The sequence below is a fragment of the Salinicola sp. MH3R3-1 genome (assembly GCF_001937155.1).
In the GTDB taxonomy this organism is placed as follows: domain Bacteria; phylum Pseudomonadota; class Gammaproteobacteria; order Pseudomonadales; family Halomonadaceae; genus Salinicola; species Salinicola halophyticus.
Genome location: NZ_MSDP01000018.1, coordinates 57,507 through 288,192 on the forward strand (window position 1 = coordinate 57,507; position 230,686 = coordinate 288,192).

General features: G+C 61.7%; 199 protein-coding genes, 1 tRNA gene, 1 pseudogene and 1 riboswitch (2 of these 202 only partly in view). Of the genes and pseudogenes, 85 read left to right on the top strand and 116 right to left on the bottom strand.

Annotated elements, in window-relative coordinates; genetic code table 11:
• The 4 genes from tcdA to BTW08_RS11575 all read left to right on the top strand — a co-directional run.
• On the top strand, positions 1–461 hold the 3' portion of the coding sequence (gene tcdA, locus BTW08_RS11560; protein WP_075562676.1) for a tRNA cyclic N6-threonylcarbamoyladenosine(37) synthase TcdA. Its footprint begins 415 nt before the window's first position; only the last 461 of its 876 coding nucleotides appear in the window; its start codon lies off the left edge, out of view; it ends in the stop codon at positions 459–461.
• The gene (locus tag BTW08_RS11565) at positions 461–691 is read left to right on the top strand and encodes a DUF1653 domain-containing protein (RefSeq protein ID WP_075562677.1); all 231 of its coding nucleotides are present in this window, start codon (positions 461–463) and stop codon (positions 689–691) included. Before tcdA ends, BTW08_RS11565 begins: the two co-directional genes overlap by 1 nt.
• Positions 692–869: 178 nt before the next feature.
• Positions 870–1,370 carry a 5-(carboxyamino)imidazole ribonucleotide mutase gene (gene purE, locus BTW08_RS11570; RefSeq protein ID WP_075562678.1) on the top strand — a complete coding sequence of 167 codons (501 nt, stop codon included), beginning with the start codon at positions 870–872 and terminating at the stop codon, positions 1,368–1,370.
• A 2-nt stretch (positions 1,371–1,372) separates the two neighbouring features.
• On the top strand, positions 1,373–2,464 hold the full coding sequence (locus BTW08_RS11575; RefSeq protein ID WP_075562679.1) for a 5-(carboxyamino)imidazole ribonucleotide synthase: 1,092 nt from the start codon (positions 1,373–1,375) through the stop codon (positions 2,462–2,464).
• Between the two features lie 151 nt (positions 2,465–2,615).
• Here BTW08_RS11575 and bfr read toward each other — a convergent pair whose 3' ends face one another.
• The 4 genes from bfr to lptF form a co-directional block, all read right to left on the bottom strand.
• Positions 2,616–3,098 (bottom strand): bacterioferritin, encoded by a 483-nt coding sequence (gene bfr, locus BTW08_RS11580; protein ID WP_075562680.1) that lies wholly within the window; start codon positions 3,096–3,098, stop codon positions 2,616–2,618.
• 311 nt (positions 3,099–3,409) lie between these two features.
• Positions 3,410–3,613 carry a (2Fe-2S)-binding protein gene (locus tag BTW08_RS11585; RefSeq protein WP_075562681.1) on the bottom strand — a complete coding sequence of 68 codons (204 nt, stop codon included), beginning with the start codon at positions 3,611–3,613 and terminating at the stop codon, positions 3,410–3,412.
• Positions 3,614–3,965: 352 nt separating this feature from the next.
• Complete coding sequence (gene lptG, locus BTW08_RS11590; RefSeq protein ID WP_075562682.1) at positions 3,966–5,030, bottom strand: LPS export ABC transporter permease LptG; 1,065 nt, start codon at positions 5,028–5,030, stop codon at positions 3,966–3,968.
• Positions 5,030–6,109: an LPS export ABC transporter permease LptF gene (gene lptF, locus BTW08_RS11595; protein WP_075562683.1), complete on the bottom strand. Its 1,080-nt coding sequence runs from the start codon at positions 6,107–6,109 to the stop codon at positions 5,030–5,032. Before lptF ends, lptG begins: the two co-directional genes overlap by 1 nt.
• Before the next feature lie 335 nt (positions 6,110–6,444).
• Between lptF and BTW08_RS11600 the strand changes: the two genes are divergently transcribed.
• The 9 genes from BTW08_RS11600 to BTW08_RS11640 all read left to right on the top strand — a co-directional run bounded on the left by BTW08_RS11600 (position 6,445) and on the right by BTW08_RS11640 (position 16,719).
• Complete coding sequence (locus tag BTW08_RS11600) at positions 6,445–7,962, top strand: leucyl aminopeptidase (protein ID WP_075562684.1); 1,518 nt, start codon at positions 6,445–6,447, stop codon at positions 7,960–7,962.
• A gap of 166 nt (positions 7,963–8,128) precedes the next feature.
• Positions 8,129–9,229 (top strand): branched-chain amino acid aminotransferase, encoded by a 1,101-nt coding sequence (locus BTW08_RS11605; protein ID WP_075562685.1) that lies wholly within the window; start codon positions 8,129–8,131, stop codon positions 9,227–9,229.
• A 101-nt stretch (positions 9,230–9,330) separates the two neighbouring features.
• Positions 9,331–9,729, top strand: a complete 399-nt coding sequence (locus BTW08_RS11610) for a VOC family protein (RefSeq protein WP_075562686.1) — start codon at positions 9,331–9,333, stop codon at positions 9,727–9,729.
• 53 nt (positions 9,730–9,782) lie between these two features.
• Positions 9,783–10,523: an SDR family oxidoreductase gene (locus BTW08_RS11615; RefSeq protein WP_075562687.1), complete on the top strand. Its 741-nt coding sequence runs from the start codon at positions 9,783–9,785 to the stop codon at positions 10,521–10,523.
• A 364-nt stretch (positions 10,524–10,887) separates the two neighbouring features.
• Positions 10,888–11,313 carry a DNA polymerase III subunit chi gene (locus BTW08_RS11620; protein WP_075562688.1) on the top strand — a complete coding sequence of 142 codons (426 nt, stop codon included), beginning with the start codon at positions 10,888–10,890 and terminating at the stop codon, positions 11,311–11,313.
• Positions 11,314–11,464: 151 nt separating this feature from the next.
• The gene (locus BTW08_RS11625; RefSeq protein WP_075562689.1) at positions 11,465–14,311 is read left to right on the top strand and encodes a valine--tRNA ligase; all 2,847 of its coding nucleotides are present in this window, start codon (positions 11,465–11,467) and stop codon (positions 14,309–14,311) included.
• 230 nt (positions 14,312–14,541) lie between these two features.
• Positions 14,542–15,249, top strand: a complete 708-nt coding sequence (locus BTW08_RS11630) for a phosphatase PAP2 family protein (RefSeq protein WP_246837716.1) — start codon at positions 14,542–14,544, stop codon at positions 15,247–15,249.
• Positions 15,250–15,381: 132 nt separating this feature from the next.
• Positions 15,382–15,933, top strand: a complete 552-nt coding sequence (locus tag BTW08_RS11635) for a hypothetical protein (RefSeq protein ID WP_075562690.1) — start codon at positions 15,382–15,384, stop codon at positions 15,931–15,933.
• A gap of 423 nt (positions 15,934–16,356) precedes the next feature.
• Positions 16,357–16,719 (top strand): hypothetical protein, encoded by a 363-nt coding sequence (locus tag BTW08_RS11640; protein ID WP_075562691.1) that lies wholly within the window; start codon positions 16,357–16,359, stop codon positions 16,717–16,719.
• Positions 16,720–16,968: 249 nt separating this feature from the next.
• Here BTW08_RS11640 and BTW08_RS11645 read toward each other — a convergent pair whose 3' ends face one another.
• Both BTW08_RS11645 and BTW08_RS11650 read right to left on the bottom strand, forming a co-directional pair.
• Entirely contained in the window at positions 16,969–17,517 is a 549-nt protein-coding gene (locus BTW08_RS11645; protein ID WP_075562692.1) for a cytochrome b, read from the bottom strand.
• Complete coding sequence (locus BTW08_RS11650) at positions 17,514–18,587, bottom strand: catalase family peroxidase (protein WP_075562693.1); 1,074 nt, start codon at positions 18,585–18,587, stop codon at positions 17,514–17,516. The genes BTW08_RS11645 and BTW08_RS11650 overlap by 4 nt, the downstream gene beginning before the upstream one ends.
• A gap of 174 nt (positions 18,588–18,761) precedes the next feature.
• Here BTW08_RS11650 and BTW08_RS11655 point away from each other — a divergent pair, with 174 nt between their 5' ends.
• Positions 18,762–19,283, top strand: coding sequence for an RNA polymerase sigma factor (locus BTW08_RS11655; protein ID WP_075562694.1), 522 nt, complete (start codon positions 18,762–18,764; stop codon positions 19,281–19,283).
• Positions 19,280–20,131: an anti-sigma factor gene (locus BTW08_RS11660; RefSeq protein ID WP_075562695.1), complete on the top strand. Its 852-nt coding sequence runs from the start codon at positions 19,280–19,282 to the stop codon at positions 20,129–20,131. Before BTW08_RS11655 ends, BTW08_RS11660 begins: the two co-directional genes overlap by 4 nt.
• Positions 20,132–20,195: 64 nt before the next feature.
• Here the strand turns inward: BTW08_RS11660 and BTW08_RS11665 are convergent, their stop codons facing one another.
• On the bottom strand, positions 20,196–21,254 hold the full coding sequence (locus BTW08_RS11665; protein WP_075562696.1) for an ATP-binding protein: 1,059 nt from the start codon (positions 21,252–21,254) through the stop codon (positions 20,196–20,198).
• Positions 21,251–21,985: a response regulator gene (locus BTW08_RS11670; protein ID WP_075562697.1), complete on the bottom strand. Its 735-nt coding sequence runs from the start codon at positions 21,983–21,985 to the stop codon at positions 21,251–21,253. The genes BTW08_RS11665 and BTW08_RS11670 overlap by 4 nt, the downstream gene beginning before the upstream one ends.
• 157 nt (positions 21,986–22,142) lie before the next feature.
• On the opposite strand from BTW08_RS11670, the gene BTW08_RS11675 reads away from it, so the two are divergent.
• Genes BTW08_RS11675 through BTW08_RS11685 form a run of 3 tightly spaced genes read left to right on the top strand, consistent with a single transcriptional unit; the run spans position 22,143 to position 28,032 of the window.
• The gene (locus tag BTW08_RS11675) at positions 22,143–23,339 is read left to right on the top strand and encodes an efflux RND transporter periplasmic adaptor subunit (protein ID WP_075562698.1); all 1,197 of its coding nucleotides are present in this window, start codon (positions 22,143–22,145) and stop codon (positions 23,337–23,339) included.
• Positions 23,340–23,355: 16 nt separating this feature from the next.
• Positions 23,356–26,487: a multidrug efflux RND transporter permease subunit gene (locus tag BTW08_RS11680; RefSeq protein ID WP_075562699.1), complete on the top strand. Its 3,132-nt coding sequence runs from the start codon at positions 23,356–23,358 to the stop codon at positions 26,485–26,487.
• Between the two features lie 33 nt (positions 26,488–26,520).
• Positions 26,521–28,032, top strand: a complete 1,512-nt coding sequence (locus BTW08_RS11685) for an MFS transporter (protein WP_075562700.1) — start codon at positions 26,521–26,523, stop codon at positions 28,030–28,032.
• Between the two features lie 108 nt (positions 28,033–28,140).
• On the opposite strand, the gene BTW08_RS11690 is transcribed toward BTW08_RS11685, so the two are convergent.
• Positions 28,141–28,989: an oxidoreductase gene (locus tag BTW08_RS11690; protein ID WP_075562701.1), complete on the bottom strand. Its 849-nt coding sequence runs from the start codon at positions 28,987–28,989 to the stop codon at positions 28,141–28,143.
• Positions 28,990–29,010: 21 nt separating this feature from the next.
• On the opposite strand from BTW08_RS11690, the gene BTW08_RS11695 reads away from it, so the two are divergent.
• The gene (locus BTW08_RS11695) at positions 29,011–30,057 is read left to right on the top strand and encodes an AraC family transcriptional regulator (RefSeq protein ID WP_246837718.1); all 1,047 of its coding nucleotides are present in this window, start codon (positions 29,011–29,013) and stop codon (positions 30,055–30,057) included.
• Between the two features lie 205 nt (positions 30,058–30,262).
• Positions 30,263–30,679 carry a TetR/AcrR family transcriptional regulator gene (locus BTW08_RS11700; RefSeq protein ID WP_210403242.1) on the top strand — a complete coding sequence of 139 codons (417 nt, stop codon included), beginning with the start codon at positions 30,263–30,265 and terminating at the stop codon, positions 30,677–30,679.
• Between the two features lie 991 nt (positions 30,680–31,670).
• On the opposite strand, the gene BTW08_RS11705 is transcribed toward BTW08_RS11700, so the two are convergent.
• The gene (locus BTW08_RS11705) at positions 31,671–32,981 is read right to left on the bottom strand and encodes a DNA cytosine methyltransferase (protein ID WP_075562703.1); all 1,311 of its coding nucleotides are present in this window, start codon (positions 32,979–32,981) and stop codon (positions 31,671–31,673) included.
• A gap of 241 nt (positions 32,982–33,222) precedes the next feature.
• Here BTW08_RS11705 and BTW08_RS19370 point away from each other — a divergent pair.
• Both BTW08_RS19370 and BTW08_RS11710 read left to right on the top strand, forming a co-directional pair.
• Positions 33,223–33,381: pseudogene (locus BTW08_RS19370) on the top strand (IS5/IS1182 family transposase); the annotation flags it as partial.
• A gap of 171 nt (positions 33,382–33,552) precedes the next feature.
• The gene (locus BTW08_RS11710; protein ID WP_075562704.1) at positions 33,553–33,759 is read left to right on the top strand and encodes a DUF1153 domain-containing protein; all 207 of its coding nucleotides are present in this window, start codon (positions 33,553–33,555) and stop codon (positions 33,757–33,759) included.
• 998 nt (positions 33,760–34,757) lie between these two features.
• Here BTW08_RS11710 and BTW08_RS11720 read toward each other — a convergent pair.
• The 8 genes from BTW08_RS11720 to BTW08_RS11750 form a co-directional block, all read right to left on the bottom strand.
• Entirely contained in the window at positions 34,758–36,380 is a 1,623-nt protein-coding gene (locus BTW08_RS11720; protein WP_075562705.1) for an NERD domain-containing protein, read from the bottom strand.
• Positions 36,381–36,394: 14 nt separating this feature from the next.
• The gene (locus BTW08_RS11725; RefSeq protein ID WP_083627836.1) at positions 36,395–42,637 is read right to left on the bottom strand and encodes a DEAD/DEAH box helicase; all 6,243 of its coding nucleotides are present in this window, start codon (positions 42,635–42,637) and stop codon (positions 36,395–36,397) included.
• A 35-nt stretch (positions 42,638–42,672) separates the two neighbouring features.
• The gene (locus BTW08_RS18975; RefSeq protein WP_139313641.1) at positions 42,673–46,152 is read right to left on the bottom strand and encodes a hypothetical protein; all 3,480 of its coding nucleotides are present in this window, start codon (positions 46,150–46,152) and stop codon (positions 42,673–42,675) included.
• A gap of 182 nt (positions 46,153–46,334) precedes the next feature.
• Positions 46,335–46,664: a hypothetical protein gene (locus tag BTW08_RS11735; RefSeq protein ID WP_139313642.1), complete on the bottom strand. Its 330-nt coding sequence runs from the start codon at positions 46,662–46,664 to the stop codon at positions 46,335–46,337.
• 641 nt (positions 46,665–47,305) lie between these two features.
• Positions 47,306–47,662, bottom strand: a complete 357-nt coding sequence (locus BTW08_RS11740; protein ID WP_075562709.1) for a nucleotide pyrophosphohydrolase — start codon at positions 47,660–47,662, stop codon at positions 47,306–47,308.
• 125 nt (positions 47,663–47,787) lie between these two features.
• Entirely contained in the window at positions 47,788–50,028 is a 2,241-nt protein-coding gene (locus tag BTW08_RS11745; RefSeq protein WP_246837719.1) for a DNA/RNA helicase domain-containing protein, read from the bottom strand.
• A gap of 18 nt (positions 50,029–50,046) precedes the next feature.
• Positions 50,047–50,178, bottom strand: a complete 132-nt coding sequence (locus tag BTW08_RS19450) for a hypothetical protein (RefSeq protein WP_281492010.1) — start codon at positions 50,176–50,178, stop codon at positions 50,047–50,049.
• A gap of 443 nt (positions 50,179–50,621) precedes the next feature.
• A tRNA-Ile gene (locus tag BTW08_RS11750) sits at positions 50,622–50,698 on the bottom strand.
• Between the two features lie 84 nt (positions 50,699–50,782).
• Here BTW08_RS11750 and BTW08_RS11755 point away from each other — a divergent pair.
• The 8 genes from BTW08_RS11755 (at position 50,783) to BTW08_RS11790 (ending at position 61,973) form a co-directional block, all read left to right on the top strand.
• A complete protein-coding gene (locus BTW08_RS11755) occupies positions 50,783–51,391 on the top strand; it encodes a hypothetical protein (protein WP_246837720.1) in 609 nt (202 codons plus the stop codon).
• 3 nt (positions 51,392–51,394) lie between these two features.
• The gene (locus tag BTW08_RS11760) at positions 51,395–52,138 is read left to right on the top strand and encodes a 4'-phosphopantetheinyl transferase superfamily protein (RefSeq protein WP_075562710.1); all 744 of its coding nucleotides are present in this window, start codon (positions 51,395–51,397) and stop codon (positions 52,136–52,138) included.
• A 79-nt stretch (positions 52,139–52,217) separates the two neighbouring features.
• Positions 52,218–53,114 carry a lipid A hydroxylase LpxO gene (gene lpxO, locus BTW08_RS11765; RefSeq protein ID WP_075562711.1) on the top strand — a complete coding sequence of 299 codons (897 nt, stop codon included), beginning with the start codon at positions 52,218–52,220 and terminating at the stop codon, positions 53,112–53,114.
• Between the two features lie 297 nt (positions 53,115–53,411).
• Positions 53,412–55,571, top strand: a complete 2,160-nt coding sequence (locus tag BTW08_RS11770) for a TonB-dependent siderophore receptor (RefSeq protein WP_075562712.1) — start codon at positions 53,412–53,414, stop codon at positions 55,569–55,571.
• Between the two features lie 239 nt (positions 55,572–55,810).
• Complete coding sequence (locus tag BTW08_RS11775) at positions 55,811–57,379, top strand: aspartate aminotransferase family protein (RefSeq protein ID WP_083627837.1); 1,569 nt, start codon at positions 55,811–55,813, stop codon at positions 57,377–57,379.
• Positions 57,373–58,695, top strand: coding sequence for a lysine N(6)-hydroxylase/L-ornithine N(5)-oxygenase family protein (locus tag BTW08_RS11780; protein ID WP_075562713.1), 1,323 nt, complete (start codon positions 57,373–57,375; stop codon positions 58,693–58,695). Before BTW08_RS11775 ends, BTW08_RS11780 begins: the two co-directional genes overlap by 7 nt.
• Positions 58,696–58,760: 65 nt before the next feature.
• Positions 58,761–61,310 (top strand): GNAT family N-acetyltransferase, encoded by a 2,550-nt coding sequence (locus BTW08_RS11785; RefSeq protein WP_075562714.1) that lies wholly within the window; start codon positions 58,761–58,763, stop codon positions 61,308–61,310.
• Positions 61,311–61,454: 144 nt separating this feature from the next.
• Complete coding sequence (locus BTW08_RS11790) at positions 61,455–61,973, top strand: RNA polymerase sigma factor (RefSeq protein WP_075562872.1); 519 nt, start codon at positions 61,455–61,457, stop codon at positions 61,971–61,973.
• Here the strand turns inward: BTW08_RS11790 and BTW08_RS11795 are convergent.
• Together BTW08_RS11795 and BTW08_RS11800 are read right to left on the bottom strand one after the other, a co-directional pair.
• Complete coding sequence (locus BTW08_RS11795; protein WP_075562715.1) at positions 61,970–62,431, bottom strand: GNAT family N-acetyltransferase; 462 nt, start codon at positions 62,429–62,431, stop codon at positions 61,970–61,972. The genes BTW08_RS11790 and BTW08_RS11795 overlap by 4 nt on opposite strands.
• A complete protein-coding gene (locus BTW08_RS11800) occupies positions 62,428–63,687 on the bottom strand; it encodes a hypothetical protein (protein WP_075562716.1) in 1,260 nt (419 codons plus the stop codon). Before BTW08_RS11800 ends, BTW08_RS11795 begins: the two co-directional genes overlap by 4 nt.
• 169 nt (positions 63,688–63,856) lie before the next feature.
• Between BTW08_RS11800 and BTW08_RS11805 the strand changes: the two genes are divergently transcribed.
• The 5 genes from BTW08_RS11805 (at position 63,857) to BTW08_RS11825 (ending at position 71,163) form a co-directional block, all read left to right on the top strand.
• On the top strand, positions 63,857–64,624 hold the full coding sequence (locus BTW08_RS11805) for an ATP-binding cassette domain-containing protein (RefSeq protein ID WP_075562717.1): 768 nt from the start codon (positions 63,857–63,859) through the stop codon (positions 64,622–64,624).
• 309 nt (positions 64,625–64,933) lie between these two features.
• On the top strand, positions 64,934–66,700 hold the full coding sequence (locus BTW08_RS11810; protein ID WP_075562718.1) for an MFS transporter: 1,767 nt from the start codon (positions 64,934–64,936) through the stop codon (positions 66,698–66,700).
• Positions 66,697–68,805, top strand: coding sequence for a RecQ family ATP-dependent DNA helicase (locus BTW08_RS11815; RefSeq protein ID WP_075562719.1), 2,109 nt, complete (start codon positions 66,697–66,699; stop codon positions 68,803–68,805). The genes BTW08_RS11810 and BTW08_RS11815 overlap by 4 nt, the downstream gene beginning before the upstream one ends.
• A gap of 123 nt (positions 68,806–68,928) precedes the next feature.
• Positions 68,929–70,188 (top strand): putative DNA modification/repair radical SAM protein, encoded by a 1,260-nt coding sequence (locus BTW08_RS11820; RefSeq protein WP_075562720.1) that lies wholly within the window; start codon positions 68,929–68,931, stop codon positions 70,186–70,188.
• Between the two features lie 45 nt (positions 70,189–70,233).
• Positions 70,234–71,163 carry a TIGR03915 family putative DNA repair protein gene (locus BTW08_RS11825; RefSeq protein ID WP_210403244.1) on the top strand — a complete coding sequence of 310 codons (930 nt, stop codon included), beginning with the start codon at positions 70,234–70,236 and terminating at the stop codon, positions 71,161–71,163.
• 19 nt (positions 71,164–71,182) lie between these two features.
• Here BTW08_RS11825 and BTW08_RS11830 read toward each other — a convergent pair whose 3' ends face one another.
• Positions 71,183–72,844: a multidrug ABC transporter permease/ATP-binding protein gene (locus BTW08_RS11830; RefSeq protein WP_075562722.1), complete on the bottom strand. Its 1,662-nt coding sequence runs from the start codon at positions 72,842–72,844 to the stop codon at positions 71,183–71,185.
• 249 nt (positions 72,845–73,093) lie between these two features.
• On the bottom strand, positions 73,094–74,005 hold the full coding sequence (locus BTW08_RS11835) for a LysR family transcriptional regulator (RefSeq protein ID WP_075562723.1): 912 nt from the start codon (positions 74,003–74,005) through the stop codon (positions 73,094–73,096).
• 182 nt (positions 74,006–74,187) lie between these two features.
• On the opposite strand from BTW08_RS11835, the gene BTW08_RS11840 reads away from it, so the two are divergent.
• From BTW08_RS11840 to BTW08_RS11850, 3 genes are all read left to right on the top strand, one after another.
• Entirely contained in the window at positions 74,188–75,207 is a 1,020-nt protein-coding gene (locus BTW08_RS11840; RefSeq protein WP_075562724.1) for a zinc-dependent alcohol dehydrogenase family protein, read from the top strand.
• 137 nt (positions 75,208–75,344) lie between these two features.
• Positions 75,345–76,220: an AEC family transporter gene (locus BTW08_RS11845; RefSeq protein WP_075562725.1), complete on the top strand. Its 876-nt coding sequence runs from the start codon at positions 75,345–75,347 to the stop codon at positions 76,218–76,220.
• A gap of 119 nt (positions 76,221–76,339) precedes the next feature.
• The gene (locus BTW08_RS11850; protein WP_075562726.1) at positions 76,340–76,882 is read left to right on the top strand and encodes a hypothetical protein; all 543 of its coding nucleotides are present in this window, start codon (positions 76,340–76,342) and stop codon (positions 76,880–76,882) included.
• A gap of 124 nt (positions 76,883–77,006) precedes the next feature.
• On the opposite strand, the gene BTW08_RS11855 is transcribed toward BTW08_RS11850, so the two are convergent.
• The 3 genes from BTW08_RS11855 to BTW08_RS11865 form a co-directional block, all read right to left on the bottom strand.
• The gene (locus tag BTW08_RS11855) at positions 77,007–77,396 is read right to left on the bottom strand and encodes a DUF4168 domain-containing protein (protein ID WP_075562727.1); all 390 of its coding nucleotides are present in this window, start codon (positions 77,394–77,396) and stop codon (positions 77,007–77,009) included.
• A gap of 195 nt (positions 77,397–77,591) precedes the next feature.
• Positions 77,592–78,887 (bottom strand): aminotransferase class I/II-fold pyridoxal phosphate-dependent enzyme, encoded by a 1,296-nt coding sequence (locus BTW08_RS11860; protein WP_083627838.1) that lies wholly within the window; start codon positions 78,885–78,887, stop codon positions 77,592–77,594.
• A 58-nt stretch (positions 78,888–78,945) separates the two neighbouring features.
• Positions 78,946–79,863, bottom strand: a complete 918-nt coding sequence (locus BTW08_RS11865) for a MurR/RpiR family transcriptional regulator (protein ID WP_075562728.1) — start codon at positions 79,861–79,863, stop codon at positions 78,946–78,948.
• Between the two features lie 190 nt (positions 79,864–80,053).
• Here BTW08_RS11865 and BTW08_RS11870 point away from each other — a divergent pair, with 190 nt between their 5' ends.
• The gene (locus BTW08_RS11870) at positions 80,054–80,527 is read left to right on the top strand and encodes a DUF4174 domain-containing protein (protein WP_246837721.1); all 474 of its coding nucleotides are present in this window, start codon (positions 80,054–80,056) and stop codon (positions 80,525–80,527) included.
• Between the two features lie 84 nt (positions 80,528–80,611).
• On the opposite strand, the gene BTW08_RS11875 is transcribed toward BTW08_RS11870, so the two are convergent.
• The 3 genes from BTW08_RS11875 to BTW08_RS11885 are packed head-to-tail and all read right to left on the bottom strand — an operon-like array spanning position 80,612 to position 83,054.
• The gene (locus BTW08_RS11875) at positions 80,612–81,592 is read right to left on the bottom strand and encodes a biotin-dependent carboxyltransferase family protein (RefSeq protein WP_083627839.1); all 981 of its coding nucleotides are present in this window, start codon (positions 81,590–81,592) and stop codon (positions 80,612–80,614) included.
• The gene (gene pxpB / locus BTW08_RS11880; protein WP_075562729.1) at positions 81,592–82,305 is read right to left on the bottom strand and encodes a 5-oxoprolinase subunit PxpB; all 714 of its coding nucleotides are present in this window, start codon (positions 82,303–82,305) and stop codon (positions 81,592–81,594) included. Before pxpB ends, BTW08_RS11875 begins: the two co-directional genes overlap by 1 nt.
• A complete protein-coding gene (locus BTW08_RS11885; protein ID WP_075562876.1) occupies positions 82,302–83,054 on the bottom strand; it encodes a 5-oxoprolinase subunit PxpA in 753 nt (250 codons plus the stop codon). Before BTW08_RS11885 ends, pxpB begins: the two co-directional genes overlap by 4 nt.
• Before the next feature lie 248 nt (positions 83,055–83,302).
• On the opposite strand from BTW08_RS11885, the gene BTW08_RS11890 reads away from it, so the two are divergent.
• From BTW08_RS11890 to BTW08_RS11905, 4 genes are all read left to right on the top strand, one after another.
• Complete coding sequence (locus BTW08_RS11890; protein ID WP_075562730.1) at positions 83,303–84,259, top strand: LysR family transcriptional regulator; 957 nt, start codon at positions 83,303–83,305, stop codon at positions 84,257–84,259.
• 87 nt (positions 84,260–84,346) lie between these two features.
• Complete coding sequence (locus BTW08_RS11895; protein WP_075562731.1) at positions 84,347–85,345, top strand: TRAP transporter substrate-binding protein; 999 nt, start codon at positions 84,347–84,349, stop codon at positions 85,343–85,345.
• Between the two features lie 74 nt (positions 85,346–85,419).
• A complete protein-coding gene (locus BTW08_RS11900) occupies positions 85,420–85,983 on the top strand; it encodes a TRAP transporter small permease (RefSeq protein ID WP_075562732.1) in 564 nt (187 codons plus the stop codon).
• A gap of 190 nt (positions 85,984–86,173) precedes the next feature.
• Entirely contained in the window at positions 86,174–87,475 is a 1,302-nt protein-coding gene (locus BTW08_RS11905; protein ID WP_075562733.1) for a TRAP transporter large permease subunit, read from the top strand.
• 135 nt (positions 87,476–87,610) lie between these two features.
• Here the strand turns inward: BTW08_RS11905 and BTW08_RS11910 are convergent, their stop codons facing one another.
• From BTW08_RS11910 to BTW08_RS11925, 4 genes are all read right to left on the bottom strand, one after another.
• Entirely contained in the window at positions 87,611–88,537 is a 927-nt protein-coding gene (locus BTW08_RS11910; RefSeq protein WP_075562734.1) for a Gfo/Idh/MocA family oxidoreductase, read from the bottom strand.
• A 44-nt stretch (positions 88,538–88,581) separates the two neighbouring features.
• Entirely contained in the window at positions 88,582–90,141 is a 1,560-nt protein-coding gene (locus BTW08_RS11915; RefSeq protein ID WP_075562735.1) for a sodium/solute symporter, read from the bottom strand.
• A gap of 276 nt (positions 90,142–90,417) precedes the next feature.
• Positions 90,418–93,459 (bottom strand): FAD-binding and (Fe-S)-binding domain-containing protein, encoded by a 3,042-nt coding sequence (locus BTW08_RS11920; protein ID WP_075562736.1) that lies wholly within the window; start codon positions 93,457–93,459, stop codon positions 90,418–90,420.
• A 12-nt stretch (positions 93,460–93,471) separates the two neighbouring features.
• Positions 93,472–94,743, bottom strand: a complete 1,272-nt coding sequence (locus BTW08_RS11925) for an aminotransferase class V-fold PLP-dependent enzyme (protein ID WP_075562737.1) — start codon at positions 94,741–94,743, stop codon at positions 93,472–93,474.
• A gap of 274 nt (positions 94,744–95,017) precedes the next feature.
• On the opposite strand from BTW08_RS11925, the gene BTW08_RS11930 reads away from it, so the two are divergent.
• Positions 95,018–95,719: a GntR family transcriptional regulator gene (locus tag BTW08_RS11930; RefSeq protein ID WP_075562738.1), complete on the top strand. Its 702-nt coding sequence runs from the start codon at positions 95,018–95,020 to the stop codon at positions 95,717–95,719.
• 14 nt (positions 95,720–95,733) lie between these two features.
• Here BTW08_RS11930 and mtgA read toward each other — a convergent pair whose 3' ends face one another.
• On the bottom strand, positions 95,734–96,441 hold the full coding sequence (mtgA, locus tag BTW08_RS11935) for a monofunctional biosynthetic peptidoglycan transglycosylase (RefSeq protein WP_075562739.1): 708 nt from the start codon (positions 96,439–96,441) through the stop codon (positions 95,734–95,736).
• 263 nt (positions 96,442–96,704) lie between these two features.
• Here mtgA and BTW08_RS11940 point away from each other — a divergent pair, with 263 nt between their 5' ends.
• Positions 96,705–97,529, top strand: a complete 825-nt coding sequence (locus tag BTW08_RS11940) for an alpha/beta hydrolase fold domain-containing protein (RefSeq protein ID WP_075562740.1) — start codon at positions 96,705–96,707, stop codon at positions 97,527–97,529.
• 49 nt (positions 97,530–97,578) lie between these two features.
• Here the strand turns inward: BTW08_RS11940 and BTW08_RS11945 are convergent, their stop codons facing one another.
• From BTW08_RS11945 to BTW08_RS11955, 3 genes are all read right to left on the bottom strand, one after another.
• Positions 97,579–98,520: an ABC transporter substrate-binding protein gene (locus tag BTW08_RS11945; RefSeq protein WP_075562741.1), complete on the bottom strand. Its 942-nt coding sequence runs from the start codon at positions 98,518–98,520 to the stop codon at positions 97,579–97,581.
• Between the two features lie 326 nt (positions 98,521–98,846).
• Positions 98,847–99,704 carry an S-formylglutathione hydrolase gene (gene fghA / locus BTW08_RS11950; protein WP_075562742.1) on the bottom strand — a complete coding sequence of 286 codons (858 nt, stop codon included), beginning with the start codon at positions 99,702–99,704 and terminating at the stop codon, positions 98,847–98,849.
• 181 nt (positions 99,705–99,885) lie between these two features.
• A complete protein-coding gene (locus tag BTW08_RS11955) occupies positions 99,886–100,995 on the bottom strand; it encodes an S-(hydroxymethyl)glutathione dehydrogenase/class III alcohol dehydrogenase (RefSeq protein ID WP_075562743.1) in 1,110 nt (369 codons plus the stop codon).
• A 181-nt stretch (positions 100,996–101,176) separates the two neighbouring features.
• Between BTW08_RS11955 and BTW08_RS11960 the strand changes: the two genes are divergently transcribed.
• A complete protein-coding gene (locus tag BTW08_RS11960; RefSeq protein ID WP_075562744.1) occupies positions 101,177–102,085 on the top strand; it encodes a LysR family transcriptional regulator in 909 nt (302 codons plus the stop codon).
• A gap of 19 nt (positions 102,086–102,104) precedes the next feature.
• Here the strand turns inward: BTW08_RS11960 and BTW08_RS11965 are convergent, their stop codons facing one another.
• Positions 102,105–102,839 (bottom strand): Crp/Fnr family transcriptional regulator, encoded by a 735-nt coding sequence (locus tag BTW08_RS11965; RefSeq protein ID WP_075562745.1) that lies wholly within the window; start codon positions 102,837–102,839, stop codon positions 102,105–102,107.
• Positions 102,840–102,948: 109 nt separating this feature from the next.
• Positions 102,949–104,337: an L-serine ammonia-lyase gene (locus tag BTW08_RS11970; RefSeq protein WP_075562746.1), complete on the bottom strand. Its 1,389-nt coding sequence runs from the start codon at positions 104,335–104,337 to the stop codon at positions 102,949–102,951.
• A 141-nt stretch (positions 104,338–104,478) separates the two neighbouring features.
• On the opposite strand from BTW08_RS11970, the gene BTW08_RS11975 reads away from it, so the two are divergent.
• Positions 104,479–105,423, top strand: a complete 945-nt coding sequence (locus BTW08_RS11975; RefSeq protein WP_075562747.1) for a LysR substrate-binding domain-containing protein — start codon at positions 104,479–104,481, stop codon at positions 105,421–105,423.
• A 1-nt stretch (position 105,424) separates the two neighbouring features.
• Here BTW08_RS11975 and BTW08_RS11980 read toward each other — a convergent pair whose 3' ends face one another.
• From BTW08_RS11980 to BTW08_RS12005, 6 genes are all read right to left on the bottom strand, one after another.
• Positions 105,425–106,612 (bottom strand): CoA transferase, encoded by a 1,188-nt coding sequence (locus BTW08_RS11980; RefSeq protein WP_075562748.1) that lies wholly within the window; start codon positions 106,610–106,612, stop codon positions 105,425–105,427.
• Positions 106,613–106,688: 76 nt separating this feature from the next.
• Positions 106,689–107,477 carry an enoyl-CoA hydratase/isomerase family protein gene (locus BTW08_RS11985; protein ID WP_075562749.1) on the bottom strand — a complete coding sequence of 263 codons (789 nt, stop codon included), beginning with the start codon at positions 107,475–107,477 and terminating at the stop codon, positions 106,689–106,691.
• Between the two features lie 84 nt (positions 107,478–107,561).
• Positions 107,562–108,848 (bottom strand): TRAP transporter large permease, encoded by a 1,287-nt coding sequence (locus tag BTW08_RS11990; RefSeq protein WP_075562750.1) that lies wholly within the window; start codon positions 108,846–108,848, stop codon positions 107,562–107,564.
• A complete protein-coding gene (locus BTW08_RS11995) occupies positions 108,845–109,432 on the bottom strand; it encodes a TRAP transporter small permease (protein WP_075562751.1) in 588 nt (195 codons plus the stop codon). The genes BTW08_RS11990 and BTW08_RS11995 overlap by 4 nt, the downstream gene beginning before the upstream one ends.
• A gap of 62 nt (positions 109,433–109,494) precedes the next feature.
• Entirely contained in the window at positions 109,495–110,475 is a 981-nt protein-coding gene (locus BTW08_RS12000) for a TRAP transporter substrate-binding protein (RefSeq protein WP_075562752.1), read from the bottom strand.
• A gap of 546 nt (positions 110,476–111,021) precedes the next feature.
• Positions 111,022–111,696, bottom strand: a complete 675-nt coding sequence (locus BTW08_RS12005) for a GntR family transcriptional regulator (RefSeq protein ID WP_075562753.1) — start codon at positions 111,694–111,696, stop codon at positions 111,022–111,024.
• Between the two features lie 103 nt (positions 111,697–111,799).
• On the opposite strand from BTW08_RS12005, the gene BTW08_RS12010 reads away from it, so the two are divergent.
• A complete protein-coding gene (locus BTW08_RS12010; RefSeq protein WP_075562754.1) occupies positions 111,800–112,264 on the top strand; it encodes a heme-binding protein in 465 nt (154 codons plus the stop codon).
• 91 nt (positions 112,265–112,355) lie between these two features.
• Positions 112,356–113,009 (top strand): hypothetical protein, encoded by a 654-nt coding sequence (locus BTW08_RS12015; protein ID WP_075562755.1) that lies wholly within the window; start codon positions 112,356–112,358, stop codon positions 113,007–113,009.
• A gap of 194 nt (positions 113,010–113,203) precedes the next feature.
• Here the strand turns inward: BTW08_RS12015 and BTW08_RS12020 are convergent, their stop codons facing one another.
• The 3 genes from BTW08_RS12020 to BTW08_RS12030 form a co-directional block, all read right to left on the bottom strand.
• Positions 113,204–113,869 carry a response regulator transcription factor gene (locus BTW08_RS12020; protein ID WP_075562756.1) on the bottom strand — a complete coding sequence of 222 codons (666 nt, stop codon included), beginning with the start codon at positions 113,867–113,869 and terminating at the stop codon, positions 113,204–113,206.
• A gap of 409 nt (positions 113,870–114,278) precedes the next feature.
• Positions 114,279–116,231, bottom strand: coding sequence for an acetate--CoA ligase (gene acs / locus BTW08_RS12025; protein ID WP_075562757.1), 1,953 nt, complete (start codon positions 116,229–116,231; stop codon positions 114,279–114,281).
• A 245-nt stretch (positions 116,232–116,476) separates the two neighbouring features.
• The gene (locus tag BTW08_RS12030) at positions 116,477–117,079 is read right to left on the bottom strand and encodes a SprT-like domain-containing protein (protein ID WP_246837722.1); all 603 of its coding nucleotides are present in this window, start codon (positions 117,077–117,079) and stop codon (positions 116,477–116,479) included.
• Positions 117,080–117,137: 58 nt separating this feature from the next.
• Between BTW08_RS12030 and BTW08_RS12035 the strand changes: the two genes are divergently transcribed.
• The gene (locus BTW08_RS12035) at positions 117,138–117,863 is read left to right on the top strand and encodes a YecA family protein (protein ID WP_075562758.1); all 726 of its coding nucleotides are present in this window, start codon (positions 117,138–117,140) and stop codon (positions 117,861–117,863) included.
• A gap of 144 nt (positions 117,864–118,007) precedes the next feature.
• On the opposite strand, the gene BTW08_RS12040 is transcribed toward BTW08_RS12035, so the two are convergent.
• Entirely contained in the window at positions 118,008–119,135 is a 1,128-nt protein-coding gene (locus BTW08_RS12040; RefSeq protein ID WP_075562759.1) for a phosphatidylserine/phosphatidylglycerophosphate/cardiolipin synthase family protein, read from the bottom strand.
• A 199-nt stretch (positions 119,136–119,334) separates the two neighbouring features.
• On the opposite strand from BTW08_RS12040, the gene plsB reads away from it, so the two are divergent.
• A complete protein-coding gene (gene plsB, locus BTW08_RS12045; RefSeq protein WP_075562760.1) occupies positions 119,335–121,755 on the top strand; it encodes a glycerol-3-phosphate 1-O-acyltransferase PlsB in 2,421 nt (806 codons plus the stop codon).
• A gap of 38 nt (positions 121,756–121,793) precedes the next feature.
• Here the strand turns inward: plsB and BTW08_RS12050 are convergent, their stop codons facing one another.
• The 10 genes from BTW08_RS12050 to BTW08_RS12095 all read right to left on the bottom strand — a co-directional run bounded on the left by BTW08_RS12050 (position 121,794) and on the right by BTW08_RS12095 (position 132,200).
• Entirely contained in the window at positions 121,794–122,594 is an 801-nt protein-coding gene (locus tag BTW08_RS12050) for an ABC transporter permease (protein ID WP_075562761.1), read from the bottom strand.
• 26 nt (positions 122,595–122,620) lie between these two features.
• On the bottom strand, positions 122,621–123,508 hold the full coding sequence (locus tag BTW08_RS12055) for an ABC transporter permease (RefSeq protein ID WP_075562762.1): 888 nt from the start codon (positions 123,506–123,508) through the stop codon (positions 122,621–122,623).
• Positions 123,489–124,625: an ABC transporter ATP-binding protein gene (locus tag BTW08_RS12060; RefSeq protein WP_075562763.1), complete on the bottom strand. Its 1,137-nt coding sequence runs from the start codon at positions 124,623–124,625 to the stop codon at positions 123,489–123,491. Before BTW08_RS12060 ends, BTW08_RS12055 begins: the two co-directional genes overlap by 20 nt.
• Before the next feature lie 97 nt (positions 124,626–124,722).
• Complete coding sequence (locus BTW08_RS12065) at positions 124,723–125,835, bottom strand: extracellular solute-binding protein (RefSeq protein ID WP_075562764.1); 1,113 nt, start codon at positions 125,833–125,835, stop codon at positions 124,723–124,725.
• A 418-nt stretch (positions 125,836–126,253) separates the two neighbouring features.
• Positions 126,254–127,405 (bottom strand): porin, encoded by a 1,152-nt coding sequence (locus BTW08_RS12070; protein ID WP_075562765.1) that lies wholly within the window; start codon positions 127,403–127,405, stop codon positions 126,254–126,256.
• 444 nt (positions 127,406–127,849) lie between these two features.
• On the bottom strand, positions 127,850–128,827 hold the full coding sequence (locus tag BTW08_RS12075) for a ProQ/FINO family protein (protein ID WP_075562766.1): 978 nt from the start codon (positions 128,825–128,827) through the stop codon (positions 127,850–127,852).
• A 104-nt stretch (positions 128,828–128,931) separates the two neighbouring features.
• Positions 128,932–129,489 carry a dihydrofolate reductase gene (locus BTW08_RS12080; protein ID WP_075562767.1) on the bottom strand — a complete coding sequence of 186 codons (558 nt, stop codon included), beginning with the start codon at positions 129,487–129,489 and terminating at the stop codon, positions 128,932–128,934.
• Positions 129,486–130,280: a thymidylate synthase gene (locus BTW08_RS12085; protein WP_075562768.1), complete on the bottom strand. Its 795-nt coding sequence runs from the start codon at positions 130,278–130,280 to the stop codon at positions 129,486–129,488. Before BTW08_RS12085 ends, BTW08_RS12080 begins: the two co-directional genes overlap by 4 nt.
• Positions 130,281–130,398: 118 nt before the next feature.
• On the bottom strand, positions 130,399–131,205 hold the full coding sequence (gene lgt, locus BTW08_RS12090; protein WP_075562769.1) for a prolipoprotein diacylglyceryl transferase: 807 nt from the start codon (positions 131,203–131,205) through the stop codon (positions 130,399–130,401).
• A gap of 203 nt (positions 131,206–131,408) precedes the next feature.
• The gene (locus BTW08_RS12095; protein WP_075562770.1) at positions 131,409–132,200 is read right to left on the bottom strand and encodes a sulfite exporter TauE/SafE family protein; all 792 of its coding nucleotides are present in this window, start codon (positions 132,198–132,200) and stop codon (positions 131,409–131,411) included.
• 270 nt (positions 132,201–132,470) lie between these two features.
• On the opposite strand from BTW08_RS12095, the gene BTW08_RS12100 reads away from it, so the two are divergent.
• Positions 132,471–133,265, top strand: coding sequence for an NRDE family protein (locus BTW08_RS12100; RefSeq protein WP_075562771.1), 795 nt, complete (start codon positions 132,471–132,473; stop codon positions 133,263–133,265).
• On the opposite strand, the gene ptsP is transcribed toward BTW08_RS12100, so the two are convergent.
• The gene (gene ptsP / locus BTW08_RS12105; protein ID WP_075562772.1) at positions 133,256–135,517 is read right to left on the bottom strand and encodes a phosphoenolpyruvate--protein phosphotransferase; all 2,262 of its coding nucleotides are present in this window, start codon (positions 135,515–135,517) and stop codon (positions 133,256–133,258) included. The genes BTW08_RS12100 and ptsP overlap by 10 nt on opposite strands.
• A gap of 271 nt (positions 135,518–135,788) precedes the next feature.
• Positions 135,789–136,289, bottom strand: coding sequence for an RNA pyrophosphohydrolase (locus tag BTW08_RS12110; protein ID WP_075562878.1), 501 nt, complete (start codon positions 136,287–136,289; stop codon positions 135,789–135,791).
• A 217-nt stretch (positions 136,290–136,506) separates the two neighbouring features.
• Between BTW08_RS12110 and BTW08_RS12115 the strand changes: the two genes are divergently transcribed.
• Complete coding sequence (locus BTW08_RS12115) at positions 136,507–137,163, top strand: HAD family hydrolase (RefSeq protein ID WP_075562773.1); 657 nt, start codon at positions 136,507–136,509, stop codon at positions 137,161–137,163.
• Between the two features lie 161 nt (positions 137,164–137,324).
• On the opposite strand, the gene rsd is transcribed toward BTW08_RS12115, so the two are convergent.
• The 8 genes from rsd to BTW08_RS12155 form a co-directional block, all read right to left on the bottom strand.
• Entirely contained in the window at positions 137,325–137,840 is a 516-nt protein-coding gene (rsd, locus tag BTW08_RS12120; protein WP_075562774.1) for a sigma D regulator, read from the bottom strand.
• 66 nt (positions 137,841–137,906) lie between these two features.
• The gene (locus BTW08_RS12125; protein ID WP_075562775.1) at positions 137,907–138,461 is read right to left on the bottom strand and encodes a disulfide bond formation protein B; all 555 of its coding nucleotides are present in this window, start codon (positions 138,459–138,461) and stop codon (positions 137,907–137,909) included.
• A 138-nt stretch (positions 138,462–138,599) separates the two neighbouring features.
• A complete protein-coding gene (gshA, locus tag BTW08_RS12130) occupies positions 138,600–140,177 on the bottom strand; it encodes a glutamate--cysteine ligase (RefSeq protein WP_083627849.1) in 1,578 nt (525 codons plus the stop codon).
• 209 nt (positions 140,178–140,386) lie between these two features.
• Positions 140,387–142,783, bottom strand: a complete 2,397-nt coding sequence (locus tag BTW08_RS12135; protein ID WP_075562776.1) for a Tex family protein — start codon at positions 142,781–142,783, stop codon at positions 140,387–140,389.
• A gap of 223 nt (positions 142,784–143,006) precedes the next feature.
• A complete protein-coding gene (locus BTW08_RS12140) occupies positions 143,007–144,590 on the bottom strand; it encodes a phosphoenolpyruvate carboxykinase (RefSeq protein ID WP_075562777.1) in 1,584 nt (527 codons plus the stop codon).
• Between the two features lie 228 nt (positions 144,591–144,818).
• Entirely contained in the window at positions 144,819–145,691 is an 873-nt protein-coding gene (gene hslO, locus BTW08_RS12145) for an Hsp33 family molecular chaperone HslO (protein ID WP_075562778.1), read from the bottom strand.
• A gap of 120 nt (positions 145,692–145,811) precedes the next feature.
• Positions 145,812–146,204 (bottom strand): S4 domain-containing protein, encoded by a 393-nt coding sequence (locus tag BTW08_RS12150; protein WP_075562779.1) that lies wholly within the window; start codon positions 146,202–146,204, stop codon positions 145,812–145,814.
• Positions 146,205–146,277: 73 nt separating this feature from the next.
• A complete protein-coding gene (locus tag BTW08_RS12155) occupies positions 146,278–146,937 on the bottom strand; it encodes an HAD-IA family hydrolase (protein WP_075562780.1) in 660 nt (219 codons plus the stop codon).
• 143 nt (positions 146,938–147,080) lie between these two features.
• Here BTW08_RS12155 and nudE point away from each other — a divergent pair, with 143 nt between their 5' ends.
• Complete coding sequence (gene nudE / locus BTW08_RS12160; RefSeq protein ID WP_075562781.1) at positions 147,081–147,674, top strand: ADP compounds hydrolase NudE; 594 nt, start codon at positions 147,081–147,083, stop codon at positions 147,672–147,674.
• 198 nt (positions 147,675–147,872) lie between these two features.
• Here nudE and BTW08_RS12165 read toward each other — a convergent pair whose 3' ends face one another.
• Complete coding sequence (locus BTW08_RS12165; RefSeq protein WP_075562782.1) at positions 147,873–148,238, bottom strand: hypothetical protein; 366 nt, start codon at positions 148,236–148,238, stop codon at positions 147,873–147,875.
• A 174-nt stretch (positions 148,239–148,412) separates the two neighbouring features.
• The gene (locus tag BTW08_RS12170; protein WP_075562783.1) at positions 148,413–149,333 is read right to left on the bottom strand and encodes a LysR family transcriptional regulator; all 921 of its coding nucleotides are present in this window, start codon (positions 149,331–149,333) and stop codon (positions 148,413–148,415) included.
• Between the two features lie 247 nt (positions 149,334–149,580).
• Here BTW08_RS12170 and BTW08_RS12175 point away from each other — a divergent pair, with 247 nt between their 5' ends.
• A complete protein-coding gene (locus BTW08_RS12175; protein WP_075562784.1) occupies positions 149,581–151,158 on the top strand; it encodes an altronate dehydratase family protein in 1,578 nt (525 codons plus the stop codon).
• Positions 151,159–151,257: 99 nt separating this feature from the next.
• Here the strand turns inward: BTW08_RS12175 and BTW08_RS12180 are convergent, their stop codons facing one another.
• Both BTW08_RS12180 and BTW08_RS12185 read right to left on the bottom strand, forming a co-directional pair.
• On the bottom strand, positions 151,258–152,307 hold the full coding sequence (locus BTW08_RS12180; protein WP_075562785.1) for an oxidoreductase: 1,050 nt from the start codon (positions 152,305–152,307) through the stop codon (positions 151,258–151,260).
• A 217-nt stretch (positions 152,308–152,524) separates the two neighbouring features.
• The gene (locus BTW08_RS12185; RefSeq protein WP_075562786.1) at positions 152,525–153,784 is read right to left on the bottom strand and encodes an acyltransferase; all 1,260 of its coding nucleotides are present in this window, start codon (positions 153,782–153,784) and stop codon (positions 152,525–152,527) included.
• Between the two features lie 442 nt (positions 153,785–154,226).
• On the opposite strand from BTW08_RS12185, the gene BTW08_RS12190 reads away from it, so the two are divergent.
• The 3 genes from BTW08_RS12190 to BTW08_RS12200 all read left to right on the top strand — a co-directional run bounded on the left by BTW08_RS12190 (position 154,227) and on the right by BTW08_RS12200 (position 156,817).
• Entirely contained in the window at positions 154,227–154,994 is a 768-nt protein-coding gene (locus BTW08_RS12190; protein WP_075562787.1) for an SDR family NAD(P)-dependent oxidoreductase, read from the top strand.
• A gap of 160 nt (positions 154,995–155,154) precedes the next feature.
• Entirely contained in the window at positions 155,155–156,072 is a 918-nt protein-coding gene (locus BTW08_RS12195) for a DMT family transporter (RefSeq protein WP_075562788.1), read from the top strand.
• 88 nt (positions 156,073–156,160) lie between these two features.
• Positions 156,161–156,817: an epoxyqueuosine reductase QueH gene (locus tag BTW08_RS12200; protein ID WP_075562880.1), complete on the top strand. Its 657-nt coding sequence runs from the start codon at positions 156,161–156,163 to the stop codon at positions 156,815–156,817.
• 15 nt (positions 156,818–156,832) lie between these two features.
• Here the strand turns inward: BTW08_RS12200 and BTW08_RS12205 are convergent, their stop codons facing one another.
• The 10 genes from BTW08_RS12205 to nrdR form a co-directional block, all read right to left on the bottom strand.
• Positions 156,833–157,450 carry a LysE family translocator gene (locus BTW08_RS12205; RefSeq protein WP_075562881.1) on the bottom strand — a complete coding sequence of 206 codons (618 nt, stop codon included), beginning with the start codon at positions 157,448–157,450 and terminating at the stop codon, positions 156,833–156,835.
• Between the two features lie 112 nt (positions 157,451–157,562).
• Positions 157,563–159,992 (bottom strand): endopeptidase La, encoded by a 2,430-nt coding sequence (gene lon / locus BTW08_RS12210; RefSeq protein WP_075562882.1) that lies wholly within the window; start codon positions 159,990–159,992, stop codon positions 157,563–157,565.
• Between the two features lie 164 nt (positions 159,993–160,156).
• Positions 160,157–161,488: a DUF945 family protein gene (locus BTW08_RS12215; RefSeq protein ID WP_075562789.1), complete on the bottom strand. Its 1,332-nt coding sequence runs from the start codon at positions 161,486–161,488 to the stop codon at positions 160,157–160,159.
• Positions 161,489–161,765: 277 nt separating this feature from the next.
• Positions 161,766–162,239: a phosphatidylglycerophosphatase A gene (locus tag BTW08_RS12220; RefSeq protein WP_075562790.1), complete on the bottom strand. Its 474-nt coding sequence runs from the start codon at positions 162,237–162,239 to the stop codon at positions 161,766–161,768.
• Positions 162,236–163,207, bottom strand: coding sequence for a thiamine-phosphate kinase (gene thiL / locus BTW08_RS12225; RefSeq protein ID WP_075562791.1), 972 nt, complete (start codon positions 163,205–163,207; stop codon positions 162,236–162,238). Before thiL ends, BTW08_RS12220 begins: the two co-directional genes overlap by 4 nt.
• Position 163,208: 1 nt before the next feature.
• Positions 163,209–163,709 carry a transcription antitermination factor NusB gene (nusB, locus tag BTW08_RS12230; protein ID WP_075562792.1) on the bottom strand — a complete coding sequence of 167 codons (501 nt, stop codon included), beginning with the start codon at positions 163,707–163,709 and terminating at the stop codon, positions 163,209–163,211.
• On the bottom strand, positions 163,706–164,188 hold the full coding sequence (ribE, locus tag BTW08_RS12235; protein ID WP_075562793.1) for a 6,7-dimethyl-8-ribityllumazine synthase: 483 nt from the start codon (positions 164,186–164,188) through the stop codon (positions 163,706–163,708). The genes nusB and ribE overlap by 4 nt, the downstream gene beginning before the upstream one ends.
• 180 nt (positions 164,189–164,368) lie before the next feature.
• Positions 164,369–165,502, bottom strand: a complete 1,134-nt coding sequence (ribBA, locus tag BTW08_RS12240; RefSeq protein ID WP_075562794.1) for a bifunctional 3,4-dihydroxy-2-butanone-4-phosphate synthase/GTP cyclohydrolase II — start codon at positions 165,500–165,502, stop codon at positions 164,369–164,371.
• A gap of 291 nt (positions 165,503–165,793) precedes the next feature.
• Positions 165,794–166,942, bottom strand: coding sequence for a bifunctional diaminohydroxyphosphoribosylaminopyrimidine deaminase/5-amino-6-(5-phosphoribosylamino)uracil reductase RibD (ribD, locus tag BTW08_RS12245; RefSeq protein WP_075562795.1), 1,149 nt, complete (start codon positions 166,940–166,942; stop codon positions 165,794–165,796).
• 81 nt (positions 166,943–167,023) lie between these two features.
• Complete coding sequence (gene nrdR / locus BTW08_RS12250) at positions 167,024–167,512, bottom strand: transcriptional regulator NrdR (RefSeq protein WP_075562796.1); 489 nt, start codon at positions 167,510–167,512, stop codon at positions 167,024–167,026.
• 283 nt (positions 167,513–167,795) lie between these two features.
• Between nrdR and BTW08_RS12255 the strand changes: the two genes are divergently transcribed.
• Both BTW08_RS12255 and crcB read left to right on the top strand, forming a co-directional pair.
• The gene (locus tag BTW08_RS12255) at positions 167,796–169,598 is read left to right on the top strand and encodes a sugar phosphorylase (RefSeq protein ID WP_075562797.1); all 1,803 of its coding nucleotides are present in this window, start codon (positions 167,796–167,798) and stop codon (positions 169,596–169,598) included.
• A gap of 74 nt (positions 169,599–169,672) precedes the next feature.
• Positions 169,673–169,757, top strand: a riboswitch (Fluoride riboswitch).
• Between the two features lie 96 nt (positions 169,758–169,853).
• A complete protein-coding gene (crcB, locus tag BTW08_RS12260; RefSeq protein WP_075562798.1) occupies positions 169,854–170,231 on the top strand; it encodes a fluoride efflux transporter CrcB in 378 nt (125 codons plus the stop codon).
• A 167-nt stretch (positions 170,232–170,398) separates the two neighbouring features.
• Here crcB and BTW08_RS12265 read toward each other — a convergent pair whose 3' ends face one another.
• Positions 170,399–170,935 carry a DsrE family protein gene (locus BTW08_RS12265; RefSeq protein ID WP_075562799.1) on the bottom strand — a complete coding sequence of 179 codons (537 nt, stop codon included), beginning with the start codon at positions 170,933–170,935 and terminating at the stop codon, positions 170,399–170,401.
• Between the two features lie 166 nt (positions 170,936–171,101).
• Between BTW08_RS12265 and dsbD the strand changes: the two genes are divergently transcribed.
• From dsbD to dsbG, 3 genes are all read left to right on the top strand, one after another.
• On the top strand, positions 171,102–173,018 hold the full coding sequence (gene dsbD / locus BTW08_RS12270; RefSeq protein WP_075562800.1) for a protein-disulfide reductase DsbD: 1,917 nt from the start codon (positions 171,102–171,104) through the stop codon (positions 173,016–173,018).
• A 2-nt stretch (positions 173,019–173,020) separates the two neighbouring features.
• A complete protein-coding gene (locus BTW08_RS12275) occupies positions 173,021–173,845 on the top strand; it encodes a prolipoprotein diacylglyceryl transferase family protein (RefSeq protein ID WP_075562801.1) in 825 nt (274 codons plus the stop codon).
• 75 nt (positions 173,846–173,920) lie between these two features.
• On the top strand, positions 173,921–174,703 hold the full coding sequence (gene dsbG / locus BTW08_RS12280) for a thiol:disulfide interchange protein DsbG (RefSeq protein ID WP_246837723.1): 783 nt from the start codon (positions 173,921–173,923) through the stop codon (positions 174,701–174,703).
• A gap of 67 nt (positions 174,704–174,770) precedes the next feature.
• Here dsbG and BTW08_RS12285 read toward each other — a convergent pair whose 3' ends face one another.
• The 17 genes from BTW08_RS12285 to BTW08_RS12365 all read right to left on the bottom strand — a co-directional run bounded on the left by BTW08_RS12285 (position 174,771) and on the right by BTW08_RS12365 (position 194,006).
• On the bottom strand, positions 174,771–176,075 hold the full coding sequence (locus tag BTW08_RS12285; protein ID WP_075562803.1) for a HAMP domain-containing histidine kinase: 1,305 nt from the start codon (positions 176,073–176,075) through the stop codon (positions 174,771–174,773).
• The gene (locus BTW08_RS12290) at positions 176,072–176,767 is read right to left on the bottom strand and encodes a response regulator (RefSeq protein ID WP_075562804.1); all 696 of its coding nucleotides are present in this window, start codon (positions 176,765–176,767) and stop codon (positions 176,072–176,074) included. Before BTW08_RS12290 ends, BTW08_RS12285 begins: the two co-directional genes overlap by 4 nt.
• 76 nt (positions 176,768–176,843) lie before the next feature.
• On the bottom strand, positions 176,844–177,257 hold the full coding sequence (locus tag BTW08_RS12295) for a DUF6691 family protein (protein ID WP_075562805.1): 414 nt from the start codon (positions 177,255–177,257) through the stop codon (positions 176,844–176,846).
• Positions 177,254–177,712, bottom strand: coding sequence for a hypothetical protein (locus tag BTW08_RS12300; protein ID WP_075562883.1), 459 nt, complete (start codon positions 177,710–177,712; stop codon positions 177,254–177,256). The genes BTW08_RS12295 and BTW08_RS12300 overlap by 4 nt, the downstream gene beginning before the upstream one ends.
• 85 nt (positions 177,713–177,797) lie before the next feature.
• Positions 177,798–178,238 carry a TIGR01244 family sulfur transferase gene (locus tag BTW08_RS12305; protein WP_075562806.1) on the bottom strand — a complete coding sequence of 147 codons (441 nt, stop codon included), beginning with the start codon at positions 178,236–178,238 and terminating at the stop codon, positions 177,798–177,800.
• Between the two features lie 41 nt (positions 178,239–178,279).
• Positions 178,280–180,073 (bottom strand): sulfate permease, encoded by a 1,794-nt coding sequence (sulP, locus tag BTW08_RS12310; RefSeq protein WP_075562807.1) that lies wholly within the window; start codon positions 180,071–180,073, stop codon positions 178,280–178,282.
• Positions 180,074–180,089: 16 nt separating this feature from the next.
• Positions 180,090–181,376, bottom strand: a complete 1,287-nt coding sequence (locus BTW08_RS12315; RefSeq protein ID WP_246837724.1) for an FAD/NAD(P)-binding oxidoreductase — start codon at positions 181,374–181,376, stop codon at positions 180,090–180,092.
• Positions 181,377–181,434: 58 nt separating this feature from the next.
• Complete coding sequence (locus tag BTW08_RS12320; protein ID WP_075562808.1) at positions 181,435–182,349, bottom strand: MBL fold metallo-hydrolase; 915 nt, start codon at positions 182,347–182,349, stop codon at positions 181,435–181,437.
• 180 nt (positions 182,350–182,529) lie between these two features.
• Entirely contained in the window at positions 182,530–183,750 is a 1,221-nt protein-coding gene (locus BTW08_RS12325; protein ID WP_075562809.1) for a glycosyl transferase, read from the bottom strand.
• A 192-nt stretch (positions 183,751–183,942) separates the two neighbouring features.
• Positions 183,943–184,809 (bottom strand): HAD-IIB family hydrolase, encoded by an 867-nt coding sequence (locus BTW08_RS12330; protein WP_075562810.1) that lies wholly within the window; start codon positions 184,807–184,809, stop codon positions 183,943–183,945.
• Positions 184,810–185,174: 365 nt separating this feature from the next.
• A complete protein-coding gene (locus tag BTW08_RS12335) occupies positions 185,175–186,167 on the bottom strand; it encodes a 2-dehydro-3-deoxygalactonokinase (protein WP_075562811.1) in 993 nt (330 codons plus the stop codon).
• The gene (locus BTW08_RS12340; RefSeq protein ID WP_075562812.1) at positions 186,164–186,850 is read right to left on the bottom strand and encodes a 2-dehydro-3-deoxy-6-phosphogalactonate aldolase; all 687 of its coding nucleotides are present in this window, start codon (positions 186,848–186,850) and stop codon (positions 186,164–186,166) included. The genes BTW08_RS12335 and BTW08_RS12340 overlap by 4 nt, the downstream gene beginning before the upstream one ends.
• A 58-nt stretch (positions 186,851–186,908) precedes the next feature.
• Positions 186,909–188,057 carry a galactonate dehydratase gene (gene dgoD, locus BTW08_RS12345; protein ID WP_075562813.1) on the bottom strand — a complete coding sequence of 383 codons (1,149 nt, stop codon included), beginning with the start codon at positions 188,055–188,057 and terminating at the stop codon, positions 186,909–186,911.
• Positions 188,058–188,060: 3 nt separating this feature from the next.
• A complete protein-coding gene (locus BTW08_RS12350) occupies positions 188,061–188,858 on the bottom strand; it encodes a FadR/GntR family transcriptional regulator (RefSeq protein WP_246837726.1) in 798 nt (265 codons plus the stop codon).
• Between the two features lie 227 nt (positions 188,859–189,085).
• A complete protein-coding gene (gene glyA, locus BTW08_RS12355) occupies positions 189,086–190,348 on the bottom strand; it encodes a serine hydroxymethyltransferase (protein WP_075562814.1) in 1,263 nt (420 codons plus the stop codon).
• A 419-nt stretch (positions 190,349–190,767) separates the two neighbouring features.
• The gene (locus tag BTW08_RS12360) at positions 190,768–193,287 is read right to left on the bottom strand and encodes an FtsX-like permease family protein (RefSeq protein WP_075562815.1); all 2,520 of its coding nucleotides are present in this window, start codon (positions 193,285–193,287) and stop codon (positions 190,768–190,770) included.
• On the bottom strand, positions 193,284–194,006 hold the full coding sequence (locus BTW08_RS12365; protein ID WP_075562816.1) for an ABC transporter ATP-binding protein: 723 nt from the start codon (positions 194,004–194,006) through the stop codon (positions 193,284–193,286). Before BTW08_RS12365 ends, BTW08_RS12360 begins: the two co-directional genes overlap by 4 nt.
• Here BTW08_RS12365 and BTW08_RS12370 point away from each other — a divergent pair.
• Together BTW08_RS12370 and BTW08_RS12375 are read left to right on the top strand one after the other, a co-directional pair.
• Entirely contained in the window at positions 194,005–194,745 is a 741-nt protein-coding gene (locus tag BTW08_RS12370) for an arylesterase (protein ID WP_083627841.1), read from the top strand. The two genes, BTW08_RS12365 and BTW08_RS12370, sit on opposite strands and share 2 nt — an antisense overlap.
• A 133-nt stretch (positions 194,746–194,878) precedes the next feature.
• On the top strand, positions 194,879–195,850 hold the full coding sequence (locus BTW08_RS12375) for a zinc transporter ZntB (RefSeq protein ID WP_075562817.1): 972 nt from the start codon (positions 194,879–194,881) through the stop codon (positions 195,848–195,850).
• 13 nt (positions 195,851–195,863) lie between these two features.
• Here BTW08_RS12375 and BTW08_RS12380 read toward each other — a convergent pair whose 3' ends face one another.
• Complete coding sequence (locus BTW08_RS12380) at positions 195,864–196,142, bottom strand: SelT/SelW/SelH family protein (protein ID WP_075562818.1); 279 nt, start codon at positions 196,140–196,142, stop codon at positions 195,864–195,866.
• Between the two features lie 244 nt (positions 196,143–196,386).
• On the opposite strand from BTW08_RS12380, the gene BTW08_RS12385 reads away from it, so the two are divergent.
• Positions 196,387–197,715: an MFS transporter gene (locus tag BTW08_RS12385; protein WP_075562819.1), complete on the top strand. Its 1,329-nt coding sequence runs from the start codon at positions 196,387–196,389 to the stop codon at positions 197,713–197,715.
• A gap of 84 nt (positions 197,716–197,799) precedes the next feature.
• Entirely contained in the window at positions 197,800–198,246 is a 447-nt protein-coding gene (locus BTW08_RS12390) for a PAS domain-containing protein (RefSeq protein WP_075562820.1), read from the top strand.
• 370 nt (positions 198,247–198,616) lie between these two features.
• On the opposite strand, the gene BTW08_RS12395 is transcribed toward BTW08_RS12390, so the two are convergent.
• Both BTW08_RS12395 and BTW08_RS12400 read right to left on the bottom strand, forming a co-directional pair.
• Entirely contained in the window at positions 198,617–199,489 is an 873-nt protein-coding gene (locus BTW08_RS12395; protein ID WP_075562821.1) for an ion transporter, read from the bottom strand.
• Between the two features lie 198 nt (positions 199,490–199,687).
• Positions 199,688–200,401 carry a DUF3581 family protein gene (locus BTW08_RS12400; RefSeq protein WP_075562886.1) on the bottom strand — a complete coding sequence of 238 codons (714 nt, stop codon included), beginning with the start codon at positions 200,399–200,401 and terminating at the stop codon, positions 199,688–199,690.
• Between the two features lie 153 nt (positions 200,402–200,554).
• Here BTW08_RS12400 and BTW08_RS12405 point away from each other — a divergent pair, with 153 nt between their 5' ends.
• Both BTW08_RS12405 and BTW08_RS12410 read left to right on the top strand, forming a co-directional pair.
• Entirely contained in the window at positions 200,555–201,073 is a 519-nt protein-coding gene (locus tag BTW08_RS12405; protein WP_075562822.1) for a YchJ family protein, read from the top strand.
• Between the two features lie 165 nt (positions 201,074–201,238).
• Positions 201,239–202,627 carry a mechanosensitive ion channel domain-containing protein gene (locus BTW08_RS12410; protein WP_075562823.1) on the top strand — a complete coding sequence of 463 codons (1,389 nt, stop codon included), beginning with the start codon at positions 201,239–201,241 and terminating at the stop codon, positions 202,625–202,627.
• A 27-nt stretch (positions 202,628–202,654) separates the two neighbouring features.
• Here BTW08_RS12410 and BTW08_RS12415 read toward each other — a convergent pair whose 3' ends face one another.
• Entirely contained in the window at positions 202,655–204,169 is a 1,515-nt protein-coding gene (locus BTW08_RS12415; protein ID WP_075562824.1) for a PLP-dependent aminotransferase family protein, read from the bottom strand.
• A gap of 154 nt (positions 204,170–204,323) precedes the next feature.
• Between BTW08_RS12415 and BTW08_RS12420 the strand changes: the two genes are divergently transcribed.
• The 6 genes from BTW08_RS12420 (at position 204,324) to BTW08_RS12445 (ending at position 208,866) form a co-directional block, all read left to right on the top strand.
• A complete protein-coding gene (locus tag BTW08_RS12420; RefSeq protein ID WP_075562825.1) occupies positions 204,324–204,770 on the top strand; it encodes a GNAT family N-acetyltransferase in 447 nt (148 codons plus the stop codon).
• An 18-nt stretch (positions 204,771–204,788) separates the two neighbouring features.
• Positions 204,789–205,238 (top strand): rhodanese-like domain-containing protein, encoded by a 450-nt coding sequence (locus BTW08_RS12425; protein ID WP_075562826.1) that lies wholly within the window; start codon positions 204,789–204,791, stop codon positions 205,236–205,238.
• Positions 205,239–205,258: 20 nt separating this feature from the next.
• Positions 205,259–205,996: a GNAT family protein gene (locus tag BTW08_RS12430; protein ID WP_246837727.1), complete on the top strand. Its 738-nt coding sequence runs from the start codon at positions 205,259–205,261 to the stop codon at positions 205,994–205,996.
• 3 nt (positions 205,997–205,999) lie between these two features.
• Complete coding sequence (locus tag BTW08_RS12435) at positions 206,000–206,647, top strand: FMN-binding negative transcriptional regulator (RefSeq protein ID WP_075562828.1); 648 nt, start codon at positions 206,000–206,002, stop codon at positions 206,645–206,647.
• A 94-nt stretch (positions 206,648–206,741) separates the two neighbouring features.
• Positions 206,742–207,668 carry an ornithine cyclodeaminase gene (locus BTW08_RS12440; protein WP_075562829.1) on the top strand — a complete coding sequence of 309 codons (927 nt, stop codon included), beginning with the start codon at positions 206,742–206,744 and terminating at the stop codon, positions 207,666–207,668.
• 250 nt (positions 207,669–207,918) lie between these two features.
• The gene (locus tag BTW08_RS12445; protein ID WP_075562830.1) at positions 207,919–208,866 is read left to right on the top strand and encodes a rhodanese-related sulfurtransferase; all 948 of its coding nucleotides are present in this window, start codon (positions 207,919–207,921) and stop codon (positions 208,864–208,866) included.
• Between the two features lie 12 nt (positions 208,867–208,878).
• On the opposite strand, the gene BTW08_RS12450 is transcribed toward BTW08_RS12445, so the two are convergent.
• Positions 208,879–209,496 (bottom strand): YrbL family protein, encoded by a 618-nt coding sequence (locus tag BTW08_RS12450; protein ID WP_075562831.1) that lies wholly within the window; start codon positions 209,494–209,496, stop codon positions 208,879–208,881.
• A gap of 68 nt (positions 209,497–209,564) precedes the next feature.
• Positions 209,565–212,528: a bifunctional [glutamate--ammonia ligase]-adenylyl-L-tyrosine phosphorylase/[glutamate--ammonia-ligase] adenylyltransferase gene (glnE, locus tag BTW08_RS12455; protein WP_075562832.1), complete on the bottom strand. Its 2,964-nt coding sequence runs from the start codon at positions 212,526–212,528 to the stop codon at positions 209,565–209,567.
• Positions 212,529–212,845: 317 nt separating this feature from the next.
• On the opposite strand from glnE, the gene BTW08_RS12460 reads away from it, so the two are divergent.
• From BTW08_RS12460 to BTW08_RS12470, 3 genes are all read left to right on the top strand, one after another.
• Positions 212,846–213,826 (top strand): tripartite tricarboxylate transporter substrate binding protein, encoded by a 981-nt coding sequence (locus tag BTW08_RS12460; RefSeq protein WP_075562833.1) that lies wholly within the window; start codon positions 212,846–212,848, stop codon positions 213,824–213,826.
• 75 nt (positions 213,827–213,901) lie between these two features.
• Positions 213,902–214,462, top strand: a complete 561-nt coding sequence (locus BTW08_RS12465; RefSeq protein ID WP_168170658.1) for a tripartite tricarboxylate transporter TctB family protein — start codon at positions 213,902–213,904, stop codon at positions 214,460–214,462.
• Between the two features lie 2 nt (positions 214,463–214,464).
• Entirely contained in the window at positions 214,465–215,991 is a 1,527-nt protein-coding gene (locus BTW08_RS12470; protein ID WP_075562835.1) for a tripartite tricarboxylate transporter permease, read from the top strand.
• 120 nt (positions 215,992–216,111) lie between these two features.
• Here the strand turns inward: BTW08_RS12470 and BTW08_RS12475 are convergent, their stop codons facing one another.
• Positions 216,112–217,422: a carbohydrate porin gene (locus tag BTW08_RS12475; RefSeq protein WP_075562836.1), complete on the bottom strand. Its 1,311-nt coding sequence runs from the start codon at positions 217,420–217,422 to the stop codon at positions 216,112–216,114.
• Positions 217,423–217,735: 313 nt separating this feature from the next.
• Here BTW08_RS12475 and BTW08_RS12480 point away from each other — a divergent pair, with 313 nt between their 5' ends.
• Entirely contained in the window at positions 217,736–218,914 is a 1,179-nt protein-coding gene (locus tag BTW08_RS12480) for an MFS transporter (protein ID WP_246837728.1), read from the top strand.
• Here the strand turns inward: BTW08_RS12480 and BTW08_RS12485 are convergent.
• Both BTW08_RS12485 and BTW08_RS12490 read right to left on the bottom strand, forming a co-directional pair.
• Positions 218,841–220,355: a sodium:solute symporter family protein gene (locus BTW08_RS12485; protein WP_075562837.1), complete on the bottom strand. Its 1,515-nt coding sequence runs from the start codon at positions 220,353–220,355 to the stop codon at positions 218,841–218,843. The genes BTW08_RS12480 and BTW08_RS12485 overlap by 74 nt on opposite strands.
• Positions 220,352–220,591, bottom strand: a complete 240-nt coding sequence (locus tag BTW08_RS12490; RefSeq protein WP_075562838.1) for a hypothetical protein — start codon at positions 220,589–220,591, stop codon at positions 220,352–220,354. Before BTW08_RS12490 ends, BTW08_RS12485 begins: the two co-directional genes overlap by 4 nt.
• A 117-nt stretch (positions 220,592–220,708) precedes the next feature.
• On the opposite strand from BTW08_RS12490, the gene nadC reads away from it, so the two are divergent.
• From nadC to BTW08_RS12510, 4 genes are all read left to right on the top strand, one after another.
• Positions 220,709–221,611: a carboxylating nicotinate-nucleotide diphosphorylase gene (gene nadC, locus BTW08_RS12495; RefSeq protein WP_246837729.1), complete on the top strand. Its 903-nt coding sequence runs from the start codon at positions 220,709–220,711 to the stop codon at positions 221,609–221,611.
• A 4-nt stretch (positions 221,612–221,615) separates the two neighbouring features.
• Positions 221,616–222,770, top strand: coding sequence for an SIR2 family protein (locus tag BTW08_RS12500; protein ID WP_075562839.1), 1,155 nt, complete (start codon positions 221,616–221,618; stop codon positions 222,768–222,770).
• Positions 222,771–222,919: 149 nt separating this feature from the next.
• Entirely contained in the window at positions 222,920–223,891 is a 972-nt protein-coding gene (locus BTW08_RS12505) for an XdhC family protein (RefSeq protein ID WP_075562840.1), read from the top strand.
• Positions 223,881–224,513, top strand: coding sequence for a nucleotidyltransferase family protein (locus BTW08_RS12510; protein ID WP_075562841.1), 633 nt, complete (start codon positions 223,881–223,883; stop codon positions 224,511–224,513). Before BTW08_RS12505 ends, BTW08_RS12510 begins: the two co-directional genes overlap by 11 nt.
• Before the next feature lie 39 nt (positions 224,514–224,552).
• Here BTW08_RS12510 and BTW08_RS12515 read toward each other — a convergent pair whose 3' ends face one another.
• Positions 224,553–224,930, bottom strand: coding sequence for a diacylglycerol kinase (locus tag BTW08_RS12515; RefSeq protein ID WP_075562889.1), 378 nt, complete (start codon positions 224,928–224,930; stop codon positions 224,553–224,555).
• Positions 224,931–225,189: 259 nt separating this feature from the next.
• Between BTW08_RS12515 and pip the strand changes: the two genes are divergently transcribed.
• Entirely contained in the window at positions 225,190–226,146 is a 957-nt protein-coding gene (gene pip, locus BTW08_RS12520) for a prolyl aminopeptidase (protein WP_075562842.1), read from the top strand.
• Between the two features lie 82 nt (positions 226,147–226,228).
• Here the strand turns inward: pip and BTW08_RS12525 are convergent, their stop codons facing one another.
• The 6 genes from BTW08_RS12525 to BTW08_RS12550 form a co-directional block, all read right to left on the bottom strand.
• The gene (locus tag BTW08_RS12525; protein WP_075562890.1) at positions 226,229–226,633 is read right to left on the bottom strand and encodes a GFA family protein; all 405 of its coding nucleotides are present in this window, start codon (positions 226,631–226,633) and stop codon (positions 226,229–226,231) included.
• An 8-nt stretch (positions 226,634–226,641) separates the two neighbouring features.
• Positions 226,642–227,835, bottom strand: coding sequence for a M20 family metallopeptidase (locus tag BTW08_RS12530; RefSeq protein ID WP_075562843.1), 1,194 nt, complete (start codon positions 227,833–227,835; stop codon positions 226,642–226,644).
• A 58-nt stretch (positions 227,836–227,893) separates the two neighbouring features.
• Positions 227,894–228,124 (bottom strand): SEC-C metal-binding domain-containing protein, encoded by a 231-nt coding sequence (locus BTW08_RS19455; protein ID WP_075562844.1) that lies wholly within the window; start codon positions 228,122–228,124, stop codon positions 227,894–227,896.
• 89 nt (positions 228,125–228,213) lie between these two features.
• Complete coding sequence (locus BTW08_RS12540; RefSeq protein WP_075562845.1) at positions 228,214–228,504, bottom strand: cupin domain-containing protein; 291 nt, start codon at positions 228,502–228,504, stop codon at positions 228,214–228,216.
• Between the two features lie 74 nt (positions 228,505–228,578).
• Positions 228,579–229,745, bottom strand: a complete 1,167-nt coding sequence (locus BTW08_RS12545) for a glycerophosphodiester phosphodiesterase (RefSeq protein ID WP_210403246.1) — start codon at positions 229,743–229,745, stop codon at positions 228,579–228,581.
• Between the two features lie 78 nt (positions 229,746–229,823).
• Positions 229,824–230,198, bottom strand: a complete 375-nt coding sequence (locus BTW08_RS12550) for a VOC family protein (RefSeq protein WP_075562847.1) — start codon at positions 230,196–230,198, stop codon at positions 229,824–229,826.
• Between the two features lie 380 nt (positions 230,199–230,578).
• Here BTW08_RS12550 and BTW08_RS12555 point away from each other — a divergent pair, with 380 nt between their 5' ends.
• Positions 230,579–230,686, top strand: partial view of a DEAD/DEAH box helicase gene (locus tag BTW08_RS12555; protein ID WP_075562848.1) — the 5' portion only. The gene runs 1,359 nt beyond the window's last position; only the first 108 of its 1,467 coding nucleotides appear in the window; it begins with the start codon at positions 230,579–230,581; its stop codon lies off the right edge, out of view.

Consider the following 230,686-nt stretch of genomic DNA (forward strand, 5'->3'; position numbering starts at 1 on the left):
AGGCCGCGCTGATCCACTACTGCAACCGGCGCAAGCTGCCGATCACGGTGACCGGCGGCGCCGGTGGTCAGAGCGATCCGACCCGCGTGCGCGTGGCCGATCTCACTCGCACCGAACACGACCCGCTGCTGGCCAAAGTGCGCTCGAAACTGCGCCGCGATTTCGGCTTCTCGCGCAATCCCAAGCGCCGCTTCGGCGTCGAGTGCGTCTATTCGGACGAGCAGCTAGTCTACCCCGGTGAAGACGGCGAAGTCTGCCTGCAGAAACCGGCCCCGGGTCAGGCCACAAGGCTCGACTGCGCCGCCGGCTTCGGTGCGGTCAGCGTGGTCACTGGCACTTTCGGCTTCGTCGCCGCCGGGCGCGTACTGACCCGGCTGGCCGAGAAAGCCAAACGCGCCGCCGAGGACATGGAAACATCGGCAGACAAAGAAGCGTCAGCCCCCACCCAGGAGATTTCTTGATGAGTGACCACCAAAAGCCGGTGCCGGGCATCTATCGTCACTACAAGGGCCAGCTCTACGAGGTGCTGGACGTGGCTCAGCACAGCGAGACCGAAGAGTGGCTGGTGATCTATCGCGCGCTCTACGGCGACTACGGCCTGTGGGTGCGCCCGCTCACCATGTTCTGCGAGCAGGTCAGCGTCAGCGACGAGCCGGTGGCGAGATTCGCGCTGGAGAAGGCGTTTCGCTGAACGCGGCTCAAGCGATGACGGTTTGCTGCAGGGCAGATTTTACGGCTGATCGATTCCCCGTATTCCCGTACAATGCGCTGCTTTCCAAACGACGGCCCGGCAATCCACGCGGTAGTAGCCACAACCTACACGGTGGTATCTCCAACAGGGCCGGCGAATCATTTCCCCGGGAGGAAGCATGAGCGTACGCGTCGGCGTGATCATGGGCTCGAAGTCGGACTGGTCGACTCTCTGCCATACCGTCGAGACCCTGGAAAAGCTGGGTATCGAGCATGAAACCAAGGTGGTCTCCGCTCACCGCACGCCGGATCTGCTGTTCGAGTACGCCGAGACCGCTGCCGACCGTGGGCTGGAAGTGATCATCGCCGGTGCCGGCGGTGCCGCCCATCTGCCGGGCATGTGCGCCGCCAAGACGCGGCTGCCGGTGCTCGGCGTGCCGGTGAAATCGAGCACGCTTTCCGGCGTCGATTCGCTGCTTTCCATCGTCCAGATGCCGGCCGGCATCCCCACCGCGACGCTGGCGATTGGCCGCGCCGGGGCGATCAACGCCGCCCTGCTGGCCGCCGCCATGCTGGCCAATCACGATGAGCGCATTCGTGAAGCGCTGGAAGCCTACCGCGCCGAACAGACGCGCAAGGTGCTCGACAACCCCGATCCTCGACCCGAAGACCAGGAGTGACCATGCGAATCGGCATCGTCGGTGGCGGCCAGCTCGGCCGCATGCTCGCCCAGGCCGGCGCACCGCTGGACCTGCGCTTTACCTTTCTCGATCCCGGCAGCGAGCCGTGTGCCGCCGCCCACGGCCAGCATCTGCAAGCCGACTGGCAGGATCCGGAGGCGCTAAATACGCTGACCGCGACCTGCGACGCGATCACTTTCGAATTCGAGAACGTGCCGGCCGAGGCGGTCGAACGACTGGCCGAACAGCGCCCGGCTTATCCGCCGGCGCAGGCGCTCGCCACGGCCCGGGACCGCTGGCTCGAGAAGTCGCTGTTCCGCTCGCTGGATATCGACGTGCCACCGATCGCCCGGATCGACAGCCAGGCGGATATCGACACCGCGGTGAGCGAGATCGGACTGCCGGTGGTGATCAAGACGCGCACCATGGGCTACGACGGCAAGGGCCAGAAAGTGCTGCGCGCGCCCGAGGAGGTCGCCGGGACGTTCGACGAACTGGGCGGCGTGCCGCTGATTCTCGAAGGCTTCATCGACTTCGACCACGAGATCTCGGTGATTGCCGTGCGGAGCCGCGACGGCGAGATCCGCCACTGGCCGGTGGTGCGCAACGAGCATCGTCAGGGCATTCTGCACTGCTCGGTGCCGCAGGTGTCTCATCCGCTGCAGGCGCAGGCGGAAGACTACGCCAGCCGGGTCATGAACGAGCTCGACTACGTCGGGGTGATGGCGTTCGAATTCTTCGTCACTGCCGCCGGCCTGCTCGCCAACGAGATCGCCCCGCGGGTGCACAACTCCGGCCACTGGAGCATCGAGGGCGCGGTGACCAGCCAGTTCGAGAATCACGTGCGAGCGATTGCCGGCCTGCCGCTGGGCGAGACCGACCGCTTGGCACCGTGCGCGATGCTCAACGTGATTGGCGCCTTCCCGGAACGCGATGCCGTGCTGGCGCTGCCCGGAACGCGCTGGCACGACTACGGCAAGGCGCCCCGCCCCGGCCGCAAGATTGGCCATATCACCGTGCTGGCCGCCGATGACGAAACGCTGAAGACCCGCATCGATGCGGTCGAACTGCTGCTCAAGAACGATCTGGGCTAAGTCAGAGATTTCGAGACGGTCGAGACGTCTAGTCTTCAAGACATAGCCACAGACAAGCGAAAGCCCCGATGTCAGTGAACCGACATCGGGGCTTTTCATTGACGGCAAGAGCGGTTGCGCAGTCGCCGACCGCTAGAGGGAATCTAGCGGATTACTCTTTTTCTGTCGTAAACATGTGCTTCTGCAGATAGTTCTGGATACCGACCTTGTCGATCAGGCCCAGCTCCGCTTCGAGCTTATCGATGTGCTCTTCTTCGTCGTCGAGGATCTTGATGAACAGATCGCGGCTGACGTAATCACGGACGGATTCACAGTAGGGAATCGCCTCCTGCAGATCGGCGCGAGCCTTGTGCTCGATCTTGAGATCGCTCTGCAGCATCTCCTGGCAGTTCTCGCCAATATTGAGCTTGCCCAGATCCTGCAGGTTGGGAATGCCTTCCAGGAACAGGATGCGCTCGATCAGCCTATCGGCGTGCTGCATCTCTTCGATCGACTCTTCGTACTCCCACTTCGCCAGCACGCTGAAGCCCCAGTCCTTGTACATCTTGCTGTGCAGAAAGTACTGGTTGATCGCGACCAGCTCGTTGCCGAGCACGGTGTTGAGATAGGAAATGACCTTGGCGTCGCCTTTCATTGTCGTGTTCTCCTCATTGCATCGAATAACCAGTATCTGGCGATGGGGAGGCACGCTTGGCCACGCACTCCCGCGTGAATCACGCTACCACAATTGGCAGTGTCGATCCGGTAGCGGCAGTATCCCTCAAGAGGAGAATAAATTACAACTATTACAGTAGGTTACGACAAGATCGCATCTGCAAGCGATTGACAGATGGGAACACGGTTGATAACGAATCGCGCTAGCGAGAAGGCGTCGGTCGGCAGGTAAAGAGGATGAATTGCTGCAGAATCAAAGGGAAACGTCTCCGCCAGAAAGGAGAGTCGAACTCAAACGGCGTAGGCGAGATCGAGATCCATCGCCATTTCCTGACTGATCGCCTCGCGCATGACGCTCTTGCCGGTGCAGGCGCACTTGCCGCACTGGCCGGCACAGCCGGTTGTCTCGCGAACTTCGCGCCAGCTGCGGGCGCCGTTGGAGACGGCATTTTCGATATCGCGGTCGGTGACCCCTACACAGAGACAGACGTACACGGGAGAGCCTCACTGGTAACTAGATAGCAAATGTAAATGATTCGCATAGGCAATTTCAACCCGGAATCAGAATCATCTCGCCTAAAGTATTCGCCAGTGGCTTAACGGAACCTGAACACACGTCGGGGACCTTTGACGCTCGGACACCAAAACGCCGCGCCCTTTCGGGTCGCGGCGTCCTGTGATTCGCTCTACTTACGATGTCTGTGGGAATCTGTTTTACGATCTGGCGAGCTAAAGCCAAACGAGGCGACAACGCTTGAGGAAGCGGAGTTTACATGGGGTTAAATGAGCATTCCGAAAGTGTTTTCAACAATGTTTGGCCGACGCGCAGCAGATCGTAGACAGGTTTTTAGCCGGTGCGGCGCAACAACCAGATGCCCAACAGATAACAGGCAGCGGTCGGCACCACCACCGCCAGCGAGGGCGAGAAGCCGAACAGCACGGATGCCGGTGCCAGCAGATCCTGCAGATACTTGAAGGTCAGCCCGACGATCACGCCGTAGAAGATACGGGTCCCGGCCGCCACCGTGCGCAGCGGGCCGAACACGAACGAGGCGGCCAGCAGCACCAGCCCGGCGAGCGTGACCGGCAGCAGGCTCTTCTGCCAGAAATAGAGCAGCGGCTGGGTCGCTTCCTGCCCCTGCGACTGCAGGTAGTCGGCATAGCGCCACAGGCTGGTCATCGGCTGGCTATCCAGCGGCCGCAGCAGTCGGTTGAGCTGCGCCGGGGTCAGTGCGGTGTCCCAGCTCTCGGTCGCCAGCGTTTCGGCACGTGTGCCGCCATCCTCGAAATGGGTGACCTCCACATCTTCCAGCGTCCAGCTGTCGCCGTCCCACACCGCGCGCGCCGCCTGGGTGGCGTCGATCAACGTCTGACCGTCGAAGTGATACCAGGTGACGTTGATCAGCGTGTCGTCGGCGCGAATCGTGCCAAAGCGATAGAAGTCGTCGCCCTCGCGCTGCCAGCCGCCGCGATGCGATAGCACCGCTTCCGAGCCTTCGGACTGCTCCAGCCGCCATGCCTCGGCCTGCTGCTCGGTGGCCGGGCCGACGAACTCCCCGATCGCCATGGTGACCAGAATCACCAGCACCAGCGGTTTGAGCACGCCCAGCAGAATCCGCCCCAGCGAGCGCCCGGCGGCGCGCATCACCGTCAGCTCGTTGCTGGACGCCATCGACCCCAGCCCCACCAGCGCGCCGATCAGAACCGCCACCGGCGCGTATTCGTAGAACCTCCAGGGCAGCCGCATGATCAGGTAGATCAGCACGTCCAGCGCGGTGTAATCGCCGGAGACATCGCCCAGATCGTTGATGTAGGAGATCACCAGATCCAGCCCCAGCACCATGACCTGGACGACGAGCATTGCCCCCAGCACGCTGCGGGCGATGTAACGGTCGAGACGATCGATCAGCATCAGCGGCCTCCCCGCTTCTGGTCGCGGCGCAGCAGCAACAGACCGAGCACCAGATAGACCGCGTGAATGGGCCACATGCCGATGGTCGCCGGCAGGCTACCCCGCCCGATCGCATCCTGCGCCGCCAGCAGCAGGCTGAGATAACTGACATGCAGAAAGATCGCCGGCAACAGCTTGGCGAAGCGGCCCTGGCGCGGGTTGACTCGCGACAGCGGCAGCGCCAGCAGCGTCAGAATGGGGATCATCAACGGCATCGAGAGGCGCCACTGCAGTTGCGCCATGGCCTCGTCGTCACCGTCGGCGATCAGCGCGGGCGTGGTCATCAGCTCGCTGTCCTGGTCGGTTTCGGTCGTCTCGTCGGTGGCCAGGCGCACGCCGTAGCTGCCGAATTCCAGTTTCTCGGCCACCGGGCTGCCGGGATCGATGCTGTAACGCTCGCCGTTTCCGAGTACCAGATAGCGGCTGCCGGTCTCGGGATCGGTGGTTTGATAGCCGCTCTCGGCGCGGGTCACGACCTGCTTCGGCGAGCCATCACCGCCGCCCTGGTGCTCGCTGATGAACACGCCCTCCATGCGGGAGCCGTCAGCGCTGAGCGACCGCGTGTAGGCGGTGCGGTCGTTGCCAAAATCCTGAAAACGTCCGGGCGAGAGCAGCGAAAAATCCAGCCGGCTCTTCTGCTCGTCGATCAGGCGTTCATTGTGAGCCGCCCCGGTCGGCGTCAGCCACAGGCTGCAAAGCCCGACCAGCACGGCGATGAAAGCGGCCGGCAGCAACGTGACCTTTAAGAGCCGGTTGGGGCTGATACCGCAGGCGACCAGCACCGTAATCTCGCTGTTGAGATAGAGCTGACCGTAGGCCAGCAGGATCGCCAGAAAGAACGACAGCGGCAGCACCAGCTCGAGAAAGCTGGGCATGTGGAACAGCATCAGCGTGCCCAGCGCACTGAGCGGCAGTTCGCCCTGGGCCGCATCGGTGAAGTAGCGGATGAAACGGCTGCCCATGATCACCAGCAGCAGCACGCCGGCCACCGCCGACATCGTCAGCAGTATCTCGCGGGTCAAATAGCGGAATACGATCAATCTCAACTCCTGGCAACATCCACAGCTGATTGGCTTCCTGCCGCGGTCTGCTTCGACGGCCGCCCCCGGGCGACCGAAACCGCTTCGTCGTTGCGTCCAAGGATTCCCGCTGTCGAAGCGGCTTGTGCAACGCGCTTCAGCTTTGCGTAAACTGGCCGAATCGATGGCCTTTCGTTGGCGGCAGCGAGCTCGGGCCTTCGAGCGCAAACTCGATATCGACTCAGGCGCCCATCGTCATTGCCGCGCGAATCTATTTCGGCGCCATTATCCTGAATCATCACTCGCTTGTCTTGTTACCGACAGGCTTGTCCGCTCAATCGTTCATTGGAGACGACATGGAATTTTCCGTACTGACCGTCAACCCGGCCAAGGTCGAGACAGCCTGTCTAGTCGTACCGCTGTTTCAGGATGGCGACCTGCTGTCCGCCGCCGCCAAGCTGGATGACGCCAGCGAACGCTTGATCGCGCAACTCGTCGAACGCGGCGATTTCACCCCGGAGCTGGCCAATGTTCAGCTGATTCCGTTCGCGCCGGGTCTCGCCGCCGAGCGGCTGTTGCTGGTCGGTCTCGGCAAGCGCGAAACGTTCAATGAAGGCGCTCTGCGCAAATCGCTCGACGCCGCCTTTACCGCACTGGCCAAGCTGCCGGTCGACAGCGCTGCCGTGGCCTTCGACGATGCCGAGGTCGAGGATCGCGATACCGCCTGGAAAGCGCAGATGACGCTGGAGTCGGCAACCCGCGCGGTCTATCGCTTTACCCAGTGCAAGTCGACCTCACCGGCGGCGCCCCAGCTCGACAGGATCGAACTGCTGGTGGGCGATGCCAATCAGGCGGACAACGCCAAGGCCGGCGCCCGCATCGGCGCCGCCCTGGGTGACGGCGTCAATCTCGCCCGCACGTTGGGCAACCTGCCCGGCAATATCTGCACGCCGACCTATCTCGCCAATCAGGCCGAGACCCTGGCCGCGAAATCCGCCGGCTCGCTGGAAGTCGAGATTCTCGACGAGGCCGAACTGGAATCGCTGGGCGCGCACTCGCTGCTGGCCGTGGGTCGTGGTAGCGCCGAGCCGTCCAAGCTGATCGTGATGAAGTATCAGGGCGCCGACGATACCGAAGAGTCGCCTCACGTTCTGGTCGGCAAGGGCATCACCTTCGACACCGGCGGGATCTCGCTCAAGGCGGGCGCCGGCATGGACGAGATGAAATTCGACATGTGCGGCGCCGCCAGCGTGTTCGGCACCATGAAGAGTCTCATCGCCCTGAAACCGAAGCTCAACGTGGTGGCGATCGTCGCCAGCGCCGAGAACATGCCGGATGGCCGCGCGATCAAGCCCGGCGACATCGTCACCACGCTCAAGGGGCTGACGGTCGAGATCCTCAATACCGATGCCGAAGGTCGTCTGGTGCTGTGCGACGCGCTGACCTACGCCGAGCGTTTCGACCCGGCCAGCGTCGTCGATATCGCCACCCTGACCGGCGCCTGCATGATCGCGCTGGGCGATCACGCCAGCGGGCTGTTCTCCAACGATGACGATCTGGCGCTGGATCTGCTCGAAGCCGGCGAAGCGTCCTGGGATCGCGCCTGGCACATGCCGCTGTGGGACGACTATCAGCAGCAGCTGGATTCCAACTTCGCTGACCTCGCCAATATCGGCGGACGCCCGGCGGGTGCCATCACCGCCGCGTGCTTTCTGTCACGCTTCGCCGACAAGTACCCGTGGGCGCATCTCGATATCGCCGGCACCGGCTGGGACAGCGGCAAGCAGAAAGGCGCCAGCGGCCGCCCGGTGGGTCTGCTGACGCGTTATCTGCTGGACCGCGAAAGCGAGCTGGTGGTCACGCAGGAGACCTGATGGTCCATCAGCAAGAGCGCCGCTGCCCTCTTCGCAGCCAACGCTTTGCATGCTAATTTAAATAATCCGCTGCCCGTCGCTGCGACGGGCGGCTCCCAACCGAAGTCACCGACCGCCTGGCGCTCCACGAGTCGTCAGGCATCATGGACTTTCAGGAGAAGTCGCAGTGTCCACTTCAGGTTTCGAAGCCCGCCTTTCCTCCAATCCGCTCGATGCCACTCTGCGCAACGAGATTCTTGCCAACCCGGGCTTCGGCCGCTACTTCACCGATCACATGGTACACGTGCGCTGGACCAAGACCGGTGGCTGGCAGCGCGGCGAGATTCGCCCCTACGGGCCGCTGCTGATCGACCCGGCATCGCCGGTGCTGCATTACGGTCAGGAGATCTTCGAAGGCATCAAGGCCTACCGTCACGCCGACGGCTCGGTCTGGACCTTCCGTCCCGAGAAGAACGCAGCCCGCTTCCGCGCCTCCGCGCGTCGTCTGGCCCTGCCGGAACTCGATGACGAAACCTTCCTGGGTTCGCTCAAGACCCTGGTCGCGCAAGACGCCGACTGGGTGCCGACGCCGCAGAACGAAGCCGAAGAGTGCAGCCTCTACCTGCGCCCGTTCATGATCGGCAACGGCAAGTCGCTGGGCGTCAAGCCGGCGGCCGAGGTCGACTACTATCTGATCGCCTCGCCGGCGGCGGCCTACTTCAAGGGCGGCGGCAAGCCGGTCTCGATCTGGCTCTCCCAGCACTACAACCGCGCTGCGCCCGGTGGCACTGGGTTCGCCAAGTGTGGCGGCAACTATGCCGCGTCGCTGCTGGCCCAGGCCGAGGCCGAAAGCCATGGCTGCGATCAGGTCGCGTTTCTCGATGCGGCGGAAAACAAGTGGATCGAAGAGCTGGGCGGCATGAACCTGTTCTTCGTCTACCGTGACGGTCGCCTGGTCACGCCAGCGCTGACCGGGACCATTCTGGAAGGTGTCACCCGCGACTCCATTCTGGAACTGGCCCGGGATGCCGGCCTCACTCCGGAAGAGCGACCGATCAGCATCGATGAATGGCGCGATGGCGTGGCCAGCGGCGAAATTGTCGAGGTCTTCGCCTGCGGCACCGCGGCCGTCATCACCCAGATCGGCCAGCTGGTGACCGAGAACGATCGCATCGTGACGCCCCCGATCGAAGGCGAAGCGGTCAGCGCCAAGCTGCGCAAGCGCCTGCTGGATATCCAGTACGGCCGCAGCGAAGACACTCGCGGCTGGCTGATGCGACTGGCCTGATTCCGACCTACACTGGATGCCCGAGCGCCGGCTCGAGCGACAATGACCGCCTCCTGGGCGGTCATTGTGCTTGTAGCCTTCGCTTCACCAAGGAGAGACGCATGTTCAGCCACGTCATGATCGGAACCAACGATATCGCCCGCGCCAAGCGCTTCTACGACGCCGTTCTGGGCACGCTGGATATCGCTGAAGGCCAGCTTGGCGAACGCAAGGGGATTCAGCGAGTCTTCTACCGTCAGGACGGCAATGCCTTTGGCGTCACCGAACCGATCGACGGCCAGCCCGCCACGGTGGGCAACGGCAGCACCTTCGCCTTCCGCTGCTCCTCGGCCGAGCAGGCCGAGCGTTTTCACGATACCGCCGTCGCCCAAGGTGGCACCTCTGTCGAGGACGCGCCGGGCGTTCGCCACACTGCTATGGGCGACATGTTTCTCGCCTACGTGCGCGACCTCGACGGCCACAAGCTTTGCGCCGTTTACCGCATGGAGCGCGCCGACTGAGTCGGGCCTTGCTCACGGCCGACGATCAAACCCCATCTCCAGAGGAGAGCCAGATGAAACCCGTGATGATCATTACCGGTGCCGGACGCGGTATCGGCGCAGCAACGGCCATCATGGCCGCCCAGAAAGGCTACGCCGTGGCGGTCAACTATCGCAGTGACAAGGCCTCTGCCGACAAGGTGGTCGCCGAGATCGAAGCCGACGGCGGCCGCGCGCTCGCAATCCAGGCCGACATCGTCGACGAAGCGGCGATCGTCGCCATGTTCGAGACCGTCGACCGCGAGCTGGGAAGCGTCGATGTGCTGGTCAACAATGCCGGCATCGTCGACCAGATCAGCCGCGTCGACGAGATGAGCTTCGAGCGCGTCGACCGCATGATGAAGATCAACGTCGTCGGCCCGTTCATCTGTGCGCGCGAGGCGATCAAGCGCATGTCGACCAAGCACGGCGGCAAGGGCGGCGCCATCGTCAATATCGGCTCGGCGGCCTCCCACCTCGGCGGCCCGGGTGAATACGTCGATTACGCCGCCTCCAAGGGCGCCATCGATACCATGACCGAGGGGCTGTCGAAGGAAGTCGCCGGCGAAGGCATCCGCGTCAACACCATTCGCCCCGGCGTTATCCGCACCACCATTCACGCCAGCGGCGGCAACCCGGACAAGCCTGACGTGGCCGGCTCGGTGATTCCGATGGGTCGCATCGGCGAACCCGAAGAGATCGCCAACGGCATTCTGTGGCTGGCCGAGGCCGGATTCACGACGGGAGCGCTGGTCGACATCGACGGCGGCGTTTAAGAGAGGTCGGGGCCTGCGCGAGCGATTGGCGTTGTTGCACGGCGCGCGCGGGCCTCGCCTAACCCCCTGTTATGTCTCGTTCCTTACGCGCCGTGCGCCTAGCCACTCATCTCGCTCGGCGCCGACTCAGTGACGAGATGCTGAATCCAGCTTCGCGATGCGCATTGGAGAATCCTCAACTGCGCTCGCTTGGCTGGATTCGCTTTGCCTGAGGCTAGCTCGCACAATCGCTCGGGCCTCGAGGCTTAGGCCATCAAAAGCCGGATCAGGTAACATTGCTAACTCGCAACCCTGGCTCGTAGCTCGTAGCTCGTAGCTCGTAGCTCGTAGCTCGTAGCTCGTAGCTCGTCATCAACGGAATGTCATGACCAAAGTCGATTTCTACATCCTGCCCGATACCACGCTGGAAGCCCGGCTCAATTTCGCCTGCCGTCTGGCGGAGACGATCTATCGCAAGGGCTATCAGCTGCATATCCATACCCAGGATGAATCGATGGCGCGAGAGCTGGACGAGCTGCTGTGGACGTTCCGGGAAGATAGTTACGTCCCCCACCGGGTGGCGGGTGACGCCATGGACCCGGCGCCGCCGGTGACGATCGGCTGGGAAGCCGTGCCCGAGCCCGGCGTGCAGGCGATGCTCAACCTGAACGACGAGATCCCCGAGTGGTTCTCCCGGCTGGAACGGGTGGCCGAGATCATCAACCAGCATCAGGACGTGCTGCGCACCAAGCGCGCCTGCTGGAAGACCTACAAGGATCGGGGATATCGCGTCGAGGCGCATAAGCTCTGATCAGCGCAATAACCGGACGGTTCGCCGCTCGGCGCAGACATACCGGCCTGACTCCGCGGCCATCGACAAGGTATAATCCCCGCCATTTTTCGCTACGCGGCATTTCGCCGTGCCGCGTGTCGTCGTCACCGATTCGAGCCCGATAGCCGCCATGGACAAGACCTACCAACCCGATCAGATCGAAACCCGCTGGTACGAACGCTGGGAAGCCGACAACCGTTTCGCCCCGAGCGGCGAAGGCGAGCCGTTCTCGATCATGATCCCGCCGCCCAACGTGACCGGCAGCCTGCACATGGGCCACGCCTTCCAGGACACGATCATGGACACGCTGGTGCGCTGGAAGCGCATGCGCGGCAACAACACGCTGTGGCAGGTCGGGACGGATCACGCCGGCATCGCCACCCAGATGCTGGTCGAGCGCAAGCTGGCAGCGGAGACCGGCCAGACCCGTCACGATCTGGGTCGCGAGGCGTTCACCGACAAGATCTGGGAGTGGAAGGAAGAGTCCGGCGGGCACATTACTCGCCAGCTGCGGCGCATGGGTGCCAGTGTCGACTGGAGCCGCGAGCGCTTTACCATGGACGACGGATTCTACAAGGCGGTGCAGGAAGTCTTCGTGCGCCTGCATGACGAGGGCCTGATCTATCGCGGCAAGCGCCTGGTCAACTGGGACCCGACGCTGCATACCGCGATTTCCGATCTCGAAGTCGAGAACCGCGAGCAGCAGGGCCAGTTCTGGCACTTCCGCTACCCGCTGGCCGATGGCGCCAGGACGGCGGATGGCAAGGACTACCTGATCGTTGCCACCACGCGCCCGGAAACGCTGCTCGGCGATACCGGCGTGGCGGTCAATCCGGAAGATCCGCGCTACGCCTCGCTGATCGGCAAGTTCATCGAGCTGCCGCTGGTCGGCCGTCGGATTCCGATCATCGCCGACGACCATGCCGATATGGAAAAAGGCTCGGGCTGCGTCAAGATCACCCCGGCCCACGACTTCAACGACTATGAAGTCGGCAAGCGTCACGATCACGCCCTGATCAACGTGTTCTCGCAGGATGCCGCCGTCCTCGAGCGTGCCGAGGTGTTCGACCTGCAGGGCCGCCCGCTGCCCGATGTCGACGCCACCCTGCCGGCGGCCTACGCCGGGCTGGATCGATACGTTGCGCGTGAGCGAATCGTCGCCGACATGGACGCTGCCGGTCTGCTCGAGCAGATCGAGACGGTCACCAACACCCTGCCCTACGGCGACCGCTCCGGCGACGTGATCGAGCCGCTGCTGACCGACCAATGGTTCGTCGCCGTCGAGAAGCTGGCCAAGCCGGCGATCGAGGCCGTCGAAAACGGCGACATCGAGTTCGTGCCCAAGAACTACGAGAACATGTACTTCGCCTGGATGCGCGATCTGCAGGATTGGTGCATCTCGCGCCAGCTTTGGTGGGGGCATCGCATTCCGGCCTGGTACGACGCCGAGGGCAAGGTCTACGTCGCCCGCACCGAACAGGAAGCCCGCGACAAACACGGGATCGCGGCCGACGTGACGCTGACCCAGGACGACGACGTGCTCGACACCTGGTTCAGCTCGGGCCTGTGGACCTTCGGCACCCTGGGCTGGCCGGAAAAGACGCCTGAGCTCGAGACCTTCCACTCGACCAGCGTGCTGGTCACGGGGTTCGACATCATCTTCTTCTGGGTCGCACGGATGATCATGCTCACCGGCCACTTCACCGGCGAGGTGCCGTTCAAGACCGTCTACGTCCACGGCCTGGTGCGCGACGCCCAGGGTCAGAAGATGTCCAAGTCCAAGGGCAACGTGCTCGATCCCATCGACCTGATCGACGGCATCGACCTGGAAACGCTGGTCGCCAAACGGACCGGCAACATGATGCAGCCGCAGAAGGCCCGCGCGATCGAGAAAGCGACCCGTAGCGAGTTCCCGGACGGCATCGAGTCCCACGGTACCGATGCGCTGCGCTACACCTTCCTGTCGCTGGCCACCACCGGACGCGACGTCAAGTTCGACATGGGCCGACTCGACGGCTATCGCAACTTCTGCAACAAGCTGTGGAACGCCTCGCGCTACGTGCTGATGAACGCCGAAGACCAGGATGTTGGCCTCGCCGGCGAGAGCGTCGAGCTGTCATTGGCCGATCGCTGGATCATCTCTCGCCTGCAGCAGACCGAAGCCCAGGTCACCAAGGCGCTGGAAGAGTACCGTTTCGATCACGCCTCTCAGGCGCTCTACGACTTCGTCTGGAACGAGTACTGCGACTGGTATCTGGAGCTTTCCAAGCCGGTGCTGTGGGACGAGAACGCCTCCGTCGAGGCCAAGCGCGGCACTCGTCGCACGCTGGTCCGCGTGCTCGAAGTGATTCTCCGCCTAGCCCATCCGATGATGCCGTTCATCAGTGAAGAAATCTGGCAGCGCGTCGCCCCGCTGGCCGGCACCCGGTCGAAGGATGGCGACAGCCTGATGACGCAGCCGTGGCCGGAAGCGGATGCCTCACGGATCGACGAGCAGTCGATTCGTGACATCGATTGGCTCAAGGGCGTGATCGTCGCAGTGCGTAACATCCGCGCCGAAATGAATATCGCCCCCGGCAAGCCGCTGGACGCCCTGCTGACCAAGGGCGCCACCGGCGACCGCGAGCGTCTCGAGGCCAACCGCCTGTTCCTCTCCAAACTGGCCAAGCTCGAGAGCGTGACCTGGCTCGACGATCCCGAGCAGGCACCGCTCTCGGCGACGCAACTGGTCGGCGATATGGAAGTGCTGGTGCCGATGGCCGACCTGATCGACAAGGACGCCGAGCTTGCGCGCCTCGCCAAGGAGATCGACAAGCAGGACAAGCTGATCGTCGGTATCGAGAAGAAGCTCGGCAACGAAAGCTTTACCGCCAAGGCGCCGGAAGCGGTGGTCGAGAAGGAACGCGGCAAGCTCAAGGAGTATCTCGCGACGCGCCAGGTACTGGTCGAACAGCGCAACAAGATCGCCGCTCTATAAAGCAACTCGCTCAACACGACGGCTGACACTGTCGCTGCTGCCGCACCTCGAGCCCTCGACAATTCGTCGGGGGCTTTTTCGTTTCGAGCCAGGTTGGAAAACAGTCAAGCCGGACGGACTCATCGGAACGGCTGGCGACAAGGCAGGCGATGAGTTTTAGAACACTGTTCCTTATGTTTATCTTAAATTATAATCCTCGCAGACGAATCCTCTTGCGGGAGACATGACTCATGAACATGCAGTGGAAACGCGTGCTGGGGCTCAATCTGACCGGGCTGGTCCTGTTGCTGAGTTGGGCGCTACCCCATGGGTTGCCCTGGACCGATCTGGACGATCGGATATTCTGGACCTTCAATCACTGGATCACGCCGGAAAACGGTCTATGGGACGATCTGCTGGCGCTGCTCAATACGCGTTTCTTCGACGCCGCCTCGTTCGGCGTCATGGGCGTGTTGTTCACCATCGCCATGCGCCGAGACCCGCGGCCTGATCGATGGCGGCGCTGGCTCGGCATCGGCGTGACCATGCTGCTGACAGCCGGGGTGATCGCTGTGGTGACCAACAAGGCGATTACCTACGGCCACCCCAGTCCGACCCGATTCTTCGCACACGCGGCCCATCTGACCGACATCGTCTCGATTCCAACCAAGGACTCGGCATCGAACAGTTTTCCCGGCGATCACGGTTTGATGCTGATGATCTTCGCCGGCTTCATGCTGCGCTTCGCCGATCGGCGCACGGCGGGATGGAGCATCGCCTTCGTGCTGCTATTAAGCGCTCCCCGCATCATGGTCGGCGCACACTGGTTCAGCGACGTCTATATGGGCGCCCTGAGCATTGCCCTGCTCGCCCTGCCGTGGGTCCTCTGCACGCCGGTGGCGGGCGGCATGACGGCCCTCGTTCAGCGCTGGCTGGCGCGTCTGCCTCGGGCAAATTGAACACGAACACACGAAGCCGCCGATTCCGCTTCGCTGACGAAGAGGACGCTCACGCCCAAGCCGTAGCACTGTCCAGTGACATTGCTTCTGGACTTCCGATAATCTAGCGCGGTCTCAACGTCTGGAGAAAACATGGATAACCGAGTCGAACTGCGCCTCAGCCTGGATGACGGCAGCGTCAACATTCCGTACAGCGCGGAAGACAGTGAGAACGGAGAAGCGTACCCGTATCAACGACTCGTGGATGATCCAAAGCAGATCGACGCGATACCGGAAGTCCGCGAGTTCCCCCGCATCCGTGACGCGCTCGCTCGAATCAATCAGCCTGGCAACACTTTCGAAACTGCCAGGATGATGACCTGGCGCGATGACGAAGGCGGTCATTCAAGCGTGTGCGCGTTGGGATTCTTCTTCCAGGACAGAAGCCTCTTCGCCGGCCAGAGCCACTGCTACCGACTCGCCGGCAACCTGCTCAGCGCGATGCTTGACGATGAATTCATGAGCCAGCAGGCTTTCGCACCCATGCTCGAGATCCAACGCGCTCACCTGACCACCGAGCAACGCTCGGGCTGGATCATGGATCTCTATCTCGCAGGCACCAGCGAGGATGACCAGGCTTCGGCAGACGACGAGCTCCAGCGTAGAGTTTCGTGGCTTGCTGATTTCCTGAACCAGCAAACCTAACCCAGCTGGCGAATATCGCTCGGGCTTGAATTGGAGAGCGAAGTGGCGTGCGGCTACTGCACCACCTACGACGCGTCAGGTTCGCCCTACCGAGGCAGATGAAACGCTGGCAGCTCGAATCCCTCTGCGTTTGAACACCAGACTCCCCCTCGCGATGAATTTGAAACCGCACTGCGCCGTTTGGCCAAGATGCATGCGGCCTTGGGCATCCCGAGGATTGCATGGTCGTATTGGGTGCCATGATTGCTCCGTCCGAGGCACACGCGGCAGTGACCACACCGTTTACGCGCTCGGACCCGATCAACAGTGGAATAATTCTCACGGTCATTCGTCTTACCTGCAGCCGACAGTGACAGGGTTTCTCCCTATGTCGACAGCGACCGACACCGTAGGTCGTAGCTATTTCCATGACAGGAGTCGATGATGAAAACCAAGATAATGCCCCGCCTGGCCCAGATCGCTGCCGCCGTGGCCCTCGCCGGCATCATGCCGGTACTGGCGCAGGCCAACGATAGTATCGCCCAGCAGGAAGCCATGCAGAGACTGCACCAACCGCTGAATTTGCAGCCGGCCATGATGACGGCCAACCAGTTCGGCGCCTGGCGCCTGGATATTGGCGCGGGTCACAGTGAAGCCAGTGCCAATGCACTTCGCGCCGAACAGCACCGCACCGGCATGACCACCATGAAAGCGCTGGGCAGGGATCAGCAGAGCTTGATAGCGGAGGGACAGAGTGCTGCGCAAATGGCTGTTGTCAAACGGCTCTACAGCAACAACCCCGCCTGAAAGTCGACTGTTTGAAAGCGGTCGAAAACTCCCGAAGCCGAGGCTGATCACCTCGGCTTTTATCCGTTTGTCCCGTGCTCGATCGTTGGCGCGAAAGTTTTCCAATGACACCCGACCGGTGCAAAACCGGTCACTTACCGCCATGAGTTTGATGTAGAAACGCTAAAGCGATCAGGATCGATATGCCGCCGATCCGATCGCTTTTTTTATGAGTAACCCGTTCGCCTTTTCAGGAAAAGGGTATGCGGTTCACGGATGCTTTTGACCTTTCGTCATGCTTGCCAGTACGCCATCCCGACGAATCAAGCCGTGGTACAAGGCCGCCGTTAGGTGAATGAGAATGACGGCGAAAAGACTCAGCGCCAGCCACGTATGGGCGAACCGCAACGCGCTATACATTGTGGCAGAAGGCGACAACAGATCCGGCAGCGTGACGCCGGAAAAAAGAGTCACCGGATAACCGCCGGCCGAGAGCATGGTCCAACCGATAAGTGGCATCGCCAGCATCAGTGCGTATAGCATCCAGTGGGACAGATGGGCCGCCGCGCGCTGCCATGGCGGTAAATCCGACGGTAGCGCTGGCGTGCCGTACCGCCAGCGCACGAAAAGACGCACGATGACCAGCGCGAGAATTGCGATCCCCAGTGGCTTGTGGAGCTGGAGGAGCCAGACGTGACGCTCGGAAACCGTGGCGACCATGCCGATACCGATGAACAGCATCGACATGACCATGATGGCCATCGACCAGTGCAACAGGCGAGCAGGAACGGAAAAAGTACCGGTGGTCGGTGAGTTCATGATCGTGGCTCCTGAGTGGAGGGTGTGGCCGATTCGGCCTCCTCGCGGGTACGTCGGTTGTAGGATTCCGAATAGGCCGCGGAGCGCGCGCTCAGCAGCGGATCATCGGAGCCGGCGATGCCATCGGGCAGCACCAGCGGATCGTAGTTGATATCCCGACAGGGGCCGTCGGCCTGAGCCTGGGCGCTCTCGATGGTGACGACGCCGGCATCGATCTGGCGACGATCCTCGGGCCAGACCAGGGTGGCATCATTGGTCGGATCACCCGGATTCGCCACGGTCACGATCAGATGCCAACGCTGCGGCCCTTGCTCCAGGCGTTCACGCAGGTCTTTGGACAAAAAATCGGGATCCTGCTTCTGGGCGTCGGTCATCGCCGTGAACGGCGCTTCCGGTACCAGCCCCCAGCGTACGAAGTGGGTAGTCCCGGCGGCATCGATGAAGCGGAAGGCATCGAGGCTGTTGTAATCGACGTTGACGAAGCTCGAGGAGCGCTGGGCGGTTTTCGCCCATGCCAGGAATGGCTTGGTTTCCGGATGGTCGGCAAAGAAGGCCGACATTTTCGCGGCATCCGGCTTGCCGCTCTGCGAATCCGGCTGGGAGGCTTTCAACAGTTCCCAGAATGCCTGCGGTGTCGATACCGGAAATACCGGCATCGCGTTCATCGCGGTCCGCCACTGCTCGTCGTTCGGCAACTGGAATTGCAGCGCGAAACTGCGTATCGGCGGCATGCCATCATTGGCATGCGGGTCTCCTCCGGGAATCGCGAGGCGGCCGATGACCGGGCTAACGCGTCCCGTCTCGAAAACGCTGGCGCGGGACAGACTGGCCGCATTGCCATTGCTCTCGAAGCTGCCCACCACGCAGTATCCCTTGGCGTGATTGCGGCGATAGCCTTCGTGAACACCGGCGTTGTCTTCCAGCGTGTTGATCATCCGATCTGGGGTCAGCCGACTTGGGTCCAGCCAGCCGCCAACGTAGGCAAAAGCCGTCGCCAGGACGGCGATAACGAGTCCGATGACCGTGAACCGAAATATCGTGTTCAGCGGTGGTGGGGTTTTCGGGGTCATGTGCGCTCCGGGGAACGTTGCCTGAATGGAGGCAGTAGGACGACGCTGTCGACGCTTTATTCCCGCTCGTTGGATCGCAGTACAGAAATATTGGCAATTTCATCGACGACAGAAGGGAATAGAATTTCAGCCGGTTCGTCCTACAGCGACTTCCTTCGACACGCTGGAATCCCCATGAGCCCACCCGATGACGATCAACTGCGTGAAATACTGCCGCGTCTGCGGCGCTTTGCCCTGTCGCTGAGCCAGAACCCCAGCGATGCCGATGATCTGGTGCAGGCGACGATAGAGAAAGCGATCGGCCACTGGCAGCGCCGCCGCCCCGATGGCGATCTTCGCGCCTGGCTGTTTTCGATTCTGTATCGACAGTTCATCGACGGTCGCCGTCGCGCCGGGCGCTACGCTCGGCTCATGCAGCTGTTCACCAGCGACCCCCAGACCAGCGCCTCGACGGAAGATATCGTCGTGGCAAACGCCACCTGGGAGGCGTTCGATCGACTTTCTCCGGAACATCGGGCGCTGCTGATGCTGGTTTCGGTGGAGGGGCTGAGCTACCGCGAAGTCAGCGAAACCCTGGACATTCCGATCGGTACGGTAATGTCACGACTGTCCCGGGCACGCCGATCGCTGCGCGACCTGGACGAAGGAACATCGCGGGAAAAACCGTCGTCACCGTCACTCTGGAGACTCAAATGAATCCACGTCACCCCACCGAGCAGGACCTGCACGCCTATCTCGATGATCAGCTGGATGCCGAGCGCCGGCAGTGGATCGAATCCCGGCTCCAGGCCAATCCCGAACAGGCGGCGGAGCTCGAACAGTGGCGCATGGACGCAAGACGCTTGCGCGCGCGTTACGCCAACCCCCAACAGTGGCCAGACAACCCGGCGCTCGATCCCGCCGCGATTCGGCGTCGCCAGCGAGCCAGCCACCAACGCTGGCTGGCGACGGCAGCCATGCTGGTCATGACCCTGGGCATCGGCATGACCGGCGGTTGGAAAGTGCACGACATGATGACCCCGCCCTCGATTTCGGCGCAGCCGATGGCAGACGCCGTTCAGGCCTATCGCCTGTTCACCGACAGCGTCTCGTTCGACGGGAACACGACTATCGATAGAAACACGGCCATCGACGGCAACACTGCTATCGATGGGAACGGTATTGTCGACGCCAGCGATACCGCCGTCTCCGAACCGGACGCCAACAGTCGCGAGGGAATCGTCAAACTGTTTCAGGCCCATTTCAGCGACGGGATCATGCCGCCCGATCTTAGCGCCGCCGGCCTGGAGATGACGGGTGCGCGGCTGCTGGCCACCGATCAAGGGCCGGCCGCGATGGTGGTCTATCGTGACCGGACCGGGCGTCAGATGATGATGTACATACGCCCGCCGGGTGCCGGCAATCACATGCTGGAGCCGGGCAAGCGAATCGACGGCAAGCTCATGGCGCAGTACTGGTCGAAAGGCAATTACAACTATGCCGTCGTCAGCAAGCCGGACGATCCCAACGCCGCCATGCTCGAAGAGATGCTGCGGGAGAGTTGAGTCGTGCCGGAGCGGCCCATCGCGGTAGCGCTTTGCTCGGCAAGCATGACGACATCACGGCCGCTCAAAGCGGCCAGGTGATGACGAACGCACTGCCTCCTCGCCCAGTGGGCTGACAAATCGCCTGGCCGCCGTGTGCCTCCGCAATGGCCTTGACCACAGCCAGCCCCAGGCCGCTGCCGCCGCTTTTGCGTGACCGCGAGGGATCGCCACGGTGAAAAGCCTCGAACAGGTCAGAGGCAAGCGCCCTATCGATGCCGGGACCGTCGTCCTCGACGACGAGATGGCAGTGACCGCCCGCTGGATAGAGGCGAACCCGCAGACTGCCCGGCTCGGCATGCTGCTGGGCGTTTTCCAGTAACGCCATCAGCGCCTGACGCATACGCACCGGATCGCACTTCACCTTCAAATTAGCCTCGAGTTCACTGTGCAGATGGAACCCTTTTGCCGCCAGCGGCGCGGCGAAGGCCTGCAGAACACTGCCGAGTTCCTGGGCGAGATCCACCTCGACCCGGTGCAACTCCAGATGGCCGCTGTCATTGAGACTCAACACCCGCAGATCCTCGATCAGCCGGTTCAGACCTTCCACCTGGCGCAGCAAGCCATCGAACAGCTCGCTGCTGGGCGTGAAGACGCCTTCCGAAAGGCCCTGCAGACGTCCGCGCAAAATGGTCACCGGCGTGCGCAGCTCATGGGCGATGGCGGCGTTCCAGAACTCGCGTTCCCGGGTCACGCTTTGCAGCCGCTCGGCCATGGCGTTGAAATCGCGCACCAGCTGTGCCGTCTCGCCCATGGCCCTTTCGTCCGTCCGCGCACGCGCGGTCAGCTTACCCTGGGCCACTTCGCGCAGACTGTGTGCCACCGAATTCAATGGGGTGAGCAGACGTCGCGATAAACGGATAGCAACGAATACCGCCATGCCCAGCGCGGCAACCGTAGTGCAGACGATCCACGCCAGTTCGACCCGTGACGGCATCCAGCTGTTGGAGATGCTCTCCGGCAAATAGGCCGTGGCGATGGCGTAGAACACGTAGGAGCCGAACACCGCGATGAAGATGATGCCCAGCGCCATCACCGCCAGGGACTGGATAATCTGCCGACGCAGACCCGGCATGCGTTTCATGGCTCGCTGCCGAAACGATAGCCCACGCCCCAGACGCTGGCCGGCACGCCTTGGATGTCCAGGGCCTCGAGCTTCTTGCGCAGTTTGCTGACGTGGCTGTCCACCGTGCGCTCCTGGGTATCGCCCTCGGGCAGACAATGTTCCAGTAGCTCCGCCCTGCTGAACACCCGCCTGGGCGCCCGCATCAGACAGGCTAGCAGCTTGAACTCCGTCAGGGTCAGATCCAGCAACTGTTGCTGATCACCATTGCAGATGCTGGCTTCGTGGTTCTCCAAGTCGATCTGGAACGGGCCGACGCGCAGCATCTGCGTGGGGGCGGGCTCGCTCATCCGGGTGCGCCGCAGTACCGCTTGAACTCGCGCCACCACTTCGGCCGGATTGAAGGGCTTGACCACGTAATCGTCCGCGCCCAGACGCAGTCCCATCAGCTTGTCGAGATCCTGATCGAGCGCGGTGAGCATGATCACGGGGGTGTCTCCACGGGCGCGGATTTCACTGAGCACCTTCCAGCCGTCGACGCGAGGCATCTGCACGTCGAGCAGCAGCAGATCCGGCTTGAGCGATTGGTGCATGGACAGCGCTGCGAGGCCATCGGCGGCGAGCTGGGTGCGTAACCCGCTGCGCTGCAAATAGGCGACGAGAATGTCGGCGATCTCGGCTTCATCCTCGGCGATCAGTACCAGTGCCGAAGCAGGAGAAGCAGGGCTGACACGCGCGTGGCGATCGAACATGAGCGGACTCGATGAGTATGGTCCTGAATTTTATCGCGCCCTCCATGCTTTCTCCATAAAGCCTCGAATCATTCGCAATAGCAGCGAGCCAAACTGGGCCTCGGTCCTTTTCGGTTGCCGCCTGGCGCGACGACCCCTTGAGCGAGGTTAGTGTGGTATGCGCATCAGACAGCGGCAGTGGAGCATTCTGCTCGCAGGGTTTGCCGTGTTGGGGCTGACAGGCTGCGATCCCTCGCCACCCGATGCCACGAGCGAGGCGCCGTCACCGATTCCGGTCTCGGTGATGACGCTGGAAGCCGCCGACCTTTCGGTCACCGAGGATCTTCCCGGGCGCGTATTGGCCGTGCGTACTGCCGAAGTGCGCGCGCAGGTCACCGGCATCGTGAAACGCCGCCTGTTCGAGGAAGGCCGCGATGTCGAGGCCGGCAAGACGCTGTTCCAGATCGATCCGGCCCCCTTCAAGGCCGAGGTCGATATTGCCTCAGCGGCGTTGCAACGGGCCGAGGCGATGCTGGCCCAGGCTCGCATCAAGGCCGATCGTCTGGGGTCGTTGAGACGCAGCGAAGCCGTCAGCCGCCAAACTTACGACGATGCAGCTTCCCTCCGCGATCAGGCCACCGCCGACGTGGCCCAGGCCAAGGCGACTCTGGCGCGACGCAAGCTGGATCTGCAGTTCGCCAGTGTCGAGGCGCCGATTGACGGTCGCATCGACCAGACCCTGGTCAGCGAAGGCGCGCTGGTCTCGCCGACCGATACGACGCCCATGGCGCGAATCCAGCAGATCGACCAGGTGTATGTCGATGTGCGCCAGTCCGCTTCGGCACTGGAGACGTTGCGCCGCCAGACCGGCGCGGCGACGCCGGCGCTAACCGTGGAGATTCTAGGCAGCGACGGCAAGCCTCTCGGCATGCAGGGCCGCATCCTATTCTCCGGCACTCAGGTGGATACCGGTACCGGCGACGTGTTGCTGCGCGTACTGGTGGACAACCCGCAGCGCCGTTTGCTGCCCGGACTCTACGTGCAGGCGAGGGTCCCCCGTGCGCATTACCCCACCGCCCTGAGCGTGCCGCAACAGGCGGTGACCCGCACCGCCGGCCAGGCCAGCGTGTGGGTGGTGGACGCCCAGGGTCAGGCGCGGCCGGTGGCGATCGAGCTCGGGGAGTTGGTGGCACGCCGTTATCGCGTGGTGTCCGGGCTCAGTGCCGGCCAGCAGGTGGTGATCGAAGGCATCGAGCGCCTGAGCGAGAACGCGCGCGTCACCCCGCGCTCCTGGCATCCCGTCGGCGCCAGCGAACCGTACGACACCCGCGAATCGTCCGACATCCGCGAACAGTTCACCGCCGCCGCGCGCTGAGTCCGGAGAATCCGTCATGCCGCAGTTCTTCATCAACCGCCCGGTGTTTGCCTGGGTAATCGCCCTGTTCATCGTGCTGGCCGGCGTCATCGCCATCCCGCAGCTGCCTATCGCTCGCTACCCGTCGGTGGCCCCGCCCTCTGTGACCCTCTATGCCACCTATCCGGGCGCCACGCCACAGACGCTCAACGACTCGGTGGTAAGCCTGGTCGAGCGCGAACTGTCGGGTGTCAAGAATCTGCTCTACTTCGAGTCCTCGGTCGACACCTCGGGCACGGCGCAGATCACCGCGACTTTCAAGCCGGGCACCGACGCCGAGCTGGCCCAGGTGGACGTGCAGAACCGGATCAAGGCGGTCGAGTCCCGCCTGCCCCAGGCCGTGCGACAGAGCGGTCTGCAGGTAGAGTCCGCCGCCACGGGCTTTCTGATGATGGTCGGCATGACATCGCCCAACGGCCAGTTCGATGAAGTCGCACTGAACGACTATTTCGCGCGCAATATCGTCCAGGAACTGCGCCGCATCGACGGTGTGGGGCGCGTACAGCTGTTCGGCGCCGAGCAGGCCATGCGCGTCTGGGTCGATCCGAACAAGCTCAGCGGCTATGGCCTGACCATGAATGATCTGGCTCAGGCCATCGAGCAGCAGAATGCGCAGATCGCCCCGGGGCGGGTCGGCGACGAGCCGACGCTGTCCGGCCAGCGCCTAACCGTGCCGCTGACGGTGCAAGGGCAACTGACAAGCCCGGAGCAGTTCGCCGCGGTCGTGCTGCGTGCGGATGCCGATGGTGGCAAGGTGGTGCTCGGGGACGTGGCGCGCCTCGAGTTGGGCGCGGAGTCTTACGCCTTTTCCAACCGCGAGAACGGCGTGGCGGCGACCAGTGCCGCCATCCAGCTCTCGCCCGGCGCCAACGCGGTGCGCACCGCGGCCGCCGTACGGGAGCGTCTGGCCGAGCTGGCGCCGAGCCTGCCCGCAGGCATGGCGTACTCGGTGCCGTTCGATACCGCGCCCTTCGTCAAGGTGTCCATCGAGAAGGTGATCTATACCCTGTTCGAGGCCATGGCGCTGGTATTCCTGGTGATGTTCCTGTTCCTGCAGAACCTGCGCTGCACGCTGATCCCGGCCATCGTCGCGCCCATCGCGCTGCTCGGCACCTTCGCGGTCATGCTGCTGGCCGGCTTCTCGATCAACTCGCTGACCATGTTCGGCATGGTGCTGGCCATCGGCATCATCGTCGATGACGCCATCGTGGTGGTGGAGAACGTCGAAAGGCTGATGGCCACCCAGGGGTTGTCGCCGAAGGAAGCGACCATGCGGGCGATGCGGGAGATCACCGGGGCGATCATCGGGATCACCCTGGTGCTCACCGCCGTATTCATCCCCATGGCCTTCGGCAGCGGCTCAGTGGGGGTAATCTATCAGCAGTTCACCCTGTCGATGGCGGTGGCGATCCTGTTCTCGGCCTTCCTCGCCCTGACCCTGACGCCGGCGCTGTGCGCCACGCTGCTGCGCCCGGTCGGTGCCGAGCATCATGAGAAGCGCGGATTCTTCGGCGCCTTCAACCGAGGATTCGCGCGCCTCACGGCAGGCTACGGCGCGCGCGTGGCGCGCCTGGTCGGACGCAGCGGACGGATGATGGCAGTGTTCGCAGTGCTCTGCGCGGTACTGGTCATCGCCGCCCGGCAGTTGCCATCCTCCTTTCTGCCCGAGGAGGATCAGGGCTACTTCATGACTTCCATTCAACTGCCCACCGGTGCCACCAGCGAGCGCACGCTGGACGTGGTCAAGGCCTACGAGAAACACGTGGCCTCGCGCCCGGCGCTGGACACCAATCTGGTGATACTGGGCTTCAGCTTCGCCGGCTCCGGGCCCAATGCGGCCATGGCCTTCACCATGCTCAAGGACTGGGATCAGCGCGATGGGGCGACGGCTGCCGAAGAGGCGGCGCTGGCGCAGCAGGCCATGGCCGATAACGTCGAAGGCACGGTGATGAGCATGATGCCACCGGCCATCGACGAGCTGGGCACCTCCTCCGGTTTTACCCTGTTCCTGCAGGATCGGGCCAACCGCGGCGAGGCCGCGTTGCTGGCTGCACAGGCGCAACTGCTGAAACTGGCGGCGCAGAGCGGAGTGGTCAGCGATGTCTACGCGGATGGCCTGCCGCCCGGCGAGAGCATCCGCCTGGAAATCGACCGGCAGAAGGCCGAGGCCATGGGCCTCTCCTTCACTGCCGTGAGCAGCACGTTGTCGGCGGCGATGGGCTCGCTGTATGTCAACGACTTCCCCAATGCCGGACGCATGCAGCAGGTCATCCTGCAGGCCGATGCTTCGGCGCGCATGCAACTGGACGACGTGCTCGGCCTGCGCGTACGCAATGCCAATGGCGGCATGGTGGCGCTGCGCGAGGTGGTGACGCCGGTGTGGAGCGAGTCGCCGCAGCAGATGATGCGCTTTCAGGGCTTCTCCGCCGTGCGACTCGCCGGGGGCGCCGCACCGGGCGTTTCCAGCGGCGCGGCGATGGCCGAGATGGAACGCCTGGCAGCGCAGTTGCCGCAAGGCTTCGCCGTGGCGTGGACGGGGCAGTCGCTGCAGGAGCGCCAGTCGGCAGCGCAGGCGCCAGTGCTCATGCTGCTCTCGGCGCTGGTAGTGTTCCTGGTGCTGGCGGCGCTCTACGAGAGCTGGTCGATTCCGTTGTCGGTGATGCTGGTGGTGCCGCTGGGCCTGCTCGGCGCCGTGGCCGCGGTGATGCTGCGCGGTCTACCCAACGACATCTTCTTCAAGGTAGGGATGATCACCCTCATCGGTCTGTCGGCGAAGAACGCCATCCTAATCGTCGAGTTCGCCCGGCAGTTGCGCACCGAGGGGCGCCCTCTGGTCGAGGCCGCGGTGACCGCCGCAAGGCTGCGCCTGCGGCCGATCCTGATGACCTCACTGGCTTTCACCCTTGGTGTGGTGCCGCTGATGCTCGCCTCCGGCGCCAGCGCGGAGACTCAGCACGCCATTGGCACCGGGGTGTTCGGTGGCATGCTCAGCGGCACCCTGCTGGCGGTATTCTTCGTGCCGGCCTTTTTCGTTTTTGTCATCGGCACGCAGGAACGCCTCGCCACATGGCGTGCGCAGCGCGGCGAACGTCGCAGCCGTAGACCCTGACATAGTCTTCATCCCGATACCGGACGAGAGCCGATGTTCCTGTTTCCCGCTATTCCACACCGCTGGTTGATCCTGCTCGCCGTCATGCTGGCCTTCCTGCCGGTGGTCATCGACATGACGATCCTGCATATCGCCGTGCCCTCGCTGACCCTGGCGTTGGACGCCTCCGCCACCGAGGTATTGTGGGTCATCGACATCTACCCGCTGCTGATGGCAGGCCTGCTGGTGCCCATGGGAACGCTGGCCGACCGTATCGGCAATCGCCGCGTCCTGCTGACGGGTCTGGGAATCTTCGGCACGGCTTCGCTACTGGCCGCCTTCGCCCCGACGCCAGCCATGCTGATCGGGACACGGGCACTGCTCGCCCTGGGCGGTTCGATGATCATGCCGTGCGTGCTGGGTATCATCCGCCGCACCTTTGAGGATGACAAAGAACGCGCCATGGCGCTGGGCCTCTGGGGTACGGTGGGCGCAGCCGGCGCGGCGCTGGGGCCACTGATCGGTGGTGCCCTGCTGGAGCATTTCTGGTGGGGCTCGGCCTTCCTGATCAACGTTCCGATCATGCTGGCCGTCATGCCGCTGGTCTATCTTTTGCTGCCACGCATCGAGGAAACGACATCGGGTCAATGGCCGCCCTGGCAGGCCGTGTTGCTGATCGCCGGCATGCTCTCGCTGGTGTACGGCATCAAGGCGGCCTTCGGTGCGACACAGCCGTTGTATTTGGCACTCTCCGTGGCGCTTTCCGGCCTTGGCCTGCTGCTGGTCTTCGTACGTTTGCAGTTGCGCGCACCGGAGCCCTTGCTCGACCTGTCGCTATTCTCGCGCCCGCCGATCCTGGCCGGCATCATCATGGCCGTGGTCGCGAGTGGCGCACTGGCCGGCGTCGAGCTGACGCTGGCACAGGAGCTGCAGTACGTCTTGGATAGAACGCCGCTGCAAGCCGGCATCTTCATGATCCCGATCATGGCCGCGGCCGCTCTCGGTGGCCCGGTCGCCGGCTACCTTTCCAACCTGTTCGGCCTGCGCCTGGTCGCCAGCCTGTCACTGGCGATTGCCGCAGCGGCTTTGGCATGCCTGGCCCGTTCCGACTTTGGGCATCCGGGGCTGACGGTACCCCTGATGCTGGCGCTCCTTGGCCTGGCCCTCAGCCTCGGTCTGACCGCCTCGTCCATCGCCATCATGAGTTCGGTAGCGTCCAGCCAGGGCGGAGCGGCGGGTTCGTTGGAAGCCACGGCATACGAACTCGGCAGCGGACTGGGAATCACGCTGTTCGGTGTGTTCCTGTCCAGCGTGTACAGTCGCACCATCTTGCTGGCACCCGACATCACCCCCTCTCAGGCCGAGCGCGCGGCGCGCTCCATCGGTGACAGCTATGTGGTCGCCCGGGACCTCGCCGAGCCGCAGGCGACAGCACTGATCGCGGCAGGCAAAACCGCATTCTCCTCCAGCCATTCGATCCTGTTGATGACCGCCGCCGCCCTGCTCGCAGCTCTTTCCATCCTGGTAATCTACTTGCTCAGAGAGCATTCAACGTCTCGGCAATGACTCAAGGCGAAGATGCGCCGGGCCTCTGCTCTGCCCAGCCCAGCCCAGCCCAGCCCAGCCCCTCATCTTCGGCCCTTATCTTCAGCCCTTATCTTCAGCCCTTCGCCATCAGCCGTCGGTCGAACGCGTGAGCGTTTCCCATGCTTGGATCTCGTCGCTCATTGCAGACAGTTTATCGCGAACCAGTCCGAGCGCGTCGCTGCCCAGCAGCAGATGTGCCGGCGGTGTTTCGCTGGCGATGATGGCCAGCATGGCGCGGGCAGCCTTTGCCGGATCGCCAAGCTGCTGCCCGCTCTTCTCCTCGCGGGCACGCCGGATCGGATCGAACAGCGCGTCGTAATCGGGAATCGAGCGCGGTGTGCGAGACATCGAACGGCCGGCCCAGTCGGTACGAAACGAGCCGGGGGCCACGGCGGTGACGTGGATATTGAACGGCTTCACTTCCTTGCCGAGCACCTCGGAGATCCCTTCCAGCGCAAACTTGCTGCCGCAGTAATAGGCAATGCCCGGCATGGTGATGAAGCCGCCCATCGAGGTGATGTTGAGGATATGCCCGCAACGGCGGGCACGCATGTAGGGCAACACGGCCTTCGTCACGGCAACCGCACCGAATACGTTCACCTCGAACTGGCGACGCATCTCGGCCAGCGTGGACTCCTCCATGATCCCTTCGTGGCCGTAGCCGGCGTTGTTGACGAGAACGTCGATCGGCCCGACGCTCGCCTCGATGTCGGCCACGACACCGTCGATGGCATCGAAGTCGGTCACGTCGAGCACCCGGCCCACCGCGTTCGCCGGGTCGAGCTGCTCGAACGCTTGCCTGGCCTGTTCGTTGCGCACCGTGCCGACGACGCGGTGACCGCTAGCCAGCGCTTCCTGAGCCAGCGCCCGGCCGAAGCCGCTGCTGACGCCGGTGATGAGAATGAGGTTGTTGGACGACGATTTGCTGGACGACATGGCAATAGCTCCAATGAATCAGTGAGAGCTGCACATTACGCCTTTGATTTCCTTCCTTTCAGGCTTATTGTTCTAGTTTTATTGCCTATTCTTATCATCTCACGCGATACGATGAACAAGACCATTCCTACTCCACCGTCGGCTGAACAGCAGCACATGGTGGCGTTGCTTCGGGCGCTGGCGCCGAACGAGGGCTACAATCTGACCGCGCTGCCCGACGTGCGCATCCTGCGCTCGGATCGCCCCTTGTCGCGTACTCCGGTTCTGTACGATCCTGGCATCGTGCTCGTATGTCAGGGGCGAAAACAGGGGTTCTTCGGTGATCAGGTGTATCTGTACGACGAGCAGCACTACCTGGCGGTCTCGGTGCCGGTGCCCTTCACGATGGAAACCGAGGCGACGCCGGAACACCCGCTGCTGGCCATCTACATGCATCTGGATTTCCAGCTCGCCGCCGAGCTGATGATCCAGATCGAGCGCGATGCCGGGACAGCACGGCCGAGTGCGCCGCAGAGTTTGATGTCCAGCCCCATGGACGCGGCGTTACGGGCGTCTCTGGTGCGCTTTCTCGAAGCGATGAACCAGCCGCTCGAGGCGACGATTCTTGGCCCGGCGCTGGTTCGAGAGCTCTATTTTCGCGTGCTCACCGGAGCACAGGGCGATGCGATGCGAGCGGCGCTGGCCATGCGCGGGCAGTTCGGAAAGATCGGCAAGGCGCTACGCTGTATTCACGCGACTTACGCCCAGCCGCTCGATCTGGCGCAACTCGCCGGTGAAGCCGGCATGAGCGTTCCCACGTTCCACAACCACTTCAAGACCATTACCCACACCTCGCCGATGCAGTACGTGAAATCCACGCGGCTGCATCAGGCGCGCTTGCTGATGGTGCGTCAGGGAATGACCGCCGAGGCCGCCTGCCATGCCGTGGGTTATGCGAGCCCTTCGCAGTTCAATCGGGAATTTAAACGGCTTTTCGGATTGACGCCGGCCGCTGAAACGAGGCGCATGCGGGAGAACTTTGCGATACCGCCGGCCTTCGCCAAATCGGATTACGTCTCGTCGCATTGAGATCGATCAGAAGCCCGAGCGACGCAGCTCGCTGACGAACAACCCTATTGCCGAGATCAGGAAATAGATGGCGTGATTGCCCTCCGACTAGTAGGTAGCCTTGAAAAGCAAATAACAGAATCCGCCTATCGTCACGGCCACGAGGGATCGGCAAGAAAATACCCAATCAGCGCCGAGGGCTCGAAGCCGCCCCCGGGCCTTCGATATGGAAACCGCACTGGATACGGGCCAGCGGCTGTTTCATGCCGGCAGCTACGAAACTGTAGGGTTGGCGGCACTGACCGACGCACTCGGTGTGAAGCCGCCCAGTTTCTACAAGGCGTTTGGTAGCAAGTCCGAGTTTTTCGCACAGGTCATCGAGCGCTACGCACAATCGGCTCTCGCACTGGACGATATTCTGCTGCCCGGCCGGGCGCCGGCGGATGCACTGGCGGAATTGCTGGAGAGCGCCGCAAGAACCTATGCGCGAGATCCGGAACAGCGGGGTACCTTGTTCTCGAAGCCGCCCGAGGCAATGACGGAGATGACAGCGTCATTCACGCACGCCGGGTGGCAAATCAGCGCCGTTATCGACTTCGCGAATTTATCGCCCGCACCCATCCAGAGTGCGCATCGGCGGTGACCGACTTCGTAGCCAGCACGATGTCCGGGCTTTCAGCCAGTGCGCGAGAAGGCATGGACGAATCCCGGTTACTCGGTGTAGCACGCACTGCCGTTGCAGGCCTGGAGGCGCAATTGGATTCGGATTAATGGTGGGTATGCACCTTCATCTCATTGTTGAGGTCATAACCTAGGCGTTCGACAGGTTCGGGATCATGTCGAGCGGCTAACATCGAGCTGGCAGCTACCTGGCCGAAGGACTGCTTATCAATGGGGAGACTTCGAGGATGGTGGGCCCAGTAGGACTTGAACCTACGACCAAGGGATTATGAGCGCAACCAAACTATAGCAAGGACCGCGCCTGCAACGCACGCCTTATATATTTCAATTGGTTAGGCACATCCACATGTTACACGGAGCACACACAATCCATGCAGTCAGCAACCAATTCGCAATCAGCGTAGCAGGTTTCACTCTTTCATCCTGAGCCAATGCGCTGCCCCAGCCGCACACCGAGCTGGGATGGGCTGCCGAGCCTATCTGACGACGATACTCGGCTTATCACATTTCTGTAGACCACGCTATAGCGCACCGCTATAAGGTCGTGGGGAATTGACAGCATGTCTAGGCACTTCCACGAGCACGCCAGGCGCTACTTCGAGCATGTGCACCGCGGCTATATGCCATTCCTTACGAAACTAACTGCTCTGGCGCTGGACATGGGTGCCGGCAGCAGCGGTACGCCATCTTCAATTACCTTCGAACCACCAGCGCCTGATGCGGATGATACTCGAGTCCTGCTAGCCGGGCGTGCTCTGCGATGAAAAGGCCGAGTAATAAAAACAACGATGATAATGACCTGCCCATCACTCACATTGCGGGCCAACCTTGTCCAACGAGGCTTATATGCTAAACGCAAGCGACTTACAGGATGCCCTTCCCAGGCTTTCGTTGTTCTTAAATACGGAGTTCGCGAATCTCTAACACCTTCACTTAAGACTATCTTCACGAAGCTAGGAAAGGGCAGAATGTCTCATATCGCTATCAATATTGATCATTTTCTTCTGTTCTCTGGACAATAACATAGTCCCAATGGCTTTTGATAACAGAGGTGGCACTGCATTTCCCACTTGAGTATAGCGAGGGCATTCATTCTTCCTATACTTCCCGCCAGTAGTATATTTTCCTTGAAAAGAAAACCAATCAGGGAAAGACTGAAGCCTTGCATTTTCTCTTACCGTCAGAATTCGCGGCTCAAAATAATGTAAAATGTCATCAGGAAGAGTTGTAACAGTTGGTGCCGGCAGGTCAGGGTGAAGAACCGTAGTAGTGTGTTTCTTAACGCCTAACCGCTCGCGCTCATCCTTTGACATCGGACGACCAGGCCGACAAACTTTCTGAACTTTTTTAAAATGCTCAATAGTTCGATTTTTATGATTGGCTAAACGACGACTATTAGGTGACTTATCACCTGACATCTCCCTCATTATCTTAAGGTACCCAATCTTAATCGGGGGAGGCGTATACTTAGCCTCCTTAAACCCTTTAGCATTGGAGTCTGTGCTATCTACCAAATCTCTTCCTGAAGTACACAAATCATGAAGAGCTTCTTTAGCAGTGACCTTTTCATGGAGAGGCAAGTTATTCTCAGACAAAAATTCATTCCTCGAGTGAAGAAGCTCTCTCAGGAGATTTTCATTACCCTTTTCTCCTTGCACATCACGCTCACACAGAAACAAATATCTTAATCGGTTTTGAGGAACACCATAGTCTGAACAATTAACTAGCCCTCGCGAGACAGAGTAACCAATCTCCTCCAAACATTTATCCACACTATCTGCATGAGAAGGTGGTTTAGCCTCCTGTATTAGAGAGGAAACATCGTCTTCCGATGAAAAACGCATGTTAATTCCAGCCACATTCTCAATTACAAGGTAACGGGGCTGTAATATATCAATTAGTAGCAAGTACTGATTTGTCATCTGATTTCTAGGATCAGAAAAGTCACGACGGCCAGCCGTGGAAAACCCTTGGCAAGGAGGGCCACCCACAACTACATCAATACTCCCTCTCAATCCCGCTAAATCTTCGGAATAATTTTGCAATAAATCTTCACATGACATGGCTTCTTTTGGCAGCCACTCGGGCCATTCAAACTGGAAGTTGTCTCCATCCACTAAGTTGTAGCGAAACGTTTCGAAGGCCAAGGGACTCTTTTCGATCGCAAAGACTCCTCGGCAACCGGCCTGAAGTAAACCGAGCGAAAGCCCTCCGCACCCTGAAAAAACATCGACAAAACGAAGGGTAGAAGCAGATTTATCCATAATTTATAAATAGTCCGTAGACAAAAATCAGTATTTCTGATGAGCTTGACATAGAAAAAAGAGAAACTTCAGGTCAGTATAGCTATTGACATCGACTCATTCGCATACTGTCCGCTCTAGCAAGTTTCAACCGACTAAAAAGTGACCAACCCGGTAAGCGAAGTACCATGAGAGACATAAACGTCCTGTTATGATAGCGCAAACTTAACAGCGAGTCGCCTACTAGCCGGTAAGTGGTATCCACCCGATTCATGTCATCAAGAACCTTTTCGGCTACCGTAAAGCTCGCTAAAGACGCTTGCTAAGAACCAAGGCGCAGCAGTTTAGTCTGTTCGGCTTGGCCAATCTGGTGCTTTCGACAAGATATCAAGGCCGAGTAAAAGGGACCAATGCGCCTTGAATTTGGTATGCCAGTCTATTAGCAAAGCTGTCATGCCGTAGAGGCCACTCCTTGATAGCCGTAAGCTGTCCACAACCCCATCTGTTGAGGCGTAAGTTAGACCGGTAGAGCGTCTGAAGTGCCCCCCCTCCATAGCTGCACAAGCTATAGTGAAGCCATCAGGAGGACAGGATGAGTGACGATAACTCTATCAAGCGATGGACTGCGAAGCACAAAGCTGCCGTGGTCATGGACATCTTCAAGGGCAAGACCACGGCCGCTGAAGTGGCTCGCCAGTATGGTCTCACCGCCCCCGGGGTCGAGGGCTGGATCGATGAGGCCCAGCGGAGCATGGAGAACGGGGTCAAGGCCCGCCCTAAGGACATCCGTGAGCAGTAGGAATTTGAACTCCGGGAGACCAAGAAGGCACTGGGCGAGGCCCACCTGCAGATCTATGCGCTAAAAAAATTCAAGCGCCTGCTCGACGAGGACGAGAACTCGTAAGGTTGCTGCAGGCGCAACTGGCCGAGAAAGGCCATGCGGTATCGCTCGTTAAGCTCTGCTGCTGGTTAGGGCTTCCCCGGCGAAGTCTGTATTACCGGCCCAAGCCGCGGTAGCGCGCCATCAATACCGATCTGGCAGCGCGGGTGAGGCTGACCCTAGAACGGTTCCCTACCTATGGCTATCGCCGACTGGTGTGCGTTTTGGGTGAAAATCACAAGCCGATACAGCGCATCTTGTAGCTCAAAGGTTGGCAGGTACGCAAGCGGCCTCAGGGCTTCCGCCCTCGCGCCAGGAGTCTACCGTCTGTCGCCTCGAGGGCTGATGAGCGATGGACAACCGATCTCACCCACGTGTGGTGAGGAAAGGATCGACGAGCCAGACTGGCGGCGATCATCGACTGCTGCACACGAGAGATCCTCGGCTGGCGATTATCGGACAATGGCAGCAACAAGACCGCGGAAGCGGCGTTGGAGGAAGCACTGATCTATCGGCTTGGGGCGCTGGGGCGCGTTCAGCAGCCGTTGGCCCTTCGCTCCAATAACGGGCTCGTTTTCAGCAGTAGCCACTACACCGGTACAGACGGCCTATGGCCTTACTCAAGAGTTTACGCCGCCGTATACCCCGAAGCAGAACGGCCTCGTCGAGCGCTTCTTCCGTTCCTTGAAGGAGGAGTGCATCTGGCTCCATCGCTTCGAGTCGCTGGGCAAAGCCAGGATCGTGATCGATCGCTGGATCCGGTACTACATCGAAGAGCGGCCACATAGCCCAGAGACTAATGTGGCCGCTCTTCGATGTAAACGCATTCAGATTGATTTACATGCAAGGACTGAATATTTATCAATTTAGCAACACAACATCTTGCGGGCGATCCCTATCAGCTTCTCCAATATTGATTAAGAAAAAGCATTGTAATAGGCAGCGACGTCTTTCCTTGAGGTAATCAGAGCTAATCGAGTTGTCGCGCGAGTAGTAGCAACGTAAAGATCCTCCTTAGAAAAAGCAATATGTTCATCTGGGATGCCAGCGTCAACGACGATTATCGCCCTCGCCTCGATACCTTTGAACGATTTTATTGTCGAGAAGAAAACAGTTCCATCCTCTCCAAGATCGCTGATTTCAGTACTCAGACGAAGACCATGTCCTGAAATCTCCCCTCTCATCGAGGAGTTTTCATACCTGTAAGGACTGAGTATCACCACCGAGCCTTCTCCGCTCCATTTCTTGGCAATTTCCCACGCTCGCATCGATTGGTTATTAGCCAACTCAACCAAAGGAGACACACCCAGGGGCATGCCGGGCATAGACTCAATTTTCGAATTGAGATAAGAGTTTGAAGCTTCGTTAATTTTTACAGTGTTTCGACAATTGTGATGTAGGCTAAACACCACTTCAGCACCTATCGGAGTGGTATTCCCAGCATGGAACAAATCTTGTTTCCAGTCAGAAAAAAAAGCCCACTCGCCCTCGTTTGAGCGAAGTTCTAGTAATGCGATAATCTGACATTCTGACAGGTCCTGTCCTTCGTCGACTACTATCGCATCGTATTTAGAATACGTGTCCGCGTAGTCCATAACTTTCCCAGGCAAGACCTCCCTATAAAACTCATCTAGTCCCACTACAGAACGTGTTTCTGAGCATATCGTACTAAATAGTTTGTCTACGTTCCATATGAAAGCCGCATAATCTTGATTATGCATACGCAGTGAGGCTGCGAGCGCACGGTTATAGCAAATATAGACAGCCCTCTTACCTTGATCGATTAGTGCTTTTAATCGCCACATCGCCAAGACTGTCTTTCCTGAACCAGCCGGGCCTACTACAGCAACATTTGGCAGCTGAAAAACCCCTTTTAAGCTAGCAAATTGCTGCCGAGTAAGTTGCTCGATTCTGTCCGTGTCATCAGCAACTTCCTCTCCAGAATCTGCTTTATACACATGAAATTTCCTATTCTTAAGGTGATCAATAATCGACTCGACAACTAGTGTAGCGAATTTCTCTCCACGTCCCTCTCCCCCACGCTTTTCAAGCGATTTACGGAGTCGTGACGGCAACTGATTCATATGTCTTCGCGTCGCTATTGTTGACTCATCAAACATCGCGGGGAGGCTGGCCGCTTCCCCCTGAGGGTAGATAACAAGATATGAGTACCGTCCCGGAAAGCCAAGCCATTGGTAGCGCTCATTCAGTACTTTAGTCAAATCATGCATATTCCTGGTAGCCTGCTCTGGCGGCGCCTCTTTAAGCTCGGTCCAAGTACCGTTGTTTTCCCTTCGGCTCCAAAGTCCATCATCCCCAACTTTAAACTCTTTAGAGCCCTTTACTTCAACAACTATAAGACCAGACTTAGGCACAAGGACAACAAAATCAGCTTCACCGTCTCGGACGTAACCATTCTTTTCAAGAGTCCAATGCACGCTAGAAATAACAACCCAATCATCAGGTAGCTGACTTTTAAATGCCTTAAGCACCTCGTTTTCCCAACGGTCTGCCGGTAAACCACCCACAATTTTTGGCATCTAAATCATCCCTTTCATTTAATATGCCGTGCGACAAAATTTAACAGTGCAGCTTCGTTCGATGGAACGAAGCCATTGCTGGTCCGCAGCCTCGGCGCTTTCATTCCATGTTTGTATGAAACTCTGACTGACAAAAGCTCACCGGTCGAAGTAGCCGCCAACCACTCCTCGCCATCTCCAAGCTGGTTAAGCGTTTTCGGGGCTGTTCTTTTCCAGCTTTGGTCATCAAAGGTGACAATGTCATCATCAGTATATATGTGAAGGTCATCTATCGTCACAACGTTTTTGGGTGATGTGGAAACGGTGCTAGGCTCTCCAGAAGGTGAACTCGCATCAACTTCTTCAACAACAAATATATCGTCATTAGACAGATTGGCTCTGACCCAAACCATACGTCTGGATAGATTAAAGGAATCGACACGTCTTATTTTTTTTAGGCCTTTATCGGCAGCGAAGAGATGTGCATTGCCTATAGCGTTTCGCTGACTCGGACTTCTACTCCATAAGGGATGTACAACTACGTTGAAGACTCCGCCCTGAATCCACCCATGGACAGTATCTTCGTGTACGACCGATTCAGCAGGAAAGCCATTGAGAAACCATGTATCAACAAGCTTGCCAGCACGTAATAGCCAGTCAGCATCTCTTCCGGTTGGCAAAAGTCGGCCATCAGCGACGTTGTCCAAACCTGGCTTAAAATCTTCGTCTAACATAGAAGCCAATAGCTCAATACCCAACTCCCAATCCAAAAGACCATGAACCTGACGGTTTCGGAAGCCTCGGAGTAGCAGGTCTGGACTCCGCCATTCGTTGCCAGCTTCGTGGGAGAGCTCGATTTCCTCACGGATCATCTTCCCCATCCGCGGAGTGGTTCCTTTTCCAAATAAGCAGCCTCTCAAGATCGACTCTAACTGGCCTCTTGCACTATCCACTAGGCCAGCACCATTTGGATGAGCATCAGCTAAATATAGCTCGCCACCACCTTGGCCATTATCTGTGACTGCATGGACTGACGCTATTTCAATGTCTAAAGAATCCACGTCTAGTTCTAGGGCAATGGCTCGCTGCAAAATGGTTGCAGCCGAGTACCATGCAGCCCGACGCCTCGCAAGCTGCGCTTCATTTTTTCCTTCAAAATACGTCAGTCCGTTGCCATCCAGCATCCGAATTGCAAGTATGTCTGTTGTTTTCGCAGATGTAAGCGCGACCCTCATTTCAGGATTATCCTCATCGGAGCACCAGATAGATTCCGCCTCAACATACATCTCCTGAAGGCTTTTCTTCTCCCGAAAGCCAAAATACTCACCGCAATTGGTATTGGTGCGGAAAACTGGGGCCTGACGCTCTAATTTGATATAAGCATTGCAAGCCCTCTCGTAACCCTCCGAACTGAGCATCGGGCTGGAAATGTCCGTAGAACCAGACCGTCCTCTACTTTCGCCTCCTCCTAAAGCCGGTAGAGATATATTCATATCCGTCGCGAATGCACGCGGAGCAACAGCCATGAATGGTCTCGCGCCTAAAATCCCACAGTTCGGGCACTCAACACCCTGCGGAGGTTCCAGCAACCAGTTAGGATTCCAAACCCCTTTTTCACTGACAAACCCCTGTAATTCACCAACCGGTACAGGCTCAGTGTTCAACTGTCGGCAGGCTCCACAATGAATGTGGATGTAGGCCGCCCCAATCGGTGGACCTGACACTCTCCAGCAATTACCCCCGGGGTTGCTTAAAATTGGAGCTACTAGGTATTTGGGAATCAATCTGCGCTTATCCCATGTCCGCTCCGCTCCCGGAGCAAAGTCGGCGATTGCTTGGTCGGCAGGCCTATTAAGGGTTTTCGCCTCACTTGTTCTACCGTGAGGTAGCTGGAAATACAGGTCCCGAACGTTGGTCGGCATACCAAACATAGGCAAAATCCCTGCCTCGGCTAGGCGATGGGCAAGAGTGGTTGCGACAAAACCAGTGTTATTGACCGCCTCACGAATTTTCCCCGGTAAATCGCGCACAAAATCTACAAGGGCTTTCATCGATACTGCAGAACCAGCGGTAACTAGATGCGCCAGTTCTCGAATACTCTCCTGATGTTCATCTATCCAGGCCTCAACTGACAAGATGGTATGTTCAGCAACAGCTATAGTTCCCATCTCCCCGTGTGTATCCGGTTCTTGACTGGTAGACGTCCAAGAGATACCAATATCTCGACACGCACGTCGCAAAATCTCTTTGGCGATGAGCCGCTCAGCCAATATGCGCTGGTCATCCCCCATGGCAAGTCGTGGCTGTGGTGGAACACCGCCCGTCATTTCTCTCGGGTGATCAAAGTGAATGCGATCATGGGTTTGGCCACGACAAAATGTAAAGGCCACGGAAAATGCTTGGCCTTTTCGCCCAGCTCGCCCCACTCGCTGCTGGTAATTAAAGCGTTCTGGGGGCATATTTGCTTGCATTATTGCTTGCAACGAGCCTATATCGACACCAACTTCCATCGTCGTAGTAACAGACAAGAAATCGATAGCATCGACATTTTCTAACACCTTACGCTTGCCGATTTCTTCAATAGTCTCATCGTCGAAGAAAATATCGCGAAAGTGTCGTTGGCGCTGAGCCTGATTTTGGGTTTGCCCAGTCAACTCCTCGGAATGAATTCGGAAAGTAGAGGACTCATCTTTTGCCTCATAAGCATAGTAGTGCTGCTCTTCTATTTGCTCAGCTGAAGCTTTACCATTCGGCTGAACTTCGAGATTACTGAGGCAACGAGAACACACACCTGCCGATGCCTGCCAATGGATCTGCCCGCAGTTTTTGCACTCCCAAGGATGGCCTTCCGGCTGGACGACTCGCACCCATAGTTTTTCTAATTTGACGACAGCCCACAAATCAACCCCGGGCGCATGGATTTTAAAAGCTTGCGCCACAAACTCGCGTAGTTCTTCTAAATTTATGCCATGGTTCGATGCTACCTTTAATAGATAGCTGTAAACACGTTTTTTCTTTGGTCCTTCATTCGCTGCGCCGGTGGGCTGATGATATTGCCAACCATTAGCAGGCCTATCCCAAGGGATTGGATCCAACTGGTTCTCCTCAGCGAGGATACGGAGAACGCTATCACATACCTGACGGAATATTTCAGGGGATAAACCAGACGGTGGTTGTAAAGTCGGAGTAGGTGGAAATGCAAGGTGGCCAATCCCTTGTGCTTCTAGGTCATAAAGTAGGCGACCAGTCAATGTACGCCAGGCATTTTTACGAAGTGAAAGACCAATATGTACAATCGCTTCAGGCGTCGCGTCATCACTTAACTTTGGAATGAGCTGCCCATCAGTTGACTGGAAGACTGAAGTCCAATCGCTGTTTTCTGTAATCATTTTTTTATCTATCGATGCCCCTCCAGGGTTGACGCCCATATCGATAAAATCCAGCCATAACGGGCTGATAACCTTGTTAGAATCCGGTTTGGCAAGGATATCCTCGACCCAAACATACCCTTGCCTATAGGCGCGAACACGCTCTACGTGTTCAGTTTGTGCAGCAAGTGCCCCTTCGCCATCATCCTTCACGGCCCTCGCTGCCTGAACAAAAAGGTTGAATTGATCCAACTTGCCGTTCACTTCACCGAACGCTTTCTTTACCTTGTTTCGCAACTCCGGAATTTTATCTAGCTGCCCTGACTCCACAAGAAGGAGCGCCTCTTTCATTGCAGGATCAATTCCACTTACGGAGCGCTTCTTGAGTTCTCTATTGACGAATGTTCGTAGCAGAAGTTTCCACTGTTCTTCCTCCACTCCAACTGAGAGGTTGGCCGCAGCTTCTCGACTATCTGAAAAAGCAACGAGTTTTCTAGCCTTACCTTCCGGTAAATTACTCATTACATGCTTTGAGAAAAGATGGGACATTCTTGCCAAACCGGTCACAAAAGAACGGATAGGCGTGCGGCGACCGTAACGCTCTGAATAGTCGATCAGGCACGATGGACAACGCTGGGGCATTGCAGAATATTTATGACGATCCTGTTCTGTCACGTCAATCTGGAACCAGTAACAGGCTAGCTCACCTTCTTTGGGAGCACGTCCAAGAGTAACCAGCCCAGTGACAGGGTTGATGCTAGCTGGGAGCCAGCTAGCGGGCATGTACGATAATGGCCTGCCAGGGCTGGTGCTCGTAGAACTCGTCTCAATTGTACCGTGCTTCCATTTTAATTCGTCCGCAGACACAGTCGGAGTATCTGGGTCACGCAACCAAACAACACCTACATCTCTATAATTCTGGGCATCGGTTCGGGTTTCGACTGTAGTCTCCGGAAGCCCCTCAATTTGTGTTTCAAGAGACGTTAACTCAAACTCTTTTTCTATACCTAATCCATTCTTTAATGCAATTTTGTTACCGCAAAGCAGTTGGGTTCCACAGCATTCACAATACAGAACCTCTAGTACACGCCGCCCCTCGATAGAGAGCTTACGCTCAGGCAGAAGTTCTCCAACCCGTCGATCGCGATCTCCCTCTCCTAAGTCAATCGTAGCCCATAGGCCATCAATGTTTTTTGCCATCCAATGGAAGCGGAGGCTGGGCAGAATAAGCTTTCTTACTTTCGCATAATCGGAGCCTATTGCGCAAAAAAGCCCTCTAGTCGCCGTTGTACGCTCGTCGGGTGGCAAGCTCGAAAACCAGTAGTTGGAAATTTCGTCCAACGGCTTGGCTCTTATCTGGCCATTTGAATCGAACGCGGCAAGAATACACTTGTTAGTACGTTCTTGATCAAATGTTAACTGGTCAACAACAGCCTCCAGTGCCGATTGATTGTTGCAACCTTGCGCTTGACCCCTTCCAATCTTGACACAGGTTTCCGATAGATTTTTATCAAATTCAGGGATGTCACCATCCAATGGATATTTAGGTTCACCTGACTCTATGTGGAAGCGCGCTTTTGCCTCGTCAGGCGTGTATCCAAAAAACCCTCCGAGGTATTCATAGGTTAGGTCATCATTACCATCTAAAGATGCACTTGACGCGAGAATGCGAAGCTGGGAACTGTCCGGGCTGAGTCCGAGCCTGTCTATTAGGAGGCGCACCAGATAAGCCACCTCAGTACCTGCAGAGCTGCGGTGCAGGTGAAGCTCGTCAATAATTAGCTGGAAAACATGGTTTCCGCGATCTTCGCTAAGCCACTGTCGCGTGGACTCGAAGATATCAGAGTCAGCCCGATCACCGGGAATATTAGGATCTGAGTGCCTCATCAGCATGATGGATAACATGCTAAGGTTCGTGACCAGAATATCAGGCGGCGCTGCTTGCATTTCCCAGCGGTGGAACATCTCTGCAGCGTCCGGCGACATACGCCGAATGAAGCTCGTTTCTTCTTCTGCATCAGACAATTGCTGCCTAGCAGTTTCTATTGCTTCCTGCCTTTCCGTTGCCTCTGCGTCAGCTAACTCTTTGCGGCAACGGTCGAGTTTTTTTCGCATCAAAATGTGGTCGCCAATCGCCGCCTTAAATTCAGCAGTTAGCGCTGACCGTTTATTGCTATTTGATCTTCCATCGGCCTTGAAAGCATGACCAGCAACCGGCGTTGAGCCATTGTAGCGGCCAAAGCGGATTCTATTGCCAGCAAGGTGCAGGTCAAGTGCTTCGAGAGCCTCATCAGAGTCGAGCGCGAGGCGAAGACGAGATATTTGATCTTCCACAAGCGCATTCATTGGATACAGTACAAGTGCTCGAACAGCAGCAGTACGTTTTTCACCCCGCAATTCTTTTCTGGTGGAGCCCCATTCAGGGGGATTGTCGGTGGTCCACTCTCTCGGCGCCCTCGTAGGCTGAGTCCATTGACTCGATGAATGGGTACCTTCTCGAATAATGTTCGCTAGCGCCGGGAGCAGAAACGCTTCTGTCTTTCCCGAGCCAGTCCCGGTTACGACAACGCAATGCTTACCTTTCAAAGACTCTCTAAGCATGGTTTGCTGGTGTTGGTACAGCGGGTACTCACCATTAAACAGGCCCGCACCGGTGATAGCCTTGAAGGCCTTTCTTCCAGCTGCGTTCAAGCCAGGGAGGTCATCTTCTGAGAGATCGACTAGTGGACGGCCCGACTTATAAGACTGGGTTGGTTCAACGTAAGGTATTTGGAAGAGAACGCCGGGTTGATCTAATAAACTCTTCCTATCTTCCTCGAAGGTAGAAGATTTAGTACCGAAAGCGGAGGTTACATACCGCTTGATTCCATCCTGCAAAGCTTTGTGCGCGCCTATTGGATCCTTCATCATCTTCCCTGTCGGTTTTTATCTTGTATAGCTGCTTTTTAGATTACGTCGAGAACCGCCCCAAGCTTACCGGCAATTATTCTGGCAATTCTTTCGGGGACATACCTGTAAGCAAGCCACTTTCCATCAGCCATATCTGTGTATAATTTGTTTGCAGAAAACTCAAAAAAACCATCTTTCTTTCGGATAAGCCGGAGCCTGATGTCCGAATTCTCTGCAAAATCTTTTCGAAGCGTTATAATGTCCGGTGAGTCACCACTGCACAGGACAAGTGCCTGTTCAAGTACAGTTGGCAAACTAATGCGGGCTGGGATCCACATCGTTCTTCTGCCGGATTCATAAGTAATGGGCAAGGGGTGAACACCATCCATTTCAGGATAAAAGCTAATATGTTTGGCAAACGAATCGAGAGCCACCCAGACACCCCAGCGCGAGTCACTAATAAACGCGTACTTGCCTTGGTTAGCAAGAACGTACAGATTACCTACCCCAATATCTAGGTCCCGAACCCTCCATAACTCGCACACATCACCGAAAGGGGCTGCAGTAAAGCGTCCCGTGGATGCATTTAATCGCATTGCACCCTCACGCGCGCTGCCAATGGACTCCATGGTATTCCTGAACGTCTCTTCCCTGAATAAATCGAGGGACGCTGACCAGCTAGCCACCGAAATACAAGGTTTTTCTGAAAATTGAAAGCCAATCTGGCTGCAGGTCACTAGGGCAACTGATTTGTCTCTGATCACTAAACGCCAAGGCCCGAATACACTCTGGTTGTTATTGAGCTGGTGTGCCGACCATGCCTGAGTCTCACAAGCGATCACTTTCCAATGTTCAATACGTAAGGTTCCAGCCACAGCCCAAATCGGCCGACCAGCAAAATTTAAAGGAAGTGAATATAGAGTCGGTTTTATCGAGTGTATGCGCGCAATGTGGCCCTTGTGCGTCGTGGATACCCCTAAACAACCTCGTCGCCGAAGCTCAAATAACAGAAAAACTGGCTCGTCCACTTCCCCATTTGAAAGTAAAAGTCGCTGTAATAAGTCTCTCGCCACCCCATAATCCAAGCTACCAGATTGAGCGAGTGCATCTAGGAACATTTCATGGGTGCTTATCTTTAGAGTCTGGCTGCAGCAACTAGAGCCCAACTCGATATCCGTAAGAGCGTAATCGTTTAGTTCGCTGGGCGATTCTGTCGACTCGTCACGCGCAGTATCAAGGACTGCGCCGGACAACCCTTCATAGGAGTGTACGGGCCTGCCAAAATTGTCGAGACTGAATGGCTTACCCGTATCCACCACATCACCACCCAGATCCGCAACCCTTAATTTTGCCTGTCCCAAAGTTGAACCGTCAGCGGAGATTGCTTTGAGTTCGTAAGAGGCGCTTCTTGAATGAGGAAGCCTGAGTTTGAACCTCCTCAGAGGCCTCCAATCGACATGGGAATCCTTGACTAACGAGAGAGGCGAAGATTGCTCTTCTACTTCAATGCCCCCAAAGCAAACAACGTTCGCGCACTGTGGAGCATCTAGCTCTATAAACGGAAGGTCATAAGGCAAGTACATCCGGCTGTAGCCACGTCGAATGGACCTCCCCCCGACAAAACGTATTGCTCGCGGTCGTGGTCGGGAGCCCTTCTCTCCGTCGGGAAGTATGCGCTGCTCTTCGGATAACGAGGCGCAATCAACTAAACGAACAATAAGCCAATCTTCTGGAACACCGAACGCCGAGACCACCTCAAACTCGGGTTTTTCGCGCTCAATGTAACCCTGAAGTGCTTGAACACTCTGGGGCGGCGCCATCAAAAAAGCAGACCCGCTCGCTGGCAGGTCCCCCTCCCTTAGCTCAATGTCGCCTGTTAAGTTATCTATTGTCGGCGTTAGAACCCAAAGTAGCCGCCTCATGAGCGTAAGCTCTAGGGTCATCGGCTCAGAGTCTTCGCTCACAAAACATCGGGCATCAAACTGAACTGCTGTATCAAAAGCTAGCTCGGCAACACCCCAGAAACCGGCCTCTTGGTTATGTGCCGGCGCAGTATTTGCTCCTTCTGTTCCGTAAAATTGTCCGCTCCAGATTAAATCATCTTTTGCCAATTCAAACTTCCCGATGTCCTGAATCGCTGGAACCCGCCAGCTAGGAGACAGTTGCAAGGGAAAATCCTGAACCACAAAGAGCGAAACTCCAATGAAAAAATTGCCTTCATTCCTATCGTTATTTGACGATTCAACACCCTTCGCGACGTCACCCCTTATAGGTAGCGTTCCGTCCCAATCGGAATAGGCTGTGAAAATTGCAGCACGGATTGGCTGCTCGAACTCATCAACCTCAAGCGCTCTCTGAAATCCAGCAGTAAAAATGGACTTCATCGCACGGGCCTCATTTAGGATTCGCGTCAAAGATTCTTCTGATAATTCTTGACCAGATCTAACCTGCGCCTGCACGAATATTTTCGTCAGGTTTTCCACGTCACTCGGCTTAAGAATACTTTGGGATCTTGGAACTCCTATTAACCGATAGCCACCTAGAATTCGCCGTTTAAAAAACCCGAATCGACCATTATTTTCTTTTGTCCATTCTTCCAGATCATCCCAAACCTTCTCAACCTGACCCATTTCATGCGAATTAAATTGTTGTTGAAGTTTTAAATCTATCGCCAACCTTTCGTAGTAGGAAGTCGCATTCTCTGCATCATTCCTTACTAGGGCAGCGAGATAAGGCAAGTATGCTGGAGCACGAAGCCCGCGATATGTTAGATCGAAATTCCCCGGATCTTTATAGCTTCGTGAAGGCTTTTTCCTCTGTTTCTTTAGTTCGAGGATGCTCCCGGTAAAACTTTCGTGAGACACAATGCAGTCTGGCCCTTTACGCACAGCTTCTAAGAATCCAGCATCCCCACCAATGTCCTGGCCGACTTGGTCAAGAAAGTCCTTGTCAACGCGAATAAAGACTTCTTCTCCTGTAGATGCCTCAGAAAAGAAGCTCCTTAATAAGCGTAGGTTCCACTCACTAAACCTATCACCGAGGGGCTTACTCTTAGCACTAACCATCATTTCTAATAGATTACTGAGCGGACTATATTTATCGTAAGCAGAGTCTAGCAGGTCATCGCAGGAAGCATTCACTACATAGATTTGGCCTTCATGTACAAGAATTGCTAACACATTTCCTGCCACAAAATAATCACCGACACCATTGATAAAAATCTGTGGATCACCCGCCGCAGTATCGCTTCGATACAGGACTGACTCCGTTTGTATTAAGTCGTCAATCTGAACAAACCAAGTAGTAACAGTAACGGCACTTTGTGCTCCTTTAGCGTGCGACGCATAGCCATACAACCCTGCTCTTCGCATATATTCAGCGAACTGATTATCTACACATATTTTATACTTCCCCAGCTCTGGAGTAAGATAACCAGCTTCCAAATCACGTGTGAAAAAGAAGCGACTAATTTCTTCTATGCTTCTACCTGACATCTCAGGACTCTCTCCACTTAACCACCTTTTAACCATTTTCATTTATATTGTAGTTTTTATCAGAAACTAATGCCGTGCTCGACCCTAAAAGCTACTTTCTGCATTACGTGCCTGTTCGCCAACGCTGCTGGTCAATGCACAGGTCGGACGACGTAACAGATGGTGCTGAAACAGGGTGACTTGCTGTTTGCTTGGGGCAGCGCGTTCATGGCCGCCCAACCCATTCAGGCAGTATTCTTGAACAGTGCAGTCAATTGAGCCTGGCACAAGCCTGTCAGATCTCCCTTGAAAATAGATGTGCGCTTCAAGGTCAGTTCAGGAAAAGTGCCATGCCATTCTCGGGTATCGGGGAACACCAGCACCGGGGCGATGGGCAGCTTGTTACCGGGGATAACCTTGTGCATGGCCTGCAACAGGCTGCCGGTCTGTTGCTTGAGCCGGTCAAGAGGCGTGGTGGGGAGTGACACGAGTTCCCGTTCAAACGTATTACCACTTTTTATTCTGTTAGTGATACGTACCGTCACGGCCAGTAGCGCTACCCGTAGCTCGGGCACGCTACCGCCACCCCTGAACGCCCACAAGATTCATTGGGGGCGCAAGGCGATTAGGCACTCCTGAAGACGAACGAGGTGATGCAGGTTTAGTAGCATCACCTCGGGCATCATCAGGAACGGTCTTAGCTGTCGCTTATATGCATCATCTATTAAACAGATCTAGGTCAACATATGAAAGACCATTTGGCCCCTCTTTCGTCGAGTGATCTTACCCGGCAATTGTGGACACTGATCTAAGCGCCCATTCGGGCCTCGCAGGTTTCAGGGCTAATTATGCACTGTGCCGGCGCTGCCGGTCGTAATCCATCTCGATGTGCTCGAACAATTTAGCAATCCTGTTGCATTGGTGGAGCTCGTGCCGGCTCAGCAGCGACTGGTTGCCGCTGGGCCTTGGTCCGCCACTGGTAGAGCTGTCTGAAGGCCAAGCTCTCAGGCGGCAGCACTGATGCCGACACGGTCGGCGAGCGCCAAGACCTCGGCCGTGTAATTCTGGGAGTAGCGAGTACGACTTTTCTTCATCGAAGCTGCTCCCGAAAATTGAGTCTCCGCCCCTGCTTGAGCCCGAATTCAGCGGGAAAAAGTTTGAGGGACGTAGCCAGCCAGAGAAGGCCGCTGCAGAGGACAAGCGGCCACACATGACATTAATCCTGATAGTGCGTGTACTTTTTCGCACTTCCCTTCACCTGGTCGGCGGGATATTTCTCCGCATTCTTCTCCATCTTTACCCGGCATGCCGCTTCGATATCCACATCGAGCTTGCCCGCCAGCCGGATCAGATAGAGCTGAACATCGGCAATTTCTTCGCGCACGGCGGCCAGTTGCTGCTCATCCAGCTCCCTAGACTGCGCCTCGGTCAGCCACTGGAAGCACTCCTGCAGTTCAGCGGCCTCCACCGTCAGCGCCATGGCCAGGTTCTTGGGCGAGTGGAACTGGTCCCAGTCGCGCTCGGTGGCGAACTGGTCCATGGCGTCACGGAGCTGCTTGAACGGATCTGACATCTAGGGCTTACCTGATTCTGCGGTATAGCGGTGAGCATGCCTGCTCTGCCGCTCGCTATCTAGCCCGGCATCGGCATAGGCATAGGCATAGGCATAGGCATAGGCGGAAATCGGGCGCCCACTCGCTACAGCACGGAGAGGAATTCGCCGATGACCTTCAGATCCTCAAGCTCGTCCTCGAGCACGATGTCCTTGTAGCCGAAGGCGTTGGTCTGGGGCTTCAGCACGATGCGCTGGTTCACGAACTCGCCGTACTCCTCGACCTTCTCGCTCTGATACTGCTTCACCGTGAAGCTGCCGCCGTGGTCCGGGTCCTCGATGGCGCGATGCTGCACGACGACGACCTTGCCTTGCCGAGTGCCGCCAGGGTTGGCACGAAACAGGCACCAGGCGCCGTTGGGGATGCGCCGGTTCATCGACTCCCCCATCACCCGGCTGACGAACAGGTCGGGGCTTACTCGCATGAAGTCCGGCAGCTCGACCCAGTGCTCGGCGTCGGCGATCTGCATCTCGCTGAACTCGCCGGCAGCGAATCTCAGATCGTAGACGGGCACATGACGCTCGAACGGCACTGCCTCATCACGCGTCACGATGGGAAGGTGCAAGCCATCCAGCGCCTGGGCCTCTTCAGCCTGATCAGTATGCTCGGTGGCTGCCTGCGAACGAGCGAAGGCCGCGAAGTATTCGCGGGTCTCGGGGTCCGTGGCATAGACGTAGCAGCCCTTCTGGCCCCGCGTCATCAGTGTGCGATAGGTGTTCTTGATGATCTGGTCCGCCAGGGTACGGGCATGCTCAGGCTGCTCTTTGAGCAGTTTCTTGTAGCCATGCACCGAGCGGTCCTGCCCAGCCCGCTTACCCGCGTCCGTCACCACGCGACCATCACGAATCACGAAGTCGTCCCCGATGATGACGCCGACGTAGTCGAACTCGAGCCCTTGGCAGGTATGGATACAGCCGACCTGCTCTGCTGATCCATCGGCGATCGCCCACAGCATGCCGTCGTCATCGAGATTCCACTGGGCTGCGAAGCCATGTTCGGGAAACACGATGTCCATGGCCTGCCTGTCCTTCTTACTGGCCCAGGGCCAACAGTAGCCCGCCACCATGCGTGCCTTGTTGGCCTTGCGGTTCTTCTCGAAAATCGCCCGGCGCATGGCACTCGGGTTATCGAATACCTGAAAGTCGTAGTCGATGTCCTCCAGGTCGGTGTTGGCCGTGGTGCGAATCTGCAGCGCATGATCGAGCCAGGCCAGATAGCCATCCGAGCCGTTGCAACGAAACTGCGACGCCAGCTCCAGCTCATTGACCTCGGCGCCGCACTCCGCCGCCCGCCGCCGGACCTCCTCGACCGTGCCCACATCTTTCAGCGTCACGCGCTGCGCCTCGTCGATGAAGAAGATCGAGAAGCGTGACGCGCCGATCACCTCCTTGATCTGGCTCTCCCCCAGGTTCTGATACATGCCCGACTTCTCGTTCAGGCGATGCGCCTCGTCGATGATCAGCGCATGGAAGGTATCCGGCTCGGCGTTGACGTAGCTACCCGAGCCTTTGAACAGATTGTCGATATGGGTCTTCTTGCGCGTGCCGGTAAGCCGTTTCTTGAACACTTCACGCGGGGCGGAATTTCGCGAGACGTACTGCGTCATCATCTGGCGCTTCGTCAGTTCCACCAGCAGGTTGATCGCGACCACCGACTTGCCGGTACCCGGCCCGCCTTTGACGATCAAGCACTGCTTGTCACCCTTGGCCGCCCGGTGGGCGAGATCGAGTGCGGTTTCATAGACCAGCTTCTGTTCGTCGATCATCAGAAACTCGGCGTTACCGTCCATCATCGAAGCCAGGGCATCCGCCAGGTTCTTGCTCGGCTTGATCACCCCATGCTCGATGCGATACATGATGGCGTTGCTATCGCCATACTTGATGTGCTGACTGAGAAACGCCGAGAGCTTCAGGGCATCCGGCGAGATAAATACAGGCGCTCGACCGGTGTGATGGGAGTAGAAGGCATCATTGATGGCGTCTCCCTGCTTCATGTTGTGCAGGTAGGCACAGGGCATCAGCTTGATCGACTCCGAACGTACCGTCTCGTTGTAGTCCTCGATGAGCGCCGCGTAGGACCACGCCTGATAAGACGGATGATTGGTCTCGCGCACCCCCTTGCCAAGCCGAGTTTTGACGATGGCGTCCTTCTTCGTCACCTCGACGGACTCCCACTGCTTCAGCTCTATGATGACGGCGGTATCGTCCCGTCGGGGGTTCTTGCCCGTGAGAATGAAGTCGACACGTCGATTGGTCAGCGGGATGTTGTATTCGATCGCCACGCCTGCCGAGGCCGGGATACCTTCATCGAGCAGGGCGCTCATCATGAAGCGCAGCGAGTTTTCTCAGGACAACATCTCGTTACGGGGCGAGTTGCGATTCAGCCGACGAGCCACCTCGTTATTGATGGTGTCGGTGATGACATTGGCGCGCACATCATCGATGAACTGCTGCTTGGTGGCGTTGTAGACCAACATGTCCCTGTGTTGTCCCCTTCCCTCAATGGCTTGGCCATGATTTATCAAAAGTGAATGTAACGATTATGCACGCTGCCGCGCCTTGCGGCATGTGGAGAGGAGCAAAAGCTTGAACGGGACGTCGTGCGGCGGATGCTAGCGTTGGCAGGGGTGGTCTCCGATCTATGCGTTAGCGCAGGGGACTCATAATCCCTTGATCCTAGATCTTCCCTCATCGATCAGGTCGGCCATCAACCTCAGAGTAGCACTGCCTCGTCAGCGCTGAACCGAACCGGCCGGGCGTTGCCCAAGAGATCGGCCCTGCACGCCCTTCGCCTGCACGGGCAGCATCGCGCCAACCTTAGGTTCGAGAGAACGAAGACGACGAGCTAGAAAGGTAGATAGTTTGGATGCAGACCCCAACCAAAAAATGGGTGGGAGGAAAACCAGTATCCGGGATGTTGTGGTGGGCCCAGTAGGACTTGAACCTACGACCAAGGGATTATGAGTCCCCTGCTCTAACCAACTGAGCTATAGGCCCTGAAACGCGGGAGCCGTATGATAACCAAAGCGGCCGGCACAGGCCAGCCGCTGTTGAAGGTCATGAACGTCCAGGGAGGACACGATGTCATCGAACACGATCATTCGCCGGATTGCCGGTATCAGCTTGGCTGCGGGCCTGGTGACATTTTGCGGCCTGGCCCAGGCCGCATGGCAGCTCGACCCCAATCAGTCTCGGGTGACGGCGACGGTGACGGAGATCACCAGCGACGGCGAGTCAATTACCCACGAGCACTCGCTGCGCCGCATGGAAGGCCAGATCAGCGCGGACGGTACACTGAAGCTGCCCGTGCGACTCAATCAGACGGACGTGCTCGATCGGCTGGGCGAGCTGCCGCCGTGGATGTCGTCGTTGACCAACACCACGCTGGTGACGGTGGTCACGCAATTGCCGCCGGAGCGGATCAATTCGCTGAAGGTCGGTCAGTCGACGGTCGAGATACTGACCCTGCGCACGGACTCCAACGGCGAGCAGCGCCAGGAAAAATTGCCGGTGCGCTTCACCCGCGAGTCGGCTGATGTGGTGCGCGTACGCAATGCCGAGCCGGTCTCGCTGGATGGCAAGGAACTGATGAAGAACCAGAACGTGCGTTCGATCCTGTCGTTGATGGGTTATCAGCAGATCGGCGATGACGTGCCGGTGGAGCTCAACGCCGTGCTGGTCGATCGTTGATCGATGTCTGAAGTCAGACCGCCGTTCGAAACGTTGCCATTCGGCTGCCACTCGCCCAGGAGCGAGTGGCCCTGGCAACTCGCATTTCCCGAAGCTTGCTTTAGCGCCCTTCGCTTCGACACCCACGCCTTATGTGAAACCGATCTCGATGCCTGGGATCTCCCGACGCCCGAGCGCCTGAAAACCGCCGCCGCCAAACGGCGGGCGGAGTTCGTGGGTGGGCGCCTTGCCGCTCGGCACGCCATCGGTGCGCTGACGGGTTTTCCATCGACACCCGCGCAGGACGCCGAACAGCTTCCCGACTGGCCCGCCGATACCGTCGGCTCGATCACCCATAGCCGAGGTCTGGCAGCAGCGGTCGTCGCCAGGCGGCCAGACTTTCACGGCGTCGGGCTGGATGCCGAGGTCGTGATGAGCAACGAGCGCGCCCGGCGTCTGGCGCCACAGATTCTGGTGGGATCGGAACAGGCCTGGTTCGAGCGGTTACCCGCCGAAAGACAGGGGGAGTTCGTGACGCTGGTGTTCTCGCTCAAGGAGAGCCTGTTCAAGGCGCTCTATCCGCTGGTGCGTCGGCGCTTCTACTTTCCGGACGCCCGGCTGATCGCCTGGGACGCTCGCGAGGGCTCGGTCACCCTCGAACTGCTCAAGACGTTGTCGTCACAGTGGCCGGCGGGTAGCCATTTATCCGGCCACGTCACGGCTATCGATGAGTATCTGTTGACGCTGATCATGATTCAGGGAAAATAGTAAGCCAACAAATCATTTGCGCGACATGCGATTGCATCAACCGCGATCGCGAATGGCTAGCTCCTGGAACATTCCCCCTATGATCAAATGGATTCTCATACTGCTCTTCCTCGCTAGTGTGCTTTATACCCACTACCGCGGTCGCGTACGCCACAAGCCGCTGCGCCAGGCCTCCGACCATTCCACCTTCATGGCGCCGATCAATGCGCTAATGACGTTGTTCGGCCGCGACAGGGATCGCCCTTATCACGATCTGGCGAGCTATCCGGAACTCGAACGGCTGACCGGCAACTGGGAGACGATCCGCGACGAGGCGATGGCGCTGCAGGATCATATCAAGGCTTCGTCGCGCTACGACGATGCCGGTTTCAATTCGTTCTTCCGCCGCGGCTGGAAGCGCTTCTATCTGAAGTGGTACGGCGAAAGTCATGCCTCGGCCGAGCAGCTCTGCCCGCGGACCACGCAGCTGCTGGCCGGCATCCCCAACGTCAAGGCGGCGATGTTCGCCGAGCTGCCGGCAGGCAGCCATCTGACCTTGCACCGCGATCCCTACGCCGGCTCGCTGCGCTATCACCTGGGCTTGATCACGCCCAACGACGACCGCTGCTATATCGATGTCGATGGCGAGAAGTACAGCTGGCGCGACGGCGAGGCGGTGATGTTCGACGAGACCTATCTACACCGCGCCGAGAACGGGTCGGATCAGAATCGCATCATTCTGTTCTGCGACATCGAACGGCCGATGAAGTATGGCTGGGCGCGCAGCCTCAACCATTTCTTCGGCCGCACGGTGATGGCCGCCGCCAGCTCGCCCAATGACGACAGCGACCGCACCGGCGGATTGAATCGCGCCTTCAAGTACATCTATGCCGTACGCCGACAGGGCAAGGCGCTGAAAAAGCGCAACAAGCCGCTCTACTACGCGATCAAGTGGACGTTGTTCGCGTTGGTCATCATTGCGATCATCGCCTGGTAGACGAACCCGGCGGACCGCTCATGGCCCGCCGCTTTCCGTTTCCTTCTTCCCTCTCTCTGCCTTCCGCTTTCCGCTTCCCGCTTTCCGCTTCCCGCTTCCCGCTTCCCGCTTCCCGCTTCCCGCTTCCCGCTTCCCGCTTCGGCGGATCATCGCCGCCTCTCAGCCGATTGTGTACCGTCCGACGCCGCTTATTGAAAATAATTGTCATTTCGGTTCAGGAATTCGACTCCTCTTCGTCTTCTTCTGGGCAACGTCCATGGATAAGAACGAGTTTCATTCAAGGGGAGTCTGTCATTCATGCATCATGTTCTGCGTTACCCGGTAAGTGCACTGGCCTGCGCTTGCCTGTCGTTCCCGGTCTGGGCCCAGCAGACGGGTGACGATACGGCATCCACCTCGGCATCCGGCGGCGCGGCGGCCAGCAGTACCTCTCTCGATACCGTCACGGTGACCGGACAGTCTGCCGCCACCAAGACCGAGACACCCGTCGTCGAAACCCCGCAGACCGTCTCCAATGTCGATCGCGAGGAAATGGACGAACGTGGCGTTCGTACGCTGCGTGAAGCCGCGCAGTACACGCCCGGGGTCTACACCAATCAGGTCGGGGCCTCGAACCGCTATGACTATCTGGTCATGCGGGGCTTCTCCGACGGCAGCCTGAGTAACACCTATCTCGACGGGCTCAAGGTGATGGGTGACGCCAACGGCTACAGCTCGATGGTGATCGATCCGTGGTTTCTGGATAACGTCGAGATCGTCAAAGGGCCGGCGTCGGTCCTCTATGGCCGCTCATCACCCGGCGGCCTGGTGGCGTTGACCAGCAAGAAGCCGCTGTTCGAGGATCGTAACGAGCTGCGCTTCAGCACCGGGACCAACAGCCAGCGAAGCGCCGCATTCGACTTTTCCGGGCCGCTGGACGACGAGAGCCGCGTCGCTTATCGTCTGGTCGGGATCGGCAGCAAGAGCGATACCCAGTTCGGGCCGATCGAGGAAGAGCGCTACGCCATCGCGCCGTCGATCACCTGGGACGCAACCGATGACACGTCCGTCACCTTCATGGCCTACCTGCAGAAGGACCCGGAAGGCGGTTACCACTCCGGCGTGCCCTACGAGGGAGCCGTCAGCAGCCATAACGGCCGCCACATCGGCAATGATTTCTTCGATGGCGAAGACGACTACGATAAGTTCGAGCGCACACAGCGCATGTTCGGCTATGACCTCGAGCACCGCTTCAGCGACAACGTCACCGGGCGTCAGAAATTGCGCTATCTGAATTCGGACGTCGAACTGAACCAGGTTTACGGCTTCGGCTGGGTCTCTCCCGAGTCTAACGAACTGAACCGCTATTACTCGGGCGGCCGCGAATCCCTCGACGCCTGGACCGTCGACAATCAGGTGGAGGCGAAGCTCAAGAGCGGCTTCATCGATCACACCGTGCTGGTCGGCGTGGACTATCAGAAGCGCAAGAACGATGTGGAATGGACCGCCGGCGCATTCCCCAGCATCGACGCCTTCAACCCCAGCTACGGCGCCGACCCGATCGGGGAGATTGGAGTCACCAACGACGAGCGCCATGAGCTGACCCAGACCGGCATCTACCTGCAGGACCAGATGGCGATCGATCGCTGGCGTCTGACCCTCGGCGGTCGCTACGACTGGGTCGATATCAAGAACACCGACCATCTGAACGATACCGAAAGCACCCTCGACGACACCCAGTTCAGCGGCCGTGCCGGCGTGCTCTATCGCTTCGATAACGGGATCGCGCCCTACCTGAGTTACAACACCGCTTTCACCCCGACCAGTTTCGTCGACGGTAACGGCGATCTGCTGGAACCGATGGAAGGCGAACAGTGGGAGACCGGGCTCAAGTATCAGCCGCCGGAAAGCCGCGATCTCTACACCTTGTCGCTGTTCCGGATCAATCAGGAAAACGTGGCGACCAAGGAGCAGCCGACCGACGACTATCGTTCCGTGGGCGAGATCCAGTCTCAGGGCGTCGAGCTGCAGTCGCGCACCTACCTGACCGACAACTTCCGCCTGCAGGCCGGCTACAGCTATACCGATATCACCTACGAGAAAAGCGACGTGCCCGGCGAGCAGGGTAACCACGCCATCTATGCGCCGCGCCATCAGGCCAGTCTCTGGGGTCATTATGTCTTCAAGAACGGAGCCTTCGACAACGGCGCTCTCGAGGGGCTGGATGTCGGCGTCGGCGTGCGGTACTACGGCGATATCTACGCCGACCGGGCCAATACCGAGAAAGTCCCCGACTACACCCTGGTGGATGCCGCCGTGGGCTACGACCTGAGCCAGGTCGGGCTAAAAGGCGTCAGCGCTCGGGTCAACGTGGGCAACCTGCTCGACAAGGAGTACGTCGCCTCGTGTAACTCGCTCGAATACTGCTATTTCGGGGCGGAGCGGAATGTCACCGCCACCGTTTCCTATCAGTTCTAGCGTTTATCCGTTCCAGCACAGCCCGTTCTAACACAGCCCGTTCCAGCACGGGCCGTTCTAGAACGTCCCGGGCTGATCGATCGCCGGCTGCAGGAAGCGGCCGGCACTCATCGACACCGCATCACTCACCGTTTCGCTCTCTCTCGTTATGCGCGCTCCCGGCGTCGCATCGGCTACGCCTTTGTCTGCAAAAAACGGTTCGCAAAAAAGGCGCCAGTAAGGCAATCAGGAGAAACGTCATGCGACATGACATGGAATTCGCCACGCCCATCCCCTTGCATCGGTCCCGTCCGCCAGGCTCGCCTGAAGCCCTGAATCTGTTCGGCGAGCAGTCGCTGGAGGCCTACCGCAGCGGCATGCAGCAATGCATGGAGCGGGTCCAACGCACGCTGAGCCAGGCGCAGGGCCCCTGCAGCGGCGTTGCCCCGCACGAACTGCAGCCGGCGTTCGAGGCGATCGATCTCGACCGGCCCCTGAACGATCTCGATGCCAGCCTCGAGGAGGTCCAGCGGCTCTATCTCGATCACGCCGTCCACTTCCACCATCCACGCTATGTCGCGCACCTCAACTGCCCGATCACGCTGCCATCGATCCTGGCCGAGGCGATTGCCACGCCGCTCAACACGGCGGTGGAAACCTGGGACCAGAGCGCTGGCGCCACGCTGATCGAGCAGAAGCTGATCGACTGGACCGCGGCGCGTATCGGGCTCGGCGAGAATGCCGATGGCGTGTTCACCAGCGGCGGCACCCAGTCCAACCTGATGGCTCTGAGCATCGCTCGCGACAGCGCCTGTGAAGCGATGCCCGGCCACGCCGGCAACCGCCATCACGGACTTCCGGGGAACTATCGCCAGCTGCGCATCCTCACCTCCGAGGTCAGCCACTTCAGCGTGCAGAAGGCAGCCGCATTATTGGGGCTCGGCTACGATGCCGTGATCGCCGTGCCCAGCGATAACGACAAACGCATGGATATCGACGCGCTTCAGGCCACCCTGAAAGAGTGCGACGACAAAGGCCTGATCCCGTTCGCGATCGTCGCCACCGCGGGCACCACGGACTTCGGCAGCATCGACCCGATCCCGACGATCGCCGAGCTCTGCCACCAGCGTGGCATCTGGCTGCACGTGGATGCCGCCTATGGCGGCGGGCTGCTGCTGTCGCGGCGCCATCGGCACTGGCTCGCCGGGATCGAGCAGGCGGACTCGGTCAGCGTCGACTACCACAAGACCTTCTTTCAGCCGGTGAGCTGCAGCGCCTGCCTGGTTCGCGATCGCCGCCAGCTGCGCCATATCACCTATCACGCCGACTACCTCAACCCCCGCGATCAGGCGGAGGACGGCACGCCGGATCTGGTCAACAAGAGCCTGCAGACGACCCGGCGCTTCGACGCTCTGAAGCTGTGGATGACCCTTCGCACGATGGGAGCCGATCGCCTGGGTGGCTATCTCGACGACGTCATCGAAGTGGCACGCGCCACCTATCGATCCATGCGCGACATCGACGATATCGACGTGCTGATGGCGCCGGCGCTGAGCACGCTGGTGTTTCGTTACCACCCGGACGGCGTGGACGACGAAGGCGATATCGACACGCTCAATCAGCAAATCCGCCAGACGCTATCGCGCCGGGGCGAGGCAGTCGTCGCCGGCACGCGGGTCGCCGGACGTTTCTACCTCAAGTTCACACTGCTCAACCCCATGATCCGGGTCGAGGATCTGATGGCCCTGGTCTCGGACATCGTCCAGGTCGGTGAAGCCCTGGTCTCGTCGTCGCGTCCGCCAATCGTCTGGAGCACGCCATCATGCTGAGCCGCATCTACGACTTCATCGCCGTCGGCCTGGGGCCGTTCAATCTCGGCCTTGCCTGCCTGACCGATCCCGTCGACGATCTCGACGGCCTGTTTCTCGAGCGTCGTTCCAGCTTCGACTGGCACCCCGGGCTGCTGCTCGAGGACGCCACGCTGCAGACGCCGTTCATGGCCGATCTGGTCACGCTGGCCGACCCCACCAGCCGCTTCAGCTTCCTCAACTATCTGAAATCCCAGGGCCGGCTCTACAATTTCTACATCCGCGAGGACTTCTTCCTGCTGCGCAGTGAGTACAACCAGTACTGCCAATGGGTCACCACGCAGCTCGAGTCGCTGCGCTTCAACCGCGATGTCCAGAGCATCACCTACGACGACGCCGAGCAGTGCTATCGCATCCGCTGCCGGGATACTCGAAAAAACGAGAATCGCATCTATCGCGCCCGCCGGCTGGTGCTGGGCACCGGCAACGAGCCGACGATTCCGGAATGCTGCCAGCCGGTGGCCGAGCGCGTGGTGCACTCCTCGCGCTATCTCGACAACAAGGCGGCGCTGCAGGCGAAGTCAGCGATCACTATCGTCGGCAGCGGGCAGAGCGCGGCGGAGATCTATCTCGACCTGCTCGAGGAGATCGACACCCACGACTACACCCTGAGCTGGGTCACCCGCTCGCCACGCTTCTTTCCGCTGGAGTACGGCAAGCTGACGCTCGAGATGACCTCGCCGGACTACATCGACTACTTCCACGCCCTGCCCGAGCCGACGCGCAACGAGCTGATGCGCCAGCAAAAGGGGCTCTACAAAGGCATCAACCTCGAGCTCATCAACACCATCTACGACCGTCTCTACACCAAGAGCCTGCGGGGCCGCGTGGATACCCACCTGCTGACCTGCGCCCAGCTCGAGAGTTGCCGCTTCGATGCCGCCCATCGCCGCTTCGACCTGACTTTCACCCACACGGAGCAGGACCAGCGCTTCGAACACCAGACGGAGGGCGTGATCCTGGCCACCGGCTACGCGGCGCAGACACCCGCCTTCCTCGCCCCGATCGAGGAGCGGATTCAGCGCGACGCCGCCGGGCGCTACGCGGTCGGCCGCTACTACAGCATCACGGCCGAGGACGACATCTTCGTCCAGAACGCCGAACTGCATACTCACGGCCTGGTCGCGCCGGATCTCGGCATGGCCTGCTACCGCAACGCCTGCATCATCCGTGAGCTCGCCGGACGCGAGGTCTATCCGGTGGAGCGCGGCTTCACCTTCCAGGACTTCGGCGCGCCCGACGATCGCGTATTCCAGCCGCAGCGGGCGACGGCATGACCGCCACCGTGCGCCTCGATTCGACATGCCCGATTTCCAATTCCGATTTCCGCCAGGAGAGAATCATGAATCACCCTCAGAGTCGGCTGCCCGCCGAAAGGATCACCAACGCGATAGGTAGCGTGACTGATCTCGAGACGCAGGCCACGTCGTCCAGCAGCCTCTATTCGCCCGATGAACGTTTCCGTCGCCACTGGCCGGGCATCGGCACCCTCGCCCTGCGTCCCCTCGACCTCGGCCGCGATATCGACCTCGTCTTCGAATGGGTCAGCCGGGAAACCGCCCGCTTCTGGGGCATGAGCCGCGATACCCGCGATCAGGTCGTGGCGTTCTATCGCGAAATGGATCAGAGCGACGGCGCCCAGGCGTTCATCGGCCTCCACGACGGCCAGCCGGCGTTCCTGGTCGAGTGCTACGATCCCCGTCACGATCCGGTCGGCGAGCAATACGCCGTCCAACCCGGTGACCGGGGCATGCACTTTCTGGTCGCGCCGAAGGACCCCGCCAGCCCGTCGATTCACGGTTTCAGCCAGGCGGTAATCGACACCGTCGTCGCCTTCCTGTTCAGCGATCCAGGGACACGCCGCATCGTCGTCGAGCCGGACGTCACCAACGACAGGATCCACCCGCTCAATCGTCGTGCCGGCTTCGTCTACGAGCGCGAGATTTCGTTGGGCGAGAAGACCGCCCATCTGGGGTTCTGCACTCGCGAGCGGTTCGAGTCGCTGCACGCCTCGCGGCGCCGCGACACGGCAACGGGCGAAGCCAGCGCCCATCTAAGGCCCGATCGCTGGCAGCGCGTCAATCGCGACCTGCTGGGCAAAGCGATCAGCGAGTTCGCCCATGAACGACTGCTGCAGCCGACAGCAGAAACCGACATCGACGCCAACGGCTGGGCTGATTACGGCCTCACCACCGATAGCGACGGCACCCGCTACCGTTTCCGCGCGCGCCGGATGGCGCTGGATCACTGGTGGATCGACAGGGCGTCACTGATCAAGACCCGCGACGGCGCACCGCAAGCGCTGGACGTGGCGCAGTTTCTGCTCGAATGCCGGGAGCGGCTGAACATCGCCCCCGATAATCTGCCGACCTATCTGGAAGAGATCGCCAGCACCTTGGCCGGCATGGCTTACAAGTTCGGCCGTGACGTACCACCGGCCGCCGAACTCGCGCTGGCCGACTTCCAGACCCTCGAGACGGCGATGAGCGAGGGCCACCCCTGTTTCGTCGCCAATAGTGGCAGGATCGGCTTCGATGTCGATGACTATCACCGCTACGCGCCGGAAGCCGGCGCCGCGATTCGGCCGCTGTGGTTGGCCGCCGCGCGCCACTGCACGGAGTACAGCGCCATCGAGGGCCTCGATGTCGAAACGCTGATCGACGACGAGCTGGACGCCTTGGTTCGCCAGCGCTTCGAGGCTCGACTTAGCGCGCTCGATCTCGATCCGGTGGATTACTTCTTGATGCCGGTTCACCCGTGGCAGTGGCGCCACAAGCTGGCGATTACCTTTGCCGGCGAGATCGCCGAGCAGCGTCTGGTAATGCTCGGCGAAGCGGACGACGACTACCGCGCCCAGCAGTCGATCCGAACCTGGTTCAACGTCTCGCAACCCCGGCGCCGCTACGTCAAGTTCGCGTTGTCGATCCTCAACATGGGCTTCATGCGTGGGCTGTCGCCGCACTACATGAAGGGCACCCCGGCCATCAATGCCTGGGTCGAAAACCTGGTCAGTGGTGACACCGAACTCCAGGCCCAGGGGTTCAGCGTGCTGCGTGAAGTCGCCACGCTGGGCTATCACCACGCCGGTTTCGAGGCCGCTACCGACAAGCAAAGTCCGTATCAGAAGATGCTGGCGTGCCTGTGGCGGGAGAGCCCCTATACCCGAATCGCGCCTCACCGGCGGCTGATGACCATGGCCGCGCTGCTGCATCGGGACGCCGATGGCGATGCGCTGCTACCGGCGCTGATCGACGCTTCAGGCATTGGCGCACGCAAATGGATCGAGCGTTATCTGGCGGCCTACATGACACCGCTATTGCATTGTTTCTTCGCCCACGATCTGGTGTTCATGCCCCACGGCGAGAACCTGATCCTGCAGCTGGAAGACCATGTGCCGGTCGGCGCGATTCTCAAGGATATTGGCGAAGAAACCGGCATCTTCGACAATGGCCAGTCGCTGCCGGAAGCGGCCCGGCGCATTGCGGTGGAGGTGCCGGAGCACCTGAAGATCCTGTCGATCTTCACCGACCTGTTCGACTGCTTCTTCCGCTTCCTCGCCGAGTTCCTGGTGGCGTCGAACCAGCTCGAGGAGGACGATTTCTGGCAGTTGGTCGCGTCCTGCGTGATCGATTACCAGCAGCGGTATCCGCAATTCGGCGACAAGTTCGCGCGCTTCGATCTGTTCGCGCCCGAGTTCACGCTGTCGTGCCTCAATCGCCTGCAGCTGCGCGACAACCGCCAGATGATCGATCTCGCCGATCCGTCCAAGAACCTGCAGTTCGCCGGCTTGCTAATCAATCCCATCGCCGCCTATCGGCCGACGAAAGGCGGTGAAAACCAGGGCGGTGAAAATCAGGAGGCGGGAAAGACCAGGACGCTGACGACGAACTGAGCCAGCCGCTACGCGAAAAACTTCACCACCGGGCGCCCAAGAGGCGCCCGGCCTGCGACTTGTTGCAGGCATGCCTTATTGCTAATGATTCTCATTTTTGCCATGATCGCGGCACTTTTTCGTTTCGCCCTCAGGGCCGCCGACATGCGCGAAGCAATGTTCGAATCTCTCTACCGTCAGCATCATCGCGAGCTGCTGGGCTTCCTCAGCCGCCAGCTGGATTCCCGCGATCAGGCCGCCGACCTGTGCCACGAGGTCTATCTTCGCCTGCTCAACGCTCCCTCGCGAAGCGCGCTCGACAACCCACGCGCCTATCTGTTTCGTATCGCCCGCAACCTGCTGATCGATCATCGCCGTCGCCAGATGCCCGATCTGATCGCCATCGAGGCGCTGGAACCGGTTCTGGTCTGTCCGCGCGCCTGCCCGGAAACCGACGCCTGCCAGCAGCAGTGCGTCCATCAACTCACGCGAACGCTGGGCGAACTGCCGGAACGGCTGCGTCAGGCGCTGATCTGGCACCGACTGGAAGGCATGACCCAGCGCGAGATCGGCCAGCGGCTCGGTGTTTCCGAACGCATGGCCGGGCGCTATATCGCTCAGGCAATGACGCGTTGTCAGGCTGAGCTCGACAGTCTGAATATCGCCTCGTGGCCTGACGTTTAATCGTTGCTCGGCTGGGGATACCAGGCCATACCGACGGCATTCGTTGGCTTGAAATCGAACTGAGCGTACAGCCGATGCGCTTCGCCATCCGCCAGCAGGCTGACGAAGGCATTTTCCGGCGCCTCGCGCAGAATATAGGCGCGAATCTCGCCCATGATCCGCTTGCCCAGGCCGCGACCCTGATGGGCCGGCTTCACGGCAATATCCACTACCTGATAGAAGCAGCCGCCGTCACCGACGACGCGCCCCATGCCTACCGTTTCGCTCTCGTGCTCGCCCTCATTCTCGCCCACGTGAACGACCTGCACGGCAAACAGGCTCTTGGGTAAACCCAGCGCAGCGCCGGCAGCACTGCGCGGGTTCATGCCGGCCTCGCGGCGCAGCCGCATGTAGGTGTCGGTCGTTGGCGGCTCGAAAATCAGCCGATAAGCGATGTCATCATGACAGGCATCTTTCATAGCGTGGGATCCGTTCGGAAGTCATTTTGCGGTCGAGCGGTCAGCGTGCCATCACGCCGCGACCGCTGCCTTTTCATCAACCAGCGAGGCGTTCTCGAGCTCGCCTTCAGCAACGGTACCAACAGCCACAGCAGCGGTGCCAGCAACCAGCGATAGACGAAACGGACGACGATCAACAGCGGCAACAGCACCACGACCCAGATCAGGAACTGACTCAGCCACACCGGCCAGCCCAGCCACCGCGCGGCGTTGGCCCCCAGCGCGCTGACGAGGCTGGGATGACGCACGACCACGTAAGCCGTGCCGGTGACCGCGGCGATCTTGGCCGCCCGCGACAGGCTGACGAAGCGACCGCCCCCGGCCAGTACGCCGCGTCCGGCGGCCCGCGCGCCCTGCCCCTCCACAGCGGCGCCGGCTCGCACCGCCCGGCCGGCCCGCAGCACCTTGATCGCACTGGTCATCACCAGCAGGTCGACACCGGCCCAGCCGATATCCGCAACGCCGATCGCTTCGCCGCGGCGCCACTGGCTCTCCAGATCGCGCAAGCCACTGGTAAAGAAATCGCCGATGTCGCTGACCACGCGCTCGCCCTGCAGCCAGCTCACGTCGTTATCCGGCGTCACCACGAATTGCTGCAGAAAGGCGTGACCTTTGGCGGCGAGAATCGCGATGGCGACCTGGCCGCGGCGGGTAGGTGTCAACGTCGTCGACGCCGAGCCCTTTCCGGTTTCCGCCTGAGTCGGGTTCTCGGCCGGGTTCTCAGTCAAGTTCTCGGTCGGGTCGGCCGCGCCACGGGAATCGCCAGCCTCGTCGGATTCATCGTCCTCGCCCCACCAGCGGTCGAGCTGCTCGCTGGCCTGACGATAGCGGGTTCCCAGCCAGTGCTGAGCGCGCAGCGTGGCGATGTCGTGATCGCGGTAATAGATCACCGGCAACACCGCGTCCGCGCCGAATCGCACCAGTACCTTTTGAAATTCCGGATCGAGTCCATAATCGAGCAACGCTTCGCGGGCCAGGTCACCATGATTGCGGATCGCCAACCAGGCGCTGGTCCAGAGCGCCGGATCATCGGCGTAGTTCAGGAAGAGCGCGTTGATGGCGGGTGATTCCTCGGCCAGCCCGTCCGCCAGCGACGGCAGCGCGCGCTGGGTTTCCAGTCGCACCATCCGCGGCTCGAACGGTTCATGCGAAGCGACGGCGGTCAGCACGCCCCCGGCGACGAGCGCGAACAGCAATATCGACAACCAGACTTTCATGGGTTCGCGCTCCTTATCATGGGTTCGCGCTCCAGGGACAGGGATATTCGGCAGTCGACGGACGCTGCCAGACGATAAACGACGACAACTGTCTTTGATAACCGTTCGTATTTGAATTAGGATTGCCTTCCATCTGTGACCTATCACTCATCGCGAGGTTGCCCCAGCCATGTTCGAAGTCCAATCGGCGAGCTTCGAGATCGCGGGCAAGACGCTGCTCTCGTCTATCGATTTTACCTTCGGTGAAGGCCAGATTTACGGCCTGATCGGTCACAACGGTTCCGGCAAGTCGACGCTGCTCAAGCTGCTCGCGCAGCAGCAGGCGGTCAGCCACGGTGGCATCCAGCTCGATGGCCGGCCGCTATCGCAGTGGAAACCGCGCGAGTTTGCCCGCCATGTCGCCTATCTGCCACAACATCTACCCAGCGCCGAGAATCTGACCTGCCGCGAGCTGATTGGCTTCGGCCGCTATCCCTGGCACGGCCTGCTCGGGCGCCTCAACCGCCACGATCACCAGCAGATCGAACGCGCCATCGCCCTGACCCACACCGAACCCTTCGCCGACCGCCTGGTCGATACGCTCTCCGGCGGCGAGCGCCAGCGGGTGTGGCTGGCGATGTTGCTGGCTCAGGGTAGCCGCTATCTGCTGCTCGATGAGCCGCTGGCGGCACTCGATATCGCCCATCAGGTCGAAGTGCTGGCGCTGGTGCGCAAGCTGTGCCGCGAGCTGGGCCTCGGCGTCGTCATTGTGCTTCATGACGTCAACATGGCGGCGCGCTACTGCGATCATCTGGTCGCGCTGCACAGCGGCAAGCTCCTCGCCGAGGGCGCACCGGCCAGCATGATGAACGACATCAATCTCGAAGCCATCTACGGCATCCCCATGCGGGTGATGACCCACCCCGCCGACGCCTGCCCCATCGCGGTGCTGCAGTAACCGCAACGCCGACACCTATCCCTGATCGACATATGGCTTGCCGGTAAGCGATAGCACTGGACGCTCGCTACCATAGACAGGATGCTAACCTTTAGGGAACCACTGCATAAATGCCTGCACGAGCGAATCGCTACGTTGCGCGGTACTCGAAGACTCGCCTAACCCCATGTTATGTCTCGTCTTCTGCGTGCCGTGCGCCTTACGCTTCATCTCGTTCGCCTATTTATTCAGCGCTTCCTTCCTTAGCGCTGGGCCTTGTCCGCTCGCCCGGTCGTGCCTTCCGATTCGCCTCCTGTCTGCGAGCTCGTCATGCTGCAACCCGTTTCCCGCCAGAGTGATCTGACCCTCGAGTCCAAACAGACGCCGCCACGTCCGGCGGATGTCAGCACCTTCGCCCCATTGGGAGTGCCCGCGTTCCGGATGATCTGGATCGCCAACCTGTTCGCCAACCTCGGCGTGTGGGCACAGTCGGTGGCGGCGGCCTGGGTAGTGACGTCCAACGACGGCGGCGCGGTGGCGGTGGCGATGATCCAGGTCGCGGCAGCGCTGCCGCTGGTGCTGATGTCGATCGTCACCGGGGTGATCGCCGACAACTACGATCGCCGCAAGGTGATGCTGTTCGGCCTGGGTATCGAGGTGCTGGGCGGCGTGTTCGTTACCCTGATCGCGTTTCTGAATCTCCTGTCGCCGACCTTGCTGATCGTCTCGATCCTCTGCGTCTCGATCGGTGGCGCGATTACCACGCCGGCCTGGCAGGCCGCGGTCAACGAGCAGGTGCCGCGCAATCTGGTCTCGAGCGCCGTGCTGCTCAACAGCGTCAACTACAACGCCGCCCGCGCCATCGGCCCTGCCATCGGCGGGTTGCTGCTAGCGGCAGTGGGGCCGTCGTGGATCTTCCTGCTCAACGTGTTCTGTTTCTGCGGGCTGATCGCGGCACTGTGGCGCTGGAAGCGTGCCGTGCTGCCCAAATCCCTGCCCCCGGAGCGCATCTGGGAAGGCGTCAAGGCGGCGCTGCATTTCGTGCAGTACTCCAGCGTCACCCGGCTGGTGATGATGCGATCGTTCATCTTCGGCATCTCCGCCAGCGCACTCTGGGCGCTGCTGCCGTTACTGGCCCACCAGCACCCCAGCGGCAGCGCCTCGCTTTATGGCTACATGCTCGGCGGCCTGGGTATCGGGGCGATCGCCGGCAGCACGCTGGTCAACCGGGCTCGCCAGCGGGTCGGCAGCAGCCGACTGATCAGCTTCGCCGCGATGACGCTGGGCGTGGTGATGCTGGCACTCGGCGGCCTCGACACCCTGTGGGTGCTGTTCCCGGCGCTCATCGTCGGCGGCAGCTGCTGGATCGCCGCTGTGGCCTCTTACAACTCCTCGGTCCAGATACTGGTGCCGGACTGGGTCAAGGCTCGCGCCCTGGCGCTGTATCAGACCGCGCTCTACGGCGGCCTCACGCTGGGCTCGCTGCTGTGGGGGCAGCTGGCCGAAGGGTTGGGTGTACAGATGGCGTTGATGCTGGCCGGCGCACTGCTGATCGTCTCGGCGCTATTGCTGCTCCCTTCCAAGCTCCCGGAGCTGGATGCCAACGACCTGGTCGAGGCGCCCGAAGCGCACACCAGCAGGCCCGACTTCGACTTCAATCCTGCGCGCGGGTCGGTGATGGTGACGGTCGAATACCGCATCGACAGCGAACATCTGCGTGAATTCGCCCGCGCCGTGCGTCCGCTACGAAAACTGCGGCTGCGCAACGGCGCCAAACGCTGGTCGCTCTACCGCGACACCGTCGATCGCGATCTGTGGCAGGAGGTCTTTCTGGTCCCCAACTGGCTGCAGCATCTGCGCATGCTCGACCGGCTGACGCTGGCCGACCGCGCCATTATCGATCGGGTCACGGCGCTCCACAGCGGTCCGGCAGCGCCACATCTACGTTATGGCGTCAGCTATCGTTCGTCGCGGTATGCCCAGCCGGCATTGACGCCGAACCAGACCCAACCACCCGCCGAGTCTTCGGCTGATTCCGCTTTGTCCGACACGTCCACACCCGATACGACCGCTCCCTGGCCCCAGGAGAGAACATGATCCAGGAGACGAAAAGCCCCCGCGATACCCTGCTCGAGGTATTCGGCTTTCCCGCCTTTCGCGGTAGCCAGGAAGCCGTGATCGAAAGCGTCATCGGCGGGCGCTCGACGGCGGCGATCTTCGCCACCGGCGCCGGCAAGTCGCTCTGCTATCAACTGCCGGCGCTGCATTTGCCCCATCTCACGCTGGTGGTCTCGCCGCTGCTGGCGCTTATGCAGGACCAGCTGGCGTTCCTCCAGCGTCACGGCGTGGCGGCCGCGAGCCTCGACTCGACCCAGGATCGGGATACCGCCCGCGCGATCATGGACCGCGCCCGCAGTGGCGAGCTGAAGATTCTGATGGTCTCGGTGGAGCGACTGAAGAACGAGCGCTTTCGTCATTTCCTGCGCCAGATCGCCATCTCGCTGCTGGTGATCGACGAAGCGCACTGTATTTCCGAGTGGGGCCACAATTTCCGCCCGGACTATCTCAAGCTGCCGGATTACCAGCGCGAATTCGGCATCCCCCAGGCGCTGCTGCTGACCGCTACCGCGACACCGTCGGTGATTGACGACATGCGCGCCAAGTTCGACATCGCCTTGGATGACGTCATCGTCACCGGCTTCTATCGGAGCAACCTGGAACTGCTGGTCCATCCGGTGGAAACCGAAATCCGCCTGCCGGCGCTGGTCGAATGGCTATTGCCACGACAGGCGCCAACATCGGAACCGGGATCGCAAGCGCCGACCATCATCTACGTCACCCTCCAGCAGACCGCCGAATCGGTGGCCGCGGCGTTGGCGAAGCAGGGTTTCTCGGTGCGCGCCTATCATGCCGGGCTCGATAGCGAGACCCGAGACCAGATCCAGCGCGGTTTCATGAGCGGCGAGATCCCCTGCATCGTCGCCACCATCGCCTTCGGCATGGGCATCGATAAGGGCGATATCCGCAACGTCATTCATTACGACCTGCCTAAGTCGATCGAGAACTACAGCCAGGAGATCGGTCGCGCCGGACGCGACGGCGACCCCTCGCGCTGCCTGATGCTGGCCGGCCGCGACGGCCTGCGGGTGCTGGAAAATTTCGTCTACGGCGACACGCCAGAGCGCGAGGGCATTCGCCACGTGCTGAGCGAAATTGCCGATGCCGGCCGCCAGGCGGAGCGCCAGTGGCCAGTGCTGCTCAACACGCTTTCCCGCGACAGCAACGTTCGTCTGCTGCCGTTGAAGACGCTGTTGGTCCGGCTCGAGATGCACGGGGTGATCGCGCCGCGGTTTGCCTATCTGGCAGAGTACCGGCTGCGCTATCTCGAAGAGCCAGCCAACTTGATCGCCCGATTCCAGGGCGAACGCGCCGACTTCGTGCGCCTGCTGGTGGACAACATCGCTATGGCAAAAACCTGGGGCACGGTGGATTTCGAACGTCTCTACCAAGCCGGCGTCGATGCTCAGATCGATGCCTCGCGCTCGCGGGTGATCACCGCGCTCGAGTACTTTCAGGACAAGGGCTGGGTGGTGCTGGAAGGCAAGCGCATGACCGACGTCTACGAGGTGCGCCAATCGGAGATCGACGTCGACGCCCTGACCGACCGTCTGCTCGACGAGTGCCACGCCAGAGAAGCCTCGGAGATCGAACGGCTACAAGCCATGCTGGCGCTGTTCGAATCGGACACCTGTCTGGCCCGTCGCCTCGGCGATTACTTCGGTGACGATTCATTCCAGGCCGACGATCCCATCGCTCACGACGGCGCCGGCCAGCCCGTTCAGACTGCCCGAAGCCGCAGTCAGGCCGCCCGAGGCTGCGGCCAGCCTGTTCGAGCCGCCCGAGACTGCGGCCATTGCTCGGTCTGCCAGGGTCACGTCGCTCGTTTGCCCGCAGCGCCGGCACTCCCGGAATTGACCCGCGACGATTTCGAACGCCACGCCCGACCGCTGATCCAGCGCCATCAGGAACAGCTCGGCTCGGTGCCCGGCGCGCAGCGCGTCGCCCACTTTCTGTGTGGGCTCGCCATGCCGATCTTCACGCCACTCAAGGCGCGCCAGCTGAAGGGTTTCGGCGTCTACGACCAGCGCCCCTACCCCGACGTTCGCGCCTGGGTCAAGCGCCAGATGGCCGCTGCGGGATGAAACGCCACTGACGGTAGCGGCGTGAACGTCAGCTCCGAAATCGAATCACCGACCTTGTCGATCTCGTGATTCTCGAATACTGTATATAAAGCCAGTTTTCGAGGCGCACCACAGGATCACTGCATGGAACTGATCGACAAGCTTTCCATCCTCGCCGATGCCGCCAAATACGACGCTTCATGCGCCAGCAGCGGCGCGCCGAAGCGCTCGTCCCGCGGCAAGGCGGGGCTCGGGTCCTCTGACGGCATGGGGATTTGCCACAGTTTCACGCCGGACGGGCGCTGCGTCTCCCTGCTCAAGGTGCTGCTGACCAACTTCTGTCTGTTCGACTGCCAGTACTGCGTCAATCGGCGATCGAGCAACGTGCCTCGAGCGCGCTTCACGCCGGAGGAAGTCGTTCGCTTGACGCTATCGTTCTATCGCCGCAATACCATCAGCGGACTGTTCCTGAGCTCCGGCATCATTCGCTCCAGCGACTACACCATGGAGCAGATGATTCAGGTGGCCAGGTCACTCCGGGAGACGCATCAATTCCGCGGCTACATCCATCTCAAGGCGATCCCGGAGGCGGACCCCAAGCTGCTCGAGGAAGCCGGCCGTTACGCCGACCGGCTGAGTGCGAACATCGAACTGCCGACGTTGACCAGCCTGAAGACGCTGGCGCCGGAGAAAGAGCTGGGTACCATTCATTCCGCCATGGGCCACATGCGCCAGCGAATCGATGCCGCCAACGACGACGCCCGTCAGGATGCCCGCCATCCGGTTCGCAGCAACAATCCCAAACGACAGGCGCCGCGCTATGCGCCCGGCGGTCAGAGTACGCAGATGATCGTCGGCGCGGACGCCACCGATGACCGTACGATTCTGCAATCCGCGCAGCATCTCTATCGGGATTTTCGTCTCAAGCGCGTCTACTACTCGGCGTTCAGCCCGATTCCCGAGCGCCCGGCCGGATTACCCCAGGCCGCCCCACCGCTGCTGCGGGAACATCGACTGTATCAGGCCGATTTCCTGATCCGCAGTTACGGTTTTCAGGCCGAAGAGCTGCTGAATGCGCCGGGCAATCTGGATCTGGAGATCGACCCCAAACTGGCCTGGGCGCTGGCCCACCGCAACGACTTCCCGGTCGATCTCAATCGCGCCGAACCGGCGATGATCGCCCGCGTCCCCGGAATCGGCCTGCGCAGCGTGCAGCGGCTGGTCGATCTGCGCCGACTGCGGCGCATCCGCTATCAGGATCTGGTCGCACTGCGCTGCCGGCTCGACACCATGCGTCCGTTCGTCGTCACCCAGGACTACCGCCCCGCCGACGCCAACCTGGAAAGCTCCCGCCTGCGCCAAAGCCTGACCGCACCCCAGCCTGCCCAGATGACGTTGTGGTAGATCCGTGCACCGCAAGCACGCGAGCCATCAGCCGGAGCTTTCGCCATGAATCCTGATTCATCGTTAATGGCGCCACGTATCGCTCACGCTCGCGATTTCGACGAGTGGCGCGAACGGGCGCGTCGACTGTTGATGGCTGGCGTGCCGCCCTCGAACGTGATCTGGCGGGACGGCGATGACAGCCACGACGACCTGTTCTCTTCACCGGCGGCATCGGCAAAACCGCCCTCCTCTCGGGAACCGTCTTCGACATCGATCCGAATCGGGCGCGAGCAATTGGCGCTACTGCGCAACGCCGCTCGCTATCGATCGCGCGGGGGCGAGCAGACACGTTGGCCGTTGCTGTATCGGGTTCTGTGGCGATGGGTCCAGGGCGATGCGGCGGCGACTCACCCCGCCGACGCGGACGGCCGCGTTCTGCATCAGCGCTGGCATGCGGTGAAGCGGGAAGCGCACCATATGCACGCCTTTCTGCGATTCCATCGGCGCGATGACGCGCTGGGTGAACGCTACGTCGCCTGGTTCGAGCCCGCGCATGACGTGCTCGACCTGGGCGCAGAACATTTCGCCGACCGCATGGGCGGCTCGCCCTGGATGATTGCCACGCCGGAAGGCGGCGTGCACTGGGACGGTTCGACGCTCGATTACCGCTTTCCCTGCCCCGCCGCCTGGACGACCGAGGCGCGGACAGCCGCCGAGCGCGCCAATGCCGACGAGGACCATGCGCTCTGGCGAACCTATTTCGTCAGCACCTTCAATCCGGCCCGGCTCAACCACAAGGTGATGACCCAACACATGCCGCAGCGCTTCTGGCGTCATCTCAGCGAAGGGGATCTGATTCCCGCGATGGAAGCCAGGGCCCGCCATGGCGGTCAGCGTCTGGCCCAGGAGAGCAGCGTGGGCCAGCGCAAGGGCAAGGCGCTACCGCCCGGCAGGCTCCCATGCCACAGGACGCCGCCGGCCAGCAACGACTAGCCACTCGCTGTGCCATCCTTCACGGCGTATCGATTCTTGCCACCGCATCCCGGCTGGCCAGCGCCCGCTCGTTGCCGGTCAGTTCGCGCAGCTGGCCGTCTCGCATTTCCAGCAGCCTATCGGCGTGGGCGAAATAGTGGTCGTCATGGCTGATCGCGAAGACCGTGATGCCGAGCTCGCGAAAGCGCGGCATCAGCTCGCGATAGAAAGCGCGACGGAACTGCGGGTCCTGATCCGCGGCCCACTCGTCCAGCAGCAGAATCTGACGCTGCTCGACCAGTGCCATCAGCAGTGCCAGACGCTTGCGCTGGCCCTGGGAAAGCTCGGTATCGAGCACCTTGCCCTCGTCGAGTTGCAGCTTTCTGGCCAGTTCCAGCGTCTGCAGCCAGTTGTCCAGCAGCGCGGGATCGGCCGCGCCCCCGCGTGGGCCCATCAGCCGATCGAACTGATGAAAATCGGTATAGACCGCCGAGAACCGTTGACGGTAACGGTGCCAGTCCGACTCGCCGACGATCTCGTCGTCGATGCGGATCTCGCCCGCGTGGGGTCGATAGAGTCCGGTCAGAAGCTTGGCCAGGGTCGACTTGCCGCTGCCGTTACCGCCGATCAGGTAGACCTGCTCGCCGCGCTCGAGGCGCAGGTTGAGCGGCCCAACCGAAAATCCTTCGCGCCCCGCTTTGGCCGGATAGCGATAGGTGATGTCGCGCATTTCCAGCGACTGCCACTCGCTGTGGGTCTCGACCAGATCGAAATCGGCGCGGTATTCGGCCAGTGACAGTTCCCGCAGCTTGTCGAACGAGACCTGAGCGGTGATCAGCGTGGGCGTCGCGCCCACCGCCTGGATCAGCGGCGAGCGTAGAAACAGCAGTGTCAGCGAGAACGTCGCCGCCACCGCCGTATTCGACCAGCCCAGGCCGTTGGCGAGGAAAAACACCACGCCGATGGCGCCCAACATCATGATGTTGGTCCAGTTGCCCGCGCTAAGGTGGTAAGTGTCGGCGCGGATGATGTGATCGCGATAGGTTCGCGCGTCGGCCTCGTAGACCTCTTCCAGCAGGTGCCGGGCGCGATCGCGATTGAGCGCCAGCTCCTTGCGTCCGTGGAGGATCGTCTCGTAGTCCTGGTAGAGCCGGCTATCGGTGGCGCGGGTAATGCGAATGTGGTGGTAGACCTTCGACACCAGCCACCAGCCGATCAGCATGGTCACGGCGATCCAGACCGCCGTGACCATCAGCAGCGGTGGCGAGAGCCAGAGTAAATAAGCCACGGAAGCCAGCGTGATCACGACGCCCTGGACCAGTTCCGGCAGACGCACGAAGGCGATGGTGACGTTGCGAATATCGCTGGAAAGACACGACAGCAGATGCGCGCTGCCGAGCTGCTCGAGACGTTCGATATCGGTGTCGAGAATGCGCTTGATCAACCGACCGCGCAGTTGATAGACGAAGTGATGGCCCAGAGTCGTCAGCGCCAGCTGAGAGCCCAGCGTCACAGCCAGCAGCAGCGCGACCAATGCGATGAACGGCACCAGTGCGGCCATCGCGGAGCCGTCGGTCACAATCAGGTAGTGATTGATGAAGGCGATGACGCCGATCCCCAGCGCCGCGCTCAACAGACTGAGCAGCATGACGCCGATGAACGGCCAGCGATAATGACGAAAGACGACGCGCAGTAGTTCCATTCGGATTCCGTAGCCGGCGATTGAGCTCGCTAGTGGCGGCGCCAAGCCTCTCCTGACGCGATCTGTCGTGGCGGCGGAGAGGTCAGAAGTGCGTGCCAAGCATCGAGCATGAGGGGCAGTGCCGAGTGATCGACGGCCGACCGCAGGCGCGAATGATTCTGATCTTCACTGACGAAGTCAAGTCACGCGGGAGCCCGTCTACCGGTCAAGAGCCGCGGCTGAATGCCGTTTCTGATTATCCCCGGCCACTCACTCGTCGCTATCGGCAAACATCATCTGGATTCGCGAGCGCAGCCAGCGCTCGGCGGGGTCGTTATCGTAGACGCTCTGCCACACCATGCTCAGCGGCGACGGCGCCCGCTCCAGCGGCATCTCGTCTACCCGTAGCCCGCCCTGGGAAGCCAGAACGTCGGCGGCATAGTCCGGCACGGTGGCGACCATGTCGGTATCCCGCAGCAGCGAGGCGAGACTGTTGAACTGCGGGACGGCAAGCACGATCCGCCGCTTGCGGCCTTGCTCGGCCAGCAGTTCATCGACGTAGCCGTCGAGGTTGCCGTCGAAGGACACCAGCGCATGCGGCCGCTCGCAGTACTCGTCCAGCGTCAATGCCCCGGGGCGGCTGTCCGCCCGCAATATCATGCCGCGACTGTGACGCAGGATCTTCTGCTTGGCGTTGGCCGGCAGCTCCCGCGCGTAGCCGGCGGCCACGGTGACCTCGCCGGTATTGAGCAACTGCGGCATCAAGTGGAAATCGGCGCGTCGCACGACCAGCACGATACCCGGCGCTTCGGTGCGCAGCCGCTTGAGCAGCGCCGGCAGCAAGGCAAACTCGATGTCGTCGGTGAGCCCGACCCGAAACACGGCTTCGCTGGTCGCCGGATCGAAGTCGCTGGTCCGGCTGAGCACGTTGGAGATGGCATCGAGTGCGGGTTGCAGCTGTTCGTAGATCTGCTGCGCGCGCGCGGTGGGAACCATCTGGCGCCCGGTACGCACCATCAGTGGATCGCCGAAGACGTCCCTGAGTCGCGCCAATGCCGCGCTGGTAGCCGGCTGACCGATGAATAGCCTCTCCGCGGCACGCGACACGCTGCGTTCCTGCATCAAGGTCTCGAACACGACCAGCAGTTTGAAATCCACTCCACGCAGGTCACTGCGATTCATGCTTGCCCTCCCTTCGGCGAGTGGCAACCTCCCACTCGCCCCTTCCTGAATCTGGCGACCGCACTTGTGCTTTCAGTCGTCGTATCGATCAGGGTTATAACCACTATCGATCCCCGAGCATAGTGTTTACCGGCCATCGTCGATAGAGTCGATGGCAAGACCTGGATACATTGAGGTGCACAATGTCACGTACGATACAATTTCAGCGATTCGGCGATGCCGACGTACTGGAGATCATTGAGCGCGACAATCCGCAACCCGCCGCCGGAGAAGTACTGGTTGCGGCAGAGGCGCTCGGTATCAACTGGTACGACATCATGTGGCGCCGCAACATGGCCCCGACCGAAGCCAGACTGCCGGCCGCTTCGGGAACTGAAATGGCCGGCACAGTGATCGCCGTTGGCCCGGGAGTGACCGCCTTTTCACCGGGCGACCGGGTTGCCTCGATTCCGGCGTTCGACCCCAATCACTACGGCGCGCATGCCGAGCGCGTTCTGCTGCCGGTCGAGGCGCTCATCGCCTATCCGACCTGCCTGACGCCCGCCGAAGCCAGCGTCCATTATGTCTCGTCATTGATCAGCTGGCTCGGATTTCGCGAGGTCGCCGATCTCCGCCCCGGCGAAACGGTCCTGATCACGGGTGCCTGCCATATCGGCGGTCCGTACGCCGTGCAGATCGCTCGGGCACTGGGCGCCCGTGTCATCGCGGCGACGCCCCACGAGTCGGCAGTCGACTATTTGAAGTCGCTGGGTGCCGCCGCCGTCATTCATACCGAAAGTCAGGATCTGGTCTCCCGGATCGGCAAGCTGACCGATCATCATGGCGTCGATGTCGTGCTCGATGCCCTTGGCGGTCCGCAGATGAATCTGCTTGGCGACGTGCTGGCCACTCGCGGCCGGCTGATCCTCTACGGGCTGATGGGTGGCAACCAGACCACTTTCCCGGCTCAGGCGGCGTTTCGCAAGAACATCCAGTTCCATGTCCATTGTCTCTCCAACTTCAGTGGCAAGCCCGAACTGGGAATACCCCAGAATCGCGAGGCGCTGGATCGCGCCGTCGCCGACGTCGGGCGGATGACACGCGCCGGAGAACTCAAGCCCCAGATCGACTACCGTTTCCCGTTCGAAGAGATCGCCGAGGCGCATCGCTATCTGGAGACCTGCGCCAACCACCATGGTCGAATCGTGGTCGAGATGACCTGATGGCCGGACGCTGACGGATCGAACGGATCGAACGGATCGATAATCGAGCATTGCCAGCCGGTTGATGGATTGACGACAATACCGCTTCCCGCGGTTGCCGCTCACTATTCCATCGCCCTTGGGTTCAAGGACTCGCAATGCTTGCTCAACTGTTCGCGGTCATGGCTCCAGTGCTGGTCGGGGCAAGCATCGGATTCGGGTGGATCCGACTAGGATTCAGCTACCCCACCGAATTCGTCACCAAACTGGTGTTCAACATCGGTACCCCGGCGCTGGTGCTGGCTTCTCTGGCCAACGCCGAGGTCGACCCCGATATCTTCGGACGCACGCTCGCCACCACGTTTCTGGTGCTCGCCGGCATGGCGCTGGCGAGCTTCGGCGTTGCCAGACTGCTAGGCAAGCCCTGGCAAGTCATCATCTCGCCGATGATGTATCCCAACGCCGGCAACATGGGGCTTCCCGTGTCGCTCTACGCGTTTGGCCATATCGGCTTCACCTACGCCATGACGGCCTGGGTCGCCAACGCCCTGATTCAGTTCACCGTCGGCATGATGATGGCCACGCGCGGCAATCCCTGGAAGGCGCTGGTACGCAATCCCACGCTGTACAGTATCGCCATCGCGTTGACGCTGCTGCTGTCCGGCATTCACCTGCCGATGTGGCTCGGCAACACCGTGCATCTGCTGTCCGGCCTGACGATTCCGTTGATGCTGATCACGCTCGGCGTATCGCTGGCGAGCATGCAGGCGCGCAATCTCTCTTCTGGCTTCCTGTTCACGCTGTGTCGCGTGCCCATCGCCCTGGGCCTCTCCTTCGGCATCGCTTACTGGCTCGGGTTGCCGCCAGTGGCGGCCAGCGCAGTGGCACTTCAGATGAGCATGCCGGTCGCCGTCTACAACTATCTCTTCGCCCAACGCTCCCGCCGCGAACCCGAATATGTGGCGAGCCTGGTCTTCTGCTCGACGTTACTGGCCTTCATCTACCTGCCGCTGGAACTGGCCTTCATGCTGTAGCGGCTCGTCATGGCCGCTTGCAAAAGCCGAGCGAACAACTACATTACAAAGTGTAATCTTTGGAAATTCATGAGATTACAGAGAGTTGTACGCAAAAGCCGCAAGGCAAGGAGATTTCGATGCAAAACCTGTCATGGAAGCAGACACTCGGCGTGGTCACGCTGGCAGCCAGCAGCGTAATGATGTCCCAGGCCGCTATGGCTCAGGACGATCAGGATTCGCAGAGCCGCCAAGGTCTCTACTCCGCCGATGAACTGATGGATGCAGATGTCTATCTCTCCGGTCAGAAAGACGACGATGTCGGTGATGTCGAAGACATCCTGCTCGGCGAAGACATGAGCGTTCAGGCGCTGGTCGTCGAAGCCGGTGGCGTCCTCGACATGGGCGACAAGGATTTCGTGGTCAAGAAAGGTGACTTCACGGTCGAAACCCAGCATAACGACGACCTCGACGATATCGAATATCGTGTCGTGGTCAACATGGACAAGGACGAGCTGAAGCAGCAGCCCAAGTACGACAATGACTGGTGGAATCAGGCCAGGAAGCAGGCTGCCGACGCATGGGAAAACACCAAGCAGGGTGCATCCAGCGCTTGGCACGACACCAAGTCTGCCACGTCCAATCTGCTGGACGATGCCAGCGACGCGATCGATAACAACTGATCACGTAGCACATTGAAATAGTGGCATAAAAAAACCGCCGACTCGATGTCGGCGGTTTTTGTTTGGTCGGCCCGGGCACCGAGAATTACATGATCAAACGTCCAGGGCCGCCATCATGGCGCGTTTACTGCTGGGGCTGCTGAACCATGCCCTTCACGCGTTGCATCAGCTGCGGATCCTGCTGAACGGCCTGACCGATGGAGTTGAACTTCTCCACATCCATACCGCTATCCTTGACCGCCTCGACCATCTCGTCGTTGGCCTGCTGGCGAATCTCCTGCTGATCGCCCTCATCGGATGCATTCTGCAGCTTCTGGGTATAATTCTGGGAAATCGAAGCGATTTCCTGAGAAGCGTCAGCGAACTGCTGCAACTCTTCATCAGAAAAATTCTTGGCGGCCGCTTGAGACTGAGACTGCGGAGCACTGTTCGCGTTGTCCTGTGCCATAGCCGCAGTACTGGCCATACCTGTCGTCATCAGAGCTGCCGCGATGATTGCAGTGATCCTTTGCATGAATACCTCCAAGTGTTCTCGATTTTTGCGTGTGCCCAGTTGTGATACCCCATAGCGCGGGGAGTTCCCGGAAAAATGTATCACCTGGCAATTTAATGTTGCCTTAAGAAAAGCGCACAATCAAAAATGCCCACGAATTCAGCCTCGAGCCAGCCCCTTGAAGCTCAGCCCCTTGAAGCTCAGCCCTTCTGAAGCTCAGCCCAGCCAGTCGATGATCGATCGTATGCCGAGACGCACTCGCTCCAGCGCCGGTAGCGCCATCGGCTGCTCGTGACGCTGCGGCGGATGCGGCAACAGCGCCTGGCCATCGAAATCGACATAGGCCAGACGAGCCGTGAGCTGAGCTGGATCACACCCGAACGCGCTACCCGGCAGCAATGCCACGCCGGTTTCCGCCAGCAACCGCGCGGTCAGCTCGGCGCTGGTGGTGATACCGCGCCGAGCCAGCGTCTCTCGATACTCGTCGAAATCGGGGAACAGATAGAAGCCCCCGTCGGGAAGGTGCACGCGGATATCCGCCGACTGCAGCTGGGTCGCACACCAGTGACCAATCAGGCTAAGCCATGCCCGCTGGCGATCGAGATATTCGGTCAACTTGGGCGTGACCCGATAGGCCACGCAAGCCGCTTCCTGAACGGGACTGGTCACGCTCGACCAGGTCTCCGAGGCGATCCCCAGCAGCCGCGCGAAGATCTCGTCTCCCAGCGCCTCGGGCACGTGCATCACCCCCAGCCGCCACCCGCCGGCGCCGCACCATTTCGACAGCCCGCTGGTCGTCACCGTGCCCTCGGGGTAGTCGCGCGCGAAGGCGCGGTGGGCACCACTATGGTCCAACGGGCCGTAGATCTCGTCGGCCAGCACGATCACGCCGTGACGCCGCGCCACCTCTGCCAGCGCCCGCTGCGTCTCGGCATCGGGCGATAAACCAGTGGGATTGCCGGGCGCATTGAGTATCAACAGCCGCGTGCTATCGCCGCCTTCAAGGCAGTGCGCCTCCAACTGCTCCGGCGTGATCTGCCAGCGTGTGTCGAAGTCCGCCGCCAGCTTGATCGGCGTCTGTCCTGCCAGACGCGCCTGAGGCGCATAGGAGACCCAGGCCGGTGCGGGAATCAGAATTTCTGCCGCCGGCAGCGCCTTGATCAGGGCGAACAGCAGCAGCTTGCTACCGGGGCCGATCAATACCCGCGAGGCATTCCAAGCAATGCCGTCCAGTTCACTGTGGAAAGTAGCGACTCGCTCCCGCAACGCGGGCAAGCCCTGCACGGGTAGATAGGCTTTGTGATCGGCATGAGCGGCGAGCGCCTCGACCGCAGGGCCGTACACCGGAAACGGCGACTGGCCGAAGCCGAACTTGATGACTCTCTCACCGCGGGATTCCAGCCATCTCGACTGTTCGTTGATCAACAGGGTATCGGAAGCCGGCGTGGCGTTGATGTCGTCGGCGTAGGCGTGATTCAACAGGGCGGTGGCGAGCCCCAAGCGAGCGGTCATGTCAGCGGGATTCCTGGTGTAGTGGGCGTATTGTGGTCGGCTTATCAAGGCAGCTCGGTCATTCGATCTGCCAGCGAGCGATCAAGGCTTCACGGCGACGGATCGACGAGACGGCGTCGCCGCCCATGTCGTGGGCCATGTGGGACAACAGCATTTCGATCACCACGAAAAGGCTGCTCATGGGATTGAAGAAGAACGGGCCTTCGGCGGACGCCAGCAGCGTCATCTCGGTCATGGTGGCGAGACGAGCGGCGGGATGATTGGTCAATGCGAGCAGCTGCGCGCCCTGTTCGAGTGCCTGCTGGCAGTAATCGACACTGATTCGGGTTTCCGGCCGATAGCTGACGCCCACCACCAGATCACCCGGCCCCAGCTCGCGCGCGGCCTCGAGATTGATACCACCCACCGAATCGATCAACCGCACGTCGCTGCGCAGATAGCTCAAGTAGTAGGAGAGATAGTGCGCCCCCGCGAAGCAGGCACGCTGGCCGACCACGTGAACTCGGCGTGCCTCGATCAGGGCGCGGGCGGCACCCGCGAGCATTGTCTCGTCGAGCCCTTCGGCAGTTCGCGAGAGGTTGCCCATCTCCTCCTGCCAAAGCGTCTGCTGCTGGATCGGATGCTGGCCATCCTTGGGAATCTGGCCCAGGTCGAGCAGGCGTTCGGCGCGGGTCGAGTAGAACGCCCCACTGGTGGCATCGGCACGAAACAGCGCCTGAAACGTCTTGAACCCGGCCAGCCCCAGGGCGTGCGCCAGGCGTGTCAGACTGGAAGCATTGACGCCATGTTCATCCGCCAGCGCCGAGATGCTGAGCGTCGCCGCCAGCTCCGGTGCGGCCAGCAATTGCTCCAGTAGCTTGAGCCCACCGGGGGTCAGCCTGGGTGCCTGTGCCTCTCCCCGCCTTGCGGCGATTGCCATCGCCTGCAAGGCGGCAACTGACGTCGGGGGAGTGTCGAAACCTTCGTGATCGGCCATGACCTATCCCTCTGCTTCGGATGATTGAGATTATGCCTATGCCTCACTGACGGCAAATTAATTTTCAGTTAAGATATTTTATTTCCTTTTAACATTGGCACCTCCAGACCCGCCGGCCCGCCATGAAACCTTCTCCCCTTCATGGATCACAGGGTCTACAGTACGCGTAAACGACACTCCGGAGACGCTCATGAAACGTTGGTTGATGACCGGTGCACTAGTGGCGGGAGCCTTCTTCGCGGCGAGCGCCGTGTTCGCTACAGTGGCCGAGGCCCAGTCAGCCGGCGGCAAGGATGCCGCCAATCCGCTGATCACCGACAAGTGGAACTTCCGCCCGCTGATCGTAGTGACGCCGGATGCCGAGCAACCGGCTTATCGGCATCTGCGCCAGCAGCTCGAGGCGACGCAGGATCAGTTCGCCGACCGTGACATGCTGCTCTACACGGTCGAAGGCGACAGCGGCAATCGCCACGGCCAGCCGATGACGCCCTACGAGACCCGGGCGCTGCTCGAGGCGCTGGGCGTCAGTCCCGATCAGGGCGTGACGACGATTCTGGTGGGCAAGGACGGCGGCAAGAAGGTTCAGCAACGGGGTGATGTCGATCTGCAGTCGATCTACGCCACCATCGACCGGATGCCGATGCGTCAGGCTGGCGATGACTGATCGCCGGGAGCGGCGAACCGCCCAGCGCTCGCCATGGCGAGCGTCCTCCGGCGCCAGGCCGAACCGGCTTGCGCTGATTCGGGGCTAACGCCACAGCGCGAGCTGGCGCAGATAGCGCGTTCGTGCCTGATGGGGCGTTACCGGCGAGAGCCTGATAGTGGTGCCGGGGGCGCACTGCCCCAGTTGCGCGCAGGCGATCGGCGACAGCGCCCCCAGCCGCGGATAGCCGCCGATGGTCTGGCGATCGTTCAGCAGGATGATCGGCTGCCCGTCCGGCGGCACCTGAACGGCACCGAGCGGGATGCCTTCGGATATCATTCCCCCCAGCTGGCATCGCAGTTCCGGGCCGGTCAGCCGAACGCCCATGCGGTCGGCGCGGCTATCCACCTGCCAGGCCTGGTTGAAGGCGGCGAACAGACTGGCACCCTCGAAATGCGCGATCTGCGCGCCGGTTACCAGCTCCAGCACGGCCTCGTCCCGCGGCATGGGCGGCACCGAAGGCATGTCACGAATCTCTGCGGCATGGCCGGCGGCCGATAGTCGATCACCGATCTGGAGCCCCCCGCCCCGGCCATCCAGCCCGCCCAGCTGCTCGCGGGCCACCGTCGACAGGCTACCCATGAAAGGCTCGGCGTCGATCCCGCCCGGCAGCGCCAGATAAGCACGCAGGCCCGCCCTCGGCTGATCGAAAGCGAGCACCTGGCCCTGTTCGAGCGTGAAGCTGACGTTGGCATCCAGCGGCTCGCCGTCCCGCGTGGCGCCCAGATCGGCACCCGCGATGGCCAGCCGAATCGTCTGCTCCGCTTTCAGCGCCAGGCCGCCGATGGCGATCTCGATGCCGGCAGCATCGGGCGCATTGCCCAGCAGCCAGTTGGCCCAGCCCAACGAGATCCAGTCCAGCGCTCCGCCCTGCGTCACTCCCAGATGGCGGCAGCCGAAGCGACCCGCGTCCTCGACCAGGGCCAGCGGCCCCGTACGCTCGACGACCAGTGACGTCGGCCTGGTTTGCCCAGCGTTCTGCGCCACGGTGGTCGTGACGTTCTGCGTACTTGTCCGCGTCGTCATCAGCGCTCCTCCAGCGGCGTGGTATCGCCGCCCTGTTCGATAAAGGCTTCGCGACTGATCGGCTCGAAACGCACGCGATCGCCGGGGCGGAACAGGCTGATCTCGTCGCGCTCGCGATCGAACAGCTTGATGGCGGTACGACCGAGGATGTTCCAGCCGCCCGGCGAGCGCATCGGATAGATGGCGGTCTGACGCTCGGCAATGCCGACGCTGCCGGCGGGAACTCGCTGACGCGGCGTTTTCAATCGCGGCGTCCCCAGCGCTTCCTCGACCAGACCCATGAAGGCATAGCCGGGGGCGAAACCGAGCGCGAAGGCACAGTAGTCGCGCCCCGTATGCCGACGCACGACGTCATCCGTATCGACACCCAGGCGCTCGGCAATGCGGGAGAGCTCCGGACCGACACTGTCGTCGTACCACACCGGAATACGGTGCTCCCGCCCGGCCTCGTTCGACGCCGGCTTCAATCCTTGCAAGGCGTCCTGAATCAGCTTCCTGGCCTCGATCTGGGAGAGCCGGGCGACGTCGTAATGCACCAGCAGCGTGGTATAGGACGGCACCAGGTCGATCAGGGCCTCGCCGAGGCGCTCACGCAGCGCGCTATCGGCCGCCAGTATCCACGGCATGTGCGCCTCGTCGATGGCGTCGAACAGTCTCACCATCAGCGCGTCCATGCCCACCGTTTCGAGCTGGGGAGATAGCGACTGGCTCATGCGTCGCTCAACTGCTGAAAGGCTTCGCGAATGGCCTTGACCGCCGCCACCGACTCGGCGTTGTCTCCATGAACGCAGAGCGTATCCGCCGGTAGATGCAGCTTGCTGCCGTCACTCGCGGTCAACGCCCCGCCCTTGGCCAGCGCCACGGCCTGATCGACGATGGCACCGCGATCGTGATGCACCGCCCCCGGCAGACGCCGCGACATCAGGTGGCCTTGGGCATCGTAGGCGCGGTCGGCGAAGGTCTCGAACCACAGCGTCACGCCCATGGCCGAGGCGAGCTCGCGTACCGGCTCGGGATTGGCGGTCGACATCACCAGCAGCGGCAGGTCGCGATCGTATTTGACCACCGCCTGCATTGCCGCTCGCAGCAGGTCGAAGTCGCTGGCCATATCGTTGTAGAGCGCCCCGTGCGGTTTGACGTAGCTGATCCGGGTGCCTTCGGCGCGGCAGAACGCTTCCAGCGCACCGATCTGATAGAGCATCAGGTTTTCGACTTCCTGCGCCGAGCAGGCCATCGAGCGACGGCCGAACCCCATCAGATCGGGGTAGCCGGGATGCGCACCGATACGCACTCCGTTGGCAACCGCCATCGCCACGGTCTTGCGCATCACATCGGGATCGGAGGCGTGAAAGCCGCAGGCGATATTGGCGCAGTCGACGAAAGGCATCGCCTGATCGTCGAGACCCAGCGCCCAGTTGCCGAAACTCTCGCCCATGTCGCAGTTAAGCAGGGGCACGCGCATTCGCATTACCTCGTATCGTTGTTGTTGCTCGTATCGTTGTCGTAGAAAGCAGTGCCGCAGGAAAGCCTGAAGGCACTGTAAGAAACCGCCAGCGACAGGGTCCAATCGTTTTTCACGATGCGCAGTATCGGCGCAATCTTTCATCCTGCGGACTTTGACGCCAGCCGGCACTCTCTGAAGAGTTGACGTCCACGTCGCCGCGCCGAAGAATCGCCTATCCCCTGTCGACTGCATAGCGAGAACCCGAGATGTTCGATTTCAAGGAGCTCGAAGCGTTCGTCTGGATCGTCAGGCTGGGTTCGTTTCGCAAGGTGGCAGCGCGCCTGCATCTGACCCAGCCCTCGATCTCGGATCGCATCACTCGGCTGGAAGCGGTGGTCGGGGAGTCGTTGCTCGACCGCAGCGCACGGCCGGTGCAGCCCACGCTGCGCGGTCGCGAGTTCTACGCTCACGCCGAACGCCTGCTGGACAGTCGCGAGGAAGCGCTGCAGCTATTTCAGAATCAGGAGGATTTCTCCGGCACGCTACGCCTCGGCGTGATCGAGACCATCGCCCACAGCTGGTTCAGTACCTTCCTGACCCAGCTGGCCGAGCGGCACCCGCAGTTGACCATCGAGCTCACCGTGGACATCTCGCCGGCACTTCAACAGCGCCTGGCGGACAACGATCTCGACATGATCTTCGCCATGGATGGCGTTGCGCCGGGGCTATCAGTGACGCAGCTGCCGCTGGCGACCTACGAGATGGGTCTGTTCGTGGCGCCGCAACACGCCGAGCGGTTGCACCACGGCGGCACGGCCGCGCTATCCCGCCTTCCGTTCGTCTCGTTCAGCAAGCTGGCTCGCCCCTATGGCGAACTCGTGACCTACCTCGCCGAGCTGGGTATCGACGACCCCAAGATCCACTGCGCCACGACGTTGATGACCATTGCCCGCATGACCATCGACGGCGTGGGTGTCGGCTCGCTGCCCGTCTCCACGGTGTCGGATGCGTGCCAGCGCGGCGAGCTGTTGCGGCTGACACTGCCCACCCCGCTGCCGGCGATGTACTACGACGCGATCTGGCGAACCAGCAGCTATCCGAACTTCTGTCGGGGCGTTACTCAGCTCGCCCAGGACTGTGCCGCTCGCTATGCCAAAGATCATGCCGATGACGAGCCCCAGCGGGAGGTGAAAGTCTGGCCCGATAGTTCGGATAAGAATTAACGATTTGACCGCATCGCCGGGCAACTTGAAGAATGCAGGATAACCAGCAGCGTGCATGACCTTCTCAATAACAAACGGAATCCCACGATGCGCACTTCCCATCTTTCCCTGTTGACGATCGCCATGGCGGGTTCGCTCACCGCCGCCACCCCGGCACTCGCCGACCAGTGGAATCTCGCCTCTCCCTACGGCGATGCCAGCTTCCACACCCAGAACACCAAGCAGTTCGCCAAAGATGTCGGCGAAGCGACCGATGGCGAGCTGACCATCACCGTGCACAGCGGCGGCTCGCTGATCAGCCACGCCGAGATCAAGCCATCCGTGCGTCGCGGCACCGTTCAGGCCGGGGAGATCTTTCTCTCCACGCTCTCCAACGAATCGCCGATCTACGAAGTCGATACCTTGCCCGGTCTGGCCGGCAGCTATGCCGATGCCTACGATCTGTGGCAGGCCTCCAAGCCGATCATCACCGAACTCTTCGCCAAGGAAGGGCTGATGCCGCTGTACGCCGTGCCGTGGCCGGCGCAGGGCATCTACACCGACTTCGAGCTGACCGATGCTTCCCAGTTCGAGGGCCTGCGCGTTCGCGCGCCGAACATCAATACCCAGCGCTTCGTCGAGAACCTGGGCGGCATCCCCACCCAGACCGAAGAAGCGGATATCCCCACCGCGTTCAGTACCGGCCGCGTCGACGCCATGATCACCTCGGTTTCCACCGGCAAGTCGATGTCGGCGTGGGATTACGTGTCGAACTACAGCGATGCCAACCTGTGGTTGCCGAAGAACATCGTCTTCGTCAACAAGCGCGCTTTCGACCGCCTCGACGAGACCACCCAGAAGGCGGTTCTCGATGCCGCCGCCAAGGCCGAACAGCGTGGCTGGCAACTGAGCAAGGAAGACGCCGCGGAGAGCGCCAAGGCCCTCGAATCCCATGGGGTAACCGTGAGCGAGCCCAGTGATGCCCTCCAGCAGCAGCTGAAAGCCGCCGGCCAGAAGCTGTTCGAGGACTGGCAGTCACGTGCCGGCGATCAGGCCAAGCAGCTGGTCGACCGCTACCGCAAGCTGCAGTCCCAGCAGAGCCAGTGACACCGTTCGAATGACCCGCCCTGCGCGGGTCATTCGGCTGTCGGGGTTCCTTCACTCACACCCGGTGAGTCTTCATGACCTTCAAACTCGATCCGCTCTACCGGCTGGGCGCCTGGGGCGCCGCCGCCTGCATGCTCGCCATCTGTGCCATGGTCACTTTCCAGGTGCTGCTGCGCTGTCTCGATGCGGTACTGGTGCTGGTCGGGGCCGGCCGTCTCGGTTACGAGATCAGCGGCGTCTCGGAGATCGCTTCCTACCTGCTGGTCGGCGCCACCTTCCTGAGCCTCGCCTACACCTTCACTCACTACGCCCATATTCGCGTCACGCTAGTGATCGCCCGCCTGCCGGCGACGATCCGGGTCTGGTGCGAAGTGGCGTGTCTGTCGATCGCTCTGGCGCTCAGCGCGTTGCTCAGCTGGCAGGTGATCGGGCTGATTCGCGAAAGCCTCGATTACGGTGACGTCTCCTCGGGACTGATGGCGATTCCGCTATGGATCCCCCAGACCGTCCTGGTCGTCGGCCTCGCGCTGCTGTGTCTGGCCATTCTGGAAGCGCTGGCGAGCACGCTGAGACAGGCCGTGACGGCGCCGTCGCGCTACGTGGCTCCCGGCGACAACGACAGCTTCGGCGGCGAGTAACGTTTCGCTCCAACAACCAAACAGCGAGGAAGCGCTGAATAAATCGGCGAGCGGGATGAAGAGCAAGGCGCAAGGAGCGCAGAAGACGAGACATAACATGGGGTTAGGCGAGTCTTCTAGCACCGCGTAACGCAGCACTTCGCCCGCGCAGACATTTATACGGCACTTCCCTGAACCGAGGATTCGACTCGTGCTCACGCTCAGTCTCGTCACCCTGCTTACGCTGGCACTGCTGCTCGGCGGCGGCGTGTGGATCGCCTTCGCCCTGCTCGGCACCGGCTGGATCGCGCTGACCTTTTTTACGAGCTTCGAGGTCGGCCCCATTCTCGCCTCCGACTTCTGGGGCGCCAGCTATGGCTGGGACCTGACAGCTCTGCCGATGTTCGTGTGGATGGGCGAAATCCTGTTCCGCTCCGGGCTCGCCGACAACATGTTCCGCGCGCTGTCGCCCTGGCTCAACCGTCTGCCCGGTCGGCTGCTCCACTCCAATATCATCGGAAGTGGACTGTTCGCAGCCGTCTGCGGCTCCTCTGCCGCAACCTGTGCCACCGTCGGCAAGATGACGCTGCCCGAACTCGAGCGTCGAGGCTACAGCGAAACACTGGCCATCGGCACGCTGGCCAGCGCCTCCACGCTGGGCCTGCTGATCCCGCCGTCGATCATGATGATCGTCTATGGCGTGGTCACCGAGCAGTCGATCTCACGCCTGTTCATGGCAGGAATTGGGCCTGGCCTGCTGTTGCTGGCGCTGTTCATGATCTACCTGGTGATCTGGTCGCTGACCGCCGGCAGGAACGGCGGGGCTGGGCATGCCGAACCGCCGATGCCGTTTCTCGCCAAGGTCAGAAACAGCTGGCGCCTGATTCCGCTGCTGGTGCTGATCGGCGGCATTCTCGGCAGTATCTACGGCGGCGTTGCCTCCCCCACCGAGGCGGCCGCGGTGGGCGTGGTGCTGTCGATGGTGATCGCGCGTTTCAACGGCCATTTCGACAAGTCGATCTTCCTGGAGTCGATGTTCGCCGGGCTGCGCACTTCGTGCATGATCGCCTTCATCATCGCCGGCGCCTCGTTCCTGTCGTCCGCCATGAGCTTCACCCAACTGCCGACGCAACTGGCCAGCGCCATCGCCGCCATGGGGCTCTCGCCCAACGTGCTGCTGGTGATGTTGACGCTGTTTCTGCTGGTGCTGGGCTGCTTTCTGGACGGGATCTCGCTGATTCTGCTGGTGACCTCGATCATCATGCCGCTGATCAACGCCGCCGGCATCGACCCGATCTGGTTCGGCATCTACCTGGTGATCGTGGTGGAGATCTCGCAGATCACGCCACCGGTGGGTTTCAACCTGTTCGTGATCCAGGGGCTCACCGGCAAGAATATCTTCACCATCGCCAAGGCCACGCTGCCGTTCTTCCTGCTGATGCTGTTCGCCATCGTGGTAATGCGGGCGTTCCCGGAGATCGTGCTCTATCTGCCCCAGGCAATGACCGGCTAAAGCTGCGAGCTGCGAGCTGCGAGCTGCGAAAAGCAGAATGCCGACCTCAATACGCAAAATGCCAGCGCGATAACGCTAGCGTTTTGGTTCGGAGTTTCGGCTCGTAGCTCTCAGCTCGTGTCTCGTAGCTGGCATCTACTCGACGAAGTCCTCGACGGTGTGGCGATAGCCCAGCATCAGCGCGTCGGCGACATGGCGGAACGGGCTGACATCGACATCGGAACGGCCCTCGGCGATCAGGGTGGCAAAGTGCTGGTAGAGGCCGGCGTACTCGGCATCAGGGCCTTCTTCGCGCAACTCGCCATCGATCAGCAACCGGCTGCCGCCCGCTTCCAGGGTCAAGCGCCCTTCGTCGGTCTCGACGTGAATGTTCCAGATCGGCGGCGTGCCCTGCTGTCGAAAATCGAACTCGGCATGGATCGGCACGTCGTCGTCGACGAAATCCAGCGATGCCGCGATCGGCGTCTGGCAGTTGCCGGGCACCTGCAGCTGGGCGTCGATCAGGTGGAACGGACGCGGCAGGATCTCGGTCACGATCGATAGCGCGTTGATACCCGGATCGAACACCCCCATGCCGCCCGGTTGCCAGATCCAGGCCTGCCCCGGATGCCAGACGCGGACGTCTTCCTTCCACTCGATGTCGACACGCCGGATCTCGCGTTTCGCCAGCCACTGTCGTGCCGAATCGACACAGTGGGCATGCCGGGAGTGCCAGGATGCGAACAGCGTGACGCCGTGGCGCTCGGCGTCTTCGCGCAGGGTTTCGATCTCCGCCAGCGTCGCGCCGGGCGGTTTCTCGAGCATCACGTGCTTGCCATGGGCCATGGCCAGTCGCGCCTGCGACGAGCGCACGCCGGCGGGGGTGCACAGCGAGACCGCATCGATCTCGGGGCCCTGATCGAGCAGCGCTTCGAGGCTCTCGAAGTTCGCGACCTCGGGAACGGTGGCGTTGGGACTCGCGACCGCGACCAACCGGCAACCGGCGTCGTTGTCGATGGCCGGATGATGCTGAGCGTTGGCGATCTTGCCGTAACCCACGATCGCGAGACGAAGGGTATCCATGACAGGTCCTTGTGAAAAACAGCCTTGAGATGAGAGCGGCTTGCTCATCGCAGCAGATAGACGATGATCGCGGTGAGCAGCGAGACGATGGCGATGCCGATCATGACATCGCGCGGCACCCGCTCCAATCCCTCTTTGGCCATGACGGCGATCTTCGCATCCTTGCTATCCGGCCGATCGCTGCTGCCAAGCCGGACCTTCCAGAGCCAGGTGAATAGCGCGGTCGCCGCGAACAGGATGCCGCCGATGATGGTGAAGTGAATCGGCAGCACGCCGGTCTCCACCAGCACGAACAGTATCGCGCTGAGAATATGACCACTGGCCAGACCACGCAGCGCCGCCGACGAGCCCAGCGACTTGACCCACAGCCCCATCAGGAAGGTCGCCACCAATGGCGAGGCGACGAACGCGAACACCTGCTGGAGATAGGCCCAGAGGCCGGAAAAGTACTGGATCATCGGCCCCCAGGATGCCGCGATCGCCGCCAGGATAAACGTGCAGATCCGTCCCCATTTGGCCAGCTGGGCATCGGTCAGATTCGGCTTGGCCGGCTTGATGAAATCCAGCGTCAGCAGCGTCGCGGAGGAGTTGAGCGTCGAGGAGAGCGTCGACATCAGCGCCGCGATCAGGCCCGCCAGAATCAGGCCCGTGAGCCCGGTGGGCGTGAACTCCTGCACCATCTTTGGATAGACCTGATCGGGATGATCCAGCCCCGGCAACAGCGGTATCACCATGGCCCCGGGGATCGTCATGATGAAGATCGGCAATAACTTCAGGGCTGCGGCGAATACCGACGCGCGCCCCGCGGCCTGAATGTTGCGCGCGCCGAGCAGACGCTGGACCACGTACTGATTCATCGACCAGTAGTAGAAACCGACGATCGGCACCCCGGTGATCAACCCCAGCCACGGCACGCTGGGGTCGTCCAGCGGTCGAATCAGCGATAGCCTTTCCGGGCTGACCGCCTCCTTGACGTTGGCCCAGCTGTGATCGAAATGACCGAAAATGATCCAGGTCATCGCCGCCGAACCGCCGATCAATACGCAGGCCTGCATCACGTCCGTGTAGACCACCGCGCGCAGCCCGCCGAAGGCCGTGTAGATGCTGGTGAACAGCGCCAGCAACGCACAGACTTCCCACAGATTGGTGCCGGGGATGAACGTGGTCACGATCAGGCCGCCGGCATAGAGTGTGCCGGCGGTATCGAGGATGATCGACAGGAACAGCGTGATGACGGAAAGATACTTGCGCAGCCGCGAATCGAAGCGTCGCTCCATCAGCTCCGGCATCGTGGTGACCCGGGCTCGCATCAGCACCGGCAGCACGAAGATCGCCGTGAACATCAGCACCACGCCCGCCATCCATTCGTAGTTGGCGGCGGAGATTCCGTGCTGGTAGGCGGCGCCCGGCAGACCGATCAGCGTATCCGAGGAGATATTGGAGGCGAACAGCGAGAAGCCGATCGCCATCGGGCCCAGACTTCTTCCCGCCAGGAACAGCTCTTCCGGCGTCGTCTTGCCTCGCGCAGTCTTGTAACCGATGAAGGTGACGATCACGAAATAGACCGCGATGACGGCAAAATCCCAGAATTGTAGGTCTTCCATGAGTTCGTTCGCTTTGAGCTGTAGTTGTTGTGGCAAGCATGATGGCGAGCGATAGCGACGTGATGACACCAATGGCCAGCCGTCGCGACGACGGACGGTTGGGTGTTCAATATTCCAAGGTTAGTCATCACCTCGGCGAAATTCCATTCCCGGACAGCGGGTTGCCAACAGCAAAAAAGGCCTGACGAGATTTCTCGTCAGGCCTCGAAAGGAGCTAGCTCCATCTGTTTACCGGCAACGAGCCAGCATAGCGCCCGGGAGCTGAAAGCTCAGGACCTACGAGACGAGCGCGGCCTCCAGCACCTTCGCCACGTGCAATGCTTCCCGCCCGGCCCCGTCGAGAATCTGATGACGGCAGCTGGTGCCGTCGGCCACGATCCAGGCGTCTTCCCCGGCCTCGCGCACCGCCGGCAACAGCGAAAGCTCGGCCATCTGCCGGGATGCCTCGACATGCTCCGCCTCGTAACCGAAACTCCCGGCCATCCCGCAGCAGGACGAAACGATCGCCTCGACCTCGAGCTCGGGGATCCAGTTCAGTACGGTCATCACCGGCGTAAAGGCATCGAACGCCTTTTGATGACAGTGGCCGTGAACCTTGGCTCGAGAAACCGTCAGCGGCTTGAGTGCCAGGTTCAGTCGCCCGGCCTGTTTTTCCGCCACCAGGAACTCCTCGAACAGCATGGAGGCCCCCGCCAGCCGAGTGGCGTCTTCACCGAAACCCTCCTTACCAAAACCCTCCTTACCAAAACCAAAGTGCAGGAACTCGTCGCGCAGCGTGAGCAGACACGAGGGTTCGAGCCCGACGATTTTGATGCCGCGTTCGACGTAGGGCATCAGGGTCTCGAGGGTGCGACGTGCTTCTTCCTTGGCCCGATCGACGCGCCCCGCGGCTAGATAGGTGCGCCCGCAACAGAGCGGCCTCTGGCCGTCGCGATCATTGAAATGCACCCGGTAGCCGGCCGCTTCCAGCACGCGCCGTGCCGCCCGCGCGTTGTCCGCCTCGAAGTAGTTGTTGAAGGTATCGACGAACAGCAGCACCTCACCCGTTGGGTTTGCTGCCGGGGGATGCGGTTCAGCGTTAGCCGTCCTCAGATAATCTCCGCTGAAAACCGGAAGCGAACGCATCTCGGCGAAACCCAGCCAGCGCTTGCCACGCCCGCCCAGCCAGGAAACGCGTTCGAGACGTGCGGCCAACTTGCCCATATGACGCATCCAGGGCGCGTAGCGCGGCAGTTCGGATACCAGCTTGTCGCGCCAGCTCAAACCGTGCTCCTTCACCCGCGCAGCACGCGCTTCGATCTTGAACTTGGCCATGTCGACGCCGGTCGGACAGTCGCGCTTGCAGCCCTTGCAGGAGACGCACAGATCCAGCGCGTCACTCACCTCGTCGCTGGCCAGCCCCCGATCGCCGATCTTGCCCGCCAGCACCAGCCGCAGCGTATTGGCGCGCCCCCGCGTCAGGTGTCGCTCGTCGCGGCTGATCCGATAGCTTGGGCACATGGTACCCGCGTCGAACTTGCGACAGTGGCCGTTGTTGTTGCACATCTCCACGGCCTTGGCGAGGCCGTGGGCGGGGTCGCCGCCGCTACCGGGTTGGCCCAGATCGCCACTCAGCGGATCGCGGGTCACATTCCAGGCCGACCAGTCGAGCTCGGTCGCTATCGGAATGATCTGGTGGTCGGCGGGAAAGCGGAACAGCCGCGCGTCGTCCATCTTCGGCGTGTCGACGATCTTGTTGGGGTTGAAGCGATTATCCGGGTCGAACAGCCGCTTGATCTCGCCGAAGGCGGCGTTGAGTTCGGCACCGAACTGCCAAGCGACCCATTCGCCACGGCAGATGCCGTCGCCGTGCTCTCCCGAGTAGGCGCCTTTGTAGCGGCGGACCAGGGCAGACGCCTCCTCGGCGATGGCGCGCATCTTGGCGGCACCGCCGCGGCGCATGTCGAGAATCGGGCGTACGTGCAGCGTGCCGACACTGGCGTGGGCGTACCAGGTACCCTCGGTGCCGTGGCGATGAAAGACCTCGGTCAACTGCTCGGTGTATTCGGCCAGATGCTCGAGCGGCACGGCGCAGTCCTCGATGAACGACACCGGCTTGCCGTCGCCCTTCATGCTCATCATGATGTTGAGCCCGGCCTTGCGCACGTTCCACAGCGCCGACTGCTCGCTCCCCGATTCCAGCCCGACCACGCTACCCGGCAGCCCCAGATCGCCCATCAGCGTCTCGAGCGCTTTCAACTGACGGCGCTGCGATTCCTGATCCTCACCGGCGAACTCCACCAGCAACAGCGCATCAGGACGACCGATCAACGACTTCTCCACCGTCGGTCGGAAGGCCGGATTCTCCAGCGCCAGCTCGATCATGGTGCGATCGACCAGTTCCACCGCGGCGGGGCCCAGCTCGACGATGTGCTGGGTCATGTCCATCGCCTGGTAGAAGGTCGGGAAATTGACCACGCCGAGCACCTTGTGCACCGGCAGCGGCGACAGCTTGAGCGTCAGCCGGCGGGTGAACGCCAGCGTGCCTTCCGAGCCGATCAGCAGATGGGCGAAATTGGCTCGATTTTCAGCGTCGTAGGGAATCGGGTTGCGGCAATCGAACAGGTCCAGGTTGTAGCCGCCGACCCGCCGAAGCACCTGGGGATAGTGCTCACGGATCGCCGCAGCCTCGCGCTGGATAATGGCCGACACCGAACCGGCAAGCCCTGCCAGCGCCGAGCCGGGCGCGATCTCGTCGAAGCGGCCGAAAACCGCCTCGCGGCCATCCGCCAGCGTCGCCTCGAGGCCCAGCACGTTGTGAACCATGTTGCCGTAGCGGATCGAGCGCGAACCGCAGGAGTTGTTGCCGGCCATCCCGCCGAGCGTGCACTGCGCCGAGGTGGAAACATCCACCGGGAACCACAGTCCGTGGGGCTTGAGCCAGGCGTTGAGATGGTCGAGCACCACGCCGGGCTCGACCGTGACGGTGCGCGCCTCGACGTCGAGCTCGCCGATGCCGGTCAACCAGCGACTGGTGTCGATCACCAGCGCTTCGTTGACCGTCTGTCCGCACTGACTGGTGCCACCGCCTCGCGGCAGCACCGGCGCGCCGAAGTCCCGGGCGATATCCAGAGCGAGGGTCAGGTCCTGCTGGTCTCTCGGCACCACCACGCCCAGCGGCATGATCTGATAGATCGAGGCGTCGGTGGCATAGCGTCCCCGCGATCCGGCGTCGAACGCCACCTCGCCCTGGATCTCACGACGCAGCCGGCTCTCGAACTCGCTCATGGCGGCTTGTCTGGGCCGCCTCACGACCGGACTTTTCGGCATCACGCTCATGGCGATCTCCTGTCAGGCACGGACGGCACCGGCCTGTGAGTGACCCTTCGATTCAGCCGCCGCCAGTTTGCGCGCCGCCGGCGTGCCGGGCGCCGGATTGTCGGCGAAGAAATCCAGCGCGGCCTGTACGCCACTGCCGAACAGCTCGACGCCACAGAGCTTGAGCCCGGCTTCGCAACCGCCAAGAGTGGCGATCAGGGTCAGGTCGTTGCAGTCGCCGAGATGGCCGATGCGGAACATCTTCCCCTTGGCCTTGCCGAGACCCGTTCCCAGCGACAGATCGAACCGGTCGTAGATGGTCCGACGAACCTCGTCGGCGTCGATCCCTTCCGGCATCACCACGCCCGTCAGCACCGGCGAGTAGAGCGCGGGCTCCTGGCACTGGATTTCCAGCCCCCAGGCATTGACCGCGCGCCGGACGCCCTCGCCCCACCGCTCGTGGCGGGCGAAGACCTGGTCCAGCCCCTCCTCCAACAGCATGTCCAGCGCCTCGTTGAGACCGTAGAGTAGATTGGTGCTCGGCGTGTAGGGCCAGTAGCCGTTGGTGTTGCCGGCGAGAATCTCGTCCCACGCCCAGAAGCTCTTGGGCATGAGGGAGCGCTGGCTGGCTTCGATCGCCTTGGGCGATAGCGCGTTGAAGCTGATACCCGGCGGCAGCATCAACCCCTTCTGCGAGCCGGAAACGGTGACATCGACGCCCCACTCGTCGTGGCGATAATCGGCACTGGCCAGCCCCGAAATGGTATCGACCACCAGCAGCGCCGGATGCCCGGCGGCATCGATGGCCCGGCGGACGGCGGCGATGTCGCTGGTGACGCCGGTGGATGTCTCGTTATGCACGACACACACCGCCTTGATCCGATGCTCGCGATCCTCGCGCAATCGCTCTTCGATGAGCTGCGGCTGCACTCCGTAGCGCCAGCTCTGCGACGCCGGCAATGACAGGAATTCCGGCTCGAGTCCGAGGCGCAGCGCCATCTGCTTCCACAGCGAGGCGAAGTGGCCGGTCTCGAACATCAATACCGCGTCCCCCGGACTCAAGGTATTGGAGAGCGCCGCTTCCCAGGCGCCGGTGCCCGATGCGGGATAGATGATGACCGGATGTTCGGTCTTGAAGATTTTCTGAATGCCACCGATGACCTTCAGACCCAACTCGCTGAACTCGGGGCCACGGTGATCGATGGTCGGCAGGCTCATCGCCCGCAGAATACGATCCGGCACCGGCGACGGCCCGGGTATCTGCAGAAAATGGCGGCCCGAGGGGTGTTGGTCGAGATTGAGCATGGCGGCATCTCCAGGAGTGAAGCGGGAGCCGCCTCACGTTGTTTTAGCACCCAAGTGGTTTCTGTCACCCACGTGGTTTTTGTCACCCACGCGGTTTTTTGCATTCATTACGCAATATGCCGAATAATTGCCCGCCGACAAACCTCGACATAGGTCGAAGGCCGTCATACGACAGGGCGCTGGCGCCAGTTCCTGCCGATGGAATGCGATGGAGCAGTAGTCAGGGCCGAACGCTTGCGATAGAAAGTAGAGAAGACCGATCAGGGTTCAATGCATGCAGACATTCAATGACGGTGACACCACGCTCGAGACGGCAGTGCGTCCGATGCGCATTCAGCGCGCTGCGCTTCACGACAAGATCGTGGAGCGGCTGCACGATCTGATTACCGAAGGTGATCTCAAACCCGGCGAGCGCATCAACGAGCGCGAGCTGGCCGATCGGCTGGCGGTGTCGCGCACGCCACTCAGAGAGGCGCTGCGTGTGCTGGCGGCCGAGAAACTGGTGACGATCTCGCCCAACTACGGCACCTTCGTGACCCGCATGACGCACCAGGAAATTCACGACACCTTCGAGTTGATGAGCGCGCTGGAGCGTTTTTCGGGCGAGCTGGCATGCTTGCGCATCACCGAGGAGGAGCTGGCCGACGTTCGCGATGCCCACGAGACGATGCTGGGATACTGGCAGCGCCACGACCTGCCTGCATATTACCGTGCCAACCAGCGCATTCACGATCTGATCAATCGCGCCGCCCGTAACGAGGCCCTGCGCCAGACCTATCTATCGCTCAATCGGCGCCTTCACCCGCTGCGACTCTCCTCCAATCGCTCGGAAGCCAAATGGCGCAGAGCGGTGGAAGAACACCGCGAGATGATGGCCGCGCTGGAAGCGCGTGATGGATCTGTGCTCGGCGCCCTCATGGAGCGCCACCTGCTGGAGAAACGCGACGCGGTGCTGGCCGACCGGGCAGATGATTGAGCTGGCCGATGGAATCAGTCGAGCCGCTGAAGAAAGTCGGTCCCGCCGAGATTGCGCATCTGACGCTGGATCCATGCCGCCCGCTGCTGGACGTGCGCGGAAGGCCGAGAAGCGCTCCAGCCCCGCGGGTTGGGCAGTATCGCCGCGAGCCGGCTGGCCTGGGAGACGCTGAGATTGGCGGCGGAGGTGCCGAAATAGTGCTGCGCCGCGGCCTCCAGCCCGAAAACGCCCGTATCCCACTCGGCGATGTTGAGATAGACCTCGAGAATGCGTTGTTTCGGCCATAGCGCCTCGAGCAGCAGCGTGAACCACGCTTCCAGCCCCTTGCGAATCCAGCTGCGCCCCGTCCACAGAAAGAGATTCCGGGCGGTCTGCTGGCTCAGGGTGCTGGCGCCACGCAAGTCGCCACCGTCCGACCAGCTCGTGATCGAGCGCTTGATCTGCGACACATCGAAGCCCCAGTGATCCGGGAAGCGCTGATCCTCCCCCGCCATCACCGCCACCTTGGCATTGTCGGAAAGTCTGGACCACGGCTCCCACTGCTGTTCGATGGCCAGATTGTCGCCGTCAAACCATGAGCTGACCTTGCGCTCGACCATCACCATCGAGCCGAATACCGGCACGAAGCGAAATACCAGCACCAGGAGTATCGATAACCCCACGAAAGCGCCCATGGCGATCAGCAAGTAGCGTAGGGACGTGCGCAGCCAACCGGAAGGCATGGACGAGAGCTCATGGTCGAGAGAACGGGGGCCTAGTATAACAAGGGCATGACGGGATTGGGCCTATCGCCTGAGCGCTGAGGGAGAGACTGTCGCCAAGGCCTACTTCTAAAGCCCATCTCCCGGGACACTGTCCAAGGTCCATTTCCAAGATCCATTTCCAAGGTCCATTTCCAAGATCCATTTCCAAGGTCCATAGCCAGATCCATTTCCAAGGTCCATAGCCAGATCCATCTCCAAGATACATCGACAAGGAAAGCTCCATGCCTATCGAAGACTTCATCCGGGAATTCAGCCCGGCCGACAAGAGTGGCGATGAATCGCTGTCGGCAAGACGTCAGGCGTATGAGGCGCTGCATGCACGGCGTCGAGTCGCCGATCCGGCCGGCATGCAGGTCGTCGACGAACGTCTGACCGGTGTCGCTGTGCGACGCTTCCTTCCGGTTAGCCGCGCCGAGGGTAGCGTGGTCTTCCTGCACGGTGGCGGCTGGAATCTGGGCTCGGTGAATAGCCATCACGGCGTCACCGCAGATCTGGCCAAACGCCTGCGGCGCGAGGTGGTGAGCGTCGACTATCGGCTGCTGCCCGAAGCGAACTACGCCGAGGCGCTGGCGGATTGCCGCAGCGTGGTCGAATCGCTGGTGCCCGTGGCGGTGATTGGCGACAGCGCCGGCGGACGGCTGGCGATCGATGTCGCCCATACCAGCGAGTGGAAAGGACTGCTCGGCCTGATCTATCCGGTGGTGGGGACGCCGACGCTCGATAATCTGGGTGAGGATGCGCCACTGCTGTCACGCGCCGATGTCCTGTCGCTGTGGACGATGACCACACCGCACCTGCCAGACGTGCCAGCCGATCGGCCTCCGACCCTGGCCATCGAGGCGCTATCCGCCGAGCGCGACCCGCTGACCCTCCCGCTGGAGCGCGCCGTTCTGGCCTGGCGAGAGGCGGGGGCTGCGGTCGGTTACCGCCGTGCGCCCGGCATGGTACACGGCGCGCTGCATGGCCACGCCGAACTGCCGGCAATGCAGACCGCTTGGCGGGATTTCTGCCAGGCGCTGGCACGACGGCTCGGCAGCGAAGCGTAGATGCGGGTCGGGTTCAGCTGTCAGCCCGCCTTCGACTATTCATCCGTCATTAGCTATCCAGCTGCGCCTTGACGGCATCGATCGCTGGTTTGCCATCCTTTGTCGTCACCCCGTCCAGCCACTGGGCCACGATATCGTAGTGATCGCGAATCCACTCGCTGGCTACCTCGTCGGCGGATCGCTCTTCATGACTGTACTGGTAGACCCAGTCATTCTGAGCCTCGATATCGACCTGATATTGGGAGAGGAAACGATAGAGATTGGCATCCTCCGCCTCGAGGCTAGACGGAACCACGGTCCAGACCGTGCTGAGAATATCCGCCGTGCCGCTGTCGTCGGAATCCTTCAGATAGTAAAGATCGTAGCTGACGTTCATCCAGTGCGGTTCCCAGCCGACGAACGTCACCCACTGCTTGTCGCTGATTTTCTGATCGGCATAGGCCAGCATGGCGGCCGTTGAACTTTCCCGCAGCTGCCAGTCGCCCAGCCCCGCCGCATCCTTGTCGATGGCGGCGAGAATGGCGTCATTGATGCCGGTACCCGCTTCGATGCCCTGGATCTCGCCGTCGAAACGATCCTTGTAACGGTCGAGATCGGCGACGCTGTCGACGCCCGCTTCATGGACGTATTCCGGAACGACCAGCCCCGAGTTGGCGTTGCTGATGTTCTTGGCGACCTTGTCGACCTTGCCGTCGGCGACGAGTGGATCGATCATCTCCTGCTCGATCGGATACCAGCCGCCCAGGTAGACATCCAGGTCGTCGTTGGCCAGCCCGTTGAGAATGACGCCGACGGCCAGCTCGTTCTGCTGGGTCTGGTAGCCCATGGCCTCGAGAATCTGCGTTGCCACTTCCGACTTCACCGTCACGCCCGGCCACGGCGGCACACCGAAGCGCACGGTATCGAGATCGGCCTGCGCCGAGCCTGCAGCGAAGAGAGTCAGCGGCAACGCCGCGGTGAGGACGTGGCGTTTTATGTTCGAATGACTCATGAAGCGTCTCCCTTGATTTGTTATCGAATGGAACTCCTCCTCTACTCTGACGAGTTAAGACGCAATGATTTGACCGCAAGCGACGGATGCTATGCATCAACCGCCATCGGCGATCAATAGCAAGCATAGATAGAAGGAATGGATAGGAGGAATGGATGGGAGGAACGGGTAAGCAGAACAGACAGGAAGGACCGAGTAGAGGTGGGCGGGTAACGGCCTCACCGGGCATTACGGGTCGCCGACTCCATGGGGAAGAAAGACGACTCGCCTGAAAGTCCAGACTCAGGCGAGTCAACGTCATCGGACCTATCGCGTCAGATGCGTTCTCAGCGCTTGGCGTGCAGCCTTTCAGCGTGATAACGCAGGTGCTCGTCGATGAAGCTGGCGACGAAGAAATAGCTATGGTCGTAGCCGGGATGGCGGCGCAGGGTCAGCGGGTGATCGTGCTCCTCGCAGACCGCTTCCAGCCGCTCGGGCTTGAGCTGTTCCTCGAGGAAGTTGTCAGCCTCGCCCTGGTCGATGAACAGTGGCTGACGCGACGACCCCTTGGCGACCAGTTCGCAGGCGTCGTACTGGGTGCGCAGGCCGATATCCTCGCCCAGATAGTTCTCAAACGCCTTCTGGCCCCACGGCACTTGGGTCGGGTTGACGATCGGCGCGAACGCCGATACCGCAGCGTAACGCCCCGGCTGACGCAGGGCCAGCACCAGCGCACCGTGGCCACCCATGGAGTGACCGCTGATCGATTCACGACCGTTGACCGGAAAGTGCAGCCGCACTACCGAGGGGAGTTCCTCGGTGACGTAGTCGTACATCCGATAATGCTTCGACCACGGTTCGCGCTTGGCGTTGAGGTAGAAACCCGCGCCGGAACCGAAATCATAGCTGTCGTGCTCACCGGGCAGGTCCAGTCCGCGCGGGCTGGTGTCCGGGCAGATGATCGCGATACCCAGCTCGGCCGCGGTCTCTAGCGCCCCGGCCTTCTGCATGAAATTCTCGTCGTTGCAGGTCAGACCCGATAGCCACCACATCAGCGGCACGCGATCCTCCTCGGCCTGGGGCGGCAGATAGATCGCGAAGATCATGTCGCAATCCAGCGCCCGGGAGTAATGCTTGTAGCGCTTGACCCAGCCACCGAAACTCTTGGTGGCCGAGACCAGCTCCAGCTGTTCGCTCATCGACATGGTTTTCTCCTTGCAGCACCGGCGGTATCACCGCCGGTGGATTGGACGCGTGTCGGACACGGCTTGCGCGGCTTCGGGCGCGATAAATCATATGCTCTTCGCGCAGCCCGGGGCGCGATCAAGAGCCTTGCGCGCGGCTTCGGGCGCGATAAAGAGCCCTGCGCGCGGCTTCGGGCGCGTATCAAAAATGCAGAACGGTTCGAATGCTCTTGCCCGCGTGCAGCAGATCGAACGCCTCGTTGATCTGATCGAAAGGCATGTCGTGGGTAACGAACTCGTCGATCTTGATCTCGCCATCCATGTAGCGCTGAACGTAGCCCGGCAGCTCGGTGCGGCCCTTGACGCCACCGAAGGCGGAGCCTTTCCAGACCCGACCGGTGACCAGCTGGAACGGGCGTGTGGAGATCTCTTCGCCGGCACCGGCGACACCGATGATGATCGACTCGCCCCAGCCCTTGTGGCAGCACTCCAGCGCCGAGCGCATCACGTTGACGTTACCGATGCACTCGAACGAGTAATCGACGCCGCCATCGGTCAGATCGACGATCACCTGCTGGATCGGATCCGAGTAATCCTTGGGATTGACGAACTCGGTGGCACCGAACTGACGCGCCAGTTCGAACTTGTCCGCATTGACGTCGATGGCGATGATGCGGCCGGCCTTGGCCATCTGCGCGCCCTGAATCACCGCCAGACCGATCGCCCCCAGTCCGAACACGGCGACGGTCGCGCCCGGCTCCACCTTGGCCGTATTCAATACGGCACCGATCCCGGTGGTCACGCCGCAGCCGAGCAGGCAGATCTTGTCCAGCGGCGCTTCCTTCGACACCTTGGCCAGCGACACTTCCGGCAGCACGGTGTATTCGGAGAAGGTCGAGGTGCCCATGTAGTGATGCAGCGAGGTGCCGTTTTTCGAGAAGCGCGTGGTGCCATCCGGCATCAGGCCCTTACCTTGGGTCGCGCGGACGGCGCTGCACAGGTTGGTCTTGCCGGACAGGCAGAACTTGCACTTGCCGCACTCGGCGGTATAGAGCGGAATGACGTGATCGCCGGGTTTCAGGTCGGTGACGCCCTCGCCCACTTCCTCGACGATGCCCGCGCCTTCATGGCCGAGCACCGAGGGAAACAGCCCCTCGGGGTCCTTGCCGGACAGCGTGTAGGCGTCGGTATGGCAGACACTGGTGGCGACAATGCGCACCATGACTTCGCCTGCCTTGGGGCCCTCGACGTCGATCTCTTCCAGCGAGAGCGGCTTGCCTGCTTCCCAGGCGATTGCGGCACGAGATTTCATCAGCTTGTCTCCGGTTGAGCTTAAGGCTTGGACTCTGCGGTTCGCTCGTCGTTCGATGGATGACAGGACGAGCGGTTTTGATTCAGTCTAGGCGCTCACCGCTCAGCAATAAACCCGGCATTCGACACATGATTATTGCTGTATGACAACAATTGGGATAACGAATAGCCAGGGAGCCAACATGTCACGATGGGAGGGAATCGAGGCGTTCGTCGCTGTGGTTCGGCTGGGCACGTTCTCCCGCGCCGCCCGGTCACTGAAGGTGTCCAATTCCCACGTCAGCCGACTGGTCAGCCAGCTGGAACAGACGCTGGGCTCGCCGCTGCTCTATCGAACAACGCGCCAGATACGGCTCACCGATGGCGGCGCGGTCTACTACGAACATTGCCGATCGCTGCTCGATGGTTTTCAGGAGGCCGAGGCCGCGCTCAACGAACTGCAGTCGCAGCCGCGGGGCCGCCTGGCCATCAGCTGCGCGACGACATTCGGCGAGCGCTACATTGCCCCGCTGGTCAATGACTTTCACTGCCGCCATCCACAGCTCGACGTACGCCTGCACTTCACCAATCGCCCGGTGGAACTGATCGACGAGGGCTTCGATATCGCCATCCGCATGGGCGTACTCAAGGATTCGAGCTTACTGGCCAGGCGCCTGTGCCAGCGCCGCGAGTATGTGGTCGGCTCCCGCGACTACTTCCAGCGACTGCCGACGCCGCACAGCCTGTCCGAGCTTGCCCATCACAACTGTCTGGTCGGGTCGCGCGACAGCTGGCTATTCCAGGTCGAAGGGCAACGGCGAGAAATTCGCGTATCGGGGAATTGGCGTGGCAATTCGGGGCCGGCACTGCTGGACGCCGCCTGCAAGGGGATCGGGCTGGCTCAGCTACCGGATTACTACGTGGAAGCGGCGATCCAGCAGGGAGAGCTGACGGCCGTGCTCGATCGCTATCAGTTCACCGACACGGCGGTCTGGGCGGTCTATCCACGCCACCGCCAGCTCTCTTCCAAGATCCGTTTGCTGATCGATTTCCTGTCGGCGCGCCTGCCGGGAGAGATTGCCGGGGGCGATCATGCCCGGCCAGCATCCTAGGTTCACTGACAGCGTCGTGTCAGTGATTGAAGAAGTGATCGATCCCGTCATTGAGATAGGCATCGCCGAACTCGGCTTCGCGAGCCAGGGCGCCCGGATCGGGCAACTCGATGCGCTGACGCGAACGAAGCAACAACCCCTCCTCGCGGAACGCGGTCAGCGTGCGGCTGACATGGACCGATGACAGCCCCAGGGCATCGCCCAGGTGCTGCTGGGATAGCGGCAGACGAATGCTGTTGCCCTGGCGCGCCTTGGTGCGATCCAGGCGCACGTACATCTCGTAGATCAGATGGGCGAGACGTTGACGTGCGCTGCGCCGCGCCAGATTGACCAGGCGCTCTGTCAGCAATGCCTGCTGATGGGAAGAGATGGCGAAAAAAATCGTCGAAAGGGTCAACGATTCGCGAAAAACGTTGATCAGCCGCCGATGGGGAAAGTGGCAGATGACGCCATCTTCCAGCATGGCAACACCGGTGAGGCGTTCCTTGAAGGCGAACTCTCTCAGGCCAATGATGTCGCCGGGCAGATAGATTTCCAGAATCTGTCTCGAACCGTCCTCCATATGGCGAAAGGAATAGGCCCAACCCCTGCTCAGGGTACAGAACTCGCGTGCGGAATCCCCTTCCTGCCACAGGATCTGGTCGGCAGCGACCTCCGTCGGGCTTTGCTCGAGATCGGCCAGCAGAGTCTCGTCATTCTTGGACAGCTCACCGTAGTGTTTGAAATGACAAACAATGCAACTGACTTGGCTCATTACCCGTGCCCTTATTCGTACTTTTAGCGACCGCGTCACACTTTCTCGAGAAAGCCGATATTGACACAGCCAGCCGCAGTTGTCGTTATTGCGGGCCCGGGTACGGCGCTCAGCATTCGATGGTATTGACGGCCAATCCGCCCCGCGACGTCTCCTTGTATTTATCCTGCATGTCACGTCCGGTGTCGCGCATGGTGCGAATGACCTTGTCGAGGGAAACGAAATGCTCGCCATCGCCGCACAGCGCCATCTGCGCGGCGTTGATCGCCTTGACCGAGGCGATGGCATTGCGCTCGATGCAGGGCACCTGGACCAGCCCGGCGATAGGATCGCAGGTCAGCCCCAGATTGTGTTCGAGGCCGATTTCGGCGGCATTTTCGACCTGGGCCGGCGTGCCTCCCATCAGCTCAGCCAAGCCGGCAGCGGCCATCGCGCAGGCCGAGCCGACCTCGCCCTGGCACCCGACTTCGGCGCCGGAGATCGAGGCGTTGGTCTTGCACAGAATGCCGATCGCACCGGCCGTCAGCAGAAACCGCACGACGTCCTTCTCGCAGGCGCCCGGCTGGAATTTCATGTAGTAGTGCAGCACCGCCGGTACGATTCCGGCCGCGCCATTGGTCGGCGCGGTGACCATACGCCGCCCGGCTGCGTTCTCTTCGTTGACGGCCAGCGCGAACAGGTTGACCCAGTCCATCGCCGAGAAGGTGCTGGCGATCAGACTCTTCTCGCCCTCCAGCGCGATCAGACGACGATGTAATGCCGGCGCCCGCCGTCTGACGTTGAGCCCGCCCGGCAGAACGCCCTGCTGATCCAGGCCACTGTCGACGCATGCCTTCATCGCCAGCCAGATACGCCACAGGCCGTCGCGAATGTCCGATTCGCTGCGCCAGACCTGCTCGTTGGCCAGCATCACGTCGCTGATGGAAAGCCCCTCTCGGCGACAGATGTTCAATAGCTCGACGGCGTTCCTGAACAGATAAGGCAATGTGACCGCAGGTGTTAGCGCATCGCTGCGGGCAGCGCGGTCGGCCTGCTCGGCATCGACCACGAAACCGCCGCCGATCGAATAATAGGTATTGGCGTAGACCACCCCATCTCGATCCTGGGCGCTCAGCTTAAGCGCGTTGGTGTGATAGTCGAGAATCTCGTCGCACCACGCGATATCCCGAGCCGCATCGAACGCGACGTTGTGAATGCCCGCCAGCTTGAGCTCGCCGTCACGCGCCGTTGCCGCCAGCCGAAGTGCCAGGTCGTCCGGGTCCACGCTGAGCGGGCGCTCCCCCATCAGCCCTCCCAACACGGCGCTATCCGTATTGTGTCCTCGCCCCGTGGCGGACAACGATCCGTAGAGGGTGATCGAGACCCGGGTGACGGCTCCCAGCAGCTCGCGCTGGCGCAGCGTCATGACGAAATCATGGGCCGCCTGCATGGGCCCGACCGTATGCGAGCTCGAGGGCCCGATACCGATCTTGAACAGATCAAACACACTGAAAGTCATGCAGCCACCTCTGATGTCGGTCCGACGCCATGAATCGTCGTTCTCGGAACAGGCATACGATATAGTTTGACTTCAGTGTGCTCGCCGTATATTGCAGACACAATCGATAAAAACTGCCAAAACCTATAGCCTGGCTAAATCATGTTCCCATCGCTCAATGCTCAGACCCATGCCTGGCTGAAGGTCTTCGCCATCAGCGCTCGCCATCTGTCGTTCACACGGGCGGCAGAAGAACTCCATGTCACCACCGGCGCGGTCAGCCAGCAGATCAAGCAGCTCGAGGAGCGTCTGGGCTTTCGTCTGTTCCGACGTCTACCGCGCCAGCTGGCGCTGACGGAAGAAGGAGAACGCCTGGCCCGTGTAGTCGCCCAGGCTTACGATGCCGTCGGGCTGGAGGTCGACCGGCTGCGTGGCGGGGTCATGAGCGGCGTATTGCGGCTACGCTGCCTGCCGTCGTTTCTGGCCAAGTGGCTGATGCCGAGATTGCCGCGGCTGCAGGCGCGCTTTCCCGATATCGATCTTCATCTCAGCGCCGAGGACAGCAACCTGTCGCTGCTCGATGGCGGCTACGACCTGGCTATCGATCTCAATGACGGCCACTACCCCGGACTGCAGACCACGCCGCTGATCGATGAACGGATCTTTGCCGTCTGCTCGCCGCAGCTACTCAGGCGTCGTCCTCCGCTCACCGCCCCCGAGGCGCTGGGCTACTACCCGCTGCTGCATGACGTGACGGCATGGCGGGGCAGCCATGATTACGCCGAATGGGAGCATTACCTGCAGGCGATCGGCGGCCAGCGCGTCAACGTGCGTCGGGGCTACACCTTCAATCGCAATCAGCTGACGGTGGAAGCGGCGATCGCCGGCATGGGCGTGGCGATCGCCCGGAGGACCCTGATCGGCGACGAGCTCGCCAGTGGACGCCTGATCGCACCGTTTGCCGGCTCGGTGGCGACCGGCAAACGTTACGGGCTGGTCTATCAGCAGGGAGCGCTGGACGATCGCCGAGTACGCGCGGTTCACGACTGGCTGGAAGAGGAAGCGCGGCGGTCGCAGGAAATCGCCGCGCCAGAGAACGCCGATTGAACTAGCGAACGACGCCCCGCTCGCGCAGTCCCGCCAGACGATCGCCTTCGATACCCAGCGTCGCCAGCACTTCATCGGTATGCTGCGCGAAAATCGGCGCCGGGCGTCGAATCTGAGGCGGTGTTCCCGACAGCTTGCTGGCAAAACCGATGGTCTTCATGCGCCCAATCACCGGATGATCGAGCTCCTGAACCATGCCTCGCTCGCGATAATGCGGATCATCCATCGCCTGGGCGAAATCATTGATCGGCCCGGCCGGCACCCCGGCCTCGTCGCACCGGGTCAGCCACTCCTGCATGTCCATCGCACCCATCAACGTTTCCAGCAAGGCCTCCAGCGCGTCGACGTTCTGCCCTCGGTCACTGTTGGTGACGAAGCGAGGATCCTGAGTCAACTCGGGGCGCGCCAGCACGTCATTGCAGAACCGCTCCCAGGTGCGCTGGTTCGCGCATCCCAGCATGATGAAGCCATCGCGAACCTTGACTGCCTGATACGGCGCGGAAACCCGATGCCGCCAGCCGGTCGGCTGCGGAACGCGCCCCTCGGCGAAGTAGGCTGCCGCCTCCCAGGTGAACCAGGGCAGGCCGCATTCGGCAATCGCCACATCCACCAGTTGGCCCTCGCCTGTCTTCTGCTTATGAATGTAGGCTGCCAGTATCGAATAGATCGCGGTGATCCCGGCGCCGATATCGTAGACGGCAACGCCGGTCTTCAACGGCCGACGGCCGGGCTCGCCGGTCATCGACATCAGTCCGGTCATGCCCTGGGCGACCAGGTCGAACCCGCCCTTGCGTCGATACGGTCCCGTCTGGCCGTAACCGGATATCGAACAGTAAACCAGCCCGGGATTGATCTCCTTGAGGGTGTCGTAATCGATCTTCAGCGACTGGGTCACGCCGGGTCGATAGTTCTCGACCACCACATCCACTTCCCGCGCCAGCTGATAGAAAAGCTCCAGGCCGTCGGGCTCCTTGAGGTTGATCGAGATACTGCGCTTGTTGCGATTGATCTGCGCGAAGCAGGTGGATTCCTCGTTGACGTAAGGCCCCATCTGGCGGCTGTCGTCGCCGCCATTGGTCTTCTCGACCTTGATCACGTCCGCCCCCATGTCGCCCAGCACCATGGTGCAGTACGGGCCCGCCATGATCTGCGAGATGTCGAGTACCTTCATGCCTTCCAGCGGTAACATGGCGATTCTCCCTGCCAACCTGTCAATGACGAAAGCGTAAACGGCGCTGACGAATGACGCGCCTGTCCCTTCGGGTCTAGCGGCCCTGCCAGGTGTATGGCGTCTTGTCGATAAATCGCCTGACGGCGCCCCGGAAATCTTCACTGGTGTAACAAAGCTCGATCAGATCATCGCCGGCTTCAGGATCGGGCCGCCGCTGATCGAGGATTCGATTGATCAGGACTTTCGTCGCCCGCATCGTCAGCGGCGCGTGACCCGCCAGCTTCTCGGCGAGGGCCCTGGCAGTCTCGTCGAGTTCTTCGCTTTCGACGACGGCATCGATCAGCCCGACCGTCACCGCCTCGTCGATCTCGATCATCTTCGCCAGCATCAGTACGCGCTTGGTTCGCGCGATACCGAGCAGGTCGACCAGTCTCGACACGTTGGTGATCGACATGCAGTTGCCCACGGTCCTGGCGATGGGAATCCCGAACTTGAAGGCTCTATTGGCGTAGCGGAAGTCGCAGGCCATGGCGATGGCCGCACCACCGCCGACGCAGTAGCCGTCGATCAGCGCCACCGTCGGCGTCGTCACCCGCTCGATGCCGCCGATCACCGCATCGATCCGGCGCTCGTAGTCGATCCCATCGCGGGGAGCGGTAAATTCAGCAAACTGCTTGATATCGGTCCCCGCGACGAAAGCCTCCGCGCCCTCGCCACGGAAGGCGATCAGCTGGATTTCCCGGTTCTCGTCGAACTGCTGGCAAGCCTTTGCCATGGCCTCGTACATGTGCCAGGTCATGGCATTACGGGCTTCCGGGCGGTTGAAGCGAATCCAACCGATCGTGCCCTCCTGATAACAGCGGATTTCGTCATCCTGAATCATGGTGTCGCTCTCATGGTCGGTATCGGTGAGGCGTCGAGGCGCTTCAGCTGCGCGCCTCGGCTGGCGTACTTCAACTGACGTACTTCAACTGCCGTAAATCAGGTGCACCAGCAGCAGTGCGAAATCGGGCACGTAGGTGTTGAAGATCAACACGATGAACAGCACTCCCAGGAACCAGAGATTGGTTTTCGAGGTGCGCCAGATGTCCGCCTTGGCGATCGAGCACGAGGCGATCAGGACGCTGGCCACCGGTGGCGTCTGCTGACCGATGGCCAGATTGAGCGTCACGATCAGACCGAAGTGCAGAGGATCGATACCCACCTGGATGATCAGCGGCAGCACGATCGGCACCACCAGAATGATCGCCGCCGCCGAGTGCAGAAACACACCGAGGATCAGGAAGATAATGTTGAGCAGCGCGAGAATGACGTACTTGTTGTCGGTCAGACCGCTGATCGAATTGGCCAGTTGCTGCGGCAGCTGGGACTCGGTGAGGTAGAGCCCGACCAGCGCCGAACTCGCCACCAGCAGCATCACCACGGCGGTCTGAATACCGGCATCCAGACACGATTTCCACAGTGTCTTCAGCGTGAATTCCCGATAGATCACCGCACTGATGAAGATCGCCACTACGACAGCCAGCGCCGCGCCTTCGGTAGCAGTGACGATACCGCCGAAGATGCCGCCGAGGATGATCACCGGGATCATCAGCGCCCAGATCGCCTCCTTGAAGGATTTCCACACCCGGCTGGCCTGAAAACGCCCCTCGGAAGGGAAGTTGTGCTTGCGCGCCAGAAAATAGCAGGCGATGGCTAGGCCCAGGGCTCCCAGCAGCCCCGGGAAGATGCCGGCGACGAACATCTTGACCACCGATTCCCCCGACATCACCGCATACAGAATCATCGGAATCGACGGCGGCAGGATAATCGCCAGACTGGCAGCAGATGACGAGATCGCGGCGGCGAACTCCTTGGAGTAGCCTCGGCTCTTCATCGCCGGAATCAGCAGGCTGCCCAGCGCCGAGACACCGGCCACGGCCGAACCCGAGATTTCGGCGAAGAAGATCGAGGAACCGATCGTCACCATCGCCAGCCCGCCCTTGACGAAGCCGACCAGCGAAGAAGCGAAGTCGATCAGACGTCGCGAGATACTCGAGGCGTTCATGATCGCACCGGCCAGAATGAACAGCGGAATGGCGATCAGCGGAAAGTTGGTGGCCCCCTCGAACATCGTCAGTCCGATATTGGGTAGCGCATAGACCCCGTAGCTGGAGTAGACGGCAACGGCACCCACCAGGCCCAGGGCGATGGCAATCGGCACGTTGAGCACGATCAACACCAGCAGCCCGATGAACATCAGCATGAGAATCATCGTGCCGTACCTCCTGCGCTAGACCGCACGTCGGGTGCGGCATCGCTCTGACTGGCCATGTTCGGGCTCAAGCCGATTTCTTCGAGTTCGTGATCGACGAAACCTTCGCCGCGCGCCTGGCGAATCACCTCAGGCAATCGCAGCAGCTCCGCGATGATGAAAAGGACCGAGGCGATCGGCAGCGCCGACTGGGTAAACTGAAGTGACACACTGGTCAGACTGATCATGGTCGAGCCCGCCAGAATCTGGACCACCTGCCAGCCGGTCAGGGTGAGCAACACGAAGAACGCGATCGTCACCGCCTCGCCCAGCAGGGCGATGGGCAACCGTATCCGCGGCGGGAACGCATTGACGATGCTGGGACAGGCGATATGCGCGCCCTTGGCGGCAGCCAGCGCAGCCCCGTAATAGGTCAGCCAGGCCAGGCTGATCGAAGCCGCTTCGTCATACCAGGTAAAGGGCGACCCCACCAGGCGCGAAAGGAAGCCGACGATGACGATGCCCGCCAGCACCAGCATGTTGATGACCACGATGATCTCGAGCAGGCGATTGAAACCATCGCGAAGCGTACTCAGGGTTTTCATAGGCGGTTCCTTCGTCCACAGCCGGTCGAGCCCGAGTCGTCGAGCTCGACCGCGCACAGCGGTTAACTGGAGGGTTGCAGTTCACGCACCTTGTCGAGCATCGCCTGACCGCCATCGACGTCCTTGATGAACTTGTCGTAGACCGGCTTGGAGGCATCGATAAAGGCTTGACGATCGACCTTGTTGATCTGCAGACCGGCGTCGCGCATCTTGACGAGCGTCTCCTCGTCGAGCTTTGCGCCCTGCTCCAACGCATAGGGCTCCATCTCTTCGGCCGTCTGCTTGAGCACGTCGCGCACGTGTTCGGGCAGCCGGTTCCAGCTCAGGCCCGCGGTGACGAAGGCCGGGGTATAGATGTGATCGGAGAGCGAGAGGTACTTCTGCACTTCCTGCAGGCGCGAGGCGTAAGTCTGGACCAGCGGATTTTCCTGACCGTCCATGGCGCCCGTCTGCAGGGCGACGAACACCTCGGACAGCGCCATGGGCGAGGGATTGGCACCGTAGCTCTTGAACATCTCGACGCGCCAGACGCCCTGCGGCACACGCAGCTTGATACCGGAAAGATCGGCCGGCGTGGTTATCGGCCGCTCGTTGTTGGTGATCTGACGGAATCCGTTCTCCCACACGCCGATGATGTGATACCCCCGGCTCTCGGCGACCGGATAGAGCTGAGGTCTCACCACCTCGTCGCGCACCTTGGCCATGTGATCACGATCGGCGATCAGATACGGCATCTCGAACAGGGCGAACTGCGGGGCGACACTGCTCATGACGGTCGAAGGCAGCGCCAGATCGACGGTGCCCAGCTTGAGCTTCTTCAGCAGTTCGGAATCGCCGCCCAGCTGGCTCGACCCGTAGACGACCACCTTGGCTTCACCGGCGAGCTTCTCGTTGGCGCGCTTGGCGAACTCCTCGGACACCTTGGCGAACAGCGAGCCCGGCTCACCGACATGGGCAAACTTGACCTGAACTTCCTGGGCACTGGCATGGTTGGCACCGGCCATCAGCGCTAGCGCCAACAGGCCTGCTTTGAGACTTTTCATCACTGGCGTCCTTCCGTCTTTTTATATTGGCTCGCCTGAACGATGGACCGGGAAGGCCGTCGGGATTATTGCCACGCTCCGGTCGATACCCCGCAGTGCGAGCACCTTGGGATCTTGCCAATGAATTATGAATTCATAATTCAATTGAAACCAATCCGCCATTTGTCTATTGGCGTAAAGTCTCATCACTATGCGTTGATAATTAGCCAGTTATCGAAAACCAGCGAGACCGAAAGGCGCCAACACAATGAATTCATTTTAAATTTTGTGCCTTTTGCAACGTGCAGCCGCTCTACCGGCGCAAGCTCCGGCCAACTTCAGATCGATAGCGGGTCGGGAAGGCGAAACGGTCGACCACGCGAGTGGTGTCCTCGCAAGGCAGGAGCGATGCCAGAGGCGATACAGGCGATGCCGTGGCTGATACAGGATATGCCAGGGCCGATACAGGCAAGCGGGCTGAGACAACGAAGAGCCAGTGGCTGGCTTCGAGAAAGGCGCGGGCAGCCGACGGAGGCCGGCGAACCCGCGAGAGACGGGCCGATGGGATCAGACGGCGGCAGACTGGTCTTCGTCGATCACACCGCTCGCGGCGGCGACGACGAGCTTGTGTCGCAAGTGCTCGCGAAGTATGGCGCCCAGGCGTTCACCATCGCGAGCCAGCAGGCACTCGATCATCGCTTCATGATCGGCGACGGCCTGATCCCAGTATTCGTCGATCATGTGGGTGGAGTAGCGGACCCGCTGAATGCGGTAGTTCAGACTGCTGTACGTTTCCCGCAGCGTATCGTTGCGGGCGGCGAGCATGATCGCATCGTGAATACGCTGGTTGAGCTCGAAGTAGGGCCGAATCTCTCCGCGCTTGTAATGCGCCATCATCTGATAGTGGAGCGCCTGAATGTCGGCAACCTCCTGCTCGGTGACATGGCGGCATGCCAACTCGCCGGAAAGGCCTTCCAGCGCGCCCATCACATTGTAGGTTTCCTCCAGCATCTGGCGCGTCAAGCGCATGACGCGTGCACCGCGGTTTGGCAGGAGTTCGACCATTCCCTCGAATGCCAATACCTTGAGCGCTTCCCGCAGCGGCGTCCGGGAAATCCCGAACTGCTCGCACAGCTGCTTTTCCGGAATTCGGACGCCGGGGAGCAGGCTGCCCTCGTTGATCATGTCTCGGATGCGGGCAGCCGCTTCACCATAGAGAGTGTTCTGCTGAATCTTGATCATTGGGCACTCATAACTGTTTCGATGTTTCCATTCTCCCAATGGCGCATGGATAGCGCCACCCAAAATGAATTATGAATACAAAAATAGCTCAAGGAATACCGCCATGACTCGTAATGTCTACCTGACTTACCGGACACTATCGCTGAAACAAGCTCGTACCATCATCGATTCGGCACTGGCTCATGCTGACGAGCACGAACTGAACCCCCTCGCCGTCACCGTCATGGACATCAGCGGATGCCCGATCAGCAGTGACCGGGCGGACGGCTGCGCGGCCCTGCGCTCAGCCGTCTCGCACGGCAAGGCCAAGGCCGCCCTGGGATATGGCGTCTCCAGCGGCACGGTGGGTGAACGCAACCACGACCGCCCCGCCTTCCTCTCGGCAGTCGCTTCGGCTGCCGAGGGAGAATTCATCCCTGTCGCCGGCGGCGTACTGATCCTGGACGAACGGGATCAGGTCATCGGTGCGGTGGGCGTTAGCGGCGACAGCTCTGCCAACGACGAGCGCGCCGCGATCGTCGGCATCGAGGCGGCCAAACTCCGGGCGGGAATAGCGCCAGAAAATTAAGGCTATCTTAAAAAACAATCGAAACAGCGTTTCTTAAGAAACTTAAGGCTGATAATCTTAGCCAGCTATTAATTGCTGGCCGGATCCGATCATGCCTCCTACTTGTTTTCCTCTGACCTTTCGTGCGGTTTCCTTCCGGGCCGTCGTGTATATCCTGTTCCTGGCAGCTCTCCTGCAGATGGTGCTGACGGTGGACGTCAGACACATTGGCGCCCCCAACTTCAGTGAAACGTCGTTGACCGAAATCACCCAATCCGTGCTGCTGCTCCTCTGCACGACCTCGATGCTGATCATTCGTCAGCATTTCAAGGTACTGCGCACCCTGAGCCTGCTATTGAGCGCCTTCTTCGCGATGTCATTGGTGCGCGAGAACGATCTCTGGCTGGATAACTACGTTTTCGATGGCGCATGGGAATGTCTGGTCACCCTGATCGCGCTGCCGACTCTCGCCGTCGTGATTCGCGGCCGGCGCCAATTTCTGGAAGAGTTCACCCAGATGGCCAATAGCCTGGGATTCGGACTCTTCGCAGCCGGCTTTCTCGTCACCTACGTGTGCTCCCGCCTCTATGGACGCAGCGAGCTGTGGCATGCACTGATGGGGGAGCATTACTTGCGGATCATCAAGGATGCGGCAGAGGAAATCACCGAGCTGACCGGCTATAGCCTGTTGCTGTTCGCCAGTCTCGAACTGCTGCTGATGGCGCGCTGGCTCAGTCGGGCCAAACTCGTCACCACGGCGGGTTGAGATGGCGACGTACCAACGCAAGAGCCGCCGTTTCCACGATGGAAAACGGCGGCTCTCGGTGTCAGGACTCTAAACTCACGACTCCAAGGTCAGGACTCAGGACTCCAACCTTGAGACTCCAGCCCCTGGGCTCCAACCGGACTCTCTAACCAGACCCCCTAACCAGACTCTCTAACCACAGGTTATCGAAACGGTCAGTCGTTGGTCACCTTGGGCGGCTCGATCTCAAGTTTCTGCGCGGCAATGACAGCCTGGGTACGGGAATGAACCCCCAACTTGCGCAGGATGGCCGTCACGTGGGCCTTGATGGTCGCTTCCGAGACATTGAGTTCGTAGGCAATCTGCTTGTTGAGCAGCCCTTCCGTCAACATGTTGAGCACGCGGAACTGCTGTGGCGTCAGCGAGGCGATCGCTTCCGCAAACCGGGCGTCTTCGGGACTGCCCTCGCCCATGGCATCGGCCAGATACTGTGGCAGCCAGACTTCTCCCTTGAGCACCTCACCGATTGCCTCGGCAATGGTGTCGAGCGAGGCGGACTTGGGAATGAATCCCGAGGCGCCGTAATCGATGGCGCGGCGAACGACATCCACTTCTTCACTGCCGGACACGACCGTCACGGGAATATCCGGCATCTGTCCGCGAAGCTGGATCAATCCGGAGAAGCCGTGCGCCCCCGGCATGTGAAGGTCGAGCAGAATCAGGTCGGCATCGGGATGGCGTGTCACGACTTCCGCCGTGGCCTCCATGCTGTCGGCCTCGACGATCTCCGCCTGAGGCGAGACCTGTCGCAGCGCTTGATTGAGAGCCGCCCGGAAGAGTGGGTGGTCATCGGCTACGATGAATTTCTGGGCAAAAGCCATTGATTCTCCTCCGGCGCTATCGGAATAGATGACGAATAAGTCGGTCCACTATCGCCATTCAGACAAGATGTTTCTACTAATGGTTAACGGCATGTTACCCCATGCGATCGTGGAATCCCAAGCCTCAAGTCAACCGACTGTAAATCCAGTAAGAATTGATGGATAAACCCGCACAGGAGAACTCAAACTGTTGGGTTAAACACAAAAAAAGTTCGGCCATCCCGGAAAGCTGGCGTGCTTCCCTCCCTTTGGAGCGGCACGAAAAGTACCGGGAGGAAAGCCTCTTTCAGGATAGCCGAACGATAACCATCGACCGCAATGAAGCTAATGATAATTTACATCAACCAGTCATATAGTTGTTACATTAACCTTTACTCTGCGTTCGATTCGAACCACTGAAAACGTGATTTCATGAGCGTAAATGACGGTTTTCGATCAGGTCCTCCACGACACCGGGATCGGCCAGCGTCGACGTATCGCCCAGACCATCACACTCGTCGGCGGCGATCTTGCGAAGAATACGTCGCATGATTTTACCCGAGCGGGTCTTCGGCAATCCCGGCGCCCATTGGATCACGTCGGGCGTCGCGATCGGGCCGATATCCTTGCGCACCCATTGCTTGAGTTCCTGCTTCAACTCGTCGCTGGATTCGACATCATCGTTGAGGGTCACATAGACATAAATGCCCTGCCCTTTAATGTCGTGCGGATACCCCACTACCGCCGCTTCCGCTACGGATTGGTGCGCGACCAGGGACGATTCGATCTCGGCGGTGCCCATTCGATGTCCGGAGACATTCAGAACATCATCGATTCGCCCGGTGATCCAATAATCACCGTCGGCATCGCGGCGGCAACCGTCACCGGTAAAGTAGACCCCTTCATAGGTAGAAAAGTAGGTCTGAACGAAACGTTCGTGATTGTTCCAGATCGAACGCGCCTGCCCCGGCCAGGAATCCAGAATCACCAGGTTGCCATCGGCAGCGCCTTCCAGTCGCTTGCCGTCGTTGTCGAGTAGCGCCGGCTGTACCCCGAAGAAGGGTTGAGTGGCACAGCCTGGTTTCAGTGCCGTCGCCCCGGGTAACGGTGTGATCATGTGACCGCCGGTCTCGGTCTGCCACCAGGTGTCGACGATCGGGCAGCGCGAATTGCCCACGACCCGATGGAACCAGTCCCAGGCTTCGGGATTGATGGGCTCGCCGACAGAGCCGAGAATCCGCAGCGACGAGCGCTGGCTGTCATCCATGATGTGCTCGCCGTGCGCCATCAGCGAACGGATGGCCGTCGGTGAGGTATAAAGGATCGCGACTTCGTGCTTGTCGATGATCTGCCCCATACGCCCATGGGTCGGGTAGGTCGGCACGCCTTCGAACATCAGCGTGGTGGCGCCGTTGGCCAGGGGGCCATAGACAATGTAGCTGTGACCCGTGATCCAGCCGACATCGGCCGCACACCAGTAGACCTCGCCCTCGTGATAATCGAAGACCGTCCGATGCGTCAGCGCAGCATAGAGCAGATAACCGCCGGAGGTGTGTTTCAGCCCTTTGGGCGTTCCCGTCGAACCTGACGTGTAGAGAATGAACAGCGGATCCTCGGCGTTCATGGTCTCGGCGGGGCAGTCGGTAGACTGCGAATCGACGACCTCGTCGAACCAGCGATCCCGCCCTTCATGCCATTCGATATCGCCACCGGTGCGCTTGACCACCAGCACCGACTCGACCACATCGGTCCCCTGGCGAGTCAACGCGGCGTCGACATTGTCCTTGAGCGGCACCTGCTTGCCGCCACGAACCGACTCGTCGGCAGTGATCACGATGCGCGATTGCGAGTCGACGATGCGCCCCGCCAGCGCGTCCGGCGAAAATCCGCCAAAGACGACCGAATGGACCGCGCCGATACGCGCGCAGGCAAGCATCGCCATCGCCGCCTCCGGCACCATCGGCATGTACAGCGTCACCGTGTCGCCCTTGCCGATGCCCAGGGACTTGAGGCCGTTGGCGAGCTGCGATACTCGTTGATGCAGCTCGCGGTAAGTGATGACCTTGTGGTCGTCAGGGTCGTCACCTTCCCAGATGATGGCGGCCTGGTCGCCGCGCGAGTCCAGGTGACGATCGAGACAGTTGTGGGCGACATTGAGCTCGCCGTCTTCGAACCAGCGAATATCGACATTGTCGGAAGCGAACGACGTGTTCTTGATGGTCGCGGGTTTCTTGCTCCAGCTCAGACTCTCGGCCTGTTCGCGCCAGAAACTGTCGGGATCTTCGACGGACTGGCGATAGAGCGATTCGTACCGATCGCGATCGATCCAGGCATTGGCTGCCAAGCGCTCATCGACGGGGTATACGCGCTGCTGTTCGCTCATGCTCCAGGCTCCCTAGGGGTCGTGTTCCAATCGTCGCCATCCACTCGGCGATGATTCGTCGGTTCGTGAAAGCCTAGCCGACTCAAGGCGATAGACCACCGACCGTTCAGTCGGTCAGCATATAACGGTGGCCCCCGCCACACCCTATTAGACCTTCGTCTCAGCTTGATGCCGGGTAACCCGGAGGCAGGCTCATGGATATCGAAGAGCACCGGTGGCGACTGTACGCCTGACGACGCGCGCTGCTATTCGACCACTTCGCGATAGGCGAACGTCAAGGTCGTCCGACAGTGACGACACAGGTAACGGGAGCCCTTCATGGCCTGGGAGTGACGGCGACCGGTAAACCGATGCAGCACTTCGCAGCGGCAGCGGTAGAGATACGGTGAGGGGCTGGCGCGGGCGATGTCGAAGCGGTGAGTGACGGTCGGTTTCAACCCATAGAGCTGCCGCATTACCGTCTGCCATTCGCGCCCGTGGGGCCGGGCTCGAGCCCCCTCCTCGAGGTGAAAGACCAGCCAATGGGCCATTTCATGGGGCACGATCTCGTCCATGAAGGCCTGACGATTTTCGCGTAACAGGGTCCAGTTGAAGCGAAGCCCGCCGCGCTGGTAGTGCGCCTGCCCCGCACTACGACCGCGCAGGTCGAACCAGATCGCGGGGCGAGGCAAATCCGGATGCACGTCCCGCGCGAGCTGCCAGGCCGCCTCGGCTCGCTGCCTGAGCTGGCCTTCGAGGGCCGCCTCGTCGAGCGCGTCCAGCGTCCGGGCATCGCTCTCGCCGAGCGTGGGGGATAAAGGGGAAGAACGCAGATTGGTCATGGGATGATAGAATGCCGACACCATCATCGGGCGTCCAGCCCACTGGCGTCTGCCATCGATTCCCACTGGCCATCCGGAGAGCCCTATGTCTGAACTCGAGCCTGAACTCTCGTCCGAACGCCCCGATGACGCGATCGAGAGTCAGCCACCGTTGGCCGACGAAGCACTGGCGCGTCTCGATGATTACTTCGCCTCGGAGCGCCTCGGTGAAGATGCCCCTGACCTGATCGGTACCCACGGCTTTCTGGTTGCCCTGGCGGTTTCCCCGCGGGAGATCGCTCAGCCCCGTTGGATCGCCGACCTGTTCGAAGACGAGCCGCCGTTCGAGAGTGACGCCGAACGCGACGAAATTCTGGGTCTGCTGGAAAGCCTCAAGGATAACGCCGGCAGCATTCTGGAACGCGGAAACTGGGTCGAGCTGCCTTTCGACACCGAGCTCGACGAGAGCGGCGATATGGCCGCGGCCATCGAGGATTGGTGCGCCGGCTTCATGCAGGGCGTGTTCCTCGACGAAGCGGCCTGGTTCTCCCAGGACGAAACCCATGTCGCCGCCCTGCTGCTCCCCTTCATGGCATTGTCGGGGCTGTTCGACGACGAGCCGGAGATCGAGGAAATGGTCGCCGAGGATAGCCAGTTTGCCGCGCTGGCAGGCCAGCTCCCGGAACTGACTCTGGATCTCTACCTGCATTTTCGGGTCCCGGCCGAACCCCCGGCGAACCCGGGCAAAGGTAAAACCAAGGGAACCGGTAAAAGCAGCGGCAAGCCCAAGTCCAAGAACGCCATGGCGGGTCGGCAGCGCGGTTCGCGCTGAAACGGCAGCCGTCCCGGACGAATTGCCGACAAATCACATCGCGTGACTCGTCACATCGGGCTACTTGTCATTCCGGGCCACTTGTCATTCCGGGCCACTTGTCACACCGGGCACTTGTCATTCCGGGGCACTTGTCATTCCGGGCTATTTGAGACGTGTCACCCAGGCATTGAGCGTGCCGAACAGCCACTCGCGCGCGCGTCGCCACCACGCGCGCTGCGCCCAGCTGGCGGCATCGATACGCTGGCTGGCGGCGAAGTTACGCTCGAACAGCTGGGCGACCTCGGCAGCGAAGCCGGCGTCATCGATCTCCTGATTGGCTTCCAGGTTCCACTGCAGACTCCAGTGATCGAAGTTGCACGAACCCAGCGAGACCCAGTCGTCGACGACACTGAACTTGGCATGGATGAACGTGGGCTGAAACTCGTAGATCTTGACGCCGGCCTTGAGCAACCGGTTGTAGAACCGCTGCCCGGCGTAGCGGATGCCGGGATGGTCATGATGACCGCCCGCCAGCAGCAGGCGGACATCGATGCCGCGGCGCGCGGCGCGCGCCAGCGCCCGACGCAGACTCAATGTCGGCACGAAATAGGGCGTGCATAGCCAGAGCCGGCGATCGGCCGTGTTGATACGGCCCTGCAGCGACACCCGAATTGCCTGATAGCGATGTCCCCGCCCCCAGATGGCCCTGCCGCGCCTGCCGCCGGCGACCGTTTCGGGCGGCGAATGTCGATCGGGTAACTCTGTCGACAGGCGCGTTCTCGTCTGTCCACCCCGCGTCAGGGGGGAGTTCCAGACCTGGGCGAACAGTCGCCTCCAGTCTTCGACCACCGGGCCCTGAACGCGTACCGCCACTTCGTACCAGGCGTCGACGAATTCGTCGACAATACCGAAACCGCCGGTAAAGGCCATCGTACCGTCGACGAGCACGAGCTTGCGGTGATCACGCATCAGATTGCCGCCGAGCCGCGTCACCGATAACGGATTGAAGAACCGCAACTCGACGCCACCCTCTCGCAGCCGCTGGCGATCGCCGCGCGATAGCCCCATGCTGCCCACGCCGTCGAGCATCAGCTTGACCTCGACCCCGCGAGAGGCCGCCGCTGTCAGCACCCCGATGAAGCGATCGGCCAGCTCGCCTGACTCCATCAGATAGAGTTCGATCCACAGATGCCGCTGGGCACCATCGATGGCTTCGCGCATCGCCGGCCAGAACCGCTTGCCCTCCGGCAGCAGCTCGAACCGGTTGCCATCTTTCCATGTTGCTTGCATGAACCGCCGTCTCCTTGATCGCTCCCGATTGACGCACGTTTACGGTCCCAAGGAAAGCCTGTCAGATCGGGCGCCGAGGACGCCATTGCGGGGGCCATCGCTGTCGGACGTTGATATGGCTATACTCAGGCGTTTGCGGGAGACGCCTAGATGCTGGCACTGATGGAGCTCCCACGATCGTGATGGGAATTCAACGCCGATGATCGAACCTCAACGACTGTGGCATCGCCTCGTCAGCCGCGTACTCGATCGCTGGCTGGCGTTTCGTCTGATCGAGCCGGAGCCCTTCGAGCTCGACGCCACGCTGCCGACGTTCTACGTCATCGCTCACCCGTCGTTGACCGACGAAATTGCCGTCGAGCGCCTGAGTCGCGATCTCGATCTCCCCGACGCTGACGGGCGGCACTCGATCGGGCAGCTCGATCTGCCCGCCTGCTTTGCCCTGCCGCGCTTGCGCCGCCATCGCGGCGAGATTCGAGGTCAGCACTCGACTCATCTGGAGCAACTGATGGAGGCGCTCGAGCGCAACGACACGCTCGACGCGCAGCTGGTGCCGGTCAGCGTGTTCTGGAGCCGCGCGCCGGGCAAGGACTTCGGCTTCTGGAAGATGCTGGCGGCGGACGACTGGGCCTGGAGCGGAAGACTACGCCGGCTGCTGTCGGTGGCTGTCAACGGTCGCCATCTGGAAGCGCACTTCGGCGCGCCGGTTCGGCTGAGACCGCTGATCGATGACCCTGCCGTTACGCTGAATCAGCGCAAGGTTGCCCGGGTGCTGCGCGTTCATTTTCGACGCATTCGCGCCCGGGTGCTGGGGCCGGACATCTCCCACCATCGCACGCTGATGCGCGGCGTGGTCGACAGCCGGCCGGTGCGTGAGGCCGTGCTCGAAGCGGTCGAGGCCAATCGCAGCACGCCGGCGCGCGAACGTCAGCGTGCGGAACGCTACGCCCGGGAAATCGCCTCCAACATGTCGTATCCGGCGCTGCGCTTCTTCTATGAACTGCTCAAGCGGCTGTGGAATCGTCTCTACGATGGCGTCGACGTCCACGGCCTCGACGCGGTCAAGGCGATCGCCGGCGAGCGTACGCTGATCTACGTCCCCTGCCATCGCAGCCATATCGACTATCTGCTGCTCTCCTACGTGCTCTATCGGGAAGGGTTGATGCCGCCGCATATCGCCGCCGGCCGCAATCTCGACATGCCGGTGATCGGCGCAATGATGCGTCGCGGCGGCGCCTTCTTCCTGCGTCGCAGTTTCAAGGACAACCGACTCTACGCCACCGTCTTCAACGAGTACCTGCACCGCCTGATTGCCCGCGGTCATCCGGTGGAATATTTCATCGAGGGTGGCCGCTCGCGAACCGGAAGGATGCTGTCGCCCCGCCCCGGCATGCTGGCGATGACGCTGCGATCGTTCGCGCGGGACGCGATTCGTGACGTCGCCTTCGTGCCCATCTACGTCGGCTACGAACGAGTACTCGAGAGCAACAGCTACCTGCGGGAACTGCGCGGTGGCAAGAAGAAGAAAGAATCACCTCTCGACCTGCTGCGCATTCTGAAGCACCTGCGCGAGCCCCATGGCCGCGTCACGGTCAGCGTGGGAGAGCCCCTGTCGCTGGCGCAATTTCTTAATGAAACGGTACCCGAGTGGCAAGACGAACCCGTGTCGGCGCGACCGGAGTGGCTCAATCGAGCCGTACCCAGGCTCGGGCAAACCCTGGCCCGTCGGATCAACGACGCCGCTAGCCTCAATGCGGTCTCGCTGGTGGCGATAACGCTGCTGGCGACGCCCCACCACACCATCGAATCCGATCTGCTGGTCAACCATGTCGGCCTGCTGGTCAGACTGCAGCGCAACCTGCCCGGCAGCCAACGCTGCCAGCTGCCGAGCGGAGAGCCGGTCGACTGGATCGATCACGCGGTGACTCTCGGCTTCGTCAACCGCCAGCCCCAGGCACTGGGCGAATTGATCAGCGCAAGCCCGGAGCAGGCAACGCTGCTGACCTGGTATCGCAACAACATACTGCATCTATTCATGCATCTGGGGCTGGTGGCGTTCGCCTTTCGCAACAATGCCGCCTTTTCTCTCGACGATCTCGATACGCTGCTGTCGCCGGCCTGGCCGTTGCTGGCCCACGAACTCTACTTCGCCCCGCCCGACGATCCGCGTCAACGCCTGGTAGACACTCTGGCCGTGCTGACCGAGGAAGGCCTGCTGCAGGCAACTGACAACGGCTGGCGTCGGCAGCCAGGGCATCTGGAAGCGAGCGAACATCTGAGACTGCTGGGGCAGCCGGTACAGCCCACGCTGGAGCGCGCCTACCTGCTGCTGGCCTCGTTACTGCGCTACCCCAGTGGAGAACTGACTCGGGAAGGCCTGGAAGAGCACAGCCGTCAGCTTGCCGAACGTTTGACGCTGCTGTCCGGACTCAACGCGCCGGAATTCTTCGACAAACGGCTATTCAGTGGACTGCTGGATACGCTGGAGCAGCAGTCGTGGTTACGCGTCGAGGATGAACACCTCGTCTATGATGAACCCCTGATCCGCCTGCAGAGGCGCAGCCGTGCCCTGTTCGACCCCGAACTGCGGCATCGCCTAGTCCGGTTGACGCGCCAGTAGTCAATTTTTAGCAGGCGCTACACCGAACGCCACGGGTATCAGCCGGGACGCCTGGCAGCCTCGCGTCGTCGCTTGAACTCATAGATCATCGCCAGCCCGACCGTGAACAGAATCATCAGCAACGCCAGCGCATTGACCGCTGGCGTCAAGCCGGTGCGGACCTTGGAGGCAATATAGATCGTCAGCGTGGTGTCATAGCCGGCCACGAACAGGGTGGTGTTGTAATTCTCCAGCGACTGCAGGAACGCCAGCACCGCGGCCGACAGAATCGCGGGCTTGAGATAAGGCAGCAATACTCGCCGAAAAACCTGCCATTGACTGGCGCCAAGATCGAGCGCCGCCTGCTCCAGCGTGCGATCGAAGCGCTGTAGCCGTGCCGCGACCATCAGCATGACGTAGGCGGCGATAAAGGCGCTCTGCGCGATGACGGTCAGCGCGATCCCCCCATTCAGGCCCCAGCCGCGCCAGAAGATCAGCGTGGAGATACCGATGATCACTCCCGGGGTCAGCAACGGCGACAGGATCAGAGCATAGATGAAGGATTTACCCCGGCCGTCGACCGTGGTCAGGAAAAGCGCGCTGGCAATGCCGATCGGCAGTGCCAGGCACAGCACGCCGACCGCCACCATCAGGCTGTTGACCAGCGAGCTCCACATGCCGCTATCGGCCCACAGCGCCGAAAACCACTGCAGTGTCGTGCCGGTCCAGGGCGTGATGGTGGGGAAGCGGCTCTCGTTGAAGGTGGCAGCCGCCATGATCACCAACGGCAGGAACAGATAGACGAAGAACACCAGCAGGTAGGCCTTGAGCGCCCAGGAGAAGAATCGCGAAGAACTCATGAAGCGCTGTTCCTGTTTGGTATGGTCTATTTAGCGATGTCGCCGAGACCGACCTTGAAAACTCGCATGATGACAGTGACAAAGACGATGCACAGGACCAGCAGCAGGAAGGCATAGGCCGCCCCCTGATTCCAGTCCCCGCCCTCGAAGAACCAGTTGTAGATGATCTGCGTGAACCAGCGGCTGCCCGGCGAGCCGAGTAGCGCCGGCACGGCGTAACTGCCCGCCGCCAGCATGAAGGTCATGATGCAGCCCGTCGCAATACCCGGCTTGGCGTGGGGAATGACGATACGCCGATGGGTACGGCCCCAGCCCGCACCGAGATCCCGCGCGGCCCGGATCTGATTGGTATCCAGGCTCTCGATGGCGTTGTAGAGCGGAAACACCATGAACAGGATATAGGCGTAGACCATGCCGACCAGCACGCCGGTGTCGCCGTTGAGAAAGCGAATGGGTCGATCGATCCAACCCAGGGCGAGCAGCAGTTCATTCAGTGGCCCCTTGAACGCGAAGATGATGTACCAGGCGAAGGTGCGCAGAATCTCGTTGATCCAGAACGGGATGATCAGCAGCAGCAGACACAGCGCCGCCTGACCCGGCGTGGCGACCTTGGCCAGGTAGTAGGCCAGCGGATAGCTGACAATCAGCGTCAGCCCGGTGACCAGCACGCTCGACCAGATCGTCTTGAGGAAGATCGCGAGATGAATGTCGTTATGGAAAAAGGTGGCGTAGTTGGTCAGCGACCAGACATCCTTCACGCCCCCGCGCTCGGACGGCAGCAGCGAGGGATGAAACGAATAATCGATCATCTGCCACTGCGGCAGCAGCACCATGGCGATCAGCCAGATCCCCAGCAGTGAAACGATGGCCACGGCCAGCGGCACGCCGAAGCGTCTACGCAGTTGCTGCCACATCGACCGTCTCCTCATTCGTCGGCTCGTGCACCGCACCCGCCAGGACGACCGCCTCCCGTGGCGAATAGTCCAGACGGCAGGCACTGCCAACGACAAGCGGCACCTCGACATCCGCACCGGGCGTCAGATGGGGCACCTGCGCCCGAATGGTCGGCCCCCGGTCCAGAGCGATCTCCAGCGTCAACCACGCACCTTCGAAATGCTCGCTCCGGATCACGCCGCCCAGCGGCTGGTGCCGATCGGCGGCCGGCCCAACGCGCCACTGCTCCGGGCGAATGTAGAGCGTCGCCGGATCGCCGGGCTCGAGCGGCATCGTGGAGCGCCCGTATAACGGTGCCGATAGCCCGGCATCCAGCGTCACCAGCTCGCCCTCCACCGCCATGACCCGGCCCGGAAAGCGATTGTTCTCGCCCACGAAACTGGCCACGAAATCGGTCTGCGGCTGGCGATACAGCGTCATCGGATCGGCAACCTGCTGGATTCGTCCTTCCGACATCACGGCGACCCGGTCGGACATGGTCAGCGCTTCGCCCTGGTCGTGCGTGATATAGATGAAGGTAATGCCGGTCTTGCGCTGTATCGCCTTGAGTTCGATCCGCATGTGCTGGCGCAGCTTGAGATCCAGCGCCGACAGCGGCTCGTCCAGCAGCAGCACTCGCGGCTCTACCGCCAGCGCGCGCGCAATGGCGATGCGCTGCTTCTGGCCGCCGGATAGCTCGGCCACCGGTTTGTCGCCACTGCCGGTCAACGCCACCAGTTCGAGCAGCTCATCGGCTCTCTGACGACGTTTTTGCCGATCGATACCCCGCACCTCGAGCCCGAACTCGATGTTCTGGTAAACGCTCATCAACGGGAAAAGCGCCAGATTCTGGAAGATCATTGCGGTGGGCCGACGATTGACCGGCACCCGAGTCATGTCGCTCCCGCCGATGGCAACGCTACCCTCGCTGGGCGTCAGAAAACCGCTGATCATGTTCAGCAGCGTGGTCTTGCCGCAACCGGAAGGACCCAGAAAGCTGAAGAACTCGCCGGACTCGATATCCAGCGAGGTCGGCTGAATCGCCGTGAAGTCGCCAAATCGCATGGCGACCTGGCTCAGGGATACGCGACCGTCCATGACGCCCTCTTCGAATGTTGTCGATAGCGGGTATCGACTGACCCTCGGAAAAACCCCGCGTCATCGAACACGGGGTATCGCTCGGCGAGAGCCACGATCATGCCGACAGGTAACGATCCTGATACTCGTTGCGCAGTGCGACGTACCAGGGATCCTGCACCGGCCACCACCACAGGTTGTCCAGATCCTGCTGGGTGTAGGAATCCTTGAAGAACTGCCGGCTCGCTTCCGGCAGCAGGTCTTCGGCGCCGACCGCCGTAGAGTTGTAGCCGGTGGACTTGACGAACATCGCCCCGGCCTCCGGGGTGTAGTACCAGTTGATCAGCTCGTAAACCGCATCGACGTTGTGCGCGTTCTGCGGGATCACGAAACCTTCCATCCACGCCAGGGCACCTTCCTTGGGGGCACCGAAAGCGATCGGTTCGTCCTCGCTCTGCAGCCGGAAAGCGGTGCTGTCCCAGGTCTGGCCGATCAGCGCGCCGTTGGTGCGGAAGGCGCCCTGAGCCTCGTTTTCGGTCGACCAGAACTGGATGACCATGTCCTTGTGCTTGAGCGCCTCGGCCAGAATGACATCGAAGTTGGCGCGCATGGCCTCCTCCGTCTTGAACGATTCCAGCAAGGGTCGCGGCAGCTTGCCCTGGGACTCCAGCCACAATCCGATGCCGACCAACGCAGAGTGGGCACGTACCGTGACGCCGGCGCCGATATCGGGATTCCACAAATCGGCGTAGCTCAGCTGGGAACGATCGATGTCGGTATAGCGGGTGTTGTAGGCGATCGCCTCGGTGCCCCAGTCGGAGGGCGCGAAATAACGTTTGTCATCGATGACGCCGCCGGTTTCCGAGCCTTTCATCGCGGTTTCCAGGCAGCCATCCCAGTGAATACGCGACGTATCCAGCGGCTGAATCAGTTGATAATCGAGGTAGCCGGGTACGCGATCCACGGTAGGCATGATGACATCGAAGCCTGAACCATCGGTGGCCCGCAGCGAATTCATCAGTTCGTCGTTGGTGCCATAAGGGGTGAAGGTCGCCTTGATCCCGGTCTTGGCGGTAAAGTCCGCCAGCATTTCATCGCTGAAATAACCCGCCCAGGCGTAGATACGCAGCGGCTGATCCTGAGCCCAGGCACGATTAATATAAAACGGTACCGAAGCGGCGGCACCGATGGCCGCAGCGCCCTGCAAGAAACGACGACGGGAAAAGGTCATCGAAGGTCTCCTGTTGTTTGTCGATTCCCCGTCTGGATTGACATATCCCGATCGGCGGAAAGTGTTGTTGTACGACAGACCTGTTACGACAGCGTGACGTTATCCATTGATGATCGGCGCCGGTGATCTATTTCACCAAACCCGGATTATTGAACGCCCGCTCAACAGAAGATTACCAGCCCGTGACGCTAATGACACCTAGACCAAGGCGAGCCCGGGGCCGGATGTCGGGATTGGAAAGTCGCACGGGATTAGATTGAAAGGAATGAGATGAGATGAGATGAGATGAGAACAGCCTAGCAAGGCGGCGAGGAAAGCACGCCTTCTTGGCGAAGGTAAATTCCAGGCATTAAAAAGCCGGCCCCAAAAGGGCCGGCTTCGCTCGAGTGAGCGGCAAGCCGCTCACATCGGTATCAGCTTAGAAGCTGTAGACAGCACCTACCGCGACGCCATCACCGGTATCATGGGTACGACCGTACATCGCACCTTCAACGAACGTGTACATCGCCGGCGAGATGTTGTAAGTCGCGCCGAGGATGAACTCATTGAAGGAGTCATCGCCAGCGTAGTCACCGTCAGAGTTGATCGCACCACGGTTGGTGGCCGCTGCAACTTCTGTATCGGCATCGACGTACTGGTAGGAACCGTAGATGTCGCCAGCGAAGCTATCGGACAGGGCGTAACCGTAACGTGCTGCGACAGCGTAACGCATGATGTCGCCGCTATCGCCGTTGTAGTCCATGTCGGTGTCTTCGACTTTCGCAGCCAGACGCAGCGTGTCGATGGTGTACTGAGCGGTCAAGCCGTAGGCCTTGGCCTCGGAGTTCTCGCCAGTAGCATCGTTCTCCAGCTTGTAGTTGTTCAGGTCGTCGTAAACAGCTGCGACAGAGAACGCGCCCACGGCATACTTCAGGCCACCGAAGAATGACGCATTGGAGCCGTTGTTGTTGGTGTAACCATCAACATTGAAGTCATCCTCTGCATCGCCCTTGTACTGGGTGCCGATGGCGAACTGCAGGCCGGCCCAAACTGGTGACATGTACTGGAACTTGTCGCCTTCACGGTCAACATTATCTGCAGTGTTGTAACCGTAGAGGCCGCCCAGATCACGAGTCGAGTCGGTGTTGTCGAAGTATTCGTTGTTGGAAATCGGATCCTGGACCCAGTCGTCGATCAGCGGATCCCAAGAACCCAGACGGGCGTCACCGAAGTTGCCTTTCAGGCCCAGGTAAGACTGGTCGCCGTTACCAAGACCGTTGCCGATTTTTTCTTCATCGGCATTGTGCTCGAACTCAGCCTTGAAGTAACCAGTCAGACCCGGGTTGATGATGTGCTGGCCAGAGAAGCCGATGGTCGAGCCGTTGTCGAACACTTCGTCTTTAGCTGAAGAACCAGTGATTCGGCCGTCGGGGCCACCATAGTTACCAGTCTCGATCGACTTATAGGCGATCTGGATGTTGCCGTAGATGTCGAGCTGCGTGCCGTCCTGGTTGTAGACAGTCGCTGCCTGGGCAGCGGCGGAGGCGCCCAGGGCACCAGCAATAGCAGTCGCTAAGAGCGTCTTTTTCATCGCGATAGGTTCCTTAACTAGCTTACTGTTCGATCGTGTCTGCAGATGCAGTCGGCTTCGGCACCTTCAACCAGCATCGTCATGCGAACGAATGACGGCTGCGGAACTCGAAAGCCTTGTTATTGTCCAATGCTCGCAAGGCAAACCTTATACTGGGCTTTGGTGGAACGCAACAAGAAAAAACACTGTTTTCGTTGCCTGCGCGAACCGTCCATTTCCTCCTCTACGCCTTCGCCAGCCGTCACTCTAAGCGCTTTTCAAACGCCGCAATCCCGCGCAAACAGCCGTCTCGTGGGCGATGCGCCTGAAATGCTCCACCTGGAAGACGTGAGAGAACGCACAAGAGCGAACGTCCGTCGGCCATCCCGTTTCTTCCACCCAAGACCAAAGTTCAACGCGCCTACCTATCTTCTGGCCCCGTAACTACCGACATCACCACGGCCCTCACTCCGGAGAATTCTGACCGTGCTTGGCGAGCAGCGCCCCGATCTTGCGATCCAATTTCTCCGAGCGCTGCTGGGTCTCACGTATCTTCTGTTTCTTCTGCAGCGCTTCCAACTGTCGCTTGGCGTGCTTGGCTTCTTCGTCAGTGACGACCTCGCAGTCCTCTCCCGCCAGATCGACCCGCCGCGCCCCTTCTCGAACCGATTTCATATAGCGCGGCAAATGCACATAACAGGCCAATGCCCGCCGAACCAGCTTTTCCGGCCAGGGCTCGAGATCGCAAAGGTCGAGGTGAATGCCGGTCTTTAGCGGCCGCGTATGCCCCTTGAAAAAGGCCTTGGGATAACGCTTGTACCACTGCGCGAGCAGCGTGTGCGGAGACGGTGCGTCGTGCTCGGCACCGAATGCAAGTGAACTCTGCGGAGGTTCATCGCCCGTCCCGTTCGCCGTGGTGTCGGCAGAAACCGATTCGGATCTCGTCTGCTCAGAAGCAGCGCTGTCCGAAACAGCATTAGCTGGACTGCCCCCTTCGTCATGAATTGCCGGGGATTGGTCCCCATCGTCGCTATGCGTTGGAGGCGAGACTTTCGCCAAGTCCTTTTCGGGCTGGGACGATACGGCAAGCGCGAAGGCCTTATCGTGGGGCGAGGCGGAAGTCAGTCGCTGTAACGGGGAGACGGCATGTGCCTGGCGACTCGGCTGCGCATGGGGGGCACCATCCGGCTTCGGTCGAGGCCGCCTGAACGCCAGATTGCCCAGACCCCGAACGCGGGTGCCTCCATCAGGGTCCTCGTTATGGTCTTGCCCCTTGACCATCAGGGGATCCAGCTCCGCCAGTGCAAGCAGTCGCTCCTTGAGGGCTCGATTCTCCGCCTCCAATGCCTTGCATCGCTCTTTCTCGGCTTCCAAAGCGGCTTGACCCGCTTCGACCTGGTGCTCGATGGCAGCCAGGAGCGCCTGTGTTCGATCCGTCAACACGGCACAACTCCTCTCAAGTCCTCTCAATCAACACCGGGACATGCTGGCGCTTATCCTGGCGTCAGCCGCTCGATCCCGCTCAGAAGCACCATTCTTTCGTCGACTCAGCCAGACTCGTGCGATCGACGATACTCGACGAAAGCGTAGTTCGGCTGGTCCGGCTGCGACGCCATCGTGACGCGTTCCACTTCGTCCCACTGCGAGCGCTCGAACGCCGGAAAGTAAGCGTCGCCTTCGATCTCGACATCGACCTCGGTGAGATGAAGCCTCTCGGCCCCAGCCAACGCCTGCCGATAAATCTCTCCCCCGCCCATTACCATGATCTCATCGGCGGCGTCGATCAACGCCTGATGATCGGCGAGTTGCAGCGCCTCGTCCAACGAGTGGCAGACCCGAATACCCTCATGATGGCGCTTGTGAAAATAATGCACATCGCGTGTGATCACGATATTGAGCCGTCCCGGTAGCGGCCGGCCGATCGATTCGAACGTCTTGCGCCCCATCACCAGCGGCTTGCCCAGCGTGATGGCTTTGAAACGCTTGAGATCTTCCGGCAGATACCACGGCAGGCGATTGCCCACGCCGATCACGCGATTACGTGACATTGCGGCAATCATGGCGACCGGCGTTTCCAGCGGCGAAGAAGGCGTCATGTTGGTCATACGGCGATCGGCGCCTTAATGGCGGAATGGGACTCATACCCTTCGATGGCGATGTCGTCGAAGCGGAAATCGAACAGATCATCGATCGCCGGATTCAGCTTCAGCGTCGGCAACGGCAACGGTTCGCGCGACAGCTGCAACCGCGCCTGCTCGAGATGATTGAGATAGAGATGCGCGTCGCCGAAAGTGTGGACGAATTCGCCGGGCTCGAGACCGCAGACCTGCGCGATCATATGGGTCAACAGCGCATAGCTTGCGATGTTGAACGGCACACCGAGAAAGATATCGGCGCTGCGCTGATAGAGCTGGCAGGACAGGCGGCCGTTGGCGACGTAGAACTGGAACAGCGCATGGCACGGGGGCAGCGCCATCTCGTCGACCAACGCGGGATTCCAGGCCGAAACGATATGTCGGCGAGAGTCCGGATTACGCCGGATCTGCTCGACGACTTTGGCGATCTGGTCGATATGCTCGCCCTCGGGGGTCGGCCAGCTACGCCACTGATAGCCGTAGACCGGCCCCAGATCGCCGTTGGCGTCTGCCCACTCGTCCCAGATCGAGACGTTGTGCTCGTGCAGATAGGCGATATTGGTGTCGCCCCGCAGAAACCACAGCAGTTCATGAATGATCGAGCGCAGATGCAGTTTCTTGGTGGTGACCAGAGGGAACCCTTCGCGCAGATCGAAGCGCATCTGATGGCCGAACACGCTGAGCGTACCGACGCCGGTGCGATCGGCTTTTTCAACGCCGCTGTCGAGCACGCGTTGCATCAAGTCGAGATAGGGCCGCATGGGCACGTTCCTTTCAATTATGTCGCTCGTCCAGAAAAACGAGCCAGTCAAAGTCTATTCTACCCCGCGCGGCGGAAACACCCGCCGCGCCGGACATCCGCCGTGAGCGGAAGGGATATTAGTGCGCGGCCTGTGAGGCGCGAGCGTCGTCGACGCCATTGTGCCGCGACCAGACGATCAGTGCGATACCGGCAAGGATCATTGGCAGCGACAGCAACTGACCCATGGTCAGCCAGTCGAAGGCGATGAAGCCCAGCTGCGGGTCCGGGCGACGGAAAAATTCCGAGAGGAAACGAAAAGCGCCGTAGCAGACCAGAAAGAGACCCGAGATGAAGCCACGCTGGCGCGGCTTCAGTGATGCCGTCCACAGCACCCCGAACAGCACGACGCCTTCCAGAAAGAACTGGTAGAGCGAGGACGGATGGCGCCCCTGCCCGCCCATTCCCGGAAAGACCAATGCCCAGGGCACATCCGTGACCCGCCCCGGCAACTCGTGATTGATAAAATTGCCGATGCGCCCGGCACCCAGCCCGATCGGGACCAGCGGCGCGATGAAATCCGTCAGTTGGAAAAACGCCAGACGATGCTTGCGCGCGAACAGTAGCGCCGCCAGCAGTACGCCCAGCAGACCACCATGGAAGCTCATGCCGCCATCCCAGACCTGGAAGATCCACAGCGGATTGTCCAGAAAGCGATCGAAACCGTAGAACAGCGCATAACCGATTCGCCCGCCGAGCACGACACCCAGCGCGCCGTAGAACAGCATATCGCCGATATCATCGGGCTTGAGTCCCAGGCGATCGGCACGTCGTCGTCCCAACCACCAGGCTCCCACGAAGCCGACGACATACATCAATCCGTACCAGTGCACCTTGAGCGGGCCCAACGACACGGCCACCGGATCGATCTCGGGGTAAGCCAGCATGCTTTCTCCTTGGGTACGAAAGAATTAGGGGAAACGCTGAATAAATCGGCGAGCAGGATGACGTGGTCGGCACTCCGTCGCAAGGCGCACGGAGCGCAGGAACCGGAGCATATGGGTTATATGTGAGGATTCCGGCCGGGCTGGCGCTCCAGCACCGCGCAACGAAGCCGATTCGCCTGCGCGGACATTTATGCAGTATTTCTTTAGCCAATGATCAGCTTGATTCCCACCACCATCAGCAGGAGGGCAAAGATACGTCGCAGCGTCCTGGCAGGCAATGCATGAGCCAATTTGACGCCTACCCGGGCCATCGGCACGCTGGTCACCATCAGACCGAGGAAGGCTGGCCACATCACGTAACCGGTGGCCCCGGCGGGTAATGTTATCTCACCCCAGCCCACGATGACGTTGGTCACGGTGCCGATCAGCGCGATCGGCAGGCCAATCGCCGACGACGTACCTACCGCTTCCGTCATGCGACTGGTGAAACGCGAAAGCCAGGGCACCGACATCACGCCACCGCCGACACCGAACAGCGTCGAGACACCGCCGATTACCGCGCCGGCTGCCGTCATTGGCCAGCGCCGCGGCACTTGCCCCTGAGTCGCGGGCGGCCGCGTCAACAGCATTTTCAGCGCCATCACCACCGCAAACACACCAAAAAGCCGAGTCAGCGCATGACCAGGCAGCGCCGATGCGAGCAGCACGCCGAGGATCCCGCCCACCAGCAGCCCCGGGATCATCAGCCGCAGCCAGTCTCGCCGTACGCTACCGCGCCGCCAATGCCCCCAAGCCGACGAAGCGCCGGTGACCACGATCGTCGCCAGCGACGTACCCACCGCCAGATGCGCGACAACGGCGGGATCGAAACCCTGTGCGACGAAGGTGAAGACCAGAGCGGGAACGATGACGATCCCCCCGCCGATACCGAACACCCCGGCCATCAAACCGGCGGCGGCGCCAACCACCAGATAGATCACGACCGCCGTCAGCATCGAACGCCCTCCATCCTCGCGTGGAAGCAATCGAGCGAGCGAATCGAGACAGTTACCGTCGACACTGCAACGGCCGGGGGGCGGGGAGCGGGCATGAAGCGGTCCTGTAGAGAGCAAGACATGAGGGGCGAGCCAGAGCTTAGGGTGCGAGTCGACGCGAGTCGCTAGCGTGCTCATGTTACGCTGCCACCGGGGTCGTGTCATGACGGCGACCGTTTCGCCTGACATCTCCCCTGCCCCTCGCCAGCTTCTTCCACTGGAGATCGTCACATGTGCCTGATCGTATTCGACTGGCAGCCGGACGCCGAGGTGTCCCTGCGCCTCGCCGCCAACCGCGACGAGTTCCACCAACGACCGACGCGGGCACTGCACCGCTGGTCAGACGCCGACCTGATCGGCGGGCGTGACCTGCTGGCAGGCGGAACCTGGCTCGCGGCGACAGCGTCACGCGTGGCGGCACTGACTAACGTTCGAGAAAACCAGGCCAACGTTCGAGAGAGTCTGACCCAGACGCCGCCAGGCGCGCCCAGCCGCGGCGAGCTGGTGCGCCAGGCGCTGACGGCCGACGATCCGGCCCGCTGGCTGGAAAACCTGGTCGCGCAAGGCGCCCGGCAATACGCCGGCTTCAACCTGCTGGTGATGACGGGCGGCCGGCTCTGGGCGCTGCATCACAGCCGCCGTGAGACAGTCTGCCGACGGCTGGATCCCGGCCTCCACGGGCTCTCCAACGCCAGCCTGGATACGCCCTGGCCCAAGCTCCTCCGGGCCCGCAATGCGATGCAGCAGGCATTGAGCACGCAGGATTGGCGAGCCGAGATGTGGAGATCGCTGCGCGATACCCGGCCCGCGCCGGACAGCGAACTGCCCGACACCGGTATCGGTCGCGATCGAGAGCGGTTTCTTTCGCCCCTGTTCATCGAGGGAGAGGAGTACGGTACCCGCGCGACCACGCTGGTCACCGTCTCGGCCGGGAGCACCGCGCTGGAAGAACAGCAATTCGGCCCCGGCGGCGTACCCACCGGCAATATCGTCCGGCTGAGGGCGAACGCCGCGGATCAATCCTGAGGCGGCAGCAGGTGCCCGATCTGCCAGTCGTTCAGCCGCTGGCGCAGGTGGGCTCTAACGGCAGCCGTGGTGGGTAGCGAGAGCGTTTCCGACACCAGCGAACGCGCATCCCCGATGCTGACTCGCCGAATCGCCGCTCGCACCCGCGGCAGGCTGGGCGCGTTCATCGACAGCGCATCGAAGCCCATGCCCATCAACAGCAGCGCGCCGGAAGGGTCGCCGGCCAGCTCGCCGCAGACAGAGGCCGGCACGCCCAGTTGCCGACTCTCTTCGGCGAGGCGCGCCAGGGCGTTGAGTACCGCCGGGTGGCAGGCATCGTAGAGGCCGGATACCCGCGCGTTGTTGCGATCGACCGCCAGCAGATACTGGGTCAGATCGTTGCTGCCTACCGAGAAGAAGTCGACGCGATCCGCCAGCGCCGCGAGCTGGTAGAGCGTCGCTGGCACTTCGATCATCACCCCGACCTTGGGCGAGGCGACTTCGATACCGATCTCGGCGAGTTCCTGGCGGGCTCGCGCCAGCAGACGAAGCGCCGTATCCACTTCGTCGACACTGGTGATCATCGGCAACAGGATACGCAGATTGTCCAGTTCGCGAGACGCCATCAGCATGGCACGCATCTGAACCATCAGTACTTCGGGGTGATCGAGAGTAACCCGGATTCCGCGCCAGCCGAGAAACGGATTGGCTTCGTTGATCGGGAAATAGGGTAGATCCTTGTCACCGCCGATATCGAGCGTGCGCATGACGACTGGCAAGGGCGCGAAACTGGCGAGCTGCTCGTGGTAGAGCCGGGTCTGCTCCTGCTCGCTGGGGAAGCGCTCGTTCATCATGAATGGGACTTCGGTGCGATACAGCCCCACACCGCTGACACGCGGCTTGAGCTGCGCCACGGCATCCACCGCCAACCCCGTATTGACCATCAGCGGCATGTTGTGACCGTCGGAGGTCTCGCTCGGCAAGTGCTGCTCGTGCTCCAGCACCTCTGCCAGCGCCAGCTCCTCCTTGATCAGTCTTTCATAGCGCTTGGCCAGCTGAGCATCGGGACGCACGAACAGGCGTCCGCGGTGACCGTCGAGAATCGCCTTGGCACCGTTGATCCGCGGCAGCGGCAGATCGACCATGCCCAGCACAGTCGGGATCCCCATCGCCCGCGCCAGAATGGCGACATGCGAATTGCTGGAGCCCCGGATCGACACCAGCGCGGCGAGCCGCCCCTTGGGCAGCTCACCCAAGGTTGCCGCGCTGATCTCGTCCCCCACCAGAATGGCGTTATCGGGATAGGTCGAGGGCGTCATCTCGTTGCCTTCCTGCAAGTGCGCCAGCACTCGACGTCCCAGATCGCGAATGTCGGTGGCACGCTCGCGAAGATAGCCGTCGTCGACCCGCTCCAGATACTGCGTGTGCCGGCGTACCACGTCGGCAAGCGCCCCCGGCGCCCACTGCCCTTCACGAATGCGTTTCTCGACCTCGTTACCCAACGCCGCGTCCCCCAGCATCTGCTGGTAGACATCGAAGAGCGCCAGCTCTTGGGTGGAAATCCGGCTGGCGAGACGCGCCCCCGCCTTGCGAATGTCTTCACGGACGTGCGCCAGCGCGGCATGCAGGCGTGTGACCTCGGCATCCGGATCGGTCGGAATGAGGTCGGGAACACTATCCAGATCCGCCGGGGGCGCGATCACCACGATCTCACCGATGGCCATTCCGGGCGAAGCCGCCACCCCGGAAAACATCGCCTGGCCGTCGGGCTGAGCGCGGCGGTTGAGCGTGCCGGAGACCAGTGCATGGGCCAGCACGCCGGCCAGCTGCGCCGCCATGGTGACCAGAAACGCCTCGTCGCCTTCGTCGAAGCGGCGCTTCTCCTGCTGCTGAACCACCAGCACCCCGAGCATGCGCCGCTGATGGATGATCGGCACGCCCAGGAAACTGGAGAACCGCTCCTCCCCGGTCTCGACGAAATAGCGGAACTGCGGATGAGAGGGAGCATCCTCGAGGTTCAGCGCTTCCTCGCGCTGCCCGACGAGCCCGACCAACCCCTCGCCGAGACGCAGGGTCACCACGCCCACCGCCTGAGTGCGCAGGCCGATGGTGTCCATCAGTACCAGCCGGTCGCGCTCGCGATCGAACAGGTAGATGGAGCAAACATCGGTGCGCATCGCTTTGCGGATGCGGCGAACCATGGTGGCCAGAGCGGCGTCCAGACTGCGAGCGCCGTTGACTTCCTGGACGATGCGGCGAAGGGTATCGAGCATGAGCCTTTTCTTGTGGGCGAGGAGATCCTCGTGATGGCATCGAGTGGGTGGCCGGGCCGACCCGAAACCGGCCCATGGACCGGTTTCGGATCAGGCGGCAAAGCCCGCGTTTATTGGCGACCCTTCAGTTTGCGCTCCTTCAGTTTGCGCTCCTTCAACTGGTGACCCTTTCAGTTGGCGACCCTACAGCCCGGCCTTTTTTATTGAAGACCGACTCTTTGAAGACCGACTCTCCAGAACGGGTTCGAGACCGGGTGGCTCCTTCGGCGATTCACAACCGCGCCATTTCCTCCAGCGAAAGACGATGAAAATCGGGTGCCAACTCTCGCAGCGCGCGCCGATAGACCTCGCGCTTGAACGAGACGACCTGCCCCAGAGGATACCAGTAACTCACCCACCGCCAGCCATCGAATTCCGGCTTGGGCGTACTATCGACACAAACCCGACTGTCGTGGCAGCGAATTTTCAGTAAAAACCACTTCTGCTTCTGGCCGATACACAGCGGTTTAGAATGCATCCGGACCATGCGCCGGGGGAGACGGTAACGTAGCCATCCTCGCGTACAGGCCACCACATCGACATCCTGGGATGTCAGCCCAATTTCTTCCTCGAGTTCACGGAAGAGAGCCTGATGGGGTGTTTCGCAGGCATTGATGCCTCCCTGTGGAAATTGCCACGCTTCCTGACCCGCCCGACGCGCCCAAAGCAGCTGGCCGTCACAGTTGGCAATGATGATGCCAACGTTCGGCCGAAAGCCATCGGCGTCTATCACAGCGTTCACCTTAGCTCAATCGTCGTTGGGATCATTCTTCCACAAAGCGAGAAAGGGCATCAATACACCTTAAGCCCACCAGCCGTAAAACCTTGAAATAACATCGTTAGCGAGCAGCGACATGGGCAACGTGAGAGGAGTTTGCGATACTGGCGATACTCTTTCGCACGGCCCGGCCGCCGCTACCACCCCTGACACACGAAAACGGGAGTCCCTCTTGAGCCTGGCGATCTTCGATCTCGACAACACCCTGCTGAGCTGTGACAGCGATCATGCCTGGGGCGAATTCCTGATAGAACAGGGCGCCGTGGACGAGGACGCCTATCGGCGCGCCAACGATCAGTATCTTCGCGACTATCAGGCCGGTCAGCTGGACATCATGGCGTACCTGTCGATGGCGCTGAAACCGCTGAGCGAGCACAGCGAAGAACAGCTCGACGCCTGGCACCGACAGTTCATGGCCAGCAAGATCGAACCCCACATCCTGGCAAAAGGCGAAGCGCTGCTGGAATGGCATCGCCAACGTGGCGATTTCCTGTTGATCGTCACCGCCACCAACCGCTTCGTCACCGGCCCGATCGCCCGGCGCCTGGGGGTCGACGATCTCATCGCGATCGAGGCGGAACGTGAAGGCGGCCGCTATACCGGTCGGGTCGAGGGCATTCCCAGCTACCGTGAAGGCAAGGTCACCCGCGTTCGGGAGTGGCTCGAGTCCCGACCCACGCTGAACCTGGACGACGCCTGGTTCTACAGTGACTCGATCAATGACCGTTATCTGCTCGAAGAGGTCGCCACGCCGGTGGCAGTCGACCCCGATGACCAACTCAGAGCGCTGGCCCAGGAGCGGAGCTGGCAGGTGCTGTCCCTGCGCTAGACATCGGCATCATCCGCGCCGGGCGCTCCAGCGGCAGGCCAGAACGCATGAAGCCCCGGCAATGGCCGGGGCTTCATAACGATTCGACAGCAGGAAAAGAAAGCAGCAGAACGAAAGCGGGTCGATAACGGCGAGCAGAAAGATCCGCTCAGATGTTCCGCTCAGTCGGTCCGGACGGACTGGTCGTCCGCCGCCTGGCGTGCCGCCACGGTCGGCGCGTGTACCGCATGCAGACGACTGATCAGCTGATCCTCGAGAAGGAATCGTTCCGTCATCGTCGCACCCAGCTTCTCGAGCCAGCCGGGAAGACGATCGGTGTAGCGCTGGCAGCGTGATGGCGTGGCATATTCGGCATCGAAATCCAGCACCAGCTGCGTCGAGGCGTCGACTCGCGCCAGCAGCTTGTCGGCCACCGTCAGCGCCTCGCGATCCTCGAACGCCTTGGCTTCTTCGCGAAGCTGGGGATAGATCTCGAAGTGTCCGGCGCTGATGTAGTCCATCAGCGCTTCACTGAACGCGTCGATCCGAGGTTTGGACACCGCCGTGACATCGGCATCGCAGAACTCGCGAAGGTCGACCAGCGTCACCAGCATGTCGTAGCGCTGTTCCAGCCAGCGATCGATCAGCGCGTGGACGCCTCCCCAGCGCTCCTGCGCGGTCTTGCAATCTTCCAGCATGATCAGCCTCTCCCTGGTCCCGCGTGAAACTCGTCGCCGGCCGTCCGGCACAACGCCGACCCTGTTTCAGGACGCCTGCCCCATCGGTTCGCGAACCGTTTTGCCACTGTAGCGCACTCGGGACACGATCATCATCACCGGAATGATGGCCATGACGACGAAGCCCAGCAGCGTCCACTGCGGCAGCGTGACACCCCAGAACACGCCCTCCACGACCGCGCACTCGCCGGAACCGTGCAGTACGCGGGCCATCACGTCCCACAGCGGCAGCATGTCCATCATGTAGTCTAAGCCAGGCCCACAGCTAGGCACACTATCCGGAGGTAGGGTCTGCAACCACACATGTCGGCCAGCGACGACGATGCCGCCGAGTACCGCGATCAACGAGAGCACGGCGTAGACCAGACCGCCACCGCGCCCGGGATTGTGGATCGCGCCGATCAGGAAGACGATGCCCGCCGATATCACGGCGACGCGCTGAAAGATGCATAGCGGGCATGGCTCGAGGCCGATGCCGTATTGCAGGAAGAGCGCGACGGCCATCATGAAACAGCACATCAACAGGCCCAGCACACACCATCGGCGAGTGCTAGCCTGCGCCACCCAATGCTCGATTTTCATGTCCTACCCCAATCCATGCCGAATGGCTCGACGTTGACGGCTCACTCCGCAGCAGCCGGCCTCGAATACCGAACTCGACGCCGGGCTTGACGACTGCCGTCGAGCGCGATGAGTTTACTGACTTACGGGTTCACAGACTCACGCTGCGGAACGAGGTTCCCTCGCCCGTTGGAAATAGTCGGCGATGAACTGCGCGAACGAGAGGTGATCCTCGGCCTCGATGTCATGCTGCTGTTGATGCGACGTCTCGACCAGCTGCGCAAACAGCGAGGCGCGCGCCTCGTCCATCGGCGTCGAGCGCCACTCCTCGCCCTGCGACTTGGCCAGATCGGTCACCAGATCGGCCCATTCACCGCCATGCGCTTCCAGCGCCCGCAGCATCTGGGCAGATGGTGTCAGCTCGGGATCATCCAGACGCGGGGCGATCGCGGTGATGGCGGCGACATGGAGGTCATCGCCTTCGATCGCATCAAGCAGCTCGGCGACCTGGCGCAGCCCTTCGATGATCTCGTGCCCGCGGGTGCGCAGTGGCACACGACGTTCACCGATCTGGAGCTCGAGCTCCGGATCGCGCCCCCGCTCGACCACCAGCCGACGATTGTCGTCGAGGCGATCGCACTCTTCATCCGGAATCCACGGGCTCTCGGAGAGCAGGCACCACAGCAGGAAGGTATCCATGAAACGCATCTGCGGCTCATCGATGCCCAGCGGCAGAAACGGGTTCAGATCGAGACAGCGCACCTCGATATATTCGACGCCGCGCGCCTCGAGGGCCTGCGTCGGCGTCTCGCCGGAACGCGCCACACGCTTGGGCCGGATGTCGCTGTAGTATTCGTTCTCGATCTGCAGAATATTGGCACTCAGCTGACGCCAGTCGCCGTCGACCTCGACGCCGATGCGACGATAATCGGGCCACTCGGCGGAAATCGCATGGCGCAGGGTACCCACGTAGTTGGAGAGCGAGTTGAAGCATATCTTCAACTGCTCCTGCACCTTGTTCTGATAGCCCAGATCGGACATGCGCAGACTGGTCGCGTAGGGCGCGTAAAGCGTTTCCTTGCCCAGCGACTGGAGCTTGTCGCAGCGATTGTCGCCACCATCCTTGCCCAGAAAACTGCGATCCAGCGCCGGAGATGCTCCGAACAGATAAAGCAGCAACCAGCTGTTGCGGCGGAAATTGCGGATCAGGTCGAAGTAGCGTGTCGAGCGATAACCCTGCAGCGATTCGTCCTGGCGTCCCTCCAGCTCCTGCAGCAGCGGCCAGATGTCATCCGGCAGCGACACGTTGTAGTGAATCCCCGCAATCGACTGCATGATCCGGCCGTAACGCGCATCGAGTCCCTTGCGGTAGACGTGCTTCATGGTGCCGACGTTGGAGGTGCCGTAGTCGGCAAGGGGGATGCTGTCGTTGCCGTCGAGGCGCGCCGGCATGCTGGCCGGCCACAGCCATTCGTCCTTTCCGTCGAGCTGGCGATAGGTGAAACGAACCAGATCACCGAGAAACGACAGCGCATCGCCGGGTCGACAGTAGACCGGCGTGATGTACTCGAGCAACGCTTCGGAGTAATCGGTCGTGATATGCGGGTGGGTCAGCTTGGAGCCCAGGGCGTGCGGATGGGCGGTCTGCACGATGGCGCCCTTCGGGTCGACACGCAGCCCCTCCTTCTCGATGCCTCGCCGCAGACGGCCAAGCAATCCCTTCTGGGCCGGCGCCATCAGATGGCCGACATTCTTGGCGAGTTGATCAGACACGCTCAACACCTTATCTCATGGGGAGAGTTACGCTCTCCCGTTTTGTCCGTGCGTCGACGGCGCCAGCAGAAGTCATTTTCCGCCGGCCCCGCCTCGGGCCAACCTCCATTATGGAGTCGACGCCGACGCTTTCAAGGCTAACGATTTCGACGAGCCTCAACTCCCGCTCGTTTTCAGGTTCGCCGCTGCGCCTTGCGTAACGCCTCGGCCATCGCTCCCGAGGGCGGCGCGGCTTGACGGTCACCGCCCTGGCGCGAGGATTGATGCCCGCGATTCGCATTGCCGTGACGGGATTTTCCCCCGTCGGTGCGACGCTCGCCAGCGCCCTTTCTGTCATCAGCGCCCTTCTTCTCGCCGGGCGTGTCGCCGAGTCGCATCGTCAAGCCGATGCGCTGACGCGGCACATCGATCTCCATCACCTTGACCTTGACGATGTCGCCCGCCTTGACCACCTGGCGAGGGTCATCGACGAACTTGTCGGCCAGCGCGGAAATATGCACGAGTCCATCCTGATGCACGCCGATATCGACGAAGGCGCCGAAATGGGTCACGTTGGTGACTGCGCCCTCCAGCAGCATGCCGGGTTCCAGGTCGCCGATTTTCTCGACGCCCTCGCGAAACGTCGCCGCCTTGAACTCGGGCCGCGGGTCACGTCCGGGCTTGTCCAGCTCGGCCAGAATATCGATCACCGTCGGCAACCCGAACGCCTTGTTACCCTCTGGCGCGTCATCGACATAGTCCGACGGCTTGAGCGACTTGAGATAGCGGCTGTCCCCGATCAGCCCGCGCAGTTCGCGGCCGTTGCGCTCGGCGATGCGCGCCACCAGTGGATAGGCCTCCGGGTGCACGGCGCTGGCATCGAGCGGATTCGTCCCGTTCATGATGCGCAGGAAGCCGGCGCACTGCTCGAAGGTCTTGGGCCCCAGCCGGTCGACATCGAGCAGCTCCTTGCGAGTCCGAAAGGGTCCTTCGCGATCCCGCCGCGCGACGATATTGTCGGCCAGCATCGTGCTCAGGCCGGAGACCCGAGCCAGCAGCGCGCTGGAGGCCGTGTTGAGATCCACGCCCACGGCGTTGACGCAATCCTCGACCACGGCTTCGAGACTGCGGGACAGATTCACCTGGGAGACATCGTGCTGGTACTGACCCACGCCGATCGACTTGGGGTCGATCTTGACCAGTTCGGCCTGCGGGTCCTGCAGGCGCCGGGCGATCGATACCGCCCCGCGGATCGAGACGTCGAGATCGGGAAATTCCCTGGCTGCCAGCGCGGAAGCGGAGTAGACCGAGGCGCCGGCCTCGCTGACCATCACCTTGGCGAGCTGACGTGGCGCTACCCGCTTGACCAGCTCGGCGGCGAGCCTGTCGGTTTCACGGCTGGCCGTGCCGTTGCCGATCGCCACCAGCGTCACCTCGTGCCGCTCGACCAGCTTGACCAGCGTGGCCAGCGCCTCGTCCCAGCGCTTCTGCGGCGCGTGCGGGTAGATCGTCGCGTGCTCGAGAAAACGCCCGGTTGCATCGACCACGGCGACCTTGCAGCCGGTTCGCAGGCCGGGATCGAGCCCCAGTGTCGCTTGCGGCCCGGCCGGCGCCGCCAGCAACAGGTCCTTGAGATTGGCAGCAAAGACGTCGATCGCCTCCTGCTCGGCACGCTCACGGAGCCGCCCCATCAGCTCGGTCTCCAGATGGGTGTAGAGCTTCACCCGCCAGCTCCAGCGAACCACCTCTTTCAGCCAGCGAGAGGCCGGCTGTTCGGCGCCGAGACCGATGCCCACGTGGCGCGCGATCGCCACCTCGGCCGGATGAATCGGGGCGTCGTCTTCGCCGGCCATGGCCAGCGCCAGCGACAGCACGCCCTCCTTGCGTCCACGAAACATCGCCAGCGCCCGGTGAGACGGGGTCTTGGCCAGGCCCTCGTCATGCTCGAAGTAGTCGGAGAACTTGGCACCTTCCGCCTCCTTGCCCTTGACCACACGGGCGCGAAGCTGGCCGTCTTCCCACAGTCGTTCACGCAGACGGCCGACCAGCTCGGCTTCTTCGCTGAAGCGTTCCATCAGGATCTGCTTGGCACCGTCCAGCGCAGCCTTGGCATCCTCGACACCACGGCTTTCGCCGGTGGCACTGTCGATGAATGCAGCCGCCTCGTGTTCGGGGTCTAGACTCGGGTCGGCCAGCAGGTGATCCGCCAACGGCTCGAGCCCGGCTTCCCGGGCGATCTGCGCCTTGGTGCGACGCTTCTTGCGATAAGGCAGGTAGAGATCTTCCAGCCGCTGCTTGGTCGTTGCCTTGTCGAGATCGGCGCGCAGCGCAGGCGTCATCTGGCCCTGCTCTTCGATCGCTTGCACGATCGCCTCGCGGCGCTCTTCCATCTCGCGCAGATAGCCGAGGCGCTCTTCCAGCGTGCGCAACTGGGTATCGTCCAGGCCGCCGGTGACTTCCTTGCGGTAGCGGGCGACGAAGGGAACGGTGGCGCCGCCATCCAGCAGCTCGACAGCGGCAGCGATCTGATTGGCGCGGACACCGAGCTCGTCGGCGATCAGCGCAATGATTGCGGTTTGGGTGTTGGACATGAAAACCATCGCGATGGGTAGGATCGCGCCACGTTAGCACACAGCCGAGAGCGGCTCACACCTCGAAGACGGTGAAGTGTCGGAAAGCAAACGGGGATGGCCCATGGCCATCCCCGTCATGCGTGGGCGACGTTCAGCGCCGGGATTGTCGATAAAGCACCGCACGGATCTTTTTCGTGAGAGCCGGGGTGAGGCAGTAATGGCCAGCGCGCTTCTTCAGGCGCTAGAGCACCTGCGGGCCGGCCGCCAGGATCTCCGCGTCGATGTCGTCGAACTTGGCGAAGTTGCCGGTGAACTTGGCAATCAACGCATTCATCTGCTCACGGTAGGCGTCCCGATCGCCCCACGCCTCGCGCGGGTCGAGCAGCTTGGCGTCGACCCCGTCCACCGCGACCGGGACGTCGAGGTTGAGCCCCTCGATATGACGCGTTTCGACGTTCTTCAGATCGCCTTCCTGGATGGCACGGACGATGGCACGGGTCGTGGGGATGCTGAAACGGCTGCCGCCCTTGCCGTAGGCACCACCGCTCCAGCCGGTGTTGACCAGATAGACCCGGGATTCGAACGCCTCGATACGCTTGATCAACAGCTCGGCATACTCGTGCGCCGGGCGAGGGAAGAACGGCGCGCCGAAGCAGGTCGAGAACGTCGCTTCCAGGCCGCTGGTAGACCCCATTTCGGTGGAGCCGACCTTGGCCGTATAGCCGGACAGAAAATGGTAGGCCGCCGCTTCCTTGGAAAGCAGCGATACCGGCGGCAGTACGCCGCTCATGTCACAGGTGAGAAAGATGATCGCGCTCGGCTCGCCGCTACGGTTATCCTCGATACGCTTCTCGACGAACTCCAGCGGGTAGCCCGCGCGACCGTTCTGGGTCAGGCTATCGTCGGTGAAATCGGGAACCCGAGCTTTATCCAGCACCACGTTTTCCAGCACGGTTCCGAAGCGAATCGCGTCCCAAATGATCGGTTCGTTCTTGCGCGACAGATCAATAGTCTTGGCGTAGCACCCGCCTTCGAAGTTGAAGACCGTACCCTCGCCCCAACCGTGCTCGTCGTCGCCGATGAGGTAACGGTCCGGATCTGCCGACAGGGTCGTCTTGCCGGTACCGGAAAGCCCGAAGAACAGTGTGGTCTCGCCGTCTTCGCCGACGTTGGCGCTGCAGTGCATCGGCAGCACGTCCTTCTCCGGCAACAGGAAGTTCTGTACCGAGAACATCGCCTTCTTCATCTCGCCCGCGTAGCGCATGCCGGCCAGCAGCACCCGGCGACGGGCGAAATTGATCATCACGGTGCTCTCCGAGCGGGTGCCGTCACGCTGGGGAGCGCAGACGAACTTGGGTGCGCTCAGCACCGTCCATTCGCTCTTGTCCTTCGGATTCCAGTTATCGGGACGCACGAAAAGATTACGCCCGTAGAGGCTATGCCAGGCCTGTTCCGTGACCACGCGAATTGGCAGGTAGTACTCCGGATCGGCGCCGACATGCAGCTCGGAGACGAAAGTGTCACCACCGACCAGATAATCTTCCACTCGCTCCCAAAGCGCATCGAACACGTTGGGTTCGATCGGTCGGTTGACCTGCCCCCAGTCGATCAGATCCGACGTCGAGGGCTCCTCGACGATGAAGCGATCCAGCGTAGAGCGCCCGGTACGCTCCCCCGTCTCGACCACCAGTGCACCGTTGGCAGACAGCACGCCTTCACCTCGCGCGAGGGCATATTCGACCAGCTCGGCCGTGGTCAAATTGGTGTGCGCTTTCGCGGGGCGGGAATCGCCAGCAGCCGGGGCGGTGGCTTGAGAGGTGGTCATTGTCCAGTCCTGGGCTCGAGGGCCTCTGTTCCGTGTCGTTTCACAGCGTTATAGACCCGCCACCCCGATGCCACCGCTCTGGTGGAACCGGTGACTTCGACACCTGGCGGGCGAAAAAGGATCGCCATTATGGCAAAAAGCGACCAGCGCGCAAACGCTGGCCGCCCGATGTCAATTCGGCTTTGATCAAAGCGCCGCCCGGCAAGCATGCCGAGCGCGGCGCACGCCCTAGTGTACGGTCGGCGATGGCGCCTGAGGCGAGTCGATGATCGCTTCGATTTCCGCCGCACTAAAATGGTACTGGGTATGACAAAAATGGCACTGGGTATCGATGGCCTTCTGTTCATCGAGTATCTCGCGCAGCTCGTCGGCGCCGAAGGTGTGCAGGGCGTTGGCGATCCGCTCGCGCGAGCAGGTGCAACCGAATGCCAGCGCCTTGGGCGTGAAGACACGCGTGGTCTCTTCGTGAAACAGCCGATGCAGCACGTCCTGCGCCGGCAGCGTCAGCATTTCCTCGTCGGTGATCGTCGCCGCCAGGTGCACCACCCGATCCCAGGCATCCGGGTCCTTGTTCGAGTGATCGTCCGGCAGCTGCTGCAACAGCAGCCCGGCACTGCGCTGGCCGTCGGCGCTCAGCCACAGCCGCGTGGCTAACTGCTCCGACTGGGCAAAGTACGCTTCCAGACACGCCGCGAGCTGATCGTGCTCCAGTGCCACGATCCCCTGGTAGCGATTGCCCTCGGCGGGGTCGAGCGTGATCACGATCTGACCGTCGCCGACCAGCTGGCGCAGCGTGGCATTGTCGGCGAAGACCTGCTCATCGTCGTAACGCGCAATGGCCCGCAGCTGCCCGCCCGGGCTGGACTCGGCCATCAACACGTCGACGCCCTGCTTGCCCCGGACTTCCACGCTCACGGTGCCGTCGAGCTTGACGGTTTCGGTCAGCAGCGCGACCGCGCTCAACAGCTCGCCCAGCTGCTGGCGAATGGGCTCGGGGTACGCCTGACGCTCGAGAACTTCGCGGTAGGCCGTCTCCAGTTGCACGATCTCGCCGCGCACATTGGTGTCGTCGAATAGAAAGCGTTGGATTTCGTCGTTCATGACTCATATCTCTTCAGACGCTGGGTCCGGACGATATTGCGTCAACGACGCGTCTCATCAATACGGAACCAGCGATGGCAGGTAGGCCAGCGGCGCTGACGCAATTCGCGAACCCGACGGTCAGTCGTCGGTAGGCTGGCGCTGAAAGCGATGGATATCGCGACGCTGGCGCTTGTCCGGGCGTTTGATCGGTGGCTGCATCATCTGATTGGCCAGCTTGCGCTGGTGGGCTTCACGTTCGCGGCGGTCGATGCTCTCCGGCGTCTCGGCATAGAGCTGCTGAGCTTCCGGCGCACCGCGTCGTTGTCCCGACAGCGCGACGACCTCGACGGTCGCATTGTCCCAACCCTGGGGCACTTCGATCAGGGCGCCGATCTCGACGTTGCGGCTGGTCTTGACGCGGCTGCCGTTGTAACGAACCTTGCCGCCTTCGATGGCTTTCTTGGCCAGCTGACGCGTCTTGAAGAATCGCGCCGCCCATAGCCATTTATCGATACGTACCGTTTCACTCATGGGCTTATCATCATGGTTCTGTCACCTCGACCGCTCTAGATGGGGGCCGCTGGCCGCTGCTTCAACCCGCACTTCAACTCGATGCGCCGGGCAACAGTGAGGCGAAACGATCGACAACGGTAAACGTCGGGTGCGGTCTGTCGGCCTTCTGGCTATCCGGCTTGAGAATGCCCAGCAAATGGCCCATGCCGTAGTGCCGAGCGCACTCCAGCACATCGGTATTGTCATCGATGAACAGACTGCGGGCCGGGTCGAACGGGTGCAGCGTCTGCATCGCCTCCCAGAAGGCGGGCTGCTCCTTGGGCGCCCCGACGTCCGCCGACGACACGATGCGATCGACATAGCGGTCCAGGCCGGTCAGCGGGAGCTTGAGCCCGAGACTCTCGCGGTCGGCGTTGGTCGCGAGCACGACTTCGACCGGCGCCGCCGCTAGCCATTCCATGAATGCCAGCGCGTCGGCGCGCCACCCGATCAGGTGCGCGACTTCGCGCTTGAGCGCCACGATATCCACCGAAAGCTCTCGGCTCCAGTGCGCCAGACTGTACCAGTCCAGCGTCCCGCGGGCATCGAGGATGCGTGCCTCCAGCGCGGTACGATGCGAGTCGTCGAGGCGGTGCAGTTCCACGTAGCGACGCGGCAGGTGCTCAAGCCAGAAGTGGCTGTCGAAGTGGAGATCGAGCAGCGTACCGTCCATATCCAGGAAAACGGTGTCGATAGTGTTCCAGTCGATCATCAGGCGACATCTCGGCAATCGGGCGGGATAAAACGTCCCGCAGGGACGCCACCCTCGCCTTCCGGGCGTTGAATGGGTATTTCCCACACGAGCAAGCGTCGATTATTGTACCTAAAGCAACCCGCCCGATGCACGGAGGCCGCATGGCGCCGACAGACTCTTCCTCGCCCCCCTCGATCAAGCCGTCGATTCTCGAGCGGCGCAACGTCGCCCAGAGCGAACTCTTCGCCATCGAGTCGCTCGATTTGCGCTTTGCCAATGGCGCGGAGCGCACTTTCGAACGATTGAAAGGCAAAGGGCGGGGAGCGGTAATGCTGGTGGCGATGCCGGATCCGGATCATGTCCTGCTGATCCGCGAGTATGCTGCCGGTTTCGATGAATATACGTTGACGCTTCCCAAGGGGCTGGTCGATCCGGGCGAAGACATCGTCACGGCAGCCAATCGCGAACTGATGGAGGAGTGCGGCTTCGGCGCCCATCGCATCGAGCCGCTGGTCGAGCTATCGCTGGCTCCCAACTACATGAATCACCGCATCCAGGTGATGTTGGCCAGCGACCTCTACGAAAAGCGTCTCGAAGGGGACGAACCCGAGCCGTTGATCGTCGAAACCCACGCCATCGACGATATCACCGGGCTGCTGGCTCGCGACGACTTTCATGAGGGCCGCGCCATTGCCGCCCTGTTCATTGCTCGCGAAAAACTGCGTGGGGAGCGAGAATCCGAGAGTTGGTGGTAAGGCGCTCGTCTCCACTCATCTTTTCACCGCCCTTCCTGTCACTGCCCTTATTGTCACACCCCTTATTGTCACAGCCCGTCTGGTTACAGTCCCCATAACGACGAACGCCCCGCTTAGCGGGGCGTTCGTGAACAGTAAACTAGGGAACTGCTGCGAGCATTACCTAGTCAACAACGCTTGATCATCAGCGCTAGACGATCAGTTGGGATCGACGTCCTGCGCGGAATCGACGCCGTGGTTGTTTTCCATATCGTCCTGCATCTTGCCCTTGGCGGCGGACTTGTCCTGAGCCGTCGGGCCGTCGGCCTTGAGGCTGCCCGGCTGGGTATTGGCAGAACCGGTCTGCGCATTGTCAGTATCCGGCAGGCTGTTCTCGGACGGCAATGAGCCAGTGCTTTCTCCAGCTGCCGTGGCACCTTGAGCCTTGGTCGGCGCAGAACCGCCAGACTGTGTATTGGCAGACCCAGTCTCGGGGCTGACGTCAGGCGCCTGATCCTGGGCAAATGCACCCGCGGTCGGCAGTGCGATCAGTGCGGCAAAAATGGCGGCGTTGAGCTTTTTCATGAGAATCCTCCGTAATTCATCCTGAAGTAGTGCCCGTCCAGCGACTAGAGGTGGGTGGTAACCCGCTGATCCAGACGCTTGCACTACTGACGACTGCTAGTGCTACTGGTACTGCCTTGCCGAAACAAGTTATACAAAACTTAGTCATAAAACCGCGACTTGGCAAATTTCGATTTACCTCTCCTCGGCGTCATAGCACTCGATGAAGCGACGCGCCGCCGGCGACAGCTCCCGGTCCCGCCGCCAAAGCAACTCGAAGGCAGGATTGGGCGTGCGAAACCGGTAATTCACTCGTCCCACCCGCCCTCGCCCCACCTGTTCTCGAGCGATTCCCTCAGGCAGCAGTGCCAGTACGCCAGAGTCACGTTCCAGCATCGCCAGGATGGCGTAGGTCGATGAAATTTCGATCGACTGCACCGACTGCGACAGGCCGGCGGCGACGAACTCCTGCTCCAGCATCCGCGGCATGCTCACGGGGTAGACGATCCAGGCCTGCCGGGCCAGCGTGGTGAAATCCGGCTCTTCGATCGCGGCTAGCGCATGATGCGGATTGGCCACGACCCACAGCGGTTCGGGGAAATTGCCATGACTATGGTAGTCACCGGGGCGGCGACCGAAATTGGAACGACATAGCGCTACATCGATACGGCCCTGATCGAGCAGACGCAGCAGCCCTATGCTGGTGTCCTCGATGACCTGCAGCGACAGCGACGGCTGTTCGGCACGCACCTTGACGATAGCTTCGACGATCGTCGCGATGGCGCCCATGGTGCCGCCGACCGCCAGATGCCCTCCGTAACCCTGCTGAATGCCGATCATCTCCTCGCGCAGATGCGCCACATCGGTCTGGATCAGCCTGGCATAGCGCACCACGCAGCGTCCCAGATCGTTGGTCTCCAGCCCGCGTGCACTTCGTGCGAACAGCGACGCTCCCAGAGTCGATTCGATCTCGTTGAGCGCTCGCGTCGCACCGGGTTGGGAAATGCCTACCTGCTCGGCCGCCTTGTGGATGGATCCACATTCGTCGAGCGCCATCAACAGCCGCAGCTGGCGCAGACGGAGGCGCGACATCAACGTTTCCAGCGTCGGGGGCATCGAGGAAATCCCTTTATGGCGGGGCCGAGTGGTCAAGGCTTTCGATGAATCGAGACTTTCGATGGATCAAGACTTTAGAGGAATGCACGCACGTTATCACTCGATCAGCAACTCTCAGTAGTGGAAATCACGCCGAAAGGATACCGTGTCGCCAGCCGACAAAATCATGATAAATATCTGATTAAAAAAGAATTTAAACCAAAAGTCGCATAGACCAAAGTGGCAGCCGTAGCCGAGGAGCCAAGCCATGGCACTAATCGAACATACCACCGAGGCGCCCGCCTCGGTCATCCGATTGCATGAGCGCGACGATGTCGTCATCGCCCGTGTGCCGTTACCCAAAGACACCGAGGTGATGCCGGGCGTCATTCTGACGAGCGCCGTGCCGGCCGCCCACAAGATCGCGCTGCGCTCGCTTCAGACGGGCGACATGATTCGCCGCTACGGCCAGATCATCGGTCGTGCTACTCGACCCATCGCCGCCGGCGATCATGTTCACGTCCACAATCTCGGCATCGGCGACCTGGAAGGCGCCGGCCATGAGCAGGGCTATTCGAAGGACTATGCCATCGGCACCGAAATCAATCCGGTCGAGCCAGTCGCCCCCGCCACCACTTTCATGGGTATTCCGCGAGCGGACGGGCGCGTCGCGACCCGCAATTACATCGGCATTCTCACTTCGGTCAACTGCTCCGCCACGGTGGCTCATGCCATCGCCGACCATTTCCGCCGCGACGTCCATCCCGAGGCGTTGGCACCCTACCCGAACGTGGATGGCGTGGTTGCCCTGACTCATGGCGTCGGCTGTGCGGTGGCCGCGGATGGCGAAGCGCTGGAGATGCTGCGCCGTACGCTTGCCGGCTACGCGCGCCACGCCAATTTCGCCGCCGTCCTGGTGATCGGACTGGGCTGCGAGACCAATCAGATCGATGCGCTGATCGAATCCCAGGGTCTGAAACCGGGACCCAAGCTGCACCCATTCACCATCCAGCAGATCGGCGGCACTACCAAGGCCATCGCCGAGGGCATTCATCACATCAAGCAGCTGCTGAAAGAGGCCAACGAAATCGAACGCACGCCATGTTCGGTGGAGCATCTCCGCGTCGCTCTGCAGTGCGGCGGATCCGACGGTTACTCCGGCATCACCGCCAACCCGGCTCTGGGCGCCGCCGTCGATCGACTGATCGCCCACGGCGGCAGTGCCGTGCTCGCCGAAACACCGGAAGTCTATGGCGCCGAACACCTGCTGACACGACGAGCAGTCAGCCCTGCGGTTGCTCACAAGCTGATCGCACGCATTCACTGGTGGGAGGAGTTCTGCCGGGTTCGCGGGGCCTCGCTCGACAACAACCCCTCGGCCGGCAACAAGGCCGGCGGATTGACCACGATCCTCGAGAAATCGCTGGGTGCCGTGGCCAAGGCGGGCACCACGCCACTGGTCGAAGTTCTCGAATATGCCGAGCCGATGCGCGAACGAGGTCTGGCGTTCATGGACTCCCCCGGATTCGATCCCGTCTCCGTCACCGGCCAGGTCGCCAGCGGCTGCAATCTGATCGCCTTCACTACCGGCCGTGGCAGCGCGTTTGGCTGTGCCCCGGTCCCTTCGATGAAGCTCTCGACCAACAGCGCCCTATGGCATCACCAGTCGGACGACATGGATATCAACTGCGGCGCCCTGCTCGACGGCGACATCGAGTTCGAGCAGCTCGGCGAACAGATCTTCCAGCGCTTTCTGACCCTGGCTTCCGGCGAACGCAGCCGCAGCGAACGTCACGGCTACGGCCAGCAGGAGTTCGTGCCCTGGCAGATCGGTGTCATCACCTGAGCGTCGACGCGCCACCATTCAGTGCCTGACGCAAAACGCCTCGAGCCAGCAAATGCTGGCTCGAGGCGTTCACGTTCGACGCGGAGATCGCTGCTCGGGTCAGGACAGCCTGACGACCTGCCCGGTTTCTGCGCTTTGAACACCGGCTTCCAGCAAACGCATGACTTCGAGCGCCTCTTGCGCCGTCACCGGGAGCGGAGCGACGCCCTGGATGGCGTCGAGGACACCGGCGTAGTAAGCCAGATAGTCACCCGGCAAGGTCGCAATCTCATGCAGCTCTGGCTGACCGCCCTCGCGCACCTGGCCGATCGTCATCATGCCGTGGCGCCAGTCCTCACCCCATTGTGGCGAGGGCAGCCGGTCGCCACGCTTGAGCATGTCTTCCTGCGGGTCGAGGCCGTGCTTGATGTAGCTCGCCCGGGTCCCGTGAACGGTAAAGCGGGCCCCGGGAGCCGGCACCAGCGTGCCGCCATGCAGGACCACTCGAGATTCGTCGTAGCGCAGCACCGCATGAAAATAGTCGTCGACCTTGGCGCCTTCGCGCTGGCAGGCCAGATCGAGCGAGATCGACTCCGGCGTGCCGAACAGCACCAGACTCTGGTCGAGCAAATGGGAGCCGAGATCGAACCAGGCGCCGGCGCCGGGCGCGGGGTCCTCGCGCCAGCGCTGGACGACATCCGGCCGGAAGCGATCGAAATGCGATTCGAAATGCACGATCTTACCCAGCGAATGACTGTCGATCAGATCGCGCACCGTCAGGAAATCGGCATCCCAGCGCCGATTGTGAAAGACAGACAACAGACGCTCGGCCTTTTCGGCCTGGTCGCACAGCTTGCGCGCCTCGTCCGCCGTCACCGTAAACGGCTTGTCGACAACGACATGCTTGCCCGCCGCCAGCGCCTCGCTGACCAGCGGGTAGTGCGTGGCATTCGGCGTGGGAATGACGACCAGATCGATATCGTCGCGAGCGAACAGCGCCTGGGGTGTCGGCTCCACCGGCACGCTCGGCCAGTCGGCGTGGACCTTGTCGGCGTCTCGGCTCGCCACGGCGACCAGAGCAAGCCCGTCCTGGGCGGAGATCAAGGGCGCGTGGAAGCGTTTGCCAGCCATACCGTAGCCAACCAGACCCACACCGATGGTTCCCTTCATGCAGAGGTCCCTTAAAGATGAGTTCGCGATCGCTTCGCGGGCGGTTCTACAGCCAGCTTTTGAGTCAAACCCGGCGAAGCACGTAATCGCTTAGGGTATCGCAACTTGCCGGGCAATGATCTCCCCAAAACGGTGGGGCCGATACCCACTGCAGGCTCGGCGATCTCTCGCGGCGACATACCGGCACCGTCTTTCACCACCGGCTCCGCTTGCCATCTCAAGCCTCGGCGACAGCCAGTCTCGGCCGCCTCTGCTGCCACGCGACCGGCAGTCTCGCCTCCAGCCAGTGGCGCATGGGCGCCACCACGAAGCGTTGCATCAATAGCGCCAGCACGACGATCAGCGCCAGGTGGAAAACCATGGTCCAGAGCGGGATCGCGAATTTCAGCGCCGCGTTGCCGCTATCCACGACCCAGCCCTCGTGCCACCACTGGAGCAGCCAGCGCGTGGCTCTGGCCGTTGGCCCGATCAGCGGCGTGTGCAACGCAAAGATGCACAGCGCCGACTCACCCAGCCGCTGCGCCCAGGCTCTCACCGTTGCGCTGTTCGGTGTCGCGAATGCACTCGCACTCAGCAACACCAGCGCCTGGAATGGCAACAGGAAGCCGTTGTGGGTCAGATAGTAGAGGTGCAATCCATCCAGCTTGAGCAGCCACACCCCGATCGGTACCCCGCACAGACCCAGCGCCAGCACCGGATAGCGGAAACGGCGGATCAGATCGCTCACGCGGTCAGACTGCCAGGCACGATAGAGCACGATCCCCGCCAGGAATTCGGGCAGCCGGAACAGGGGATTACGATGAAGAACGCCGACCGTGACGTAGTCGAACGCCCCCGCCAGGGTCGCCAACAGCGGTCCCAGCGCATAGAGCCCCCAGATAGCGACCAGTACCAGCCCCCAACGCTGAACACGCATGAGCCGGGGGGCCAGCCAAGGGAAACAGGCATAGAAGAAGAGTAACGCCGAGATCGACCAGGAGGCGCCGTTGAGCCACAAAAAGCGCGGCTCCCAGGCCTGCAGTAGCGTCAACTGCAAGGCGATGTGCTTGAGCGCCCCGGGCCAGGAGAGGCGCTCCGAAAACGCCGCCTGCGCTTCGTCACTCAGCGGATAGTAGGGGTGCGTATTGAAGTAGACATAGACCCCTTCGGGGCGGATGGGATACTGAAGCAGCAGCAGACCGATCGCCAATAGCATGGTGATGACATGGATCGGATAAAGATTGCAAAGCCGCTTGGCGACAAAGGCCGGGCCACGCATCTTCATCTCGCCGGCGTCGTCCAGCGCCACATGAGCGAGCAGAAAGCCCGACAGCATGAAGAACGTGCTGGTCGCGAAGAAACCCATGCCGATGAAACTTCTCAGCATATCGGGCATGCCGTCGTAGATGCCGCCGAAATGGTAGGCCACCATCCACAGCGCCATTAAAAACCGCAGCCACTCGAGACCGTAATAACGCTGCCGCTTGCTCGTGGCCATGATGCGACCTCCTTTCGGCGTCACCGCGAACGGCAGCAACCCGATCTGCAAGACAAGGCGAGAAAATCAGCCCTGTCGATATGAATGGCGCGGCCAGGACGACTGCCATCGAAGCGCCGAGACCGGCTCGAAGGCATACTGAAGAGAGTTGAAATACCGATGCAGGACCCTATTTTTAGCCGCGCGAATGGTGCCACCACTGCAAGCAAAGTGTAATCGAACGGCAACGAAAATCCTCTTTCGACACTGGGAATCACCGAGATTTACATAAATCTCGACGACTGTCGCCGAAGACCGACACAATATCATCGTCGCGTGCCATGCACCGGGACGCGCCGGGATGCGCTAATCTGGGACTAAGCGGTTCGTCATGGCAGCCAATCGAATATGCTGGCTGCCCGAATGCCCTTTACTCGCATGCTATCCATCGCCAGGAGTCACCATGAGTCAGCATCCCCCCATCGCTTTCATCACCGGCGCCACGTCAGGCTTTGGCCGCGCCTGCGCCCACCGGTTTGCCGAGGCCGGCTGGGCCCTGGTGCTGACCGGTCGCCGGCAGGACCGGCTGGAAGCGGTCAAGCAGCAGCTGCAGGATCAGGTCCCGGTGCATATCGCAACGCTGGATGTCCGCGAGCGTGACGGCATTGCCAAGGTGGTCGAGGAACTGCCGGCGGCGTTCAAGGCGGTCAAGGTTCTGGTCAACAATGCGGGACTGGCGCTGGGTGCCGGACCTGCACAGGAGGCCAACCTGGACGACTGGCAGACCGTCATCGACACCAATATCACCGGACTGGTCAACGTCACGCGCACGCTGCTGCCGACACTGATCGATGTCGGCCGCGGTGCGGCGATCATCAATATCAGTTCCACGGCCGCGCTGTGGCCCTATCCGGGTAGTCACGTCTATGGCGCATCCAAGGCGTTCGTCAATCAGTTCTCCTACAACCTGCGCTGCGATCTCAAGGGAACCGGGGTTCGCGTCACCGACATCGCGCCGGGCATGTCGGAAACCGAATTCACCCTGGTGCGGATGAAGGGCGATCAGAGCGCCCATGACAAGCTCTACGGCGGCGTCGAGCCGATCCAGCCGGAAGACGTGGCCGAGCAGGTCTTTCTCGCCGCGACCTTACCGCCGCATCTCAACATCAACCGTCTCGAGCTGATGCCGGTGTGCCAGTCGTGGGGCGGTCTCGCCGTTAACCGGGACTGACGGACGAATACCAGGCAGGCCGAATGGAGCCGCCTAGACAGTGCTGGAAATCCGTCGGCACGCGCCGCATGATGCTCCGTCACGCAGAGCCTCATGCGTCGCGCGGCTTCGCGCAAAGCGGATATCAACAACGACAACGCAATCGTAATCACGGATCGACATGACTGAATCTTCCCCCGCAGCGGCATCGTCCGCTCGCGAACGGCAACCGCTATGGCTCACCGCGGCCCCTGGGCTGTTCCTGTTGTTGTGGTCACTCGGATTTCCGGTCGCCAAGATCGGCACGCAGCACGTCGATCCGCTGCTGTTTCTGGGGCTGCGATTCGTTCTCGTGCTGCTGATCATGCTGCCCGTCTGGCTGTGGCTGCGCCCACCCATGCCGACCCGACTCAGCGCCTGGGGCCATCAGGCGGTGGTCGGATTTCTGATCCAGACCGTCTACTTCGGCTGCTGCTACAGCGCTTTCGCACTGGGCAGCTCCGCCGGCGTCGTAGCGCTGATCGTGTCACTGCAGCCGGTACTGGTCGCCCTCGCCGCCCCGGCGATGGTCGGGGAAACCATCGGCACGCGACGCTGGATCGGTTTCGCACTGGGCCTGATCGGCGCCGTGGTGGTCATTCTGGGGCGCTCGACGGTGGAAGGCATCACCACCGGCGGGCTGTTGCTGGCGATCGCGGCCCTGATCGGGATGAGCGGCGCGACGCTCTACGAAAAGCGCTACGGCCAGCCGCTGCACCCGGTCAGTGCCAATCTCATCCAATACTTCACCGGGCTGATCACGACCCTGCCGCTGATCGTATTGTTCGGTCACTTCACGCTCGAGTGGGATGGCGCACTCGTCGGATCACTGGCCTATCTGGTCATCGGGAACTCGCTGATCGCCATCTCGCTGCTGCTGGCGATGATCCGGCGTGGCGAAGCCTCGCGGGTTTCGGCGCTGTTCTACCTGGTGCCGCCCTGCGCCGCCCTGTTCTCGTGGTGGCTGATCGACGAACCGATGCCGCCGATCGCCTGGCTGGGCATGGCCATCGCCGCCGCCGGCGTCGCCCTGGTCAGTAGCCGACGTCAACGCCGCTGAAGCAGACACTCGACGTTGACGACACAAGGCTCCCGACCCAACATGAGCGATGATTGAGAAATTGCTTAACCATCAGGTCGATCCCATCATGTCCACTGCCGACGAGCGCCAAGCGCTCCACCTGCCCGAAGGGCACGCCAAGCTGCTACTTCACTCCTGCTGCGCTCCCTGCTCCGGAGAGGTCATGGAAGCGCTGCACGCCTCGGGTATCGACTACGCGATTTTCTTCTACAACCCGAATATCCATCCCAAGAAGGAGTATCTGCTGCGCAAGGAAGAGAACATTCGCTTCGCCGAGCAGCACGGCATTGAATTCATCGATGCCGATTACGATACCGACAACTGGTTCGCCCGCGCCAAGGGGATGGAGTACGAGCCGGAACGCGGCATTCGTTGCACCATGTGCTTCGACATGCGTTTCGAACGCACGGCGCTTTACGCCAAGGAGAACGGCTACACGTTGATTTCCAGCTCGCTGGGCATCTCGCGCTGGAAGGACATGAATCAGATCAACGACTGTGGTCACCGCGCCGCGGCGCCTTACGAAGGGCTCGAGTACTGGGATTACAACTGGCGCAAGAAAGGCGGATCGAAACGCATGATCGAGATCAGCAAGCGCGAGCGCTTTTATCAGCAGGAGTATTGTGGCTGCGTCTATTCGCTACGCGACTCCAACCTCCACCGCAAGGCGCAGGGCCGCGACCTGATCCAGCTCGGCGTGCAGTACTACGGCGACGACGAGTGACGCTCGCCCTCCCCATCAGCTTTTCGCTATCAATAGCGCGCCAGCGCCGATCATCAGCGAACCGGCGCCCCGGTTCAATCGGCGCTGCGCCCGTGGCGAACGCAGGGCTCTCCTAGCCCTTGCAGCACCGGCAGCGACCAGACAGAGCCCCGCCATCAGACCCGGGACCGTCAGCACGACCAACAGCGCCAGAGAGGAGCCGCCGAGCCGCTCCAGATCGACGAACGTGGGAAGAAAGGCGATATAGAACAGAATCACCTTGGGGTTGGATGCGGAGATCAGGACTCCCTGCGCCACGCCGGCCAGATTGCCGCCAGATTTACCGGGCGATAACACCTCGGCGTTCTGCACCGGCGCTCTCCATAGCTTCCAGCCGAGATAGAACAGATACAGCGCGCCCAGGATTCGGATCACGCCAAAGAACTCGCCCCAGTGTTCGGCGATTGTCGCCAGGCCGAACGTCGCGAGCAGCAGATAGAGCACGTCGCTGATCGTCATCCCCACTGCCATCGGCAGGCACCGGCGGAAACCGGCATTCACACCCGTGGCGATCAAGGCGAACACGCCCGGGCCGGGGGTGATGGCAAACAGGAAGATGGCCAGCAGGTAGGTGGCGGCGCTCTCGATGGTCATGGCGTTCAGCAATCCGATATCGATGAGCGCTGATTGTCTACTTCGAAAAAGGGGCAGCGCAAGTGCGCTGCCCCTTTAAAGCCCCTATTAGATACCGCCGGTTGTCGACGCTTCAGCGGCCGAACACGATCTTGGCCACGTCCGGGTAGACCTTGGCGAAATGCACGGTCATTCCCGCCTTGAGATAATCCGGCAACTCGTCGTAGTCGCGCTTGTTGGCCTCCGGCAGAATCAACTCGAAGATGTCGCTACGACGCGCAGCGATGACCTTCTCGCGGATACCGCCGACCGGCAGCACCTGCCCGGTCAGCGTCAGCTCGCCGGTCATCGCCAGCGGCCGGTCGATGCTCTGATTGCGGGCCAGCGACATCAGCGCCGTGGTCATGGTCACACCGGCGGATGGACCATCCTTGGGCGTCGCGCCCTCGGGCACGTGCAGGTGGATGAAGGCCTCGTTGAAGAAGTCGGCATCGGCGCCGTATTCGCCCAGGTGTCCCAGCGTGTAGCTGTAGGCGATGTTGGCCGACTCCTGCATCACTTCGCCCAGCTTGCCGGTCAACTTGAAGCCACGCGTCAGGGCGTGCACCTTGGTGGCCTCGATGGGCAGCGTTGCCCCGCCCATCGAGGTCCAGGCCAGGCCGGTCACCACGCCCACGCCCTTGAGTACCTTCTCCTTGCGGAACAGCGGCGCGCCGAGAAACTCTTCCAGGTTGTTGACCGAGATCTTGACCGTCTCCTGGTCCTGCTCGAGCATCTTGACCGCCGCCTTGCGCACGATCCGGTGAAGCTGCTTTTCCAGCTGACGCACGCCCGCTTCCCGCGCGTAGCCTTCGATCACCTGCCTGAGCGCGGTATCGGTCAGGTTGATGCGCTTTTTCGGGATCCGGTCCCGCTTCAGCAGCTTCGGCCACAGATGATGCTTGGCGATCGCCACTTTCTCTTCGGCGATATAGCCGGATAGCCGGATCTGCTCCATTCGATCGAGCAGCGCCGCCGGAATGGTATCGAGCTGGTTGGCGGTGCACACGAACAGCACCTTGGAGAGATCGAGGCGCACGTCGAGATAGTGATCGAGGAAATCGACGTTCTGCTCCGGGTCGAGCACCTCGAGCAGCGCCGAAGCCGGGTCGCCCTGGAACGACTGCCCCATCTTGTCGATCTCGTCGAGCATGATCACCGGGTTCTCGACCTCGACCTCCTTGAGCGCCTGTACAAGCTTGCCCGGCATCGCGCCGATGTAGGTGCGCCGGTGGCCCTTGATCTCGGCCTCGTCGCGCATGCCCCCCACCGAGAAGCGGTAGAACTTGCGACCCAGGGCATCGGCGATCGAGCGCCCGACGGAGGTCTTGCCGACGCCCGGCGGGCCGACGAGCAGCACGATCGAGCCGCCGACATCGCCCTTGAACGAGCCTTCGGCCAGGAACTCGATGATCCGTTCCTTGACGTCGCTGAGCCCGTCATGATCGCGATCGAGCACGCCACGCGCGCGCTTGAGATCGAGCTGATCCTGCGAGGTGATGCCCCACGGCAGCGAGGTCAGCCAGTCGAGATAGTTACGGGTGGTGCCGTACTCCGGCGAGCCGGTCTCCAGTACCGACAGCTTGTTGAGCTCGTCGTCGATGCGCGTCTGCACCCGCTCGGGCACCTGGAGCGCCTCGAGTCGGTCGCGGAAGGTGTCGACATCGCTCTCGCGATCGTCCTTGGAGATGCCCAGCTCTTTCTGGATCACCTTGAGCTGCTCGCGCAGGAAGAATTCGCGTTGGCGCTCCTGCATCTGCGAGTTGACCTGCTCGCTGATCTGATTCTGCAGCTGGGCGACCTCGATCTCCTTGCGCAGCAGCGGCAGTACCTTCTGCATCCGATCCATGATCGGCAGCGTCTCGAGCACGCTCTGCAGCTCGCGCCCCTTGGCCGAGGTGATGGCGGCGGCAAAATCGGTCAACGGCCCGGGCTCGTGCGGGCTGAAGCGGTTGAGATAGCTCTTCAGCTCTTCCCCGTAGAGCGGATTGATCGGCAACAGCTCCTTGATGCCGTTGATCAGCGACATCGCGTAGGCGCGGGCTTCCTCGGCTTCGGCATCGACCGGCTCCCGGGGATAGGAAACCTCGACCAGATACGGCGGCGTCTTGGAGAGCCAGCGATGAATGCGAAAGCGCCGCACACCCTGGGCAATGAACTGGATCTGGTGTTCTTCGTTCTGGTTGCGGTGGACCTTCACCGCCGTGCCGATCTCGGGAAAGCTTCCCGGCCCCAGCTCGTCCATGCCCACGTCGCCCACGAACGCGACCCCTACCATGTGATGGGGCGTGTTACCGACTCGCTTCATGGTCTCTTCCCAGCGCTGACGCTGAATGATCAGCGGCTGCACCTGGGCGGGAAAGAACGGACGATTGTGAATGGGGAGAAGATAGATCCGCTCCGGCAGGGAGTCGCCGGACGGTACGATAGCGCCGCGGGGCGAGTGCTGCGCCTCCCCATCGGCATTGATCGACTCCTGGCTGGTATCGAAAGTGTCCGCGGAATCCCGATTATGTTCGCTCATCATTCACCCTGAGTTCGTGGCCAGTTCTGGCCGAATGATCAAGGGATGCGGGCAGCGAGGCAGGAGTTCAAGGTAAAGGCACGGGATAAGGGCATAAATAGACAGGCCGGACTCGAGGGCCCGGCCTGTCTGAAACGCCATTTCCGTCGATTCAGCGAAACGAGCTACGGCAACAGCGGCATCTGCTGGCCGTTGATTTCGAGCACGCCGTCTGCGAGTTTTATCTGCAACGGATCGCTGCTCATCGGCAGACCGAGGTACATCAGCAGTATTGCCGGTGCGCCCTCGAGCGTCAGTTGCCCATCGAGCCGCCGGGTCAGTTCGCGTCCCATCGCCTCGTCGCCCATCGTATCGAAATTCCAGCTTTCGATGCCGTTGCCATCGATACCCAGCTCGCCCTGGCCACGCATCTTCATCCCCAGCATCGGGCTGTTGGCGGTAAGGCGATCCAGCGAAAGACGGGGCGATCCTGCCAGCAACTTTTTCATCGACGGTCGCAGCGGCGCCATTGCGGACTCGAGCGCCTGATCGTCATCGGCGTCGATGGCCGACTGAATCCGGGGCAGGTTATCGTCGAGTGCCGCTGCCAGCGCGCGGTAGCCATCGCCGTCGACATGATCCAGGGTCAGCTCGAGGCCGCCGTTGAACATCGACTGGTCCCGCATCCGGGTATCGCCGACATCCGCCTGCACATGCAGCGTCAACTGCTGCGGGTCGAGCTTGGCATCCAGCGTGTAGCCGAGATCCTTGCTGACCACGCTCGGACCGCCGGCGGGCGTGACCGTGGCGGCGGCGATGGCAAGCGTCACCGACTGCTGGAACGCCTGATCGTCGCCTGCGAACGTGCCGGATAGCGTGGTGTTCTCGATCAGGATATCGCTCCGATCGTCGGCCAGTCGCAGACGCGGTGCCTGGCCGTTCAGGGTAACCTTGTCGCCCGCCTGCTCGATGTCCATCTCGAGCCCGTCAAACTCGAGCTGCATGTCGCGGGGCACAGTGGTTTCCCCGGCACCGCCCTCTCCAGGCACTTCACCAGGCACTTCACTTGCCGGTACGCTGACGGTCTGCGAGAAGCCGGGTAACGTGAAGTGCGCCTCCAGTTTCTGGTCGCGGGTCAGAAAGCGTCCGTTCCAGGTCAACGACCCCTCGCTCTTGAGCACGTCACCGAATAGCGTCTCGCCGTCGCTGCCCCTCACCTGCGCTTCGCCTTCAAGGGTCGTTTCCAGCAGGCCATGGCCAGCCTCGTACGGCACCTCGACCAGGACCGGATCGGCATCGGTCGACGCCATATAGCGTGCCTCGATCCGACCGCTGGAGTGGAACCAGCCGATGTCGATATCGTCGCGCGACACCTGCCAACCGGGCCGAGCGTCGAGTCTCGCGACCAGCTTGTCGATCTCGCTATCGAAACGCTGGCTGGAATAGGCCTGCGCCCCCAGGTAGCCGCCGCCGGCCAACACGATCACGACTGCTCCTGCGATCATCCATTTACGCATGCACTGCTCCGGACGTTGGCAATAGAAACGCTGTTAGGGAACCACTGCATAAATGCCTGCACGCGCGAATGGCTGCGTTGCGCGGTACCGGTGCGCCGGTCTGATCGGAACTCGCCTAGCCCCATGTCATGTCTCGTTCTCTGCGGGCCGTGCGCCTTGCCCTTCATCGCCTTCGGCAATTTATTCAGCGTTTCCTTAAATCCACACTGACTCGTCCTGCATGGGGAGTCGTCTTGTTTCGCTCGTGGCTCGTGGCTCGTGGCTCGTGGCTCGTGGCTCAGTGCAGCCAGAACCAGAGGTGCATGGTGCTCCAGGCGTAGACGCCAGCCAGGATGTCATCGAACATGATGCCGATCCCTCCCGCAACGCGACGATCGACCCAGCGGATCGGCCAGGGCTTAAGAATGTCGAACACGCGGAACACCACGAAACCCCACAACGCGGCCTCCCAGGAGAACGGCACCGCCGCCATGGTCAGCCAATAACCGACGAACTCGTCCCAGACGATGCCGGAATGGTCGTGAACGCCGAGGTCGCGAGAGGTGGTCTCGCAAAGCCAGATGCCGACCAGCGTCGCTATGCCCATCAAGCCCAGATAGATCGTCAACGGCAGACCCGAGAGCAGCCAGTAGAACGGAATCGCGGCCAGGGTGCCGAAGGTTCCGGGCGCGAACGGCACCGCACCGCTGCCCAGCCCAAAGGCCAGGAAATGTGTCGGACGGCGCCAGACGCTCGAAGGAGCCCGATTCATGAGACGATCTCCGGGAAGTGGTCCCAGCCGCGGTGCGCCAGATAACGCGGCGCGACTCCCTCGATGCCTTCACCGGCAACGACTCGGCCGATGGGCGTCAACGGCAGATGCAAAGGAGCGAGCCGGCGCTGGGCCTCGGCCAGATCGGCGGCCGAAAGCGTTACCAGCAGTTCGTAGTCGTCGCCGCCATTGAGAACCCGCTCGCGAACATCGTCCAGCTCAAGAATCGCCCGCAGCGGCGTCGCCAGCGGCAAGGCCTCGAGGTCGAGCCGCGCGCCGACACCGGACGCCGCCAGCACGTGCCCCAGATCCGCCAGCAGGCCATCGGAAACGTCGATCGCGCTGCTGGCCAGCCCCCGCAACGCTTCACCGGCCGCCAGGCGTGGCTCAGGGCGTAGATAGGCCTCGAGCAACGGGTGATCGGACTCCTGCTCGCCGCGCTGCCAACGCTCGAGCCCGGCGGCGGCACGACCGGGATAGCCGGTCACCGCGATCAGATCGCCCTCCCGCGCGCCGCTACGCCGCAATGCCGTGCCGGCCGGCAGCTCGCCATGCACAGTCACGCCGATCGTCAGCGGACCTCGCGTGACGTCGCCGCCGATCAGTTCGCAACCGCTGCGGTCGGCCAGTTCACGAAAGCCCTCGGCGAACGCCGCCAGCCATTCGGCATCGGCCGCGGGCAGCGTCAGCGCCATGCAGCACCAACGCGCCTTCGCGCCCATCGCCGCAAGATCGCTCAAGGCAACGGCCAGGGCCCGATGACCGATGGCCGCCGGCGGGGCATCTTGGGGAAAGTGGACATCGACCACGGACGTATCGACGCTGATCGCCAGCTGATGCCCGGGGGACGGCGTCAGCACGGCGCAGTCGTCGCCGTTTCCGACGACGACGTCGCTACGCTCCGGCGCCGCGGGGCGCGACAGGTAGCGTGCGATCAGCTCGAATTCGCTCGACGAAGCGCGATTCATATCAACGACGGCGAGCAGCGACCTCGGCGCCCCGAAGTCGCGAGGCGAGCTTGTCGAGAGTGCCGTTGACGTATTTGTGACCATCGGTCGCGCCAAAGATCTTGGCCAGCTCGACCCCTTCGTTGATCACCGCGCGGTAGGGAACTTCGGGACGATGCTTCAGCTCGTAGGCGCCGAGGCGCAGAATGGCGAGTTCGATCCGGTCGAGGTCTTCCAGCCGTCGGTCGAGCAGCGGCGCGATGGCCGCGTCCAGCTCGGCTTTCTGGTTGGCGGTATTGTGCAGCAGGTCATGGAACAGCGCCTGGTCGGCGATCTGCATCACCTTGTGCCAGTTTTCGTGATCCTCGAGATCGTCATCGCCGACCTGGGCGCGAAATTCGGCCTCGACGGCGGTGATCGACTTGCCGGTCATCTGCCACTGATAAAGACCCTGAACGGCCAGTTCGCGGGCGGCGCGGCGCGATTCCTGAGCCGGTGACGGCTGCCGTGACGGTGTACTCATGCCTCGCCTCCCAGTCGCTTGAACAGAGATACCATTTCCATTGCCGCCATCGCCGCTTCGGTGCCCTTGTTGCCGGCCTTGGTGCCGGCGCGCTCGATCGCCTGATCGATCGAATTGACCGTCAACACGCCGTTGGCGATCGGGGTTCCGAACTCGAGTTGCAAGCTGCTGAGCGAAGCATTGCAGTTGCCCGCCACATATTCGAAGTGCGGTGTGCCGCCACGAATCACCGCTCCCAGCGCCACCACGGCGTCGGGTCGAGAAACCTGCAGCACGCGCTTGACCGCCAGCGGCAGTTCCCAGGCGCCCGGAACATGAATCAGCTCGATGTTCTCTTCACTGACGCCATGGCGCGTCAGGCTGTCGACGGCACCTTCGACGAGGCTATCGACGACGTGGTGATTGAAGCGTCCCACGACGATGGCGTAGCGGCCATCGACATCGGTGAACTGACCTTCCAGTTGAGCGATCGGTTGCATTGTCGGTTTCCGGATACACTGCGGTCAGGTTCATCACGCATTCGAACCTGACACACGATAAAACAGTCTGATTGGCCGGCGCCAGACGCTGGCGCTCGGCGCGCGAAGCCGGCCATCTTACCATGGCCGCGCGGCCTGGCTATCCTCACCAGGATGGCGAGATATTGACTCGTGCTTCGCTCAGGCGTCGCCGCTGACCAGCTCGACCACTTCCAGATCGAAACCGGACAGCGCGGAGAAGCGCCACGGCGAGCTCAAAAGCCGCATCTTGCCGACGCCGAGCTGACGCAGGATTTGCGCGCCGGTGCCGATCGACAGGAAATTCCCCGAGCCGTCGGAGGCGCTGGAACGCGGTGAAGCGCGCCGCCCCAACAGCACGTCGAGCTGCTGTTTGAAGTCGCCCTCGGGGCGGGCATCGTCGAGCAGCACGAACACGCCGGCTTCCGCCCGAGCGATCTCGGCCAACGCGGTATGAGCCGTCCAGTGGCTGTCCGCTCGGCATAGCGCCAGCAGGTCGCGAAGCGTATCCCCGCCATGCACGCGCACCGTCGTCGCCGAGTCAGGCTCGGGTTTGCCCTTCACCAGCGCCAGGTGATGCTTGTCCTGAATGGTGTCGTGGAACACGTGCAGCATCATCTCGCCGAAGGCGGTCGTCACCGGCGTCTGCTCCACCGCGTCGACGGTGCGCTCGTTGAGCATGCGATAGTGGATCAGATCGGCAATGGTGCCGATCTTGATGTCGTGCTCGGCGGCGAAGCGCTCGAGCTCCGGACGCCGCGCCATGCTGCCGTCGTCGTTCATGATCTCGCAGATCACGCCGGTCGCCTCGAATCCGGCCATGGTCGCCAGATCGCAGGCTGCTTCGGTATGGCCGGCCCGACGCAGCACGCCACCCGGCTCCGCCATCAGCGGGAAGATATGACCCGGCTGAACGATATCTTCCGGCCTGGCGCCACGCGCCGCCGCCGCACGCACGGTGAGCGCGCGATCGGCAGCGGAGATACCCGTGGAGACGCCGTTGGCAGCCTCGATGGAAACGGTGAACTTGGTGCCGTAGCCGGAACCGTTGTCACTGACCATCAACGGCAGCTTCAACTGCTGGCAGCGCGCCTTCGACATTGGCTGGCAGATCAGCCCGCGGGCGTGCCGCGCCATGAAATTGATATGCTCGGCCTCGACGCACTCGGCCGCCATGATGATATCGCCTTCGTTTTCGCGATCCTCGTCATCCATCAGGATGACCATCCTGCCCTGCCGAATCTCTTCGATCAGGACCTCGATGCGGGCCAGCTGGCTCGGTTGCGCTGTCGTCATTGCTGATTCGTCCACGGAATTCACGATCTCGAAAGCACGAAGGCTCGATGCGGCACAGCCTACCTGTCGCGAGACACGGACGCCACTGTCGGGTGATGGAGACGCCCGTTGCCCAGGAATTGCCGGCAGGCATGACTAGCGCCTCGAGGGTATCAGGCCATCGAATATCAGACCGGCGAATGTCAGACTGTCGAATATCAGGTCGGCGAATACCAGGTCGGCGAATACCAGGTCGGCGAATACCAGGACCCGGATATCCGGTCCTGGAACATTAGATCAGGTCCAGGAACATCAGACCGGACGCGCGGATATGCGCCAGTCGTCTCCCAGCGCGCGGATATCCTCGATTTTCAATCGCCGCTGCTGGCTCATCTTGGCCAGCCCCGGCAACGCGAACAGCGGCCGAGCTTCGCTGCCCAGCAGCGTCGCCGCCATGAACAGCTCCAGCCGGTCGACGCAGTCCGCCTCCAGCAGCGCACCGGCCAGCGTGGCGCCGGTCTCGACGAGAACCTCGTTGCACGCCTCCCGAGTCGCTAGATAGCGCAGCACGGCGTCGAATTCGACACGCCCTTCGGCGTTGGCGGGCATCGAGACCAGTTCAGCACCGGCGGCCGCCAGCTTGCCCCAGCGCGGATCGGTTTCATCCTGCAGCGTGAAGACCAGCGTACGCCCGGGTTCGCTCAGGCAAGCCGCGGCCAACGGCAGACGCAGACTACTATCGAGGATCACTCGTAGCGGCTGGCGCTGGGCGATCTCGACGCCATTTTCCAGCCCCAACTGCTCGGCGCGCACCGTCAACCGGGAATCGTCGAAAATGATCGATTCCACGCCCGCCAGTATGGCGCTCGAGGCGGCGCGCAGTCGCTGGACCTGCTGCCGCGCGACGGGCCCGGTGATCCACTGGGATTCACCGTCGGCCATCGCCGTACGGCCATCGAGACTCATCGCCATCTTCAAGGTGACACGCGGCATGCCGTCGCGCATGCGGCGGATGAATCCGGGATTGAGCTGGTGTGCGTCCTCCTCCAGCAACCCCACTTCGACGTCGATACCTGCCTCGCGCAGCATCGCGAAACCACGCCCCGAGACCTGCGGATTGGGGTCCTCCATCGCCGCCACCACCCTCGCGACTCCGGCCTCGATCAATGCCTGGCTGCAGGGGCCGGTGCGCCCGGTATGCGAGCAGGGCTCGAGGGTGACGAACGCCGTCGCCCCGCGCGCGGCCTCACCGGCCATTCGCAGCGCGTTGATCTCGGCATGCGCTTCGCCGGCACGCGCATGGAAACCCTCGCCGACGACCTGGCCATCCTTGACCAGCACGCAGCCGACGCGCGGATTGGGGTCACAGGTGTACTGCCCCCGCCAGGCAAGCTGAATGGCGCGACTCATGCTGGCATGAGAAGTGCCGGTGGCTGCAACGGAAGATCTGGACGAAGACATGGACAAAGGGTCAGACATGGCGGCTCGCTCGAGAAGACGGCAGCTTGGAGGGTCGAGCTGCCGAATGGAAACAGTGCCGATTCAGCGCGGGTTGTCGTCGTCACTCGAGGAATGGTTCGGTTCCTGGGACAGCCGATCGATCTCGGCCCGGAACTCGTCGAGATCCTGGAAGCGGCGGTAGACAGAGGCAAAACGAATGTAGGCGACGTGGTCGAGACGCTTGAGCGTCTCCATCACTTCCTCCCCGACCTCGCGGGCCTCGACTTCGCGATCACCACGAGCCCGCAGCCGCTGGCGGATACGCTCGACGGCGGCTTCGAAGGACTCCACGCTGACCGGGCGCTTTTCGAGGGAGAGCGCCATGCCGGCACGCATCTTCTGCTCGTCGAAGCTTTCGCGGGAGCCGTCGGACTTGACCACGCGGGGCATCACCAGCTCGGCGGTCTCGTAGGTCGTGAAGCGCTCCCCGCATGCGGCGCACTGACGGCGGCGACGCACCTGATCGCCCTCGGCCACCAGGCGGGAGTCAGTCACCTTGGTATCGTGCGTACCACAGAACGGGCAATGCATCGTCGGAATCTACCTGTGGGCTTGGGCGACTCGGGAACCGCCACTGTTGTTGAACGAGATGATACTTGCCGAGTAAACGAGATAACCTGTCAAGCAAACGCGAGAACGGTGTCGAATGAATGATAGAGAGTGTAACGGTTTGACCAATCTAGCGGAAATACACTGAAAGTCCCCGTCAATTTTCATGTTGGCCCGTCTTCTGCAAGGATACCGTAACCAACCGCCACATCGGCGTTCCGACCCGTGCGCCGCGTACGCCATCCGATGATCAGGAATCGCTCCCATGCCCAGCCGTGCCGCGAACTATCATGCGCTTTCCGAAGAAGCCTTCATCGAGCGCGCCGCCGCGCGTCTGGAAGAGGTCTACGGCCCCCGTCGTGACGAGGTCATGCGACGACTGATGACCTTGCTGATGCACCAGCGAAGTGCATTGGACACGGCGCCCCGTCCGATGTGGAGCGAACGCGACCAGATTCTGATCACTTACGGCGACACCATCATCGATGGCGAGCGTCCTCCGCTCGAGGTGCTGGACGACTTCCTCGCCACGCGGCTCAACGGCACGTTCAGCGGCCTGCATATCCTGCCGTTCTTTCCTTGGAGCAGCGACGACGGCTTCTCGGTGATTCATTACCGCGAGGTGAATCCCAAACTCGGTGACTGGCAGGACGTACGTCGACTCGCTTCCCGAGTCGATCTGATGGTCGATCTGGTCATCAACCACGTTTCCCGCGATTCGCTCTGGTTCATCGACTACCTCTCCGGAACGCAGCCGGGACGCGACTATTTCATCGAGATGGATCCGGACACGGATCTCTCGATGGTCACGCGGCCGCGCAACTCGCCGCTGCTGGTGCCGGTCTCGACGCGCCGAGGCACTCGGCATCTATGGGCGACCTTCTCCGAGGACCAGATCGACCTCAATTTCGCCAACCCGGACGTCCTGCTTGAATTCATCGGCATTCTGCTCTACTACGTCCAGCAGGGCGCGCGCCTCATTCGACTCGATGCGATCACCTATCTGTGGAAGGAGGTCGGCACCTCCTGCGTTCACCTTCCCCAGACCCATGCCATCGTGCGTCTGCTGCGGGCCATTCTGGATTTCATGGCGCCGGGTACGCTGTTGATCACCGAAACCAACGTGCCGCATCACGAGAACATGAGTTACTTTGGGCTGGAACGGCTGGCCCCGGGCGCGACTGGCAGCGAAGCCCTGCAGCCCCAGTCGTTGCCCGACGAAGCGCACATGATCTATCAGTTCACGCTGCCGCCGCTGCTGGTGCACACGCTGACCAGCGGCGATGCCACCACCCTGAGCGAGTGGGCGCGAAGCCTGCCGGCGCTGCCGCCGGGCTGCACCTATTTCAACTTCACCGCCAGCCATGACGGAATCGGGGTCAGAGCACTCGAAGGACTGCTGCCGCCCCACGAGGTCGAGGTCATGCTCGAGCTGATGCACCGCTTCGGCGGCTACGTCAGCATGAAGACCAACGCCGATGGCAGCGATTCTCCTTACGAGATCAACATCACCTACTACGACGCCCTCAAGGGTACGCGCCGGGGCGCGGACGCCTGGCAAGTCGAACGCTTCCTGTGCAGTCAGAACCTGATGCTGGCGCTGCAGGGTATCCCGGGGGTCTACTTCCACACATTGACCGCGACGCTCAACGACCATGGCGGTGTCGAGCGCAGCGGCAAGTTGCGCTCGATCAACCGACGTCGCTGGCCCAAGGAAGAGCTGGACGAACTCATCGACAGCCGCAGCACGCCGACCCGAGAGGCGTTCACCTCACTGAAGAGACGCCTCAACATCCGTGCCAACGAGCCCTGCTTTCATCCCGAGGCGGCGCAGCGCGTACTCGACACGCCTCCGGGCATCTTCGCCATCGAGCGCGGGCCGCTCGCCAATGGCCGTCGCCTGCTGGCGATCTACAACATCAGCGATACTCGCCAGCCGCTGGCGATCGACGAACTGAACGACGGCGAGTGGTACGACGTACTCAAGGACGGCAAGAACTGGAGTCCGCATCCCGACGAACGCGACATCCTGCGGCCCTATCGAAGCCTGTGGCTGGTGCAACCCTGAGCAGTACTGGTCGCTTCTCCGGCAAGCCACCGCGGGGACGATCACTCTTGCCGGGAGACCGAGGTCTGACTAAAGTAGCAGCGGGAGATGGTATTCCTCCCGCCGCGGCGCGCCCAGTGCCCCGGCAAACCGCCTCGCGCTGATGATGCCTGCCAACACACCCGAGGTGTGTCCTGTGCAGGCGTGAACGTCGATAGCACTCCTCGCCCCGGAACACCGCTCTGCCAACGAGCTTCTGACGAGGAATTCAACAGCATGTGGATCCCCATTCTGGCCATCAGCGCCGGCGCCGCGATCGGTGCCAATCTCCGCTGGTGGCTTGGTGCCCAGTACAACGGCTACTTCCTGCACATCCCCCCCGGCACGCTGATCGCCAATCTGGCTGGCGCCTGGCTGATCGGCGTCGCGCTCAGCTTCTTTCAGGATTCCTCGCTCAGCGTGGAGTGGAAGCTATTCGCGATCACCGGCCTGCTGGGCGCTTTGACGACCTTCTCCACCTTTTCGGCCGAAATGGTCGGCGCCATCCAGAACGGTCGTTGGGCCTGGGCGCTGACCGGCACCCTGGTACACGTCATCGGCTCGTTCGCGATGACCATGCTCGGCATCGCCTGCTACGGCTGGCTGAGGCACTGACATGGACCGGCAGCGTCAGACCTGAGGAATCAGACCGGCGGCGCCAGATCGACGACTCAGGCACGCTCGTCCGCTCCGGCAGTAGCGGTCGTAGCGTAGAGGTCGCCCTCGACCATTTCGCTGGCAGCAGGATCCAGCGCCAGTGAGATATCTTCGCCGGGCCGGAATCAGAGAGACAGCGTGACGAACCCATGCCGTCCTAGTGCCAACGCTGCGCTCAAGCCTGACTGAACGGGCTCGATACCGGCTTCGACCTCCTCGAGCGATAGCCCTTGAGCGGCCAGCGCCTGCAGGCAGACCAGCACCGGTACACCTTGCTGGCGCAGAGCGCTCCACCAGGGCGCGTTGGGGTTTTCCTCGAGCGACGGCTCGGCAATCCGCTCGCGATAGGCTGCAGATTTCAACACGCATGGCGTCGCCGGCCCGGCAACGACGACCACGGCCCGGCATGCCACCTCGGCCTGTGACATCAGATTGAGCGTTCGTATCAGCCGCATGACACCGCCATGCACTCGATCCGGCGCATCGGCCGCACTGGAAATCTGAAAGAGCCCATGACAGGTCTTGCCGGGCGCGGGAAGCCACTGATCAACCGCCTGCCCCACGGGCCGCGGTGAACCGGGGATCGCCAGTTCGGCATTACCGGGTTTGCCTCGAATCAGCCCCAAAGAGTCGAGCCACTGCGATGAGGGGTAATTGTGCATTTTGACCTCCACTTAGATCTCATAAAAAGAATAACGATATTCAATAAATGAATATACGCTACCGGCAGCGATAGCAAGGGTTCATTTTCAGCTCATCCCCATGGGCCAATCTGTCGCCATCGAATCAGGAGCGCAGCCGATGCGGGCAGGAGCGAAGGGGAAGTCAATGCGGTCAAGGCGAGTCCAGTGGATCATGATGCTGGCATTGCTCGGTGTCGCCACGCTGTCCATGGCGCAGGATCCGTTCGGGCAACAGAGCGACTTCCTGCCGCCGGATCAGGCCTTCGAACCGACGCTGATACAAGACGGCGACGAGGTGGAAATCGACTGGCAGATCGAGCCCGGTTATTACCTCTATCGCCACAGCTTCTCTGCTCAAGCCGATGAGCGCGAACTGTCGCTCGATACCCCCGAAGGGGAGACCATCGAGGACGAGTACTTCGGTCGTTCCGAGATCTATCGTCATGCGTTGCACATGACCATGCACCCCGGGGAAGCCGATACCCTCACCCTTCACTGGCAAGGTTGCGCCGATGCCGGCCTCTGCTATCCGCCCCAGCAGCGAACCTTCGATCTGGAGTCCGTCGCAGATGCCTCGGGGGGCAGCACCACCGACGCGAACGCGCTGGGAACGGATGCCTCGGCCGATGCGCCGAATGCGTCATCCACGACATCAACGTCTGTCGCGCCAGGCTCCACCACTCAGCCTAAGCCCCGGACAGACGCGGCGATGGCGGAAGATCAGCAACTGGCGGTGCAGCTCGCCGGTGGCAACTGGATCTGGACGCTGGCAGCGTTCTTCGGCATGGGGCTGCTGTTGACCTTCACGCCTTGCGTGCTGCCGATGATCCCCATTCTTTCCAGCCTGATCGTCGGCCAACGTCGCAGCGGGGAGAATCCGCGAGCCGCCGGCTTCGTGCTCTCGCTCGCCTACGTTCTCCCCATGGCCGCGACCTACGCGACACTGGGTGTGGCCGCGGCCATGGCCGGCGCCAATCTGCAGATGCTGTTCCAGAATGTCTGGTTCATCGGCATTTTCTCGGTGCTGTTCGTGGTGCTGGCGCTCGCCATGTTCGGTGCCTTCGAGCTCGAACTGCCGCGAGCGCTGCGTCAACGCCTGGATTCGGGACTGTCGAGACAGCGCGGCGGCCGATTCAAGGGCGTCGCCGTCATGGGGGGGCTCTCCGCCCTGCTGGTCGGCCCCTGTATGACCGCTCCTCTCGCCGGCGCCCTGCTCTTCATCGCTGAAACCGGCAATCCGTGGTTGGGCGGCGCGGCGCTGCTCGCGCTGGGCCTCGGCATGGGGGCCCCGCTGGTGCTGATCGGCACGCTCGGCAGCCAGTTGCTGCCTAGGCCCGGCGCCTGGATGACCCGCGTCAAGGCGCTGTTCGGCTTCGTGCTGCTGGGCATGGCGATCTGGTTCGTCGCCCGAATTTTCTCGGATGCCATCGTTCTTGGCCTGTGGGGCGCGCTGGGCCTGGGCGCCGCGATCGCCCTCGTCGCCATGGCGCGGGGCAACGGCACGGGTAGCATTCTGCCCCAGTTCGCCACCGCCAGTGCCGCCATCATCGGTCTGTGGAGCACGTTGATCCTGATCGGTGCCGCCGGTGGCGCCAACGACCCGTGGCGACCGCTGTCGGTCTACGTCGCAAGCGGTGTGGCAACGGCCTCCAAAAACGCCAGCGAGTCCGGGCCTATCGCGTTCGACGACGTGAAGGATCTGGCCACGCTCGAACGCCGCGTCCAGGCAACCGCCAACAGCGGCCAGATGACACTGGTCGAATTCACCGCCGACTGGTGTGTCTCCTGCGAAGTCATCGAACGGGAAGTGTTCAGCGACCCGGCCGTCAAGAAGGCGCTCCAGGACGTGCAGCGACTGAGTATCGACGTCACGGATTACGACAACGAGGATCAGGCGATCATGCAGTACTTCGGCATCGTCGGCCCGCCGACGCTGATGTGGTTCGGCCCCGACGGTCGGGAGCAGCGCAGCGCCCGCATCATCGGTGAACTGGATGCCGAGGCCTTTCTCGAGCGCTACGCGCAGGCCAGACAGCGCGCCAACGAGTCCACGGAGGGCTGACCATGAATCCGCTCGATCGCAGTATCGCCCTGGGGCCGCTGGGCGTGAGTCTGGGTCAGCTTCTGCTGGCCCTGGCCATGGTCGTCGCCCTGATCGTGGGTCCCTGGATGGGCCGTCGTCGACAGGTCAGCGTCGGCGATGTTCTGTTCAATGCGTTGCTGATCGGCGTCATCGGCGCACGCATCGTGTTCGTGGCCCGCTACTGGCAGAGCTACGACACGTTCTGGTCCTGGTTAGACATCCGGGATCGCGGGTTCGAGCCGCTGGCCGGGCTGGCGATCGCTTTCGCCTATCTGGCCTGGCGTTTCTGGCGGCAGCCGGCCATGCGTCGCCCGTTGGGTGCAGCGGTTCTCTCGGGTGCTTTGGCGTGGTCGATGACCGCTGGCGCCCTGACGCTGATGGCGCCCCGCGGGGCGAGCCTGCCCTCGATCCCGCTGGCAGCTCTCGGTGGCTCGCCGGTAGTTCTGCCCACCGTGCTGCAGGAAGCCGACCGGCCCATGGTGGTCAATCTCTGGGCGAGCTGGTGTCCACCCTGTCGTCGCGAGATGCCGATGCTGGAGCAGGCCCAGCAGGCGCGGAACGACGTGTCGTTCGTGTTCGTCAATCAGGGCGAGAGCGTCGACGCCATCGAGACGTTTCTGCAACGGGAGTCCCTCTCGCTCGATCATCTCTATCGCGATCCGGATATGACCTTCGGTCGGGAGGTGGGTGCCATGGCCATGCCGACCACCCTCTACTACGACGCCGACGGCCAGCTCGTCGATACCCACTTCGGTGAGCTTTCCCGTGCCACGCTAGATCGCAGTCTCGAGCGCTTCACCCCATGACGGTCCAGACGCGCTTTCAACCCGAGCGCTTCACTTGACCTTCCCGCCAGGCATTCACAAACGGAGACGACAACGATGCAACATCACACCCCCCGAATGATGTCACTACGGCTCGCGCTGCCTATGGCCGCCAGTATTGCTCTGGCGGCAAGCCTTCCCGCCGCCGCCGATGACTGGCCGGCGCCGATTCAGACACTCGAGCAGCAGGGCCTCACCATTCACGGTGAATTCGATGCGCCCGGCGGTCTCAAGGGTTACGCCGCCAGCGTACGCGGTCAGTCTGTCGCGGCCTTTCTGACGCCGGACGGCGAGCATGCCGTCGTCGGCACGCTGATCGACGCCCAGGGCCGGGACGTCTCCGCCGAGCCGCTGGAACAGCTCGTCGATGGGCCCAAGAATGCCGAGCTATGGAAGGCAATGGCGGACCACCATTGGGTTCGCGAGGGCGATACCGATGCATCGCGAGTGGTCTACACCTTCAGCGATCCCAACTGCCCCTACTGCCGCAAGTTCTGGCAGGACGCTCAGCCTTGGGTCGAAAACGGTGATGTCCAGATTCGTCACCTGATGGTGGGCATTCTGAAAGCGGACAGCCCCGAGAAAGCCGCCGCGATTCTAGCTGCAGACGATCCCAGCGCCGCGATCGCCGAACACTATCGCACCGGCGCCATGCCGGACAGCGAGGGAACCGATCAGAGCGAGCAGTGGGTCGCCGACAATACGCAAGTGATGCGCGACGCCCAGCTCTATGCCACACCGGTGATTTTCTATCAGGACGACGATGGCGAGGTGCACAAGGTCATGGGCGCGCCCACCCCGGACAAGCTGCACTCCATCATGGGTAGCGACTCGCCCTGAGCTTTCCTGTCCGGCCCTGCTTATCCACTTCCTGCTCACCCATCCTTGCTCATATGCCTCTGGCGAATCAGGCCAGGGGCAGCGAGAGGGTGACGCGCAGCCCGATACCGTCGCCGGAGGCGAGCCGCAGGCTGCCGCCGGCCCGGGTGGCGATCGCCTCAACGATGGATAACCCCAGGCCGCTGCCCTGGGGATGATTGCCGCGATGAAAACGCTCCGTTAGGCGGGCGATCTGCTCGGGCGGAATGGTTTCGCCCTGGTTGACGATGTCGATCACGGCCAAGCCGTTCATCCGCTGCGCTTCAATCTCGATCGGGGTGTCAGACAAACCGTGCCGCATGGCATTCTCGAGCAGATTGCGCAGCGCAATCACCAGCAACTCCCCGGATAGCGCGACATGAAGTCGGTCGACTGATGCGCGCCAGTGGCACCGTTCACGACTGCCGGTCTCCACCATCGCGGCCTCCAGGGCCTCTCCCAGCCGCGTGGGGTCGACACTCCCCTGCGCGACCTCCTCGCTTTCCATGCGTGCCAACAACAGCAACTGGTCGAGCGTCTTCGTCAGCCGCGCCACCCCCGCCTCCGCCTGCTGCATCGCCTGTTGGTGGGGATCGCCGTCGACGCGTCGCGCGATCTGAAGATGGGTCCGAATCGCGGTCAGCGGCGTGCGCAGCTCATGCGCGGCATCGTCGGTAAAGCGCTGCTCCAACTCCAGCATGCGCCGGGTGCGCGCAAGCAGCGTGTTGAATCCATCGATCAGCGGACGAATTTCCCCCGGCAAACCGCGGATCGGCAGTGCCGAGAGATCGTCGTGATCGCGTGACATCAGGCGCCGCTGCAGCCTCGAAAGTGGCGACAGACCCCGGGTCACGCCCCACCACAGGGCGATCAGGCTGCCGATCGAAGCGAGTAAAAAGGGATAGAACGCCGCACGACGTACCTGGGCCAGCAACGACTCCCGCTCCCGCAGGCGATCCGCCACGGTGATGCGCTTATCGTCGTCGACCAGGGTATAGACGCGCCAGCGCTGGCCGTTGTGATCGCGGTAGCTGTAGCCTTCGTCATCGACTGCGAGAACATCGTTCATTTCAGGGTGCGTACCCGCCACCACCTGCCCGCGCAGCGACGACACGCGGCAGGCAACGCCCTCGAGCGCAGGGATGGTCGACGTCTCGCCCACTTCTCCATCCCAGGCCGCCGCCGGCACGCGATCGAGCAGGCCGGCCACCATTCGCGCCGACTGAGCCAGACGCTGATCCAGCGAACGTTCGAGCTGGCTCGAGAGATCGCGCATCGACCACGCCGCCGTCAGCCCCCACAGCAGCATCAGCGTGATCCCGAGCGTGGCGACGAGACGCAGCCGAAGGCTCATGAGGGTATGTCGCCATGAAGTCGCTCGTCGGCGGGAAGCGCGCCGAGACGGTAGCCGACGCCCCGGACCGTCTCGATCACTTCGCGTCCCAGCTTGCGACGCAACTGGTAGATATGCACGTTGAGGGCGTTGCTCTCGATCTCGTCATCGATGCCGTAAAGGCGGTCCTTCAACTGGTCGGCGCTCAGGATCCGCCCACGCGCGCGCATCAGCGCCTCCAGCAGCATCAGCTCGCGACGCACCAACACCACCGGTGCGCCATCCAACGTTACGCTGCGAGCGACGGGGTCCAGCGCCAGGCGCCCGTAGCGAAGGGAGCGGTCGATCTGCCCGGCGCTGCGGCGCAACAGCGCCTGCAGCCTTGCCGTCAACTCATCAAGGTCGAACGGTTTGACCAGATAATCGTCGGCCCCGCCCTGGAGCCCTTCGACACGACTGGCAACGGCGTCTCTCGCCGTCAGCATCAGTACTGGCATGGCAATACCCGCACGACGCCACTGTTGCAACAGCGTCAGACCATCGCCATCGGGCAAACGGCGATCGAGCACCGCGGCATCGTAGTCGATCGCGGACAACGCCCCGCGTGCACCGTCCAGCGTGGTCACGATATCGACGACGTAGTCGCTCAGCGCCAGTCCCGCTTCGATGCCTGCCGCCACCGGTGCATCGTCCTCGATGAGTAGTACGCGCATGTTTTCCCCGTTTGCGATCCGATCCATTCCTGCCACAGTCTGGCGGACGGCGATGATGTCGGAATGAGCTCGCCGATCAGTGAGCGGGAGAGAGCCGACGGGCCAGCCACCAACCCAGCAGCAGGGTCATAATGAATGCCGCCAGCGGCCAGCTCAGCCCCGCCAGCGAGGCGACCGCCGGTCCCGGGCAATACCCTGAAAGCCCCCAACCGATACCGAAAAGTGCGGCACCGCCCAGCAGCCGGGTATCGAGGTCACGGCGGGTGGGCAGCTGGAACCGGGATTCGAGCAGTGGCATCTGGCGTCGCCAGACGAGCCGGTAACCGATGAACGTGGTGACGACGGCACCGCCCAGCACGAAGATCAGGGTCGGATCCCAGGCGCCAGCGACATCGAGAAAGCCGATGACACGCGCCGGATCGGTCATGCCGCTGATCGCCAGCCCGAGACCGAACAGCAATCCCGCTAAATAACCTGCCAGCATTTTCATGGTGCACCTGCCAGCCAGTGACGCGACACGAACACGGTCAGCATGGCAACAAGTACGAAGACGAGCGTTGCGGCCATCGACCGGGGCGACAGACGCGCCAATCCGCAGACCCCATGCCCGCTGGTGCAGCCGCTACCCAGACCGGTGCCCAACCCGACCAGCAGGCCGGCGATCAACATCGTCGTCAGCCCGCTCGTCGGAGCACCGATCATCGCCCCGCTGTCGCCTGCCACATTGCCCCAGTCCAGGCCAGCCAGGATCAGCAAGGCCGGCCCGGAGACGATTCCCAGCAGAAACGCGACACGCCAGGGCCTGTCCCCGCCACGCTCGAAAACCAGCCCGGAGAGGATCCCGCTGATACCGGCGATCCGTCCCAACAGCCCCATGAGCAGGGTAGCGGAAAGTCCGATCAGGACCCCACCCAGCAACCCCTGCAACGCACTTATCGTTTCCATCTCGTGTCCCATTGCCAGTGTCGTCAACCAGCTGTCGTCAACCAGCTATTTTCGAATGCTCGGCCGCGCCGACGTCACATACCGATCAGCTCCTTCGGACCGCCTGGCTTGCCTGCTGCTCGAGGCGCTCACGCAGGGGCTCCAAGTCATAACCGGCGGATTGTGCAGCCTCGATGAGTTCAGGGACGGGGCGATGCCTTGCCTGTGACAGAGCCCATAGATCGGTGACGCGCTTGCCCGAGCGGCAGAAGCCAATAATGGGCTTTCGAGAGTTACTCAAGATGTGCTCGAACGCTTCGATATCAGCCTGCGAATATTCACCCGGCTTGACCGGGACCTGATGCCAGACCATGCCCAATGATTCTGCCTTGCTTTTCAGGGCATCAGGATCTGGCTGATCCTCACTCTCGCCCCGTGGACGATTGGAGAGGATCGTGCAAAACCCCTGAACTGCCAGTTGCTCCAGCTCTTCGAGTTGGGGCTGCGCGGTGACGCTCAATCGCTCATCAAGTGACTTGATTTCCATGATTCCCTCGTCTTGCTCGTTTGGTGATGACGTTGATGTCATCAACCCGCTGTTACAGATTGACCGGGCGTCGGTGATTCGATACAGGGATGGCTCAGCGGCGCCGAGCCACGGCCGTGCAGCTCGCACCAGGCATCGAAGGTGCTCAGGAAAACGCGGCCATTGAGCGTTTCGAGCAGTTCAGTGCGACTCAGCCGATCCATCACCGGGCCTTTCACTTCGGCGAGATGCAGCCCGATCTGCCGGTCTCGAAGACGCCGATTGAGCGCCTCGAGACTTTCCAGCGCCGTGGCGTCGATGACGTTGATCGCCTGACAGGCCAATACCAGATCCCGCGGCGACGGATCGCGAGAAACCACTGCCGTGACCAGGTCTTCCAGGTGGCGGACGTTGGCGAAGTAGAGGCTCTCGTCGACGCGCAGAATGGCGACCCCGGCGTCGGTTTCCACGGCGTGGCGGCGGACGTTGCGAAAATGCTCGGTGCCGGGAATGCGGCCGACTTCCGCACTATGAGGCCGGCTGGTGCCATAGAGGTGCAGCGCCAGCGACATGGCGACACCGACCAGAATGCCCACGTCGACGCCCAGCATCAGCGTTGCCAGTGCGGTCGCCGACATGGCGATGCCTTCGCCGCGGGCATAGCGCCAGACGCGCCTGAACGCCGCCAGATCGACCAACGAGACGGTGGCGATGACGATGGTCGCCGCCAGTGTCGCCATCGGTAGTTCCCGCAGCCAGGGCGACAGAAACAGCATGGCCAGCGCGATACCCACGGCGGTGAACGCGCTGGACGCCGGGGTGCGAGCGCCGGCGTCGAAATTGACCACGGAGCGGGAGAAGCCGCCGGTGATCGGCATGCCGCCGGTGAACGCCGCCGCCAGATTGGCCCCGCCGAGCCCGATCAGTTCCTGGTCCGGATCGACGCGCTCACCGCGGCGCACCGCCAGCGCCTGGGCCACCGAGACCGACTCCACGTAGCCGACGATGCTGATCAGCACCGCCGAACCGATCAGCGATCGCCACAGCTCTGGCTCCCAATCGGGCAGGGTCAGCGGTGGCAGCCCGGCGGGGATCTCGCCGATGACGGCCACGTCGCGGCCTAGCCATCCCGCCGCGCCGGCGACCAGCGCCGCCAACACGATGGTGACGATGGGCGCCAGCTTGACCAGCACGGCAGCCACACGGGCCGGTACGTGACAGCGTTCCAGCGCGGACTTGCCCCACCCCCGTATCAGCCCCAGTAGCAGCAGCGACCCAATCCCAATGATCACGGTCGGCAGGCTGACGCTGTCCAGCGCCGAGGGTAGCCGGGATAACAGTGCCGGCAGCGTGGAACCGGAGAGATCGATACCGAGCAGCTGTTTGAGCTGGCTTGCCGCGATCAGCACGCCCGAGGCGCTGACGAAGCCGGTCATCACCGGGTGGCTCAGAAAGTTGACCAGGAAGCCCAGCCGACATAGCCCCATGATCAGCAGAATGGCCCCGGAGAGCAGTGCCAGCACCAGGGCTGCGGCGATGTAGTTCGGCGATCCGGACTCGGCAACCTGTGAAAGCGCCGATGCCGTCATCAGAGACACCACCGCCATCGGGCCGACGGAGAGCGTCGCGCTACTCCCCAGCAGGGTGTAGACGACCAGCGGCACCAGGCTCGCGTACAACCCCACCACCGGCGGGAGTCCCGCCAGCATGGCGTAGGCCAGCGCCTGCGGGATCAGCATCAGCGCCACGATGATGGCCGCCAGCAGATCCTCGCCCAGCAACCCGCCGTTGTAACGCCGCCCCCAATCCAGGATCGGGAGCCAGCGTGCCAATCCGGCTTTTTGCGGCTGATTCATGATCTGCCGGCCTCGATCAAGTGCGCGCCTGCGGCTTGGCCAGCCATTCGTGCCCCTTGAGCATCAGATTCCAGTAAATGAAGGGGAGCTGCTGCGCCTTGATGTTCCAGCCGAGCCGGGTCGGCCGTGTCGCCTGATTGATCCAGGACGGGAACGTCGGCTGCAACTTGCCGCCGTAACCGAACTCCGCCAGCACCACGCGGCCGCGTTCGACCGTCAACGGACAGGCGCCATATCCCGCATAGCCGGAGGGCATCGGCTTGCCATCGAGCACAGCCAGCAGGTTGTCCGCCACTACCGGTGCCTGCTTGCGCACGGCGGCGGCCGTCTTGGCGTTGCCGGTACCGCTGGCGTCGCCGAGACCGAAGACATCACTGAAGTGGTTGTGCTGGAGAGTGTCGGCATCGAGATCGAGCCAGCCACCCTCGTTGGCCAGTGACGATTCGCGCACCAGCCGTGGGGCGCGCTGAGGCGGCACGACGTGAAGCATGTCGAAATCGGTCTCGATCTCTTCGCTGCTATCCTCGCTCGTGACGCGAAAACGCGCCTTCTGGGCCGGGCCGTCCACAGCGATGAGGTTCTGTTGGAACTGCTTGTGGATGCCGTAACGCTGAACGTATTCGTCCAGTGCCGGCACGAAGTCCGAGACACCGAACATCACACCGCCGGCATTGTGGAAATGGACATCGATGCCGTTCAGGACGCCCTGCTTCTCCCACTCGTGACAGGAGAGATACATCGCCTTCTGTGGCGCCCCGGCGCACTTGATCGGCATTGGCGGCTGGGTAAACAGCGCCTTGCCGCCTCGCATTGCCTGAACCAGCGACCAGGTGTAGGGCGCCAGATCGAAACGGTAGTTCGACGTCACGCCATTCTTGCCCAGCGTCTCTTCGAGACCATCGATCGCCTGCCAGTCGATCTCGAGACCTGGCGCAACCACCAGTGCCCGGTAGCCAAGCGTCGTCCCGTTGCCCAGCACGACCTGGCGGGATTCCGGCAGCAGCTGTTCCGCCGCGGCCTGATACCAGGTGACGAAGCTCGGCATCACCGAGTGCATCGAACGCCGGGTCTGTTCAGCAGTGAATACGCCACCGCCGACCAGCGTCCAGCCGGGCTGGTAGAAGTGATCCTGTGCGGGCTCGACGATGGCGATATCGAGATCCGCACGGCGTTTGTGAAGACTCGCGGCGACCGCGATGCCCCCCGCCCCACCGCCGATGATAACGATGTCATGGTACTTTTCGTTCGCGGCTGTCGACTGATTCGTGTCTGTCGATTCGTTCATGACTGTCGATTCGTTCATGACTGGCTCCCTTTAGTCGATTCGGCGCGGCGCGATAGCGCTTGGCGACGACGCCTTCTCACTCCCACGCGGCGCCTGCCAGGGCGTCGAGCGGCAATTTCAGATAGCGCTTGCCGTTGCTCTCCGGTTCGGGGAGGCGGCCACCGAGAATGTTGACCTGCAGGGCGTGCAGGATCAGCTTTGGCATCGGCAGTTCGCTATCGCGCTTCTCACGCAGCGCAACAAACTCAGCCTCGCTGCTGTCGCTCAAACGATGCTTGTTGGTCTCGCGCTGCTCGCGCACGGTGCTTTCCCACTGAGGTTCGCGGCCGTCGGGCATGTAGTCGTGACCGGTGAACAGGCGCGTCTGGTCGGGCAGCGCGAGGATCGACTGGATCGAATGCCACAGCTGGTGCGCACTGCCCCCGGGGAAGTCGGCACGGGCGGTACCGAAGTCGGGCTGAAACAGGGTGTCGTGAACGAAGGCGGCATCGCCGATGACGTAGGTGACCGAGGCCAGCGTATGGCCCGGCGAGTGCATCACGCGGCAATCGATATCGCCCAGCTTGAAGCTATCGCCGCTGTCGAACAGATGATCCCACTGGCTGCCGTCGTCCTTCAGGTCCGGCCAGTGGTAGATCTCCTTCCACAATGCCTGCACCTGCGTCACCGGCCGGCCGATGGCGGTGGGCGCGCCGGTCCTGTCATGCAGATAGCGCGCGGCGGAGAAGTGATCCGCGTGCGGATGGGTATCGAGAATCCACTCGACCACGAGCTCTTCACGCTCGACGTAGGCCAGCAGCTCGTCGGCCTGCAGGGTGGCCGTCGCCCCGGCCTTCTCATCGTAATCGAGCACTGGATCGATGATCGCGCAGCAACGCGTGGCGGGATCGCTGACGATGTACTGGATACTGAACGTGCGAGGGTCGAAGAAACCGGCGACATCGGGTCGGCCTTTATTTCTGTCGCCTCGAGAGAGAGCAAAGGTGTTCATGACGGCTCCTTAGGAATGCATGCCCCTAAAGTAGCGCCAAATTAGCTCTAACGTTAGAACTATTTTTTATATAAAGTTTCGTGATCTGCTTTTCATAGATTCAATAGGCATATCGATCTTTCCAAACCCCATAAAAAAAACCGCGCCGAAGCGCGGTTTCCGACATGTTGAGCGACGGCGTCAGACATCGCCGCTGTTATCCAGCTCCACGGCTTCGTAGAGCCGATCCTGGAGATCCGGAATCGCCGCCTGAACCCGATTCCAGCTGGGGATGAACGGCTTGTCGCGCGGCGATTCGAAGAACGCCGCACCGGCCTGCATGATGTTGTCGGCGAACAGTTCCACCGCCGCTTCCTCGCTGTGACGGTCGAGCTTGAGCCCGTTCATCGCGGCATCATGGTCGTAGGCTTCGATCAGATCCAGCGCCACGCGGTAGTAAGTCGCCTTGACGGTACGGAAGCTCTCGACGCTCATCTCGACGCCGAGCGTCGCCAGCTTGCGATACATCGCCTTGGCGATGTCCATGCTCATGCGGTTCAGACCGCCCGACGGATCTTCCTCCGAGACCGGCTGGTGCTTGTGATCGTAGGCATCGGCGATATCGACCTGACACAGGCGTTTGGTCGAAAAGTTGCGGTGCACCTCGGAAAGCACGCCGATCTCGAGCCCCCAGTCGCTGGGAATACGGATGCCGTCGAGCACGTCGGCGCGCATCGAGAACTCGCCGGAGAGCGGATAGCGGAAACTGTCGAGATAGTCGAGATAGGGCAGCGGGCCGTAGATCATCTTGAAGGCACGAATCAGCGGCGTGACCATCAACCGCGCCACACGCCCATTGAGCTTGCCGGAGGCGATACGCGAGTAGTAGCCCTTGCAGAACTCGTAGTGGAACCGCGGATTGGCGACCGGGTAGATCAGCCGAGCCAGCAGGCCGCGGTCGTAGGTGACGATATCGCAGTCATGCAGCGCTATCGCCTCGGCCTTGCCGGACGCGCGCACGTAACCGGAGCAGTACCAGACGTTGCAGCCCTTGCCGGGCTCCAGCGGCGCCAGATTTTCCTTCGCCAGTTCCTGCTGCAGGGCCTGGAGCCGGGGCCCGTCGTTCCAGAGAATGCGGTGATGCTGCGGCAGACGGGAGAAGAATTCGCGCGCTTTCAAAAACTGCTCGCGATCGGCGCGATCCAGGCCGATGACGATCTCGCTGAGATAGGGCACCTTGCACAGCTCGTCGACGATATGCGAAAGCGCCGGCCCTTCCAGCTCGGAATACAGCGACGGCAGGATCAACCCCATCGGGCGGCTGCGGGAGAACTGCTTGAGGTCGTTTTCCAGTGCTTCCACCGAGCGACGCGTGAGGTTGTGAAAATTGGTAACGATACCGTTCTGATAAAAATCACTCATGAAGCGCCCTCGTCGTATTATCTTCCTGACGTCGTTCCCTGACGCCGGTTATCGGGACTGTCTATCCAACATCGGTCATTCAAACCCAGCCATCCAAATCCAGCCATCCAAATCCAGCCGTTCAACCTCAGTCATCCAACCTCAACCGCTCAATCCCGTCCGTTCAACCTCATCCCTTCCGCGTCATCCTCTTCAGGACGGCTCATTCGTGTCCCACCCCAGTTCGCTGACCAGCCAGTGCGATACCCCTTCCGACCAACCGGCGGGTCCCCGCGCTTCGGTTCGGTAAACCCGCGGATTTTCCAGCGGCATTGGTTGACCATGCTTGGCGGCGATGACGACGGCCATATCGGTGGCCGCCAGCAGCGTCAGATCATTGGGCCCGTCACCCAGGCCGATCGTCTGCGGACGATAGCCACGCAGCGCCTCGAACCGAGCCACCAGCCAGTCCGATGCCTGGCCCTTGTCGACGGCGCCCATCACGTGCCAGAAACGACCGCCGCGAGTCAGCCGCAGACCATCGACCTGGAGCGTCTCATGTAATGTCTGCAGTTTGATGTCGTCGTCTTCCCACACCAGCGGCTCGCTGCCCTCCCGATCCATGGCCTGTTCGGCACCGGACTCGCTGAGTCCGGTCAACTCGCGGACCTCGGCAACATCCATCTCGCCCATGCGTCGAAAGCGCAGACCGTGACGTTCACGCACCACGTCCAGGCGCCGCCGGATGAAGTCCACATCCATGCTGGGGGTCTTGACCACCAGACCGTCCGGCGAGGCGGGATCGCGATCCAGTCGCGCATGCTGCCATGAGGGCGGTAGGCCAATGACGGCGCCGTTCTCGGCGATGAACGGCGTTTCCTCGAGCCCCAGTTCCTGGCGCAACGCCAGTAGTTCGCTACGAGTCTTGCTGGTGGTGGGAATGACCGGAATCGACTGCCGCTCGAGGCGCGAAAGCCAGGCCGACGCCGGCTGCCAGTCGTAGGTATCGTGATCCAGCAGCGATCCATCGAGATCGGTAAATACCATCAGGGACGGTTTGTTCAAGGCCGGCTGCGTCATGGGTTCTCCTGCATCGCTTCACCTCGTCATGTCGTACGCGGGCGGCTGCGTGTCGGCAGTTCTATAGGACAGTTCCATGGATGAAGGTAGCACGGATCATGCCAAACACGACGGCCCGGGCCATTTGTCCTGACCACGGGCCGTCAACAGCGCTAAACGGGCCTATGCTGATCGGACCTTCGCCGATCAAATATTCGCTGATCAAACCCTCGGCGCTGATGCTGCATACCCTGCAGTGCACTATTGAGGTGCATCGTCATGAGGGCATTGTCTTGGATGCATTGTTTTAGGCGCATTGTTTTAGGTGCATTGTTTGAGGTGCATTGCTTTAGATGCATCGTCGATACGAGCGGTGACGCCAGGGGTCAGCGCCGGGCGTGTTTCGCCGCGATGGCGCCGACGCCGGCCAGCGTCGCCCGGTCACTGTCGATGGCCTCGACGCGGAGTCCGGCGGCTTCCAGCGCGATGGTGTAGCTTTCGCGCAACGACTCCGCGCCGATCAGACGCACGACATCGAGTCCGGGACGTGCCTGGCGCATGGCATGTACCTCCTCTCCGATCAGTACGCCGGAGAGGAAGCTACCCACCTGCCCCGCTTCGAGCCCCGCGTAAAGATGCCGGCTGCGGGCCTCGAACAGCGCATGCATCACACCGCCCGGGCAGCCGGCACGGGAAACGCCCAGCCGGAATGCGGCCTCGTCGAACGGTGCCTCGTCGCGGGCCGGCTCCCCCGGCAGGGTATGAAAGCGCACGGCGTGATAGAGCTCGCCGGTCATGACGGTGGTGAATTCGACCATGCGGCCAGCATCGAGACGCGCCCACTTGCTGTGGGTGCCCGGCAGGCAGCAATCGCCGCTGTCGACGCCCGCCAGCGCCAACGCACCGAACGCCTGGACCTCTTCGCCGCGCATCACGTCGACGTGTTCGGGCGTCACCTGCTTGACCCCCGGTACGATCCAGACGTTGTCGAGCCCGGGTGCCGCGACGACATTGTCCGCGAGATCGGCAGCGGTTGCCGGCAACTCGAGCTGCGGCGCCTCGAACCAGCCCCGCGCCGAGCCCACCATGCCGGCGAGATAAACCGGGACTTTTTTAGCGCCCGAAGCCGCGCCGTCAGCACCCGAAGCTGCGCCGTCAGCACCCGAAGCTGCGCCATCGCCATTCCGCCAGTCATCGGTCTGCGAGGCACAGTAATGGGGGAATTCGCTCTGGCTCAACGCGCGCAGGCCGGAGGCCGAACGGCGGCTGTCGAGCACCTCGCCGCTGGTCATGTCGACAAGAAACGCCCGGAAGTTGCTGGTGCCCCAGTCGATGACGATCAGGCGTTCGGCGGCGCCTTTTTGCTGCTCCCCGCTCATGCATCGGCCTCGCGTTCGAGCTGCTCCGCCTGATGGGCGACTTCGGTCAGCCGCCGCCACTCGGCGACCAGCTCGGCAGCGATCTCGCCGACCTCTTCGGCTTTCCGGCCGGGCTTGTAGAGATTGCTGCCGAACCCGAAGCCGGCGACACCGTGGGCATGCCACTCGCTCATGTTGCTCTGATCGATACCGCCGACCGCCAGCACCGGCAAGCCCTTGGGCAGAATCGCGCTAATATCCTTGAAATAGCCGGTACCCAGGCGAGCCGCTGGGAACAGCTTGAGCGCCGTCGCGCCGGCTCTGGCCGCCGCCAGCGCTTCGCTCGGGGTCATGCAGCCGATCATCGGCGCCAGGCCGTGCTCGACACCGGCGCGAATCACTTCCGGGTCGGTATTGGGCGTGATCAACAGCGGCGCATCGAGGCCCGCCAGGCGCTCGGCGTGCGCCGGATCGAGTACCGTGCCGGCCCCGATCACCACGTCATCCGGGCAGCGCTTGGCGATGGCGGCAATACTGTCCCAGGCCCGTGGCGAGTTGAGCGGGAGCTCGATCAGCTTGAAGCCTGCCGCCACCAGCGCGTCGAATACTGCATCGATCTCTTCCGGGGTGATCCCGCGCAGAATGGCCACCAGCGGCCGCTCGCGCAGCGCCGTTTCCAGTGCGAACTTGCGTGTCTCGTTCATCTATCTCTCCTCGATGTCGGCCTGCCTCGACAGAGTGCCGCCAGCAGAGCGCCAGGAATCACCATTCGGCTACCGAGCCATCCTCATGCGTCCACACCGGGTTGCGCCAGCGGTGCCCAACCTTGGAACGCTCTTCGACGAACGCTTCGTCGATTTCCACGCCCAGCCCCGGGCCCTGAGGAATCGCACAGAAACCGTCCTCGATCGCCAGCGCGTTCTTGTCCACCAGGTAGTCGAGCACGTCGTTGTCCCGATTGTAGTGGATCCCCATGCTCTGCTCCTGGATGAAGGCGTTGTGGTTGACCGCATCCACGTGCAGCGACGCGGCCAGTGTCAACGGCCCCAGCGGGCAGTGCGGCGCCAGCGCCACGTCGAAGCACGACGCCAAGGTGGCGATCTTCATGCCTTCGCTGATACCGCCGCAGTGGGACAGATCGGGTTGGACGATATCGACCATCCCTTCGACCAGCAGATCGCGGAACTGATAACGCGTGTGCAGTCGCTCGCCGGTGGCGATGGGATAACCCAGGCCGCCGGCGATGTGCTTGAGGCTCGGCAGATGCTCCGGCAGCACCGGCTCTTCGACGAACATCGGGTGATACGGCTCGAGTTCCCGCAGCAACGCCTTGGCCATCGGTCGATGCACGCGACCGTGGAAATCGATGCCGATGCCGACATCCGGACCCACCGCGTCGCGGGCCTCGGCGACACGCGCCACCGCTTCGTCGACCTTGGCGTGAGAGTCGACGATCGCCATCTCGGCGGTACCGTTCATCTTGAACGCGGTGAAGCCCTGCTCGACCAGCGCCTTGGCCCCGGCGCCGACGTCGCTGGGCTTGTCGCCGCCGGTCCAGGCGTACATGCGCATCTTGTCGCGACAGGCACCGCCCAACAGTTGATGCACCGGCACCCCCAGATCGCGCCCCTTGAGATCCCACAGCGCCTGATCGATACCGGCAATGGCGCTCATCAGGATCGGTCCGCCGCGATAGAAACCGGCGCGGTACATGATGTTCCACAGGTGCTCGATGCGGTGCGGGTCCTGGCCGACCAGGTAGTCGGCAAGCTCGTGCACGGCCGCTTCGACCGTAGCCGCGCGGCCCTCGACCACCGGTTCGCCCCAGCCATAGCAGCCCTCGTCGGTCTCGATTTTCAGAAACAGCCAGCGCGGCGGGACCTGCCAGGTCTTCAAGCGGGTAATTTTCATGGTTCACCTGTTCTCTTCATTAAGTTCGGTCATCGGTAGCGGCATGACGATCGCGGGCGGATTTATGACCAGGTCCTCCATCCCGAGGTCCCGTCCGGTGCGCTTGAGCACCGACAGCGCTGCCTCGGCGGCCTCCTGCGGCTGGCGCAGGCGGATCGCCTCCATGACCCGGCGGTGCCGCGCCATGCTGTCATCGAGATCCTTGGCGCTATGCAGCGTAGCACTCTGGTTGGAGCGCTCGACGATCAGGGCGATGGCCGGTTTAAGCACGTGGCTGATCTGCGCCCAGATCAGATTGTGGGAGGCGGCAAAGATGGCCTCGTGAAACGCCACGTCATAGTCGTTGTAGCTCTGCCCCTGCCAGTGAAGATCTTCGCATTCGAGCGTGCGCAACATGCCTTCGAAGGCGTTCTCGATGGCGAGCAGGTCCGAAGCGGTGGCATGAGTCGCGGCCAGACTCGCCACGAAGGGTTCGACCCCGACCCGAAAAGCGAAAACCTCGCGCTGCAGGTGCGGGTTGGGTTGCGCATAGTGCGCCATCCACGCGCTGACCTGCGGATCGAGCAGATGCCAGGCGGAAAGTTCGCAGACTCGCGTGCCCTGCCCGGAGACCCGGACCAGCAAGCCGGCGTTGACCAGCTTCTGCAGCGCACTGCGGACCGTGCTGCGACTGACGCCGAAGCGTTCGCACAGGTCCACTTCCCGCGGAATGGTATCGCCGATGGCGTAGCGGCCGCTGAACACGGCTTCGGCAAGCGTCTCGGCGATATCCCCGCGGGGGACGCCGGCGGCATCGGTCACTGACGGTTCTCTGGGCATCGCGATGTTCAACTCACTGACGCTTATGTCCGACATAGCTTCTAGCAAGTTTCGGGCGGCTGCCTTTAGACCATGGTCAAAGAGCCGACTTTTCACACGCCGGAAACGACGGCGCCCCTCCTGCCAAGTACCAGGAGGGGCGCCGTGGTAGCGCCACTTTCCCTGTTCAGAAAATGGCGGCTTTCAGGACGAGCGACAAGTCCGATAAATCAGCGATAGACCGGCAGCCGCGAGCAGACGGTCTCGACCTTGGCCTTGACCTCGCCTTCCACCTGACTGGAGTCTCCTGCCTGCATGGCATCGAGAATGTCGCAGATCCAGCCGGCCAGATCGCGGCATTCGGTCTCACCGAAACCTCGCGTGGTCACCGCCGGCGTGCCGATCCGCAGGCCGGAGGTCACGAACGGGCTCTGCGGGTCGCCGGGCACGGCGTTCTTGTTGACGGTAATGTGAGCACGACCCAGCGCGGCATCGGCGTCCTTGCCGGTCAGGCCCTGCTTGACCAGCGACAGCAGGAACAGATGATCTTCGGTACCGCCGGAGACGACCTCAAAACCGCGTTCGATGAACACGCCGGCCATTGCCTGGGCATTCTTGACCACCTGCTGCTGGTAGGTCTTGAACTCGGGGTCCATCGCCTCCTTGAAGCAGATCGCCTTGGCCGCGATGACGTGCATCAGCGGGCCACCCTGACCGCCCGGGAAGACTGCCGACTGCAGCTTCTTCTCGATGTCGGCATCGTTTTCGGCGGACAGGATCAGGCCGCCTCGCGGGCCGCGCAGGGTCTTGTGGGTGGTCGTGGTGACCACGTGCGCGTGCGCCATCGGGCTGGGGTAGACGCCAGCCGCGACCAAGCCGGCGACATGCGCCATGTCGACCAGCAGATAGGCGCCCACTTCGTCGGCGATCTTGCGGAATTCGGCCCAGTCGATGATCTGGGAGTAGGCGGAGAAACCGGCGATGATCATCTTCGGCTGGTGCTCGCGCGCCAGCTTGGCGACTTCCGCGTAATCGATCCGGCCGCTGTCATCGATGCCGTACTGAACCGCGTTGTAGTGCTTGCCCGAGAAGCTCGGCTTGGCGCCGTGGGTCAGGTGCCCCCCGGCATCCAGGCTCATGCCCAGCACGGTGTCGCCCGGCTTGACCAGCGCCTGGAATACCGCGCCGTTGGCCTGGGAGCCGGAGTGCGGCTGGACGTTGGCGTAGGTAGCGCCGAACAGTTCCTTGGCATAATCGATCGCCAGCTGCTCGACCACGTCGACGTGCTCACAGCCACCGTAATAGCGCTTGCCGGGGTAGCCTTCCGCGTACTTGTTGGTCAGCTGCGTGCCCTGGGCCTGCATCACGCGCGGGCTGGCATAGTTCTCGGAGGCGATCAGCTCGATGTGGGCTTCCTGGCGCGCGACTTCCTGCTGCATCGCGTCCCAGAGGGCGTCATCGAATCCGGCAACCTGCATCTCTCGGGTGAACATCGACGGGTATCCTCGGCTCGGGGATGGTTCGACTGCCACCGGGGAAAGTCCGGCATCCGGTGGCTCGATCTCAAATGATGGGCGGCAATGATACCCCAGCGCTGACGGCCTTTCCTATGAAAGTCCGTCATGTGCTGGCGCATAATTTCTCACGTCGGCTTTAGCGTCGGTAAAGCGTACTCCGGGGCGGCATTGGCTATCCCGCCGCCGACACGAACGGGATTCTCGCCCTCGTTCGCGATCACCAAAGAAGTGCTGAATAAATCGGCGAGCGGATGAAGCACAAGGCGTACGGAGCACAGGAACCGGAGCCTATGGGGTATAGGTGAGGATTCCGATCGGACCGGCGCCCCGGCACCGCACAACACAGTGATTCTCCGGGGACGCCGAGTTCGCGCAGACAATTATTCAACGCTTCTTCAGGTCTCTCCCAACAGTCGCAGACTCTCCATCGGCGCCTGTCGTCGGGCGCCCCGCGACAGCACGAACCCGATGCCACCGACGACCGCCGCGCCCAGAACCGGCATCACGACCCACATCAGCCAGTGCATGCGAGGCTCCAGCCCCAGCCAGCCGTAGATGCCCAGCGCGGCCGACTCGGCCAGTGCCGCGCCCAGCAGCCCGCTGGCGAAACCGAGCAGCGCGAATTCGGCCCACTGCATCCGCGCCAGGATGCGATTGCCGGCGCCGAACACCCGCAGTAACGCCCCCTCGTGAGCCCGTGCCGGCCGGCTGGCGGTGAGCGCGGCGTAGAGCACGCTGACCCCCGCCAGCAGCACGAAGCCGAGCACGAACTCGATGGCTCGCGTGACCTGGCCGAGAATCCCGCGCACCTGCTCCAGCAACGCCTCGACGTTGAGTACCGATACGCCGGGATACTGCCGCACCATCTCGGCCAGCATATCGTTGTCGCCCTCGGCGAGATGGAACGAGGTGATATAGCTGTGGCCGAAGTCGTCCAAGGCGCCTGGCGGAAAGATGATGAAGAAGTTGGGCTGAAAGCTCTCCCAGTCGAGATGACGCAAACTGGTGATCCGGCCGGTGACGCTGTCGCTGCCGATGGTGAACGTCAGCTCGTCGCCCAGCGAGAGTCCGAGTCGCCCCGCCAGTTCTTCCTCGACCGATATCGGTACCGCCCCGTCACTCGCCGTATCGGTACCGGCATCGAACCACTCGCCGGCGGTGATTCGGTTGCCCTCGGGCAGCGCCGCGCGCCAGGTGAGATTGAGGTCACGCCGCAGCGCGCCGTCTGTCTGGTGATCTTCCGGCACCTGCTGCTTCGGGGGCTTGCCATCGATGGCCGTCAGTCGGCCCCGAACCATGGGATAGAGACCGCTGCCGCTGTCGGCGGCGCTGTCGATCAACGACTCGACGCCGTCGCGCTCCTGCGGCTGGATATTGATCGCGAAGTAATTGGGCGTATCCGTGGGTAGCTGTGCCTGCCAGGTGGTCAGCAGATCGCCCCGGACCAGAGCGATGATCGCCATGGCGGCAAAGGTGACCGAGAACGCCAGCAGCTGGCCGAGGCTTGCCTCGCGCCGTCGCGCCAGCTGGCGGCCACCCAGTTGCCAGGCACGGCCGTTCTGGCTCCTTTGCGGCAGGCGTGCCAGCACCGCCAGCAGCAGGTTCATCAGCATCTGGCCGATACCCCGCAGCACGACCAGCGCCACCAGGCCGCCCAGCAGAATGCCTGCTGCCAATATCGGATCGCCGGAATAGAGCCACAGCAGCGCGCCGAAGACGAGGCTGGCGAACGTCACCACCAGCCATCCGGACGGCGGGATCGGGTCGAGCTCGCGGCGCAGCACCTTGAGCGCACTGACGCGCTTGAGCCTCAGCAGCGTGGGGCCGGCAAAACCCACCAGCACCGCCAGTGCCGTCAGCACGCCCATCAGCCAAGGCATTCCACCTGGGGCAGGCAGCTCAAGCGGCAGAAAGCGGGTCAGCAGCGACAGCAGTACCGCCTGACCGGCGAGGCCCAGTAGCGCGCCGACCACTGACGCCGCCAGCCCCAGCCACGCCAGCTGCCAGGCGAACAGCTGACCCAGCTGCCGTTGCGACGCGCCGAAACAGCGCAGCAGCGCGGCCGTATCCAGATGGCGATCGACGTAACGGCGCGTCGCCATGGCGACGGCAACACCCGCCAGCAGCACCGCCGCCAGCCCGGCCAGGCTCAGGTATTTCTGGGCCCGGTCCAGCGACCGACCGAGACTGGGACGGTCCACGCGCACATCGCGAATCTCGACGCCGGCCTCACGCAGCGTATCGAGACGACTGCCGAGACTGTCGACGGCGGCCGGCGGGCCGGCGGCCAGCAGTTCGTACTCGATGCGCGACCCCGGTCTGATCAGGCCCGTGGCATCGAGATCCTGGATATTGAGCATGATGCGGGGCGTCAGACCGGCGAAACCGGCCTGCTGGTCGGGCTCGCGATCGATCAGTCCGGTGATGGTCAGCCCCAGAGAGCCGACCTGGACGCTGTCCCCGACCTTGGCATCCAGCAACTGGGCCAGTCGCGGCGCGATCCAGGCACTGCCCGGTGGCGGACCATGAGCGAGTTTCTCGATGCCGTCACCACGATCCACGCGGACCTGACCGTAGAGCGGATAATGGTCATCGACGACTTTCAGCCCCGCCGGCTGGAAGGCATCTGCCTGACTGACCATCGACACCAGATCGACCTGATCGCTCAACGTCAGGCCGGCCTGACGCAGCTCCTGGCGCAAACCGTCGTCAAAGGGCTGGCCCTGTTCGAGCACCAGATCGCCGCCCAGCAGCTGACCCGCCTGCCGCGTCAGCCCCCGGTCGAGCCGGTCGAGAAAGAAGCCGATCATGGTGGTCGCCGCCACCGCCAGCGCCAACGCCACGAACAGCGCGCGTACGTCGGACGCCCGCAGATCGCGCCGGAGTCCCTTCAGCGACAGTGCGATCAGATTCATGCTTCGACCCCATGCGGCTGACGCTCGACCGCCTGCAGCCTGCCACCTTCGAGCTGCAGACAACGATCGCAGCGTCTGGCAAGGGCCATGTCGTGCGTCACCAGAATCAGCGTCGTACCGGACTCGCGATTGAGATCGAAGAGCAGATCGATGATGCGCTTGCCGGTGGTCTCGTCGAGATTGCCGGTAGGCTCGTCGGCGAAGACCAGATCGGGCTCGGTCACGAAGGCTCGCGCCACCGCCACCCGTTGCTGCTCACCGCCGGAGAGCTGCTTCGGAAGGTGGTCCAGCCGCGCGCCCAGGCCGACACGTTCCAGACATTGGCGACTTTTGGCCGCCACGTCTTGCCGAGGAGACAGTTCCAACGGCAACATAACGTTTTCGATTGCCGTCAGAGTGGGTAATAGCTGGAAGTTCTGAAAAACGAAGCCGACGCGGCCTGCACGCAGCGCGGCGCGGCCATCCTCGTCAAGGGTGCTCAGGGAGTGGCCGAACATCTCGAGTTCACCCGAGCTGGGCGAATCCAGCCCCGCCAGCAGGCCCAGCAGCGTGGACTTGCCCGCACCGGAACTTCCCACGATGGCGACACTCTCACCGCGATCGACGTTCAACGCCAACGATTCGAGAATGACCAGCTCTCGTTCACCGCTCATCACCCGTTTGCCGAGTTCGTTGGCGTATAGAATCCGCGTTTTCCGCTCGTCAGAGGAGTAAGTCATGTTGCGTGGTTTCCCTGTACTGGGTATCAAATGGCCTGTCGCCGGAATGGCGAGACGCTGTGCAGGTGGCGCGCTATTGCTGGGTCTTTCGCTGCTCTCGCTGACCCCGAGCACCGCCCGCGCCGATACCATCCTGGTCATGGGCGACAGCCTGAGCGCAGCCTACGGCATCGACCCGCAACAAGGTTGGGTCAATCTGTTGAAACAGCGACTGGGGGACGAGCACGACGTCGTCAACGCCAGCATCAGCGGAGAAACGACTTCCGGTGGTTCGGCTCGACTACTCGATATGCTCCGACAATATCATCCCGACATCGTTCTGCTGGAGCTCGGCGGCAACGATGGTCTACGCGGACTCTCCCCGCAGCAGATGCAGGTCAACCTGGCGAAAATGATCGAACGCAGCCAACAGCAAGACGCCAAGGTCCTGCTGCTGGGCATCGAGGTCCCGCCCAACTACGGTCCCGCCTATAGCGACGCGTTCCGCGGTGTCTTTACCCAGCTGGCCGACGAGTACCAAGTGCCATTGCTGCCCTTTCTGTTGGAGGGGGTCGATCTGGAGACCATGCTTCAAAGCGATGGCATTCACCCCACCGCCGAAGCCCAACCGATCATTCTCGACAACGTCTGGCCCAAGCTGGAACCGCTGCTGACGTCGCCGGCCAACGATAACGCCACTAACGACAGCGCCCCTAACGACAGCAACGCTAACGACGCAGCCGCCAATGCCGGGGAATAAGTGATTCATGGCCTGCGAAGCGGCCGGTTCCGGTGTCGGCCGCTGTCGGCTCGCGACTGACGTGCTATCGTCAACACCTTGAAAAGACTCGCGACATATCGCGTCGAAAGGCGGTTCGGCAGGGAGGCTGACGATGGAGAGCGAAACGGCACTGGTCGCCGCGTATGAACTGGATGGACAGGGCGGCGGCAGACTTCTCAGCGTGCGCCAGCTGCGGGAGGCGTGGGCCGATCCCGCGCGCCCGCTGTGGATGCATCTGGATTTTCGTCACGAGGACGTCCACACCTACCTCGAGGAGATCGCCGGCCTCGACGAAGCACCGATCGAGGAGCTGCTCGAGGAGGATACTCGCCCCCGCGTGGCCAAGTTCCGCAACGGCGCCGTCACCACCCTGCGCGGTATCAACCTCAATCCCGGTGCCGCACCGGAAGATCTCATCTCGCTACGTATCTGGTGCGCACCTCACCGGATGATCACCCTGCGCCGCCGGCCGTTGAAATCGGTCAGCGACGTGCGTGAACGCATCGACAACGGCGACGGTGCGCTCTCGATTCCGGACCTGCTGGCATGGCTGACCGAAACCTTGGTGGACAAGGTCGGTGACGTCGCTCATCAACTCGACGACCGTCTGGGCGAGCTCGAAGAGGATCAACTGAGCGATCGGGAGGTCGACCCCGACGATCTTTCGCGACTGCGACGTTCGCTGATCACGCTGAGACGTTTCATGGGCCCGCAACGCGACTGTCTGGATCAGATTGCCCAGGGCTCCGAATGGCTGGACGAAGATACCAAGGTGTCGGTTCGCGAGAGCGCCAACCAGCTGTCCCGTTACGTGGAAGATTTCCATGCCATGCAGGAGCGGGCCCTGATTTTGCAGGAACAGCTCTTCAGCGAACACAACGAGCGGCTCAACCAGCGCATGTACATGCTGGCGATCGTCACCACCGTGTTCCTGCCGCTGAGTTTCCTGACCGGGCTACTGGGCATCAACGTCGGCGGCATTCCCGGTGCCGATAGCCCCTACGGCTTCGTGATGTTCGTGACCATCACCGCACTGGTCGGCGGCTGGGTCATGTGGCTGCTCAAGCGCAAGCGCTGGTGGTAAGGCCGCCACTCGATCATGACGAGGCGCGGTCGGTGTGCCCCAGATCGCGCTCGGGATCGAGACGATCACGCACCCGGCGTTTCAGCTCCTTGATATCGGGGAAGCCGCCATCACGCTTGCGCTCCCAGATCGTCTCGTCGTCGTAGAGCACTTCGAAATGCCCGCCGTGGCTGGGCGCCAGCGCCACCTGTTCGAGGTCTTCGCCGAAAGTCTGCAGCAGCTCCTGCGCGTACCAGCTCGCACGCAGCAACCACTGGCATTGGGTACAATAGTGAATCCGGATGCGGGCCATGGGGCTCTCCTCGAACGTCTGAACGCATGATGCGACGGCGCCAGGGGTTAACTCAAGCCGTTAACTCAAGCCGTTAACACGAGGCGTTAACACGAGGCGTCAACTCAGGCCGCCGACTCGAGCCGATCGCGCGGCGTAAGCGATTGGTTTCGATATCACCCGGTCCGGTAGCGCCAAAAATCAGGGCCACAGCCAACGGCTCGGAACCGAGCGGGAATCGTCAGGGAAACAGGGACCGTTTTTCATGCCAGCCACAGACACCAGCCTCACTCGCCTCTTCGAACGCGTCACCGGCGACGAAGACAGCCGCCTGTGTCGCGATATCTCCGATGATGCCTGCCAGCAACAACCCGGCAATTTCTTTCGGCATCTGCTAGCCGCTCTCGGCAACAAGCTCGCGGATGAGCTCTCCAACGCACGTTTGATCCTGCCGTGGCTGATGGGCGCCATCGGCGCTCCGGTATGGATGGTCGGGCTGCTGGTGCCGATTCGCGAAGCCGGCGCCCTACTGCCACAGCTACTGATCGCCGGCTACATCCGACTCCGTCCCATCCGCAAGTGGGTATGGGTCGCAGGCGGTGTCGCTCAAGCCTTCGGCGCCGCGATTCTCGGGCTGCTGGCGCTGTTCGGTCACGGTAGCTGGGGTGGCGCGCTGGTACTGATCGCGCTGACCGGACTGGCGCTGGGTCGGGGGCTATCATCGGTCGCGACCAAGGACGTCCTCGGCAAGACCATCGCCAAACAGCGTCGCGGTACCCTGATGGGCTGGAGCGCCAGCGCTGCCGGCGCCCTGACGCTGCTGGTCGGCGCCACCCTGATACTGCTTGGCGATCAGCCCGGACACTCGGCATTGGCCGTATTGCTGTTCGCCGCCGCCCTTGGCTGGATATTGAACGCGCTGTGCGCCGCCGCGATCCATGAGGCACCCGGGGCTACCGCAGGCGGCGCCAACGCCTGGCAGAGCGTCAGGCAGGGGTTCTCGCTGATGCAGCGTGACCGCCGCTTCCTGCATTTCAATCTCTCCCGCGCCCTGTTGCTGTCAAGTGCGCTCGCCTTACCGTATCTGGCGTTGCTGGGCCAACAGAACAGCGGCACCGATCTGGCAAGCCTCGGCATTCTGATCGTCACTTCCGGTGTCGCCAGCATGATCGCCGGGCCGATCTGGGGCCGCCTGGCCGACCGCTCTAGCCGTCGAGTGATGCGCAACAGTGCCATCGGCGCTGCCGTCTGCTGCCTGGCAGGCGCCGCCTGCGTTTGGCTTCCGGCGCCAATACGAACCAGCGTATGGCCCTACGCCCTGATCTATGGCCTGCTGATGATCGCTCACGCGGGGGTCCGCCTGGGCCGCAAGACCTATGTCATCGACCTGTCCGACAGCAGCACCCGCGCGCTCTACGTCGCCTTTTCCAACACCTTCACCGGCGTGCTGATGCTGGTCGTCGGACTCCTGCTCGGCGCGCTCGCTCAGTGGCTGGGCAGCGCCGGCCTATTGTTGCTGCTCGCCGCGCTTGCGATCACCGCCGCACTGAGCTCTCACGCCCTGGCGGAGGTAGAAGAGACAAGCGCCGGCTAATGCGTTGTAATACCGCGTCGTCGTGGCATCATTATCCGACGTAGCGTCTCTATAATCCGTCGAATGCCCAGCCTGGAGGCAAGGATGGCCAGTACTCATAAACACGCACCCCTGATCAACCCGGCGCTATTGGAGCGCATCGTCAATGCCTCGGATGACGGCATCGTGGTGGCCGAGCAGGAAGGCGACGAAAACATTCTGATCTACGCCAATGAAGGCTTCGAAAGGCTGACAGGTTACAGCGTCGACGAGATTCTCTACCGCGATTGCCGCTTCCTCCAGAACGGCGATCGTGACCAACCGGGCATTGACCGGGTTCGCGCTGCGCTGCGGGAGGGTAAACCGTGCCGTGAGGTCCTGCGCAATTACCGCAAGGATGGCAGTGCGTTCTGGAACGAGTTGTCGATCACCCCGGTTTACGACGATGAAGACGAGCTCACCTATTTTGTCGGGGTGCAGAAAGACGTCTCGGGTCTTATCGATGCCTTGCAGGAGCTCGAACTCCTGAAGACAGAGCGCGACACCGCTTAAGGATTCCCACCCTCGTACCCCGTCGCCGTGATGCAGCGGCGACAGATTCTGACGGAATCGATCGGGCTACGGCAGCATGAACCGGGCCAGGCAGACGTCTTCATTCGGGGAGAGGAGCAAAAAAAGCCCGCGCAAGAGGGGGGATGCGCGGGCGAGGCGGGGTGTTACTAGGAGATACATCTAAGACGCGACTCGAACGACTGCTACAGAAGCTATCCATTCGATGAATACAGATTAGCACCCTCATGTTTTTCCGGCAATGCAATTTAACGATCATCTCCATCGCGCGGCTCTATGATCCACCGCCTGGCCCTATCATCCACCGCCTAACTCTATCATCCACCGCCAGGCTCCATCGCATCGCGGAACTCTATCGCTGTTCTGGTTCCCCTCCTCGCCGATCGGGTTTCTCATCCTCGGCGCTCCGGCTTCCAGCCGTGGTCCCTTCATCCTCTTCGGCCCCGAGCCGTTGATGGCGATCGGCCAATTCCCGCCGATGATCCTGTAGCTCTCGGCGCAGCGACTCGATCTCGACCTGTAGCTCGCTCACCTGCTCGATCATGTGTCGCATCATGCGCCGGTTCGCCTTGTGCTGCCTCGACTCCGATTCGCCCTGATCTTCAACGAACAGCGAACTGACGTACGCTGCGAAGCTACCGAACAGCCCCACCCCACAGACCATCAGCAGTACGGCGACGATCCGGCCCATCGTCGTAATCGGGTAGTAGTCTCCATAACCGACGGTGGTGACCGTCACCACCGCCCACCAAAGCGCTTCTTCGGCGGTATTGATGGGACTTGCCGGATTGGGGGTTTCCACCATCAGCACCGTCATCGCCGCCAACACCACCAGCAAAACGGTCGCCGTTGCCACCGATGCCAGAACGCCCTCGGCACGATTGCGAAACAGCAGTTGCCAGATCAGTTCCAGGGAACGCAGGGCGCGCAGCACACGAATGATCTGAACCATCCGCGCTAGACGCGCTGCCTGAAACCACCCGGCGGGGATACATGCCAGTAGATCCAACCACCCCCAGCGCATGTAGCGCCATTTGCTGGGAGCGCGATAGAACCGCTGGCAGAAGTCGATGAAGAAGAAAAAACAGACGACATAGTCCAGATAATCGAACAGCTGGAGCATATCCGCCGGCAGATCGAGAAATATCTCGGCCAACATTGCACCCAGCACGTAGAAGGAGAGTGCCAGGTTGAAGAACTGAAAAGGGGTAACGTGTTCCTTCATGGCCTCCCCCATTCACGTAAACGACAAGGCCTGATGGCCATCGGACGAGAATGGCATTATCAGCGGAAGGAACGCCCGAGCGCGAATCGCGAGCTCGTTATTCCGGCACTGGATCGTCAGGCGAGATCGCTGAGCTGAGCCTTCACACCCCGCTTCGCGAGTCACGATGACGAGCGGGAAGCATAGCCCAGCCGCAGCTCATGCCGAGCAGGGGTTGGCGGCCTTCATCTGGGCGAAGTTGGTCACGAACGTATCCATCTTCTCCGCGTCGTACTCCTGCAGGCCGCTGATGACCAGCTTCTTGGAGCCGATCCCCACATCGCGCCCATTGCAGCTCATGCGAAATTCGAGATGGGCCTCGCCACGCTTGCCCTTGACGTCCAGATTGGCTCCGGCGAAATCCAGGTCAAGATCGCAGGGGTCATGGTCCTTCAGCGAAAAGCCCATGCTGTCGTAGATCACCAGCGGCCGCCGAGGATTGAACATGACGCCCTTCTCTTCCAGCAGTGGCTTCAGGTAGTGCGGAAAATTGCGCCCGGAGAACGCCACGTAACGCCGTGTGAACGTCTCGACGGTCGCCGGATCGCGGATCGTCCAGCCGCTGCGCTTGACGCTCAGGTACTGCTTGCCGACCTGATCGACGACGCTGACGGTACCGGCATCGTCCTCGACGAACTGCAATGACACGCTATCACCCACCATCCCGCAGAAATGGAACGTCATGTGCTGCGACAGACCGTAGCGAGACAGCACCAGGGCGAACAGTAGATCCCCGGGTACGCAGAACCGGCGCGCGCAGGGATCATGGATCGGGTTGTAATCTCCCGCGATCCGGCGCGCGAACTGACTGGCCTGCGCTGCCGTGATACAGAAACCGTCGGCGGCGGTAGAGTGAAACTCGTCGAGAAACATAGGTGGTCGACCCACATGTCGAATGACTTGGCGATGAAATGGCTTGGCGTCGGTATTCATTGATATTCTAGGCGCCGCTCTTTTACCACATGTCCGAGCAAAGCACAGCGTACCATTAACATTTAGCGACAAACGATAGCGTAGTTTACTTAAATGAAGGTTCCAACCACAGCCCCGGAAAGCGATAGTTCCCGCTCATGCCCCTGCGGCAGCGCGCTCGGCTACGCTCACTGTTGCGCGATCTATCATCTCGGAGAAGCCGCCGCGCCGACGCCGGAGGCCCTGATGCGCTCGCGCTACAGCGCTTTTGCGCTCGGCGGCCTGGGCGCCTATCTCCTCGCCACCTGGGATCCTCGCACTCGCGACCCGGCTTTGACGGAGGCGCAGCTCGATGTACAGGACAGCCATTGGCTGGGGCTCGAGATCATCGAGGCTCAAGCGCATGGCGCCCAGGGCATGGTCGAGTTCAAGGCGCGCTTCCGTCCGGTCACGGCAGCGGCGCTCGCCGCGCCTCAGGTGCTTCACGAGCGCTCGCGTTTCCGTCGGCACCGGGGGCTCTGGCGTTACCTCGACGGCATTATCGATCCGCCGGCCGACGGCGCCCCCGTTTCACGCAATGCGCCCTGCCCTTGTGGCAGCGGCAAAAAGGCCAAACGCTGCTGCCTGCGCTGACCCCGTTTCACTAACGCGCCGAAACGGGCATCGCTGTGGAACACATGCTGATGGCCCGCTACGCTGTTCCCGAACCGAAGCGTCGCCAGCCGCTCGATACGGTGAGTCATTCAGCCCCATTGCCGCGCCGCCGCGCGCCAATCCCCCGACATCAAAAGCAGGTGCATGAACATTTCCGATAGCGCCACGAACCTTCTTTCCAGCCTTCAGACCGAACTGGGTCAGTGGCTCCATATCCCTGGCTGGATCGTATTCCCGACCCTGATAATGCTGGCGGCGGTCATCATCGATATCGCACTGCATTTCGTGCTCAACCGGATGGAGCGCCGTCTGCGCGATTCGCCGCGTCGCTGGGATGACCCCATCCTGCACGGATTGCGCCTTCCGCTGCGCTGGTGGGTCTGGGTCACCGCACTGATGGTCAGTCTAGGCGTGGTCGGTGACCATTTCGGGATCGAGCGCGTCAACACCGTACTCTCCAGGCTTGGCGCTCTGATCACGCTATTGCTGGTTGCCTGGGGCGGCATCCGACTTTTCCGGCGTCTCGAACAGCGGCTGGTGTTTCCGCCGGGCAACTGTCATGCCAAGCCGGTCGACCCCACCTCGGCGTCCGCCTTGACCAAGATCGTCGGCGCCGTACTGATCGTCACGCTGATATTGATCGGCCTCCAGATTCTGGGCGTATCGATGTCGAGCATTCTCGCCATGGGCGGCTTCGGCGGCCTGGTGATCGGCTTTGCCGCGCGAGACGTCATCGCCAATTTCTTCGGCGGCATGGTCGTTCATCTGGACAAGCCGTTCGTGGTCGGCGACTGGATTCGCTCCCCCGAACGCCAGATCGAGGGCATCGTCGAAGACATCGGCTGGCGTCTCACCACCGTCCGGACCTTCGCCGGGCCACCGCTCTACGTGCCCAACGCCTGGTTCAGTCAGATTTCGGTGGAAACCCCGACGCGAATGGTCAGCCGTCGCCTGTGGGAGACCATCAGCCTCCGCTACCAGGACATCGGCGCCGTCGAGAACGTCGCCCGGGATATCCGCAACATGCTGCTCAAGCACGAGGAAATCGATCAGGACGAGCTGATCACGGTCAACTTCGCTACCTTCGGCCAGTACTCGCTGGATATCATTGTCTACGCCTTCACCCACGAGACGGATTGGCAACGCTTTCACGAGATCAAGCAGGGAATCCTCTTGAAGATCCGCGACATCATCGATGAACGGGGCGCGGAACTGGCTATCCCGGCCTCCCGCATCTATTTACCCGAAGGCGTTGGAAAAGGGAGCGCTGAAAAAGAGCGTGTTGAAAAGGAGAGCGCTGAAAAAGAGGAGAGTGAAGACCGCGCCGGGCAAGACGATTCCCGCAACGACAGCGCCGGGCGTGACGACGTCGAACGTGAAAACGTCGAGCGTCAGGACGCCGAATACGAGAGCGAACAGCGGCGCAATCGCCAGGGCGCGTCGTCACGCACGGCTCGACAATCTCAGGAAGGCAACCGCCGAACCGCCCCTGGCCCCAGCGATACCGATGGGGACGGAGAAGGCGACGCCTGACGCCGGTTCCCGCCGACAAGCCCCGGATCAATCTCTGTCCGGGGCGCCCAGTTCGCGCCAGGCGCTGCATAGCCAGTGCCCGGCCGTAGCGATCTCGGCATCCGTGGCGCCGGCATAACCCAGTACCAGACCGGCTTTCGCGGGTGGTTTCAGGTAATAACGCGAGAGCGGCGAGAGCAGAATCCCGGCTTCCTGTCCCCGTGCGACCAGTGCGGTTTCGAGCTCGACACTTTCCAGCTCGGCGACCAGATGCATCCCCGCCTGCCCTGCCGACAGCACGAGCCCGCGTGCGACGGCCGGAGCCAGCGCCTCACGTAACTTCGCCTGCCGCCAGCGGTAGAGTTCGCGCATTCGCGAAACGTGACGCACGAAGTGCCCCTCGGCGATGAAGGCCGCCAGTGCCGCCTGCGCCACGTACTGACCTTCCCGGTGAAGTCGCGCATTGGCGCGCGTGAACGGCTCGACCAGCGCGTCGGGCAGTACCAGATAGCCGAGCCGCAACCCCGGATACAGCACCTTGCTGAACGTGCCGACGTAGATCACCGGCGCGTTGTCGACGAGCCCCTGCAGCGACGCGATCGGCGCACTGGCGTAGCGAAACTCACTATCGTAGTCATCCTCGATGATCCAGGCCCCGTGGCGGAAAGCGGCTTCGAGCAACGCCATCCGCCGCGGCAAGGTCAGCGTTACCCCGCTGGGGTATTGGTGTGAAGGCGTGACGTAGATCAACCGCGGCGCTGGCGTCCCGTCCGGTGCGCGATTCACGTTCGCGCCGTCCTCGTCCACCGCCAGCGGTATGGGATTCAGACCGGCCGCCACGAAGCAGGACTGCGCACCGCCGTAGCCGGGCTCTTCCACCCACACCGCGTCGCCGGCATCGGCAAGCAGTCGAGCGATCAGCTCGAAGCCCTGCTGGGCGCCCTGGGTGATCAGAATCTGTTGGGGCCGGCAACGCACCGAGCGCGACAGCCGCAGATAATCACACAGCGCTTCGCGTAACGCCGGGACGCCGCCCTGGTGCTGGTAGTCGTGCCATTCGATCGGTGCTCGCTGGTAGTGCCGACGCAGCAGACGCTGCCAGCGCTCACGCGGAAACTGGTCCAGCGCCGGCACACCCGGTGCGAAGGCGGTATGGCGATCGCTCAACACGCCGCTGAAATCGAGAATGCGCTGACCCCGATCGGAGAGTTCTTGAGTGACGGCGACAGCACTGGACGCCGGTTTTGCCTCAGCGCCGCTTTCCGATTGCCACGCGGCGACGAAGACCCCCGCGCCCTGGCGGGTTTCCACGAAGCCTTCGGCCGTGAGCCGGTCGACGGCGGCCAGCACGGTGTTACGCCCGAGTCCGAGCTCACGGGCCAACTGGCGCGAAGAAGGCAGTGCGCTGCCGGCGCCAAGCTGACCTTGCTGAATCCACTCTCGCAGCGATTGATAGAGCCGCTGGCTCAAGGTCCGCGTCGACGGCGAGGCGAGTTGCATCGCCAGCGCGTCGATGATCCAGAGTCGATGGGCATGAGAGGGTGTTACTGGCTCTATCTTCATTGATTGACTGATCACTGGGTGACTGGCCACGGGTTTCCTCTCCGCGGGCTACTTCACTACTGGTTCCCATATTACTGCGCCAACTGGACCTTACCGAGGAACCAGTATGATGCCAGACTGATGTTACATCACGTCACTGCCAAAAGAGCCCGATATGTCCACCATTCGTGTCGCCAAGCCCGAAGATATCGACGACCTCGCGCCGCTGGTCGACGGCTATCGTCAGTTCTACCGACAACCCAGCGACCCGAAAGGCGCAAGGCGCTTTCTGCTCCAGCGCTTCGAACGGCAAGACGCGCAGCTACTGATCGCGCTGAATGACGGCGGCTCGGCCGTCGGATTCGTTCAGCTGTTCCCCGTGCCCTCGACTACCTCACTCGGTTCACGCTGGATTCTCAACGATCTCTTCGTCGTCCCCGAGGCCCGCCGAGCCGGCACCGGCAGCGCGCTGCTGCAGGCCGCCAGAAATCTAGCGGCGGAACATGGCGTGGCGCAGCTGATGCTGCGCACACAGACCGACAACGTCGCCGCCCAGTCTCGATATCAGGCGCTCGGCTGGCAGCGCGACGAGTCGTTCCATAACTATCTGCTGACGATCTAACACCCTAGGAAACTCGCAATGTCTTCGAATTCACTCGTACTCGATGTTCCTCCAGCCACTCCTCAAGAGAGTGCTGCAGCCATGCGCGAAAAACTCAGACTGCATACCGATGCCTGGGATCTGGCAGTGGATCTTGCCAATGGCGTCGACGACATCGTGGTCGTCGATACGCGAAACCAAGAGCACTACCTTGCCGGCCATATTCCTGGAGCGATCAGCTTGCCTCATACCGATATGACGATAGAGCGGCTCGCCTCGCTGGATAGATCTCGTGTCTACATCAGCTACTGCGACGGAATTGGCTGCAATGGCTCTACCTGGGGCGCATTCAAGCTCGCTAGTGCCGGACTGCAGGTCAAGGAACTACTTGGCGGATTAGATTTCTGGAGACGCGATGGTCATCCGGTCGCCACTGGCTCCGCTACCGGTAGCCTTCACAATCAAGCACTCGAATCCTGCGGGTGTTGATAAGCGCCATGAGCCAAACGATGAACCAATACAGCCAACCCGTCGGCGCGGATATCGAAAACTGGCGGCCCCCTTCGCTGCCAGATGCCGTTGCGCTGCAAGGCCGCTTCTGCCGCCTGGAACCGTTGGATCCCGCACTTCATGCGCCAGCGCTGTGGCAGGCGTGGCAAATGCCGGATCCTGCTATCGCCAACGATCACGAGGCCAAGGCGCGCTGGACCTATCTCGGCGGCCGCAGGTTCGACGACGAAGCCGGCTGTCGACGCTGGCTGGAGACGATCACCGCAGGCAATGACCCACGCTGCTACGCCATTATCGATCCGGCGGATGATCGGGCCGTCGGCATGGCGACCTATCTGCGCATCGTGCCGACCGACGGTAGCCTCGAGATCGGCCATCTCAGTTTCTCGCCGCGTATGGCGCGCACGCCGATCTCCAGCGAGGCGCTAATGCTGATGATTCGTTACGCCTTCGAGCTCGGCTATCGCCGCGTGGAGTGGAAATGCGACGCCTTGAACGCACCCTCGCGGCGCGCCGCCGAACGCCTGGGTTTCCGCTTCGAGGGCATATTTCGCCAGCATCGCGTGGTCAACGGTCGCAATCGCGATACGGCCTGGTTCTCGATCATCGACGAAGAGTGGCCGGCGATTCGGCGCTGCCACGAACAGTGGCTGTCAGCGGAGAATTTCGATATCGACGGCCGCCAGCGCCGGTCGCTTTCGAACATGACCGCCGAACTGACACTGGCGGAGCGCTGAGACATGCACCAGCCAAGTCAGTTCCGCCTCGACGATGGTGAAGCATTACGGGTGGCCATCGACGAGGCGCCGTTCGCGACGCTGGTGACCCAGAGTCACGACGGCAAACTGACCGCCGACCATCTTCCTCTGTTGTTCGAGCCGGCCAGCGACGAGTCGACGCCAGCCAAACTGCTGGGACATATCTCCCGTGGCAATCCGCTCGCCCAAGAATTGAAGAACGGCTCGCACACGCGTTCGGCTCTGGCCATCTTCCACGGACCGCAGGCGTACATCACGCCGAGCTGGTATCCGGCCAAACGCGAGCACGGCAGGGTCGTGCCGACCTGGAACTACCAGGTCGTACATGCCCACTGTCAGCTTCGACTGGTCGACGATGCCGAGTGGCTGAAAGCGCTGGTCACGGAACTGACTACGCGTTTCGAGCGTGATCGTGAAACGCCCTGGGCGGTCGATGACGCACCAGCGGATTTTATCGACAAGATGTGCCGAGCCATCCTCGGCGTGGAACTCACGATCGAGCGACTGGAAGGCAAGCGCAAGGCGAGCCAGCACAAACCGCTGGAGGAGCGCGAAGCGATCCGGCGAGGATTGCGCGACGAATACGGTTACGATGACGCAGACTCGCGCTGTTTGAGCGGCATCGACTGAAGTCTAATCGCAGCGTTTGAATGATTCTCGCGGCTCGGTCCCGCCTGATTTTGTTGGCGTTGTAGACCGCGACAGACTCCAAGGATTTTGCCCCATGGTTCGACAGATCACCTACGCCGAAGCCCGCGAGCACCTTAGTTGGACCAAGGCTGTCGATGCCCTCCAACAGGGCCATCACGCCGCCCGGCCAGAGATCGCCGACGCTTTTCTCGGCCCCGGCGACAAGACGCTGCTCAACCGTTCGTGTTTCATCCCCGACTTTGGCTACGGCGTCAAGGCAGTCACCGTCTTCGACGGCAATGCCGCCCGCGGTCTGGATACCGTGCAAGGCGCCATGCTCTATTTCGCGCCCGATGATGGCCAGCTGAAGGCGATCATCGAAAGCCGGCTGGTCACCGAGATCAAGACGGCCAGCGATTCCGTGCTGGGGGCGCTTTCGCTTGCCCGACCGGACAGCCGTCATCTGCTGATTTGCGGCGCGGGTAGGGTCGCGGCGAGCCTGATCGACGCCTACACCGAGCTGTTTCCCGAGCTCGAGCGCATCAGCGTGTGGAATCGCACTCATGACAAAGCCGTGGCACTCGCCGAAACCTGCATTCATCGTGACCTGAACGTCACTGCGGTGACCGATCTGGAAACCGCTGCCCGATCGGCGGATATCATCTCCAGCGCGACCATGGCGCGTGCCCCCCTGATTCTGGGCGAGTGGATACGCCCCGGAACCCATGTCGATCTGATCGGAGCGTTCAAGGCCGACATGCGCGAGGCGGACAATGCCCTGCTGCAAAAGGGTCGACTGTTTGTGGATAGCCGCGAGACGACGATGGGCCATATCGGGGAACTGAAGATTCCTCTGGCCAGTGGCGCCATCTCCGAACGAGACGTTCTCGGCGATTTCTACGATCTGCTCGGCGGCCAGGCCGGCCGCCAGGAGGCGAGCGACATCACCGTATTCAAGAATGGTGGCGGCGCGCATCTCGACCTGATGATCGCGCGTTATATCGCCGAGACGATGCGCTAACGGCTGCGGCGTTACCTTACGCTCCTGAAGACGGGCGCCACTGGAACGCCCTCAGTCAGGGGCGTAAAATGCAGCCGTTCAGTTACCAAGGCGCCCGTGACCGCGCCAGAAACTGTCCACGGCGCCCGTGACCGCGCCCTACTTTTCAGGGGCGCCCGTGACCGCGCCCTACTTTTCAGGGGCGCCCGTGACCGCGCCCTCTTTATCAACCCGGTCCGCCCTTTGCGAGGGCGACTACCAGGAGTCCTGCATGTCATCACACGATCAACCGATCGTCGTCGCGGCGTTGTATCAATTCGTCACGCTGGAAGATTTCGAAGCCCTGCGCGAGCCGCTGCTGAACGAGATGAAACGTCTCGACGTCAAGGGCACGCTGCTGCTCGCCTTTGAAGGTATCAACGGTACGGTTTCCGGGACGCGGGCGGATATCGATGCGCTGCTCGACTGGCTCAAGCGTGACCCGCGCTTCGCGGCGCTCGAGCACAAGGAGTCCTGCTGCGAAGCGCATCCGTTCTATCGCACCAAGGTCAAACTCAAGCGCGAGATCGTCACGCTCGGCGTCGACGGCATCGACCCCAATCGGCGCGTCGGCACCTACGTTGAGCCGGAACAGTGGAACGATTTGATCGATGACCCCGAAGTGCTGGTGATCGACACGCGTAACGACTACGAGGTGGCAATCGGTAGCTTCGAGGGCGCCGTCGATCCCAGAACCAAATCGTTCCGCGAGTTTCCGGAATACGTCAGAGCGCACTACGATCCCAGTCGTCACAAGAAAGTGGCGATGTTCTGCACCGGCGGCATTCGCTGCGAGAAAGCCTCGAGCTTCATGCTCGACGAGGGTTTCGAGGAAGTGTTCCACCTCAAGGGCGGCATCCTCAGCTATCTGGAGAAGGTGCCGGAAGCCCAGACGCGCTGGCGCGGCGACTGTTTTGTGTTCGACAACCGGGTTACCGTTCGCCACGATCTGAGCGAGGGTGAATTCGAGCAGTGCCACGCCTGCCGAATGCCGATCTCCACCGAGGATCAGGCCTCCGAGCGCTATTCGCCGGGTATCAGCTGCCCTCACTGCTGGGACTCGCTACCGGAAAAGACCCGTGCCGGCGCCCGGGAGCGTCAGAAGCAGATCGAACTGGCCAAGGCGCGCAATCAGCCGCATCCGCTCGGTCGCAATCCGCGCGAGAACACGGAGAATTGACTCCGGTGAAGATCACTGCGCGCTGCGGGCCAGTTCTTCCCTATCGGACTCGGGCAGAAGGCCGACGCGGGCCAGCTTGGCGAAGAACCGCTTCATGCGTCGATCGATCTTCTGGCGCGCAAACCACGGCCACACATTGGCCAGGGGCATGAAGTCGGGATTGGATACGCCGTCGATCAGCCACAGCCGCCGGGTACCGTCTGCCCGGCGCTGACATACGATATTGCGGTCATTGATATCGGAGGGCACGATCCAGTTGTCACGAAGGTAGAGATAGAGCCGCTGAAGCTCGTCCCGGAACGCCTGGGACTCTAGCCAGGCCATGTCATCGCGCTGACGATACTGTCGAATCGTGGCAGAGATTTCGCCATCGGCGTCGGTGATCAGGTCGAAGACCAGACCCTCACCCATATCCGTTTCCAGCGTTCCGAAATATTCCGGGACGTAACGCCAATCGTCCACGCCACGCTGCTTCAAAATGTCGAAGTAGCCCTTTTCGCGCTCGTTCTGATGGCTGCCACGCTCGGGAAAGCGCGCCACCTTGATACAGCGCTCGGGATGATCCGGATGCCGGTAGATCGCCCGGTCGTTGCCGTGGGCGATTTCGTCGTTACAGGCGAGTCGATACATTGCGGGCCACTCCCAACCGTCATTAAGACGTCATGACCCGTTAATATTAGCGTAAGCAAACGCTGTTTTCATTGATCGTTTGTCTCGGATTTTGCTTCCGGCTCCATCCAGCGCTGCCATAGCATCAGGATATGCTCGCGATGATCGGCAAACCCTTCCGACGATACCAGGCTGCCACGCTTGGCCAGCGAAGCGCGGTGGCTGGCATCGCGGTAGGCCAGATAGGCAGCCTGCAGGTCGCGGGCGTCCTGCTCGGAAAGCGTTCCGCTCTCGGCCAGCGCGTCCATCAGCCGCATGTTGTCGGTGACCTCGAGCAGCTCGGGTGTCCGTGCCGACAGCGCCAGCACCGCGTACTGATTCATGAATTCGATATCGACCAGACCGCCGGCATCCTGCTTGAGATGGAACTGCCCTGCCTCGCGCGCATCGCCACCGCTACCGAGATGTTCGCGCATTTTCAGCCGCATCCTGACGACTTCACGACGCAGTTCGTCACAGTCGCGCTCCCGGCCCAGCACCTCCCGACGCACGGCTTCGAAGCGCTCTCCCAGCGCGCTGTCCCCCGCCACGGGCCGGGCGCGAACCAGCGCCTGATGTTCCCAGATCCAGGCGTCTTTGCGCTGGTACTCGGCAAAGGCCTGCAACGAGGAGACCAGCAACCCGGCGTTACCCGAGGGTCGCAGTCGCATGTCGACCTCATACAGCGTTCCACTGGGCGTGGTGACGCTGAGTAGATGGATGATGCGCTGTCCCAGCCGGGTGAAGAACATCAGGTTGTCGATCGGCTTGGCGCCGTCGGTGACGCCGCGGGGCGCCGCATCGTAGAGGAATACCAGATCGAGATCGGAGCCGTAGCCCAGCTCGATGCCGCCCAGCTTGCCGTAACCGACGACCAGGAAGGCGGCCTCATCGCTGCCGTCTCGCGGTTTCGGTTGACCGAACCTTGCCGTCAGCGAGCGCCAGGCCATCTGCAGCACACTGTCCAGCACCACCTCGGCGATCGCGGTCAGATAATCGCTGACCTTCATCAGCACGCGACCGCCGGCAATATCGGAAGCGGCGACACGCAGTACCTGGGTCTGCTTGAACACCCGCATCGCTTCCAGCCAGCCCTCCTCGTCGTCTTCGGGGATTCGTGCCAGGGTCTGGCGCAGCTCGTCCGCCAGCCGCTGCTTGTCGGCCGGGGAATAGAGCGTTGCGGGCGTCAGCAGCTCATCGAGAAGAATCGGATGACGCGCCAGCTGTTCGGCGATCCACGGGCTCGCCGCGCAAAGCCGGATCAGCGATGGCAGAACCTGCGGGTTTTCGCGTAGCAGCGAGAGATAGGCGGTACGCCGGAGAACCGCCTCGATCAGCGGCAATACCCGTTCCAGAGCCGTCGTCGGGGTCTCGCTGTCGGCGGCGGCCTGCAGCAACATTGGCATGACCGCCTCCAGCCGCTCGTAGCCGATGCGCTGCATCGCCTGCACGCCGCGAGAGTCGCGAAAGGCCTTGAGTCGACGCAGCCCCTCGGGCAGCTCGTAACCCGCCGCCGCCATCACTCGCTCGGCTTCGGCGTCGTCCATCTCCCCCTGCCATAGCTGACGCCAGACCGTGTCATCCTCGCTCGACTGGTCATCGGCTGCCTGAGATTCATCGTCGGGGTCGGCGACCACCGCATTGAAATGGCCTCGAATCCGCTCTCGACACTGGTGAAGCGCTTCTCTCAGAGACGTCCAGTCCGGCATCCGCATCGCCATCGCCAACCTCGCCTGATTCTCGGGATCGCTCGGCAGCTGCTGGGTCTGACGATCCTGCTGCGCCTGCAGCGCATGCTCCAGATTGCGCAGAAACTCGTAATCGCCACGCAGTTCGTCCACCACCGCCTGGGGCAGCAGTTCGAGACTCACCAGCTGTCCCATGGCATCACGCAGCGAGGGGATCTGGAGCTCGGTATCCCGGCCGCCACGAATCAATTGAAAGGCCTGGACCACGAACTCGACCTCGCGAATCCCGCCGCGCCCCAGCTTGATATTGTCGTCCCGGCCGAGCCGTTTGACCTCGCGGTGAATCATCGCCTTCATCTCGCGCAGCGATTCGATCGCGCCGAAATCCAGATACTTGCGATAGATGAAGGGGCTGAGGAGATCGAGCAGTTGCCGCCCGGCGTTCAGATCGCCGGCCACGGGACGCGCTTTGAGCATGGCGAAGCGTTCCCATTCACGCCCCTGATCCTGGTAATAACCGGCCAGGGCATTGAAGTTGCCCACCAGCGGTCCGCCGTCACCCATGGGGCGCAGGCGCATGTCGACCCGGAACACGAAACCGTCGGCCGTGATCGCATCCAGCGCGGCGATCAGTTTCTGGCCCAGCTTGGTGAAGTACTGCTGATGCTCGTAGTCGCGCTCGCCGCCCTGGGTCGTGCCCTTCTCGGCAAAGGCGAAGATCAGGTCGATATCCGAGGAGAGATTGAGCTCGCCGGCGCCGAGCTTGCCCATCCCCAGCACGATCAGACGCTGGGCCGTCCCGTCCGCGCGCGGGGCCGGCGTGCCCCAGCGCGGTGCCAGATGGGTCTCGAGCCAGCCCAGCGCGCCATCGAGACAGACTTCGGCGAGCTCGGAAACCTTGGCCGCGGTCTGCCACATCTCGGCGCCGTTGAGATCCCGCCAGACGATCCCGAGCATCCGCGCCTGACGAAAACGACGTAACGCCCGGTGGAGCGACTCCTCGCTATCGGCCTCGGCCAGTTTGCCGCGCAGCATCTCCTCGATCTGTGCCCGACTCGGCGCCGTCTCCAGCTCGCCACTGTCGAGCAAGACGGGCAGCAGCGCGGGCCGAGTCGCCAGGGCATCCAGCGCAAAGTCCGACAGCACCACCAACCGGGCCAGCTCCTCGCGCCGTATGTCGTCCAACGCAAGCCATGCGTCGGTGATCGAGGTGTCGTCGGCACAGGATTCGAGCCCCTCGTCGAGCCGTACCCGGGCCTCGCGCCAGGCGGTTTCCAGCGTGGCGGGGATATCCATCTCGACAAACCAGGACTCGGGTAACGGCATCGGGGGCTCCAGGCGAAAACTGGCTGAATGGACGTGTCGAACCGCCCTGCTGACGGATTCTGTCGAAAGGTCTTGCTGACTGATCTTGCTCACGGAGCTGCATGAACAGCCTCGCTCAGCATAGCGAAAGCCTCGCCCCAGACCCAAGCGGCGAAGCCGAGACGCCGATGTCACACCAAGGTTGTATTACATCGTACGAATAAAACCGCTACAAAGGTTCCAGCCCAATTCGTCAGGTCCGGGAGTCGTTCGCTCGCGAAGAGCTCGACTCCTGTAGATCCAACCTCCGAAGCCCATCATCAAGCAAGGGATACGTCATGAAACTCAAGAAGACTCTACTGGGAATCGCCTGCCTCGCCTCGTTGACAGCAGGCGCCGCCAACGCCGACTACCCCAGCCGGGATGTCCGCGTCATCGTACCAGCGGCGGCCGGCGGTGGTACCGATGCCATCGTCCGCAAGATTTCCAACATTGCCGAAGAATCGCTTCCCGTTTCGATGTACGTCGAGAACGTCGAGGGCGGAATGACGGCAACGGGTCTTCTACAGCTGATGAAAGCGCGCCCGGACGGTCAGACCGTCGCCGCGATCACCTACGACAGCATCATCACGATCCCGTGGAAGAACATGCTGCCTGGCTTCAACATGGACAAGATGCGCATGATTGCCCGCATCACCAGCGAAGCCGACGCCATCACGGTGCCGGAAAACTCTCCCTACAAGACGCTGGACGACCTGATCGCCACTGCCAAGGAGAAGCCCAACAGCGTTCGTGTCGGCATCCAGAACATGGGCGCCAGAACCCACCTGACACTGCTGCAGCTCCAGCAGCAGACCGGCGCCAAGTTCAAGATCGTCTCCTACGACAATAGCGCCGCCTCCCAGAAGGAAGCCCTGCTCAACGGCGAAGTCGATGCCGTCGTCACCAGCCTGGGCGATCTGGCACCGTTGATCGAATCCGGTCAGGCCCGCGGTCTGGTCGAGTTCTCGGATACCCAGAACGAGGGCTTCCCGAATGTGCCTCCGGTGACCGAAACCGATACCGGTCTGGATCTGCAGATGGGCAGTTTCATCATCATGGTGGCTCCGGCGCGCACGCCGGACGACGTGATCGAAAAGCTGGAAACGACCTATCACAAGGCTTACGAGAGCGACGAATTCCAGCAGTGGCTGAAAAAGATCGGCGTGACGCCCGCCTGGCTGGGAGCCGACGACGTGACCCAGTGGGCAAATGACACCCAGCAGCAGCTGTTCAGCACCATGGACGATCTGGTCGACCAGGGCGTGCTGGAGAAATAAGCCACCCTCATTCGATTCCACTCACTCTGCGCCATGCTTTACGCATGGCGCAGTGTCGTCAATCCAGAGGTCTCCATGTCTTCTGAACGGTCATTCAAACCCTCGCCTCACCCGTCGCCCCGACGCCCTATCCTGGGCGGTGAATTCTTCGTGCCGGCGGTGCTTGCGCTCATCACCCTGGTCTATCTGATGTCGGCGATCCAGCTCGGTCCGCCGATGAAAGCGGGCAACATGACCGCCTCGTTCTTTCCCATCGCGACCGCCATTCTGATGCTGGTCGCGCTGATCTGCGCCATGGTTCATGCCCTACGCGGCAAGGCCAAAGCGCCGGCGACAGAGCCCACCACCGATGCCGACAGCACCGATGGCGAATCCGCCGGTAGGCAGTACCTCGGGCTGTCGCTCGGAGCGATCGGCGTCATCGTGCTGACGGCAGGCTATCTGCTGGCATTCGATCTGATCGGCTATTTCGTCGCGACGTTCGTCTACGTATTGCTGCTTTGCTGTCTGTTCGGCGGCGGCTTCCGCGATAAATGGCCGACCAAGCTGATCGCCGCTATCGCCATCACCCTGGCGGGCTACCTGCTGTTCGAGGTCGTCTTCCAGGTCCGCCTGCCCACTCTCTGGAGTCAATGATCATGGACGCGATCTCCGGGCTGCTGGGTGGCTTCGCCGCCCTCGCCAATCCCGAAACCCTGCTCTACATGATCGGCGGTTTTCTGGTCGGTACTTTTTTCGGCGCGGTGCCGGGTCTCACCTCGGTACTGGCCATCGCCCTGCTGTTGCCGCTGACCTACAGTCTCGACGTGACCACGGCGCTGGTCGCTTGCGCCAGCATCTTCATGGCGGGCATGTGCAGCGGCAGCATCACCGCCACCACCATCAATATCCCCGGCGCGCCGTCATCGATGATGACCGCGCTGGAAGGCTACCCGATGCAGCAACGTGGCGAGGGCGCCAAGGCGCTCGGCCATGCCGCACTGGGTTCGATGATCGGCGGCTCGCTAGGTGCGCTGCTGCTGATGGTGATGGCACCGCTGGCGGCCGACCTCGCCCTGCTGATCCGCACGCCGGGTAAGTTCTCGTTGATCGCCTTTGCCCTGATCGTGATCATCATTTCCCAGCGCGGGTCGATCACCAAGGGCATGATCGCGACCCTGTTCGGCGTCATGATCGCCACCATCGGCATCGACGTGGTGCAGCCGTTGGCTCGCTTCACCTTCGGCACCAGCGCGCTGGTCCAGGGCATCGACATGATGCCGCTGATCATCGGCACCTTCGCCATCAGCGAGCTGCTGGTGCAGGCCGACAGCCGCAACAGCCGAACCGTCGACCCGGGCATGATCAAGGCGGCCAAGGTGCGCCGTCGCGATTTCATCCCGCCGCTGTCGGAAGTTCGCGAGATCGGCGCGCTGCGCTATCTGAAGAGCGCCGCCATCGGCTACGCGGTCGGCATTCTGCCCGGCGCCGGTGGCTCGATGGCCGCTTTCGTGTCCTATGCGGAGTCGATGCGCTCTTCCAAGCATCCCGAGCGCTACGGCAAGGGCAATCCCGAAGGCATCGCGGCCGCGGAGTGCGCCAACAACTCGATGTGCGGCGGCGCTTTCGTGCCCATGCTGACGTTCGGCATTCCCGGCGATCCGACCACGGCGATCGTGCTCGGCGTGCTGGTCATCAACGGTCTGCAACCCGGCCCGCAGTTCATGACCCAGCAGCTCGATCTGATCGCGCCGATGTTCGCCTCGCTGTTCGTTAGCGCCCTGATCCTGATTCCGCTGACGCTCTATCTGCTCGGCCCCTACTTTCTCAAGATCGTCTCGATCCGCCGCGACGTGCTTTATTCCAGTATCGCCATCGTGGCCCTGGTAGGCAGCTACGTGGCTACCTATTCCACCTTCCAGATGGCACTGGCATTGGTGTTCGGCGTGCTGGCCTACTTCCTGCGCAAGCAGAAATATCCCACCGTCTGCCTGCTGCTCGGCTTCGTGCTCGGCCCGAGTCTCGAGGAGTACTGCCGTCGGGCGCTTTCGATCAATGACGGCAATCCGCTGATCTTCTTCACCAGCCCGGATAGCCTGTTCTTCATCGCCCTCACCGCGGTGTTCTTCTACTTCATGGTGATCCGCAAGCCCAAGGATAACGGGCTGGGAACACGACCGGCGTAGGGGGAGCCTGCGTCTTCTTCGAAGCGTCACCACGCAAACGGCTGCCCAAGGGCAGCCGTTTCTCCTTCTAAAGATCGCGGATGAGGCTAGAAGCTCGCCTTGCTTAGAAATTCGCCTTGATCAGAAGCTCGCTTTGATCGTCGTGCCTGCGACCCAGGCGTTGTCGACCGAGTCCACTGCCGACGGATTGACCACGTACTGTAGATTGGGCCGCAGCGTCAGGTAACCGGTCAGGTTGAAGCTGTAGTAGACCTCGGCGTCGTATTCGTGGCCCTGGCGCGGCAGCGGCGACAGCGAACCGGCCGGTGTGGCGTTGTGATAATCGACGTAATCGTTGACGTCATCGTTGACGTGGAGATACGCCAGACCGAAGCCGGCATCATCCTGCGGGCGTGCATCGAACGGCCCGTCGTAGGTCGCCCCGACCGAGACGTAGCGATCGATACCCGCGGTATCGCCATGATTGGTATTACCCATGCTGAACAGCGTCAGCCCCCGATCAGGGTTGCCATCGCGGGTCGTCACCTGCTGCTGGACCACGTAATACAGCCCGGTATTGGTATCGCTGGTGCGATCCGCGGGGCCATCGCCATAGGCCCGGTTATCGACGTTCTGAGTGTAGAACCCGAGCTTGTAGGCGCCCGCCAGGCCGTTCAGTTTCGGCGTATAACCCAGTTCCATCGGGAACAGCGTGCCCTCGGTACCGCTGGTGCGCAGATCGAAGCCGTTATCGTTCTCCAGGTTGCTGTCGTTGATGTTGAAAGCGCCGACCTGGGCGTACCAATCGGGAGTGATATTGGCGCGGACCACTGCCGCCCACTGCGCGATCGGCCAGTTGTAGATATTGTTGCCCCAATTGCCCGGCTGCGCCCCGCCGAAGGCCAGGTTCTGGAAGTTGCTATCGATGGTGGCGAAGTCATCGCCGAACGGAATCCGACCCAGCTTGATCGCCAGCGCATCGTCGAAGAAGCGCTGGCGGTACCAGAACTGAGTCAGGCGGGTGACGGGCCCGCGACCCTGGACTTCCTGCACCGACGAGCCGCCAACGGTCGCACCCGGATCGCTCAACCTGTCGTTGACGCTATGGCCATTACGGTTGGTGACGGTGACCTGGAATTCCGCGTCGGGAATGCTCAGCAGTCGATCGAGATCGAAGTTGGCACCCACCGCGAACTGATCCGCGTATTTGCTCACGTGGCTGTCGCGATAGCCCCCATCGAGAATCGTCGCCGCTTCCCCCACATAGCCGAAATTGAAGGACACACCGGCGTCCTCCAGCGCGGTACGCTCGCCGCCCCAGTCTCCGAGCATAGTGGGGGAATCCGGAGAGAATGCCGAATAAGCCTGCGCCGTCCCCATCACCCCGAAACCACCCAATAGAATCGCCGCTATGCGGCCGATTCCGATAACCCGTGATGTGACCTCTGCCATGACCTGGCCTCCCGAAATATAGTTAGCACGTTACTAATGCGCAGAAAATGGTAGTCCTTATCAGGGATAGCGAACAGCGATCGAGCCGGCTCAGAGCGCCATGCTCGACTAAAGGATAAGAGGGAAACATCGGAATATCGCCAGCGTGAGGAATGTCGTTGAACGCTTGCGATTGCCGGCGCGGCGCGCTGAACGCAAACTGCTCGAATACCCACGTCACACCTCGATGCCGCTGCGGTCGAACACCTGGTGCCTATCGCCTACGCGCCCATCGCGGCCATGCCCTCTTCAACCTCGAGCCGAGAGAGGTCTCATGACGACTGTCGCGACTCCGCGCCTGCCTCTGACCGTCTGGGGCCTGGCGCTATGTCAGGCGCTGCTGGTCAGTGGCAACATCCTGCTGATTGCGGTCTCGCCGCTGGTGGGTAATCAGCTATCCGCGAATGCCGACTGGAGCACGCTGCCCGTGGCCGCCCAGCTGCTGGGGCTGACAGCGGCGACCCTGCCTTCCGGTTGGCTGACCGCGAGGCTGGGGCGAAAACGCACTTTCGTGATCGGCAACGGGTTCGGGCTAACCGGCATCGCGATCTGCCTGCTGGCGCTGCAGACTTCCGCCTTTGCACTGTTCAATCTGGGAACATTCGCCATCGGCATGAGCATCGGTGCCGGCATGCTCTATCGCTTCGCGGCCATCGACGCGGCCAGTCCCGCCCAACGTGACCGAGCGCTGAGCCTGGTGATGGCCGGCGGCGTCATTGCCGCCTTTCTCGGCCCCTGGCTGGCGCGTTCGTCGCAGCACACTTTCGAGACACCGTTTCTGGGCTGCTTCGTGGGTCTCGCCGGACTTTACACACTGGCACTGCTGTTGCTGTCGCGGCTGGAACTTCCGTTGCCCCAAGGCGCCGCCAGTCACGAACCGGCCCGCCGACGCGGCATCCTGCTGCGCGAGCCTCGGCTGCTGGCGGCTATCGCGATCGCCACCTTGAGCTACGCCACCATGAATCTGGCGATGACCGCAACGCCGCTGGCGATGACACACGCCGGGCATGGCTTTGGCGATGTCACCAACGTGATCCAGTGGCATATCCTGGCGATGTTCGCCCCCTCGTTCGTCACCGGCGACCTGACCCGGCGCTTCGGCCATCAGCGGATGATTGTCGTGGGGTCGTTGAGTCTACTGGCCAGCCTGCTCTACGCCCTGCTGCCCGCCTCCTTCTGGACGTTCGCCATCGGTCTTTTCCTGCTGGGACTGGGTTGGAACTTCACCTTTCTGCCTGCCAGCGCGTGGCTGACCACGACCTATCGGGCCGGCGAAGGCCCACGAGTGCAGGCCCTCAATGACTGCGCGGTGTTTTCGCTGACGACTCTTTCGGCGCTACTCGCCGGACCGCTGAACGCCTGGCTTGGCTGGCAGACGCTCAACGTGACGCTGATTCCTCTGGTCGCCGTGATGTGGCTTGTGTTGCTGGCCCTGTCCCGGCGGTCTTCATGAATTTCCTGGCCAGTTCAGGGTTCGGCCGGGTCAGTAGACTCACGATCACGAACAGCGCCACGGCAACCGGTAGCGCCCAGATACCTGCCGGCAGCCCCAGCGGTTTGGCGCCGCCCAGGTAGAGCGCGATGACGACCAGACCGCCGATGACGATGCTGGCCAGCGCACCGGCTGCCGTGCCGCGTTTCCAGTAGAAGGCGCCGATGATTGCCGGAACGACGACGACCAGACCGGTGGAAGCCGCCACCGACAGCACCGCGATCAGACTGAGCTGCAGCTCCGCGAACAGGAAGGCAAGAATCGCGATGATCGGCAGCACCCATTTGCCCACCTTGAGCTGTGTCGCCTCGCTGGCACCGGTGGCGATGTTGGCATAGACGTCCCGCGACAGCATCGACGACAGCGTCAGCATGATCGAATCGATGGTCGACACCGCCGCCGCCAGAATCCCCACCATCACGATCACGCCCAGCACCGGCGGCACGTGTTCGGAGGCCAGCAGTGTCGGCGTCGCCAGATCCGACTGGGCCAGATCGGGGAACGCCACCAGCGCCGAGAAGCCCCATAGCACCGAGACCACGGTGTAGAGGAAACCGAAGATCAGAAAGCCGATCAGCATCTGGCGCATCGACTTGAGCGACGCCGGCATGAACAGCCGCTGGCTGACCTGGGGGTTGGAGAGACTGAAGAAGAACCACGGGATCGTCAGCCCCAGGAAAGTCGTGAAACTGAAAAGCCCCGGCCCAGGGACCGTAAGAGAAGCGGGATGCTCCGTGGCGAGCGTGTCGAACAGCTCGGCAAAGCCGCCAAGCGAGTGCACCACCAGCAGTGCCACTAGCGTCGAGGCGACAATCATGAACAGCGCCTGCAGCGAGTCCGTCCACATCACCGACCGAATCCCGGCGATATAGGAGAACAGGATCGCCAGTACCGTCGCCACGACCACGCCGGTGGTGAACGAGATCGCTCCGCCGCTCATCCCCGCCAGCAGATACCCGACGCCGGCCAGCTGCACCGCCGCATAGGGGATCAGAAACAGGCAGCTGGCGATGGCGGTCGCTACGGCGACTTTTCGATCGCCGTATCGATGGCCGAGCATCTCGCTGGGGGTCACGTAACCGAAGCGCTTGCCCACCGCCCAGAACTTGGGCCCGAAGATCGCCACCAGCGACACGCCGGCGAAATAGACGATCTCGAACCCGAACGCGCCGACGCCGCCGGCGTAGGTTAGCCCGGCCAGCCCCACCATCATGAATGCGCTGTAGGTCGTCGCGCTGTAACTCAGCGCCGAGACGAAGCCGTTCATCTGGCGGTTGCCGAGAAAATACCCGGACATGTCGACACCAGCGCCGTTGGTGGTCTTGCCGCGGGAGAGAAAGGCAACGCCCAGGCCCACGATCAGATAGACGATGACCGCACTCCAGATCAGTCCGATGGTCATCGCCTATTTTCCCTATCGTCATGAAATTCATCATTTCGAGACAAGCCGTCAACCACGTCCTCGGACTGGAACGTCCGGGTGATCATGATGTTGGCGACGATGACCAGCACGCCGACCACGCACCAGAACAGGAAGCTGCCGTACCAGGCATGAACCTGTCCAAGCAGACCATACGGCACGACATAACACGAAAGGACCAGTATCCAGACGCCCCATATCCAACGCCGAGCGCTCATTGGCAATTCCCCACCTTGTGCTTTTTGGACATTTTGTCATTTACAGTAAGCGCATCACTGCAGCACCCATGATAACGCGATAGTCTCGAAGACAATGAAACCGCCATGGAATTTTCGATGACCGCAACACCCCTTGTCTCTGACGTTTCGACCGTGTGGCAGATGGACCCCATGACCCTGGACGCACGCCTGCGCGACTTTCTGGCCGAAGATATCGGTCACGTGGATCTGACCGCGACCCTGATGATCGACGAAGCGTCGACCGGCCAGTTCGAGATGCGCGCGAGAGAGCCAATGACGATTGCCGGGCTTGCGGTCGCCGCCCGCGTGTTCTCGCTCTACGACACGCGTATCGAGATCGAGCGGTTGACCGTGGATGGCCAGACGGTCCCGGAAAGCGCAACGCTGATGCGGCTGCAAGGTCCGGCCCGTAGCCTGCTGACGGTAGAGCGCACCGCGTTGAATCTGATTCAGCATCTGTCGGGCATCGCGACTCTCACGGCGCAATACGTCGAACGGATCGCCGGCACCGGCGCCCAGCTGGTCGATACCCGCAAGACGACGCCCGGCCTGCGCGCGCTGGAAAAACACGCCGTGGCCTGCGGCGGCGGTCGCAACCATCGGCTCGGCCTCGACAGTGGCGTGATGCTGAAAGACAACCACATCGCGGTCTGCGGCGGTATCGCAGAGGCCGTGGCACGGGCCCGATCACGAGTGCCGGTGCTGACGCGTATCGAAGTGGAGTGCGACCGGCTGGATCAGGTGGAGGAAGCGCTCGCCGCCGGCGCGGACATGATCATGCTCGACAACATGTCGGTGGAGACGATGCGCAGCGCCGTCGAGCTAGTGGGCGGCCGCGTGCCGCTGGAAGCGTCCGGCGGCGTGCGTCTGGAGACGATACGCGCCATCGCCGAAACCGGTGTCGACTTCATCTCGGTCGGGCGGATCACCCAATCGGCACCCGCGGTCGATATTGGCCTGGATGACGCCGTGGACGTGCCACCGACCCGGGAGGCGTAATTCGATGTCATCCACCGAGATCAGCAACGCCGCCACCGTCGAGGCGTTCGATACGCTCATGTCGGGCCTGCTGGCGCAGGATTTCGGGCTGCGCAAGCCGCCCGTCGTCACCTTCTGGTGCGGCGCGGGTTTCTCCAAGGCGTGGGATCCGCGCTCGCCCACCGATGGAGAGCTGTTCGCCATCGATCTCGACGACATTCGCGACTTTCCCAACCTTCAGCATGTGATGCACGTGATTGGCTGGGAGCATTATCGCCACCTGGACTTCGAGCGATTCAAGAACCTGCGCTATGTACTCGACATGCAGGTACGCTACCCCGATATCCGCAATCGCTACTTCGACGATCAGAACCTGCGCCTGAGCATTCACGAGTTGCGAACCCTGGTCATGCGTCGCTTCAGCGCCGCCTGCGACATTCACAACGTCGATGACACCACGTTACGCTTCACCTCGCCCTACGACAGCGACGGCCAGCGCGCGATCACGCAGTTCTTCGCTTCGCTGGAAGATCGCGCGGAACGCGCCGGCCTCGACGAGAACTGGCCGCTCTACCATTTCCTGACCACCAATTATGACTTCACCATCGAAACCATCCTCGAGCACGTCTACCGCCAGCAGGCTCCGGTGTTCGGGCGCCTGTATCGCGGCATCACGCCACAACGGATCTGCGGCGGCTCGATCTGGGAGCACCTGCCGCGCACCGTCGACCGCAACGTGATCAAGATCAACGGCGGGTTCGAGATCCTGCCCACGGCTCAGGGTTTCGACTTCGAGTATCGCCGCCGCAGCGACACCGAAATCCGGCAGGAGCCGCCGCTGCTGATCCTGCCATCTCAGGTTCAGGACTACGATGAATCCTATTTCCACCAGGTCTTTCCCAAGGCCGTGCGCCTGCTGCGAGAAACCGACGTGCTGGTGATCGTCGGCTACAGCATGCCGCAGGAGGACTCGCTGGTACGGTTCATCCTGCGCCAGCTGGCGGAGAGCCCCAACGATGCCAAGGGCAAGCACGTGTTCGTCATCGACACCAAGAATCATTCGACCATCAAGTCACGGCTCGAGGAGATGTTCTTCTATCTGCCGCGCACCGGCTGGCCTCGCGAGCACTACTACAGCGGCCGCTTCGAGGACTTCTGTGAAAAAGTCATGGCCGCATGAACCAGAATCTGCGGAATTCTTGCCCGATCCTACGAAACGGTCATGGTAGTCGCGAACCTCTCTCTTCCTGTCGTCGGTATCGATTACTCTACACAGCATCGATTCACCACCGCGTCAGGATATTTCACTGACCCCAATAGATGACGCCCATGCAACATCTCGACCTTCAAGTCATCGATGCCGCCCTCGAATGGGCCAATGCCGGCGAACCGATCTGGCTCTGCAGCGTACTGGCGACGTTCGGCTCGTCGCCGCGCGAGCCGGGCTCGATGCTGGTCGCGAAAGCGGACGGCACGCATGTCGGCTCGCTTTCCGGCGGCTGCATCGAAGAGGACTTTCTCGGCAGGATCGCCGAAGGCCATTTCGACGCTGCGCTATCGGTCGTGCGTTACGGCGAGGGCGCCGACGAATCGCCGCAGGTGTCGCTGCCCTGCGGCGGAATTCTCGACGTGCTGGTGGAGCGACTGACGCCGGATGCCGAGACGCTGACGCACCTGGAAGTGCTTCACGCCACCTTGCTGGGCCAGCGCTCGCTGGTACGGCGGATCGATCTGGAGAGCGGCCGCAAGCGCTTCGTCGAGGCCGGCGAGAATGGTCCGCGCGTCGAGCGCGACGGCCAGATCATCCAGCTTCGCGTCGGTCCGGCGCTACGTCTGATCATCGCCGGCATTTCACCGGTGTCGCGTTTCTGCGCCGAATTCGCGCGCACGCTGGGCTTCGAGGTGATCGTCTGCGACCCCAGAGAAGACGCCCGCCGCGATTTCCAGGTCGAGGGCGTCGAGGTGCAGTCGGTGTTGCCGTCACTGTTCATCGGTTCCGGCGCCACCCACGCCGCTACCGCTATCGTCGCCCTGACCCACGATCCACGGATCGACGACCTGGCAATGATCGAGGCGGTACGCACGCCGGCGTTCTACATCGGCGTGATGGGATCGAAACGCACGTCCGAGAAGCGCGCCGAGCGGCTGAAGCGCTCCGGCGGCCTGGACGACGAGGCTATCTCAAGAATCCACATGCCGATCGGGCTCCATCTCGACAGCAAGACGCCCGCGGAGATCGCGCTGGCCGTGGTCGCCGACGTACTTCGCGTGCGGCGCGGCAAGGGCCGGGATGAGCTCTAGGCCTCCACATCATCAAGAGCCCGATGTCGTTGCCCTGGTCATGGCGGCCGGCGTCTCCCGCCGCTTCGGCAGCGACAAGCGTCGGGTCGAGCTGCCTGACGGGCGGACCCTGCTGGAAACGACGATGGACACGGTTTCGCAGGTCTATTTACGGTGTCGACTGATCACGCGTCGGGACGACGATATCGAGTTGGCGTTGAACGCTTTCTCCGAGCAGAGCGAGCTTCGACGGTGGGAGGCAGAACACGCGGGCGATGGACTGGGCGGCAGTCTGGGCGACGCGTTTCGCCATCTGATCGCGCAAGACGATCCGGCGATCGCCGCTGCCGTGGTACTGGCAGACATGCCGTGGTTGAAAGCCACCACCTGTGCACAACTCAATCGCCATGCCCGTGCCGAGCGTATCGTCGTGCCCTGTCACAAGGGGAAGCGCGGCCACCCGGTGCTGTTTGGGCGAGACTTCTGGCCGGCGCTGGCAAAGCTGAAGGAAGGCGACGGCGCGAGAGCCATCGTGAGGGCGAATCGCGAAGCTGTTCACCTCGTCGATGTCGATGACCCCGGCATCTGGCGGGATGTCGACACCCCGCAGGATCTGGAGGGCTCGGAGATCACCGAAGGCTAGACGTTGTTCACTCGCCAGCGGACAACGGGCTGGGCGACATCAACCGAAAAACTTCTGGTACGCCAGCAGGCCCCAAGTCACCGCCGCCATCCCCAGCGCCAGCATGACCGCAGCCGAGCCAATATCCTTGGCGCGACCGGAAAGCTCGTGGTGTTCGGGGCCGATTCGATCGACGACCGTCTCCACGGCACTGTTGAGCAGTTCGACGATCAGCACGAAGACGCAACTGCCGACCAGCACCAGCCATTCGACGGGATTCTTGCCGATCCAGTAGGCCAACGGCACCAGAATGACGCAGAGCGCCACCTCCTGGCGAAAGGCAGCCTCGTTGCGAAAGGCGGCAACCAGCCCCTTCAACGAGTAGCCCGTGGAGTGAAACAGGTGGCGAAAACCGGTATCGCCGGAACGTGATTTCATGGACTCTCTGATTCGACCGCGCTGGCGATCGCCCCCTCGGCAACGAAACGATAGCTCGGCACCGATCTCGGCGCGCCGAAGCCAATTGAATGGCGACGATGGTAGCAGAGGCACATGATGACATCATCGAAGTCGCGATAGCTTCTGCAGATTTCAGACCTAGGCCATCGGACGTCGTTCCTGGCCCCTGTTTCACGCGGCCTTTATGCTGGGTCGTCTTCAACGCACTGATAGCCTCACGTTTCCAACAAGGTCAATCATGTCCGAATCCAATCCTCTTTATCCGCCCCTCGAACCTCATGCCACCGGTCATCTGGAGACCGGCGACGGCCATCAGGTCTACTGGGAGCGCTGTGGCAACCCGAACGGCAAGCCGGTGGTCTTCCTGCATGGCGGCCCCGGCGGCGGCTGCAAGCCGGTCCACCGCCAGCTTTTCGATCCCGAACGCTACGACATCGTGCTGTTCGACCAGCGCGGCTGCGGGCGTTCGACGCCGCACGCCGGTCTCGACAACAACACCACCTGGCACCTGATCGAGGACATCGAACGCCTGCGCCAGATGATTGGCGCCGAACAGTGGCAGGTCTTCGGCGGGTCGTGGGGCTCGACGCTGGCGCTGGCCTATGCCGAACAGTATCCGTCGCGGGTCAGCGAACTGGTGCTGCGCGGGATCTTTACCATGCGCCAGCAAGAGCTCGACTGGTTCTACAAGAACGGCGCACGCAACGTGTTCCCCGAGAAGTGGGCGCGTCTGGTGGAAATCCTGCCCGAAGACCAGCGTGGCGATATCATTCCCGCCTTCCACGAACGGCTCATGGGCGATGATATCGAACGCCAGCTCGAGGCGGCCCGGCGCTGGAGCGTGTGGGAAGGCGAGACATCGAAACTGATTCCCGTCGATGCTACCGAATCCCACGCGGCCGATCACTTTGCGCTGGCCTTCGCGCGGATCGAGAACCACTACTTCATCAACCAGGGCTTCTTCGAATTCGACGATCAGCTATTGGCACAGGCCGATCGCCTCGCGGGCATCCCCGGCGTCATCATCCACGGCCGCTACGACATGGTCTGCCCGCTTCAAAACGCCTGGGATCTGGCAAAGGCGTGGCCCGACGCGACGCTCGAGATCATCGAGGCCGCCGGCCACGCCTTCAGCGAACCCGAGACTCTGGCGGCGCTGGTCAGGGCGACCGATCGATTCGCCGACCGCCATTGAACCAGGGCAGGGTCCTCGCGCGCTCCGGCAGGGCAACCACCATGTGGCCTGGCCAGAAAACCCTCGCGGGCCGACCGCCCGGTTAGGGGTGGTACTCGATAGAGGCTGGCAGGCCGATCCAGCCGTAACGCTGCCCGTCGTGCATCGAAAAGTTCGGCGACGGAAAGTCGGAGTCTCCGAACGCCCCGATGGCGACGGCCAGGACGTCTGGATCGACGGCTAGCCAATAGCAGAGCGTCGAACCACAGTGCGGGCAGAAATGCGCCGTCACCTCATTGCCGCTATCGGCGACGCGGACGAACGTCTTGTACTCTCCGTCGAGCCGCACCCTGGGCCGGGGATAGCGCGCCTGAGCCGCGAACGGCGCCCCGCTGCGACGTTGACACGCCCGACAGTGGCAAACCGAGATCCGAATCGGTTCGCCGCTGGCCTCGAGCGTCAACTGACCGCAGGCACAGCTCGCCTGCCGACTGGCTGAAGACTTCATGGCCTTGGTCATTTCGGAGAGGCGTCTGCCGCTAGATCCAGAATCGTCGCCGCCACCGCCTGGGCCCGCGGCACGAACGTTTCGAGCCGACAATATTCGTCGTCGGTGTGCATCTTGGCGCCGACCGGACCGGTGCCGCAGAGCGTGGGGATGCCCAGGCTCGCCGTGGTACCGGCATCCGAACAGCCGCCGGTGAATTCGCCGCCGACGCTGAAGCCCAGCTTTTCGGCCTGGACCCGATAACGCGCAAACAGGGCCTCGCTCATGGCGGGCTCCATCGGCAGGAAGCCGGAGGTCTGGCGAATCGTCGCCTGGGTACCCGGCACCTCCTCCTCGGCGATGATCGTCTCGATCGCCGCCAACAGATTGGCGCGTTGCTCGTTGGTGACGAAGCGCGTATCCAGCTGTGCCGTGGCCGCAGGCGCGACGGTATTGCGCGATACACCGCCTTCGATCAGGCCGACATTCGTGGTCACACCGCTCTCGTAATCGGTCAGCGCATGCAGCCTGACGATCTTGCGCGCCAGCGCTTCGATGGCGCTGGCGCCATCCGCATGACTGACACCGGAGTGCGCCGCCTTGCCGGTCACTTCGATCAGAAAAGCTGCGCCCCCCTTGCGGCCGGTGACCACGTTGCCGCTGATTCGCCCCGGCTCCGCGTTGAGCACCGCTCGCGCACCACTGGCCGCCTCGCGAATGAAAGCCGTACCGTCGCGGGAGCCGATCTCCTCGTCCGCCGTGAATAGCGCCCGCACCGGAAACGGCAACGGCGCTAGCCGCTTGAGCGCTCGCAGCACGAAGATATTGAGCACCAGCCCGGATTTCATGTCGGCAACGCCGGGGCCATAACCAATTTCGCCCTGCTGGGTGTAGCCACGCTCGGCGACCGTACCGGTCGGAAACACCGTATCGCGATGCCCCATCATCAGCACATGACCGGCGCTCGCATCGCTGCCATCACCCTCCAGCCACGCCTCGAGAATATCGCCGGCGTCCGGTCGCGGCGTCCGCGTCACGGCAATCCCGTCAGCCTCCAGCCACTCGACGATGACATCCGCCACCGCATCGGTGCCGGCCTTGTCGTAGCTGTTGGAATCGATGTTCACCAGCGTCTTCAGGGACTCAACCATCTGCGACTGCTGCCCGGCCAGCCAGTCGCAGGTGATGTCATATCGCTCGTTCGAGCACGTTACTGTACTCATGCTATCTCCCGGATCGTTTTGGATTTATATCGATGGAGAACCTATGGGGTAATTCTTGCTAGCCGGCATGGCACTTCTTGAACTTCTTGCCGCTGCCGCAGGGGCAAGGGTCGTTGCGGCCGATGTCCTTCATCGCATTGCGCACCGGCGCTTGCGCTTCGTGGTGATGATGCTGGCAGTGCGGGCCATGAACGTGACCAGAGGCACCCTGATCATGAACGTGGCTGTGGTCGTGGCTGTGGTCGTGATCGTGCTGGCAGTCCGGGCCGTGGACGTGGGGCTGAGTCATAACGCGATACCGTGATGAATGGAGGATAAACGACGGGCAATAATCCTCCACGGATCGAGGCAGCGCCATTGTCTGGCGACATGAGCACGCTACTTGATCTCGATCTCGACGAAGACGAATTCGAAATCGTTGGCGTTGACCACGTTATGCTCGGCACCCTTGTCTCGATAGTAGGAAACGCCGGCTTCCAGGGTCGAGAATGTATGGCCGTCCAGCGTCTCGAGTTCGAGCTTGCCAGTGGTCTGCGGCACCACCACATAGTCGCAGTCATGCGCGTGCCAGCCGGTTTCGGCGCCGGGAGAAAATCGCCATTCGGTGACCCGGACCCGGTCGTTGTCCACTTGGACGCTGGGCTGGGCCTGTGGGCGCGAGGAGCTCATGATTCCAATCCTTCAACCGATAAATAGAGGTGTTCGGCGCCGACGCTACGCCGGCACACGTTGCCAAAACTGGCTCAGTAGCCGTGACGCTTCAGAATGGCGTCCTGGTCCTGAGTCGGGTGACCGTAAAATTCCAGCAGCCGTTCGGCCCGGTTGGTGAAGAAACCATCGACGCCGCGCTGCTGATAGCGTTCGAAGTCCGCCGGTTCGTCGACCGTGTAGAGGTGTACCAGCATGCCATCATCGTGGGCCATGCCGATCATCCAGGGTTCGGCTAGGTCCATATAGCTGAACTGGCTGCTGAAATTGCCGTCGTGCTCCGACTGCACGGCCGACGGACCGATTCCGATCGCGCCATGATCCTTGGCGAAGTCGAGCCAGGATCGATACGCCTCAGGTGAAGCGACCTGCTGACGGGCGTAGTAATCGGCCGTGCTCTCGTCGTCACCCTGCGGCTTGCCTGGTGCGGCCTCGATACCGCCCTTGCCTAGCCACAGCAGCAACACGCGAGGCACATCCGGCATGGACGTTTCCAACGCTTTCAGGCTTGCCTTGGAAAAGGTCTGCATTACCACACGACCCGGCGTGTCACCCACGTTGACGGCTCCCTTCTTCGCCGCCGGACGGGATTTCGCTTCATCTCCCAACCAGCCCCGCGACTGAAGCTTCTTGCGCAGGTCCTCCTCGATGCCCGGAAACTGCTCGGGCACCTTGGTCTCGATATAGAGCCCGGGATGGTTGTCGCCGCCTTCGGCAATGTCGATCACCTCATCCAGCGTCAATATTTCGAGACCCGAATAACTGTCGCGAGCACGGTCCGGATAGCTCGCGTTGAACCAGCTGCCGGCATCGAGCTGCTTGAGTTCGTCGAGCGTGAAACTTGACACCGGCGCATCGGCCCGGTCAGGGAACACCTCGGCGACGTTGGTATTGCGCCCCAACGTATTGTCATGGACGGCCACCAGCACGCCATCTTTCGTTCGCTGCAGATCCAGCTCGAGATAATCGACCCCCAGGTCCCGCGCCAGAAGATAAGCGGGCCGGGTCGACTCCGGCGCCTGGTAGGAAGCACCCCGATGGGCGATGACCGCGTCACAGGGAATTGGAATCTTGGTACAAAGCGTCGAGCCTTGGGGTTCGCCGTTACTGGCCGGTGCTGAATCGGCGGCCTGAGTCACGCTGACCGGCAGCAACAGGCTGACACCGCAGGCCAGAAGCCAGCGACGCGTCGAGGTGGTCATCATTATCTCCTTGTTCATTATCGAGTTTCTCGACCGAATCCAACGTCGACGCTACCCCATAACCCGCTGACGACCAAGTCAGGGCCAAACGTTGACGCTGTCGGCGTCGTCGAAATCCGATCGCTGCGGATGGACGACGCAGAACCGATGGCCGGTGGGGGCTTCCATGACGGTCCAGCGTTCCAGACGCTCTACGACCGTCGCCCCCAGCTTCTCCAGTCTGGCCACTTCGGCATCGATATCGTCGGTTTCGATATCCAGATGAACGCGGCTGGGATGATCGACCTGCTGGATCAGTACATCAGGTTGATCGGACGGCGTGGCCAGCTTGCCGTATTTCTCGTCGGTCTCGTGGCCGGGCCAACCCAGTGCCCCGGCCCAGAAATCGATGGCCGACGATTTCTCTTCGCGCTGACTATCGATGACGAGTGCCGCCAGACGACTCCTGTGCATGGTCGCTCTCCTGTTCGTGCTGAAAATCCAGATGGCGCGCTATCCAGCATAGCCCGCGCTGAACGGGGCGACATCCCACCGCCCCAGTCAGTCCTTACTTCGGCTGGAGGCTAGCGGGCAGGCGCTGCAATAATCTGCGTCGCCATGAAACCGATGGCGAACGCCATTCTACGATAGTCGCAGTATCGGATGGCGGCGGGCCCGCACATGCGTTAAGCTGCGTGCCCATTGCCGTTATCTGTCTGACCGTCGTCACGCGAAGCTGAAAAAGTCGACGACCCTCCTTTTTGTCGCCTCCAGGCGCATCAGCCAGCACTGGCATTCCCCGGTAGAGCGTAGCCGCTTCGCTTCGCCAATCGCCGCGACCTAGAGAATACCGAATGAGTTTTGCCTCACTGGGCCTTAGTGCCCCGTTGCTGAAAGTCGTTGCCGAACAAGGCTACGACACCCCTTCCCCGATTCAGTCGCAGGCGATTCCCGCCGTCCTC

Excerpts from the sequence above, each read along its gene's own strand:
- BTW08_RS11565 (WP_075562677.1), top strand. The coding sequence starts at position 461 with ATGAGTGACCACCAAAAGCCGGTGCCGGGCATCTATCGTCACTACAAG.
- purE (WP_075562678.1), top strand. The coding sequence starts at position 870 with ATGAGCGTACGCGTCGGCGTGATCATGGGCTCGAAGTCGGACTGGTCG.
- BTW08_RS11575 (WP_075562679.1), top strand. The coding sequence starts at position 1,373 with ATGCGAATCGGCATCGTCGGTGGCGGCCAGCTCGGCCGCATGCTCGCC.
- bfr (WP_075562680.1), bottom strand. The coding sequence starts at position 3,098 with ATGAAAGGCGACGCCAAGGTCATTTCCTATCTCAACACCGTGCTCGGC.
- lptG (WP_075562682.1), bottom strand. The coding sequence starts at position 5,030 with ATGCTGATCGATCGTCTCGACCGTTACATCGCCCGCAGCGTGCTGGGG.
- BTW08_RS11600 (WP_075562684.1), top strand. The coding sequence starts at position 6,445 with ATGGAATTTTCCGTACTGACCGTCAACCCGGCCAAGGTCGAGACAGCC.
- BTW08_RS11610 (WP_075562686.1), top strand. The coding sequence starts at position 9,331 with ATGTTCAGCCACGTCATGATCGGAACCAACGATATCGCCCGCGCCAAG.
- BTW08_RS11615 (WP_075562687.1), top strand. The coding sequence starts at position 9,783 with ATGAAACCCGTGATGATCATTACCGGTGCCGGACGCGGTATCGGCGCA.
- BTW08_RS11620 (WP_075562688.1), top strand. The coding sequence starts at position 10,888 with ATGACCAAAGTCGATTTCTACATCCTGCCCGATACCACGCTGGAAGCC.
- BTW08_RS11625 (WP_075562689.1), top strand. The coding sequence starts at position 11,465 with ATGGACAAGACCTACCAACCCGATCAGATCGAAACCCGCTGGTACGAA.
- BTW08_RS11630 (WP_246837716.1), top strand. The coding sequence starts at position 14,542 with ATGAACATGCAGTGGAAACGCGTGCTGGGGCTCAATCTGACCGGGCTG.
- BTW08_RS11635 (WP_075562690.1), top strand. The coding sequence starts at position 15,382 with ATGGATAACCGAGTCGAACTGCGCCTCAGCCTGGATGACGGCAGCGTC.
- BTW08_RS11640 (WP_075562691.1), top strand. The coding sequence starts at position 16,357 with ATGAAAACCAAGATAATGCCCCGCCTGGCCCAGATCGCTGCCGCCGTG.
- BTW08_RS11645 (WP_075562692.1), bottom strand. The coding sequence starts at position 17,517 with ATGAACTCACCGACCACCGGTACTTTTTCCGTTCCTGCTCGCCTGTTG.
- BTW08_RS11650 (WP_075562693.1), bottom strand. The coding sequence starts at position 18,587 with ATGACCCCGAAAACCCCACCACCGCTGAACACGATATTTCGGTTCACG.
- BTW08_RS11655 (WP_075562694.1), top strand. The coding sequence starts at position 18,762 with ATGAGCCCACCCGATGACGATCAACTGCGTGAAATACTGCCGCGTCTG.
- BTW08_RS11660 (WP_075562695.1), top strand. The coding sequence starts at position 19,280 with ATGAATCCACGTCACCCCACCGAGCAGGACCTGCACGCCTATCTCGAT.
- BTW08_RS11665 (WP_075562696.1), bottom strand. The coding sequence starts at position 21,254 with ATGAAACGCATGCCGGGTCTGCGTCGGCAGATTATCCAGTCCCTGGCG.
- BTW08_RS11670 (WP_075562697.1), bottom strand. The coding sequence starts at position 21,985 with ATGTTCGATCGCCACGCGCGTGTCAGCCCTGCTTCTCCTGCTTCGGCA.
- BTW08_RS11675 (WP_075562698.1), top strand. The coding sequence starts at position 22,143 with ATGCGCATCAGACAGCGGCAGTGGAGCATTCTGCTCGCAGGGTTTGCC.
- BTW08_RS11680 (WP_075562699.1), top strand. The coding sequence starts at position 23,356 with ATGCCGCAGTTCTTCATCAACCGCCCGGTGTTTGCCTGGGTAATCGCC.
- BTW08_RS11685 (WP_075562700.1), top strand. The coding sequence starts at position 26,521 with ATGTTCCTGTTTCCCGCTATTCCACACCGCTGGTTGATCCTGCTCGCC.
- BTW08_RS11690 (WP_075562701.1), bottom strand. The coding sequence starts at position 28,989 with ATGTCGTCCAGCAAATCGTCGTCCAACAACCTCATTCTCATCACCGGC.
- BTW08_RS11700 (WP_210403242.1), top strand. The coding sequence starts at position 30,263 with ATGGAAACCGCACTGGATACGGGCCAGCGGCTGTTTCATGCCGGCAGC.
- BTW08_RS11705 (WP_075562703.1), bottom strand. The coding sequence starts at position 32,981 with ATGGATAAATCTGCTTCTACCCTTCGTTTTGTCGATGTTTTTTCAGGG.
- BTW08_RS11710 (WP_075562704.1), top strand. The coding sequence starts at position 33,553 with ATGAGTGACGATAACTCTATCAAGCGATGGACTGCGAAGCACAAAGCT.
- BTW08_RS11720 (WP_075562705.1), bottom strand. The coding sequence starts at position 36,380 with ATGCCAAAAATTGTGGGTGGTTTACCGGCAGACCGTTGGGAAAACGAG.
- BTW08_RS11725 (WP_083627836.1), bottom strand. The coding sequence starts at position 42,637 with ATGATGAAGGATCCAATAGGCGCGCACAAAGCTTTGCAGGATGGAATC.
- BTW08_RS18975 (WP_139313641.1), bottom strand. The coding sequence starts at position 46,152 with ATGAAAATGGTTAAAAGGTGGTTAAGTGGAGAGAGTCCTGAGATGTCA.
- BTW08_RS11740 (WP_075562709.1), bottom strand. The coding sequence starts at position 47,662 with ATGTCAGATCCGTTCAAGCAGCTCCGTGACGCCATGGACCAGTTCGCC.
- BTW08_RS11745 (WP_246837719.1), bottom strand. The coding sequence starts at position 50,028 with ATGATGAGCGCCCTGCTCGATGAAGGTATCCCGGCCTCGGCAGGCGTG.
- BTW08_RS19450 (WP_281492010.1), bottom strand. The coding sequence starts at position 50,178 with ATGTTGGTCTACAACGCCACCAAGCAGCAGTTCATCGATGATGTGCGC.
- BTW08_RS11755 (WP_246837720.1), top strand. The coding sequence starts at position 50,783 with ATGTCATCGAACACGATCATTCGCCGGATTGCCGGTATCAGCTTGGCT.
- BTW08_RS11760 (WP_075562710.1), top strand. The coding sequence starts at position 51,395 with ATGTCTGAAGTCAGACCGCCGTTCGAAACGTTGCCATTCGGCTGCCAC.
- lpxO (WP_075562711.1), top strand. The coding sequence starts at position 52,218 with ATGATCAAATGGATTCTCATACTGCTCTTCCTCGCTAGTGTGCTTTAT.
- BTW08_RS11770 (WP_075562712.1), top strand. The coding sequence starts at position 53,412 with ATGCATCATGTTCTGCGTTACCCGGTAAGTGCACTGGCCTGCGCTTGC.
- BTW08_RS11775 (WP_083627837.1), top strand. The coding sequence starts at position 55,811 with ATGCGACATGACATGGAATTCGCCACGCCCATCCCCTTGCATCGGTCC.
- BTW08_RS11780 (WP_075562713.1), top strand. The coding sequence starts at position 57,373 with ATGCTGAGCCGCATCTACGACTTCATCGCCGTCGGCCTGGGGCCGTTC.
- BTW08_RS11785 (WP_075562714.1), top strand. The coding sequence starts at position 58,761 with ATGAATCACCCTCAGAGTCGGCTGCCCGCCGAAAGGATCACCAACGCG.
- BTW08_RS11790 (WP_075562872.1), top strand. The coding sequence starts at position 61,455 with ATGCGCGAAGCAATGTTCGAATCTCTCTACCGTCAGCATCATCGCGAG.
- BTW08_RS11795 (WP_075562715.1), bottom strand. The coding sequence starts at position 62,431 with ATGAAAGATGCCTGTCATGATGACATCGCTTATCGGCTGATTTTCGAG.
- BTW08_RS11800 (WP_075562716.1), bottom strand. The coding sequence starts at position 63,687 with ATGAAAGTCTGGTTGTCGATATTGCTGTTCGCGCTCGTCGCCGGGGGC.
- BTW08_RS11805 (WP_075562717.1), top strand. The coding sequence starts at position 63,857 with ATGTTCGAAGTCCAATCGGCGAGCTTCGAGATCGCGGGCAAGACGCTG.
- BTW08_RS11810 (WP_075562718.1), top strand. The coding sequence starts at position 64,934 with ATGCTGCAACCCGTTTCCCGCCAGAGTGATCTGACCCTCGAGTCCAAA.
- BTW08_RS11815 (WP_075562719.1), top strand. The coding sequence starts at position 66,697 with ATGATCCAGGAGACGAAAAGCCCCCGCGATACCCTGCTCGAGGTATTC.
- BTW08_RS11820 (WP_075562720.1), top strand. The coding sequence starts at position 68,929 with ATGGAACTGATCGACAAGCTTTCCATCCTCGCCGATGCCGCCAAATAC.
- BTW08_RS11825 (WP_210403244.1), top strand. The coding sequence starts at position 70,234 with ATGAATCCTGATTCATCGTTAATGGCGCCACGTATCGCTCACGCTCGC.
- BTW08_RS11830 (WP_075562722.1), bottom strand. The coding sequence starts at position 72,844 with ATGGAACTACTGCGCGTCGTCTTTCGTCATTATCGCTGGCCGTTCATC.
- BTW08_RS11835 (WP_075562723.1), bottom strand. The coding sequence starts at position 74,005 with ATGAATCGCAGTGACCTGCGTGGAGTGGATTTCAAACTGCTGGTCGTG.
- BTW08_RS11840 (WP_075562724.1), top strand. The coding sequence starts at position 74,188 with ATGTCACGTACGATACAATTTCAGCGATTCGGCGATGCCGACGTACTG.
- BTW08_RS11845 (WP_075562725.1), top strand. The coding sequence starts at position 75,345 with ATGCTTGCTCAACTGTTCGCGGTCATGGCTCCAGTGCTGGTCGGGGCA.
- BTW08_RS11850 (WP_075562726.1), top strand. The coding sequence starts at position 76,340 with ATGCAAAACCTGTCATGGAAGCAGACACTCGGCGTGGTCACGCTGGCA.
- BTW08_RS11855 (WP_075562727.1), bottom strand. The coding sequence starts at position 77,396 with ATGCAAAGGATCACTGCAATCATCGCGGCAGCTCTGATGACGACAGGT.
- BTW08_RS11860 (WP_083627838.1), bottom strand. The coding sequence starts at position 78,887 with ATGACCGCTCGCTTGGGGCTCGCCACCGCCCTGTTGAATCACGCCTAC.
- BTW08_RS11865 (WP_075562728.1), bottom strand. The coding sequence starts at position 79,863 with ATGGCCGATCACGAAGGTTTCGACACTCCCCCGACGTCAGTTGCCGCC.
- BTW08_RS11870 (WP_246837721.1), top strand. The coding sequence starts at position 80,054 with ATGAAACGTTGGTTGATGACCGGTGCACTAGTGGCGGGAGCCTTCTTC.
- BTW08_RS11875 (WP_083627839.1), bottom strand. The coding sequence starts at position 81,592 with ATGACGACGCGGACAAGTACGCAGAACGTCACGACCACCGTGGCGCAG.
- pxpB (WP_075562729.1), bottom strand. The coding sequence starts at position 82,305 with ATGAGCCAGTCGCTATCTCCCCAGCTCGAAACGGTGGGCATGGACGCG.
- BTW08_RS11885 (WP_075562876.1), bottom strand. The coding sequence starts at position 83,054 with ATGCGCGTGCCCCTGCTTAACTGCGACATGGGCGAGAGTTTCGGCAAC.
- BTW08_RS11890 (WP_075562730.1), top strand. The coding sequence starts at position 83,303 with ATGTTCGATTTCAAGGAGCTCGAAGCGTTCGTCTGGATCGTCAGGCTG.
- BTW08_RS11895 (WP_075562731.1), top strand. The coding sequence starts at position 84,347 with ATGCGCACTTCCCATCTTTCCCTGTTGACGATCGCCATGGCGGGTTCG.
- BTW08_RS11900 (WP_075562732.1), top strand. The coding sequence starts at position 85,420 with ATGACCTTCAAACTCGATCCGCTCTACCGGCTGGGCGCCTGGGGCGCC.
- BTW08_RS11910 (WP_075562734.1), bottom strand. The coding sequence starts at position 88,537 with ATGGATACCCTTCGTCTCGCGATCGTGGGTTACGGCAAGATCGCCAAC.
- BTW08_RS11915 (WP_075562735.1), bottom strand. The coding sequence starts at position 90,141 with ATGGAAGACCTACAATTCTGGGATTTTGCCGTCATCGCGGTCTATTTC.
- BTW08_RS11920 (WP_075562736.1), bottom strand. The coding sequence starts at position 93,459 with ATGAGCGTGATGCCGAAAAGTCCGGTCGTGAGGCGGCCCAGACAAGCC.
- BTW08_RS11925 (WP_075562737.1), bottom strand. The coding sequence starts at position 94,743 with ATGCTCAATCTCGACCAACACCCCTCGGGCCGCCATTTTCTGCAGATA.
- BTW08_RS11930 (WP_075562738.1), top strand. The coding sequence starts at position 95,018 with ATGCAGACATTCAATGACGGTGACACCACGCTCGAGACGGCAGTGCGT.
- mtgA (WP_075562739.1), bottom strand. The coding sequence starts at position 96,441 with ATGCCTTCCGGTTGGCTGCGCACGTCCCTACGCTACTTGCTGATCGCC.
- BTW08_RS11940 (WP_075562740.1), top strand. The coding sequence starts at position 96,705 with ATGCCTATCGAAGACTTCATCCGGGAATTCAGCCCGGCCGACAAGAGT.
- BTW08_RS11945 (WP_075562741.1), bottom strand. The coding sequence starts at position 98,520 with ATGAGTCATTCGAACATAAAACGCCACGTCCTCACCGCGGCGTTGCCG.
- fghA (WP_075562742.1), bottom strand. The coding sequence starts at position 99,704 with ATGTCGATGAGCGAACAGCTGGAGCTGGTCTCGGCCACCAAGAGTTTC.
- BTW08_RS11955 (WP_075562743.1), bottom strand. The coding sequence starts at position 100,995 with ATGAAATCTCGTGCCGCAATCGCCTGGGAAGCAGGCAAGCCGCTCTCG.
- BTW08_RS11960 (WP_075562744.1), top strand. The coding sequence starts at position 101,177 with ATGTCACGATGGGAGGGAATCGAGGCGTTCGTCGCTGTGGTTCGGCTG.
- BTW08_RS11965 (WP_075562745.1), bottom strand. The coding sequence starts at position 102,839 with ATGAGCCAAGTCAGTTGCATTGTTTGTCATTTCAAACACTACGGTGAG.
- BTW08_RS11970 (WP_075562746.1), bottom strand. The coding sequence starts at position 104,337 with ATGACTTTCAGTGTGTTTGATCTGTTCAAGATCGGTATCGGGCCCTCG.
- BTW08_RS11975 (WP_075562747.1), top strand. The coding sequence starts at position 104,479 with ATGTTCCCATCGCTCAATGCTCAGACCCATGCCTGGCTGAAGGTCTTC.
- BTW08_RS11980 (WP_075562748.1), bottom strand. The coding sequence starts at position 106,612 with ATGTTACCGCTGGAAGGCATGAAGGTACTCGACATCTCGCAGATCATG.
- BTW08_RS11985 (WP_075562749.1), bottom strand. The coding sequence starts at position 107,477 with ATGATTCAGGATGACGAAATCCGCTGTTATCAGGAGGGCACGATCGGT.
- BTW08_RS11990 (WP_075562750.1), bottom strand. The coding sequence starts at position 108,848 with ATGATTCTCATGCTGATGTTCATCGGGCTGCTGGTGTTGATCGTGCTC.
- BTW08_RS11995 (WP_075562751.1), bottom strand. The coding sequence starts at position 109,432 with ATGAAAACCCTGAGTACGCTTCGCGATGGTTTCAATCGCCTGCTCGAG.
- BTW08_RS12000 (WP_075562752.1), bottom strand. The coding sequence starts at position 110,475 with ATGAAAAGTCTCAAAGCAGGCCTGTTGGCGCTAGCGCTGATGGCCGGT.
- BTW08_RS12005 (WP_075562753.1), bottom strand. The coding sequence starts at position 111,696 with ATGATCAAGATTCAGCAGAACACTCTCTATGGTGAAGCGGCTGCCCGC.
- BTW08_RS12010 (WP_075562754.1), top strand. The coding sequence starts at position 111,800 with ATGACTCGTAATGTCTACCTGACTTACCGGACACTATCGCTGAAACAA.
- BTW08_RS12015 (WP_075562755.1), top strand. The coding sequence starts at position 112,356 with ATGCCTCCTACTTGTTTTCCTCTGACCTTTCGTGCGGTTTCCTTCCGG.
- BTW08_RS12020 (WP_075562756.1), bottom strand. The coding sequence starts at position 113,869 with ATGGCTTTTGCCCAGAAATTCATCGTAGCCGATGACCACCCACTCTTC.
- acs (WP_075562757.1), bottom strand. The coding sequence starts at position 116,231 with ATGAGCGAACAGCAGCGCGTATACCCCGTCGATGAGCGCTTGGCAGCC.
- BTW08_RS12030 (WP_246837722.1), bottom strand. The coding sequence starts at position 117,079 with ATGATGGTGTCGGCATTCTATCATCCCATGACCAATCTGCGTTCTTCC.
- BTW08_RS12035 (WP_075562758.1), top strand. The coding sequence starts at position 117,138 with ATGTCTGAACTCGAGCCTGAACTCTCGTCCGAACGCCCCGATGACGCG.
- BTW08_RS12040 (WP_075562759.1), bottom strand. The coding sequence starts at position 119,135 with ATGCAAGCAACATGGAAAGATGGCAACCGGTTCGAGCTGCTGCCGGAG.
- plsB (WP_075562760.1), top strand. The coding sequence starts at position 119,335 with ATGATCGAACCTCAACGACTGTGGCATCGCCTCGTCAGCCGCGTACTC.
- BTW08_RS12050 (WP_075562761.1), bottom strand. The coding sequence starts at position 122,594 with ATGAGTTCTTCGCGATTCTTCTCCTGGGCGCTCAAGGCCTACCTGCTG.
- BTW08_RS12055 (WP_075562762.1), bottom strand. The coding sequence starts at position 123,508 with ATGTGGCAGCAACTGCGTAGACGCTTCGGCGTGCCGCTGGCCGTGGCC.
- BTW08_RS12060 (WP_075562763.1), bottom strand. The coding sequence starts at position 124,625 with ATGGACGGTCGCGTATCCCTGAGCCAGGTCGCCATGCGATTTGGCGAC.
- BTW08_RS12065 (WP_075562764.1), bottom strand. The coding sequence starts at position 125,835 with ATGACCTTTTCCCGTCGTCGTTTCTTGCAGGGCGCTGCGGCCATCGGT.
- BTW08_RS12070 (WP_075562765.1), bottom strand. The coding sequence starts at position 127,405 with ATGAAAAAGACGCTCTTAGCGACTGCTATTGCTGGTGCCCTGGGCGCC.
- BTW08_RS12080 (WP_075562767.1), bottom strand. The coding sequence starts at position 129,489 with ATGACCAACATGACGCCTTCTTCGCCGCTGGAAACGCCGGTCGCCATG.
- BTW08_RS12085 (WP_075562768.1), bottom strand. The coding sequence starts at position 130,280 with ATGCGGCCCTATCTCGACTTGATGCAACGCGTGCTCGACAGCGGCGTT.
- lgt (WP_075562769.1), bottom strand. The coding sequence starts at position 131,205 with ATGCTGGCTTACCCCGAGATCGATCCGGTGGCCGTGTCGTTGGGCCCG.
- BTW08_RS12095 (WP_075562770.1), bottom strand. The coding sequence starts at position 132,200 with ATGCTGACGGCGGTCGTGATCTATCTGGTGGTTGGCGCCGCCGCCGGT.
- BTW08_RS12100 (WP_075562771.1), top strand. The coding sequence starts at position 132,471 with ATGTGCCTGATCGTATTCGACTGGCAGCCGGACGCCGAGGTGTCCCTG.
- ptsP (WP_075562772.1), bottom strand. The coding sequence starts at position 135,517 with ATGCTCGATACCCTTCGCCGCATCGTCCAGGAAGTCAACGGCGCTCGC.
- rsd (WP_075562774.1), bottom strand. The coding sequence starts at position 137,840 with ATGCTGGAAGATTGCAAGACCGCGCAGGAGCGCTGGGGAGGCGTCCAC.
- BTW08_RS12125 (WP_075562775.1), bottom strand. The coding sequence starts at position 138,461 with ATGAAAATCGAGCATTGGGTGGCGCAGGCTAGCACTCGCCGATGGTGT.
- gshA (WP_083627849.1), bottom strand. The coding sequence starts at position 140,177 with ATGGCGCCGGCCCAGAAGGGATTGCTTGGCCGTCTGCGGCGAGGCATC.
- BTW08_RS12135 (WP_075562776.1), bottom strand. The coding sequence starts at position 142,783 with ATGTCCAACACCCAAACCGCAATCATTGCGCTGATCGCCGACGAGCTC.
- BTW08_RS12140 (WP_075562777.1), bottom strand. The coding sequence starts at position 144,590 with ATGACCACCTCTCAAGCCACCGCCCCGGCTGCTGGCGATTCCCGCCCC.
- hslO (WP_075562778.1), bottom strand. The coding sequence starts at position 145,691 with ATGAACGACGAAATCCAACGCTTTCTATTCGACGACACCAATGTGCGC.
- BTW08_RS12150 (WP_075562779.1), bottom strand. The coding sequence starts at position 146,204 with ATGAGTGAAACGGTACGTATCGATAAATGGCTATGGGCGGCGCGATTC.
- BTW08_RS12155 (WP_075562780.1), bottom strand. The coding sequence starts at position 146,937 with ATGATCGACTGGAACACTATCGACACCGTTTTCCTGGATATGGACGGT.
- nudE (WP_075562781.1), top strand. The coding sequence starts at position 147,081 with ATGGCGCCGACAGACTCTTCCTCGCCCCCCTCGATCAAGCCGTCGATT.
- BTW08_RS12165 (WP_075562782.1), bottom strand. The coding sequence starts at position 148,238 with ATGAAAAAGCTCAACGCCGCCATTTTTGCCGCACTGATCGCACTGCCG.
- BTW08_RS12170 (WP_075562783.1), bottom strand. The coding sequence starts at position 149,333 with ATGCCCCCGACGCTGGAAACGTTGATGTCGCGCCTCCGTCTGCGCCAG.
- BTW08_RS12175 (WP_075562784.1), top strand. The coding sequence starts at position 149,581 with ATGGCACTAATCGAACATACCACCGAGGCGCCCGCCTCGGTCATCCGA.
- BTW08_RS12180 (WP_075562785.1), bottom strand. The coding sequence starts at position 152,307 with ATGAAGGGAACCATCGGTGTGGGTCTGGTTGGCTACGGTATGGCTGGC.
- BTW08_RS12185 (WP_075562786.1), bottom strand. The coding sequence starts at position 153,784 with ATGGCCACGAGCAAGCGGCAGCGTTATTACGGTCTCGAGTGGCTGCGG.
- BTW08_RS12190 (WP_075562787.1), top strand. The coding sequence starts at position 154,227 with ATGAGTCAGCATCCCCCCATCGCTTTCATCACCGGCGCCACGTCAGGC.
- BTW08_RS12195 (WP_075562788.1), top strand. The coding sequence starts at position 155,155 with ATGACTGAATCTTCCCCCGCAGCGGCATCGTCCGCTCGCGAACGGCAA.
- BTW08_RS12200 (WP_075562880.1), top strand. The coding sequence starts at position 156,161 with ATGTCCACTGCCGACGAGCGCCAAGCGCTCCACCTGCCCGAAGGGCAC.
- BTW08_RS12205 (WP_075562881.1), bottom strand. The coding sequence starts at position 157,450 with ATGACCATCGAGAGCGCCGCCACCTACCTGCTGGCCATCTTCCTGTTT.
- lon (WP_075562882.1), bottom strand. The coding sequence starts at position 159,992 with ATGAGCGAACATAATCGGGATTCCGCGGACACTTTCGATACCAGCCAG.
- BTW08_RS12215 (WP_075562789.1), bottom strand. The coding sequence starts at position 161,488 with ATGCGTAAATGGATGATCGCAGGAGCAGTCGTGATCGTGTTGGCCGGC.
- BTW08_RS12220 (WP_075562790.1), bottom strand. The coding sequence starts at position 162,239 with ATGAATCGGGCTCCTTCGAGCGTCTGGCGCCGTCCGACACATTTCCTG.
- thiL (WP_075562791.1), bottom strand. The coding sequence starts at position 163,207 with ATGAATCGCGCTTCGTCGAGCGAATTCGAGCTGATCGCACGCTACCTG.
- nusB (WP_075562792.1), bottom strand. The coding sequence starts at position 163,709 with ATGAGTACACCGTCACGGCAGCCGTCACCGGCTCAGGAATCGCGCCGC.
- ribE (WP_075562793.1), bottom strand. The coding sequence starts at position 164,188 with ATGCAACCGATCGCTCAACTGGAAGGTCAGTTCACCGATGTCGATGGC.
- ribBA (WP_075562794.1), bottom strand. The coding sequence starts at position 165,502 with ATGACGACAGCGCAACCGAGCCAGCTGGCCCGCATCGAGGTCCTGATC.
- ribD (WP_075562795.1), bottom strand. The coding sequence starts at position 166,942 with ATGTCTTCGTCCAGATCTTCCGTTGCAGCCACCGGCACTTCTCATGCC.
- nrdR (WP_075562796.1), bottom strand. The coding sequence starts at position 167,512 with ATGCATTGCCCGTTCTGTGGTACGCACGATACCAAGGTGACTGACTCC.
- BTW08_RS12255 (WP_075562797.1), top strand. The coding sequence starts at position 167,796 with ATGCCCAGCCGTGCCGCGAACTATCATGCGCTTTCCGAAGAAGCCTTC.
- crcB (WP_075562798.1), top strand. The coding sequence starts at position 169,854 with ATGTGGATCCCCATTCTGGCCATCAGCGCCGGCGCCGCGATCGGTGCC.
- BTW08_RS12265 (WP_075562799.1), bottom strand. The coding sequence starts at position 170,935 with ATGCACAATTACCCCTCATCGCAGTGGCTCGACTCTTTGGGGCTGATT.
- dsbD (WP_075562800.1), top strand. The coding sequence starts at position 171,102 with ATGCGGTCAAGGCGAGTCCAGTGGATCATGATGCTGGCATTGCTCGGT.
- BTW08_RS12275 (WP_075562801.1), top strand. The coding sequence starts at position 173,021 with ATGAATCCGCTCGATCGCAGTATCGCCCTGGGGCCGCTGGGCGTGAGT.
- dsbG (WP_246837723.1), top strand. The coding sequence starts at position 173,921 with ATGCAACATCACACCCCCCGAATGATGTCACTACGGCTCGCGCTGCCT.
- BTW08_RS12285 (WP_075562803.1), bottom strand. The coding sequence starts at position 176,075 with ATGAGCCTTCGGCTGCGTCTCGTCGCCACGCTCGGGATCACGCTGATG.
- BTW08_RS12290 (WP_075562804.1), bottom strand. The coding sequence starts at position 176,767 with ATGCGCGTACTACTCATCGAGGACGATGCACCGGTGGCGGCAGGCATC.
- BTW08_RS12295 (WP_075562805.1), bottom strand. The coding sequence starts at position 177,257 with ATGAAAATGCTGGCAGGTTATTTAGCGGGATTGCTGTTCGGTCTCGGG.
- BTW08_RS12300 (WP_075562883.1), bottom strand. The coding sequence starts at position 177,712 with ATGGAAACGATAAGTGCGTTGCAGGGGTTGCTGGGTGGGGTCCTGATC.
- BTW08_RS12305 (WP_075562806.1), bottom strand. The coding sequence starts at position 178,238 with ATGGAAATCAAGTCACTTGATGAGCGATTGAGCGTCACCGCGCAGCCC.
- sulP (WP_075562807.1), bottom strand. The coding sequence starts at position 180,073 with ATGAATCAGCCGCAAAAAGCCGGATTGGCACGCTGGCTCCCGATCCTG.
- BTW08_RS12315 (WP_246837724.1), bottom strand. The coding sequence starts at position 181,376 with ATGAACGAATCGACAGTCATGAACGAATCGACAGACACGAATCAGTCG.
- BTW08_RS12320 (WP_075562808.1), bottom strand. The coding sequence starts at position 182,349 with ATGAACACCTTTGCTCTCTCTCGAGGCGACAGAAATAAAGGCCGACCC.
- BTW08_RS12325 (WP_075562809.1), bottom strand. The coding sequence starts at position 183,750 with ATGAGTGATTTTTATCAGAACGGTATCGTTACCAATTTTCACAACCTC.
- BTW08_RS12330 (WP_075562810.1), bottom strand. The coding sequence starts at position 184,809 with ATGACGCAGCCGGCCTTGAACAAACCGTCCCTGATGGTATTTACCGAT.
- BTW08_RS12335 (WP_075562811.1), bottom strand. The coding sequence starts at position 186,167 with ATGAGCGGGGAGCAGCAAAAAGGCGCCGCCGAACGCCTGATCGTCATC.
- BTW08_RS12340 (WP_075562812.1), bottom strand. The coding sequence starts at position 186,850 with ATGAACGAGACACGCAAGTTCGCACTGGAAACGGCGCTGCGCGAGCGG.
- dgoD (WP_075562813.1), bottom strand. The coding sequence starts at position 188,057 with ATGAAAATTACCCGCTTGAAGACCTGGCAGGTCCCGCCGCGCTGGCTG.
- glyA (WP_075562814.1), bottom strand. The coding sequence starts at position 190,348 with ATGTTCACCCGAGAGATGCAGGTTGCCGGATTCGATGACGCCCTCTGG.
- BTW08_RS12360 (WP_075562815.1), bottom strand. The coding sequence starts at position 193,287 with ATGAATCTGATCGCACTGTCGCTGAAGGGACTCCGGCGCGATCTGCGG.
- BTW08_RS12370 (WP_083627841.1), top strand. The coding sequence starts at position 194,005 with ATGTTGCGTGGTTTCCCTGTACTGGGTATCAAATGGCCTGTCGCCGGA.
- BTW08_RS12365 (WP_075562816.1), bottom strand. The coding sequence starts at position 194,006 with ATGACTTACTCCTCTGACGAGCGGAAAACGCGGATTCTATACGCCAAC.
- BTW08_RS12375 (WP_075562817.1), top strand. The coding sequence starts at position 194,879 with ATGGAGAGCGAAACGGCACTGGTCGCCGCGTATGAACTGGATGGACAG.
- BTW08_RS12380 (WP_075562818.1), bottom strand. The coding sequence starts at position 196,142 with ATGGCCCGCATCCGGATTCACTATTGTACCCAATGCCAGTGGTTGCTG.
- BTW08_RS12385 (WP_075562819.1), top strand. The coding sequence starts at position 196,387 with ATGCCAGCCACAGACACCAGCCTCACTCGCCTCTTCGAACGCGTCACC.
- BTW08_RS12390 (WP_075562820.1), top strand. The coding sequence starts at position 197,800 with ATGGCCAGTACTCATAAACACGCACCCCTGATCAACCCGGCGCTATTG.
- BTW08_RS12395 (WP_075562821.1), bottom strand. The coding sequence starts at position 199,489 with ATGAAGGAACACGTTACCCCTTTTCAGTTCTTCAACCTGGCACTCTCC.
- BTW08_RS12400 (WP_075562886.1), bottom strand. The coding sequence starts at position 200,401 with ATGTTTCTCGACGAGTTTCACTCTACCGCCGCCGACGGTTTCTGTATC.
- BTW08_RS12405 (WP_075562822.1), top strand. The coding sequence starts at position 200,555 with ATGAAGGTTCCAACCACAGCCCCGGAAAGCGATAGTTCCCGCTCATGC.
- BTW08_RS12410 (WP_075562823.1), top strand. The coding sequence starts at position 201,239 with ATGAACATTTCCGATAGCGCCACGAACCTTCTTTCCAGCCTTCAGACC.
- BTW08_RS12415 (WP_075562824.1), bottom strand. The coding sequence starts at position 204,169 with ATGAAGATAGAGCCAGTAACACCCTCTCATGCCCATCGACTCTGGATC.
- BTW08_RS12420 (WP_075562825.1), top strand. The coding sequence starts at position 204,324 with ATGTCCACCATTCGTGTCGCCAAGCCCGAAGATATCGACGACCTCGCG.
- BTW08_RS12425 (WP_075562826.1), top strand. The coding sequence starts at position 204,789 with ATGTCTTCGAATTCACTCGTACTCGATGTTCCTCCAGCCACTCCTCAA.
- BTW08_RS12430 (WP_246837727.1), top strand. The coding sequence starts at position 205,259 with ATGAACCAATACAGCCAACCCGTCGGCGCGGATATCGAAAACTGGCGG.
- BTW08_RS12435 (WP_075562828.1), top strand. The coding sequence starts at position 206,000 with ATGCACCAGCCAAGTCAGTTCCGCCTCGACGATGGTGAAGCATTACGG.
- BTW08_RS12440 (WP_075562829.1), top strand. The coding sequence starts at position 206,742 with ATGGTTCGACAGATCACCTACGCCGAAGCCCGCGAGCACCTTAGTTGG.
- BTW08_RS12445 (WP_075562830.1), top strand. The coding sequence starts at position 207,919 with ATGTCATCACACGATCAACCGATCGTCGTCGCGGCGTTGTATCAATTC.
- BTW08_RS12450 (WP_075562831.1), bottom strand. The coding sequence starts at position 209,496 with ATGTATCGACTCGCCTGTAACGACGAAATCGCCCACGGCAACGACCGG.
- glnE (WP_075562832.1), bottom strand. The coding sequence starts at position 212,528 with ATGCCGTTACCCGAGTCCTGGTTTGTCGAGATGGATATCCCCGCCACG.
- BTW08_RS12460 (WP_075562833.1), top strand. The coding sequence starts at position 212,846 with ATGAAACTCAAGAAGACTCTACTGGGAATCGCCTGCCTCGCCTCGTTG.
- BTW08_RS12465 (WP_168170658.1), top strand. The coding sequence starts at position 213,902 with ATGTCTTCTGAACGGTCATTCAAACCCTCGCCTCACCCGTCGCCCCGA.
- BTW08_RS12470 (WP_075562835.1), top strand. The coding sequence starts at position 214,465 with ATGGACGCGATCTCCGGGCTGCTGGGTGGCTTCGCCGCCCTCGCCAAT.
- BTW08_RS12475 (WP_075562836.1), bottom strand. The coding sequence starts at position 217,422 with ATGGCAGAGGTCACATCACGGGTTATCGGAATCGGCCGCATAGCGGCG.
- BTW08_RS12480 (WP_246837728.1), top strand. The coding sequence starts at position 217,736 with ATGACGACTGTCGCGACTCCGCGCCTGCCTCTGACCGTCTGGGGCCTG.
- BTW08_RS12485 (WP_075562837.1), bottom strand. The coding sequence starts at position 220,355 with ATGACCATCGGACTGATCTGGAGTGCGGTCATCGTCTATCTGATCGTG.
- BTW08_RS12490 (WP_075562838.1), bottom strand. The coding sequence starts at position 220,591 with ATGAGCGCTCGGCGTTGGATATGGGGCGTCTGGATACTGGTCCTTTCG.
- nadC (WP_246837729.1), top strand. The coding sequence starts at position 220,709 with ATGACCGCAACACCCCTTGTCTCTGACGTTTCGACCGTGTGGCAGATG.
- BTW08_RS12500 (WP_075562839.1), top strand. The coding sequence starts at position 221,616 with ATGTCATCCACCGAGATCAGCAACGCCGCCACCGTCGAGGCGTTCGAT.
- BTW08_RS12505 (WP_075562840.1), top strand. The coding sequence starts at position 222,920 with ATGCAACATCTCGACCTTCAAGTCATCGATGCCGCCCTCGAATGGGCC.
- BTW08_RS12510 (WP_075562841.1), top strand. The coding sequence starts at position 223,881 with ATGAGCTCTAGGCCTCCACATCATCAAGAGCCCGATGTCGTTGCCCTG.
- BTW08_RS12515 (WP_075562889.1), bottom strand. The coding sequence starts at position 224,930 with ATGAAATCACGTTCCGGCGATACCGGTTTTCGCCACCTGTTTCACTCC.
- pip (WP_075562842.1), top strand. The coding sequence starts at position 225,190 with ATGTCCGAATCCAATCCTCTTTATCCGCCCCTCGAACCTCATGCCACC.
- BTW08_RS12525 (WP_075562890.1), bottom strand. The coding sequence starts at position 226,633 with ATGAAGTCTTCAGCCAGTCGGCAGGCGAGCTGTGCCTGCGGTCAGTTG.
- BTW08_RS12530 (WP_075562843.1), bottom strand. The coding sequence starts at position 227,835 with ATGAGTACAGTAACGTGCTCGAACGAGCGATATGACATCACCTGCGAC.
- BTW08_RS19455 (WP_075562844.1), bottom strand. The coding sequence starts at position 228,124 with ATGACTCAGCCCCACGTCCACGGCCCGGACTGCCAGCACGATCACGAC.
- BTW08_RS12540 (WP_075562845.1), bottom strand. The coding sequence starts at position 228,504 with ATGAGCTCCTCGCGCCCACAGGCCCAGCCCAGCGTCCAAGTGGACAAC.
- BTW08_RS12545 (WP_210403246.1), bottom strand. The coding sequence starts at position 229,745 with ATGACCACCTCGACGCGTCGCTGGCTTCTGGCCTGCGGTGTCAGCCTG.
- BTW08_RS12550 (WP_075562847.1), bottom strand. The coding sequence starts at position 230,198 with ATGCACAGGAGTCGTCTGGCGGCACTCGTCATCGATAGTCAGCGCGAA.